Raw genomic sequence first — 161,549 nt, 5'->3', positions numbered from 1 at the left:
TCCACGTGCTGCGGGGCATCTTCGGCACCCACGTGGCCCACCTGCTGCGGCGCCTCCGCCGGCTGTGCGCCCACTACGGCTCGTCGCCCACCTTCGTCTTCTCCTCCGCGACGATCGGCCAGCCCGGCCGGCTGGCGTCGCAGCTGTGCGGGCTCGAGGTGGCCGAGGTCACCGACGACGGCTCGCCGCGGGGCGAGCGCCTGTTCGCGCTCTGGAACCCCCCGCTCGAGGACGACGTCGGCGGCGGCGACCTCTCTTCAGTCGCCCGGGCCGCCGACCATCGCCTGGCCGTGGTCGACGAGCCCGACCATCGCGACGACATCGCCGTCGACGAGCGCGACCGCGACGAACGGGCCGACGCCCGGACCGCCGACGGGCCGCGGGTGTCGTCCAACCGGGAGGTGGCGACCATCGCCGCCGAGCTCATCGTCCACGGTCGGCGCACCATCGCCTTCTGCCGCAGCCGCAAGGGCACCGAGATCGTGGCCGCCGACGTGCGCCGCCGCCTGCCCGAGGCCCTGGCCGACGCCGTGTCCGCCTACCGGGGCGGCTACCTCACGGTCGAGCGCCGGGCCATCGAGGACGAGCTCTTCTCGGGCCGCCTCCAGGGTGTGGTGGCCACCACCGCCCTCGAGCTGGGGGTGGACATCGGCGGCCTCGACGCCTGCGTGCTCAACGGGTTCCCCGGCACCATCGCCTCGCTCTGGCAGCAGGCCGGCCGGGCGGGACGCGAGGCCCAGCAGTCCTTGGCCGTGCTCGTCGCCGGGCAGGACCAGCTCGACCAGTGGCTCATGGCCCATCCCCGCGAGGTGTTCACCCGCCCGCCCGAGCCCGCGGTCATCAACCCCACCAACCCCTTCGTGCTGGGCCCCCACCTCGCCTGTGCCGCCTACGAGCTGCCCCTCAGCTGGGCCGACGAGGCGTACTGGCCCGCCGATGTCCTGGCCGAGGGGGTCCGCTCGCTGGTGGTCGACGACCGCCTCAAGATCCGCCCGCGCGGCTACGGCACCCGGGCCGAGCCGCGGGCGGTCTGGTCGGCCCGGGGCTTCCCCAGCCACGGCATCGGCCTGCGGGGCGGATCGGCCCGCGAGGTGCGCATCGCCCTCCCCAGCGGCGACCTCGTGGGCACGGTCGACGAGAGCCGCGCCCCCCGCCTCGTGCACCCGGGCGCCACCTACCTCCACCAGGGCCGATCGTTCCAGGTCGACTCCCTCGACCTCGATGACGCCGTGGCCTGGGTGTCGCCCTCCGACGGCAGCGATTACACGCTGGCCAAGTCCGAGACCGAGGTGCGCATCCTCGGCACCGACCAGCAGCGGGCCCTCGGCGGGGCCACCCTGCACCTCGGCGACATCGAGGTGCGCAGCCAGGTCACCGGCTACCAGCGCCGGGACCGCTTCACCGGCGAGGTGCTCGCCCGCGAGCAGCTCGACCTGCCGCCGTCGTTCCTCGTCACCCGGGCCTTCTGGTACACGCTCCCCTACGACCTGCTGGCCGAGGCCGAGGTGCCCCTGGCCCTGGCGCCGGGGGCGCTGCACGCCGCCGAGCACGCCGCCATCGGGATGCTGCCGCTGTTCACCATCTGCGACCGCTGGGACGTCGGCGGCGTGTCCACCCTGCTCCAGGCCGACACGGGCCTCCCCACCGTCGTCATCTACGACGGGTACGCCGGCGGGGCCGGCATCGCCGAGCTGGGCTACGAGGTGGCCGACCGCCACCTGGCCGCCACCCTCGAGGCCATCGACGCGTGCGCCTGCGACGACGGCTGCCCGTCGTGCGTGCAGTCCCCCAAGTGCGGCAACTTCAACGAGCCCCTCGACAAGGCCGGCGCCGCCCGCCTGCTCCGCGTGCTGCTCGGAGGCCCGCCGGCCTCCTGAGTCCCGCCCCGCCCCGCCCCCGCCCCGAGGAGTGGGAACCTGCCCGTGGGCGCCGGCGTTCTCCCCTGTGACCAGGGGGAAGACGATGACCGAGCCGTTCGCACCGACCGACGCCACCGAGATGCCCGTGTCTCCACCACCGGACGGGCGGCGATCCCGCCGGCGCTGGTACCTGGTGGCCGGCGGCGTGGCCGCCGCGGCCCTCGTCGCCTGGCTGGCCTTCGGCTACTTCGGGGTGCAGGCCGCCTTCCTCGACGACGAGGTCGACCAGGCCGGGCCCGTGTTCGACTCCGGCGCCGGAGCGAACCCGGTGCCGGCGGCGGCCCCCGGGGCGAGCGACCCCGAGGACGCCGCCGAGACCCCGCCCGACTCGACGCCTTCCACCACCGCCGCCGCCCCGGTGGTCGAGCGGGTGGTCGAGGGCAGCTTCGTCGACCGCAGCCACCCGACCGGCGGTCAGGCCGTCGTCCTGTCCGACGGCACCGCCCAGCGCTTCCTCCGCCTCGAGGGGTTCGCCACCGACAACGGGCCCGACCTCAACGTCTACCTGTCGGCGGCGCCGCCGGACGCCCCCGAGGACGCCTTCGACGACGACTTCGTCGACCTCGGTGACCTCCAGGGCAACGTGGGCGACCAGAACTACGAGGTGCCGGCCGACGTCGACCTCGACCGCTACCCGACCGTGGTCGTGTGGTGCGTCCGCTTCGGCGTGGCATTCGGGGCGGCGGGCCTGGCCTGACCTCGTCGCCCTGCACCTCCTAGGCTTCGTCGGCGGGCAGCCGAGCACGAGTGGGTGGAGAGCCACGATGGGCACGACCAACTGGAGGAGCCGGGCGGCACGAGCCGTCGTCGTGCTCGGCGCGCTGGCACTCGTGCTGGGGGCCGCGGCCTGCGGCGGCGACGACGGCGGCAGCGGAGGGGACGATGCCTCGGCCGACACCACGGCCCCGGCCGGAGGCGGCGACGACGACCTGTACGTGCTGATCACCAACAGCGAGGGCATCGCCGCCCAGAGCCTCGACGTCCTGGTGGAGTCCGTCTTCCGCCAGCCCGGGACGACGACCGCCGTGGTGACCCCCAACGTGGAGGCGGTCGTCCCGCCGGCCCCGTTGGCCGAGGGCCAGGTGCCCTCGGTCCTGTTCACGCCCACCGCGAGCGGGTTCCCCGGCGTCGTGGTGGCGGCCGACCCCGCCGACACGGTGCGCAGCGCCGTCGCCGGCACCATCGACGGCCTCCCCGAGGGCCAGACCACCCCCGACCTCGTGATCGCCGGCATCAACACCGGCCAGCTCATCGGGTCGCTGGCCGACTTCTCGAGCAACGTGCCGGCCGCCCAGGCCGCGGTCGAGGCCGGCATCCCCGCCCTCGTGGTGGCCCAGGGCGTCGACGAGGCCGTACCCGACTACGCCTCCGGCGCCACCCAGGCCCTCGCGTGGATCGACGAGCACCGCGACGCGCTGCTCGCCGGCGAAGAGCCCGCCCAGGTGACGCTGCTCAACGTGCCGTCGTGCGCGTCCGGCCAGGTTCGGGGTGTGGTCGAGGTGCCGGTGGCCGCCGACGACGCCGGCCGCAGCCTCGCCACCGTCGACTGCAACTCGACCGCCGAGGACCCCGTCGACGACGTCGCCGCCTTCACCACCGGCTACGCCACCGTGAGCGTCCTCCCCGCCGCCGACGCCACCACCCCCACCACCGCGGCGGCCCCACCGACCACCGGTTGATCGGCACGGCACCGCCACCCGGCGTCACTCGACGCGCATGGTGGCGCGGGCGGTGAGGGAGGCGTCGCCGATCAGGCGGCCGACGAGGGGGACCGACGTCGGGCTGCGATAGCGCACGACCACCTCGACCCGGGTGCCGGCCTCGCCCCGGCCCGACACCTCGACGCTGAGGCGGGCCGGGGAGAGGTCGGCGGCCGACGCCGCCGCGTCACGAGCGGCCGAGTCGGCGGCGTCGACCGCGGCGGCCCGCGCCGCCTCACGGGCGGCGTGGACCACCAGCACCTGGTCGCGCACCACGAGGCCGACCTGGACCACCGCCAGCAGCAACAGCGAGAGGAACGGCAAGAGCAGCGCCACCTCCACCGACGACTGCCCCCGGTCCCGGTCGGCCCGCGGCCTCACGTGACGTTCGACAGGATCGAGTCGAGCACGCTGTCGAGCAGCCGCCCGATCCGGTTCGTGTCCGCCGCCCACGCGACTTATTGAACTGGCCCAGATCGCCCAAGACAGTCGAGGAGATAGCTCCACTTGTGGGTGTCGGGGAGCAGGCGGTCGAGACCACCGAGCGAAAGTGGGATTGCCACGAGCTCGTCCAGCAGTTGCGTTGGCTGCATGGCCAAGATTCCCCAGTGGGCAAGAGCGGGTGACCGTCGAACTAGGTCGCGGACGTCATTCGTGAGGAACACGTGACAGCCGCGGTCGATCGCGTCCGCGACAAGCAAGTAGTCGGGATTCGGTCGACCGCGCTTCCGCTCTGGAACGACATCGCCTAGCGATCTCGGCTCCTGCATCCGACGCTGGTCCGACCTCGCCACGGGCGCCGGCGAGGGCGCTTGCTCAATCCAGGTCTCGATGTGCCACAGCGCTTCGGCCAGGTTGTCCACTTGCGCCTCAAGCTCCCGGTCGCGCTCCGGTTCGCCGGCTTCGACGGCGTGCGGCGAGACGTAGAGCCTGATATCGCTCATCATCCAGATGTTGAGGATCGCCCCCAGCGCGGCCAGCTGCTCCGACAGCTGGGGCTCAAGCCCTGCCGGTTCGACCCCTTCGAAGATGTCCTCGCCGTACTTGGCCAGGTAGATGAGGATGTTCGTATCGAGGGCAACCAGGAGGGGGCCGACCCCGACGCGGCCAACGAACAGGTCAGGCGCCGCCGCGTAGTCGAACTCGGCGATGCTCAGCATGGGGCGAGACTAGGGATCGTCGGCCGTCGACAGGCAGCGATTCTGGCGCCCGATCCCTGAGGATCATCACCCAAAGCGGTGGCCCTCGCGCGAGGCGCGCGAAGTCTAATCGATCCAGCCCGGTGAATCGCGGCAATCGCACCGGTGGTCCCCGAAGGTGTCAGGACCGACGAGTAACGTTTGTCTAGAAGAAACAGGGTCCCCGCGTCAGCGCCAACTGACACAGGGACCCCGGTCAGCCGGAGGCGTAGGCCCCAGCTGGCTTGCCAAGCCGGATCATAATCATTGATCCAGCGGCAGGACCCACTCCGTCGGTTGACCTCTTCGCACCAATGCAACGAGACAACCTGAAGGAGTACAGCCATGAACACGCTGCTGGTCACCTACGACCTGCACAAGCCCGGTCAGGACTACCCCGGTCTGATCGACTTCCTCAAGGGGTTCACCTGGTGGCACTGCCTCGAGTCGACATGGCTCGTCAAGACCACCCTCTCTGCCTCAGACCTGCGTGACAAGGTCGGCGGATACCTCGACAGCAACGATGAGGTGCTCGTCCTCAACGTCACTGGGCGCGGCTGGGCGTCCAAGGGCCTGAGCAAAAGCTGCAACGACTGGCTGCACAACAACGTGTAGCTACCCAGCTGACGCTCGGCGGCCACGGCCGCGTGGGACTTTTCCCACCAGGCCGTGGCCGTCGGACGCGGATAACTACAGGCGTGTAAGAATACGGGTGTGCCCAACGCGTTGACCTTCGTCGACCTGTTCTCGGGCGCCGGTGGACTGTCGCTCGGCTTGACGGACGCCGGCTGGCGATGCGAACTGGCGGCCGACCTGTGGGCCGACGCCATCGCCACTCACGCGCAGAACCTCGACCACCCTGCGGTGCTCGCGGATGTGGCCGAACTGGGTGGCGCATCGCTGCCGTCGGCGACGTGGGTTGTGGGAGGGCCGCCGTGCCAGGGGTACTCGACCGTCGGTCGACGTGATCGCAGCGATCCACGCAATCGGATGTTCTTGGAGTTTCGGCGCATCGTCGTGGAGCTGAAGCCGGAGGGCTTCGTCCTCGAGAACGTGCTTGGACTGAAGGACATGCGGTTCGTTGAGGAGGTCAAGCAGGCCTTCGCCGCCCACGGTTACTTCGTCACGTCGACGGTGCTGCGCTCAGCAGACCACGGCGTGCCCCAGCTGCGACGGCGCGTGGTGTTCGTCGGACATCGGGAGCGGGGCTTCTTCCAGGGCGTCCCGGCGACTCACGGCGCCGACCGCTACGTGACGGTCATGGATGCGATCGGAGACCTCCCGGCCGTGGGCCCCGGTGAGACAGTCGACCAGTACGACCAAGAACCGCAGAACGAGTTTCAGACCTGGCTTCGGAAGGACTCGACGCTGCTGACGGGGCACACCTGCTCCGCCCATCCGCCCCGGTTGGTAGAAGCGATCTCGCACATTCCCGATGGCGGCAACCGCACCCACATCCCGCCGCACCTCCAGCCCCGCAGCGGTTATCACAACTCCTACTCCCGGTTGTCCAGCTCTGCACCTGCAGTCGCGGTGACCTCGAACATGGGAAAGCCGTCGGCGACCCGCTGCATCCACCCGTTCCAGGACCGGGGCCTCACCGCGCGCGAGGGCGCGCGGCTGCAGACCTTCCCCGACACCTTCCACTTTGAGGGCGGCATCACCTCCCAGCGCCTACAGGTCGCCAATGCCGTGCCCCCGCTCCTTGCCCGGCGCTTGGGTGAGGCTCTTGAAGATCCTCTCCTATGGGGTGACCGCGAGCCGCTGATCGACCGGAGCGCGCAATAGGGGCCGGTCTCTATGCTTCCTCGACATGAGCGACGAGGAAGCGGAGACGGCAGTTGAGTCGCTGGCGGACTACGTCGATCGCTTAGGACTGCCTGAGACCTTCACCGACCGTGACGCGGAGGCATCCACCGCCGTCAACGAACTCGCCGAAAGGCTCCGACGCGAGGCTGGTGACGCCAAGTACGTGGTCGGTCTCGGCTTCGGTTTCGTAGCGGTTGCTGAGGAGATCCTCCGCGTCACCGAACAAGACCCTTTCCCCGACGCCTTGAAAGACCATCCTCCGCTCGAAAAGGACGGGCGCGGCCGAGACGTGAAGACCCTGACAGTCATGATTGGCGAGGACAAGGTCGGCCTTCGCAAGTTCTACAACAACGCCGAGAAGGCGATCAGACAGGACCTTCGGCGCTACGACTATCCCAACTGCGCACCGCATGCCACCGGGGAGTGGAGGACCTACCGCGAGTACCTAGACGCCCTACTCGCCATGTCCCCTGGCGAACGCCGAGCCTTCGCTGACGAGCTTTGGGAGCAGGTACTCGCTCTGCCCCGGGCAGAGCGGCGTTCGACAGCCGGCACTCGCAGACGCCCCTTCGCCACCCTTCTTCAGGAGTTCGACACCAAGGGCCACGGTGAACCCGGCGGTGCTGTGTTGCAGGGAATGGCCTTCGCCTACTTCTCTGCAGATGCGCCGAATGTCCAGCTGGAAACTCACAAGGTCGGAGCTGGCGGCTCCCGCCTCGGCGCTGTGGGAGATGTCGACGGCTGGACCGGAGGTGAGCTGGACCTCTCAGTTGAGGTGAAGGACCTGGACATCACCATGGACAACCTCGATGCGCTTACAGGGTTCCTAGTCAACCTAGCAGAGTGGCCGGATACAGCCGCCCTCGTCGTTGCCAGGTCGTTCTCGGATATGGCCAAGGAGGCCCTCGCCGAGCAAGCGATCCAGACCCTCAGCAAGGAAGATCTGATCGATCGCGTCGAGCTTTGGGACGTGAAGAAGCAGGAGGCCGCAGTAAACGGATTCGAGTACTTCGCGGTGAGGGTTCAGCAGAACACAGACTTCATCACCCGATTCGACGCCTTCGTGCAAGAGCAGGAGATCGGTGACTGATAATCGCCAGACCCAACAACACCGCACCCATCTGCCGGTTGTCGAGGACGGTCGACCTTACAGATCATGAGCGAAACAGACCTGGACCCCGAAGAGATTGCACTGATCCGCCTGCTCGTCGAGGCCTCGCGGTCCGTTGAGCGCAAATATAGAGGCGGCTTCATCGCGTTCGCCCAGCAGGATCCAGATGGTCCATGGATCGACCACCAGGGTATTCCTGAGCACCGCCAGGTCGACGGCGTGGCCTACCGCAGCCTTCGGGACACGGGTGTGCTCCGGGTTGTCAGCAGGGGCGAGATGATGGAAACCTTCGATCTCGACAAGCGAGCATTTAGGATCTATGACGCCATGTCTGGCAGTGGTGTGAACGCTGTCGAGGAGCAAACGTTGGAGCGGCTGCGTTCGGCTCGGCTCGACGACCCTCTGTTTGAGTCTGCACTCGCCAAATGGGATAAGGCCTTCGGTCTGCTCGACAGCTCAGACGGTGACGCTGATCTTACGACAATCGGTCATCACCTCCGGGAGGCGCAGCAGACGTTCGCACTCGCAGCCGTTGAATACGTTGGCGAGTCGATCCAGGACCTCAAACCAACACATGCTCGCGCCAATGTGACCACAGCACTCGGCAAATGGCCGCTGGTGAGCAGCGACGATGTCTTGGCAAGCATTGATGCCGTTTGGGTTGCTGCGGACAAGCTGGCCCAACGACTTGTGCACGGAGCATTGAAGGAACGCGAGGCGCTGACATGGGAGGACGCGCGGGGGGCTGTCTTCGTTACAGGGTTCGGAATGAGCGAGGTAGCACGCGCGCTGCGCGTTTGAAAGGGGCGCCGTCGCCCGCCGCCGCGTCACTCGACGCGCATGGTGGCGCGGGCGGTGAGGGAGGCGTCGCCGATCAGCTGGCCGACGAGCGGCACCGACGTCGGGCTGCGATAGCGGACCGCCACCTCGACCCGGGAGCCGGCCTCGCCCCGGCCCGACACCTCGACGCTGAGGCGGGCCGGGGAGAGGTCCGCAGCCGACGCCGCCGCGTCACGAGCCGCCGAGTCGGCGGCGTCGACCGCGGCGGCCCGCGCCGCCTCACGGGCGGCGTGGACCACCAGCACCTGGTCGCGCACGACGAGGCCGACCTGGACCACCGCCAGCAGCAACAGCGCGAGGAAGGGCAACAGCAACGCCACCTCCACCGACGACTGCCCGCGGTCCCGGCCGGCCCCCGCCCTCACGTGACGTTCGACAGGATCGAGTCGAGCACGCTGTCGAGCAGCCGCCCGATCCGGTTCGTGTCCGCCGCCCACGCGACGACGAGCAGCGCGATGGCGGCGACGCCGAGCAGCACGAGGGCGTACTCCGCTGTGGTCTGGCCGCGGTCGCCACCACGGGACCGGGGGACGGGCAGGGCGACGAGCAGGAGCGCGTGGGCGCGGACGAAGAGACGGGTCATTGGGACACCTCGGAGTGATTGGGCGGTTCGGCGGCGCCGTACGGCGCGAGCGGGTCCCGTTCACCGTGTCCGGAAGGACCTGGGTGCTACCCGTAGGGATCGAGGATAGTCGTCGTTTGCTGAGGTATCACCACCCGATTGCGCGACGACGCCACCCCGGCGGGTCCTACGGGCCCCCGGTCACAGGCCCAACACCGCACGGACGCCGTCGTCGACGGCATCCACGAGCGCCGGGGGTAGCTGGCCCACACGCTCCGCCAGCCAGGAGCGATCGATCAACTCCAGGCCGAGGGGCACGGCAACGCAGTCCCTTCCCAGGCCCGTCACTCCGGCGACGAGCAGAACGTTGCCGGCGAGGCCGGCTCGGTCGAGGTTCGAGGTCAGCGGCACGACATGGGTCTGCCAGACGTCGACGCCGAGAACGTGGTCGGACGAGACGACGACACATGGCCGACGCTTGTCGAGATCGGCCCAGTAGACGCCACCGCGCGCTACCACGGCGCAGACCGCTCCATCCGCTCACCGACCGCGAGCGCGTCCCGTTCCGTCAGCCGCTCGCCTGCGGCCAGTGCCGCATCGGCCAGTAGTTGGTCGGCGAACGACGTCGTCGCCTGCTCCGCCGCATGGCGACGGAGCTGATCGGTCACCCACCTCGAGAAGGGCACGTCGAGGCCTTCGATGATCGGCACCACGTCGTCGGGCACGCTGATCGTCTTGTTGGGCATGTACGTATCATACGTACGTACTCCTGTCTCGCAGCGGCCGACGACCGAACGCTGCCCGGTGGGATGCGGTTGGGTTCAGAGGCGCAGCGACCGGAGCGACCCCGCGAGCAGGGGCACGACGGTGAGCAGCGCGAAGGCAGGCAGGGTGCAGAGCACCAAGGGGAAGAGCAGCTTGACGGGGACCCGCCGGGCGGTGGCCTCCGCGGCCCGGCGCCGTTCGAGGCGGGCCTCGGCGGCGAGGCGCTCGAGCGCCGGCAGCAGCGCGACGCCGTAGCGCTCGGACGACACGAGCACGGTGGCCAGCGGCCGCACCCGCTCGCCGAGAACGTCGGGCAGGTCGGCGAGCGCGTCGCCGAGGCGGCGCCCGAGCCGGGCCTGTCGAGCCACGTCGACGAGCGCCTCACCCAGGAGCCCCCGGTGGTGGCGGGCGACGGCGGGCACCGCGAGGGCGACGGTGAGGCCCGATCCCACCGCGAGGACGAACAGGTCCACGACCTCGGGCAGTTCGGCCAACAGAGCGGCGTCGAGCCGGCGGCTGGCCCGACGCCGGGCCACCATCGGGGTGGCCCACCACCACAGGACGACGAGCGCGGCCAGAAGCGGGGAGACGAGTGCGGCGGGCACCCCGACGACGAGGGCCCGGCCGAGATGGCGGTCGGCGGCGGGGTCGGGCGGCCGACGGAGCCGGGCCCGCAGCGCCCGACCGAGGCTCTCGACGACGGCCCCGATCCTCGACGCGGTGAGCGTACGGCCGCCCGCCGGCCGTACGCTCCCAGCCACCCACGAGGCGGTCGCCACCGCACCGGCGACACCGGCGACACCGGCCGAAGCCGACGCCTGCGGGCCGAGACGACGAGCCCGCGCCGGCGCCGGCCGGTGGCGCCATGAGGCCCAGCCGACGAGTGCCGCCGCCACGAGCGCCATCACCGCCGTCATCGAGGTGCTCCGGTCGGGACTCGACCACGGGCGCTGCGCCGGCGCGACCGGCCTGAGGCCGCGCGGCGGGCGGCCGCCGAACCGTCCAGGCGGGCGTGACGGGCCGGCGTCACGCCGCGCTCCGGGCGATGCGCAACATCCAGACGCCGGCGAGGGCGTCGAGGGCCAGCCCGACGCCCAGGCAGGCGAGGCCCGCGGGCGTCCGCAGCAGGAAGGCCGACACCTCGGGGTCGCTCAAGAGCCCGAGGGCGGCGAAGGCCACGGGGGCGCCCATCATCACCACCGCCGACGCCCGCGCCTGCGACGAGAGCGCATCGACCTCGGCGGCGACGGCCCGCCGGTCCCGAAGCGTCGCCGCCACCCCGTCGAGCGCCCGCGCCCTCGCCCCGCCCGCCTCGGCCCCGAGCACGAGCGCCGCCGCGACCAGCGCCAGGCCCGGCACCGTCCGGGTGCCCGCCCACTCCTCGACCGCCGCGGCGAAGGGCTGTCCATGGTCGACACGACGGGCGAACGCGGCCAGGTCGGCGTCGAGCAGGCTGCTGCCCGTCGCGTCCCCGGACCCCGAGGTGAGCGCCTCTGTGAGGGAGGCCCCGGCCCGGAGGCGACCGGCGCAGGCCTCCAGCACCACGGGGAGCGCCGCCGCGTAGCGCTGGCCCGATCGACCGCGGCGCCAGCCGACCACCGACGCGACCCCTCCGACGGAGCCGACACCCGCCACCAAGACCCCGGCGGGCCCCCAGCGGCCCACCGCCACCAGCGTCACGACCACCGAGGCGGCCATCCACCGGACCACGAGTGCCCGCGGCTCACCCGTGATGTCCGCGGCCACCAGGGTGGCGCTCACCCGATCGGCCAGCCGCTCGACCATTCGTTGCAGGGCTGGCAGGGGCGCCCACCCACTACCCGCAGCGGCCACCGGGACCACCAGCCGGCGCCGCACCCGGCCGCCGGGCACCGCCAGCGCTGCCCGCTGTGCAGAGCGGGCCACGGCGACGACACACAACCCGGCGACGGTGGCCGCCTGTAGGACGCCGGTGCTGACTCCGGCCATCGCGACGACCGCCAAGGGTGCTCCGTTCACGCCGCCACCAACCAACGGGGATCGGCCGGTGGCGCCCCCGCCGCCCGCGCGGGACGGGCCGGAAGGGCCACGAGACCATCGACGCCGGCGAGGCGACGGGTGCCGCCCACCCGGCCCGCCGGAACCCCGCCGCCCGCCCATTCGTCCTGGTCGTCACCACCGTCGGCGACGACCTCTTCGACCCCCACCACCCGCCGACTGCCGTCGGGGCGTCGGGCCACGGCCACCACCAGGTCGACGGCCCCCGCGAGGTGCTCCCGTAGCGCCGCGAGGGGGAGGTCGACCCCGCCCAGGAGGAGCATCAGCTCGAGACGGCGCAGCGCGTCCGCGGCGCTGTTGGCGTGACACGTGGACAGCGAGCCCTCGTGTCCCGTGGTCATCGCCTGGACCATGTCCGCCACCTCGCCACCACGGACCTCGCCGACGATGATGCGGTCGGGCCGCATGCGCAGGGCGTTGCGGACGAGTTCGCGGATGGTGACGGCGCCCACGCCCTCGGCGTTGTCGGGGCGGGACTCCAGCCGTACGACGTGGTCGCCGGGCAGGCGCAGCTCGGCGGCGTCCTCGATGGTGACCACCCGCTCGCCGGCCGGGATGGCCGCCGCCAACGCGTTGAGCAGGGTGGTCTTGCCTGAGCCGGCGCCGCCGCAGATCACGATGTTGGCCCGGGCCGCCACCGCCCATCGCAGGAACGGCGCCACCCCTGGCGGGCACACTGCGTCGAGCTCGACCGGGCGGGCCGCGAAGCGCCGGATGGTGAGGCAGGGCCCGTCGATGGCCAGCGGTGGGATGACCGCGTTCACCCGTGAGCCGTCAGGAAGGCGGGCGTCGACCAGCGGCGACGATCGGTCGATGCGCAGCCCGAGCGGGGCCACCACCCGCTCGATGAGATGCCCGACGGTGGGCTCGTCGAGGACGACGTCGGTGACGGCCAGGCGCCCGTTCCTCTCGACCCACACCGGCCCGGCACCGTTGGCCATCACCTCGGAGACCGTCGGATCGGCCAGCAGGGGCTCGAGCGGGCCGAGGCCTTCGACCCGGGCCAGCACCCGGGCCACCACACCAGCCGCCTCGGCCTCACCGAGCAGCGGGCCGACGGCGCGCACCAGGCGCTCGACCGCAGCGCGTGGCTCCTCGCCGGCGCCACCCAGTGAACCTGCTTCGCGCAGCAGGCGACGGTGGACGACGTCGTCGAGGGCTTCGACCGCCCCCTCGTCGTCATCGCCGCCCCCGGGCGCCGCCGCGACGTCGGTGGTTCGCAGACGCGCCCGCGCCGGCCCGGCGCCGCCGCGGCCCCGGTCAGGCCGCACGGCGGAGTGCCCGTTCGAGGGTGCGGGGCAGGCGGGAGGCGAGCAGGCCCGAGTCGACGGCGCGGGCGATGGCGGGGTCGAGGCCCACCTCCGCCAGCACCGACACGCCGACGATCTCCTCGACGTCGCCACGGGTGAGGGCCCGGCCCGGCTCGGTGACGAGGACGATGCCCGACGGCCGCAGCGGCAGGTGCACCGCTCGGCGCAGGGCGAGATAGCAGGGGCGGGTGACGAGCAGCGAGCGGTTGGCCACCCCCGCCAGCGCCGCCGCGGTGGTCGTTCCCCGACCGAGCAGGCCGCAGTCGGCCACCACCGGGCGGGGATCGTCGACCAGGTGAGCAGCGAGCGCGTCGAGGCGTTCGGGGGCGGCCCCGAGCGATCCGGCGCCCCGGGGCAGCACCGCCAGCCCCGGGCGGGCCTCCACCTCGAGGCGTGCGAGCGCGTCGACGCCGACGTCGTCGTCGGCCGCCAGCCACGCGGCCAGACCGGGCGTGTCGGGCTCGGCCAGGCCGAGGGCGCCGGGGACGTCGCCGGCGAGGTCGGCGAGCAGCACCTCCGACGTGCGCGCCAGGACGAGGGCAAGGGCCACCGCCACGACGGTGGTGCCCGATCCGCCTTTCGCGGACCAGCAGGAAACGAGCACAGCAACCTCCCAGAGGGATCCGAACGTCGAACCTCGGGGAAGGTGGGGGTCACCGTAGAGGTGGCCGCTCACGAACGCAATGGGCGCGTTCGCGTGAGATCAGGGTGGCCCACCGCCAGGGGCGGGGGCGAAGCGAGCGGTACCTCAGCCGGTGAAAGCGGGCTCGGCCGCGACGGGCGTCGCCGGGGGGCTGGGCGGGGGCACCGGCGGGGGCACCGGTCCGCAGTCGCCACCGTCGATGTCGCTGAGGATCGTGGCGCTGCCGTCGCCGAGCACCGGGGCCACCTCGAACACGCTGCCGGTCGGACCGAAGCTGGAACCGCCACCGCCGCCGGCGCCGTCGTCCTGGCCCACGCCGCCGCCACCGCCGCCGAAGAGACCGCCGCCACCGCCGCCCGCGCCGGTGTCGGTGCCGTCGGCTCCGGCGCCGCCCTGACCGCTGCTGCCGGCGCTGCCCGCGAAGCCGTTCGCGCCGGCCACGCCCGCGGCACCGCCCGCCGAGGTGGTGGCGCCGCCGCCACCGGTGGGCACGTCGCCCGAACCCTCGCCGTCCGAGCCGTCGGGGTCACCGCCGTTGCCGCCGATGCCTCCTGACGAGTCACCGCCACCGCCACCGCCACCGGCGGCGACCATCAAGACGTCGCCCGTGGCATCGTCGGTGATCGTCGTCGCGCCGCCGCCGCCGCCGCCGTCGTCGCTGATCCCGAGGTCGCTGTCGTCGCCGCCCTCGCCGCCGCCGCCGTAGCCGCCGGCCCCGGGCACGCCGCCGATGGCGTCGCCGCCCATCCCTCCGACGTCGACGGTCAGGGTCTGGCCGGGAGTGACGTCGATCTCGACTTCCACCGAAGCAGGGAGCCCGCCGTCGACGACCGGCGTCGCTCCATCCGATCCCGAGCCGCCCGTGGCCCCGACGGCCACCACGGCGACGCGGCACGTGCCCTCGGGCACGACGTACTGCTCGGGGGCACCGGTGAAGTCGAACGACGCCACCACGGCGTCACTGCCCTCGTCCTGGGCCATCGCGGGCGACCCGACGGCCACCCCCGCGGCGACGAGGAACAGTGCGGCAACGATCGGGGTCCGCCGGGTGCGCATCCTGCGACGCTACTTCGCAGGCACCCGCGCCGCAGCACCCGTCCCGCACCGGGCCGACCAATGCGTGAGGCGGCAGGCCGCCGGCGGCCGCTCAAGGCGGTGCCTGCCGCTCAGTCGGCGATCGACGACGCCGCGCTGACCCGGTACCGGCCCGCGGGCGGTGCCCGGACGGTGAAGATCGTTGCGCCGCCCTCGAAGCGCAGTGCGCAGCTGAACGTGCCGTCGCCGTTGCCGGTGCAGCCCTCGAAGGTGCTGCCCGACCCGCCGGTGGGCTGCACGAAGAGGTCGGCGATCACGCTCTGCTCGGCGTAGAGCGAGGCGCCCTCGCTGTCGCCGACGGTCCAAGCCGCCAGGAGGCCCTCGGCCGCCTCCTCTGGCGTGGTGGCGATGAATGGGGAGGCCTCGGGCGTCGGCGCCACCGTCGTCGTCGTGGTGGTCGGCGCCGCGGTGGTCGTGGTGGTCGGCGCCGCCGTGGTCGTCGTGGGGGCCGTGGTGTCGGTGGTGGTCGTCGGGGCCTCGGTGGTGGTCGGCCCCGCGGTCTCGTCGCCGTCCGAGCGCCCGAAGGCCAGCCAGGCACCGAGGCCGGCGAGCAGCACCAGCGCCACGGCGACGCCCACGACCAGCCCGGTGCGCGAGCGACGCGGCTCGTCGTCGGGCGCTCCCCCTCCCGCCGCCACCCCCGCGGCGGCGCCGGCCGCCCCACCTGCGCCCACGAGGACCGTCGGTGCGCTGTCACCCCGGCCCGGCGGCGGCGCTGAGGCCGCGGCCCGGCGGGGGTCGAGGGGCAGGTCGGTCACGTCGACGCCGTGGGCCCGCTGGACCTCCTGGAGGGCGCGGCCGAGCGCCGCCGCGGACGGCGGTCGAGCGGCCGGGTCCTTGGCCATGGCGGTCTCGATCACGGCGGCGAGGTCGTCGGGGACGCCGAGGGCGCGCAGGTCGGGCGCGGGCTCCGACACGGCCCGCAGCACGGTGGCCGCCACCGACTCGTCGGTGGCGCGGGCGAAGGCGGCGCGTCCGGCGAGCAGCGTGTGGAGCGTCGAGGCCAGCGAGTAGACGTCCGACGCCACCGTGGCCCGGGCCCCCCGCAACACCTCGGGTGCGGCGTACAGCACGGTCAGGGCCGACTCCCCGGTGGCGGTGGCCGGGCCGCCCTCGACCGCGGCGATGCCGAAGTCACCGAGCTTGGCCTCACCGAAGACGCCGACGAGCACGTTGTCGGGCTTCAGGTCGCGGTGGAGCGTGCCGGCCTCGTGGGCGGTGTCGAGCGCCCCGCTCACCTCGATGCCCGCCCGGGCCACCTCCTCCCACGGCATCAGTCCGCTCGCCCGCACCCGGTCGGCCAGGGAGCCGGCCTCGAGGAACTCCATGGCGAGGTAGAGGCGGCCGTCGGCGGTCACCCCGGAGTCGTGCACCACGACGATGTTGGGGTGCCAGGACAGGGCGCCGATGGCCCGGCACTCCCGCTCGAAGCGCTCGCGGGCGTCGGGACCCGGGTCGGGCAGGTCCAGGACCTTCAGGGCCACCACCCGGTCGAACGCACGCTGGCGGGCCCGGTACACGGTGGCGAATCCACCCCGGCCGATCTGGCGCAGATCCTCGTAGCCCTCGACGAGCACACCGCTGCGGGGGTCGTCGCTCACCGCCCTTTGCTAGCAGTCCCGGGGCGACGCCGCGGGCGTGACGGACGCCACCCGGGCCATCGCTGGAGCGCGCCCGGTCCGCCCCTACCCTCGACGGGATGGAGGCGGCCTTCTTCGACCTCGACAAGACCGTCATCGCCAAGGCCTCGATGGTCGCCTTCGGGCGGCCCTTCCAGCGGGCCGGGCTGCTGTCGCGCTGGCTGGTGGTGCGGGCCCTCTACGGCCAGTTGGTCTACCTCTACCTCGGCGCGGACGAGGCCCGCATGGCCAAGATGCGCGAGGCCGTGCTCCGGGTCACGAAGGGCTGGGACCAGCAGGTCATCAGCGACCTCGTCCGGGAGACCCTCGCCGAGGTCATCGACCCCATCGTCTACGGCGAGGCCCTCGACCTCATCCGTGACCACCGGGCCGCGGGCCGGCGGGTCTACATCATCTCGGCCTCACCGGAGGAGATCGTCCAGCCCCTCACCGAGTACCTCGGGGCCGACCAGGCCATCGCCACGCGGGCCGCGATCGACGACGAGGGCCGCTACTCGGGCGACGTCGAGTTCTACAGCTACGGCCCCTTCAAGGCCGAGGCCATGGAGGCCGAGGCCGAGCGCCTGGGCATCGACCTCGCCGCGTCGTTCGCGTACTCCGACTCGGCCACCGACATCCCCATGCTCGAGGCCGTGGGCCACCCCGTGGCCGTCAACCCGGACCGGGCGCTGGCGCGCTATGCCGAGGAGCAGGGCTGGGAGACCGCCCACTTCGTGCGTCAGGTCGAGCTGAAGCGGCGCCGACCGGTGCCCACCACCGCGGCGGCGGTGAGCGGCGGCGTGGTGATGGCCGTGGCCGGCGGGGTCGTGTGGTGGTGGCTGCACCGCCCGACGCGAGGGGCGGGCCGCCGGCCGGCACCCACCACGGCGCAGCGCCTCGCCGCCGGCGCGGCGGGCGCCCTGGCGGCCCGGAGCACCGCCCCGAAGGGCCGGCCCCGGGCCAAGGTCGGGGCTACGCGGTCTCGCGGATCTTCTTCGCCGCGAGGGCGACGAGGGCGATGACCACGGCGAGGAGCACGATCTTCTTCATGGCCCGAGTGTAGGACCGCCGGGCGCGAGGCGCGCCCGACGGATCCGAGCCTCGAACCTCGTGGGAGCGGGTGCGCTCAGACGGCGAGCAGGTCGCGGGCGCCGGTGTCGCTGCTGGGGTGGCGCAGCTTGCTCATGGCCCGGGCCTCGATCTGGCGGATGCGCTCGCGGGTGAGGTTGAAGTGCTCACCCACCTCTTCGAGGGTGCGGGGCTCGCCACGGTCGAGGCCGAAGCGCAGCTTCAGGATCTCGCGCTCGCGCTCGTCGAGGGGCGACAGCAGGCGCTGGATCTCCTCGGGGAGCAGGGCGGTGGCGGCCACCTCGAAGGGCGACTCGGCGGAGCGGTCCTCCACCACGTCGCCGAGCTCGGCGTCGCCGTCCTCACGCAGGGGCTCGGAGAGCGAGAGGGGCTCGGCGGCGAAGCGGAGGGCCTCGGTGACCTTGTCCTCGGGCATCTCGACCTCGGCCGACAGCTCGGCGAGGGTCGCCGGGCGGCCCATCTTGAGCTCCAGGCGCGAGCGCGCCTTCTGCAGCCGGGCGAGGGTGTCGCCGGCGTGCACCGGGAGGCGGATGGTGCGACCGGTGTTGGCGATGCCGCGGGTGATGGCCTGGCGGATCCACCAGGTGGCGTACGTGGAGAACTTGAAGCCCTTGCGCCAGTCGAACTTCTCGACCGCGTGCATGAGGCCGAGGTTGCCCTCCTGGATGAGGTCGAGCAGGGGCAGGCCGGACGCCTGGTACTTCTTGGCGATCGACACCACGAGGCGCAGGTTCGACTGCACGAAGGTGCGCTCGGCCTCCTGGCCCTTGCGGTCGGCCCGCTTCAGCTCGCGCTTGCGCGCTGCGGTGAGGGTGGTGGCCGTCTCCAGCTCGGCGCGGGCCGCGGTGCCGGCCTCGATGGCCTGGGCGAGCCGCACCTCGTCGTCCTTGGTGAGGAGGGGGTACTGCCCGATGTCCGTGAGATAGAGCCGGACGAGGTCTTCCTCGTCCCGTTCTACGCGCTCCTTGGCCAACGTGATGCTCCTGGCTTGTGGTGTCTGGTGGCCGCACGCCCGACATCGGCAGGGCCGAGGAAGAACGACGGTGCTACGAACAAGAGGCGGCGGGCCCTCGCCTGCCTGGGGCTTACGATACCGAGATGGTCAAGAGGGCCAACCCCGAGCTTTTCGCGGATGTCTCGTCTTGTGGGGACAACCTCACTCTGCGTGATGTCGGCGCGTTCCGGGGTGCTCCTGAGGCAATCGCGGAGGATTGAGCCAGTGGACCCATCCCCTGCCGACCGGGCCGCCGAGGAGGTCGACCTGACCATGGTGATCATGGCCTTCGACGCCGCCGACCCCGAGGCGCTCCAGGCCATCCTGGCCAAGTACGTCGTGCTCAGCCGGGGCCACGACGGCTGTCGCAACATCGACCTGTGCCTCTCGGCCACCCATCCCACCCGCTTCGTGGTGGTCGAGAAGTGGGAGTCACCCGAGGCCCAGCGGGCGCACTTCGACTCCCCCGCCATGGTCGAGATGGCGAACGCCTGCGACGGCAAGCTCACCCGCAAGCCCTCGATCGACCTCCTCGACGCCATCAGCGCCCACGACCTCAACTGACCGGGCGCTGAACGGAGGGTCACCCGACGGTGACGCCGGGGGGCCGTTGGCCCTAGAGTCCGGGCGCACGCAGCGTCCGACCCGGCGGGACGGACCTGGCACATCCCTGGGACAGGAGACCGAGATGACCCGAACCCGAAGCTGGCGGCTGCTGGCCGCCCTGTTGGCGCTGACCCTCGTCGGCGCCGCCTGCAGCAGCGACAGCGACGACGGTGGCGACGAGAGCTCGTCGGAGACCACTGCCGCCGAGGCGTCGTGCGACACCGCCGACCTCCCCGTCAAGGAGGACGGCCAGCTGACCGTCGCCACCGGGGACCCGGTCTTCCCACCCTGGATGGAGAACGACGACCCCACCAGCAACGAGGGCTTCGAGAGCGAGCTCGTGTACCTGCTGGCCGAGCAGCTGGGCTTCGCCGAGGACGAGGTCGTGTGGACCGCCACCGGCTTCGACGAGGCCATCGCCCCCGGGTCCAAGGACTTCGACTTCAACATCCAGCAGTACGGCATCACCGCCGAGCGCGAAGAGGTCGTCGACTTCTCCGACGGCTACTACACCGTGCAGCAGGCCATCGTGGCCGCCCCCGACTCGGACATCGCGTCGGCCGAGAGCCTGGCCGACCTCGAGGATGCCAAGCTCGGCGCCGCCGTGGGCACCACCAGCCTCGACTACATCGACGAGGTCATCGCCCCCAGCGAGGAGGCAGCCGTGTTCGACGACACCGCAGCCGCCAGCTCGGCCCTCGCCGCCGGCCAGGTCGACGGCCTGGTCTACGACCTGCCCACCGCCTTCTACATCACCGCCGCGGAGATCCCCGAGGCCTCGATCGTCGGCATCCTGCCGGTCGTGGGCGAGGCCGAGGAGCTGGGCATGCTCTTCGAGGCCGACAGCCCCCTCGTGCCCTGCGTGAACGAGGCCCTGGCCGCGGTCGACGAGTCGGGCGACCTGGCCGCCCTCCAGGAGGAGTGGCTCGCCAACGGCGGCGAGACGCCCACGCTCTCCGAGTAGTCACGCCCACACGGCGCTGCACCGCACCACGGAAACACCGGACCATCGACCATGACGGCTGACATCGGCTCGGGGCCGCCACCGGCGCCCCCGAGCCGGTGGGCCTCGTGGCGCCACGAACTGGGCGAGGAGGGCGCCCGCGGCGCCCTGGTGGCGTTCGTGGCCACCCTCGCCTTCCTCGGCGTCGGCCTCTACTTCGTCCTCAACAGCTCGTCGTGGCCGAAGGTCCAACAGCAGTTCTTCAACCCCGAGGACTTCGTCGAGTCCTGGCCCGACGTGCTCGGCGGCTTCTGGCTCGACATCAAGATGTTCGTCGTCGCCGAGGTGCTCATCCTCGCCTTCGGCCTGCTCGTGGCGGTCATCCGCAGCCTGCGGGGCCCGGCGTTCTTCCCGCTCCGGGCGCTCGCGGTGATCTACATCGACCTCTTCCGCGGCATCCCGATCCTGCTCATCTTGTTCCTGCTGGGCTTCGGCGTCCCCGCCCTCCAGCTTCCGGGCGTGCCCAACGACCCGCTGTTCTGGGGTGTCACCTCGCTCGTCCTGTCCTACGCGGCCTACACCGCCGAGGTGTACCGGTCGGGCATCGACTCGGTGCACGAGAGCCAGCGGGCCGCCGCCCGCTCCCTGGGCCTCACGCAGTGGCAGACGCTGCGCTTCGCCATCGTGCCCCAGGCCATCCGCAACGTCATCCCGGCCCTCCTGAACGGTCTGGTGAGCCTCCAGAAGGACGTGGCGCTCGTCAGCGTCCTCGGCGTGCGCGAGGCCGTGCGAGAGGCCGAGATCTACAAGGCCCGCACCTTCAACTACACCTCGTTCGTGGCCGCCACCGTGCTGTTCCTGCTGGCCTCCATCCCGCTGGCCCGCCTGACCGACTGGTACACCCGCCGCGAGCGGGCCCGACGCAGCCAGTCCATGGCATGAGCACCTTCGACGACGGGCTCACCGCCGTGCCCTCCGACACCGGCGCCGCCGCTGCCGCAGAGGCCGCCGGCATCCCCCGACTGCGCCTCAGCGGGGTGAAGAAGTCCTTCGGGGACAAGGCGAAGCGCAAGGTCGTGCTCGACGGCATCGATCTGTCCGTGCCCGCCCACGGGGTGTGCTGCCTGATCGGCCCCAGCGGCTGTGGCAAGTCCACCTTGTTGCGCTGCGTCAACCTGCTCGACCCCGTGGACGAGGGCCTCGTCGAGCTCGACGGCGAGCGCATCAGCGGCACGGGCGTCAACGCGAACGCCGTGCGCCGTCGGGTCGGCATCGTCTTCCAGGCCTACAACCTGTTCCCCCACCTCACCGTGCTCGACAACGTCACCCTGGCCCCTCGTCGGGTCCGGGGCGTGGCCCGACGGGAAGCCGAGGCCCGGGCCCGCGAAGCGCTCGAGCGCTTCGGGCTGGGCGACAAGGTCGACGAGTACCCCGACCGCCTCTCTGGCGGCCAGCAACAGCGGGCCGCCATCGCCCGGGCCATCGTGGGCGACCCCGAGCTGCTGCTGCTCGACGAGGTGACCTCCGCCCTCGACCCCGAGCTCGTCGGCGAGGTGCTCACCGTGATCCGCGACCTCGCCGCCGGCGGCATGACCATGGTGCTGGCCACCCACGAGATGGGCTTCGCCCGTGACGTGGCCGACCAGGTGGCCTTCCTCCACGAGGGGCGGGTGCTCGAGTCGGGCCCGCCGGCGCAGATCCTGAGCGAGCCCACCCAGCCCCGCACCCGCCAGTTCCTGGCGCGGGTCATCGCCGCCGGCCGCCTCTGACCAGCGGGACCGTCACCCGACGTCCCACCGGCGCCGGTCAACTCGCGTCGACGCGGGTCAGTCGGGCGCCCAGCGGTCGAGAGACGGAGCAAACGTGTCCTGTTCGGGCGATGAGATGCCAGCGGCGTCGGCGGCGGAGCGCCAGCCGGCGACCACCTTGCGCACGTCCTGCCAGTGGCTCTCGGCCGCCGCCGAATCCAGGCCGAACCGTGCGGCGTTGGCCAACAGGGCGTCGACGCCGGCCTCCGACCTCGAGGTGCCGGCGATCGGCGTCGCCCGGGCCGCACCGGGGCGGGGGTCAGGGTTGACGTCGAACACGGGTGAGAGCGTCCAGCCCCCGGGGGCACGAAGCAGCCCGTGGTTGCGGAGGTGGTCGTCGACGTTGTTCACGGCCATGGAGAACGCGATGCGCTTCCAGAGGTCCGCTAGGTCGGCGGCGACGTCGCTGCCGTGTGCGGCGACTGCCTCGGCGAGCTCGAGGTAGTCGCCCACCGCCCCCGGACGGCGTCCCATCAGCGACTGGGCGCTCAGATAGGGAAGGCGAGCGTCACCGTCCCGGTCGAAGCGCTCCACGAGCAGCACCGGGACGTCGCCGACCTCGACGAGTCGGTGCACCGGCGCCGGCAGGCCACACGCAGCCGCGAGGTCGAGGGCGACGGCCTCCCACCGGATGACGTCCCAGCGGTCGCCGGCCTGGGGGAACTTCGCCAGGTGGAGGACGTCGCCGTCGGCGACGGACGCCTTCGGCCGGGCGCCGCCGAGCGAGCCCGAACCGGCGGCGAGCAGCGTGGCGACCGCCTCGTGGGCGTCAGAGGTCGCAACGGCCCGGCTGGCATCGAGCAGGCGCTCGAGCTCCATCAGCTTCGGCACCTCGGCGCTGTCGGCGAGGAACGGAGCACCGTCTTCGAGGCACAGGCGGAGCGCGCCCTGCCGGGCCTGGTCGTGCACGCCGAGGAGGAAGTCGACCTCTGATGGCGAGGCACCCGACCGCCCGGCGTCGCGTGCGAGCCCGGCCCACTGCCGGGTGATCAGGTTCCGACCCCAGGCATCGGGAGCGCAGTCGGCGAGCGCGCCCGGCAGTCCCTCCACCACCGCCCGTCCCGTCCGAACCGGGAGGTCCGGGCTGATGGCCCAGCCCGGACCGGCCAGCCAGGCGTCGTCATAGGTGAACTCGGTGGTGTCGACCCCGCGAGAGCGGACGTTCCGGGCGGTACCGACCGGGATCGTGCCACCGGGTCCGTCGAGGTGCACACGGAACGTCGTCATCGCCGCACCCGCTTCGGCAGGGCCTGGTCCGCTCTCGCCCGCCCGAACGCGGTCTCGTAGGGGTCGGTGGCCTTGGCCATCTCGTCGAGGATGCCGAGCGCGCCGCTGACGCCGAGGAGGATCTCGAGGCTCACGCCCAGATCCCCGCGCTCGAGCCGGCCGACCGTCTGGCGGGTCGTCCCGGCCCGCTCGGCCACCTGCTGTGCGGTCAGACCCAGCAGCTTGCGCCACGCCGCCAGGTTCTGGCCGATCTCCTCGGCCGCCTGCTGGGTTCGAAATGACGCCGGTCGGGCCATCGGGCACGCACCTCCTACGTGAGGTTACCTAGACCGACCACAAAGAGTATTTCTGTCATCTAGACATGACATTAGTCGACCTGCACCCGCGGACCCGCCCGGACCCACCCCTCGGGGCGAGGGGCGGGACCGGGCGGGCGGGGGTCAGCTCAGCTTCTTGGACCAGCGCCGGAGGCCGGCGCCGGTGACGATGAGGAGCCCGGCGGCGAGCACCAGACCGGCGATGTCCGAGCCGGTGCGGGGGAGGTTGCCGGGGATGACCGGCTCGAGGCCGTTCTCGTCCACCTCGACGGCCGCGTCATCGGTGTTGTTGTCGGTGTTGGTGTCCTCGATCCCGTCGACGCGGGCCACGTTGGTGACCGTGTCGCCGGGCTCGCCGACGACGTAGGTCTCGATGGTGAAGCTGGTGGCCCCACCGGGAGCGAGGTCGGTGTCGGTGACGCAGGTGACGACCGGGTCGGCGAAGTCGCAGATCCAGCCGTCACCGCTGGCGTCGCGGTACTGGAGGCCCTCGGCCAGCTCGTCGGTGACGATGATCGGCTCGGTGGCCGCCGTGTCACCCACGTTGGTCACCGTCACCTGCCAGGTCGCCACGAGATCGGTGTTGTCGATCTCGATGAGGTCCTTGGTGATGGCGAGGTCGGTGACCGGGCTGGCCACGGTGTCCACCGTGGCGGTGTCCTCGTCGGTGACGTCGACGCCGATGGGCGTGTCGGTGTCGTCCACCGGCGTGCCCGTGGCGACGGCCACGTTGACGAAGCCCTCGTCCACCCCCGACACCACGCAGGTGTAGGCGGCGAAGGAGTCACCCGGGTCGAGCGTGTCCGTGAACGTCCGCTCGCAGTCGGGGCCGAGCTCGTCGGCCACGCTGATCCCGGCCAGGGGCACCTCACCGGTGTTGGTCACCACGATCTGGTACGTGGCGTCCTCCCCGGTCTCGATGATGGCGCTGTCGACGAAGTCGCCGGTGGCGGGGTCGAGCACCAGCTTCTCTACCGTCAGGGCCGACACCTGCACCTCGGCCACCTCGTGGTCGCCCGAGCCGGCCGCAGGGCCGTCCGGGGAGCCGCCGCTGGCGGTCGCATCCAGGGTGAAGCCGCCGGTGAGGTCGCTGACGGTGCAGGACAGCACCCAGACCTCGCCGACGTCGAGGACCCCGGAGTTGATGGAGTCCCCGCTGACCACCGCGGGCGCCTCGTCGCACTGCGGGGCGTCCACGGCCAGGTCGGTCACGCCGACGTCGCCGGTGTTGGTGACGGTGAAGCGGAAGCTGGCCGTGTCGCCGGCCCGCAGGGTGGCGGGCACGCCGTCGTTCGACCCGAGGGTCGGGCCGTCGGCGTCGGCGTCGTACCAGTCACCGGTGAAGGGGTCGTTCACCTCGGTGAGCAGCGTGAAGGACGGGGCGATCTCGTCCACCGTGGCGGTGTCGTCGTCGGTCACGTCCTCGGTCCGCGGCAGCGGGGTGTCCGTCTCGTCCACCGGCGTGCCGGTGACCGTGGCGGTGTTGTCCAGGTCGTCGTCGACCGTGCCCTCGTAGTAGAGGACGGCGGTGTCGCCGGGGTCCATGGCCGACAGGTCGCCCGAGAACACCGAGAGGGTGCCCTGGTCGACGCCGAGGTCGGCGTCGTCCAGCAGGACGGGGGCCAGGCGGGTGTCACCGTCGTTGGTGACCACGAAGCACCAGGTCACGTCACGGCCGGCGATGCCGGTCACCGAGTCGCCGCCGGGGCAGCTCGCCCCGCCGTCGTGGTCCCGGTAGACCGTCTTGCTCACCGACACCGACGGCTCGATGGCGTCGACCTCGGCGGTGTCCGAGTCCGTGGGCTCACGGACGTTCAGGGGATCGCCCTGGTCGTCCACCGGGATGCCGGTGACCGTGGCCGTGTTGACCAGGTCCGCGTCGACCGTGCCCTCATAGAAGAGGACGGCGGTGTCGCCGGGCTCCATCGAGGCCAGGGCGGCGGTGTCCCCGCTCAGGTCGGCCTCGGTGATGCCGGTGGCGCCGAGGTCGGCGTCCTCGAGGGTGACGTCGGCGAGGATGGTGTCCCCGTTGTTGGTCACCACGAAGCACCAGGTGGCGTCGTCGCCCAGGAGGGCGGTGAGGAGCTCGGCGCCCTCGCAGCCGGCGCCGGCGTCGTGACCGCCGTAGACGGTCTTGGCCACGTGGATGGCCGGGCCGACGCCGTCCACCACGGCGGAGTCGTCGTCGGTCACGTCGTCCACGCCGGGCAGCGGGTCGCCGCTGTCGTCGGCGGGGCTGCCGGTCACGGTGGCGGTGTTGGTGAGGTCACCGTTGACGGTGGTCTCGTAGTACAGGGTGACGGTGTCGTCGGGGCCCATCGAGTCCAGGGCGGCGACGTCGCCGCCCAGGGTGGAGGCGTCGACGAGGCTCAGGGCCGGGTCGGCGAAGTCCACCGGGACGAGCGGGGTGTCACCGTCGTTGGTGATCACGAAGCAGTAGGTGACCGCGTCACCGTTCTCGCCGGCCACGAGGTTCGAGCCCTCGCACCCGTCGCCGTCGTTGTGGCCCTGGTAGACGGTCTTGACGATCGAGACCGACGGAGCCACCTGGACGACCTCGGCGTCGTCGCTGGCGCTGACGTCGTCGACGCCGGCCAGCGGGTCGCCCTGGTCGTCCGCCGGGGTGGCGGTGACTTCGGCCGTGTTGGGCAGGTCGCCGGCGATGACGCCGTCGAAGTACAGGGTGACCGACTCGTCCGGCTCGAGGGAGGCGAGGCTGCCGCCGCCCACGACGGTGAGGTCGGTCTCGTCGATGACCAGGTCGTCATCCACGAAGCTGGCGTCAACCAGCCTCGTGTCACCGGTGTTGGTCACCACGAAGCACCAGGTGACGTCCTCGCCGGCGAGGCCGAAGAGCTGGTCGGTGCCGGTGCAGTTGGCGCCGGAGTCATGGCCCCGGGCCACGGTCTTCTCGATGGAGATGGACGGCGCCACCTCCTCGACCGCTGCGGTGTCGGTGTCGGTCACCTCGTCGATGCCCGGCAGGGGGTCGCCCTGGCCGTCCGACGGGGTGCCGGTGGCCGTCACCGTGTTGGTGAGGTCCTCGGTCATCGTCGTCTCGTAGTACAGGACCGCGGACTGGCCGATCCCGAGCGAGTCGAGGCTGCCGGAGAGGACCTGCATGGCCCCCTGGGTGATGCCGAGGGTCTGGTCGTCGAGCGTCACCGGCGTGAGGGTGGTGTCACCCGTGTTGGTGACCTCGAAGCAGTAGGTGACGGGGTCACCGTCGAGGCCCGGCACCGACTCGCCGCCGGCGCACCCGGCGCCGCCGGTGTGGCCCTGGTACACGGTCTTGGCCACCGAGACGGCGGGCGCCACCTCGACCACCTCGGCCGTGTCCTCGTCGGTCACGTCCTCCACCTCGGGCAGCGGGTCGCCGTTGCCGTCCACGGGGGTGCCGGTGACGGAGGCGGTGTTGACGAGATCGCGGGTGACGGTGCCCTCGTAGTACAGGGTCACCGACTCCTGCGGGTCGAGCGAAGCGAGGTCGCCCGCGCCCACCACGGTGAGGTCACCCTCGTCGATGGCCAGGTCGGCGTCGGCGAAGTCCACCGGGGCGAGCGGGGTGTCGCCCTCGTTGGTCACGACGAAGCACCAGGTGACGGGATCGCCGTCCAGGCCGAAGGCCCGCTCGCCGGCGGCGTCACAGCTCGTGCCGGCGTCGTGGCCCTGGTACACGGTCTTGGCCACCGAGATGGCCGGGTCGACCTCGTCGACGGTGGCCACGTCCTCGTCGGTGACGGGGTCGGAGCCCGGCAGCGGGTCCCCGCCGTCGTCGACGGGGGTGCCCGTCACGGTGGCGACGTTGGTCAGGTCACCGTCCACGTCGTCCTCGTGGTAGGCGACGATGGAGTCGCCCGGCGCCAGCGGGTCGCCGAAGCTGCCCGAGGCCACGCTGACGTTCGCCTCGGTGAGGCCGAGGAGCGGGTCGCTGAACGTGACCGGGTCGAGGGTGGCCTCGCCGTCGTTGGTGATGACGAAGCAGTAGGTGACGGCGTCACCCTTGCGCAGGGCGATGCTGCCCGCCCCGGCGCAGCTGGCGCCGCTGTCGTGGCCGGCGTAGACGGACTTGTCGATGGCGACCGACGGCGAGACGTCGTCCACCTCGGCGGTGTCCGAGTCGGTGACGGGGTCGATCCCGCTGAAGGGGTCACCCTGGTCGTCGACCGGGGTGCCGGTCACCTCCGCGGTGTTGAGGAGGTCACCATCGATGGTGGTCTCGTAGTAGAGGACGGCGGAGTCGCCCGGGGCCATCGAGGCCAGGGCGGCGGTGTCGCCGCTCAGGTCGGCCTCGGTGAGGTTGCCCAGGGCGACGTCGGCCACGGCGACGTCGGCCAGCGTGGTGTCACCGTCGTTGGTGACCACGAAGCAGTACGTCACCTCGGCGCCGGTGGCGCCCTGGACGAGCTCGTTGCCGGGGCAGGTCGTGCCCCCGTCGTGGTCCTTGTAGACGGTCTTGGCCACCGAGATCGACGGGGCGATCTGCTCGACCTCGGCATCGTCCTGGGCGGTCACGTCCTCGAGGCCCGGGTAGGCGTCACCACCGGGGTCGGCGGGCGTGCCCGTGACCACCGCGGTGTTGGTGAGGCTGCCCGTGACGGAGCCCTCGTAGTAGAGGAGGGCGGTCTCCCCGACGGCGAGGTTCGAGAGATCGCCGGAGAGGACCGTGAGGTCCGTCTCGTCGATGCCCCCCAGGGCCGCGTCGGCGAGGGTGACGGGGGCGAGGTTGGTGTCACCGTCGTTGCTGATCGCGAAGCACCAGGTGACGTCGGCGCCGTTCGCCTCCCGGACGAGGTTCCCGCCCTGGCAGGAGGCGCCGGCGTCGTGGCCCTGGTACACGGTCTTGGCCACCGAGATGGCCGGGGTGACCTCGTCCACGGTGACCTGGTCGTCGTCGGTCACGTCACCCGAGCCCGGCAGCGGGTCGTCGCCGTCCCGCGGGGTGCCGGTGGCGGTCGCCGTGTTGACGAGGTCGTTGGCCACGTTCGTCTCGTAGTAGAGGACGGTGGTGGCGCCGGGGGCCATCGAGGCGAGGTCGCCCGACAGCACGGCCATGTCGCTCTGGTCGATGTTCAGCTGCGGGTCGACGACGGTGACCGGCGCCAGGGTGGCGCCGCCGTTGTTGACCACGGTGAAGCAGTAGGTGACGGGGTCACCGTCGACCGCGGTGAGGCCGCCGGCGCCGGGGCAGCCCGCACCGGTGTCGTGGCCGGCGTAGATGCCCTTGGTGATGTCGATGGACGGCGTCACCTCCTGCACCTCGGCGGTGTCGTCGTCGGTGACCGGGTCGATCCCGTCGAAGGGATCGCCCTGGTCGTCGACCCCGGTGGCCGTGACGGTCACGTCGTTGACGAGGTCGCCGTCGAGGGTGGTCTGGTAGGCGAGCACGACCGAGTCGCCGGGCGCCACGAGGGCGAGGTCACCGGAGATCACGTCCATGGCGGTCTCGTCGATGCCGAGGTCGGCGTCGGCCAGGGTCACCGGCGAGAGGTCGGTGTCGCCGGTGTTGGTGACCGTGAAGCAGTACGTGACGGCCGCGCCGTTCGCTCCCCGCTGCAGCTCGCTGCCGGGGCAGGAGGCACCGCCGTCGTGGCCGGCGTAGACGGTCTTGGCCACCTCGACCATCGGGCCGACCTCGTCCACCTCGGCGGTGTCGTCGTCGGTGACGGGGTCGACGCCGGGCAGCGGGGTGCCACCCGGATCGGTCGGGGTGCCGGTCACGGTGGCCGTGTTGACGACGTCGCCGGCGACGGTGCCCTCGTAGTAGGCCACGACGCTCTGGCCGGGATCGATGCCGGCGAGGTCGCCGGACACGACGGTGAGGTCGAGCTCGGCGATGCCGAGGTCGAGGTCGGTCAGCTCGACCGGGGCGAGGCGGGTGTCACCGTCGTTGGTGATGGTGAAGCACCACGTGACCGCACCGCCGTTGGCGGCGTTCACCAGCTCGCCGCCGGGGCAGCCGGCGCCCGCGGTGTGGCCGCGGTAGACGGTCTTGGCCACCGAGACGGCCGGGGCCACCTCGTCGATGGTGGCGTCGTCCTCGTCGGTCACGTCGTCGATGCCCACGAGGGGGTCGCCGTTGCCGTCGACCGGGGTGCCGGTGACGGCGGCGGTGTTGTGCAGGTCGCCGTCGACCGTGCCCTCGAGGTAGAGGACCGCGGTCTCGCCGGCGGGCAGGTTCGAGAGATCACCCGAGAGGACGGTCAGGTCGCTCTCGTCGATGCCGAGGTCGCCGTCGACGAGGGTCACCGGCGACAGGTCGGTGTCACCGCTGTTGGTCACCCGGAAGCACCAGGTGACCTCTTCGCCGTTGCGGCCCGAGAGGTTCTCGACGCCGTCGCAGCCGGCACCGGCGTCGTGGCCCCGGTAGACGGTCTTCTGGATGGTGACGGCGGGGCCGACGGTGTCGACCGCAGCGTCGTCCTCGTCGGTGACCGGGGTGAGCCCGGGCAGCGGGTCGCTCGAGCCGTCGGCGGGGACGCCGGTGGCGGTGACCGTGTTGGTGAGGTCGCCGGCGGCGGCGCCCTGGTAGTAGAGGGCGACCGAGTCGCCGGGGGCGAGCGTCGCCAGGGTGCCGGACAGGACGGTCATATCGGTCTCGTCGATGCCGAGGTCGCCGTCGTCGAGGGTGATCGGGGCGAGCTCGGTGTCACCGTCGTTGGTGACCACGAAGCACCAGGTCAGGTCCTCGCCGTTCAGGGCGTTGACCAGGTTGCTGCCCTGGCAGGAGGCCCCGGCGTCGTGGCCCTGGTACACGGTCTTCGCCACCGACAGGGCGGGGTGCACCTCGTCGGCGTCGGCGGTGTCGTCGTCGTCGACCGGGTCGACGCCGGGCAGGGGGTCGCCGTTCGGGTCGGACGGGGTGCCGGTGCCGGTGGCGGTGTTGGTGAGGTCACCGTCGAGGGTGGTCTCGTGGTAGAGGATCGCGGTGTCGCCCGGGTCGAGCTGGGCGAGGTCGCCGGAGACGACGCCCATGTCGGTCTGGTCGATGCCGAGGTCGGGGTCGCTGACGGTGACGGGGGCGAGGGTCGTGTCCCCGGTGTTGGTGACCGCGAAGCAGTAGGTCACGGGGTCACCGTTCACGCCCGTCGCGGTCTCCTGGCCCTGGCACAGTGCGCCGTCGTCGTGGCCGCGGTAGATCGTCTTGGCGATCGAGAGGGCGGGGGCCACCTCGTCCACCTGGGCCGAGTCGTCGTCGGTGATGGGCCCGGTGTCGGGCAGGGGCACGTTCTGGTCGTCCACGGGCGCCGCCGTGGCGGTCGCCGTGTTGGTGAGGTCACCGTCGATGGTGGTCTCGTAGGCCCACGTCACGGTGTCGCCGGCGGCGACCAGCGACGGGTCGCCCGAGACGAGGGTCATGTCCGTGTCGTCGATGCCGAGGTCCGGGTCGTCGAGGGTCACGGTGCCGAGGTAGGTGTCGCCGTCGTTGGTGACGGTGAAGCAGTAGGTGACGGCGTCGCCGTTGGTGCCGGCGACGAGGTCGGCGCCCTGGCAGGACGCCCCGCCGTCATGGCCGGGGTAGACGGTCTTCGCGAGCGCGATGCCGGGCTCGGGTGGCGAGACGGGCTTCACGTCGACGTCGGTGTACGTGCCGTAGCTCGTGGCGAGGGTGGCCTCGTTGACGATCTGGGTGACGGTCGGGTCGAGCGGCTTGTCCACCTTCACGTCGAAGGTCACGGTGCGGGTCTGCCCGATCGACAGTGCCGGCGGGAGCGTGACCCCGGCGCCGTCGAGGGGGAAGGGCGTGCCCGAGCCATCGTCGGGGATGGGGCTGCCGTTGTGGACGGTGGTGCCCAGCACGTAGGTGGTGTGCTCGGGCACCTCGTCGCTCAACAGCAGGTTGTCGACGGGGGTGATGCCGGCGTTGGTGGCCGAGATGGTGTAGCGGATGGTCTCGCCGGGGTCGGCGAGCCCGTCGCCGTCGTCGTCCACGATGACCGACGTCTTGTCGAGGTCGACGGTCGGGAAGGGCAGCACGGTGGTGCCCATGTCGATGGCGGGGTTCTGTGCGTTCAGCCCCGGGACCTGTCCCCAGGCCGCCGCCAGCGACGTGCCGTCGAGGGTGTAGATGCGCGCACCCGTCATGTCGGCGTCGCCACTGCCAACTGCGTTGGTGAAGGCGCTGGGGACGTGGCAGGTGGTGGTGCCGTCGTCGGCGATCAGGCGCGGCCGCAGGGCGTTCATCGCGCAGCTGAAGTCGTACTTGTTCCCGTTCGCGTCGGTGAGCGGACCGGTGGACGTGTCGCCGTCGCGGTCGACGTAGATCGTGGTTGCGGCGGCGGGAGCGACCCACACCGCGCTGTCGTTCTCCGTGAGGTTGGACGAGCCGGTGGCGTACCCGAGGACGACCATCGGCGTCAGGTAGGCCTGCGGGATGAGCGAGAAGCCCCAGTTCCACGACGAGCTGCTGTCGTTGCCGGACTCCGGCGTGGTGATCACCTGGAGGGCGTAGAAGGGGTTGCCGCTGCTCTCGAACTTCGCGCCGACGTCGGACGGGAAGAGGTAGCTGGCCTGCCCGTTGGCGGGAACCGTGACGGTGGTGCTCGTCGCGTTCGAGCGGGTCACGTTCACCGTGATGGCCGAGCTGCCGGGGTTGTAGAGGAACGCGCGGGTGACCCGGGCGCTGTTGTTGGTCGAGGTCACCGGCGAGAAGTAGGTGTCGGTCCAGCGCTCGGTCGGGGTGAGCTCGTAGAGCCGCCCCTCGAAGCCGGCGCCGACGTCGCCGGTGGCGAGGTACACGGCGATGGGCTTGTCGGCCGTGATGTCGTCGCCCACGTTAATGCCGCCGTCGACGAGGTGCAGGTCACCCTCGTCCAGGCTGACCGGTGCTTCCCCCGTGATGTTCACGGTGGTGCCGTCTTGCGCCGCAGCGACGATCAGGCCGGTGTACTCCCACGGCGAGGCCGTGGGGCTGCCCGAAGGGAACGGCGTGTTCTCGCCGACGGGGCTCTCGAAGGCGTAGCCGTAGCGGGACACCTCGGGCACCGCCGACGCGCCGGCGTGCACCGAGCCGGTCGAGTTCCCCCACCCGCCCATGGTCACGACGGTGGGCGAGGTCGAGACGATCTTGTCCCGGCCGTCGTAGTAGGGCTGACCCGACCCACCCGGGGTGATGTCACCGATGTTGGCGAGCACGATGACGTTGTCGAGGACCTGGACCTCCCCTTCACCCATGGTCGAGACCTCGGTCGTCGAGCTCGGGCTGCCGATCGGGTCGGCGTCGTAGCCGTCCTCCCAGTGGTCGATGGCCACGGTGTTGCCCGCGCGGGACGAGATGATCGAGCTGATGAGGCGCACGTCCTGTGCGGGCAGGCCCGGCTCCTCGCTGAGCAGCGTGTCGTAGAACTGCTGGGCGTCGAGAGGGAGGTAGTGCAACTGCTCCCCTGCCGCCGTCAGCTCCGGCGGCGCCGTCCAGGGCGCACGCGTCGGCGACGTGACCAGGGCCGCCCCCAGCACGGCCACCACCGCCAACGGTGCCAGCACGTGGCCCCACGAGAAGGGCCGCCGGCGGCCGCCCGCCGCCTTGCCCTTGAACTTGTCGAACTGCTCCGCCATGACGCGCATCGCCAAATGCTCCTGAGTGAGAGGTCCCGCATCTTTCGGTACGGCACCCCCCGAGATGAGGGGGACGCAGAGGAACCACTGACCGTTGGGTCAGTCGGCCTATGCGAGCGGGAACCCTCGACTCGCCTCGATCCGTGGTCGAGGGTTGGGCCGTCTCAGCGCAGGCGGCGCTGCAGGGCGAGACCGGCGGCGATGGCCAGCGCCGCGGCCCCCAGGAGCGGGGCCACGCGACCGGCACCGGTGCCCGGCAGGCGCTCGAGCAGCCCGCCGCCCGGGCCGTCTCCGGCGGCCGCGCCGTCGGCCCCCACCGCCGGCGGCGCCGGGGTCACCGACGTCGTCGGCCCCGGCGTCGTCGTCGTCGAGGTGCTGGAGGTCGTGCTGGTCGTGGTCGTGCTGGTCGTGGTCGTGCTGGTCGTCGTGCTGGTGGTGGTGGTGGAGCTGTCGACGGTGGCCGACGCCGTGGCGCTCGCTCGCACGGGCTCCGCCACCGCCTCGCCCCCGGCGCCCACCGGGGAGGCCGAGACCGCCACCTCGTTGACGATGTCGCTGTCCAGGGGCGGGCTCACGCAATCGATCGGCGGGCTGGTCGCGCCCGCTGGCAGCACGCCGGGGAGGACGCGGTCGCACGCCGGCACGGTGTCCGAGTGGACGGCGACCTGTCCGAGCGCGGCCTCGCCGGTGTTGGCGACCACGATGCGGAAGCTCGCGGTCTCCCGTGGTGGGACCACCGCCGTGTCGACGTAGTCCCCCGACCCTGGGTGGCGCACCTGCACCTGCACGCCCACGGCGGCCACCTGGAGCAGGGCGGTCTCGTGCACCTCCGAGCCCGGCACCGGCCCGAAGGCGGTGACGCCCCGGGCCACGCCGTCGATCACGAGGCCCTGGGCGCCGACGGTGACCGTGCACGTGAGCTCCCACACCTCTCCGACCTCGAGCACACCCGGCACGCCCACATCGCCCGCCACCAGTGCCGGCGGCGCATCGCACCCCGAACCCTCGACCTCTACTTCACTGATGTCCACGTCGCCCGCGTTGGCCACGGTGAAGCGGGCCGTCGTGGTCGCGCCCACCGCCAGCACCACCGGCACCCCATCGTTCGTCCCGGGGCTGCCCACCACGTCGTCGGCATCGAGATTGCTGCCGGTGAAGGGATCGAGGGCCTCGGTGAGCAGGGTGAGGGCGGGGCCCACGACGCTCACCGACGCCGATGCCTGTGCCTCCACCGGGTCGAGGCCCGGCAGGGGCTCGCCCACGGGATCGGCGGGTACGGCCCGCGCGGTGGTGCTGCTCACCACAGCACCCGTGACCCTCGACTCGAGGTAGAGGGTTGTGGTCTCCCCCGGATCCAGCCCGTCGAGGCTGCCGGAGAGGGCGACGAGGTCGGCCTCGGTGACGCCCAGTGCCGGGTCGTCCAGGGTCACGTCCGCGAGCCGGGTGTCGCCGGCATTGGTGACGTGGAAGCACCAGGTCACGGGGGCGTCGACCACGGTGGTGAGCGAGGGTCCCCCGACCCCGCAGGTCGCTCCCCCGTCGTGGCCGGCGTACACCTCGGTCGTCAGCCACAGGTCGGGTGCGACCTCGTCGACCACGGCCGAGTCGCTCGCCTCGGCCTCGGCGACGGGGAGCGGCGGTCCGGTGGGCGACAGGGCCGGCGCCGTCACGTAGACGGTGTTGACCACGTCGCCGCCGACCGTGGCCTCGTAGGAGAGGCCGACGGAGTCGCCCGGCTCGAGGCGGGCGAGGTCACCGGCCAGCGGGAGATCGAGGTCCGCCTCGTCCACCCCGAGGTCGGGATCGGCGACCGACACCGGCCCGACCGCCACCTCGCCGGTGTTGGTGACGAGGAAGCAGAAGGTGACCTGGTCCCCGCTGACGCCGACGACGACCTCGCCTCCGTCGTCGCAGCCGGCGCCGCTGTCGTGGCCGCGGTACACCGTCTTCTCCACCGACACCGTCGGGGTCGGCTCGGGCACCGGCGCCAGGGCGGCCCCGAGGTCGAGCGCCGGGTTCTGCGCGTTGAGCCCGGGCACCTGACCCCAGGCGGCGACGAGGCGGGTGCCGTCGACGGTGAACAGCTGGGCGCCGGTCATGTCGGCGTCGCCGGTGCCCTTGGTCCCCGTGGAGGCGCTCGGCGTGGAACAGACGGGCGCGCCCCCGTCCGCCACCACCCGGGGCACCAGCGCCGTCGCCGGGCAGGAGAAGTCGTAGCGGCGGCCCCCCGGCGCGACCGACCCACCGGTGCTCGGGTCCCCGTCGCGGTCCACGTAGACGGTCGTGGTCGCTGCCGCCGCGAACCACACGGGGTTGTAGTTGGCGGTGCCGTTGGCGGACCCCGGGCCGGAGGGGACGATCACGCTCGACGTGAGCTCGTCCTCGGGCACGAGGGGGACGCCCCAGTTGTAGGCGGCGCTCGAGTCGTTGGCCACCTCGGGGGTCGTGATGACGAGGAGGCCGGTGAAGGGCCGGCCAGGTGCGGAGAAGCGGGCGCCGACATCGCTGGACAGCAGGAACGAGCTCTGGCCGTGGGCCGGGATGCTCACGGTGCTGGTGGTGGCGTTCGACCGCTCGACAGTGACCGTCAGGGCGCTGCCCAACGGGTTGTAGAGGAACGCCCGCACCACCTCGTTGGAGTTGTTGGTGGACGTGACGGGGGTGACGTAGCGGTCGGACCACGAGGTGGTCGGCGCGAGGTCGAACAGCCGCCCTTCGTAGCCGGCGTCGACGTCGCCCGCCGCGAGGTACACCGCCACGGGTCGGTTGGTGATCACGGTGTCACCGAGGTGCAGGCCACCGTCGACGAGGTGGGCCTCGCCCTCGTCCAGTGTGACGGCCGGGCCACCCGCGACCGTGACCGTGGTGGCGTCCTGCGTCGCCACCACCACCAAGCCGGTGTACTCGAACGGCGACGCGGTGGGCGTGCCCGAAGGGAACGGGGCGTCCTCCCCGACCGGGAGGGTGAACGAGGTTCCCTGGTGAGCCACGTCGGGCACCGCGCTGGACCCGCCGTGCACCGCGCCGGTGGTGGCCGGCCACCCGCCGGCGGTCACCGAGACGGGCTGTGACGACACGACCTTGTCCCCGCCGTCGTGGTACGGCCGCCCGGCCCCCACCGGATCGAGCGAACCGATGAGGCCCAGGTCGACGGTGTCCGAGAGGTCGAGGACGCCGCCCGCGCCCAAGGTCGTGACCTCGGTGGTCGGACCCGGCGCCCCGAGGGGATCGACGTCGTAGCCGTCCTCCCAGTGGTCGACGGCCACGCGGGTCCCGGACCGGGGTGCGGCGGCCGCGGCGATCAGGCGGATGGGCTGCGACGGCACACCGGACTCCTCGCTCGAGAGGATCGTCCAGAGCTGGTCCGCTCGGTACGGGAGGTAGTGCACCTGGGGTTCGGGCGGGACGAGGCCCGGGGGCGCCCCGGGCGTGCGGTCGGCCTCCGAGGGCGGCAGGGTCGTCGTCGACGGGGCCGGCGCCGTCGGGGTCGGTGTCGGACCCACCGGGAGGGCACTGCCGGGGGCGGCGGCCGTCGCGAGCGCTACGCCCACCACGGCGAGGGACGCCCCGGAGGCCCACGCTCGCCCACCCCGCGTCCTGCTCCGCACGCGCGCTCCCCGGATCGCCCCGACCCCCTCGGCCGCACCCTAACCCTGGGGCCGGCGGGACGCGAGCACCCCCCGGTCGAGCGCAGCGGCCGCCGGAGCAGGACCGGTTCAGGCCCCGCTCAGGGCTGGTTGGCGGTGCCGAGGGCCTCGTCGGAGAGGGCCCGAAGGTCGGCGAAGGTGAGGCCGTCGCCGGACCAGAGACGCTCGAACACGGCGTCGGCCCGGTCGGTGAAGCCGTGGCGGTTGCGGAAGTGGTACAGGCGGCGCTGGCGCTGGTCGGCGTAGCGGTAGCCGAGCTGGTCGAGGCGGCCGGCGCTGTAGGTCTCCCAGGCGTTGGCCAATGCTGGGTCGAGGGGCTCGTCCAGCGGTGGCGCCCCGAAGGCCGGATCGAGGCGGTCCGACGCCTGGAGGAGCAGACGTCCGATCACGTTCTGGGCGCCGGCTGGCGAGAGCTGGCGGGGCCGCTTGGGATCCTCGAGGGCCCCGCTCTCGATGTTCAGGGTGACGGGGTCGAGCGAGGTGACGACGGCCCAGCCGAGGGGCGACCCCTCGTTGACGTCGAGGTGCACGTCGGCGTCGGCGTCGATGCCCACCTTGGGGAGCAGGTCCTCGGCGATGGCCGCGATCTCGTCGCGGTCGAAGCCGACCAGGGAGAAGGTGTCGGGCGTGACGATGACGGGCATGGGGGGGGGGTTCCGGTGTCGGCGGTCGGCGGTCGGCGGGGGCTCAGCCCGCGGCGACGTCGGCCGCGAGCGCCTCGGTGCGCGCCTGGGCCTCGCGCAGGGCCTCGTGGGCGTCTTCGGCGATCTCGTCGATCTCGGCGTCCTCGAAGCCGGCGAGCTCGCGGAAGCGCCGGGCCAGCTTGACCGGGCTCTCGTCGTCCTCGCCCCGGAAGCCACCGAGGGAGAACAACTTGTCCACCACACGCTGGAACTCGAGCGCGTTCTTGCGCCGCTCGGGGTCGTCGGCGGTCAGGCGGCGCAGCCAGTCGGATCCCATCTTCACGTGGGTGACCTCGTCGGCGAGCATCCAGTCCTCGCAGAACTCGAGGACGGGGTCGCCGGCGGCGTCGCCGAAGTCGCGCATGGTGTTGAACACGTCGATGGCGAGGCCCTCGAGGGCCCGGTTCACGCCGGTGAGGCGCAGGACCGGGTCGGGGTTGCAGGCCGCCTCGTAGAGGAAGGTGCCCTCCGAGAACTCGCCGATCTCGGTGCCCATCCAGTCGCTGAGCTTCACCGAGATCTCGCAGTGACGGGCCTCGTCCCAGCACTGACGAGCCATGTCCAGCTTGAGGGCGAACGGCGCCTCGTCCCGGCCGTCGCCGGTCTCGAAGTCCCAGCACGTGCGGCCGGCGCCCTCGAGGGCCTGGATCTCGCCCACGAAGATGCCGTGCATCAGCGACCGGGCCGCGTCCGACGCGTCGGGGCGCTTGGGGGTGAGCTTGGCCTGGGTGCGCATGGCCGTGTTCTTGATGGAGCGCGGGTCGTTGATGCGATCCGTGAGGGGCACGCGGACGAAGCGCTCGTCGCGGGCCAGGTCCTCGACGGGGAGTGTCTTCCTCATGAGGGCACCTGCTCGCTTTCGTTCTCGATGGGGGCCAGGACGGGGGTCCCGATGGAGCCGGGCCCGGCGATGCCGCCGGCGGCCAGCAGCAGCTTCTCGAGCTCGGCCTGGCGATCGGCCGCCCGCTGCACTTCCTCGGGGGTCTCGATGAGCGACTGGATGAGCATCTCGCCGTCACGCCAGTCCTCGAACTCGTCGGCGAGGGCGAACTTCAGCGAACGAACGGTCGGCGCGTCGGTGATCGTGCTCGTGTTGTTGAGGTGGTACGTGTAGGCCGCGATCTTGTGGGGGATGAGCACCCGGTAGACGCCCACCAGCTTCTCGATGGTCAGCTCGGGGGCCTCGGGCTCGGTCATGGCGTCCACGAAGGCCACGAGCTCGTCGTTGGGCGGCACGTTGAGGCGCTCCTGGTTCATCTCCCGCAGCTCGGGCAGACGCTTGTGCCAGAGCTCGGCGTGCCAGGCGTGGTGGTAGGTGTGGGTGCCGAGGCGGAGCTTCACGTCGAGCTCGGGCACCGTGGCGACCCAGCCGCCCAGCACCTCGAACGTGCGCATCTCGATCCACTTGTAGTGGCCGACGCGCTTGGCGCTCTCCTCGACCGTGAAGGCGCCCGGGAGCTCCCGGCGGTCCCACGGCGTGAACGCGGCCCGGGGCCGCTTCGGATCTGCCACTCGTCCCCCTGACGTGCGCGAAACGATCTCCCCGCAGCTTAGGGGGTCGGCGTCGGACCTTGTTGACCGGGCGGTCAAGTTCCGCGGGCGGGCCCTGTGTGTGGCGCTGGTGCGGATCGGTGGCCGTCGCCACGGTGTCGGCGCCGCCTCGGGTCCGGGCGGCGCGGAGGCCGGCCGTCAGGTCCCCAGCAGCGCGTCGAGGTCGGCGAGGGCCTCGTCGGGGTCGTCGACGAGGAGGGCCTGGAGGCCGGCGGCCTGCGCCCCGGCGACGTTGCCCGGGTGGTCGTCGAGGAAGACGGCGCGGGCGGGGTCGACCCCGCCGAGCTGCTCGAGGGCGAGGTGGAAGATGGCGGGGTTGGGCTTGCGCAGGCCGACCGCGGACGAGTCGATCACCACATCGAAGAGCTCGTCGAGCGGCACCTTGGCACGCCACTGCTCGCCGGCCTCACGGATGTTGTTGGTGATGAGGGCGGTTCGGTAGCCGGCCGCTCGCAAGGCCCGGATGCGGTCGACGATCTGGTCGTACACCGGCAGATCGGCCATCAGCGTGCGCAGCCGGTCGAAGTCGAGGGCGAGACCAGCGGCGTCGGCCCGGGCCTGCACGTCGGCGACGTAGGCCATCAGCTCGATCTCGCCACGCTCGAGCTGGTGCATCGGGTGGTCGGTGTCCCGGTCGTAGGGGCCGAGCATGAACTCGAGCACCTCGTCGTGACTGAGCCCGTCCTTGTCCCCGATGCCCCCGATGGCCGCCCACGGCGACCCCGTCAGCACCCCGGTGAAGTCGAACAGCACCGCCTCGACCACTCGCTCGTCGCCCACGTCGGCAGCCTCGCCCCCGCGCCCGGCCCCCGGCAACTCGGCCGTGGGCTCGGACTGCCGGTCGGGACCTCGCGGCGGGTTCGGCCGGGCGTGAGCCGCGGGCCGGTCGCCGACCTGCGACGAGCGTGCAGACGTTCACCGCAGCGTCGCCGGGCGGCCACCGCACGCAGGGTCGGCGGTCACCGGGCCTTCCTAGGTTGCGCGCATCCGACAGCCCTGAGGAGGGTCCATGCGCAGCACCGTCCGTCGATCCGCATCCATCACCGCGGTGGCCCTGGCCGCCGGGCTGGTGATCGGCGCCGCCCCGAGCCCGGCCGGGGCGGGCGCCCGGGCCCCCGTGGTCGACTTCGATCCGGTGACCCGTTACACGGTCTCGGGCGCGGTGGCCGAGATCGTCGCCGCCACCCCCGACGGCGGGACGCTCGTCTACACCGACTCCGAGACCGCCGAGATCGGCTTCGTGGACATCACGGACCCGGCGCTGCCGACCGAGCTCGGCACCCTCGCCATGGGCGGGTCCCCCACCTCGGTGGCCGTGACCCCGGACGGCGACTTCGCGCTCGTCGCCGTCTCCAACACGAACGAGCTCGTCGTGGTCGACGTGGCCACCCGCACCGCCGTGCACTCGATCGCCCTCGGCGGCCAGCCCGACGCCGTGGTCGTGAACAAGAGCGGCCGCTACGCCGCCATCGCCATCGAGAACGAGCGCAACGAGGACGTCGACGGCGGCGCCATGCCCCAGGACCCTGCGGGCCTGCTCACCATCGTCGACCTCGTCGGCGACCCGGACGAGTGGACCACCCGTGACGTCGCCCTCACCGGCATCGCCGACCGCTTCCCCACCGACCCCGAGCCGGAGTTCATCGACATCCGGGCCGGCATCGCCGCGGTGACCCTCCAGGAGAACAACCACATCGTGCTCGTGCGCCTGTCGAGCGGCGCGATCGTCGCCGACTTCTCTGCCGGTACCACCACGCACGCCGCCGACCTGACCGACAACGCCACCGTGAGCTTCACCGAGACCCTCACCGACGCCCGCCGCGAGCCGGACGGCATCGCCTGGACACCACTGGGTCGGCTGACCACGGCGAACGAGGGCGACTACGACGTCGACCTCACCCCTGGCCAATTCGTGGGCGGACGCAACTTCACGGTGTTCGGTCGTGGCGGCGGCGTCCGCTGGGAGCGCGGCGCCAACCTGGAGCGCAAGGCCAACCTGGCCGGGCTCTACCCGGACAGCCGCTCGGACGCCAAGGGCGTCGAGCCCGAGGGGGTCGAGGTGGCCCGCTTCGGCGGCCGGACCTTCGCCTTCATCGGCGCCGAGCGGGGCGACTTCGTGGCCGTCTACCGCCTGGTCGGCCCCGAGGAGGCACCCCTCTTCGTGGAGATCCTGCCGACCGGCGCCCGGCCCGAGGGCCTGCTCGCCATCCCGGCCCGTGGCCTGTTCGTCTCGGCCAACGAGGACGACGGCACCATCGACGTCTTCGCCGCCGACACCTGATCACCCCACCTCGCCCCCCGGCGCCGGGCATCCCCCCTTCTCGGCGCCGGGGCGGCGGCCCCGTGCCGACTGAGCCCCCGACGCACAGCCGCGACTCACGGCGCCACTGGGACAGTCGCCACGAACACCAGCGAGACGCCACGAGACCGCGGCCGCATGGGTGATCGCGAGGGGTGCAGACGCCTTCGATGAGCTCGGCAGTACCGACGGCCAGGCGCAGACGGCGAGAGCTCCTCGGTTCGCTCCCGACCGGGCCCGCGGGTCGATTCTGGCTCGGCTCGGGTCGCTCCCAGGCGGTAGCGGGACACCGGCCGGCTCAGGCCCGGCACGCGATCGGGACGTAGACCCCGCTTCGGTCGCGTCGCCGCCCGCGCTCAGGCGGCGTGGGATTCGGGCGGGTCACCGGGCGGTCCACTGCCCTCGGGCACACCGCCGTCGCGGTCGGGTTGCCACCACTGCTCGGCAGGCGGGAGCAGGGCGCGCTTGCCGGTCCCGGGTTCGAGCTGCCAGCCGTCGTAGGTCTTGAGGCGGTGGTCGTGCGGGCAGAGCCAGTCGAGGTTGGCGAGCTCGGTGACCTTGATCTTGGCCCAGTCGACGCGGTGGTCGACCTGGAGGTGCGCAGTGGCGTTGCACCCGCGGCGGCTGCAGCCGATGTTGAGGAGGTCGAGCACGACCTGTTGGCGGGCGGACGCTTGGCGGCCGAAATGGGTGACGTTGAAGGCGTCGACGCCGTTGGTCACGACGAGGTCGATGGCGGCTTGGGGGAGGAACTCGAGGAGGTCGGCGACGGGAATGGGGCCGAGGCCGGCGACGTCGCACAGCTCACCGGGTTGGGTGGCCCCGCGGCGCACGGCGCTGATGTCGGCCCGGAGGATGAGGCGCACCTGCGGCGGGCGGCCCGCCTTGGCCGGCTTCTGGCCTGAGGCCGCCGGCGAAGGGGCAGGGGCTGGCGTCGGCGCGGAAGGCGCGGAGGGCGCGGAGGGCGCCGCACCCCCGGTCCCGTTGGGGTTGATGGGCGGGTCGGGCTCAGGCGCAGCGGCGTCGCCGGCACCTTCGGACGCCGCGGGTGTGTCGGCGAGCCCGAGGAGCGCTGCGAGGGCGTCGTAGGCGTAGGCGTCGGCCCGTTCGCGGCGGCCTTCCGCGCGGGCCCGGGCGAACTCGGCGTCCAAGTAGGGCTTGAGGTGGGCTTGGAGGCGCACGACGAACTCGGCCGGCCCGGTGAAGCGGCCCCACCCTTCACCGGTGGCCGACGTGCCGGTGCGGAACGAACGGTTGCGATGGGCGGCCTTGCGGCGGGCCTCGTCGTCGCCGAGCGCGGCGGCCTTGCGGGACTTCGACTGGCGGGACAGCTCACCGAGCGACCCTTGACGGGCGGTGTCGAGCAGCTCTTGTTCGGCCGAGGGATCCGCGGCGGCGCCATCGGCCACGGCCTTGGCCTGATCGGACGACAGCTCGCCGTTGCGAACGGCGTCTTGTGCGTCGGGCAGCTCGCGCAACCGCTTCGAGCATGCGAGGTCGGCCTCGGCATCGCGCGTGGACTGGCCGGTCTGCTTGGCCAGCCACTCGGCGGCGGAGCGCTCACCGGACTGGCCGAACAGCGAGGCGTTGTCGACCCGCCGGGCGAGCAGGAGGCGCAGCCCGGCGGCCGCCTTCTCGATGGCCGCCAGCAGCTCGATGGCCCGAGCGGCCTGGTCGACCGTGAGGGTGTCCGGATCGAGGGTGCGGGCCACGGCGGCGAGGTGCGCCTTGATGGCTCGAAGGATCCGGAACATGTGTTCGATGATATCCGGCGACATATGATGTTTCAACTGATACCAATGGTTTTTCAGTTATTTCACACTCACTGCGCCGGTGGTGGTCACGGGATCGCCCCAGAGCCCTCCTGTACGCCCAGGTGGGCCGACGGTCGCCCCATCCGGATCCCCGACCGCACGTCTCCACCAGGTGGCACCTTGGGCGATACGCGTTGGCGCTCAATCGAGCAGCATTGGCTCATGACGTCGAATGGGGCGCTGACTCGTACGTCCATCAAGCGAGGCATCTCACTCGAACAGGCGGCCGAGGGGCTGCGCGCCGTGGTGATGGAGGGCGAAAGGGTGGCCAACGGCGCCGCCGGTCGCGGGCTCACCGAGCTCCGGAACGACTACCTGCGAGTCAAAGGACAAGAGGCCTGAGACGGTCCGACAGGACCGGGAGCCATGGCTCGGTCCCGGTCGGAGTTGAAGGAGCCGACCGACCCAGATCGGGCGAGCGCGCGGGTCCTGAGGACGGCCGCGCCACCGCCGGCGGACCGCCCGCCGCCTAGAACAGGCGGTAGGAGATGTTGCGGGCGGTCGTCGTCGGGGCGAGGCCGGCGGCGTCGAGCAGGGTGGGGGCGAGCAAGGCAGAGACGCTCGCTGCTGTCCCGTTCGTGGCGATGCCGGCGCAGCCGGTGCCCGCACACGTCGGGCCGACCGTGACGGTGAGGGTCTTGCGGTCTCCGCTGAGCGCCAGGGGCGACGCCGCGAACGACGCCGAGGAGTTGTTCGTCGAGAGGTAGTTGTTCGAGCCGGTCGAGCGGGCCCCGTTGAAGAGCCCGGCAATCGTGATCGTGTCCGAGCCGCCGCCGTTGGGGTCGGTCATCGTCACCGTGGTCGACGCCGCCGGGGTGACCGCCGCGCCGAGGGCCTCGCTCATCAGCACGGAGAGCGTGTCGCCCGGCTGGATGCGACCGACGATCGACCCACCGGTTCCGGAGAGCCCCACGGGAACCGGCCGGGCGCCGTCGGCGGGCGCCCGGGCCGCGAACGAGCTCTGGTTGCCGGCGGCGTCGCGCACACCGGTGGCCGCCGGCGCCAGTGCGACGGTGAACGCGCCGACTGCGGTGTCGGCCGGGCCGTTCGGGCTGCCGAGCGTCAGCCGCATGGTCGAGCCGCTGCGGGAGGCTCCGGTGAGCACGCTCCCGGAGGGGACGCCGACCAACGTCCACGGGGTGGTACCGGCGCTGTAGGCCGACAGGGTCTCCGAGAACACGACGTTGACGCGGTCCACGATGCCGTTGTTGCCGGCGGCGTCGAGCATCGTCATGGTCACCACCGCGGGTGCGGCGGCGTCGGTGACGGCCGTCGCCGTGTAGCTGGCCTGGTTGCCCGAGGGGTCGACGGCGCCGGCGGCATTGGCCGCGAGCGCGATGGTCCACGACCCGACCGCGGTGGTGAAGGTGGTGCCCTCGTTCAGGTTCAGCGTGGCGGTCGAGCCCCCGACCGAGACCGATCCGATGCCGGTGCCGGTCGGGGCACTCACCATGGTCCATGGCACGGTGCTCGGCGAGTAGGCGCCGAGCGGCTCGCTGAAGACCACGTCGACCCGGTCGAACTTGCCGTTGGCGTTCGCGTCGAAGCCCCGCTGCGAGACCCGCACGGGGCGGGCACCGTCGAGCGGCGTGCGAGCCGAGAACGACGTCAGGTTGCCGGCCGTGTCACGGATGCCGGTCGCCGAGGGGGCCAGGCCCAAGGTGAACGAGCCGACCGCGGTGTTGACCGCGCCGGCGCCCTCGGTGAGGTTCAGGGTGGTCGCGGTCGAGCCTGTCGTGGCCGTCACCGACGAGAGGCTGCCCGCCGACGGGATGTCGACCAGGGTCCACGGCGTGTTGCCGGCCGAGTAGGCGGCGATCGGCTCGGACCAGGTCAGCGCCACCCGGTCCACCCGGCCGTCGACGTCGGCGTCCTGCATGATCGGGCTGTTGACCGGCGCGGGCGCGGCCCGGTCGGCCGGCGCGGTGGCGCTGAAGGACGAGCGATGCCCGTTGGCGTCACGGACGCCGCCGCTCGTCGCGGCCAGCGCCACCGTGAAGGAGCCGACGGACGTGCTGGCTGCCCCTGGCCCTTCGGCCAGGGTCAGGGTGGCGGCGTTGCCCGCCACCGACACCGACGAGAGCGTGGCGCCGGACGGGGCGTTGGCGACGGTCCAGCCCGTCGTACCGGCGGTGTACGGCGTGGCCAGGGTCTCCGAGAAGGTGGCCACCACCTGGTCGACCTTGCCGTTCTTGTTCCCGTCGAACATCTGGAGCGTCGACAACGTCGGCGGATCGACGATGGTGATCGCGGCGCTTGCCACGCTGCCGCCCGAGCCGACCACGAACACGCTGTGGGGGGAGTCGTTCGTGCCCGCGGGGACGGTCACCGCGATCGAGCCGTTCCCGCCCGACCCGGCAGTGGCGGGGGCGCCCGAGAGCACGGTGCCGCTCGGGCTGTCGAGGCGGTAGGTGATCGGCTCGTTCGCGAGGAAGTTGCCGAGCGTCCCGTTCAGGACGACCGGCAGGCTCGCGATGGGGATGGTGGTCGACGAGGAGAACGTGAGCGACGGGTCGCCGACGGTCACCGGCGCGCCGAACGGGCTCTCCTCGCCGTTCCAGCCGGCCTGGAGGGGAGTGATCGTGTAGCGCCAGATCCCGGGGGGGACGCTGGTCTCGACGCAGCTGAGCGCGGTGATCATCGTCGTGCAGGTGGTGGTCATCGTGGCCGGCGTCGTGCCGGTGGAGGGGTAGCGCTGGAGCCGGTATCCCTGGACGGGGGCCCCGCTGGTCAGCGTGGCCTGGTCCCAGCTGACCGTGACATCCCGGCCCGTCGCCACTGCGAAGGGGATGTCCCCTGCGGGGAGGGTGTCGGCGTCGACGCGGCCGCTGCCGCTGGCGTCGGCCACCCACTGCGCCCAGGACTGCTGCGGGACCGTCGCCATGGCCATCAGCCACGCCAGGACGACGACGGCGACCGCCCGCCCGACTCGACGCTGGCGGCGAGTCGATCGCCTCGCCGCGCGGGCCCGCCGGTGCCGTGCCCGGGGCGGTTCCTGGTCGCCGGCGGGCGAGAGCAGCGAGACGAGCGGATCGGTGAACACGGGGTGCTCTCAGGGTCGACCGACGCCGCGGCGGGCGCCGGGAACGGCGAACGCCGCCACCGAGACCGCTCCGGAGAGCGGCGATCGGTGGCGGCGTCCGTACGTGCCCATGGAAGGCGTCAGCCGAGCGGGACCGGAGCGGGGGATGCCGCTCCGGCCGAGCTCAGATCAGTCCTGCGAGCCCGTGAGGGTCAGGGCGATGGAGAACGTCACGCCCTGGCAACCGTCGGGAGCGCCGGAGTCCATCGAGACGACGTTGGCGATGGACTGCGCACTGCTGGTGGCGTTGGCGCCGACCGAGAGCGACAGACCGGTCGCCGAGGAGGCCGTCACGTTGGTCGAGGGGCAGGCCCCAGGGTTCGACGAGGTGATGGCACCCGGCGTCATGGAGTCGAAGGTCACGTCGTAGGGGTTGGTGTTGGTGAGCGTGAAGTGGACGTCACCGTCGTTGAAGCCGGGGTACAGGTCGGCCGTCCCGGTCGTGGCGTTGACGGTGATCGTCTGGGCGGTGAGGGCGCGTGCGTTGCCGCTACCCGTGCCGTTGGCCGTCCAAAGGGCGACCGCCAGGCCCGCGGTCAACATCACCGTGAGTGCGATGACCAGGGCGGCCACCTTGTTGCGGGTGCGAACTCGCATCGTGCTGGACCTTCCTTCGAGGGAGTCAGGGGCGCCGACGGGTGCCGGCGTGTAACCAATCGGCCCGGGGACTGGTGCAAATGAGCCAATCGCTGACCAATGAGTCAGTGGACCCATTGGTTGCACTGACTTCCGGGTCAGCGAGGTGCTGCAATCGGCGCCTGGTTGGGCCTTTCGACCCAGGCCGCCCCCTGGTTTGGGGGTCAGTCGGTCCGCCGACCGGTCGATACACACCTGTCACACTGAGGCCCTGGCGGGCAGGACACCGACGAATGCAACCAGCCTGGGAGGCCGACCTTGCCCGCATCCCCTGACCGTTCCGGGGCGGAGACACGCCGCGCCATCATCGACACCGCGGCGCGGGTCTTCCGCAACAAGGGCTACGAGACCGCCACCCTCGGCGAGATCGCCGAGGAGCTCGGCATCACCCGCTCCGCGGTGCTGCACCACTTCGAGTCCAAGGAGGCCCTCCTCGCCGAGGTGCTGATCCCCCTCGTCGCGGCGATGGACGGGCTGCTCGATCGTCGGGAGGCCGCCGGACGGCTCACGCCCCGCACCCGCCGCCCCTTCCTGGTCGAGCTCGTCGACATCATCTGCGACCACCCGGACGCGGCGGCCATCGCCGCCTTCGACGCCAGCATCCGCCATCGCATGGACGCCGGGCACCAGATCGACCAGCGCGGCGCTCGCTTCGCCCGTCTCGCCACCGTGAACCAGGACGACCCGCAGGCGGCCACCCGGGCGTTCTGCGCCCTCGGGGCCATGCTGCGGCCGGTCTACACGCCGCCCGGGATCGTCGACTTCGACGATCCCGCCGTGCGCCAGACCATCGTCGACTGCGCGATGGCGGTCTACAGCACGGCGCCGAAGGCGAACCACCGCGGTGCGAAGCCGGCGCTGGTGGCGCCGGCGGCGACTTCCTAGCGGCGGTCGCGCCTCGCCGGACGGCGCCTGCCTGCGGCGCGGGTAGGTTGCCGCAATGGGCGCTCCCCCGTCACCGCGGGTCCCGGGCCTCGAGCACCGCCTCGTGCGCCACGACGACGAGACGCTCCCCTGGTTCGCCGTGCGCAGCCAACGCAACGCGGACGGCTCCGAGTCCCACGTCTGGGAGCGGTGGGTGGCCTTCTCGGTCGACCCGCTGTACCTGGCCCTGCAGGCCCGATGGGATCCCGGCATGATCGTGCGCCGCCACGGCCACCACAGCCCGCACACCCTGCAGGTGCTGGCCGGCTCGTTCAGCTGCGACGGCGTCGAGCTGGGTCCCGGCGACCACCTCGAGCTGCCCCTCGGGGCCTCCTTCGGCCCCTTCGTGGCCGGCCCCGACGGCGTCGAGCTCTACGAGGTGATGCTGGGCGACCCCCGCTCGTGGAGCGACGAGCCCGAGGCCCTCGCCGCGGTGCTCGCCGAGCACGGCGTCACCGTCCTGCCCGACCCGCCCATCGAGCTGCCCGCCGGTCTCGAGGACCTGCGTGCGGTCTTCAGCGCCAAACCTGAGCAAGGATGAACCCCATGACCGGTGACGTTCCCACCCCCGCCGAGGCCGACCTCCCGCTCATCATCTCCGTCGACGACCACGTGATGGAGCCCAAGGACCTCTGGCAGCGCGAGCTGCCCGCGTCGATGCGCGACCGGGGCCCGAAGGTGGTCACCGAGCGGGTCAAGCTCGAGTTCGTGGGTGGCCACTACGGGTTCTCCCGCGACGTCCCCGACGGCGACTGGTGCGACCTCTGGCTCTTCGACGACCTGGTGACCCCCACCGGCCTGCTCCATGCGCCCGCCGGCATGCCCCGCGACGAGCAGCGCAACGTCCCCGCCACCTACGACGACTTCCGCCCCGGCACCTACGACCAGACCGAGCGGCTGGCCGACATGGACCTCAACCACGTCGAGGCCGCCATCAACTACCCGAACATCTTCCCCCGCTTCGCCGGCCAGGGCTTCCTCGAGCGCGAGGACAAGGACCTCGCCCTCGCCTGCCTGCGCATCTACAACGACTGGATGATCGACGAGTGGTGCGGCGGTGCCGGCAAGGGTCGCCTCATCCCGCTCACCCTCGTCCCCCTGTGGGACCCGCAGCTCGCCGCGGACGAGCTCCGCCGCTGCGCCGCCAAGGGCAGCCACGCCATCGCCTTCAGCGAGAACCCGTCCAAGCTCGGGGTCCCCTCCATGTACACCGGCGAGTGGGACGTCCTGTGGGCCGCCGCCGAGGACACCGACACCACCGTGTCGATGCACATCGGCTCGTCCTCGTCGATGCCGTCCACCTCACCGGACGCCCCCCTCGCCACCTCCATGTCCCTCTACGCCCAGAACGCCCAGGGCTCGCTGGCCGACTGGGTCTTCTCCGGCACCCTCGAGCGCTTCAGCGACCTCAAGATCGCGTACGCCGAGAGCCAGGTGGGTTGGATGCCGTTCCAGCTCGAGCGCATGGACGCGGTCTGGGCCGACGGCCGCGGCGGCGTGGGCGGGCCGGTCCTGCCCAGCGAGCAGGTGAAGGGCCGGGTCTACGGCTGCGTGTTCGACGACCTGCACGGGCTCAAGTGCCGTGACGACGTCGGCGTCGACATGATCCTGTTCGAGACCGACTACCCGCACTCCGACGGCACCTTCCCGCACTCCCGCAAGGTGGCCCACGAGCTCTTCGTGGCCGCGGGCATGGACGCCGACGAGTGCCGCAAGGTGCTGCGCACCAACGCCATCGCCGCCTACGGCCTGGACCGCTTCGGCCTCACTGACTGAGCGTCGCCTACTCAGGCGACGGCGACACCCGGAGCACGAGGAGGGCGATGTCGTCCTCGCGCTGTTCCAAGGGCAGGATCCCGGCCAGGGCCAGGTGGATCTGGTCGGCGATGTCCTGGGCGCCGGCGGCGCCGCGGGCGCTCGCCGCCACGAGGTCGAGCACCTCGGACTCCGCGAGGTCGTGGGGCGGGGCCACGTCGGACACCCCGTCGGTGTAGAGCACGAGGGTGTCCCCGGGGGCCAGCTCGAGGGGGACCGGGTTGATGCGCACCTTCTCGAACACCCCGACGAGGGTGCCCGGTTCACCCACGAACGACGCCTCGCCGTCGGCTCGCACGAGGACGGGCAGCGGGTGACCGGCGGACGCCACCTCGACCGAGAAGCCCCCGTCGGTGCGGCGCACCCCCAGGTAGGCGGCGGTGAGGAACCCGTCGGTGCCCGCCTCGTGCATGGCCCGGTTGAGCCACCCGAAGATGGCGCCCGGGTCGTCGCCCCGCCACGCCGACTGCCGGATGCTGTGGCGGGCCATGCTCGTGACCGCCGCGGCGGTCGGGCCGGTGCCGCACACGTCGCCCACGACCGCCCCCCAACCCTCCTCGCTGGTGGGGAACAGGTCGTAGAAGTCGCCCCCGACCTCGGTCCCCTCACCCACCGCCCAATAGCGCACGGCCGCATCGATGCCGGGGATGTCCGGTAGACGGTCGGGCAGCAGGCTCTGCTGGAGCGTCGTCGCGATCACGTGCTGCTGCTCGGCCAGCCGGCGGTTCTCGATGGCAGAGGCCACCCGGCTGGCCAGGGCCTCGGCGAGCGCGAGATCGTCCTGCGTGTAGCGGCGCCGGGAACCCGTCATGACGAACTGCAGCGCGCCGATCACCCGGCCCCGCTTGACCAGCGGCACCCCGAGCGCGCTGCGCAGGGCGAGCTGAGCGACGAGGCGGCGTTCGTCGTCGCTCGCGTCGAACGTGTCGAGGACCTCATCGTCGATGTCGGGGAAGAACTGCGGCGCGCCGGTCCGGATGACGGCCGGCACGCCGACCTCGGCGTCCGGGTCGTACGGATAGCGGTCGGCCAGATCCTGGGCGAAGGCCACCATGTCGGGGTCCACGTGGTGGGTCGCGACCTCGGGCACCTTGGCGGTCGCGTCGGTCAGCACGTGGATCGAGCACCAGTCGGCCAGGCGCGGCACGACCGCCCGTACGACGCCCGCCATGATCTCCTGGGTCGTGGCGGCGAGGCCGATGGCCTCGTTCACGCCGGCCAGCAGCTCGAGACGCTCCCGATGGACCCGTTCCTGGGCGGCAGCCGCCTCCTGTTCGAGGCGGCGCTCGGCAACCGGCGTGTTGTCCCGACTGCAGCCGATGGCCCCGGTGACGGTCCCGTCGGGGCCGAAGGTCGGCCGACCGGCGCCGGCGATCCACCGCTCGGTGCCGTCGGCGAGCACGACGCGGTGCTCCACCCGGTAGCCCTCCCCGGTGCGCATGGCCTCGTCCACCGCCGCCAGCGTGACGGGCCGGTCGTCCGGGTGGAGGGCGCCGACGTAGGACTCGAAGGTGCCGTCGAAGGTCCCCGGCTCGAAGCCGAAAAGCTCCTCCATGCGCTCGTCCCAGACCACCGTTCCGGTGGCGCGGTCCCACCGGAACGTGCCGAGGCCGGCCGCGTCCAGGGCCAGCCGGAGATGCTCGGCGAGGTCGTGGACGTCCTGATCGGGGCGGCGGGTGCTGGGCAAACGGTTCTCAGCACTCATCGCAGCCTCGGCAGTCGGCGCCTCCCGTGTCGGCCCGGGGAGCGGAGGACCCCAAGCGTATCTCCGCTGGTTGACAACATGTCGTTGCTTGTCTGTATGTCACCAATCGGTCACAGCGCATGGGCTCCCCCTACCCCGGCAGACCCGGATCGGCCCGGACACGACGCCGTCCACCGCTTCCCCGAGCGACCGCGCAGCTCATGACGGGCACTCGACGGGCGCCTCGGGTGAGCCGGGGACCGGCCCGCCCGCCGGCGGCTCGGGGTGGGAGACGAGGTAGCACGAGACGAGCTGTGCCAAGGCCTGCTGACCGCTGCGGCTCGGATGGAAGGATCCGTCGCCCCCGATGGGCTTGACCGAGTTGGTGAACTGGCCGGCGTCGCCGCACGGCTCGTGACCGTCCCAGAGCTCGACCGGCGAGAGGAACTCGAGTCCCGCGGACACGGCCCTGCGGTGGATGAGGTCGTTGAACCGGTCCGTGTGGGCCCGCACCGCCTCGCGCTCGTCTTCGCCGACGCGGCGCAGCACGCTGACGCAGTCGTTCGGCACGGATCCCGCCGAGCCGCCCGGAAACAGGTACGGGTACCCGATGACGACGATCCGGGCTCGCGGGTACTCGGCGCGGAGACGCCGGAACAGCACTCGGTGCGCCCGCGAGACACGGTCCATCGTCTCGGTGATCCAGGAACCCAGCGGCTGCGGCTCGGGATAGCGGATGAAGCGGCCGCCGCCGGTGATGCCGTGGCCGAACGTGTCCTGCATGCAGTGCGAGTGGATGATGCAGAAGGTCACCATCTCGGCGAACTGCATGTCGTTGCCGCCGATGGTCACGGTGACGAGGCCGGCCTCCGGGTGGACCTCGCCGTCCGCCTGCGGCGCCACGAAGGTCTCGGCATCGGCCCCCGGCTGGGTGTGGCCGCGGTGGAGATCGGCGATGACCGCCCCCGAACAGGCGGTGAACACCTGCGGCGGCTGCGGCTCGGCGAAGCGCAGCAACCGGGGATAGCCCCGGGAGGAGCGGTGGCACCGGTTGGACCCGTCGGCGGCGACCTTGGCCGTCCAGCGGTCGAACGGCGGCAGGCCCTCGCCGGCCGAGTAGGAGTCCCCGAACGCGAAGTACACCCCGTCGATGCCCTCGATCACCGGGATCTCGGCCTCGAAGCGGTCGAGGCGCTCGTTGCGCCACACCGCCCCGCCGGCGAAGAACAGGGCGGCGGCGAGCACGCCGACGCCGATGCCTCCGGTCAGCGGGACGAGGGCGTCCCACCGACCGGGCGTCGCGGGACCGCCGGCGTCGACCCGCCACACCCACCGGATCAGGTAACCGGCCTCGAAGCCGGCGCCCAGCACCAGCCCGAGGGCGACCCCCCATCGGTACGCCGAGGCCTGGCCCCCGGTGAGCTCGGCGAGGATCCGACCGTCCAACTCGTGCACGCCCAACGACGCGAGGCCGGCCACGGCGACCACCGCGACGGCCACGACACGGCGCCACGGCGTCACCACCCGCCAGAGCCCGAGCTCGAACCCCCAACGGACGAGGAGCGCGGCCAGCGTGGCGTGGACCAGCGCACCGAGGGCCACCCCCGCCCACACGACCGAGGCGCTGGCTTCGAAGGGCGCCACGGCGAACGCGATGGCGAAGACCAGTGCGACACCCATCACCCAACCGGCGCCCAGCACGACGGCCGATCGGGCCTGGGGTGACAGCCGGAACCGCTGCCTGTCCATGGCGAGACCTCCCCCCGTCGGCTCGGCCCGGAGCGTACCCCGCGTCCCCGCGACGCTCCCGGGGAGCGGGACGAGCAGGACGAGCAGGACGGAGCAGGTAGACACGGGCCCGTGGAACCACCGGTCGGTCGCGACGAGGACACCACCGCCCGCAACCGGGACGTGTGGGCGGCCGTGAACGCCGACGTCACCGACCCGGGGGCGGCGGCGCTGTGGGCGCACGACTCGATCAGCTGGGGCCTGTTCCGCATCCCCGAGGCGACGCTCGGGCTCCTCGGCGACCTGGAGGGGCTCACCATCGCCGAGTTGGGCTGCGGCACCGCCTACCTCTCGGCGTGGCTGGCGCGTGCCGGAGCCCACCCCGTCGCGGTCGACCTGAGCCGCCACCAGTTGGCGACCGCCGCCCGGTGCCAGCGCGACCATCGCCTGGTCTTCCCCCTGGTCGAGGCGGACGCCGCCGTCGTGCCCCTACGCAGCGGGGCCTTCGACCTGGTCATCAGCGAGTACGGCGCCGCCCCCTGGTGTGCGCCCTCCGCCTGGGTGGGCGAAGCGGCCCGGCTGCTGCGCCCCGGTGGCCGCCTGGTCTTCCTCACCAACAGCGTGCTCGCCGCGCTCTGCGTCCCCGAGGACGAGGGCTACGCCACGGACCGGCTCCAGCGACCGCAGCGGGCGCTGTCCCCCGTCACCTGGCCCGGCGGCGGCACCGAGCACCACCCGGGCCACGGCGAGTGGATCCGCGTGCTCGTCGCCGCCGGCCTCGTGGTCGACGCCCTCCACGAGCTCCACCCACCCGCCGGCGCCGCCACCCACGCGGAGTACGAGATCGTCACCGCCGAGTGGGCCGACCAGTGGCCCGCCGAGGACCTCTGGGTTGCCCACAAGCCGGCGTGAGCCGGCGGACCGGACGAGATCTGACCGGCTCGGCGCTCAGACGTTGACCGAGATGGTCCGGAGGCTCTGTGTGCCCGTGCCCGACTCCGATCGGACGCGCGTGCTCCCCACCCAGACCTCGAGGAACCACGAGGCCGGCCCGTCGCCGCACTGCTGGAACTCGTGGACCTTGTACTGATAGGTCCCGTCGACGGGTTGGTCGCCGGACGTCCACACGATGTTCTCGAGCCCCCCGTTTCCACTGCACTGGACATCGACGTCCAGCTGGCCGCCGGTGGGTGACGACGGGTTCTGGTACCAGATGCGGTTCCCACCCGTCTCGGTCACCCAGAGGTCCATGTCGACCTGGGTCGTCCAGCGCAGCACGAACCGCAGCAACCCCTCGGCGGCGACGGCCTCGCACTCGGTCGGGGTGGGATCGGCCCCCGAACCCGGGTCGCAGACGTCCTGGGTGCCCGCCCCGCCGTGGAGCGGATCGATGCCCGTTCCACCGGTGAGGGTGTCGTCGCCCGCCTCGCCGTAGATCGTGTCGTTTCCGTTCCCGCCGTTGAGGGTGTCGGCCCCGGTACCCCCGCCGCCCCAGATGACGTCGTTGCCGCCGCTGCCCGACACGGTGTCGTTGCCCACCTCGCCGTAGAGGTTCTCGTCCCCCGAGCCACCGACGAGGACGTCGTCGTCGTCGCCGCCCCACACGTTGTTGCGCCCGCCCCCGCCGCTGACGAAGTCGTCGCCCTGGTCCCCGGCGACCTGTGAGTCGTCGCCGGCACCCCCGAGGACCGAGTCGTTGCCGGCATCGCCGTCCATGAAGTCGGCACCGCCGTTGCCGTACATCTCGTCGGCGCCGGAGCCCCCGAAGATGCGGTCTTCCACGTCCCCGCCGTGGATCTCGTCCGCGCCGGCGCCACCGTCGAACTGGTTGAAGCCGAGGTCACCGGTCAGGTCGTCGGCGCCACCCTCACCGACGATCGAGTCGTCGCCGTAGTCCCCGTCGATGGTGTCGGGACCGGCGCCGCCCAGGAGCCAGTCCGAACCGCTCCCCCCGAGGATCGCGTCGGCGCCACCCCCGCCGCACACGATGTCCCAACCGCCTCGGGCGTCGATCACGTCCGGCCCGGCGCTCCCCCAGATGACGTCCCTCCCCGACGTGCCCACGATGAAGCCCGACCCCCGGATGGTGGGAGCATCGGCGGGACACGCCGGGCTCGGCGGCGTGGCCGCCTCCGCCGGCGGGGGTGAGGCCGCGACGGCCGCCATCCCGATCGCGATCGCGGCTACGACGTTGCGGATCCTCATGATCGCCCTCCGTCCCCTGGGGTGCCTCAACGCTACGACAACGCCCGGGGCCGTGCTCGGGTGGGGCGACGACGAGCACCACCGCGGGCCGTCGCCCCGAGGACCGAGGAAGCGGGTACCGGTCCCGTCAGCAGACCGTGACGAGGTTCCAGACCCGGTCGCCAATGGTGCCCGCGAGGCTCTGGGTCTGGACGTTGATGGTCGTACCCGACGTCCGCAGGAAGTGCGCCACCGAGGCGGGGCCCGACTCCGCGGTGACCGTGACCGCGCACGAGCTCACGTCCGAGCTGAAGGTGACGTTGTAGAAACCGTCGGCCTGGCGGGTCACGGTGACGCCCTGGCCGGCCTGGATCGTCCCGTCGCCGAGCACGTAGGCGAAGATCCGGGGCGACCGACCGAGGGACCCGAAGCTGTGGTCGGTGGTCTCGATGCTCTTGTCGAAGATGTCCGCGCCGGTGACCGACTCGTCCCGGAGGTCGACGCTCCGCACGCCGCCGTCCTTGAGGTCGCTCGACTTCACCTGGCCGTCCACGATGTCGGTGCTGCGCACGCTGTTGGCGGCGTAGGCCGAGCCGCTCAGGGCAACCACCAGGGCCAGAGTGCTCGCCACGGCCGCATACCTTCCACTGCTGAACGCTCGTCTGATCATGCGACCCATGGGACCGCACCGATCCGCCGGGGTATTGAGTGCTCACCACTCAATTCACGGAGCGCCACGGCCACTCAGGTGGGTTCGGACGCCGCCCCGGGAGGGTCGAGCACGCCGGCGAGCTCGTCGCGCCCGCCGATGCCCAGCTTGGCGAAGGCCCGGTAGAGGTGGTTCTCGACCGTGCGGTACGAGAGCCCGAGCTCCTCGGCGATGCGGCGGTTGCTCCAGCCCGACCGGGCCAGGCGGGCGGCCTCGAGCTCCCGGTCGGAGAGGCCGCGGACCGCGGCGCTGTCCAGCAGCGGCGTCCGGGCCTCGGGACAGGACACGAGCAGGTCCGCCGCTCGGGTGGCGTCGCCCGCCGCGGCCCGAGCATCGCCGGCGGTCTCGGCGACCGCCGACGCACGAACGAAGCACTCCGCCGCAGCGAGCAGGGCGCCCCGTCCGGCGAGGCCCTCGCCCGCCACCCGGAGTGCCTCGTCGTCCGAGGCGGCGAGCGCCGCCACCGCGGAGAGGCGCAGCCGCGTCAGGGCGCCCTCCCCGCGAGAGGCAGCTGCAGCCCGCTGGGCGTCGTCCTGGAGCCCCAACCGGGCCAGGTCGTGCGCGACCTGACCCAGTAGGGCCCACGAGCCGTGCTCGGCGGCGCGGGTCACCGCGGCGCCGGCGGCCGCCCTCGCCCGGTCCGGCGCGCCGGATCGCACCAGGAGCCAGGCCCGGGCCACCTCGGCCAAGGGCTCGAAGAGGGCGAACCCGTCACCGGGCCACGTGTCGAGTCGCGCCAGGGCGCCGGCCGCCCCGTCGTCGTCGCCCCTTGCGAGGTTCGCCAAGGCCTGTCCGGTGACGCACCAACGGGCGAGGCCGGGGAGGCCGCAATCCCGGAACGCGACCTCGGCGGCGCCGAAGCCCTCCGTGGCGGTCGTCAGCCGACCGCGTCCGAGGTCCACGAACGCCGCGAGCATCGCCGCCCAACCCTGTCCCTCGACGTTGCCGGGGCCGGCGCCGGCGGCGACGAGCTCGGCGACGGCCGCGGCGTCGTCGAAGCGGCCGTCCAGGGTGAGGGCGACGAGGCCGGCGATGACGTGGAAGTCACCCGGCGGGCGGGGATCGTCGGTCGCGGCGACCTCGGCCCGGGCGGCCTCGGCGATCGCGAGCGCGTCGTCGCCGTGATCGGCCAGCGCCGCCCCGAGGGCTTCGACCATCGTCGCGACCGAACGCACCTCGGGGTGCTCGTGGGCCGTCAGCACCTCCGCCCGGGCCCGGGCCTCGGCCACACGACCGTCGAGCAGGTCGAACATCGCGTTCTGTGCGACGAGCAGATCGCGTCCTGCCCCCGGCGGATGCGCGCCCGGGTCGGCCAGCGCGCGGGCCGCCACCGTGTCGTTCGACCACCACCAGCGCTCCTCGGCAGCGCGCTTCGCCACCCACGCCCGGTCCCAGTCGTCGGTCACCACGCTCGCGGCGCGTTCCAGCAACGCCATGGCCTGCTCGTGCTCACCGAGGCGGTCGAGGTTCCACGACGCCACCACGGCGGTGTGCGCGTCCGGGGCCAGGGCGTACGCCGCGACCGCGAGCTCGGCCCCCCGCTCGACGCGGCCGGCGGCCACGGCCTGCTGTGCACACCGGGTCGCCTGGGCAGGGTCGACCGGTCGGCCGGCACGCACCGCCCACAGCAGCCGCAGCTCCTCGCCCGCCTCGTCGCCGGCGCCGGCCGGTGGAGGGTCGAGCTCGGCAAGCCTGGACGCGGCGGCGCGACGACCGAGCACCCCCATGCGTCCGTCGAGCCAGGCCTCCACCAGCGGCGAGGCCACCCGGACCCAGGCGCCTGCGGTGGCGCTGGCCGGCACCTCCAACAGCCCGTCGGCCTCCATCGCGGCCAAGAGCGCGATGCCTGCGAGCTGCTCTGCGACCGTCACCGGCAACTGCTCGGCGACGTGGAGCACCTCCAGCACGGACCGCCCGGCGGCCCCGTGCGGTGCCACGCGGGCGTCCACGTGCCGGGCCAGGCGGCGTCCGAGCGGCGGGAGCCCTGGGATCCGGCAGACCCCGTCCGCGTCCACCAGCGCCCCTTCGTCCGAAGCAGCCCGCACGAGGTCCGCGAGGAAGCCGGGGAGGCCCTCGCTGAGACGAGTGAGGTGGAGCGCCGACCGACGGTCCAGCGGTGGGTCGACCCACCCCGCCAGGAGATCGAGGAGCACGTCCTCCGGCAACGGCCCGAGGCGGAGCGTCTCGGCGTCGGGACCGCCGAAGTAGCCGTCGAGCACGCCGAGCGCACCGCTCGGCGACGCCGTCACCCCCACCAGCGAGGCTCGACCGGCCTCGCCGATCTGGCGCAGGATCGCGGCGCTGGAGGGGTCGAGCGCACCCGGCTCGTCGACGACCACGATGGCGTCCCCGGGCAGGGCCCGATCGACGGCCGCCCACGCCTCGTCGAGGCCCGCGGCACCGATGAGCGGTCGAAGGTCGAGCAGCGGAGCGGACCCGGAGGTGCCGCGCACCGTGCGGAGCCTCGTCGGCCCGAGGCGGCGTCCGGCCTCGACCACCAGGCGGTGGCGCCCTGTGCCCGAGTGCCCGACCACCAGCACCGGGCGTCCGGCCCGGACCGCCCGGACAAGGGCGATCAGCTCGGCGTCCCGTCCGAGGAACCGCCCAGCAGTCGTCCCCGCCACCGCCACGGTCGCCGTCACGCGTCGTGCGGGGTCTCAGCCCTGGTAGCGGTTGGTGATGGGGAGGCGCCGGTCCTTGCCGAAGGCCTTGCGGGTGACCCGTGGACCGGGGGGTGACTGGCGCCGCTTGTACTCTGCCCGGTCGACGAGGCGGGACACCTTGGCCACCAGCGCGGGGTCGAAGCCCTCGGCGATCAGTTCCGCAGCGGTGCGGTCCTGCTCGACGTAGGCCTCGAGCAAGGGCACCAGCACCTCGTAGGGCGGGAGGCTCTGGTCGTCGCGCTGGTCCGGGCGCAGCTCCGCCGACGGTGGCTTCGTCAGCACGTTCTCGGGGATCACCGCACCGGGCGAGCCGTCGAAGCGGCCCTGCTCGTTGCGCCACCGGCACAGCTCGTAGACGAGGAGCTTGGGCACGTCCTTGATGACCGAGTAGCCGCCCACGGTGTCGCCGTAGAGGGTGGCGTAGCCGACCGCCGCCTCGCTCTTGTTGCTGGTGGACAGCACCAACCACCCGAACTTGTTGGACAGGGCCATCAGCACCGTGCCCCGGATGCGGGACTGGAGGTTCTCCTCGGTGAGGTCGGGCGCGAGGCCGTCGAAGGACTCGGCCAGCATCGCCTCGAAGCCCTTGTGGGCGTCCTCGATGGGGATCGTGCGGTGCTCGATGCCCAGCGCCTCGGCGAGACCGACCGCATCGCTCACCGAGTGGTCGCTGGAGAAGCGGGACGGCATGAGCACCCCGTGCACCCGGTCGCGCCCGAGGGCGTCGGCGGCGATCGCGGCGACCAGGGAGGAGTCCACACCGCCCGAGAGGCCGATGACGACGTCGCCGAAGCCGTTCTTGGTGACGTAGTCGTGGGTGCCGAGGACGAGCGCGCGGTACACCTCCTCGACGTGGCCCGCCGGCTCGTCGGGTGCGGGCGCCCGACGGGGCGACGCGGGCGGGCCGGCCGGGGCCGGGGTGACCGGGACGACCGCCAACGGCTCCGTGCCCGTGCGGGTGGCGAGGTCGAGGTCCACGACCCGCACCTCCTCGACGAACTGCGGTGCCCTCGTGACCATCGCGCCGGCGCCGTCGAACACCAGCGATCCGCCGTCGAAGATCAGCTCGTCCTGGCCGCCCACCTGGTTCACGTAGACGATGGGGCAGTCGGCACCGGCCGAGCGCCCGGTCAGCATGGTCTCGCGCTCGGCGAGTCGGCCCCGGTAGTAGGGCGAACCGTTCAGGTTGGCGATCACCTCGGCGCCGCCGGCGGCGAGGCGTGGGATGGGGCCGGTGGCACTCCATGCGTCCTCGCACACGGTGACGCCGACCTTGGCCCCGGCGACCTCGTAGAGCACCAAGGTGTCGTCGCCCGGAGCGAAGTAGCGCTCCTCGTCGAACACCGCGTAGTTGGGCAGCAGTCGCTTGCGGTAGACGCCCCTGACCTCGCCGCCGGCGCACACCGCCACGGCGTTGTAGAGCGGCCGCTCGCCCGGCTCGTCGGGCCGATCCTGCTCGGCCACCTGGTCCACGAAGCCCACCAGCGCGACGCAGTCACCCGTCTCGGCGGCGACGCGGTCGAGGGCGGCCCGGTTGTCGGCCACGAACCCCGGCTTGAGCAGCAGGTCCTCCGGCGGGTATCCGGTGATCACCAGCTCGCCGTACACCGCGAGGTGGCAGCCTTCGGCCTCGGCCTGCGCCAAGGCGTCGAGCACCTTGGCGGCGTTGCCCTCGAGGTCGCCGACCACCGGGTTGAGCTGGCACAGCGCCACACGCAGCGTCGTCACACCCGTCAGCCTATGGGCCGACCCGCTGCCGGCTCCGAGCCCGCCGGAGCGGAAGCCGCCGCGTTCGGAATCCGGCGTCCCGTCGCGTCCACCTCCGTCGATCGCAACGGGCAGACTCGTCGGCGTGACCGGGGGCCCCGAGCGCCACTTCGAGGAGGCGGTGGAGGCGAGCCCCGTCCCCGACCTCGCCCGGGCCGGGCTCGCCCGCACCCTCGAGGCCCACCCCGAGGCGACGGACCGCCTCGCCGCCGACCCGGACCTGGTGCGAGCACTCCTGGCGGTGACGTCGGCCAGTCGGTCGCTGACCCGCCACGTCGAGACCGACGCGGCCGCCCTCGACGTGCTGGCCGCGCTCGACGAGCCCGTGCCCATCTCGGCCGAGAGCCCTGAGCGCCTCGTCGCGAGCAAGCGCCTCGAGTACCTGCGCATCGCCGCTCGCGACCTCATCAGGATCGACGCCCTCGAGGCCACGGGCGCCGCCCTCGCGGCATTGGGTCGTGACGTGCTCGCCGCGTCCTGCACCCTGGCCGAGGCCGAGCACCTCGCCGTGATCGGCATGGGCAAGCTCGGCGGCGACGAGCTGAACTACGCCAGCGACATCGACGTGATGTTCGTGGGCGAGGCCGAGCACAGCGCGATGGTCAAGGCCGCCCGCAACGTGCTCGACCACGCCCGGCGCTGCTTCCGGGTCGACGCGAACCTCCGCCCCGAGGGTCGAGACGGCCCGCTGGCCCGCACGGTGTCCTCCTACGAGGCGTACTGGGACAAGTGGGCCCAGCCGTGGGAGTTCCAGGCTCTCCTCAAGGCCCGGCCCGTGGCCGGCGACGCCGAGCTCGGCGCCGCGTACCACGCGGCCGCCACCGAACGACTGTGGTCCCGCCACTTCAGCGCCGACGATCTGCGATCGGTGCGGGCCATGAAGGAGCGGGCCGAGAGCGAGATCGCGAAGAAGGGCCTGTCCGAGCGAGAGGTGAAACGGGGCCGAGGCGGCATCCGGGACATCGAGTTCTCGGTGCAGCTGCTCCAGTTGGTGCACGGGCGCCTCGACCCGGAACTGCGGTCACCCACCACCCTCGTCGCCCTCGGGGAGATGGCGGACGCCGGCTACGTGGACCAGGGGGACGCCGACGGCTTCGCCGCCGCCTACCGCTTCCTGCGGGAGGTCGAGCACCGCCTCCAGCTCGTGGACGAGCAGCAGGTGCACGCCGTGCCCACGGGCGACGAGGAGCGCAGCCGCCTCGCCCGCAACCTCGGCTACCGCAGCACCGTCGAGGAGAGCGACCTCGCCCAGCTCGACCGCGACCTCGCCACCCATCAGGCGACCGCCCGCTCCATCCACGAGCGGGTGTACTTCCGGCCGCTGCTCGAGGCCTTCGCCGAGGCCGCCAGCGCCCTCACCGACGAGGCCATCGAGGCCCGCCTCGCCGCGTTCGGCTTCACCGACGCCGCTCGCACCCGCCAGGCCGTCAGCGAGCTGACCCGGGGACTGACCCGCTCGTCGCGCCTCATGCAACAGGTCCTGCCGCTGCTGCTCGACTGGCTCTCCGCCTCGCCCGACCCGGACGTGGGGCTCCTCGGGTTGCGCAACCTCGCCTCTGACTCCGCCCGCACGGGCCGTCTCGCCGCCACCTTCCGCGAGTCGCCCGAGGTGGCCCAGCGGCTCTGCCAGGTGCTCGGCACGAGCCGGCTGCTCGGCGAGGTCCTCGGTAGGGAGCCCGACCTGGTCTCCCGTCTCGCCGACCCGACTGCGCTCCGCACCCGACCGCGTGACGAGCTCGTGGAGAGCGCCACCAAGTCCCTGGAGTGGCGGGCGGACGCCGACGAACGCCAGCAGGCGCTGCGCCGGTGGCGGCGTCGCCACCTCCTCGGGGTCGGCGCCCGCGACGTCATGGACGTCGACGATGTACGCACCGTCGGCCGTGACCTGACCGCCATCGCCGAGGCCACGCTCGAGGCCGCGCTCCGCTCGCTGCACCCGACCGTCCCCTTCGCCGTCCTCGCCCTGGGCCGCTTCGGCGGCGGCGAGCTCTCGTACGCCAGCGACCTCGACGTGGCCTTCGTCTTCGACGGTTCCAGCAGCGCCGCCATCGAGGAGGCCGACCGACTGGCCACCCGGCTCATGAAGTTCCTCAAGGGCCACACGCCCGCGGCCCGCATCTACGACGTCGACGCCGATCTGCGCCCCGAGGGCAAGCAGGGCCCGCTCGCCCGGAGCCTCAACGGGTACACCGCCTACTTCGAGCACTGGCTCCAGACGTGGGAACGCCAGGCCTGGACGCGGGCCCGCTTCGTGGCCGGCGACGAGCACCTCGGCCGCACGCTGATCCGTCTCGTCGACCCCTACGTGTGGGACGGCGGCCTGGATGCCGAAGGGGTGCGCGCCGTCCGCCGGATGAAAGCGCGCGTGGAGCAGGAGCGCATCCCGCCGAACGAGGACCCGAAGTTCCACCTCAAGCTCGGACGCGGCTCGCTGTCCGACGTCGAGTGGACCGCGCAGCTGCTCCAGCTCCAGCACGGCCTGCACTCGCCCGGCACCATGGCGGCGCTCGACACGCTGGCGGCGAGGGACATCCTCTCCCCCGACGATGCCGACGTGCTGCGCGAGGCCTACGCCTTCTGCGAGCGCACCCGCAACCGGTGGTTCCTCGTCCACGGCCAGCCCGGCGACGCGCTCCCCCAACAGGCCGACCGCCTGGCGGTGCTCGCCCGGTCCCTCGACGCGACGGGCGCCGATCTCCGCAACGAGTACCGGCGGGTCACCCGCAAGAGCCGCGCGGTGGTCGAACGGGTCTTCTACGGCCGCGGCTGACGCCCTCGACGAGGGCCCCCGGCCGAGTCACCTGGCGACCTGAATCGTTCGGCCCATCGTCGCCCCGGGCGTTCACGGCCCTTGACCGGCGGTCGATAGTGGAGGCAATGCGCTCCGTGCCCGAGCTCCGGCAGATGCTGGACGACGCACCCGACCTGGTGACGTGCGCCCAGCAGTGCTGCGACCACCTCGTCGCTGCCGGCTACGAGCTGCCGAGCCTGTACCTCCGCCGGTCGGGCCGGCTGCGCCGCTTCGCCTCCAACGGCTACTGGCAGGTGCTCGACGGCTTTCCCGAGGCGAGCGGCGTGATCGCGGCCACCGTGCGCACCGGTCGCCCGCACCTGATCGAGGTGGCCACCAGCGCGGAGTACCTCGAGGCGGCACCCAACATCGTGGCCGAGGCCTGCGTGCCCATCCGCCTTGGTGGCGAGGTCGTCGGCGCCCTCAACGTCGAGTCCGGGACGCCCTTCACCGGCGACGTGCTCGGCGATCTCCAGACCGCGGCCGAGCACTTCGCCCGGCGGGTCGAGGAGCTCGGTGGCCTTCCCGCCGCCTCCGGCTGGGTGTTGCTCGCCGACAACGCCGCCCGCATCGCCCGCGCCGAGCACAAGGCGGAGGTGATCGAGACCGCGCTCGAGGTGGCCACCGAGCTCTCGGGCTCGCCGTCGGGGCTCGTCGCGCTGCGCAACACCGGCGAGCTGGTCGTGACCCGATCGGTGGGGCCGCTGGGCGACTCGTTGCAGTTCCTCGGCGCAGGGAGCCTCGCCGAGATCGCCGCCTGGGTCGACGGTCCCCTCTCCTGCTACACGGTCGGCGAGCCGGACGGCCGCGGCTTCACCGGCGACGACTCGCTGCGCGTGGCCGGCATCAACTCGTTGATCGTCGTCTCCCTCGCCGCGTCGGACGAGCGCCTCGGGTTCCTCCTGGTCGCCGACGAACGCGCCACCCTGCCCGAGCCCGAGCTCGTCGAGCAGCTGGAGCTGCTGGCCACCCTGGTGGCCGGCGCGCTCGTGCGGACCCGGTACATGGACGAGCTCCTCTCCCTGAGCCGCCAGGACCCGCTGACGGGGCTCGGGCACCAGCGGGCCTTCCAAGACCGGCTCGACCAGCTCGCGCACGGAGGCTTCGCGGGCAGCGCCCTGCTGTCGGTGGACGTCGACCACTTCAAGGCCGTCAACGACGCCGGTGGCCACCAAGCCGGCGACCGCGTCCTCCGCGAGCTCGCCGGTGCCATGGCGAAGGAGCTGCGCGGCCGCGACGACCTGTTCCGGGTCGGCGGGGACGAGTTCGCCGCCGTGCTCGTCGGCATCAGCGACGGCCAGCAGGCCGTCGAGGTGGCCGAGCGCATCCGCGGTGCCGCCCACCGGGCCGGGTCGTCGGTGTCGATCGGCATCGCGATCTCGCTGGGCGAGGACCTCGACTGCGACGAGCTGTTCCGGCGGGCCGACGACGCGTTGTACCGGGCCAAGCGCAGCGGTCGGGACACCTCGGTGCTGTGGGAGCCGCCCCTGCCCAGCAGCCGAGGCTCCCACCTGTCCCGCCACTGACCCTCCCGGTTCTGGCCCCCGAGACGTCGGGTAGGGCCGTGGACCATGGATGCCATCACCCTGTTGAAGGACGACCACAAGACCGTCGAGAAGCTGTTCAAGCGATTCGAGAAGGCCGGTGACGGTGCCTACAAGGAGAAGGCCAACGTCGCGGACAAGATCCGCGAGGAGCTCTCCCGGCACGCAGCCATCGAGGAGCAGCTCTTCTACCCGGTCATCCGGGCCACCGTCGACGACGTCGAGGACCTCACCCTCGAGAGCCTCGAGGAGCACCACATCGTCAAGTGGGTGCTGTCCGAGCTCGACGACATGGACCCGAAGGACGAGCGCTTCACCGCCAAGATGACGGTCCTCATCGAGAACGTCCGTCACCACGTCGAGGAGGAGGAGGACGACCTCTTCCCCAAGGTGCGCGATGCGCTCGGTCGCAAGGACCTGGGCGCGCTCGGCGACGCCATGCAGCGGGCACGCCGCATCGCCCCGACCCACCCGCACCCGCGCAGCCCGGACACCCCGCCGGGCAACATCGCCGTGGGGGCGGCGGCGGCCGTCGCCGACCGCGTCGGTGACGGGGTGAGGGACGCGGCGCAGGGCGCCGTGTCGACCGCGCAGGACGTGATCGGTCGCATCCTCGGCGGGCGCAACGGCTCGTCCCGCAACGCATCGCCGGTGAAGGCCACCAAGCGGACCGGGTCGAAGGCGGCGACGAAGAGCCGCAAGGCCACGAGCAGCGCCAAGAAGGCAGCAGGTTCGACGGCGAAGCGGGCGGGCGGAACCGCCAAGAAGGCGACGACTGCGACCAAGCGCGCCGGCGGCAGCGCCAAGAAGGCCGCCACGTCCACCTCCAAGCGGGCCGGGAGCACCGCCAAGAAGACCGCCGGGACGGCACGGACCACCGCGCGAAAGACGGCGGCCACCGCCAAGACGACCGCGAAGCGCAGCGCCGCCGCCCGCCGCTGACCGTCCGCCGAGGTCGACCGCCCCGCTCCGGCGAGGGCCGCCCAGCGCCCACCGGGATCCTCCCGGTGGGCGTTTCTCGTCCCGGTCGACCCGGTGCCCACTCCGCGCCCCGCTTGCCGATCTCCGCGCCTGTGCTAATTGTTAGGTATGCCTAATTTCAAGAGTTTGCTTCACCTTCTACCGATGGCCGTGCTGGTCTCGGTTGCGGTCACCGCCCTGGGGATCGGGCACGCAGGCGCCTCCGAGCCCTCGGCAACGGTCCGATGGTTCGGGGACACGTCGAGCGCGACGGGCGCCGCCTTGGCCCAAGGCGCGTGCGACGTCGACGCCGACGGGTACGACGACGCCGTGGTCGGCGCCTGGTTCTGGGACAAGGCGCCGAACAACAACGTGGGCGCCGCCTACGTCCTGTTCGGGGGCCCGCAGGTCGCCGGCGGCGACCTGAACGACCCGGTCGCGGCCGGTGCGGCGCGCATCGACGGTCCCAGCACCGCCAACGCCTTCGTGGGCTTCTCGGTCGCCTGCCTCGGCGACGTGAACGGCGACGACATCGACGATCTCGCCATCAGCTACTACGTGCAGGAGCGGGTGTTCGTGGTCCTCGGAGCCGAGGAGTTCGGCGACGTCGACCTCGCCAACCTCGGCGAGCGCGGCTTCCAGGTGCTCGGCGACCCCACCGACGCGCTCGACTACAACGTCGGGTTCTCGATGGCCCCGGTCGGCGACCACGACGACGACGGCCTGGCCGACTTCGCCGTCGCCGGCGTCGTGGCCGACACCCAGGGCCGCACCAACAACGGACGGGTGTGGATCGTCGCGGGCAAGGACGACGTCGCTGACGTCGACCTGATCGCTCCGGACGAAGGCGACGTGCTCTCCGTCATCGACGGGCGCGGGAACGAGGACCGCCTCGGGTCGGTCGCACCGGCGGGCGACGTGAACGGCGACGGGGTGGACGATCTCGTGGTCGGCGCCTACACGGCCACACCGTGGGGCGCGGGGGTGGCGGTCCCCGGGGCCGCGTGGGTGGTCTGGGGTGGCGGGGACGGCACGGTCGATCTGGCGAACGTCGGCGAGGAGGGCTTCGCCGTCCACGGGCCGCAACGTGGGCGCGATCGTCTCGGCATCTCCGTGGCCGGCGCGGGCGACGTCAACGGCGACGGCCTCGACGACGTGATCATCGGCGGCGACGGGGTGTACAACGCCGCGACCGGCCCGCGCACCGGCAGCGCGTGGGTGGTCTTCGGCGCCGACTCGAACGCCACCGTCTACACCGCGACCGCACCGGACGCGACCGCTGCCGTCTTCACGTGCGCGCCCGACGCAGGCGCCGGCACCTGCGCCCCGGACGAGACCGCCGCCAGGGGCTACTGGATCGTGGGGGCGGACTCGGACCCCGGCAACGGGACCGAGGGCACCGGCTACTCGCTGTCGGGGATCGGCGACGTCAATGCGGACGGCACCCCCGACTTCGCCATCGGCGCCTACGGCTACGACCCGGTCAACCCTGCCAACCCGGCGGCAACCATGAGCGGCGCCGGCGCGGTCTGGATCGTGCACGGCAAGGCCACGACCGCCACCCAGGACCTCGCCGCCCTGACCCCCGACGACGGCTACCGAATCGACGGCCTCGCCGCCGGTGACCGCTTCGGACGCCAGGTCGCGGGCCTCGGCGACCTCGACGGCAACGGCGTCGCCGACTTCGCCGGCGCCGGCGACTTCGCCCAGCGGCCCCTTCCCCCCGGCACGCCACGCAGCCAGGCCGGCGAGGTCGCCGTCGCGCTGCTCGGCCCGTTGGCCACGGACACCGCCCTCACCACCGACGCCGCCGACGACACCGTGGCGCTCGACGGCAGCGTCGTGCTGACCGCGACGGTGACCCGGGCGGCTGGCGGCGCCGGGCCCGTCGGTGTGGGCACGGTGACGTTCGCCGTCGACGGGTCCACCGTGGCCGGGTGCGTCGACGTCCCGGTCGTGACCGACGACGGCACCGCCACCTGCCCAGGAGCGACCTTCGCCGCTCGGGGCACCCACACCGTGTCCGCCGCCTACACAGGCGACGAGTCGCACGCCGACAGCGCGAGCGACCCCTTCGAGCTCCTCGTCACCGAGCCCTCCACGACGACGCTCGAGGCCTCGGCGCTGCACGTCGGCATCGGCGAGGAGATCACCGCGACCGCCACCGTCGTCGGGTCCATCTCGAACGCCCCGGCCGACGCCGGCAGCGTCTCCTTCTCGGTGGAGGGGATCGAGGTGCCGGCGTGTGCCGCCGCGGCGGTGGCAACGACGGGTGAGGCCTCGTGCACCCTGAGCGCCGACGTCGATCCCGGCACCTACACGGCCACCGCGTCGTACACCGGCACCGACGGTCTCGAGTCGTCGGACGCCGCTCCCATCGAGCTCGTCGTCAGCCGACGGTGCTCGGGCCTGCTCGCCACCGTCGACCTCGGCCAGCAGCAGTCGCCCACCACGGGTGACGACGTGGTCGTGGGCACCTCGGCTGCAGACGACCTCGACACCCTCGGCGGCGCCGACCTCGTGTGCGCGCTGGTGCTCGCGGACACCGTCAACGCCGGTGCCGGCAACGACACGGTCGTGGGCGATCGCGGCGCGGACGAGCTCTACGGCGGCCAGGGGGACGACACCCTCGGCGGCGGCCGTGGCAACGACGAGCTGTACGGAGGAGCAGGCGACGACCTGCTCCGTGGCGGTGAGCTCGGCGATCTCATCGTCGGCGGCAAGGGGGCCGACACCATCCGGTGCGGCGGCGGCTACGACGTCGTGATCGCCGACCGGTTCGACTCGGTCGCGGCCGACTGCGAGCTCGTGCGGGGTGAGCGATGAGCCGCCGCCGACCGCTCGGCGCTCTGGCCGCTCTCGCCCTCACCGCGGTCGCGCTCGCTTCGGCGAGCGGGGCCGGCGCCGGCCCGGTGGCGACCACCGGCGACGACACCGTCCGGCTCACCGCGGGGCCCGATCAGTTCCGGGCACGTGCTGGGAACGACTCGGTCTTCGGCCTCGGTGGCGGCGACCAGCTGTGGGGCGACCAGGGCGACGACCGCCTGAACGGCGGGCCCGGCGACGACGACCTGCGCGGCGGCAAGGGGGACGACGACCTCCGGGGCGGGCAGGGCACCGATCACCTGGTCGGCGGCGCCGGCGAGGATGCGCTGCGCGGCGGCGCGGGCGACGACGTCCTCGACGCCCGCGACGGCAGGGTCGACACTGCGGTGGTCGGTGGCGCCGGCCACGACACCTGCCTCGTCGACCCCGAGGAGGTCGCGGTCACCGACTGCGAGGACCTCGACGGCGCCTTCCCCGAGGCACCCGCCTCGGATGCCCTCGCCAACCGCGTGTGGCAGCCCACGCCCTACGACACGTGCCCGAGGGCCCTGCACGACAGCTTCACCGTCGTGGGTCCGGACGGCCGCCGCTACCCCACCTGGCACCCGCCCACGGCCGTGGACCCGGCCACCGGTGCCACCTGCACGTTCGGCCACGAGCACGGGGCCGACCCCCGCACCTCCGACCTGTTCGAGTGGGTGGCGGCCCACCAGGCGGCGCCGGGTTACGAAGAGGAGGCGGGGGTCGCGTTCGGGACGGCGAACGAGGCGCTCACGGAGTACGCCGCCGCCCACCCGGGGACGCTCACCCGCTATGAGGACCACGTCGGCCACAAGGTGGACGTGGCCAACGACGTGACCCTGCTCGACGACCGGGGCCGCTATGTGGAGGTGCCCGGACCCGACGGCGAGCCGGTCCGGGTGGTGTGCGACTACCTGACGAAGGTGCACCAGGGCAGCCACTCCGCGGACGCCACGGCCAACAACGTGCACGAGGTGCTGTACGCCGCCCGCTGCAACGACGGCACCGAGGTGATCTCGGTCACGATGGCCCGCTTCGGCGCCGCCAACGAGTTCAACCGCTCCTGTGCGACGGGCACCACGGTCGCCACGAGCGGCGCGGCGGCCTACCCGTCGGGCACCGGGGCGCGCCAACTCCCCGACCGCGGTTGCGTCGAGCAGTTCGTGCTCGTGCCGCCGACGGCAGGAAGCGACATCTGGGCGCTGTACGAGAACTGGCCCCTGGAGGTCACCCTCACCGCCGAGGGCGGCGCGCCACTCGCCCGGTTCGACCCGTGGTGGGCCGTGCGCAACCCGAGCCGGTACCCGTGGCCCGGCCAGGCGGTGGGCCGACCGGTGGACGCCGCCTGGGAGACCGACCCCGCGGACAGCGGCACGGCCAACCGCCAGCCGTGGACGTCGGTGACGGCCATCGGTCCCTTCGAGTACCGGGACCCCCGGTCGCCGTTCGACGGCGCGCAGCGCGACTTCTACCTCCAGGACACCGAGGTGACCAATGCCAGCGGGCCCACCCGCTGGTACACCGACCCGTACGGCGAGAACGGCCGCACCACGCCGGCGCCCGGGTACGTCTGCCAGCTCGTCAGCCCCACCGACAACTCGGCCTACCCCGAGCTCAAGCGGCGTCTGTTCGGCCGCTCGGTGGACTACGGCGCCGGCAACGGGGTCCACGCCCCGAACTGAGCACACGGGCGCGACGGCGCCTCGCACGCGAGCCGGCACCGGCCCTCTCCGCCGAGGCGGGGAGGATCCGGTGCCGGCGAGCGCAATCCGTGCGGCTGGCCCCTACAGGACGAAGAGCATCTCCTGGTAGGTGGGCAGGGGCCACAGGTCGTCGGCCACGATGTGCTCGAGGCCGTCGGCGGCGTCACGCACCGCCGCCATGGCGGGCAGCAGCGTTTCGCAGGCGTACCGCGCCTCGGCCAACGTGTCCTCGGCACCGTGGGCGCCGGCGATGCCAGACTCGAGGCCGGCGATGCCGCTCTGGAGGTCGGCCACGAGCCCTGACACCTCGTCGAGCAGGCTGGAGTCGAATTCCACGCCGACGGCCTTGAGGTTGGCGCCCTGACCGGCGAGCTCACCCTGGTACCGGAGACCGGCGGGCAGGACGAGCGTCTTGGCCATCTCGAGGGTCTGCTTGGCCTCGACGGCCAGGCTCAGCACGTACTGCTCGAGGTACACCTCGTAGCGGCTGGCCAGCTCCCGCTCGTTGAGCACGCCGTACTTGGCGAAGAGCTCCTTCACCTCGGGCGTGTCGAACTGCGGCAGCGCGTCGACCGTGGTGCGCAGGTTCAGCAGACCGCGGGCCTCGGCCTCGACCTGCCACTCCTCGCCGTAGCCGTCGCCGTTGAAGATCACGTTGCCGTGGTCGGCGATGATGCCCTGCAGCAGCGTCTGCACCGCGGCGTTGAAGTCGGTGCCCGACTCGACCGCCGACTCGAGCTCGGTGGCGATGAAGTCGAGCGACTCGGCGATGGACGTGTTGAGCGCGATGAGCGGGCCGGCGATGGACTGCGACGAGCCCGGCGCCCGGAACTCGAAGCGGTTGCCCGTGAACGCGAACGGGCTGGTCCGGTTGCGGTCGCCCGGATCGCTGGGCAGGTCCGGGATGGTGTCCACGCCGACGATGAGCGTGCCCTTCTCCTTCGACTGGGTGGCACCGCCCTTGGCGATCTGGTCGAACACGTCCATGAGCTGGTCGCCCAGGAAGATCGAGATGATGGCCGGCGGGGCCTCGTTCGCACCGAGTCGGTGGTCGTTGCGGGACGACGCCACCACGGCGCGGAGCAGGCCGCCGTAGCGGTGCACGGCCCGGATGACCGCGGCGCAGAACACCAGGAACTGGGCGTTCTCGTGGGGGGTGTGGCCCGGATCGAGCAGGTTGCCCTCGGTGGTGCTGCCGAGCGAGAAGTTGACGTGCTTGCCCGACCCGTTCACGCCGGCGAAGGGCTTCTCGTGCAGCAGGCACTCCATGCCGTACTTCTCGGCCACCCGACGCAGCGTGACCATCAGGAGCTGCTGGTGGTCGGTGGCCAGGTTGGCCTTCTCGAACACCGGGGCGATCTCGAACTGGCCGGGGGCGACCTCGTTGTGGCGGGTCTTGGCCGGGATGCCCAGCTTCCACAGCTCGGCCTCGGTCTCGAGCATGAAGCCGAGCACCCGCTCGGGGATGGCCCCGAAGTAGTGGTCGTCGAACTCCTGACCCTTCGGCGAGGGCGCCCCGAAGAGCGTCCGGCCGGCCGACACGAGGTCGGGGCGGCTGAAGTAGAAGCTACGGTCGATCAGGAAGTACTCCTGCTCGGCGCCGGCGAAGCTGGACACGGCGCCCGGCTCCTCGTGGCCGAAGAGCCGCAGCACCCGCTGGGCCTGCTTGGCGAGGGCCTGCTGCGAGCGCAGGATCGGGGTCTTCTTGTCGAGCGCCTCACCCGTCCACGAGATGAACACCGTGGGGATGCACAGCGTCGAACCGTTGGCCGTCTCCATGACGTAGGCGGGGCTGGTGACGTCCCACCCGGTGTAGCCGCGGGCCTCGAAGGTCTGACGCAGGCCGCCGTTGGGGAAGCTGGAGGCGTCCGGCTCGCCCTGCACGAGCGTCTTGCCCGCGAACTCGGCGATCGAGGCGCCCGTGCCGTCGGGCTCGAGGAAGCTGTCGTGCTTCTCGGCGGTGAGCCCCGTGAGCGGGTAGAAGACGTGGGCGTAGTGGGTGGCGCCCTTCTCGGTGGCCCAGTCCTTCATGGCGGTGGCCACGACGTCGGCGACCGCCGGGTCGAGGCGCTCGGCGTGCTCGATCGTCGCCATGACCGACTTGTAGACCGCCTTGGGAAGGCGGGCCTTCATCACCGCGGCGGAGAAGACGTTCTTGCCGAAGATCTCGCCCGGGGCACCGATGTCGAGTGCCGTCGGGGGGGCCTTGTACTGAATGACCGAATCGATCGCTCGTCGGCGGGCAGCGGCGTCGCTCATCAAGGTGCTCCTGTTCAAAAGGGGAGGTGGGTCGCGAGCAGCGACCGGCCGACCCTACGGGTGCCGTGTTTCCGGCATGTTTCCCTGGTGCCTTTTCTGGGGTTTCTGACGCGATCTTGACATCCACCCCGACGCGCCCCGCCGCCGCCGGTCGGGACGGTGTCGGCTCAGCGCCGACGGTGGGCCATCCGGCGTCCGGCGACCAGGAACGCCACCCCGATGGCCGCGTAGAGCGGTTGGAAGAACGAGAACGACTGGAGGAAGAGCAGCTGGACGACGATCCAGCCGATCAAGAGGGCGCCGAGCGCCGACGTGGCCAGTGGCGTTCGTGCATCGCCTCGCCACGCGAGCACGGCGAGCGCCGTCGAGGGGATGGCCACGATGGCCGCGAGCGCGAGGCCCGCCAGCACGAGGCTGTCGAAGGGGAGGCGCTGGTTCAGCTCGTCGCCGAAGGACAGTCCGCCGCCGACCAGCCCCACCACCCCGAACCAGGCCGACAGGGCGTTGAGGCCGGCGAAGGCGGCGAGCAGGCGGTGGCGGGCCACGACGGCGACCGGCCGGGACGCAGGGTCGAGGTGTGTGGTCACGATTCGATCATCCGAACCGGTCGACCCCGGCGCCAGGGCCGGAGGTCATCGCAGCTCGAAGACCGGGAACCCGGAGGCGATGGCGGCGAGGTCCTCGTCGGCGCTGTCCTTGTCGACACCGTCGAAGAACTGCCCGACCTCCCAGGCCCACTTGCGGAGGTAGGCCCGAAGCACGGGCAGCTTGTCGGCGTCGTCGACCTCGAGGGCGGCGAAGGCCTCGACCCGGCGACCGATGCGCAGCTCGCCCTCGCCGGCAGCCCGCAGGTTGCGCACCCACTCGGTGGTGCCGCGAGGCGCCACCAGGTAGCGGCGGCCGTCGAGCTCGAGCACGTTGACGACGTTCGTGCGCACCAGCCCGCTCCTGCGCCCGACGATGCGCAGCTCGCGAGAGCCCAGGAGGCTGATGCCGTGACGGGCGAGCCAGGCCACCGTCGGGTTCATGACCCGGAGGGTGAAACGGTCGGGGGCGAGGTAGCGGTCGGTGGCGCTGGTGGTCGTGGTGGTGGTGGTGGTCGTGGTGGTGTCCATGGGTCCTCCTCGGAATCGAGAGCACTGCTCTCTCTTTGCGGTATCGGCAGGTTCGCGTGGTCCCGCCGAAAAGTCAAGAGCACTGCTCTCGTTTTGGTACGGTGCTCTCCATGACGACGGCACGGGCCCGGGCACGGGCCGAGCTCACCCGGGAGATCAAGGAGTCGGCGCGGCGCCAGCTCGCCGAGGTCGGCGCCTCCGCGCTCTCGCTGCGGGCAGTGTCACGCGACCTCGGGATGGTGTCGTCGGCGCTCTACCGCTACTTCCCCAGCCGCGACGCCCTGCTCACGGCCCTCATCGTCGATGCCTTCGACGCCGTCGGTGTCGTGGCCGAGCAGGTCGAGGCCGACCTACCCGCCGCCGGCGGCTTCACCCGCCGCTGGGTCGCGCTCGGCACTGCGGTCCGGGGGTGGGCGGTCGATCAGCCGCACGACTACGCGCTGGTCTACGGCAGCCCCGTCCCGGGCTACGAGGCGCCCGCCGACACCGTGGACCCGGCCGCCCGGGTCAGCCTGGTGGCGCTCCGGTTGGTCGCCGACGGCGTGGCGGCCGGCGAGATCGATCCGACGCCGCCGGGCCCGATGCCGCGCTCGGTCCACGGCGAGATGGCGGCGCTGCGCGACGGCGTCGGCCTCGCCATCCCCGACGAGGTCCTCGCCCGCACGCTCCTGGCCTGGTCCGCGGTGCTCGGCGCCATCAGCTACGAGCTGTTCGGCCACCTCCACGGCATCGTGGCCGACCACCCCGCCTACTTCGACCACCAGCTCCACCGCACCGCCCGCCTCATCGCCGAACCCTGAGCCCGCCGCCACCGCCGCTCGTTCCGGGTACTCCCCCGTGTCGTGGAGAACACGGGCGAGTGCCCAAAAGCGGAGGCGTCGGGATCCTGCGCGTCGACGGCCGCCAGCTGCGAGCATCGCGCCATGCGCTTCTCGCTCTGGACGAACCTCAGCCAGCCGTGGGCCGATGCCGCGGACGTGGTGCGCCACGCCGAGGCCACGGGCTGGGACGGCGTCTACGTCGCCGACCACTTCATGGCCGACGCGGGCGGCCCCTACCCCCCGGACCTGCCCACCTTCGAGGCCACCGCCGCCCTGAGCGCGCTCGCCGCGATCACCGAGCGGGTGCGCCTGTCCGCCCTCGTGTTCGGGATCACCTACCGCCACCCGGCCGTGCTGGCGAAGTGGGCGGCCACGACCGACCACATCAGCGCCGGCCGCCTCCTGCTGGGCGTCGGCGCCGGCTGGCAGGAGAACGAGCACGAGCAGTACGGCATCCCCCTCGGTCGCCCGGGCGAGCGCATCGAGCGCTTCGAGGAGGCGTTGCGCATCCTCCGAGGCCTGCTCGACGAGGAGACCACGACCGTGGAGGGCGAGCACTACACGGTCCGCGAGGCGATCGCGTACCCCAAGCCCGTGCAACCCCGGCTGCCGATCCTCGTCGGCGGAAAGGGGCCCCGCATGCTCGGCGTGGTCGCCCGCCACGCGGACGAATGGAACATGTGGTCGCTGCCCCCGGAGCTCGCGGCCAAGCGGGCGGAGCTCGACCAGGCCTGCGAGGCCAACGGGCGCGATCCCGGCGACATCGCCACCTCCACCCAGGCCCTGTTCTTCGTCCTCGACAGCAACGACGACGCGGAGTCGTACATCCAGATGGTGTCGGGTCGGCCCTGCGTCGCCGGCACCCCCGAGCGCATCGCCGAGAGCGTGGCCGCCTGGCGCGACGCCGGCGTCGACGAGGTGATCGTCCCCGACTTCACCCTCGGCAGCGGCTCGGCACGAGCGGAGGCGCTCGATCGCGTCATCGAAGAGGTGGCGCCCGACTTCCGCTGAACGGCGCGGCGCCGCGGCCGGGACCGAAAACTCCCGGCAACGGTCGAGGACACGCGGGTAGGTTCTCCCGCCCTTTCGCCGACCGGCCGCTTCGGCGGCCAGGAGACCGCCGCATGTCGCCCGCCGGCGCGCCCGTCAGCCTGGATGTGGAGCGTGACGCGCTCCGGCGCGCCCGGCGTGCGGTGCAGGCCAAGCTCGCCACCTTCGAGGCCATCCGGGCCGAAGACAGCGGCGCCGACGCGTTGAGCGACGAGTACGTCGCCGCGGTCGTGCGCGGTGCCGTCGAGAAGCTCCAACAGGACCTCGTCGTGTTCGGGCGCATCGACGACGACCGGCCCTGGCGGGTGGGCCTCTACGGCATCGACGAGGGCGGCGACCAACTCGTCATGGACTGGCGGGCGCCCTTCGCCACCCGCTTCTACCAGGCGACCTTCGACGAGCCGCAGGGCCTCGATCGTCGCGTGAGCTACGTCGGGTGCATCGAGGACCTCTTCGTCGAGGAGTTCACCACCGGCCTCGTCGAGGGCTCGTCCCCGCTGCTGACCGAGCTCTCCCGGGAGCGGGGCACGACCATGCGCGCCGCCGTGGCCACCCTGCAGTCCGAGCAGGACGCGCTCGTGCGCCTCGACCCCCGCGAGCGGTTGGTGCTCCGGGGCGGGCCAGGCACCGGCAAGACCGTGGTGGGCCTGCACCGGGCGGCGTGGCTCGTCTACAACGACAACCGCATCGCCGCCGACCGCATCCTCGTCGTCGGCCCGAGTGACAAGTTCCTGCGCTTCGTGGCCACGGTCCTCCCCACCCTGGGCGAGGCCCGCGTCACCCAGACCACCTTCGACCGCCTGCTCGGGCCCTGCACGCCTGCGGGCAGCGACCCGAGATGGGTGGCGGTGCTCGACGAGCTCGAAGCGCACCTCCTGCTGCCACAGGAGGTGCGCGTCGGCCACCTGGGCGTGCCCGCGGCCGACGTCGAGGCGCTGGTCGCCCGCCTGCGCGACCGTCCGATCCCGTGGCGGGACAAGCGCAAGGTGTTCGTCGACAACCTCACCAACCGGCTCCAGCAGCGCCGCAAGACCGTCACACGGGCCGAGGTCAGCGCCGCCGCCGGCGAGGTGTGGCCGGCGGTGACGGCCAAGGCGGCCTGGGCCAGACTGCGCAGCCGAGCCACCCTCACCGAGCTCGGCGCGCCGGCCGACCTGGTCGACGCCTGGTTCGCCGACGGCCGGGAGGACGGGGCGCTCTACGACGAGGTGCGCGCCCGTTTCGAGGGGACCCCGCTGCGGTACGGCCACGTCATCGTCGACGAGGCGCAGGACCTCACCTTCTTCCAGTTGCGGGCGGTCCTGCGCCGCGGCGATGGCCTCACCCTCGTGGGCGACGACGCGCAACGCTCGACTCCGGCCGGGATCGGCCTGGCGGCTGCCGCGGCGGAGCTCGACACCTCGCTCGTCACCATGGACACCGCCTACCGGATGTCGGCCGAGATCGCCGACTGGCTGAACGCCCACGCCGACCGGGAGGAGATCGACGCCGTGCACCTCGTCGGCATCCGCCCCACCGACACCCCGGTCCGCGAGCTCGACCGGGCCGCCGGCGCCGACCCCGAGGCGCTCGCCGACGAGCTCGCCGGGCGCTGGCACAACGTGGCCGTGATCCGGGAACACGAGGTGTGGGAGCACAAGGGCGTGGAGTACGACGCCGTCGTGGTCGACACCGCCGGACTCTCCCCCGCCGAGGTCTACCTCGCCGCCAGCCGAGCCGCCCACGAGCTCGTCGTGATCCGCTGACCGCGCCCCCGAAGCTGCTCTCGCCCTTCCCTCCGGGCGAACCACTGCCGTAGCCTCTCCCCAGGAGGCGAGCGTGCGGGCACGGGCCGGACGAGGGGCGTGGCGGCGGGCGGCGGGCGTCGTCGCGGCCGTGCTCTCGGCCGGCTCCCTGCTGGTGCTGACACCGGCACCGGCGGCCGCCGACCAGCCGCCGCAGTTCCTGGACGAATGGGGGACGGTCGCGGCCTCGGAGGCCGACTTCCGCGACCCCGTCAGCGTCGCCATCGCCCCGACCCGGGAGCTCTTCGTCCTCGACCCGACCCGGGACCGGCTCCTCGTCTTCGGGACCGACGGGACCCTGCTGCGGAGCTGGGCCGACACGTCGTCCACCCGGATCACCGTCTCCCCCACCACCGGGAACGTGTGGTCGATCGCGCAGTGCGAGGTGAGGGAGCAGACCGCGGACGGCACCCTGGTCCGTTCGCTCAACGCCATCGCCGGCGGCTGCCTGTTCCAGTACGGGCTCGACCTCGCCGTTGCCCCGACCGGGGACATCTACGTGCTCGAGAACCTGCTCACCTGGCAGACCGAGACCCCGAGGGTCCGGGTGTACTCCGGCGCCACCGGCCGCCAGGTCCGGTCGTGGACCGGAGCGAGCTCGGGCGCCGGCGCGCTGACCGACCCGTCGGCGATCGCGGTCGCGGCCAACGGGAACGTGTACCTGGCCGACCCGATCCGTGACGACGTGCAGGAGTTCACCCCCACCGGCACGTTCGTCCGGGGGTGGGGGTCCTCGGGGAGCGGCGCCGGCCAGTTCCAGTACGCCCGCGACCTCGCCGTCGCCGGTGACGGCAGCGTGCGCGTCGCCGACGCCAGCCTCGGCCGCGTCCAGCGCTTCGACACCGCCGGCAACCTCCTCGACACGTTCGGCCAGGCGGGATCCGAGCCGGGCGCCCTCACCGACCCCGACAACCTCAGCATCGAGAACCTCGACCTCGCGCTCGACCCCGTGAGCGGGGATGTCGTGGTCGCCGACACGAGCAACCGCCGCATCCAACGGTTCTCGTCGTCGGGCACCTTCCTCGGCCTCCGCGGGTACTTCGAGGCGGAGGGTCGTGTCGTGCAGCCCTTCGACGTGGCGACCGACGCGGCGGGCAACGCCTACGTCACCGAGACCGGGGCGAACCGGGTCGAGGTCTTCGATCCGAACGGGCAGTTCCTCCGCACCTGGCGACGGGCCGACAACCCCGGCGGCGTCCTCGGCGATCCCCGGGGCATCGCGGTGAGCGCATCGGGGGACGTCTTCGTGGCCGACGCCGCCCACGGGCGCATCCAGCGGTACGACGACGACGGCACGCAGATCTCGGCGTTCGGCGCCCAGGGCACCGGAGCCGGCCAACTCGACGAGCCGACCTACCTCGCGCTCGACGGGTCCGGGCTGCTGTACGTCGGCGACGCCGGCAACGACCGGGTCTCGGTGTTCACCACCGACGGGGCCTTCGTGCGGTCCTTCGGCACGCGGGGAACCGCCGACGGCCAGTTCAAGGGCGTGGCCGGGATCGCCGTCGGCCCCGATGGCAACGTGTACGTCGGCGACAACAACTCGACGAGCGGCGGCGCCGCGGCACCACGGATCCAGCGCTTCTCCCCGACGGGGGCCTTCCTCGGCAAGTGGGGTGCCGCCGGCACGGGCGACGGCCAGTTCGGGACCATCAGGGACCTGGTCGCCAACGCCGCGGGCCGCATCTACGCCTCGGACTGCGGCGCGGCCGACCGCGTGCAGGTGTTCGACCTCGCCGGCACCGCCCTCGCCTCCTGGGGGGCCGACGACGGGGGCTTCGCCGGCTGCGACTCCGGCATCGCCCTGAGCGACCGCTGGGTGTACCACGCCACCGACCGGAACAACGGGTCGGAGGACGACCGGATCGTCCGGTACGAGTACCCGACCGGCGGCCTGATGAGCGCCACCATCACCGTCGACGAGACCGACGTGATGGCCGGCGCCACCGTCCACTACCACGTCACCATCGACAACCTGGGCGGCGTCCCCCTCACGGGCGTGGCCACCGAGGACACGGCCGGCTCGTCGTGCTCACGGTCCGTCCCCGACATCCCCGTCGGGGACCGGTACCGGTTCGACTGCACCTACGAGGTCACCGCGGCGGACTCCGGCTGGTTCCCCAACGCCGTCACCGTCACCTCCGTCGAGGCGGCTCCGGCGACGAGTGACCCCGCCCGCGTGGACGTCAGCGCGTTCGGCGCGCCGGTCACCGCCCGGACGTGGTGGCCGAGCGCGACCGGCGCCGACGATGCGCCGCTGACCGGCCCCACGGGTCTGACCGCGGACGGCGACGGCCACCTGTACGTCACCGGCAGTCGACCCGCGCCGGCGACCAGCCTGGTCCAGCGCTTCGACAGCGATGGGGACCTGGCGGACGCGTGGGACGCCACCGGTTCGGCCCCCGGTCAGCTCGACCGCCCCGAGAGCGTCGCTCCCGCTCCCGACGGCAGCGTGTACACCACCGAGTGCGGCATCAACCGCCTGAGCCACTTCACCGCCGATGGGCAGCTCATCAGCTACTGGCTCGAGCAGCGCTTTCTCGGCAGCCGGCAGGTGTGCTCGCCCTCGGACGTCGCGGTCGGCCCCGACGGGCACGTCTACACGGCCGACGCGGCGAACGACCGGGTGGCGCACCTCGTCGGCGACGACCTCGTCACGCTCGTGGGCTCCCCCGGCACCGGCGACGGCCAGTTCGAGCACCCGACCAAGCTGGCGGTCGGACCCGACGGCACGCTCTACGTGCTCGACCTCGGCAACGACCGGGTCCAACGCTTCGCCGCCGACGGCACGTTCCTGTCGAGCTTCGGCGGCCAGGGTGACCACAACGGCCAGCTCCGACTTCCGACCGACCTGGCCATCGACGGCGCCGGCCGGGTCTACGTGTCCGACACCACCCGCGACCTGGTGCAGGTGTACACCGCCGACGGCCGCTACCTGGCCCGGTGGAGCGTCGAGACCCCGAACCTGGCGGCCCAGACGGCGCCGGACGGCACCGTGCTCGTCCACACCACGCCGACCATCAGCAACGGAGGGGCCCTGACGGGAGCGATCCGGACCTACGCGTTCGCTCCCGGCGCGCTGGTGGGCGCCCAGCTCACGCCGGCGACGACGCAGGTCGATCCCGGGCGCACCGCGTCGTTCACGCTGCGCATCGACAACCTCGGCGCGGTCGCCCTCACGGGGTTGACGGTCGACGCGGGGATCCTGTCGGGCTGCGGCGGGGCGACTGCGGACCTGGCGCCTGGCGCATCCCGCAGCCTCACCTGCACCTACGTGCCTGAGGAAGCCGACGCCGGCGAATTCCACGCCCGCGTCACGGTCGACGCCGACCAGATCGCCCCGGAGCCCTCGAACACGGCCTGGGTGGAGGTGCGGCTGCGCAAGGTGCAGCGGTGGGGCTCGGCCGGCGCGGGCCCGGGTCGCTTCGCCGACCCGGACGGGATCGCAGCGCGCGCCGGGCGCGTCTACGTGGCCGACTGCGGCAACGACCGCGTCCAGCAGTTCGACGGGAGCACGGCCTTCGTCCGGGCGTGGGGCACGCCGGGGACGGGTGACGGGCAGTTCGACTGCCCCACCGACGTCACCATCGCGAGCACCGGGAACGTGCTGGTGGTGGACAGCGGCAACGGCCGGGTCCAGGAGTTCACCGCGCACGGGGCGTTCGTCCGGGCCTGGAGCTCGCAGACCCCGAGCGGCGGCACCCCCCACGCCATCGACGTCGACGACGACGACAACGTCTACGTCGTCGACTCGAACAACTCCTCGAACACGGGTGGCCGCAACACCGTCCGGCGCTTCACGCCCACCGGCACGCTGGTGACGACCTTCCCGAACGCCGGCAACCGCTACCGACCGTCGGGGATCTGGATCACCTCGGCGGGCGTGTTGCACCTCGTGGGCGCCGGCCAGACGATGGACACGTACGACCTCAGTGGCACGTTCCTCGGGTCGCTGACCCTCGGCCCGACCTCGGCCTACAGCGCCCACGAGGTCGCGTTGGACCTCCAGGGCAACCTGTGGATGACGGTCCCCAGCCTGAACGAGGTGCGCAAGCTCACCGCCACCGGCACCGTGCTCGGCCGCTGGACCATTCCCGGCCCCACCGGCATCACCATCGCCGCAGGTGAGGTGTACGTCACGACCACCACGGACCGCGTGGTGAAGCTGGGGGTCCGCGACCCCGGAACCGGGATCACCGGTCGCGTCACCGAGGACGGCTCGGGCGACCCGATCCCCGGCGCCGCCGTGCTCGCCCTGCGCCGCGACGACTACACGCTGCTGGCCGCCGCGAACGCCGACGCCAACGGCGACTACCGACTCGAGCTCGCACCCGGCGACTACGCCATCGAGTTCGCCGACCCGACCGGGGCCCACGGCTACGAGTGGTACGAGGACCGCCCGACCCCCGAGGGCATCACCACGGTCACGGTCACATCGGGCTCGCTCACGACGGTGTCCGGCGCGCTCGCCCCTGCCCGAGGCTCGGTGGCCGGCACGGTGACCGAGCTCGCCGGCGGCGCTCCCGTCGACGGGATCACCGTGCTCGCGGTTCGCACGGGTGCGGCGGCCGCGTCGAGCGGTGCCGTCGGTGGTCGGGCCGTGACCGACCCCGCCGGCCGCTACCGCCTGACCGGCCTCGACCCCGGCGACTACTTCGTCGCGATGGTGGACCTCGAGAACCGGTTCGCCACTCCCGCGGTGGTCCCCGTGACCGTCACCGATGGCGGGACGGCCACCGCCGACGCCGCGCTCGACCCCCGACCGTCCCCCGCAGGCGCAGTGACCGGCACGGTCCTGGCCACGACGACGAGCTCGGGCAACGCCACCTCGGCCCCTTTGCCGGGAGCCCTGGTCGTCGGCCTCGACCCCGCCGACCTGCACCTGGTCGCCGCCGCCGCCACCTCCAACACCGGCGCCTACGAGCTCCAGGTGCCCTCCGGCGACGTCCTGGTCGCGTTCGTCGATCCCCTCGGCCGCCACGCCTTCGAGTGGTACGACGACCAGACCGAGCCCGCGAGCTTCGACGACGTCGCCCGCGTGCGTGCCGGCGACACGGCGAACGCCACGCTGGCCCGCACCACCGGTGACCTCACCGGGACCGTGAGCGGCACCGACACCAACGGCGTCGCGGTCCTGGCGGTGCGCCCGACGGGCATCGCCGGCGCCACCCTCACCAACAGCTCCGGCGTGTACACCATCAGCCACCTCCCGCCCACGACCTACCTGCTCGTGTACATCGACCCCACCGGCAACTACCGGGCGAACTTCTACCGGAACCAGTCGCTCACGACCCTGGCCAGCCGGGTCACGGTCAGCGCCGGCGTGCGCACCAACCTCTCGAGCCAGAGCATGGAAGCATGGTGAGCGACGCTCGGCGCGGCGAGCGCCTCCCGAACGGGGAACCGCAGGTGCACTCGGACGATCGTCGGATCGGAGGGGTTGGTCGACGATGACCACGCCACGCCACCGCCGTCCGAACCAGGCCCTGGCCACCCTGCTGGCCGGCGCGCTCGTCGCGACGACCCTGATCGTCACGGTCACCGGCGCCCCGCCGGCCTCGGCCGCCCCGCCGCCGCTCACGCAGACCCTCGGCCTCGTGCCGCTCCAGGACACGGACCTCTCGAACCCGTCCGACGTGGCGGTGGGCCCCGACGGGCTGATCTACGTCGCCGACTTCAACCGCGACGACGTCGCCGTCTTCGACTCCGACGGCACGTTCCAGCGCCGCTGGACGGTCACCGACCCGGGCGCGCTCGCGGTCTCCCCGGCCACGGGACACGTGTACACCTTGAGGTCGTCCACCTGCCTGCTCTCGGAGTTCGACGCGACGGGCACCCCGGTGCGCACCTTCGGGAGCTGCGGCTCCGCCGACGGGTCCCTCAGCGCTCCTGAGGACCTCGCCGTCGCGCCGGGGGGCGACCTCTACGTGGCGGACACGGGCAACGACCGCGTGCAGCAGTTCACCGCCACCGGCTCGTTCGTGCGCCGCTTCGGGACCCAGGGCACGGCGGACGGCCAGTTCAACAACCCGGTGGCGCTCGCCGTGGGGTCGGACGGCACCGTGTTCGTGGCCGACAGCTCCAGGGACGACGTCCAGGCCTTCGACCCCTCCGGCACCTTCCTGCGCAAGTGGGGCAGCCGGGGCGACGGGGCCGGCCAGTTCCAGCGCGTCACGGGGGTGGCCGTCGCGCCGGACGGCTCGGTCCTCATCGTGGACACGAACCGATCGGACGTCCAGCGCTACACCACCGGCGGGGTCCTGACGGACGACTGGGACACACCCCGGACCTGGTCGAACGCCGCCGCCGACCTGACCGGCATCGCGGTGCGCCCGGACGGGTCCGTGTTCGTGTCGGACGCGAACGGGTACCGCATCCAACGCTTCGACGCCTCCGGCGCGTTGACGACGATGTGGGGGATGACCACCGTGCCCGAGCGCGTCCACACCCCCACGAGCGTCGCCCTCGCCCCGGATGGACGCATCGTGGTGAGCGACGCGCGAAGCGACGAGATCAAGGTCTTCGCCCCGGACGGCACCGTCGTGGTGACCATCCCCAACGACGACCCCGGCGCGCGCCGTCACATCGAGGGCGTCGCCGTCGACGCCGACGGCGACATCCTGGCCGTCGACACCGGATACAACCTCGTCCGGCGCTACGACGCCGACGGCACGCCCGCTGGCAGCTGGCCTTCGTCAGGTGTCCAGGTCGACAGCCGCCTGACCCCCGTCGGGGTCGCCGTCGGACCCGATGGCGACGTGTTCGTCTCCGACAGCTGGGCCAAGCGGGTGGAGCAGTTCGACCCCGACGGGGCGTTCGTGCGGAGTTGGCGCACCAACCTGGGGGACACCCAGGACTGCTGCTGGACCCCCGGGGGCCTCGACCTCGACGCCGACGGCAACGTCTACGTGGCCGACCGCACCAACGACCACGTGCGGGTCTTCTCGCCCACCGGCGCGCTGCTTCGGAGCTGGCCGTCCGCCGACGTGGAGTCGGTCGCCGTCGACCGCACCCACGGTCTCGTCTACGCCGCCGGCAACCCCGGCTCCGACTGCACCGACGGAAGGGTCACGCGGACGAGCCTCACCGGCGACGCCACCTTCGTGATCCCCACGACCAGCTGCGCCTTCGACGTCGCGACCCGTGGCGACGACGTCTACGTCGCCGAGGCGCACCCGCTCGAGGGCTTCGTCCCCGTCTCGCGCATCGACCGCTTCACCTATCCGGCGGGCCCGGTCGTCGACCTGACGCTGACGGTCGACGAGACCGTCGGCCACGCCGGCACCCCGGTGCACTTCCACGTCACGGTGTCGAACAACGGGGGCGTCCCGCTCACCGGGGTGACCACCTCCTCGACGAAGCTGGCCGACTGTGCGCGGTCGCTGGACGACGTGGCCGTGCGGGCGACGGTGCGCTTCGACTGCATCTACACCCCCGTGGTGGCCGACGCCGGCACCTTCACAGCCTCGCTCACCGTCGACACCGCCGAGACGGACCCGGTGACCTCAACGGCGGTGTCGCTGCCGGTGAACGGCGTGCCCCTCCCGTTCCCCGGCCGGCAGTGGCGACCGTCGCCCACCGGCCTGTCCGACGGCGACCCCATCGGCGGCACCACGGAGGCCACCGCGCCGGGGCTCGCGGTCGGGCCCGACGGCGACGTCCACGTCGTGGGCAGCCGGACGTACCCCGCCGCGACCCAGGTGCAGCGCTTCAGCGCCGACGGCCGCTACGAGCAGGCCTGGGGCACACCCGGGACGTCGGTCGGCCAACTCCACTCCCCCGAGCAGATCGCGGTCGGGCCCTCGGGCGAGGTCTACGTGACCGAGTGCGAGTCGGATCGCATCCAGCGCTTCACCGCCGACGGCACGCCGGACGGCGCCTGGACCGAGGAGCGCAGCTGGTTCAGCCGCGATGTCTGCTCGCCCGCCGACGTGACGGTCGCGCCCGACGGCACCGCCTACGTCGCCGACGCCGCCAACGACCGGATCGACGTCATCAGCGGAGGCAGCCTGACGCCCGGATGGGGCACGGGCGGCAACGGCGACGGACAGTTCAACAACCCGATCGGGGTGGCGGCCGCGCCGGACGGCACCGTGTACGTCCTCGACGCCGGCAACCGCCGGGTCCAGCGCTTCACGGCGGCCGGCGGGTTCCTCGGCAAGTTCGCGAGCGCCGGGACCGGTCTCGGCCAGCTGTCGGCGCCCGTGGCCATCGACGTCGACGGCGAGGGGCGGGTGTACGTGACGGAGTGGGTCGGCGGCTACCTCACACCCAGGCGGGTCCAGGTCTTCACCCCGACGGGTCAGGTCCTCGCCAACCTGCCGATCGGATCTCCCCGGCTCGCGGTCCACACCGACGCGGGCGGTTCGACCCACGTCTACAGCTATCCGAGTGTGCCGACGGCCTACGGGACCCTGACCGGCTCGATCCGCGAGTACGTGCTCGCCGAGGGTCCCGTCGTCGTGCCGACCCTCAGCTCCGACGTCGCCCAGCTCGACGTCGGCGACACCGTGACCTACACGCTGCGCCTCGACAACCCCGGGCCCGTCGCGCTCACCGGGGTGGTGGTCGACGCCGGCGGGCTCACCGGCTGCAGCGGCCCGGTCGAGGAGCTCGCCGCGTTCGGGAGCCGCACCGTCACGTGCTCGTCGACCGCGACCACCGCCCACGTCGGTCGCCTGCACCTGCTCGCCACGGTGGAGACGAACGAGACGCCGCCCACCGCCTCGAACCCCCTGGCCGTCCAGGTCCTGCGCCCCACCATCGCGCAGTTCACCGGGGGACCCGAGGCCTTCGACGACCCTGTCGGGCTCACCGCCAACTGGCAGGGCGATCTGTGGGTGGCGGACTGCGGTAACGACCGGGTGGTCCACCTGTCGACGGCCGACGGCTCCGTGCTCGGCTCGGTCGGCCAGCCCAGGACCCCCACCCACGTCCCGGGCCACCTCAACTGCCCCGCCGACGTCGTGCTCGACGACGGCGGCAACGTGCTGGTGCTCGACCGGGGCAACCAGCTCGTCCAGGAGTTCGAGCCGACCGGCGCGTTCCAGCGGTGGTGGCTGACCCGCACGAGCAGCGCGGGGACGCCCAACGCCATCGACGTCGACGGTGCCGGCAACGTGTACGTCACCGACAGCGAGTCCACCCACTCCTACACCACCCAGGAGTCCTACTTCGACGGCTGGGGCTGGACGTGCTGCAGGGACGTGTTCCACTTCGTGCCCCCGGGAGGGAACAACCTCGTCCGCCGCTTCGGGCCGGACGGGACGTTCCTCTCCGAATGGGGTGGGTACGACTCCGGCCGCTTCCTGCTGAACGGCCTGTGGATCACCGGCGGCGGCGCGCTCCATCTCGTGAACGACGGCGGCGTCCAGGTCAACACCCTCGACGGGGTCGCACAGGGCACCCTCCCCGGCCTCGCCGGGGTGAAGGACGTGGCCGTCGACCGCTTCGGGCACATCTGGGCGGTCGGCGACAACCGACTCCGCGAGCTCACGCCCGCCGGCAACGTCTTGTCCGACTACCCGATCCCAGGTGCCACCAACGTCGCCGTCGACCGGGACAACGTGTACGTGACCGCCGGCGACCGGGTGCTGAAGCTCGGGGTCGGGACGCCGGTCACCGCGATCACCGGGCGGGTGGCCGAGGACAACACCGACGAGCCGGTGCCGGGTGCGTACGTGGTCGCGCTCCGCGAGAGCGACCTGAGCCTCGTGCGGGGAGCGCGCGCCGACGAGGACGGCTACTACCGCATGGACGTGCCCGCGGGCCGCTACCTCCTGGAGTTCTACGACCCCTCGGGCGCCCACCGCTTCGAGTGGTACGACAACAACCCGGCGCCGGCCTCGCTCGACGAGGTGCCCCGGGTGACCGTCACCGAGGGGGCAGAGTCACGGGTCGACACCCGCCTGGCGCGAGACACCGGCTTCCTCAGCGGCCCCCTGTTCAGTGGGGGCAGCCCGGCCGGCCCCGGCATCGAGGTGATCGCCTTGCGCCGCGGCACTCCGGCAGGCAGCACGACCACCGCCGGCAGCGAGTACCTGATCGAGGGCCTACGCCCAGGCACCTACACCGCGGTGTTCGTCGACCCGACGGGTGCCCACACACCGATCTTCTACAGCGGGTCCCCCACCCCGACCGGGGCGACGACCTTCACCATCGCGGCCAACGACGGGTTCAACGCCGGCGCCGACCTGCCCGCGGCCACCCCGGCCCCGCACGTCGGCCCTGTCTCCGGGACGGTCACCGAGGAGGGCACCGGTCGACCCGTCGAGGGGGTCATGGTCGTCGCGCTGCGGGCGAGCGACCTCGGCTTCGTGCGCTCCACCCGCACGGCCGCCGACGGCAGCTACACGCTGTCCCTGCCGTCGGGCGAGCACCTCCTCGAGATCGCCGACCCCTCGGGGGCCCACCGGTTCGAGTGGTACGACGACGAGGCCGAGCCCGCCTCGTTCGCCGAGCTGACGACGGTCACGGCGGGCACGACCAGCGCGGACGCGGCGTTGCGGCGCACGACCGGCGCGATCGGCGGGACCGTCACCACCGGCGGCGGGAGCCCGGTCGAGGGCGCCTGGGTGATCGTCTACAGCGACGCCGCCACCCGTTCGGTCGCCACCGGGAGCGACGGGAGCTACACGATCGAGGGACTCCCACCAGGCTCGTACACGGTCGCCTTCGTCGACCCGACCGCCACCCTTCGCTTCGAGTACCACGAGGACCGCCCTGGCCCCGTCGGCACCACCCCGGTGACGGTCACCGCCGACGGCGAGACCACGGTGGACGCCGCCCTCGATCCGGTGGCCTGATCCGCCACGCGGCGGGCCGCCGGCGTCAGCGGGTGATGTCGGTCGCGAAGGGGCCGGTGATGGCGAAGACGAAGCCCTCGTCCTGGATGCCGGCGAACAGGGTCCGACCGTCGGGCGAGAAGCACACCCCGGTGAACTCGCTGCGGCTGAGGGCGTTGCGGGCGAAGACGGCCTTGCGGCCGGTGGCCGACACCGTGACGAGGTGCTGGGTGCCGGCACCGTCCTCCGCGACCATCAGGCTGCCCGCCGGCCCGGCGGTGATGTTGTCCGGACCGTCGGGGACATCGGCGCCGGCGCCGCTCGGCGCGACGTTCCGGGGGAAGAAGGCCCGCAGGCGCAGCGTCGAGGTCGCTGGGTCGTAGGACCAGATCTGACCGTCGTGCGCGGCGACGCTCCAGTCCTGCGGGCTGCCGGTGCGGGCGAACGAGCTGACGACGTGGCACTTGCCACCGCTCCACCAGAGCCCCTCCAGCTTGCGGGCCCGCGTGATGCCACCCCCCGGGCCTCGGCGGGTGACGGGGGCGTTGCGGTTGGTGCGGTCGACGTACGTGAACTGCTCACGGGTCGATCCCTGCACGAGCGCGGACGGGTCGGGCACGGCCTTCCACTTCGCGGCCAGCGTCGTGCCCACGGTGCGGTACACCGACAGGTCCTCGACACCGGGCACGCGCAGCGCCTCCAGAAGGCCGCCGTTGCGCAAGGTGTGCAGGCCATTGGGCAGCTGCGCGGGGGTGAAGCGGTAGAGCAGGCCGGCCGGGGCGACGGCGTCCTCGGTGAGGTAGACGTGACCGCGGTGGGGGTCGACGGCCACCGCCTCGTGGGCGAACCGGCCGAGGGCGGTCAGCGGCTGCGGGTCCACGTTGGAGGCCGCGTTCAGGGGATCGACCTCGAACACGTAGCCGTGGTCCCGGGTGATGGCGCCGCCGGCGGTCTGCTCGCTCTCCTCGCCGCTCAGCCACGTGCCCCAGGGCGTCGGCCCGCCCGAGCAGTTGAGCAGCGTGCCGGCGAGGCTGACGGTCTGGTCGACGAGTCGGTTGTCGCCGTCCACGACGAGGGTGGTGGTCCCCCCGGTGGCGCCCGGGTCGTAGGTGAGGTTCGGTGGGCCGACGACCGGGAACGCCGCCGTCGCCCCCTGCTCGTGGTTGTTGACGAGGTGGACGTTGCCGCCCGGGCCGGCGAAAGCGGCGGTGCCATCGGGGCGTCCGGGCACGAGCCCGACCTGCGGCGCCGGCATCGCCCGGCCCGCCTTGGTCACGACCCGGTACGAGTAGCCGGGGGGCAGGTCGAGGCGCCCGGCGGGATCGCGCCGCAGCGGCCCGAACCCCGCGGCCATCGCCGGCGCCGCGCCGGCGGGGAGCACCAGGCGCAGTCCCTCGGTCCCGCCGGCGACGAGGCCGAGCCCGACTCCCGCCGCCCCCCGCAGGAACCCCCGTCGACTCAGCACCACCTGCCCATCATCGCGTCCCGTCAGCGCACGACACCCACCTGAACCGACGATGCCTCGCCCGAGCGCGCCCTCAGGCGGCGCGGAAGTGCACGGCGCCGACGCCGACGCAATCAGTCGAGAACCGCAGGTCCAGCTCCGCCACCGTGCCGGACGGCGTGAGCACCAGGTGGTCGATCGCGAACCAGCCGCCCATCTGGGTGCTGCACCTCGGCGTGTGCACGTAGATGCCCCCGCGCACCGGGTCATGGCCAGGGTGAGGCCGCAGCTGGTCGTAGTAGCCGACGGCCGGGGTGGCGCCCCCCGAGACGGCGAAGCGGCCGAGGATCGGCGTGGTACCGGTGACCTGTACCTCGATGACGTCGTTGGTGCGGCCGACCGCCAGTTGGCTGCTCGGCGACGTGTGGTTCGTGCCTTGCAGCTGCACCCAATTGCCCTCCGTCGGCGTCGAGCCCGGTGCCGGGCCCCACAGGTCGGGCGGGATGGGGCGTGGCGTCGCAGGGACGAACACGGGATCGTCGACGTCGTAGTGGATCGCGCCGTTCACGACGTCGCCCGGAGTCGACTGGCATCGCAGCTCGAAGCGCAGGTCGAGCTCGGCAAGGGTCCCGTCGGCGGCGTAGGCGATGTGGTCGATGGCCAACCAGCCGCCGTCCCAGCAGGTGCGGTAGTCGTAACTCAACTGCAGTCCGGCTCGAGCTGGGTTGCCCAGCGTCGGGCGCACGGTGTCGGTGTAGTAGCCGGTGGGGATCGGTGCGCCGTCGCGGATCGGGGCCGATGCGTCGATGGTCCAGTTTCCGGCCCCGGCGACGGCGGCCCTGATGCGTGGCCCGCTCACCCCCACCGAGAGCCTGCTGGCCGCCGTGTACGTCGCCGAGCTCCCGTTCCCGAGCGCCCGCCCGTGAGACTCCATGCGGATCCAGTTGCCGGTGGCCGGCGTGGTTCCCGGCGCCGGCGACCACAGGTCGCCCGGGACGGCCGCCGGTGGCGGTGGGTCGAACAGTGGGTCGTCCGAGTCGTAGCGGACCGCGGCGTGGATCTGGATGCCGCCGCACCGGTACTCGAGGCGGTAGTCGAGCTCGTCGAGGGTGCCGTCCGGCTTCCAGCGGACGTGGTCGACCGCCAGCCAGCCGAGCGCGGGCATCCCGCACTCGTTGCCCAGGTGGGAGACCCCGGTGTGGTAGCCGAGGTCGTCGATGAGCCCGACGTGGTCGAGGTCCGCCCCATCCGCCAAGGCGAGCCAGAGAGACCAGCGATCGTCACCGTTGGCGACAAGGGTGATGCGCCCGCTCGTGCGTGCACTCTCGATCGTGAGCCGTGCGTCCCGGGGGGTGCGCAGGCCGTCGGGCGTGCTGGCCCAGCCGTCGATGGCCTGGACGTAGAGGTAGTTCCCCGAGGCCGGGAGCGCGTCCGCCGGTGGTTGCCAGAGATCGTCGGGCAGGCGGGTCGTGGCCTGCTCGGCCCTCCAGGTGTCGGTCCGGTAGAGCCCGCGGGCCAGCCCCCGCCGCGTGACGGGGAGCTGAGGCACGAACCGACGGACGGTCACGGGAGCGAGCGCCCCGATGGCCACCGCCCAGCCGACGGCAGTCGACGACGAGTCGCGGACATCGACGTACTCCGGGTCGCCGCCGGAGGACTCGGGACTGCCGGCCAGCCCGTGGAGGATCATCGCCCACTGGCCACGGGTGAGCAGCCGGTTGGGTCGGAAGCGGCGGTCGCCCAGGCCCGAGAGCATCGGCCGGCGGGGGCCGTCGCCATCGGGGTCCTGAACCAGGTGGCGGACCGCGCCCTCGAGCGCGGCGGGCACGTCGACCAACCCGTGCGGGGGCAGCGAGTCCACGGCCGGTTCCTGGGCGTAGCGATAGACCGTGCGCGCCGCCTGTCCGCGGGTCACCGGTAGCAGCGGGCGGAAGCGGCGGTCGGCGAGGTGCCCGCCGATGGGACGGCCCGGGTCGGACCCCGGGGCCATGAGCCAGGCCACGGCTTCGTCGGCGGGGAGGTCCAAGAGGCCGTGTGGTGGTGACGGCGTCGCCGCCGCCGGGGTGCTGAGTGCCGACCACCGACCGTCCCTGCGGGCGCTGACCTGGAAGGCGTGGGTGATCCCGTTCGCCAACTGCGGCACCGTTAGGCGAGTGGTCGCGGCCTCGTCATCGCCGACGGTCGCGACCCACGCTCGGTCCTGGTACACCCGGTACTGGTCGGGGCGCGGCCCGTCCGCAGCGTCGGTCCAGGTGAGGGTGACCGACCCGTCACCGGCGACCGCTCGAACCGTCGGCGACGGCTCCATCGGCGAAGACGTCTCGACCCCTCGAGCGACCGCCGGCTCCGGGGCCTCCGGGCCCGTGATCGTCGAGGCGGAGGAGGGGACCGCTGCCGCGAGGACCCCGACCACGATCGCTGCCACGGCGGCGCCCGGCAGTCGACGATCCATGGGTACACCCGTCGGCCGCGGCCTGGCCCAGTGAAGGGTGGTCCAGATCGTCGACACGGCCCGCGCGCCATGCGCGACCATCCAACGGTGGACGAGACCCGGGTCGACCGCTGGCTGTGGGCCGTCCGCGTGCACAAGACCCGGTCCGCCGCCACCGACGCCTGCCGTGGCGGGCACGTACGGGTCAACGGCCGAGCGGCCAAGCCCGCCACCCCGGTGCGAGTCGGCGACCGGGTGGAGGCGACCGTCGGCCCCCGCCGACGGCTGCTCGAGGTGGCCCGGGTGATCGACAAGCGGGTCGGGGCGCCGATCGCCGCCGAGTGCGTGGTCGACCACACACCACCCGACGAGCGCCCGACCGGGCACGCAATCGGCGTCCCGGTGCGCGACCGCGGCGCCGGCCGCCCCACCAAGCGGGACCGCCGCCAGATGGAGCGCCACCGCGGCCGGTGACCCCGCCCGTCCTGACGACGGCGGCCGCTGGGAACCCACTCCTCCATGGCCAGCGACACGATCGCCGGTCGGCCCTACTGCGCCCGCCGGCCCTCCTCGGCCTCGGCCACGATCTTCCTGATGCGGGTGGCACGGGTCTCGGGCTTACCGGCGCTGAGCACCCACCACAGCATCTGCTTGCGGGACGACGGCGGGAAGCTGTCCCACGCCGTGCGGGCCATCGGCGCCGCGTCGAGCGCAGCGGCGAGATCGTCGGGCTCGATGAGGTCTTCGACCGGGTCGTAGATGGTCCACCACCCGTTGGCCTGCGCGACCTCGACCACCCGACGGCCGGCGTCGGTGAGCAGACCCTGCGCCTCGAGGTCGGCGACGCGCTGGCGGTTCAGGCGCGTCCACGTGCTCTTCGCCTTGCGCGGGGTCATCAGTTGCAGGCCCCGGTCGTCGTCGAGGATGTTGACCGTCGAGTCGATCCACCCGAAGCAGAGCGCCTCCAGGACGAGCTCCTCGTACGGGACCGCCTCACGGCCGCTCGCCTTGCGCCACGACACGACCCAGACACCGCGGGCGCTGCCGTTGTGCTCGGCCAGCCACGCCCGCCAGGCCGCCCGATCGGGCGGGTGGTAGATCGGGAAGTCGAACTTCCACGCCTCCGGGTGCGCTGACGCCGACGGCGGCACGCTGTCGGCGGCGACCTCGTCCCCCACGTTGCGACTCTAGGAGGACGGCGTCTCGGACACCCATGCCCGCCCATTCGGCATCGGCTGACGACCGCCCGCCGCTGCGCTGAGCCCAACCCAGCGCAGCCAGCCGCATCAGCGGCGGCTCGTTGCGCTCGATCCAACCGAGCGCAGGGCGCCACCCTCCCGACGCCGGAGAGGACGCCGGCCAAACCGCGCTCAGCCCACGCTGCGCAGTCGGGGGCGGAGCGCCGCCTCGGTCGCCTCGTCGGCGGGCAACCAGGTGACGAGCAGGCGGTCGATGCAGTCGTCGAAGCGGAGGACCTCGAGGTCGAAGCGGAGCGGCCCGAGCGTGGGGTGGCGCAGCTCCTTCGCGCCCCGGGCCTTCGGCTCGACCTCGTAGGCCGCCCAGCGGCGGGCGAACTCGTCGACGTCCCGGAGGTCGTCGAGCAGCGCGGCGTAGTCGGCGTCCTGCGCCCAACGGGGCTCGGCCGCCCGGAGCTGGGCGACGAGCTGGTCGGCCACCTCGTCCCAGTGGTGGTAGGCGTCCCTCGCCGCCGGGGAGAGGAACGTCCAGCGGGCCAGGTTCGGCGGGTCGAGCAGGCCGAGCGGACCGGCGACGCGCTCGAAGGCCGGGTTCCAGGCCAGCACGTCCTTGCTCGGCGAGAGCACGAAGGCCGGGTTGGGGTCGAGCCCGGCGAGCAGGGTCCGCACGGTGGCGGGCACCTCGTAGCCCGACGGCGTCGACGGGCACAGCTCGCCGTGGGCGGAGATCATGGCCAGCTGGCCGAGGTGGAAGCGCTCGGCCTCGTCGAGCCGCAACGCATCGGCGAGGGCGGAGACCACCGATGCCGACGGGTGGGTGTCGCGTCCCTGTTCCAGGCGGATGAGGTAGTCGACACTGACCCCGGCGAGGGTGGCGACCTCCTCCCGGCGCAGGCCGGGCGTGCGCCGCCGGCCCCGGTCGGGCAGGCCGACGTCGGCGGGGCGGACCTGCTCCCGGCGGGACCGGAGGAACGTGGCCAGGTCGCTCACGGTCCCAGTGTGCCGCCGTTCGCGCCGACCCAGCCTGGCCCCCGCACTACCAGGATCGACCCGGCCTTCCTATGGCGCCGCGGCGGGCGCAGGGTGGCCGCCATGACCACCACCAACACCACCACCGCCCTCCCCCTCGCCCCCGGCCGCTGGGCCCTCGACGCCAACCACTCGTCGGTGGGCTTCACCATCCGTCACCTCGGCGTCTCCAAGGTGCGGGGCCGGTTCCGCTCGTTCACCATCGACGCCGCCGTCGGGCCCACCGTCGAGGAGACCTCGGTGCGCGCCGAGATCGACGTCGCCTCCCTCGACACCGGCATCGCCGACCGAGACGCCCACGTCCTGTCGGCCGACATCGTCGACGTGGCGCAGCGGCCGACGCTGTCGTTCCGGTCGACGTCGGTGTCGCTCGACGCCATCGAGGGCGAGCTGACGCTCGGTGACGTGACGCAGCCGATCACCCTGGACGTCGACTTCGGCGGCACCGCCGAGTTCCCCGCCGACGGCTCGATCCACGCCGGCTTCGAGGCCCGCGGCGAGCTCCGCCTCCGTGACTACGGCATCGGCACCTTCGGCATGGGCGACCTGGTGAAGCTCGAGCTCGACGTCCAGCTCGTGGCCCCGCCGACCTGATCTCGATGCAGACGCGGACGAGCCGCTCCCGCCGCCGCCGGAGCGGGGCGAGCGCGGCTCGTCGCGTACGACCGGGAGCCGGAGCGGCTCAGATGTCGTAGATGTGGTGCAGGACCCGCCTGACCTGCGGTCTCACTGACCGAATCGGGACCGAGTCCGCCAGGAGTCCGTGAGATTCTCCGTGGCCGGGCCGATCCATCGTTTCGCCGAACCCGTCACCCGCACCCTCGAGCACGACCTCGGCCTTGACTTGTTTGGTTGAGCCCATCAAGGAGCGCAGGGCAGGTGCCCGGCCAGGAGGGAGTCGATCTGGTGCCACTCGAAAGATCACTCCAGGGACGCTCGGGATAGATCGGACTCGCGAACCCACAATCCGAACACCCGCTCGTGGTGAGGCGAGTACCTTCGGCACGAAGAGTGTGCCTCGGGAGGAGCTGATGGATGTCGATCCGGACGCTTGGCGGCCGCTGACGGAGAACGAGGTCGCTCTCTTGGAGATTCTCACGTCGCTTGACTATCTGGGGGCAGCGCAGTTGCGTGATCAGGTTCCACACGCCGAGGCGCGACGAGGCTGCAAGTGCGGGTGCGGGACAATCGGATCTACGAGTTCGGACTGACTCGGCTCTGCCAGCACAGGTCAGTCGCAGTCGGCCGGTTCCTGGCGAAGCGGAAATCCTCGCCACCAGTCCTCCTGGTGGACTGATCCTGTTCCTCGCCGACGGCTACCTCAGCTCGTTGGAGGTGTACGGCTTCGGCGACTCTCCACTTCCACTGCCAACACCGGACGAAATCCGGCCATATGTAAGGGACGAATGACCATCCTTGCCGATTCAGGACCGAACGGCGCTAGAAGAGGCGCTGGTCCTCGGGGCCGTCGGACTGCGAGGTGTCATCTCTCGACTTGCGTCGGCGGGGACGTGGAAGCTTCGGTCCAGGCCCGTACTCGACGCCTGGCCCGCGCTTGGCTTCCGACACTCGGACAATCATCTCGCGCTGTTGGAGGTCGGCCAGGATGTCTCGGGCCCGATACACGTCGATGTCGAACAGGTTCTGAAGGGTCCGGTTCGTGACCTTGCCGTACTCATGCAAGTGGGCGATCACCTTGCGGTCGATCTCGTCGACAGTTCGGCGGTGATAGCGGACGGCGGCACCAAGGGCCTTCAACGCATCGGCACGAAGGCGGTACTGGCCCTTCCGACGCGAGCCTGTCTCGCGGGTTGCTTCGACCATCGCGGAGCGTTCCTCGGAGAGGCGCCGGAGGATGTTCTCGGCCTCGGACTCTCTCTTCTGCAGCGCTGGGGCGATCTGTTCTGCAGTGACCGTTCGCTGTTGGCAAAGCGTGAAGAGGATCAGCATCGCATCGGTGTCGTCTCGCTCTTCAGGCGCCAACTCGGCCACGTACCTCACGATCGAGTTTCGGGGTGCACCGCCGGAGAGAGCCACACGAACGAAGTCGATGCCCTCCTCGATCACCGGTGGGTCGTGTCCGATCCGGATCATCTCGCGAACCATCCGGTCGACGCCCCGCCCTGTCTCCTCCGCAAGCCGTAGCAGGCGGGAAGCCTTCGCCAGCGCCGGGTTCCGGGGCGTCGAGGCGTGGGTGAGGATGTTCGCCGGGGTCACGCTCCCGACCAGCGGACCGGGCGAGATCACCACGAACGAGGTCGGCGAGTGCTCGATGTTGACCGGGCCCGGCAGCCGGTAGTCGCGGTGGAGAAGAGCGTTCGAGAGCGCCTCCCTGATCGCGGCCTCGGGAAAGTCGCTGATCTCGAGCTGCTGCCCGCTCGGCAAGGTGAGCGGCGTGACGTTGCGCCTCGCCCACACCAGCTCCATCGTGCGTTCGAAAGCGAGCACCATGGGGAGGCTGATCCGCTCGACCAAGGCCGCCTCACCACCTGGCGTCGGGCGGTGCTGGTAAACGACGACTGCATCATCGGCCGGCGGCTCGCAGAACAAGACCTCACCCGCTCGCAGGAGCCGACCGTCGGAGTCGACGACGCCGAGCGCGCTCAGGAGGTCGCCATCGGAGAGCGACGCAAGTGGCCGCCGGTCGTCCGGGAAGCGCTGGAGCGCCTCGCGGGCCGACTCGAGCGCACGAGCGGCGATGTCGGCCACTCCGAGTGCGGACGGCTGCGCGGACCAGTCGACTCCGAGGCGTTCCTCTCGAAGCCGACGATGCTCCGTTGGCGAGAGCGGGAGGCAGTCCGTACCGACCCGATGGCTGGACCGGCCTTGCTTGTCAGCGTGGATCTCGAAGCTGCGCAGAACATCGACGGCCAGCATCGTCACATCGCCTCGCTGGAGCCTTCTGGCGCCGACCATCAGGGGCGGGTCCGTCAGCTCGTAGATCCTGCGTTGGCAAACCGTCGGATCCAGGTCGCAGCCCTGGAACGCTTCGACGCCGGCGGTGGCGTTGGCGACCCCCATGACGACGGTCCCACCGTCTGCGTTCGCGAAGCACACCACCGCGTCCACCAAGGTCTTGATGGCATCGTTTCGACTATCGGGCTGACGCTTGAAGTCGAGCTCACTCGATTCGAGGCTGGAGGGAACGGCGCCTTCGGCGATGCGTTCCAGGACCTGGTCGAGCTCCGTGGCAGAGAGGGGCACTGCGACAGTTTGGCGGAGTTTGGCGGATCCCGCCAGTGCGCAGATCCGCCAAACTCCCTCAAACGGTCCGGCCGCGGCCGACATCCCGAGTCCGCGAGGAGTCCGCTAAATCCTGAGAACAGGGGCGGAATCGCCGGTACGGGCTAGTACGCCCTGGACAAGTGTCTCCGCAGGTCAAAGGCCATAACCGACCCCTGACCTGCGGAGCGACCAGACCTCGGGTCTAGATGTCGTAGTAGAGGTGGAACTCCCACGGGTGCGGGCGGAGGCGGAGGGGGTCCACCTCGTGCTCGCGCTTGTAGGCGATGTGGGTCTCGATGAGGTCGTCGGTGAACACGCCGCCGGCCTTCAGGAAGTCCTGGTCGGCCTCCAGCGCCTCGAGGGCCTCGGGCAGCGAGCCGGGCACCTGCGGCACCTTGGCCAGCTCCTCGGGCGGGAGGTCGTAGAGGTCGCGGTCGACCGGGTCGGGCGGCTCGATCTTGTTCTGGATGCCGTCGAGGCCCGCCATCAACATGGCCGAGAAGGCCAGGTACGGGTTCGAGGACGGGTCGGGGCACCGGAACTCGAGGCGCTTGGCCTTCGGGCTCTTCGAGTACAGCGGGATGCGCACCGACGCCGAGCGGTTGCGCTGGCTGTAGACCAGGTTCACCGGCGCCTCGTAGCCCGGCACCAGGCGCTTGTAGGAGTTGGTGGTCGGGTTGGTGAAGGCGATCACCGAGCGGGCGTGCTTGAGCAGGCCGCCGATGTACCACCGGCCCATGTCCGACAGCCCGGCGTAGCCGGCCTCGTCGTAGAACAAGGGCTCACCGTTCTTCCACAGCGACTGGTGGACGTGCATGCCCGAGCCGTTGTCCTCGAACACCGGCTTCGGCATGAAGGTCGCGGTCTTGCCGTTGCGCCAGGCGACGTTCTTGATGACGTACTTGAACAGCATCAGCTGGTCGGCCATGTCGGCGAGGGGCGAGAAGCGGATGTCGATCTCGGCCTGGCCGGCGGTGCCGACCTCGTGGTGCTGCACCTCGACGTCGATGCCCACCGCCTGCAGGGCCAGGGTCATCTCCGACCGCAGGTCCTGGTAGTGGTCCATCGGCGGGACCGGGAAGTAGCCCTCCTTGTAGCGGGGCTTGTAGCCGAGGTTCGGGCCCTCGTCCTTGCCGGTGTTCCAAGAGGCCTCGATCGAGTCCACCGAGTAGCTCGCCGAGTGGGAGTCCTGGTGGTAGCGGACGTCGTCGAAGATGAAGAACTCGGCCTCGGGCCCGACGTAGCAGGTGTCGGCGATGCCGGTGCTCTGGAGGTACTCCTCGGCCTTCTTGGCCACGTACCGCGGGTCACGGCTGTAGTGCTCGAGGGTGATCGGGTCGTGCACGAAGCAGTTGATGTTCATCGTCTTGTGCTGCGTGAACGGGTCGATCACCGCGGTGTTCGGGTCCGGGATCAGGATCATGTCCGACTCCTGGATCTCCTGGAAACCTCGGATCGACGAACCGTCGAAGCCGAGGCCCTCCTCGAAGGTGTCCTCCTCGAGCTGGGAGACCGGGATGGAGAAGTGCTGCATGAGGCCGGGGAGGTCGCAGAACCGGATGTCGACGATCTCGACGCCCTCGTCCTTGGCCAGTGCCAGCACTTCGGATGGTGTGCGCTCCTGCACGGTTCCTCCTGCGGGTTTTCGGGGGTCGGGGCACGCGGGTGTGCCCCCCAGATGGGGAATCCGTCCAACCGGACGACGACGAGCCTCGCGGTGCGCCGTTTCCCACCCGTTGCCCGATTGTGAACGCTATGTGAAGTGGCGAGCCGTCTGCCAGGCCCCTGGTCCGGCCGTGGTTCACTGGCGGGATGGAGCGCCAACAGGACTACGTGCTGCGAACCGTCGAGGAGCGGGGCGTCCGTCTCATCCGCCTCTGGTTCACCGACGTCCTGGGCCAGCTGAAGTCCGTGGCCATCACCCCGGCCGAGCTCGAGAACGCCTTCGAGGAGGGCATGTGGTTCGACGGCTCCGCCATCGACGGCTTCAGTCGGGTGCAGGAGAGCGACGTCCTCGCCCGTCCCGACCCGAACACCTTCGAACTGCTCCCCTGGGCCGAGGCCGACGAGAACTCCGCCCGCATGTTCTGCGACATCGAGAACCTCGACGGCACGCCCTTCGAGGGTGATCCCCGCCAGGTGCTGAAGCGCAACCTCGACCGGGCCCACGAGCGAGGCTTCACCTTCTTCTGCGCCCCCGAGATGGAGTTCTTCTACTTCGGCCACGGCGACCCCGCCCAGGAGCTCGTCCCCCTCGACAGCGGGTCGTACTTCGACCTCACCACCGCCGATGTCGCCAGCGACCTGCGCAAGCGCACCATCCACATGCTCGAGGCGATGGGCATCCCCATCGAGTACTCGTTCCACGAGGACAGCCCCAGCCAGCACGAGATCGACCTGCGCTACACCGACGCGCTGTCGATGGCCGACAACGTCATGACGTTCCGCCTCGTCGTGCGAGAGATCGCGGTCGAGCGTGGCGCCTACGCCACGTTCATGCCCAAGCCCCTCCAGGGCGTGCAGGGCTCGGGGATGCACACCCACCTCTCCCTGTTCGAAGGCGACACCAACGCCTTCCACGACCCCGACGACGAGTACAAGCTGTCCAAGGTGGGCCGCAGCTTCATCGCCGGCCTGCTGGTGCACGCCCGGGAGATCACCGCCGTCACCAACCAGCTGGTCAACTCCTACAAGCGCCTCATCCCCGGGTCCGAGGCCCCGGTCCACGTGTCGTGGGCGCGCAACAACCGCTCTGCCCTCGTCCGGGTGCCACTCGCCAAGGCGGGCAAGGAGTCGTCCACGCGCATCGAGTACCGCTCACCCGATCCCGCCTGCAACCCCTACCTCGCCTACTCGGTGATGCTGGCCGCCGGCCTGAAGGGGCTCGAGGAGGGCTACGAGCTCGGCCCCGAAGCGGCCGCCAACGTGTTCGAGCTCACCGACGAGGAGCGCGCCGCCGAGGGCATGACCGCCCTGCCCCAGTCGCTGGCCGAGGCCCTCGACGAGATGGAGAAGTCCGAGCTGGTGGCCGAGGCACTGGGCGAGCACATCTTCGAGTGGTTCCTGCGCAACAAGCGGTCCGAGTGGACCGACTACAAGGCGCAGGTGACACCGTTCGAGCTGGCCCGGTACCTTCCGAGCTGGTAGCCACGGGCCACCACGAGTATCCACCGAGAGACCGAAGCGTGTTCGAGGGCGTCCACATGGAACCGTTGCTGCTGTTCCCCGACCCGGCCCCGCCGGAGCTGGCCCAGGCCCTCGATCTCGCGGGCTATCCCTGGAAGGCCGTGGGCGACGAGCTCGCCGCCGAGCGCAACGAGCCCGACGGCGGCTGGGACGGCGCCATCATCTGCGCCTACGACGACCCCGAGCGGGCCTTCGCGGTCGCCCGCACCCTGCGCAAGCGCGACCAGCCCCTCGAGCCGCTGCTGCTGCTGATCAGTGGCACCCAGCTCGGCGACCTCGAGCTGCGGGACGACCTCTTCGACGACTTCTGCCTCAACCCGTTCCACCCGCGCGAGCTCGAGGCCCGCCTGAAGCACCTCTTCTTCGCCAGTGGCCGTGGCACCCGCCCCGAGCTCGTCGAGTACGGCGACCTCGTCCTCAACCTCGAGACCTACCAGGCCGCCATCAACGGCGTGCCCCTCGACCTCACCTACATGGAGTACGAGCTGCTCACCTTCCTGGCGTCGCACCCCGGCAAGGTCTTCACCCGCGAGACCCTCCTCAGCCGGGTCTGGGGCTACGAGTACTACGGCGGCGCCCGCACGGTGGACGTCCACGTCCGGCGCCTCAGGGCCAAGCTCGGCGAGGAGCACGCCGGTCTGATCTCCACGGTGCGCTCGGTCGGCTACCGCTTCGGCCAGTCCCGGTGGAGCGCGTGAGGCGCTCACTCGTCGGCGCCCTGGCCGTCGCCGCCGCGGTGCTGCTGGCCGTCGCCACGGCTGCCCCGGCCGGCGCCCACACCGACACCGGCACCTTCAGCGCCACCCGGGCCGAGCCGGCGGCCGACGGCACCTACACCATCGATCTGCTGCTCACCTACGACAACGACGGCCACGGCGCCGAGGACGCAGCCCTCACGGTCACCGTCCAGGGCCCGACCGGCGGCCCCGTGCCCGTCACCATGGCGCCCGGCGATCGGGCCGGCGCCTACACCGGCGAGGTGGCGGTCGAGACGACCGGCGAGTACACGGTCACGGCCTCCTCGACCGAGCCCGAGGCGTCGACCACCTTCACGTTCGCCGTCGCCGAGGTGGCAACCACGACCACGACCGCCGCCGAGGCCCCCGCGACGACGGCCGCCGACCCGGAGGCCACCACGACCACCGCCGCCGACCGCGACGGCACCGACGACGAGGGTGACGAGGACGGGAACCTGGCCAGCATCGTGGTCAACGGGTTGCTGCTCATCGCTGGCGCGGCTGGCGCCTTCTTCGCCATCCGGTGGTGGCGCAACCGGCGCGGCGACGCCTCCGCCTCCTGACCCACCTCCCCTGACCTACCCCTCTGGACCAGCAGCGGGGACCCGGCCAGGACCCGCCCGGGCCACGTCGGCCCGCCGGGCCTGAGGCAAAGGGCCCACGCCGAGAAGGGACCAAGGTCCCGAATGCGTGGGTCGCCCTCAACCTGCGGGGCGCGTGCGACCGATGGGTTGCACATGACGAACGGGGCGCTGGTCATCGACCGCGACGAGCGACGCTCGGGTGCGGACCATCGTTGGGAGCGCGCCGCCGGCAGCACTCAGGGCATCCCCGGCCTGCGGGCCATCGACGTCGGCGCCGACCTCGCCGGTGGCGACACCGTCGAGCAGCTCGCCCGACGCGTGCTGCGCACACCCGACGACGCCCGCCTCCACCTCGCTCGGGTCCAGGGCCTGGTCGACGCGGGCCAGCCCGACGAGCTCTACGGCGCGGTCGTCGACTTCCTCATCGCCACCGGGACGACCGCGGAGCGCCTCCGCACCACCGTGCTCACGGGCGCCGCTCCCGCACTCGGGCCGGAGCGGACGGTGGCGTTGCGCCAGCACCTCGCCGCCGGACTGACCGCGACGGACCCCATCCCCCCGGCCCCCTGCTCGGTCTTGCACCTCGGGGTGACCGGGCGACCCCTGGTCGAGGTCGTCGACCTGCACCCGACCGTGACGGTGTGGAGCTGACATGAGCCAGCACCTGCAGCTCGCCGCCGGCCTCTACGCCCAGCCGACCCCCGTCGGCGCCTTCCACGCCGCCGAGGCCCCCGAGGCCGACGTCGTCACCCACCTCCTGCGCATCCTCCTCCTGCACCCGACCACCCCCGCCCTCGACGCGGACACCCTCGCGGGCTGGTTCCGGTGCACCCCCGACGACGCGCTGCGCATCGTCCAACACGCCCAGGAGGAGGGCCTGGTCGAGGGCCACCCCGAGCCCCGCACGATCTCGGGCGGGTCGCTCGAGCAGGTGCTCCCGCACCTCCTGCCCGCGCTCTCGTCGGACGGTCGGGCGCTCCTCGTGGACGCCCAGGGGTTCGTGGCCGGGTCGGCCGGGTTCGGCGCCGAGTCGGCGGAGGCCCTCGCCGCTCTCAGCGCCGATCTCGGCATCCTCCACGAGCGCCACCGGCGTCACTTCGACACCTCGGTCGGCCTGCCCACGAGCGCCTGGGCCCTCGTCGACGGCGCCGGCAACAGCCAGGTGGGCTTCTGGCCCCTCCACATCGGCGACGAGCGCTTCGTGCTCACCATCGTGGGCATCCCCCGCCTGCACCAGCAGGCCTTCACCGACCTGATCTGGGTGCTGATGCTGCGCTACGGCGCCGCCCCCACCCTGCCCTCCGCGACGTCCACCCCGACCCCCCTGCAAGGAGCCCACCAATGAGAGAGGACCTCCTCACCTCGATCCTCGCCGAGCTGAACGCCACCTCGGCCGACATCGAGGCCTGTGCGGTGCTGTCGACCGACGGCCTCATGATCGCTTCCCTCCTGCCCCAGGGACTCGACCCCGACCGGGTGGGCGCGATGGGAGCGGCCATGCTCTCCCTCGGCGACCGGACCGCCGCCGAGCTGTCCCGGGGCGACCTCGAGCAGGTGATGATCAAGGGCGGCCACGGCTACGTGCTGATGACCCATGCGGGTGCGGACGCCGTGCTCACCGTGCTGGCAAACCCGCAGGCCAAGCTGGGCCTGATCTTCCTCGACGCCAAGCGGGCCGCCGAGCAGATCTCCTCGCTCCTGTCGCCGGTGCCCAGCACCGTCCCGGCCTTCCCGGGGTGACCGTGCTGGCCGACATGGTGCCCGAGCAGGTCAACGGGACGGGCACGGAGCACCACCTGACCTTCCACGACGGCACCACCCGCCGGGTGTTCGTCACCGACATCGAGACGCCCTTTCCCGAGGGCAAGCTCATCGTCAGCCGGACCGACCTCGCCGGCGTCATCACCGAGATGAACCAGGCCTTCGTCGACATGTCGGGCTACTCCGCCGAAGAGCTGCTGGGTGCCCCCCACCACATCCTGCGCCACCCCGACATGCCCGCCCCCGCGTTCGCCGGCCTCTGGGACACCGTCCTCGCCGGCGAGAAGTGGCACGGCTACGTGAAGAACCTGCGCCGGGACGGCGGCTTCTACTGGGTGTACGCCACCGTCATCCCCAACGTCCGCAACGGCGAGATCGTCAGCCTCACCTCGGTCCGACGCAAGCCGTCGCGCACCAAGGTCGAGGCGTCCCAGGCCCTCTACCTGACGATGGTGTGACCATGTCCCCCGACCTGTCCGTCGCCCAGTTCACCGTGAGCCCCGACTTCGGGCCCGATCTCATCGCCTCGTGGTTCGTGTTCAACACCTGGATGCAGCGCCGCCTCGGCCGGCCCATCCACCTCGAGCTCCACGACAGCTTCGCCGCCCAACGCGCCGCGCTCGCCGCCGGCGAGGTCGACATGATCTACGCCAACCCGTCGGACGCCGCCGTGCTCGTCCGCTCGTACGGGTTCACCCCCGTGGTGCGGCCGGCGCAGCACCCCGACGAGGTCGTGCTGGCGGCCGCGGCGTCCTCGGGCATCCATCACGTCGAGGACCTGGCCCCGGGCACGCGCCTCGCCCAGACCGACGACCCGGACGTCTCGATGATCGCCCGCATCATGCTCGAGCCCGCCGACCTCGACGCCGACAACACCACGGTCGTCGAGTTGGACACCTACGTGCTCGTGGCCAAGGCGCTGCTCGACGGCCGGGCGGAGGTCGGAGCATTCCTCGACGAGGCCTTCGACGGGCTCTCCACGCTCGTGCGCGAGCAGCTGCGTCCGCTCGTCACCAGCCAGATCAGCGTCATCCACCACGCCCTCATGGTGGGGCCGCGCCTCGCGCCCCACCGAGACACCCTCCTGAGCGTCCTGGTGCCCATGGCCGACGACCCGGCCGGCGCCCGGGTGCTGGCCGAGCTGGGCATCGCCGGATGGCAGCCCATGGAGCACGAAGAGGCCGAGTTCCTCATCGACCTCATGGACACCCTCGCCGCCTGAGCCACCCCGGCCGTCGACGCCGATCCCGAAAACGACGAAGGCCCCCCGGCGGACCGGAGGGCCTTCGTACGACAGCGGGAACTGCTAGATCGCGCGGACGTCCTGCGCCTGCTCACCCTTCGGACCAGCCGTCACCTCGAACTCGACCGCTTGGCCTTCGTCGAGGGAGCGGTAGCCCGACCCCTGGATGGCCGAGAAGTGCACGAAGACATCCGGGCCGCTCTCGCGGGAGATGAAGCCGTAGCCCTTTTCAGCGTTGAACCATTTCACGGTACCGGTTGGCAAACCGATCCCCTTTCAGTGTTGCGGGGTCGGCCTACTGCGTGGGACGTCCCTGCTGGATTGGTATAGCGCGAACCACCGTAGCCGCCCCGAGCACCATGTGCTCTGAAAGTCCGCGAAACGCCGACTCGGGCGACGCCGCGGCGACGGCCGGTCGTTCAGACGTTCAGCTCGAGGAGCTCGCTGCCCTCGTGCTCGGCGTCGACCTCGCTCTTGAGCGCCCACCCGAGCAGACCCGCCAGCACCGCCCCGCTCAGCAACACGGAGACGGGCAGCACGAGCACGAGCGCGATCACGATGAGCACGGGTCCGGCCATGGCGAGATCCTAGCGAGCGGGCCGCGCCGGTCCCGAGCCGAGGAGCATCCCCGGCCCGGGCGGCGCCTTCCGGCTCAGACGGGCGACAGGACCCGGACCGGCGCCGGGTAGTCGACATCGACGGTGTCGTTGCCGATGCGGCCGTTGCCACCGTCCCCCCAGCACAGGAGCCGGCCGGTCACCTTGATCCCGCAGGTGTGGACGGGGCCGGCGTCGACCTGACGCCACCGTCCCGCCGCGAGCGCTACCGGTGCGGGCTGGTTGGTGAACGGCTCGCCGTCACCGAGCTCGCCGTTGCTGTCGAGGCCCCAGCAGGACAGGGTCCCGCCGGGTGTGCCGTTGGTCCGGGCACAGGTGTGCCAACCCGCCACGGTCACGCCGGCCCAGCGCGTCGATCCCTCTGCCACCCGCACCGGCGCCGCCGCGATGTCGTCGGTGGCGGGGGCGCCGTCACCGCGTTGGCCGTCCCGGTCCCAGCCCCAGCAGTACAGCCGCCCGAGGGCCTTGAGGGCGCAGGTGTGCGAGGCGCCCGTGGCGACCTGGACCCAGTTGGAGGTGCTGCTGGCCACCTCGACCGGCGTGGCCTGGTCGGCGAGGGGCGCGCCGTTGCCGAGCTGGCCGCCGCTGTCGATGCCGAAGCAGAAGAGCCGGTTCGTGGTGGTCACGGCGCACGTGTGGAACATGCCCGCCGACACCGTCCGCCAGGACGTCGAGCCGCCCGCCACCTCGGTCGGACGGTCCTTGTCGGCGATGACCGGGTCGTCGCCGAGGCGGCCACTGCCGTCACGGCCCCAGCAGAACAGCCGACCGGCCCGCGACCGGGCGCACACGTGCTCGTTGCCGGCGCTCACCTGCGCCCAGAAGCGATCGCCACCGGCGACCTCCACGGGCTCGCCGACATCGGTGTTGTCGCCGTCGTTGCCGAGCTGTCCGAAGAAGTCCGAGCCCCAGCAGAACAGATCGCCGCCGGTCGTGCGCGCACAGGTGAAGAAATCGCCGGTGGTCACCGACGCCCAATCCGTCCGACCGCCCGCCACCTCGGTCGGCACGGACTGATCCACGTTGTCACCGCCGTCCCCCAGCTGACCGGCCACGTCCGAGCCGAAGCAGTAGAGACGCCGCTCCGAGCTCACCGCACAGGTGTGGGTGCCGCCGGCGCTCACCTGGCGCCACGTCGTGGGCGCCGCAGGGAGCCCCTCCTGTGCGCCGGCGCCGAGCGCCGGCTGGACGGCGAGGCCTCCCAACAGCGCCACCGCCGCGAGCATGGTCACCAACATCCGGGTGAGTCGCATCACGCCCTCCGTGTCGTCCGCCCCGCCGATCCACTCGGCACCCGCAGGTTACGACAGTGCTGACGCCACTGCTAGGCCGTGGCGCTCTGGCCCCTGGGCACGAACGCCCACGCCTCGACCTCGACCAGCGCGCCGAGCGGTAGCTCGGCCACGCCCACCGCCGAACGGGCCGGCCGATGGTCGCCGAAGCACTCGACGTAGGCGTCGTTCATCGGCAGGTAGTCGGACATGTGGCGTAGGAACACCGTGGTCTTCACGACATCGGACAGGGTGGCGCCCTCGGCCACCAGGAGGCCTTCGAGGTTGGCGATGGCCTGGCGCAGCTCGCCGTCGACGCCACCCGTGACGATGGCGCCGTCCTTCAGGCCGATCTGACCGGAGCTGATGAGCCAGTCCCCCGCCCGGACGATGGGGGTGTACGGGCCGACGGGGGTACTCATGGACGCAAGGCTACGTGTCACGCCGGCCTCTCCTTCGTCTGAGCGCCTTCGCCATCCGGTTCCCCTTCGCCGCGACGCCGCTGCGCGCCGTCACCTCACGACGCAGAGAGCGCCACGCCCGTCGGCCAAGCGGGCGGCAGGCCCTGGTGGCGCCAGACGGCGAGTGCGACGGCGGCGAAGACGGCGTCGGAGCCGTTGACCGGTGCGCCGGTGCCGCCGTCGAGCTCCACCTCGACGTGCGGCGTGTCCGCGGCGCGGAGGACGCCGAACGAGCGGATGGTGAGGTCGTGCACCTCGCCGTCGTCGTCCACGACGAGCCCCTCGGACGTGACCCACCCGAGCGCCATGTGCGCGGCACCGATGCAGTACGAGCGCAGGACGACCTCGTCGAGGGGGTCGCCGCAGGCCACCCGCACCCGGAGCCCGTCGGGGTTGATCTCTGCTTCTGCGGTGGCCCCGCCGGGACTGCGCACCTCGGCGACCCCCGTCGCCGCACCGACGAGCACGGCGGCCTCGGCCCAGCCGGCGGCGCGCAACGCGGCCGATGTGTGCGGCCCGACGATGGCGACCTGCTCGACGGTGAGGCCAGGGGCCACGGCAGCGACCGCGTCGGCGATGCCTGGGGTGCGGGCCACCCGCAACACGCCATGGCCCGAGGCGTCGGCGCCGCCGGCGACCGGCGGGCGCTTCGGCCCGAGCCGGACCGTGTCCTCACGGGAGAGCAGCACCCGGACAGGGCGGCCGTGCTCGTCGGCGAGGCGACGCGCCACGGCCCCCACCTCCGACGCCGACTTGCCCCCGAACGCGCCCCCGTTGGCGAGCGGGGACGTGGGCGCACCGCCCGGCGCGCACCAGGAGGCGTCGGGCTCGAGATAGGCGGGCTCGACCCAGGTGGTGCGCAGGGTCGCCGCCCACTCCCCCTCCGGGACGTCGACGGGGTGGCCCAGCGCCGCGGTCGTGCGCCGGCCCTGGCGCTTGCCCGAGCGCTCCCGGGCCTCGCTCAGGGTCTCCCCGACGACCCACTCCCCGTCCGCGGCCCGCACCGCCACGAGGGCGTCCGCCGGCGCGGTGTCGTCGGCGAAGCCGGCCCGACCGAGCGCAACCGCAGGGGCGACCTGCTGCGGCACCCCGCCTTCGAGCGCCGCACGGCGCGAGGCGGCGTCGAGGTCACGGCCCGCGCCCGCCGCGCTCACCTCATCTGCGGTGGCGCCGTAGGCCTCGACGATGGTGCGCCACCCGGTGCACCGGCAGAGGTGGGCGGCGAGCGCCCGCTCCACCGCCGCCTCGTCGTCGGGGGCGACGCCCTTGGCCCGCAGGCCGGACAAGCGCACGATGATCCCCGGCGTGCAGAACCCGCATTGGCTGGCTCCCGTGGCGCAGAAGCGCTCGGCCCAGTCGTCGCGCTCGGCGGCACCGAGGCCCTCGAGGGTGGTGACCGAGCGGCCGGCCACCCGTCGCGCCGGGGTCACGCAGGACACCCGGGGCGCTCCGTCCACCAGGACGGTGCAGCACCCGCACTGGCCCTGGGGGCTGCAGCCGTCCTTCGCCGACCGCAGGCCGAGGCGGTCGCGCAGGACCTCGAGGAGGGAGGCGCCGTCGTCCGCGACGGACACCTCGCGGCCGTCGACGCTGAAGGAGAGGGTCACCGACCCCACGTTAGATTCGGGGGATGGTCGACCCCTCCCCCACGATCACCCGCCGCACCCTGCTCGCCGGGGCAGCCGGCGCCGCCGGCCTCGTGGTGCTCGCCGCCTGCGGGGGCGGGAGCGGCAACGACGGTGACGAGACCTCCGACGCCGACGGTGCCGACGCCACGACGCCCGGCTTCTTCCTGTCGGCCGTCTTCCCGCCGGAGGGCCTCCTGGTCACGGGCAGCGAGCAGCGCCTCCCCTTCACCCTCGCCGACTCGACCGGCGCACCCGTCGACGACCCACCGGCTTCGCTCGAGTTCGTGGTGCAGACCGCGGACGGCACCGCGGTGGGCGCGCCGGTCACCGTCGAGCGCCACGATCAGGGCATCCCCACCGCCTACTTCCCGCTGCTCTTCGAGTTCCCCACCGCCGGTGACTTCCAGGTCACCACCACGGTGGACGGGTCCGAGCTCGACCCGCGGGTCTTCCGGGTGTCCGAGCCGGACGCCGTGCCGGTCCCGCAGCCGGGCCAGCCGCTGATCGCGGTGGAGACCCCGACCACGGCCGACGCCCGTGGCGTGGACCCGATCTGCACCCGCGACCCCGACTGCGACCTGCACGGCGCCACCCTCACCGAGGTGCTCGCCGAGGGGGTTCCCGTGGCGCTGATGATCGCCACGCCCGCGTACTGCCAGACCGCGATCTGCGGGCCCGTGCTCGATGTCCTGCTCAGCCAGGAGGGCGCCTTCCCCGACGTCCGCATGGTGCACGCCGAGGTGTACAAGAACCCCGAGGCCGTGGAGAACATCGCCGAGGCCGAGCTGGCGCCCATCATCGACGCCTACCGTCTCAGCTACGAGCCGGTGCTCTTCCTCGCCAACTCCGACGGCACCATCGCCAAGCGTCTCGACACCATCTTCGACGAGACCGAGGTGGCCGAGGGGCTCGCCGCCCTCACCTGAGCCCAAACGCGACGATCCCGCCGGCGGTGCCGGCGGGATCGACCGATCGGTGGCGCGCCGGCGGCGCGGCGTCAGCGGTGCGTCAGCTGAACGACTGCCCGCAACCGCAGCTGCGCTGCGCGTTGGGGTTGTCGATCGAGAAGCCTGCGTCCTGCAGGCCGTCCTTGTAGTCGAGCTTGGCGCCGCGGAGCAGCTGGGCGCTCGACGGGTCGACGATGACCTTGACGCCGCTGCCCTCGTCGACGATGTCGTCGCCGGCGATGTCGGAGTCGAAGAACATCTCGTAGCTGAAGCCCGAGCACCCGCCCGGGCGGACCGCGACCCGCAGGGCGAGGGACTCGTCGCCTTCGGCGGCGATGAGCTCCTTCACCTTGGAGGCGGCGGTGTCGGTCACGACCATCACGCTGGTGTCGAGGACCGGGGAATCGCCCTTGGTGACGTCTTCGGTGAGGCTCATGGATCCATCCTATCGGTGAGGGGTTCGTTGGCTACGGGGCTGCGGGGTGACACGCCCACCAGCTCGACCTGGCAGGGCGAACGGTGGACCAGGCTGTGGAATTCGGCAACCTCGTCGTCGCCGAGGGTGTCGACGAGTCCCTCGACCATGCCGCGGTGCAGGCCGCAGACGAGATCGGGGTTGGCCTCGGCGAGGTCGCGGAACGGGCAGTGGGTGAACCCGACGGTGACGCCGGCGGCGTCGCCCTCGACCTCGGGGTCGAAGCCCATCTCGGCGAGCTGGCCCATCAGGGCCTCGAGGCACGGGGTGCCGTCGGGGAAGGACTCGGCGTCGAGGCGGCCCTGCTCGCGCCCGGCCTCGGCGGCATCGGCGCCCTCGAGGCCGGCGGCGTCGGCCATCTTCAGGAGCATGGCTGCGAGGCGCGGGAACGCCGGCGGTTCGAGGCCCAGCGACGGGGCGTCGACGGCGAGGGAGTAGAGGTGCTGGGGACGCCCGACGCCACCGGTGTTGCCGATGCGCAGGTCGAGCAGGCCGACGTCGCGCATGCGGTCGAGGTGCGGGCGCACGGTGTTGACGTGCAGGCCCAGCGTCTCGGCGATCTCGGCGGTGGACCGGGGCGCCGGCGAGCGCGCGAGCTCGAGGTAGATGGCGTACCGGGTGTTGTCCCCCAGCGCCTTCAACACGTCGAGCCGAGCGTCGTTGGCCACGAGCAGAGATTACACGGACAATCCCGGTAAAATCACCGGCGTCATGGCGAATCCTGCGACGACGGCGCCCGAGCGGCCCTCCACCGAGGAGGTGATGGCGTTGCTGCGCGGGGTCATCGATCCCGAGCTCGGCAGCGACATCGTCGACCTGGGGATGGCCAAGGGGGCCGTCGTGGCCGACGACGGCACCGTCACCCTCACCATCGCGCTGACCACGGCGGGCTGCCCGCTGCGGGCGCAGATCCAGAAGGACGCCAAGTCCCGGGTGGCGTCGCTGCCGGGCGTGACCTCGGTGAAGATCGACTGGACCGAGCTCTCCGCGGAGGAGAAGGCGGCCACGATGGGCAAGGCCCGCCTCAACGCCGCCGAGCGGGCCCCCGAGACCGAGATCCCCGCCACGGCCAAGGTCATCACCATCGCCTCCGGCAAGGGTGGCGTGGGCAAGTCGTCGGTCACGGTGAACCTGGCCGCCGCGCTCGCCCACCGAGGCTTCACCGTCGGCGTCCTCGACGCCGACATCTGGGGCTTCTCGGTGCCGCGCATGCTGGGCATCGAAGGCCGCCTCATGGGCGAGGCCGGGCCGGCGGTCGGAGAGGGGTCGGCCGACGGCACCGGCGACGAGCCGGCCGCCAAGAAGATCGTCCCCCACACCCTGCCCATGGGCGACGGGGTGCTCAAGGTCGTGTCCATGGGCTTCCTCGTCGACGACGAGGAGTCCGCCCTCATGTGGCGGGGCCTGATGCTCAACCGGGCGGTCCAGCACTTCCTCGAGGACGTCCGCTGGGGGGAGCTCGACTACCTGCTGATCGACATGCCGCCGGGCACCGGTGACGTGGCCATGGGCCTCGCCCGCATGCTGCCCCGGGCCGAGATGGTCATCGTCACCACCCCGGCGGTCGGCGCCCAGAAGGTGGCCATCCGCGCCGCCAACATGGCCCGCAAGAGCCACGTGCGGGTGGTCGGCGTCATCGAGAACATGAGCGCGTTCGTCTGCGACCACGGCGAGTCGTACCCGCTCTTCGGGGCCGGTGGCGGTGCCACCCTGGCCGCCGATGCCGGTGTCCCCCTGCTCGGCCAGGTGCCCCTCGAGCCGTCGGTCTCGCTCGGCGGCGACACCGGCGCCCCCATCGCCCTCGGCGACGGCCCCGCCGCCGACGCCTTCCGCGCCATCGCCGAGGTGATCGTCAACGAGGCCGTCCCCCCGGTCGAGATGGCGGGCTGCTCCGCCCGGATGCTCGACGCCGCCGTGGCGGCGCTCGACGCCCTCGATGGGGCCACCCCCGCGACCTGACGGGTCCGGTCCCCGATCCGGTATCCGAGAATCGGCCCGACCCCTGCTTGCGGGGGGAACTCGCGACGCAGGCCAGGCATCACTTCGGCCGCCGCGGCCGAATGCTGCAAAAGGCGCGAACAACGGGGCAAGGGGACGCGGGGTCACGTCCTGTGGCGCCGTTCGAGCCGGCGCTCCGACGTCCCGGAGTTCTCGGAAGCGATCGGCCGCCTCAGGCGGCTTGAGGCTTCCGAGAAGCAGGGACCGGGCGCCGGTTCCGGGTTCTGGGAAGGCTGAGACCGTGTGCAGCGGCCTGACGCTTCCGAGAAAGGGAGGTCGGCCGCCAAGGAGCGCCGCCTCCAGGGTCAGCGGATGCGGAGCTTGGCGAGGCCGGGAGGGAGGGAGCCGACGACCTTGCGAGGTTGCGCGGGAGGGTCGGGGAAGGGGACGGCGCACGCGTCGTCGTCGGTCTGGCCGGCGTCGACACCCATCCCGCGCAGGATGAGGCGGCAGTCCCACTCGGTCTCGATGGACATGGACTCGGCCGGCCCCTCGTAGACGTCCACCACCACGGCGTCGTCACCCGGGTAGAGCCGGCGCAGGTACTCGGGGGCGTAGACCGACACCCCGGCCACCTCGCCGACGACCTCCTGATCCGGTCCCGGCCAGAAGTCCTCGTACAGGAACGGCGCCGTCGACTCGCAACACCCCGTTCCGATGGTGATCGTCAACGCCCCGTCCCGCGCCTCGATCGCGCGGCGCACCACCGCCTCCGCAGCAGCAGTTGCCTTCACGCGCACACCGAGAGCGTAGGCACCGACGCAACCAACCACCGACCCCCTGCAAAACGGGGTGGCGAGCCGTGGTGCTGCACATGACCAGATCGGCGGGTGGCGCCGGAACGGCTTCGGGCCACGCTGCGGGCGCAGCCCGCCGCCCGCAAAACGGGGTGGTGAGACACGGAGCCAGCCGGCCGGGTGGCGGCGGAACGGCTTCGGGCCACGCGCAGCAAGCGACGAGCGCAGCGAGGAGCGGCGAGCATGGCCCGAAACGGACTCCGCCGACAGGACCCGGCCGGCGGGAAACCGGATCTCGCGGGGGCAGCCCCCTCAGCCGTGTTGCCAGACCCGGGACTGGAGGGTGCGGACGCCGTCGAGGGAGACGGCGTCGATGCGGGCCATCTCGTCGGGGGTGAGGGCCCAGCCGAGGCCGCCGGCGTTCTCGCGAGCCTGCTTGGCGTTCTTGGCCCCGGGGATCGGCACGGCACCCTTCTGCACGAGCCAGCGCAGCGCCACCTGGCTGGGGGTGCGGCCGTCGTGGCGCTCTCCGATGGCGCGCAGGTGCTCGACGACCGGGTCGATCTTCTCCATCGGGTGCGAGGAGAAATTGCGCCGGCCGGGGGGCGGGTTGGCCGCGCTGTACTTGCCGGTCAGGCGGCCCTGGGCGATGGGTGAGTACGCCAGAGGTACCACGCCGAGTCGCTGGCAGGCGGCGATGAGGCCCACGTTCTCGGGGCGCCGGCGCAGGATCGAGTACTCGATCTGGTTCGAGGCGAGGGCCACGCCCCGCTGGGCGAGCTCGCCGTGGATGGCCGTCATCTCGCGCTCGGAGTAGTTCGACACCCCGACTGCGGACGCCAGGCCGTCGTGGACGACGGCGGCGAGGGCGTCGGCCAGCGCCCGGTGCGAGCGGAGGCTGACAGGACCGTGGATCTGGTACAGGTCGACGCGGTCGACGCCGAGGCGGTCGAGCGAGGCTTCGAGCGCCGAGCGCAGCGCACCCTTGACGCCGAGCTTCCAGGGTGACGGCATGAACTTGGTGGCGATGACGAGGCGGTCGCGCTCCACGCCGCTCGAGGCCAGTAGGCGCCCGATGATGCGCTCGCTCTCGCCACCGCCGTAGACCTCGGCGGTGTCCAAGAGCGTGACGCCGGCCTCGACCGACGCCTCGAAGGCCTCGGCGATGGTGGCCTCGGTGAGGGTCGAGTCGTAGCCGCCCATCCCCCACGTCGACTTGTCCCCCCAGGCCCAGCACCCCACCCCGATGGGGGCGAAGGCCTTGTCCAGCCCGGCGAAGCGGACCCGGTCACCGTCGGCGCTCATCCGCGGCACGCTACCGCCGCGGCAGGCGCAGCCCGCCGCCCGAACGACGGGGTTGGTGCGTCGGCGAGCCGGCACGAAAGCAAGGCGGGTGGCGGCGGAACGGCTTCGGGCCACGCGCAGCGAGCGACGAGCGCAGCGAGGACCGAGCGAGCATGGCCCGAAACGGAATCCGCCGACAGGACCCGCCGAGCGGGACCCACGGGAGACCCGACGCGCGGGGGCAGCCCCCTCAGATTTGAGGGCTCAACAGCGGGTAGTGGAAGTGGTTGTCGCGGCCGGCGGTCTCGGGGTTCACGTGGACGTGCTTGACCTGGCGGTAGGCCTCGAAGCCGAAGGTGCCGAGCTCACGGCCGATGCCCGACTGCTTGTAGCCGCCGAAGGGCCGCTGCGGGTCGATCAGGTGGTAGTCGTTGATCCACACCGTGCCGGTGCGCATCTGCGCCGCCACGCCCTTGGCCCGGTCGAGGTTGCCGCTCTGCACGCCGCCGGCGAGGCCGTAGATCGAGTCGTTGGCGATGGCGACGGCTTCCTCGTCGGTGTCGAAGGGGATCACGCAGAGGACGGGGCCGAAGATCTCTTCCTGGGCGATCTTGGCGCCGTTGTCGACGTCGGCGAAGATCGTCGGCTGGAAGTAGGCCTCGCGGTCGAGGCCCTCGGGCAGGGCCTCGGGCTTGGCGCCGCCGGTGATGGGCTCGCCCACCTCGTCGCGGCCGAGGGCCACGTAGCGCTCGACGGTCTCGACCTGGCTGCGGTGCACGAGGGGGCCGAGGTCGGTCTCGAAGTCGAGGGGGTTGCCGAGGGCGATCTTGCCGGCGCGGTCGGCGAGCAGGCTCACGAACTCGTCGTAGATGCTGCGCTGCACGAGGGCCCGGGTGCCGGACTCGCAGACCTGGCCGCCGTGCATGAAGGTGCCCCAGAGCACGCCGGCGGCGGCGAGGTCGAGGTCGGCGTCGTCGAGGACGATGTTGGCGGACTTGCCGCCCAGCTCGAGGGTGACGGGCTTCACGGTGGCCGAGGCCAGCTGCATGATGCGCCGGCCCACTTCGGTGGAGCCGGTGAAGGCGGTCTTGTCGACGAGCGGGCTGCCCGCCAGCTCCTCACCGACGGTGCCACCGGGCCCGGCGATGATGTTGACCACGCCAGGCGGCAGGTCGGCTTCCTGGATCAGCTCGGCGAGCTTGAGGGCGGTGAGCGAGGTGAAGGTCGCCGGCTTGATCACCGTGCAGTTGCCCGCGGCGATGGCCGGGGCGATCTTCCACGACGCCATGATGAACGGGAAGTTCCACGGGATGATGCCCGTGCACACGCCCATGGGCTCGTAGCGGACGTAGTTCTCCGAGGCCGGGAAGGGGCTGCCCTCGAGGTCGACCTGGTCGGGCTGGGTGTCGGCCATCTTGGCGAACCACTCGAAGGCGCCCTTGCCACCCGGGATGTCGGCCAGGCTGGCCTTGCGGATGGTGCCGCCGCTGTCGCGCACCTCGAGCTCGGCCAGCTCCTCGGCGTGCTCGCCGATCAGCTCGGCGATGCGGTTGACCTTCGCCGCGCGCTCCTTGCCGCTCATCTTCGGCCACGGGCCCTCGTCGAAGGCCTTGCGGGCGGCCTCGATGGCCCGGACCGCATCCTCGCGGCCCGCCTTGGCCACGTCGGCGATCTTCTCGCCCGTCGCCGGGTCGTGGGTGGCGAAGGTCTCGCCGGAGGCGGCGTCGCAGAGCTCGCCGTCGATGAAGAGCTGGTAGTCGGCCATGTGTCAGTCCCCCTGGACTTGGCGTGTGTGACGCGAACGTATCCCGACGAAACCCCGTCCGGCCAAGTGCGACGTGTGGGATCGGGCGAGTCGAGACGATCGCGTCGAGACGTCGGCCGAAGCACCGCTGGACAGGTGCGACACTGACGCCGTGGCGGACGTGGACCCGGAGGAGCTCGTGCGGCGCGGCATCGTCGATCCCGACGCGCCCGACGCCGACGAGATCCTCTCCTTCGCCCGGCATCTGCTCGATCGAGGCGCGACCCTCGATCAGCTCGAACGCGTGAGCGCCACCCTGCCCGAGGTGCCGGGCGCTCGGCTCCGAGTCCTCGGTGCGGTCAGCGCCGACCTCAACCTCCGGGGCGGATCGCCGCGCCTCACCCTCGCCGAGGCCGCCGAACGCCACGGGGTGGACCTCGCCACCGCCCGACGGGCGTGGCGTGCCCTCGGCTTCGCCGAGCCTCCAGCCGACGATCGCGCGGTGACCGAGGAGGAGGCCGAGCTCTTCGGCCTCCTCTCCTCCCTGTCGGTCCTCGAGCCGGAGACCGCCCTCCAGCTCCTGCGGGTGGTGGGGGCCTCGGTGGCCCGCATCGGCGATGCTGCGGTCGCGGCGCTGCGGCTCTCGTTCGAGGTGCCGCTGCTGAGCTCGGGGGTGCGCTACGTCGAGGTCGCCGACGCCTACACCGACCTGACCGAGGTGCTCATGCCGCAGACGGTTCGAGCGGTGGACATCATCCTGCGACGCACCATCGCCCTCGCCGCCGAGCAACAGTGGGCCACCGATGCCGAGGGCTCGTCGACCACCGCCCGCTTGGTGGTCGGCTTCGCCGACATGGTCGGTTACACGGCGATGGCCCGGTCCCTCCCGACCGGCGATCTGGTCGCCACCATCGGCACCTTCGAGCGGGAGGTGGTCGACCTCGTCACCGACCACGGCGGCCGGGTGGTGAAGCTCATCGGCGACGAGGTGATGTTCGTGCTGACCGAGCCCGCGGACGCCTGTGATCTCGCCATCGCCCTCGCCTCGGAGTTCGCCGACCACCCCTCGGTGCCGCCGCTGCGGGTGGGCCTGGCCGCCGGTGAGGTGCTCACCCGCGATGGCGACTACTACGGCCGGGTGGTGAACGCCGCCTCCCGCCTGGTCGAGCTGGCCGACCCGGGCGGCGTCGTGGTGTCCGACGGCGTGCGCGACCTGCTCGGCGATAGGTCCGGTTTGGAGGCACTGCCGCCGACCCGGGTCAAGGGCTACGACGAGCCGGTGCAGGCCTTCCGGCTGCGCTGACGGGCCCCGCGCCGTCAGCCGGCGTGCCAGGCGGCGTCGAGGTCGTCGCGGTCGTCGCCGGTGACGTGGCCCTCGTCGGCCAGCTTGCGCAGGTGGGCGTGCACCGTGTGGCGGGCGATGGGGTGGCGCTCCTCGTCGACGTCCACGTAGACCACCTCGACCAGGCGGTCGATGGTGGCGGTGCCCTCCCCCTGGAGGGCGGCGAGGATCGACGCCTCGCGCTCGGCCCGGTGGCTGACGTAGTGCTCGAGGACGGCCTTGGGGTCCTCGATGACGTGGCCGTGGCCCGGTGCGATCTTGCGCAGGCGCATGCCCCGCACCCGCTCGAGCGACTCGAGATACGTGGCCATGTCGCCGTCGGGCGGGCGGATCACGACCGTCGACCCCTCCATGATGTGGTCGCCGGAGAAGAGGGTGTGCTCCTCCTCGAGCTTGTAGCAGAGGTGGTTCGAGGCGTGGCCGGGGGTGTGGACCGCGGTGAGGCGGAACTCGGTGGCCTCGATCTGGAAGCCGTCCTCGATGACGGTGTCCACCACCGCGGCATCGACCCCCTCCGGGGCACTGAAGGCGAGCACCTCGGCGCCGGTGCGCTCCTTCAGGCCGGCGGCGCCGGGCCAGTGGTCCTCGTGGGTGTGGGTGAGCACGATCCAGCGGATGCGGTCACCACCGCAACCGGCGATGGCATCGAGGTGCTCGTCGTCGGCGGGCCCCGGGTCGATCACCGCGATCTCGTCGATGCCCACCAGGTACGTGTTGGTGCCGGGCCCCGTCATGATCCCCGGGTTGGGGGCGAGGATGCGCCGCACCAGCGGGCTGAGCGCACGCGCCACGCCCACGATCATCTCGGGCGGCGGCGGGGCTTCGGTGGTGTCGGTGATGCTCATGATGGGGTCTCCATTCCGACGGGGCCGGCGGCGGCGGCCGCCAGCACGGCGTCGGCATCGGGATAGGCGCTGAGGATCTCGAGGCTGTGCTCGGTGGGCCGGATCAGCTCGAAGCCACCGGCCGAGAACCGGTCGAGGGCGTCGGCCGGGCGCGCCCACAGGGCGGCGATGGTCTCGTCGCCGTCGTGGCGGAGCAGGTGGTCGTCGGGCGCACGCCCCACGAAGAAGCGCGTGTCGTAGCGACGCGGCGCCCGCTCGGGCGTGATCCAGTGGGCGAAGTAGTGGAGCTCGCCGAGTGGGAGGAGCAGGCCCTCCTCGGCGACGACGTCGAGGAGGTCGACGTCGCCGTGGTCGACTGCGGCACGGTGGCGGTCGAAGCGGGCGGCCAGGTCAGGATCGGCCAGCCGCAGGGGCCGGCCGTCCTCGTGGCGGGCGACGAGCAGGCCCGCCTCCTCGAAGCACTCGCGCACGGCCGCCACCCAGAAGGCGAGCCCGCCGGCGGGGAGGCCGAGCACCGCCGAGGCGGAGGCGTCGTCGTGGCCCGTCGAGCGCGACGCCCAGAGCGGGGAGCGGTCACCCGGGTCCACGGCGCCGCCGGGGAAGACGTAGGCGCCGGGGACGAAGCCCGAGTCGAGGCGGCGCCGAAGCATGGCGACTTCGAGACCGCGCTCGCCGTCTCGGACCAACAAGACGGTGGCGGCATCGCGCACCGCCACGGCGTCACCGGCGCCCACGGGGAGCGTGGCCGTCACGGGCCGAGCTCGATCAGCGGCCCGCCCGACGGGGGACGGGACGCCGGCGGCCCGAAGTCATCGACCTCGTCGACCTCGTCGACATCGACCACGTCGCCGCGACGGTCGCGGTAGGCGAAGACGGTGTCGTACACCTTGGCGCCGTCGTGCACGCCGAAGGCCACGAGCTTGTGCTGGTAGCGGCGCAGGATGGCGGCTCGGACCACGGCACGCGTGGGTGGGAACAGCAGCGAGAGCGCCAGAAGGTCGGTGAAGAAGCCCGGCGTCAGCAGCAAGGCGCCGGCCAGCAGCACCAGGAACCCGTCGACGACCTCACGGGTGGGGACCGACCCCGAGCGCACCGTCTTCTGCATGCGCATCAGGACGCCGAGGCCCGCCCACTTGCAGAGGTAGGCGCCGGCGAAGCTGATGAGCACCAGGACGACGAGGGTCTGGGGTACGCCGAAGGTCTGCGCGGCGGCCACGATCACCCAGAGCTCCACGATGGGAACCACCAGGAAGAGGAGCGTCAGGAGCAGCAACATCGCCCTTCAAGGCTACCGGCGGCGCCCGGGATCGGGGCCGGGCGGACCGGGTCGATCCGACCTCGTCAGACGCCGGTGGCGACGAGCATGATGACGATCGACAGGCTCACCAGCAGCCCTGCGATCAGCCACATCCAGCGCTGGCCCTCCGGTGTCTCGGCGGGGTTCACGGTCTCGAGCGCGGTGCGGGCATCGGCCAGCTTGCGGCGCAGCTCGGCCGACTCGTCGGTGAGCCCGGCCAGCGCGGCGTCGGTGTCCTCGTCAGCATGGGCCCGGGCGTGCCCGGCCAGGGTGAGGGTGTCGTGGCCGTCCGAAGACGACGCCTCGAGCTCGTGCAGCTGGCGCTGGAGGTTGACGTAGCGGCTGCGCAGGTCGGCCACCGCGGCGTACTGGGTCTGCAGCTCGGCGAGCTGGCGGGCCACGGCGCGCTGGCGACCGGTCGCCGACGCCGCCTCCTGCTTGGCCTCGTCGAGCCGCTCCTGCAGCTCCGCCCGCTCGGCCTGGAGCTCGGCCAGCTGGGTGATGAGCGCATCGGCCTCGCTGACGCCGCGGGCGGCCGAGTCCTGACGCACCGAGGCCCACCGCAGCTCGTCCGACAAAGCCGACACCTGGTCGATGCCGGCGGCGCCGACGCCGGCCAGCAGCTCCTCGACGAGTTGGCACACGCGAAGGGCGTCGTCGAGCTCGATGGGGTTGTCGTCGTCGATGTGGGCCCACTGGTTGCGGGCCTCGCGCAGCTCGCCGATCACGTTGCGCAGCCCGGGATCGAGGTCGCGGGCGAACACCGGGCCCCAGAAGCGGTTGAGCACGTCGAGCTGGAACTGCGGATCCGACACGGAGACGAGGAAGTCGGCCCGCTTGCCGAGCTTGGCCGCGGCGACGAGGATCCACTCGTCGTCGGGGATGTGGGCGGCCATGTGAAGGTCCACGTACGGCGCCAGCCCCTCGGCCAGCACCTCGAACGCCACCCCGACCTGGGCGCGGTAGCTCTGCAGCGCACTCACGGGCTTCACATCGGCACCCAGCGCCAGATGTGGAGGACCCCCTTTTGGTGAAATTCGGGGATCCTTCCTCGATGGGACACCCGGCCCCGAGGAGATCCGCCGTGACTCAGTAGGAGCGAGCGCCCGCCGCCGCCGTCAGCTCACGCGGACCAGGATGGCCTTGCGCTCGCTCTCGTTGAGACCACCCCAGATGCCGTGCGGCTCGCGGATCGACACCGCGTAGTCGAGGCAGGGCTCCTTCACCGAGCAGGTGGCGCAGATCTCCTTGGCCCGCGCCTCACGGTCGAGCTTCTCGTCCTTGCGCTCGAACTGCGGTGGCGGGAAGAAGACGGCGGCCTGTGGCCCCCGGCACGCTGCCTTCATCTGCCACGAGTTGTCAGCTGTCTGTGCACTCACGAATTCGCCCCCCTTCAGGCGGAAGGCGAACGTAGACGCGCCGAAAGTTGTCCACAAGGGGCAACTTTTTCACGCACTATGGGAGCTATCGCGAGCGCTCAGCGCCGTTCGCGGTAGTCCCGGGCGGCGCCCTCCTCGGGCTCGACCTCGAGGATCATCCCCGAGATGCCCACCACGCGCACCGGGTCGCCGGCATCGATGGGGGTGGCCCGGTTGACCCGTGCCCGCCACAGGGCGTCGCGGATCTTGACCGTGCCCTCCGGATCGACGTCGACCATCGCCTCGCCCATCTCCCCGATCATCCACTCGCGGCCGATCGTCGGCGTGGCGAAACGCGTGCGGACCATGGCCGGCATGCCGGCGATCATCGCCACCGCCATCCCGATGAACGAGACACCGAGGGTGATCCAGGAGAGCGAGATGCCGTCGTACAGACCGAGCGTGCCGACCACGTAGGCCACCATGGCGAAGCCGGTCCAGAACCGTGGCACCCCGGTCTGTATGTCGATGCCGAAGGCGAACATCGACAGGACCAGCAGGGCGGCCGCCCAGGTGTTGGTGGGCAGCACGTCGAGGCCGTAGCACCCGCCGATGAAGAAGCCGGCGCCGACCACACCGGCCACCCCGACGCCGGCGGTGAAGAACTCGAAGAGGATGAGGGCCATCCCGATCACGAAGAGCAGATAGGCCACGGCGGGACTGGCCACGGTGTGGGCGAGCTGGGACCACAGCGGCGGCTGGGAGAAGACCGTCGGGGTGACGGGCTCGCGGGTGGGCCGGCCGTCCTCGCCCTCGACGACGCGCGACTCGAAGCCGTCGAGCTCGACGTTGAACAGGCCGATGGTGGGGGCGGCCCGGTCGACCACCCCGGCCTCGACCGCTTCCTCGTCGTTCAGGGTCTCGCCGCCGGGGCCGGTGATGCGCGTGCCGGGGGCCATGCCCGAATCGGCCGCGGCTGCGACCAGCAGCGCGGCCTCGTCGAGGGCCTTGGACCCCGAGGGGCCCACCCAGACCGCCACGGGGACGTCCGACTCGCGCATCTGCTCGGTGAGGGCCTCGATGTCGGCGTCCGACACCACCGCGCCAGCGCTGTTGAGCTGGAGGGTGACCGACAGCGCGTCCTGCGCCTCGGCGTCCTCGATCGCCCCCGAAACGAAGTCGACGAGGACCGGGTCGAGCAGGCCGCTCACCTTCACGACGTTGGCCCGGCCGGCGGGAACGTCGTCTTCGGCCCGCGTCGTGCCGCGCGCCGAGGCCGCCGGGGCGGCGACGAGCAGCAGGGCGAGGCCGAGAAGGACGGCGCCGACGGCACCGGTGGGTAGTCTGCGCACGAAGCGCCTCCGACGAGAGATTGTCCGTGGATCCAGCGCAGTTCCTCACTGAATCACGTGTGGTCATCGTGGCCGGGAAGGGCGGTGTCGGCAAAACGACCGTGACCGCCGCGCTCGCGCGCACGGCAGCGCTCGCCGGCCTCACCACCCTCGTCGTCGAGGTCGAGGGCAAGAGCGGCCTGGCCACGCTGTACGGCCAGCCGCCCTTCGCCTACGACGAGGTCGTGCTCTCCCCCGGCGGCCCTGGGGGCGCCGCCGACGTCATCGCCCGCACCCTCACCCCCGACGAGGCCCTGCTCGAGTACCTCGGCGACCACGGCCTCAACCGCATCTCGCGCCGCCTGGTCAGCTCGGGCGCCCTCGACGTCGTGGCCACCGCCGTGCCGGGCATCCGCGACATCCTCGTACTGGGAAAGGTCAAGAGCTTGAGCCGCGAGCCCCGCCTCGACCTCGTCCTGCTCGACGCCCCGGCGGCGGGCCACGCCATCACGTTCCTGGGATCGGCCCGGGGCCTCGTCGACGCGGTGAAGGTCGGGCCCATCAACACCCAGGCCCAGGACGTCATGGACCTGCTCCGCGACCCCGAGCTGTGCCGGGTGCTGCTCGTCACCCTGCCCGAGGAGACGCCGGTGAACGAGCTGGTCGAGACGGCGTTCAACCTCGAGGACCAGGTCGGGGTCAGCCTGGGCCCGGTGATCGTCAACGGCGTCTACCCCGAGCTGGCGGGCATGGAGGCCGACCCCGAAGCAGCGGCCCGTGCCGCAGGCGCCTCCCTGCGCCCCGGTGAGGCGCAGCACCTGGCCGACGCCGCCGCCTTCCGCCGCGAGCGCACCGCGCTCCAGACCGAGCAGGTCCGCCGCCTCGCCGAGGACCTCCCGCTCCCCCAGATCGCCCTCCCCTTCCTGTTCAGCGCCGACCTCGGCCCGGCGGACCTGGCCGTCCTCTCCGACGCGATGCGCGCCGGGATCGAGGCGCTGCCCGAGCCCGCGTCCCCCGCCGGCGCGCCCGCCGCCGCTGCGCCAGAGGAGGCCGCCCGATGAGCACCCCGCCGGGGCTGACCGAGCTGATCGCCCGTTCGAGCATCGTGGTGTGCACGGGGTCGGGCGGCGTCGGCAAGACCACCACCGCCGCCGTGCTGGCCCTCGAAGGGGCCCGACAGGGTCGCCGCACCGTCGTGGTGACCATCGACCCGGCCAAGCGCCTGGCCGACGCCCTGGGGCTCGAGGGCCTGTCCGACACGCCGAGCGAGATCACGGGCGACTGGCCGGGCCACCTGTCGGCCCTGATGCTCGACACCAAGAGCACCTTCGACGGCCTCATCGCCAAGTACGCCGGCAGCCCCGAGCAGACCGAGGCCATCCTCGCCAACCGCTTCTACCGCAACATCTCCTCGGCGCTGTCGGGCACGCAGGAGTACATGGCCATGGAGAAGCTCTACGAGCTGCACGAGGAGTCCGACTTCGACCTCGTGGTCGTGGACACGCCGCCCACCCGCAACGCGCTCGACTTCCTCGACGCCCCCCGCAACATCACCCGCCTGCTCGACCACCGCCTCTTCCGGCTCCTGATGGCCCCCACCCGGGGGATCGTCAAGGCCCTCAACGTCGCCGCGCAGGCCTTCCTCCACACGGTCTCGAAGGTGGTCGGGGGCGAGGCCATCGACGACGCCATGACGTTCTTCCACGCCTTCGAGGGCATGGAGCAGGGCTTCCGCGACCGGGCCGCCCGGGTGCTCGAGCTGCTCTCACATGACGACACCGCCTTCGTGCTCGTCGCCTCCCCCCGCCGCGACACCGTCGAGGAGGCCGGCTTCTTCGCCGAGCGCCTCGGCGAGGCCGACATCGCCGTGCGGGCCCTCATCGTCAACCGCATGCACCCGCGCTTCGGGACCGAGACGGCTGTGGCCGCCCGGGAGCGGGCCGAGACCTTCGCCGGCACGGACCTCGGCGGCCTCTACACCAACCTCGCCGACTTCGCCCTGGTCGCCTCCCGCGAGGAGGAGCACCTCCGCGGCCTCGCCGCCAAGGTGGCGCCGGCGCCGGTGGTCCGGGTGCCGTTCCTGGCCACCGACGTGCACGACCTCGACGGACTGGCCACCGTCGGCACCCACCTGTTCGCCGCCGCCGACCGCTGATCGACCGGCTCCGGTCTCCGGCCTCCGGTCTCCGGCCTCCGGTCTCCGGCCTCCGGTCTCCGGCCTCCGGCCTCCGGCCTCCGGTCTCGGAGTCCCGTCGCGGCCCGATGTCCGACGGCCGGACCGGCGCTCGAAGGCCGGCGGGCCCGGTCCTTGAAGGCGACCCGCGCGGTGCCGATGGCAACAGGTGGCGAGGAAGGGACACGGCGGGCGGGTCGTCGCCGCGCTGATCGTGCTGGTGGCGGTGAGCGCTGCAATCGCGTCGGTCACCCGCATGGACGGCCCCCGCCCCGGCTGCGCGCCCGGCCAGGTACCCGTCGCCACGGTGGGCGGTGTCGCCCTGTGCACCCACGGGCCCGACACCAGCGGGTCGCTCGGCGCGGCGGGCGAGCCCGCCGAAGCCGGCACGCCCCGTGCGGTCGCCTGCATCGGCAACGGCACCAGCGGCGCCCGCGTCCAGGCGGTCTACGCCCGGGCCTCGGGCCGCGCCGACCGCTACGCCGTCCTCCTCCCCGAGCTGCGCGCGGCCGCCGCCGACGTGGCCCACCTCGTGAACCGCAGCGCGGCGCAGACCGGCGGCGAGCGCCACGTCCGCTGGCAGACCACCAAGCGGGCCGTCGACCCCACCTGCCAGGTCGACGTGGCCCGGGCCACCGTGCCCGCCGACGCCGCCACCGACTTCGGCGGACTCGTCGACAGCCTCGCCGCCCAGGGATTCGATCGCCACGACCGCAAGTACGTGGTGTGGCTGGACACCGCCACCACCACGTGCAGCGGCATCGCCACCCACCTCGACGACGACCGGCGCGGCCAGGACAACTTCAACAACACGTCGGTCGGCTACGCCCGCGTCGACGACTCGTGCCTGGACCACGGCGGCGTGGCGGAGACCCACGAGCTGCTCCACCTGCTCGGGGCCGTCCAGGGCTCGGCGCCCCATGCCAGCCCCGAGGGCCACTGCACCGACGAGCACGACCTGCTCTGCTACGACGAGGACGGCTCGGGCCCCTTCCGCACCGCGGTGCGCTGCCCGTCCAGCTCGCTCGAGCGGCGCCTCGACTGCCACGACGACGACTACTTCTCGACCGACCCGGCACCCGGCAGCTACCTCGCCACCCACTGGAACGCCGCCGACAGCCGCTTCCTCGACGACGAGGCGCCGGTCGTCGTGCCGAGCCCGACCGACGACCCGCCCGCCAACGACGCCTTCGCCGGCGCGCCCGTCCTCTCGGGGTACGCAGGGGCCACGCCGGGGACCGTGGCGGGCGCGACGTTCGAGGAGGGGGAGGCGCCGGCGGCCTCTGGCATCGCCGGATCGGTCTGGTACAAGTGGCGGCCCCGGGTCGACGCACAGGTGTCGGTCGACACGCGCGGCACCGCCGGCGACACGGTGCTCGCCGTGTTCACCGGCGCCTCGGTGGACGCGCTCACCCCGGTCGGGGCCAACGACGACGCGCTCGACCTCGCCCCCCAGAGCCGGGTGACGTTCACCGCCGTGGCGGGCACCACCTACCGGATCGCCGTTGCGGGGCGCGGCGCCACCACCTCGGTCAACCTGCGCTGGGGCCCGCCGCCCCACGGCTTCACCGACGCGCTCCCGGGCGCCCGGGTCGAGACCGCGGTCGGCTGGTCGGCGGCGTTCGGCGTGATGCCGGGCTGGCCCGACCGCACCTGGCGACCGCGCCTGACGATGACCCGCAGCAAGGCGGTGGCGACGTTGTGGCGCCTGATGGGCGCGCCGCCAGCCGCCGACCCCGAGCCCCCACCGCCGACCACGACGACCACCGCGCCCGCCCCCACCACGACGACGGCGGCGCCCGCCACGACCACGACGGTCGGACCGACCACGAGCACGAGCACGACCGTGGTCACCACCACGACGAGCACCACGGCTCCGGCCAACCCCAGTCTGGGCGAGGCCGGGACGCCGCTCCCGTTCACCGATGTCGGGCCCGCCGCCCCCTACCGGGCCGCGCTCGAGTGGGCGGTGGCCGAAGGGGTCGTCCCCGCGGCGAGGACCTTCCGTCCGACCGACCCGCTGACCCGGGGCGACCTCGCGGCGTGGACGTGGGCGGCAGCGGGTCGCCCCGGCGCCACCGAGGTGGCCGCGTTCACCGACCTCGCCGGCAGCTCGCCCTACCGACCCGCGGCCGCATGGGCCACCGAGCACGACCTGCTCGCAGGGTACGGCGACGGGACGTTCCGGCCGACGGCGACCATCACCCGGTCGAAGCTGGCCCTCGGCCTGTTCGCCCTCGCCCAGGACCCGGCGGCGTGGCCGACGGGCGAGGCCCCGCCGACCGTCGTCTTCTAGTCGCGCTCAGTCGTCCTCGACAGGAGCGGCCAGCGCCTCGGCGGCGCTCTCGACGGTCTCGGTCACCGAGACGATGCGGTCGAAGCCGGTGGTGTGGAGCAGGCGCGTCAGTGTGGGACGGCTGCACGCCACCGCGACGTCGCCGCCCGCCTCGCGGGCGCGGCGGATGCCGCCGATGAGCGCCCCGAGGCCGGCCGAGTCCATGAACGGCACGTCCGAGAGATCGATGAGGAGGCGGTTGCTGGAGGTGAGGCCACTGAGGGCCTCACGGAACTCGCCGACGGTGTAGGCGTCGAGCTCACCGACCGGCCGGCACAGCGAGTACGGCCCCGGGTGTTCCACGTGGATCTCGAGCACGCCCGCGACGGTAGCCAAGGAACGGCGCCGTCCGGGCCGAGATCTTTTCCGGACCCCTCCCCGGTCAATAGGGTGGCGACCGTGCCCAACGTGTTGCTCGCCACGGATGCCGACTGGATCTTCGACGAGGTCGACGCCGCCCTGAGCGACGACGACACCACCGTCGTGCGCGTCCGCTCGGGCCGCGAGGTGATCGACGCCGTGGCCCGCCACGAGCCCGTCCTCGTCCTGCTCGACCTCCAGATCGGCAACATGGGCGGCTTCGCCACCTGCCTCAACCTCCGCCAGGAGGAGGGCTCGGGCCGCCTCAAGCCCCGCCCCATCCTGATGCTGCTCGACCGCCACGACGACCAGTTCATGGCCGGGCGCATGGACGCCGACGGCTGGCTCATCAAGCCCCTCGACGCCTTCCGCCTCCGCAAGGCCGCCCAGGCCCTGCGCACCGGCTACACGTGGTTCGAAGGCGCCGACACCCCCGCCCCCGCCTGACCGTCTCCCGCCGACGGTCGCCGGAACGCGCTTGGGGCGCGGCCGGTCCGTTCCGGTAGCATCGGTGACCCACCGGGAAGTGGCGCAGTTTGGCAGCGCGCAGCGTTCGGGACGCTGAGGCCGCGGGTTCAAATCCCGCCTTCCCGACCAATGCCTCTCCCGCTCAGGCGGGATCAGGCGGCTCGTCGCTGGGCGATGCGCCAGAACACGCGGGAGAGCCAGAGGCCGAACGCCACCTGGAAGACCAGGGAGAGCAGGCCGACGGCAAGGCTCTCGTCGCCGGTCGCCATCTCGATGATCCTCAGCAGGACGCCGACCGCGGTGATCACCAGCGCGCCGAAGGCGAGCCACACGAACAGGCCGCTCGGCTCGGCGGTGAGCTCGCCCTCCACCGCGGGATCGACCATCGCCGAACACTAGAGCCGTCCCGGCCGCCGGGGCGGCCTGCGCAGCGCGTTTGACGAACGGGACGACGCTTGACCGTGGGGAGGTGAACGGGGTTAATTGCCGGGTCGTCACCGACTGGTGACACACGTCGACGGTCCGTGGGCGAGAGCGGGGTCCACGGGCTGTCGACCACGACCGCCGGTCGAGCAGCTCGGCGCAGGGTCACCCATCGCCTAGGTTGACGCCGTGGCTGACTCGGCGGAATTGACCGTCCCGGCGCGCCGCTACAGCGAGCGCCAGTACGTCTTCGAGGAGAACGAGCACGTCTGGCGCAAGGCCTGGCTGCTCGTCGGGAGCACCGATCACGTCGCCGAGCCGGGGGACTACGTCGAAGCCCGCTTCGGGCTCGCCCCGACGATGGTCGTGCGGGGCGACGACGGCCGCCTGCGGGGCTTCGAGAACGTGTGCCAGCACCAAGGTGCGCCGCTGTGCCTCGGCGCCGGCGGTGGCCTCACCCAGATCGAGTGCCAGAACCACCGGTGGGCATGGGACCTCGCCGGCCGCCTCCAGGCCGTCGACTTCGGCGCCGCCCCCAGTGCCGGCCAGGAGATCCCCCTGACCCCGCTGGTGGTCGAGACCTGGGGCCCGTTCGTGTTCGCCAGCTTCGATCCCGGCATCGGGCCCCTCGCCGACGACATCGCCACGCTGGCTACCACCCTCGACGACGCCGGCATCGACCCCGACGGGCTGCGCTGTCGCTCTGTCGTGTCGACGCTCACCGGAGGCAACTGGAAGTCCCTGCTCGACGGGGTCTCCGCCGTGGGCGACGTGCCCGACCTCGGGGCCCGCCAACTGCCCGACCTCGCCGTCCGTGCCGATGCGTCCACGGGCACGGTCACCATCGTGCGGGTTCGCCCCTACGTGTCCATCGACCGCGCGGTGTTCGACGTCCTGGTGTTCGAGCCCCGCCCCGAGGGTGCGGCGGCGGCCGGGCCCCGACCGCTCGACGTCACCCTCAAGAAGGACGACGAGGTGCCCGCGGACAGCGGCGTCGACCCTGCGCTGATCGCCTACGCCCGCAACCAGCTCGGCGCCGTGCCGCCCACCGAAGACCTCGTGGTCGACCCTTCAGCGGCCCCCGACCTCGCCGCGCTGCACGCCTGGCTCGACGAGCGCCTGCCGTCGGCCCCCGCCGGCTGAGAGGACGCCCGTGCTGTTCGAGAAGCGCCTGAAGAAGAACGGCGTGCGCTGCGACGCCGTCGTGGTGACGAGCACCAGGACGGCGAGCTCGGTGGGGAGCACCCCCGCCGACACCCGGGTGATCTGGAAGGTGGAGGTCGAGGTCCGCCCACCGGGGCGCGCCCCCTTCCCCGACGAGGTGAAGGTGAAGGTGCCGACCGGCCAGAGCGGGCCCATCGCCGGCACGACGTTCCCCGCCTGGGCGCACGCCGAGAAGGACGAGGCCTACGTCGAGACCGACGGCGCCGAGGCCCTCGAGACCACGATGAACGCCCGCCTCGCCGCCGCCGGCCTGCACGTCGACGTGCCCGAGGGCGTGACGGACCCCGCCGAGATGACCCGCATCCTCTCCGCGCAGATCGAGGCCCAGCAGGCGGCGCAAGCCGCAGACGCCGGCACCGACGACACGACGCGAACTGGCGCCTGATCTACTGGCCAGCGCCCGCACATCGGGCGCCAGAACGAGGGGCCGTCAGCTGACCAGGGCGAGGACGTCGGCGGCGGCCGCGTCCCCGTCGAAGATCACCTCGCCCTGGCGCAGGGCGATGCAGCGCTCGGCCTTGTCGACGTAGTTCGGGTCGTGGGTGGCCACGACCAAGGTGGCGCCAGCGGCGTGGCGCTCGTCGAGCAGCTCGACGAGGGCGGAGCGGCCGCTCAGGTCGAGGCCCACGAAGGGCTCGTCGATGAGCAGCAGCTCGAACGGACGCGTGAGCCCGATTGCGAGGGCCGTCTTCTGGCGCAGGCCGCGGCTGAAGCGGGCGGGGAGGTCGTCCACGCGGTCGGCCAGGCCGAGACGCTCGACCACGTCGGCCTCGGCGTCGCCGTACCCCTCCGTGCCGTGCAGGCGACCCAGGTAGTCGATGTGCTCGCGCACGCTGAGGTCGTCGTAGAGCACCGGCTCGTCGGGCAGGAAGGACGTGAGGGCCCGGGCCTCGAGCGTCCCCGAGAAGTTGCCGTCGATCTCCGCGTCGCCCTCGGTCGGGTCGAGCAGGCCGGCAACGAGACGCAGGAAGGTGGTCTTGCCCGAGCCGTTGTGGCCCACGAGCACGACGCTCTCGCCACGGGCCACCTCGAGGTCGAGCGGGGCGAGTGCCTGAGCCTCGCCGTAGGACTTCGACAGCCCGTCGGACACCAGCATGGGCAGGGGCCCCTGCGGCTTCTTCTTGCGCTTGCTCACGATCGCTCCAGTCGGGTGGTCACCTTGCGGGCGGACGGCTTGGCGCCGGGCCGGGCGGTGGACCGCGGGGCCGCACCACCCGTCGACGAGGGACCGGCGCGGCCCGAGTCGCCGTCGTCGTCACCGCCACCGCCCCCGGCCGTGGCCGTCGCCGGGGTGACGCCCATCCCCTGCATCTCCTGCATGTTGCGCCACCAGGCCTTGATGGCCGCCTGCTGCTGCACCCAACCGCCGACGAGGCCGGCCAGGATCACGACGAAGAACCCGGAGGTGACGGCGGCCTCGTAGGGGTTGCTGCCGTTCTCGGACGCGATGCGGGCGAACACCACGGGCAGCGTGCCGAGCGTGGCCACCAGCGGCGGCCACACCGTGCGGAAGGCGGTGCGGGCCCCCTGCACCTCGGGGGGCACGAGCTGCCAGTTGTCCGAGGGCTCGGGGGCACCCATGAGCACGCTGATCACGGCGCCCGCACCCCCGGCCAGTGCGGCAGGGAGGAGGCAGATGGCCGCCAGCTTCACGGCGTCGACCGACGGGTCGACGACCACCGCGGTGATGGCCGCGACGATCGCGATCTTCACCATCACCAGCGCCGCGATCGGAAGGTGGCGCACCATGATGTAGCCGTCGGGAAGCGGCAGCGCCTCGCGCCGCCCCGGGTGGTCGGTCTCCTGCGCGAGCGGCTCGATGGCGTCGAGCCCGCCCACGAAGAGGGCCAGACCCGCCACGACGGCGAGGGGGATGGTGCCCTCCCACACCCCCCGCAAGGCCAGGCCGGCGGCCACGCCCACCACGACGACGCGGCCGATGCGCGCCGCGGGCCAGCGCAGGACGCCGCGCATCCCGCGGTGCCAGATCGGGAACCGTCCGTGGTGGCGCTCGCGGATCCACGGGGTGGCGCGAGGGAGCTCCATCGCGAGCTGGCGGCGCAGGACGATGACCGTGCGGAGGTCCTGGAGCGTGGCCGCGAACTTGAGCTGGCCCACGAGGCGCGTCCGGCGCTCGGCCGACTCGAGGGACACGCCACCGATCCCGGCGATCCCCGCCACCACGAGCAGAACGGCCACGACCACGGGGATGGCGCCGACGGCCTGGAAGTCGATGGGCCAGAGGGCGACCTCACCGAGGAACGCGGTCGGCGAGCTGGGCAGGGCGTCCAGGGCGTCGCCGATGGCCCAGATCAGGAGGACCCCGCCCAGCACCGACGCCTGCCAGTGCCGGAGCCGGTGGCCCGAGGCGAGGAACGCGCAACCCATCGTGAGGGCCACGGTGGCCGCGGCGAAGAGCGCGTCACACGCGATCCATGCGAGGGGGGCGCCCCCGAGGCGACGCACCGCGAGCTGACCGGCGATGGCGCCCACCACCACCGCGATGAACATCGAGAAGCGCAGCTGGCGCAGCGCGGGGCTCTTGAGGGCGGCCCGGCGCGGCACCGGGGACAGCAGCACGTGACGCACGTCGGGTGCCTCGAGGGCGATCGGTCCACCCCTGGCCCCGGACCGCAGGCCCATGGCGACCCCGAGGGCGACCAGCACCCCCAGCCACGCTGGCCCCTCGTGCAGGACCTGGTCGATGCCGCTCTGCGAGAGCTCGTCGCCGCTGACCAGGCCGGAGACCACCAGCACGGCGCCGCCCCCGAAGATGGCCGTGAGGTACACCTGGTACAGGGCGTCGACCCAGTGGATCTTGGCGACCCGGTTCCGCCGCCGGGCCGTACGCAGGGCGGCCAGCGCGGCGATGCTGTCGGCCGGCGCCACCGTCGTCATCACGCCGGGCATCGTACGCTCGCGGCGTGCCGGGACCGCCATCGCCCCAGGCCGCGCTGCTCCTCGGCGCCGAGCTGGCCGAAGAGGCCTCGCTGCGCCACGACGCGCTCTTCCTCGCCGTCGGGATCCTGGGTGCGGCGCTGCTGCTGATGGCGCTCGTGGCCGTGGCCACCCGCCCCGCCCGCCCGACTCCGGGAGAGGCCACCATGGAGCTCGGCGACGAGCCGCCCGCCCTGGTCGACCTGCTCACCGACGACTTCGAGGTGACCTCCGAGGCGGTCCCCGCCACCCTCCTCGACCTGGCCGCCCGAGGATGGCTCGAGCTCGAGTCCTACGGGCCGGAGCAGACCATCTGCCGGCTCGACCGTGGCGACCACGGCCCCCTGCTGCCCTACGAGCGGCGGGTGCTGGACCACCTGCACGGCATCGCCGTCGGCGGCGTCGTGCCGGCCGAGGCGCTGACCACCGGGCCGGCGGACGTCTCGGCCTCGTGGTGGCGGGGGTTTCGTCGCGAGGTCGTCGCCGACGCCCAGGCCCGCGGGCTGTGCCGCCGCCGCTGGCCGCGCTGGGTCGGTGGCGTCGCGTGGGTCGCCACACTGGCGGCGGGCGGCCTCCTCTGGTTCGGCGGCTCGGACACGACCGAGTCGACCGCCGCGCCGCTCCTCATCGCCGTGATCGCCGGCGTCCTGCTCACGGGCGCCGTCGCCGGGCGCATCAGCACCTCCGACCGCCAGCGCGACACCCCGGCCGGCCTCGAGGCCGGGAGCCGGTGGCTGGGCGTCCGCCGCTACCTGGTCGAGCACGGCCAGTTCGACGATCAACCGGCCGCCGCCGTCGCCGTCTGGGACCGCTACCTCGCCCACGCCGCGGCCATGGACCTCGCCGGCCTCGCGGTGCAGCAGCTCCCGCTGGGCGCCGAGGACGACCGCCACGCCTGGAGCGCGGTCACCAGCGAGTGGCGGCCCGTCCTCGTCGACTACCCACGGTTCGAGCCCGGCTGGGGCCGGCACCCCGCCGCCGCGATCACCCTCGGCCTGCTCGGAGGCGGCCTCACCCTGGCGTTGATGTGGGGCGCGTGGCGCTTCGCCGACGACACCACCGTCGGGGGGCTGCTCGACGGGACCGACCCCGACCTGCGGCGCCGGGCCGGCTGGGCGGCGCTGGTGGTGTGCGCTCTGTGTCTGCTCCCGCTGGGCTACGCCGCCACCGCGCTGTGGCGCGGCGTGCTCGACTGCTTCGCCACCTCGACGGTGGAGGGCCTCGTCCTGCGCACGCGCCGCCGCGAGGGCGCCTTCCAGGTGCCGAAGTGGATCCGGTACTTCACCGAGCCCGAGCGGCGGGGTCAGAAGGAGGCCGAGCCCCGCTGGTACGTGGCCGTCGACGACGGGGAGGCCCCCCGGGTCGACGCCTGGCGCGTGCGCCGGCGCATCTACCAACAGGTCCACCAGCACCAGCTGGTGCGGGTGGAGGTCCGGCCCCGACTCGGCCACGTCCGCTCGGTCACGGCGCTGACCCCGGTCGCCCCGGAGGTCACCACCCCCCGGGCCGCAGCGGTCGTCGACGTGACCGAGGCGTCGGCCGCACTCCTCGCGGCCGCACGCGCCCTCGCCGAGCAACGCTGAGGCGCCGCCGAAAAACCGATCAGGGGGCCCGTTGACACAGGGAGGTGTGGACCGGAGGACCGACGTCGACCCCTCGTCGCCCTCCGACGCGTCGCTGCTGGCGGCCGTCGGCGACGGCGACCGGAGCGCCCTCGAGGTCCTGTACCGGCGCCACGCCCCTTGGCTCACCCTCCGCCTCGCCCACCGGTGCCACGACGAGGACCTCGTGGACCAGGCCCTGCAGGACACGTTCGTCACCGTCTGGCGCAAGGCCGGGACCTGGACCGGGGCGGGCGACGTCGGCGCCTGGATCTGGGGCGTGGCCATCCGGACCCTCATGGCCCGCATGCGTCCACGCTCCCCGCTTGCGGCTCGACTGGCCGGCCGGCGCAGCGAGCCGCTCGCATCGGCGGAGGACCTCGTGCTCACGGGCCTCCAGCACGGCGACCTCGGCCCGGCCATCGACCAGCTCTCACCCGAGCTGCGCTCGGTCCTCCAGGCCACCGTGCTCGACGGCCTCTCGACCAGCGAGGCCGCCCGGCTGCTCGGCATCCCGGTCGGCACCGTGAAGACCCGCGCGCGGAAGGCCCGCGAAGAGCTCCGGTCCGCTCTCGCCGCCTCGGCGCCGACCACCCTCCCCGCCCCCCGAAAGGCACTGCCGTGACGACCGCTCCGTGGCACCTCGACGCCGTCCAGATCGACGGTTACCGCACGGCCACGCTGGCCCCCTCGGCGCAGTCGTCGGCCGAGGCGCACCTCGAGACGTGCCCGGTGTGCCGGGCCGCCGTCGCCGGCGCCACCGACGGGTGCCTCGCCGGTCGCATCGAACGGACCTGGGCCGAGACCGCCGCCCGCATCGACGCACCCCGGCCGCGCTGGCTCGAACGCATCGCCACGACCCTCGGTGTCCCCGACCACCTCGCCCGCCTGATCGGCGCGAGCGCCGGCTTCCGGACGGCGTGGTTCGCCTCCCTGGCCGTGGCCGTCGTCGCGGGCCTCGCCGTGGCCGGCGGCGGGATGGGGCCCGTCCCGTTCCTCCTCCTGTCCCCGCTGGTGCCCGTCGCCGGAGTGGCGGCCGCCTTCGGCGGGCTCGGCCACGCCGCCGACACCCGCTCGCTCGAGGTCGCGACCCCCTACGGCGAGGTCCGCCTGGTCCTGGTGCGGACTGCCGCCGTGACCGCGACCTCGATCGTGGTGCTCGGCCTGACCACGCTCGCCCTGCCGTCGACCGGTCCCGACGCAGCGGCGTGGCTCCTCCCGGCCCTCGCCCTCACCGCCACGACCCTGGCGCTCGCGACCCGACTCGCACCCGAACGCGCCGCGGCGACGGTGGCCGTCGGCTGGCTGGCGCTCATCGCCGTGCTCGCCGCCGAGCTCCCCCGCTCCCGCCGTCCCACGGCGGCCGAGCTCGGCGCGCTCACCGTGCCGATCCAACTCGGCGCCGCCGCCCTCCTCCTCGCGTCGACCGTCGTGTTCCTCCGCCGCCGCGACCGCCTCGACCTGCCGCTCCGATGACCCGCACGCGCCGCTGCCCGCACGTCCGCCCCGCACCGCCCCGCCGGGCGGACGGCCCACTCCCTCGTCCCCGGAGGATCCCGTGACCACCACCGTCCGCATCGACGCCCTCGAGAGGCGCTTCGGCTCGCTCCGTGCGGTCGACGGGGTGTCCCTCGACCTCGGGCCCGGCATCACGGGCTTCCTCGGGCCCAACGGGGCCGGCAAGACCACGCTGCTGCGGATGATGGCGACGGTGCTCGCCCCCGACGGTGGCTCGATCGAGATCCTCGGCCATCCGACGTCGACCTCACGCGACCGGGAGGAGATCCGTCGCCGGCTCGGCTACCTGCCGCAGGAGCCGGGCTTCCACCGGAGCTTCACCGCCTTCGAGTTCGTGGACTACGTCGCCATCCTGAAAGGGCTCACCGACCGCCGGCGACGCCACGACGAGGTGCGCCGCGTGCTTGCGCTCGTCGGGCTCGAGTCCGTGATGCACAAGCGCATCCGGAAGCTGTCCGGCGGCATGCGGCGCCGCGTGGGCATCGCGCAGAGCTTGCTGGGTGACCCCGACCTGCTGGTGCTCGACGAGCCCACCGCCGGCCTCGACCCCGAGCAGCGGCTCCGCTTCCGGGAGGTGTTGACCGAGCGGGATGCGGCCCGCACGGTCGTGCTGTCGACCCACCAGACCGACGACGTCGCCGCGCTCTGCCAGCGCGTCGTCGTGGTCCTCGGCGGCGGTGTCCGCTTCGACGGCCGGCCCACCGACCTCACTGCAACGGCGGCCGGCCACGTCTGGGTCGCCGACCAGCGTGACCCGTCCGCCCAGCTCGCCTGGGCCGGGCCCGACGGTCGGGTCCGCCACATCGGGACGCCGCCAGCCACCGCCGAGCTGGTCGAGCCGACCCTCGAGGACGGCTACCTGCTGCTCGTCGGCGCCGAGGCGCTGCGCACCGACGGCTCGGCTCGCCCCACGAGGGCCGCGTGATGGAACTGCTCGTGCTGCTGGCCCTGCTCGGCGGCGGGGTCCTCGTCTACCGCCACGTGTCGGCGGATGCCCGCGGTCGCGACCTGGCATGGACAGGCCGGTCGGCCGACGGCACTCCGACCACGAACGCCGGCGCTCCCTACCGGAGCAACGACACGGCCCCGACCCTCGGGGTCGCCGCCGGGCTCTCGCGCATCGAAGCCCGCCGTCTGCTGGCCAGCCCACTGGTGTGGGTCGGGCTCGCGCTGGTCGGGCTGGCGTGCGTCACGGTCCTGGACAGCGGCATCCCCGACCAGAGCGAGTGGCTCAGCCTCTCGGGTCGCTTCATCCCGTTGCTGATCTACCCGTTGTGCGGGCTCGTGCTCGTCGCCGCCAACCGTGCCGCGTTGCGCCCGCGGCGGGACGGGACCATCGAGCTGCTGGACAGCCTCCCGACCCGACCGGGCGTGCGCAGCCTGGGCCTGATGGCCGCGCTGTGGGCGCCGGTCCTGGTGGGGGTCGGCGCCACCGCCGCGCAGACCGTCAGCGTCTGGTTCGGGTCCGGCAAGGACTCGGGCGCGGGCCTGTGGTCGCGCTCCGAGCTCGACCTCCCGTTCGCCGACATCGGCATCGCGAACCTCTTCGGCGCCGTCGTGCTGGTTGCCTGCGGCGGCGTGCTGGGCATCGCTCTGGCCCGGCTGCTGCCGTGGGGGCTCGTCCCCATCGTCGCCGTGGTCGTCATCGGCGTCGCCACCGGCGTCCTCGGCGGCGACGACCTCCCCGGCATCGTCGGGTCCCTGGGTCCGGTCGCCAACGGCGGCGACCTGCCCTCGTTCCTGTCGCCGGTGGCCCAGGGGTGGCACGTCGTCTACCTGCTGGGGCTCGGGACGATCGCCGTCGGCGCGGCGTTCCTGCTGGACGGCGAGCGCCGGTGGGGCGCCTGCGGCCTCGCCGCCGCCGCGGTGCTCGTCGCGGCTTCGCTCGTCGGCCTGAGCCGCACCTACGCCGGCGACACCGCCCAGGGCCTCGCCGCCCTGATCACCGATCCGGCCCCCCACCAGCGGTGCCTCGAAGGGGACGGGGTCACGGTCTGCCACTTCCCCGAGCTGGACGAGATCGCCGCTCGATGGGTGTCGCTCGCCGAGCCGGTGCGCGCCGCCGCCCCCGCCGGCGTCATCGACGGCCCGCTCGAGATCCAGACCCGCGTGTCGGACGAGGAGATCGGCCAGCTGGCGGCACCGGTGCGCGACGAGCTGGACCGTCGTGGCGACTCGTTCCCCTGGACCGACGAGCCCGGGATCCATCCGGACCTGCGCTGGGACGGCGGCGACGCGCTGCGGGCCATGCTCGTGGCCCACGGGCTCGTCGGCCTGCCAGAGGCCGGCGCCCCTCCCGTCGAGCCCTGCTTCGCCGGCGGCCAGGCGCGGTCGGCCGTGGCGGTCGCACTGGCCGGCCGCGGCCTGCGCCTCGACGAGCGCGACACGCTCCGGGCGCCCCCGCAGGGGCCCTACGGCCTCTCGAGCGTCACGAACTTCGTGGAGGCGGACTGGGAGGTCGACAGCGAGCCCGCGGTGGTGCACGCCGAGAGCGACCTGGCGCTGGGGCGGGCCTTGCTGGAACGACCGGTCGACGAGGTGCGTGAGGTGCTGGCCGCCGACTGGTCGACCTGGGTCGACCCCCGGACCCCGACGGAGGAACTGGCCGCCGCCTTCGGCCTGACCGCGCGTCCGCCGACCCGTGGGCCCGGCGAGCTGCGACCGTGTCGCTGAGGCGCAGCGACGGTCGACGCCGTCCTGCCACCACCCGGCGTGGGTCTCCCAGAGGTCGTCCGGGTCGAGTGGTCGACCTGGTCGTCCCGACCGCCCGCGCGTCGCGTCTGCCCGTCGTGGCCGGCGGGCCCGCGCTCGGCCTGGCCCTGCTCGCCGCCCTCTCGCTCGTGCAGGACGCCGGGGCGTTGCTCCTGGTGCTGGTGGGCCTGGTCATCGTCGCCCCCGTCGGCTACCTCTTCGACGATGCCGCAGCGGACCTGTTGGCCGCTTCGCCCACGACGCTCGCCCGACGCCGGGTGGCGAGCGTGGCGCTCGGGGCGCCGGTGCTCCTCCTCGGCTGGTTGGTCGCACTCGACCGGGCCGCCTTCCTCGACGGGTACGCGTCCCTGCCACTGGCGGCCCTCTCGGCCGAGATCCTCGCCCTCGGGTGCGCCACGCTGGCCATGGCCGCCGTCGCCGCCGGTCGCGGCGACCGGTCCCCCGGGCTCTCGGCCGCCATCGGTCTGCTGGTGCTGGTGGCCGCCCTCTTCGTCCTTCGCCAGGCGGTCCCGCCGCAGTGGCCGCTCCCGGAGCTGCAGCCCGACAGGCACCATCGCCGCTGGTGGTGGGTGACGGCGGCGGCGCTCGCCGCCATCGCCTGGACCAGCCGCGACCCCGCGGCGCGGCGGCGTCCGCGTCCCCGCCGCTCCTGATCGAGGGCGCCGGCAACGGACCGCCCCGGACGACCCCGGACGGCCCCGGCGGTCAGAGGACCAGCAGGGTCTCCGCGATCTGGATGGCGTTGAGGGCGGCGCCCTTGCGGAGGTTGTCGCCGCTGAGGAACAGCGCGAGGCCGTGCTCGACGGTGTCGTCGCGGCGGATGCGACCCACGTAGGTGGGGTCCTGGCCGGCGGCCATCAGGGGCGTGGGCACGTCGGCGAGGACGACGCCGGGGGCCTCGGCCAGCAGCTCGCGGGCCCGGTCCGGCGTGATGGGGCGCTCGAACGACGCGTTGATGGCGAGGGAGTGCCCGGTGAACACCGGCACCCGCACGCACAGCCCGGACACCGGGAGGTCGGGCAGCTCGAGGATCTTGCGGCTCTCGTGGCGCAGCTTCTGCTCCTCACCCGTCTCGCCGAGGCCGTCGTCGATGAAGTCGCCGGCGTGAGGCAGGACGTTGAAGGCGATGGGGCCAGGGAAGACCTGCGGCTCGGGGTAGTCGACCGCGGCGCCGTCGAGCGCGAGGGCGATGGCGCGGTCGGCCACCTTGCGGGTCTGCTCATCGAGCTCGCTCGTCCCGGCGAGCCCGCCGCCGGACACCGCCTGGTAGGTGCTGATGGTGAGGGTGCGCAGACCGGCCTCGTCGTGCAGCGCCTTGAGGGGCGCCATTGCCACCATGGTCGTGCAGTTGGGGTTGGCCACGATGCCCTTGGGGATCGAGCGCAGTGCGTGGGCGTTGACCTCGGGCACCACGAGGGGCACGTCGGGGTCCATGCGCCACGCCGACGAGTTGTCGATCACGATGGCGCCGGCCGCCGCCACCTTGGGGGCGAGCTCCTTGGAGGTGGTCCCGCCGGCGGAGAACAGAGCGACGTCGACGCCGCTGAAGTCGGCGGTGGCGGCGTCCTCGACCACGACCTCCTTGTCGCCCCAGGCGAAGGTGCGGCCCGCCGAACGGCTGGAGGCGAAGGCCCGCAGCGAGGCGACGGGGTAGCCCCGCTCGGCGAGGATGTCGAGCATCACGCCGCCGACCTGGCCGGTGGCCCCGACCACGCCGACGTTGACACCGGATTGCGCGTCGAACATGCCCCTCAGGCTACGGCCTGCCCCCGCCTCCGCCCCAGCGCATTACCCACCGCTCCACTTCTGGTAGCTGCCTGGCTACACCAGCGTCGCCAACTCGTGACCAGAACGACCGTGGTCTGCTTCTGGTAGCTGCCTGGCTACACCAGCGTTGCCAACTCGTGACCAGAACGAGCGAAGCGCGAGCCGGCGTCGTCGGTTGACCGCCGGAGGCGGGCAGCGCCTACGACGAACCGGATGGCGAAGCCGCTCCGACGGAGGAGGAGCCAAGCCCATACGCGTCGTGGAGGACCACGACGGCCTGCTCGAGCTGCTCGGCGGCGATGACGCACGAGATGCGGATGGCCGAGGTCGAGATCATCTCGATGTTGATGCCGTTGCCGGCGAGGGTCTCGAACATCGTGGCCGCCACCCCGGGGTTCGACTTCATGCCGGCGCCGACGACGCTCACCCGGGCGATGCCGGAGTCGGCGGTCACCCCGGTGGCGCCGATCTCCTCGGCGAGGCCCTCGGTGATGGCGAGGCTGGTGCCGAGGTCCTCCTTGGGCGCCGTGTAGGAGATGTCGGTCACGCCGTCCTCGGACACGTTCTGGACGATCATGTCGACGTTGACGTTGCTGTCGGCCAGCCGCCGGAACAGCGAAGCGGCGATGCCGGGCCGGTCGGGGACACCGGTGATGGTGACCTTGGCCTCCGAGTCGTCGTCGACGACGGCCGAGATGATGGCGTGCTCCATGGACTCCTCCTCCGTCACCCAGGTGCCGACCTCCCAGGTGAAGCTGGAACGCACGTGCAGGCGCACGTGGTGGTTGCGGGCGAACTCGACCGAGCGCATGGCGGGCTTCGGGCACCCCGCCGCGGTCATCTCCAACAGCTCGTCGAACGAGATGTGGTGCATCTTGCGGGCGTCAGGAACGAGCCTCGGGTCGGCGGTGAACACGCCGGACACGTCGGTGTAGAGCTCGCAGACGTCGGCCTCGAGGGCCTCGGCGAGCGCCACCGCGGTGGTGTCCGAGCCGCCCCTGCCGAGGAAGGTGACGTCGCGCTCGGTGGACACGCCCTGCGAGCCGCCGACCACCGGCACACGGCCGGCGGCGAGGGCGTCGGCCACCCGGTCGGGCTTCACCTCGAGGATCTTGGCGTTGGTGTGGTTGGTGTCGGTCAGGAAGCCGGCCTGACTGCCCGTGAACGAGTCGGCCGGGACCCCCATGGCGTGGAGGGCCATGCACAGCAGGGCGGTGGCCTTGCGTTCGCCGGCGGTGATGAGCATGTCCATCTCGCGCCCGGGGCGGTTCTCTCCCGAGACCTCCTCGGCCAGGCGCAGCAGGTCGTCGGTCTCCTTGCCCATCGCGCTGACCACGACGATGACCTCGTCGCCGCGGCGGTGGCTGCGGGCGATCTGCTCGGCCACGGAGCGCATGCGCTCGGGATCGGCGACGGACGTCCCGCCGTACTTCTGGACCACTCTCATGGGTGCCTTACCCTCGGCTCTTCGGCGGACGCCTCGTCGCGATCGTCAAGGCTCGCTCGTCCCTCGCTCACCGCACATGGCGACCCATCATGGTCGTTCGAGGGCGCTCCCCACACCTCGAATCCAGCGGGAGCGGCAGACTGAGGCCATGACCACCGTCACCTCGTACAACCCCGCGCGGCCCGCCGAGGTCCTCGGCGAGTTCCCCAGCGCCGACGCCGCCGCCGTCGACCGGGCGGTGACCGCCGCCGCCGAGGCCCAGCGCTCGTGGGCGAAGGTGCCCGTCCCCCTGCGGGCCGACATCATCGCCGAGGCCGGGCGCCTGCTCGCGGGCCGCAAGGACGAGCTCGCCGCGCTCGTCAGTCAAGAAGCGGGCAAGGTCCTCATCGAAGGCGGCGGCGAGGTGCAGGAGGCCATCGACATGGCCGCCTACGTCGCCGGCCAGGGCCGGTCGGCCTTCGGCGACGTGGTGCCGTCCGAGCTCCGCAACAAGATGGCGTGGACCACGCGCATCCCCGTCGGCGTGGTCGGGATGATCACGCCCTGGAACTTCCCCATCGCCATCCCGTCGTGGAAGTGCTTCCCCGCCCTGCTCGCCGGCAACGGCATCGTCATCAAGCCGTCCGAGCTGGCCCCCGTGTGCGGCGAGGCCTTCATCGAGGTGCTGGCCGAGTCGGGCGTGCCCGAGGGCCTCATCCAGGTCGTCCACGGCACCGGCGAGACCGGCGCCGCCCTCACCACCCACCCCGGCGTGGGCGCGGTCAGCTTCACCGGCTCGGTGCCCACCGGCCGGAAGGTGGCCGCCGCGGCCATGGAGACCGGCCCCCGCCTCGTCTCCCTCGAGCTCGGCGGCAAGAACGCCATGATCGTGCTCGACGACGCCGACCTCGACCTCGCCACCGACGGCGCCCTCTTCGGCGCGTTCGGCAGCTCGGGCCAGCGCTGCACGTCCACCTCCCGCCTCGTGGTGCAGCGGGGCATGGCCGCCGAGCTGATCGATCGGGTGGTGGCACGCGCCGCCGAGCTCAAACTGGGCGACCCCGTCGATCCGACCACCGACGTCGGCCCCGTGATCACCCGCCAGAGCGCCGAGCGCATCGCCGGGATGCTCGACGCCGCCGTGGCCGAGGGCGCCACGATCGCCGGCGCCAGCGGCATCACCGAGGTGGACGGCTGCGACGGCGGCGCCTTCTTCCGTCCCACGGTCCTCGCCGGCGTCGCCCCCGAGCACCGCATCGCCCGGGAGGAGGCCTTCGGGCCGCTGCTCTCGGTCATCGAGGTCGACTCGCTCGACGCCGCCGTCGACATCGTGAACCAGGTGGAGTACGGCCTGTCCGCCGCGGTCTACACCCGGGACATCAACCGCGCCCTGCAGGCCGTCGACGGCATCGACACGGGCATCTGCTACGTGAACGCCCCGACCATCGGCGCCGAGATCCCGCTGCCGTTCGGCGGCACCAAGCACACCGGCAACGGCTTCCGCGAGGCCGGCGCCCGCGGCATCGAGCAGTTCAGCCAGGTCAAGACCGTCTACGTCGACTACTCCGGCCGCCTCCAGCGCGCCCAGATCGACACCTGACACCGGGTCCTCCTCCGTCGGAGCGGCTTGGCCACCCGGTCTCCATCCGAACGCCTCGCGGAGCGTCGGTGGGCGGCTCGGTCGCCGATCTGACATCGTGTCGACACCGAGGGACGGGGAGGATCATGATCAGACGTCGTTCGACGGGCCGGATCCGGCACGCACTCCTCGTGGCGACGGCGCTCGTGGCGGTCCTCGTCGTCCCGGGGCCGGCGTCGCCGGCGGTCGCCGACGGGAACGAAACCCCGGATGCTGCGCCGGCGAGCCGATCCATCAGCACCGGCTACGGGCACTCCTGTGCGATCTTCAGCACGGGAGTCGTGCGCTGCTGGGGTGCGAACGGCGTCGGTCAGCTCGGCAACGGCGCCACCGGGAGTCAGGGCACGGTCCCCGAGCAGATGCACCTGGGCCTCCCCGACACCGCGCTCGGCACCGGACGCACCGCCACCGCCATCACCGCCGGCGGCAACCACACCTGCGCCCTCCTCGACGACGGCACCGTCAAGTGCTGGGGCCTCAACGACAAGGGCCAACTCGGCCTCGGCGACACCGCCAACCGCGGTGACGGCCCCGGCGAGATGGGCGACACCCTCCCCACCATCGCCCTCGGCACCGGACGCACCGCCACCGCCATCACCGCCGGAGCGCTCCACACCTGCGCCATCCTCGACACCCAGGCGGTCAGGTGCTGGGGCGAGTCGCTCCACGGCCGCCTCGGCCTGGGCGACACGGAGGACCGCGGCGACGAACCCGGCGAGATGGGCGACCTCCTCCCCAGCGTCGCCCTCGGCGCCGGACGCACCGCCACCGCCATCACCGCCGGCGGCAACCACACGTGTGCCCTCCTCGACGACGACCACGTCAAGTGCTGGGGCCTGAACAACGTCAGCCAGCTCGGCATCCCGGGCGTCTACCGCGGTGACCAGCCCGGCGAGATGGGCGACGCCCTTCCCCCCTTGAACCTCGGCTCGGCCCACACCGTCGATGCGGTCACCGCCGGCGAGTTCCACTCCTGCGCGCTCCTCGACGACGGCGCGGTGAAGTGCTGGGGCGACAACAACTCGGGCGAGCTCGGCGTCGGCGACGCCGCGGACCACCTGGCCGAAGGCGACGCCCACCGCGCCGCCGCCTTCCTCGGCCCGGCGATCCTGGGCAACATCCGCGGCTCGGGCGGCGAGGGCCTGGACGGCGGCCTGGTCGCGGCGCTGCGGCCCGACGAGTTCTCCGTGGCGGGTGGAGCGGGCGCCGACTCCAACGGCATGTTCGCCTTCGCCGTCCCGCCCGGGACCTACTACCTCTACGGCATCGAGCCCACGGGCGCGTACAAGCCGGGGTTCCACGGTGACCCGTACGAGATCGTCGTCGGGACCGGAACGACCGTCGCCGGGCCGACCCTGGCCCCGAGCGGGGGCACCGTCGCCGGCCGCGTCACCGAGCTCGGGTCGGGCCAGCCCTTGGCGGGCGCCCTGACCATGTCGCTCAACGCCCTCGGTGGACCCGAGGCCGCCGCCACCACGAACTCGAACGGCGAGTACGCCATCGGCGCTCTGCGCAACGGGACCCACTACCTGGTCACCGTCGATCTCAGCGGTGCCCACGCGCCGCGGTTCCATCCGAGCGCCGGCGACGTCCCGAGCTCCACGCCGGCGGTGACCACCGCTGGGGCGACCACGACGTCCGACGCCGTCCTTCCGGCCCAGGCGCCGCCGGGCAGCGCCGCCGCCATCGTCGGGAACGTGACGGACACCGCGGGCCAGCCGCTCTCGTCCGTCCTCGTCGCCGCCCTGCGGGCCGACACGTACTCGCTGGCGCGCGCCACGCGCACCAACGCCAACGGCGGCTATTCGCTGCCGCTCAGTCCCGGGACCTACCGCATCGGCTTCATCGACCCGACGGGCCTGCACGAGCGGGAGTGGTTCGACGACCAGCCGGTCGATCGCCTCGACAACTCGGCCGTGGTCGCCGCCCCGGGGACCGCGAGCGCCGCCCTGCGGCCGACCACCGGCTCCCTGCGCGGCACCGTGAGCGACGACGTCGCGGCCGTGGGTGGCGCATGGGTCGTCGCCATCGGCCCGTCGGGCATCGCCGGAGCAGATACGACCGACGTCGACGGCGACTACCGGATCGACGGCCTGGCCCCGGGGAACTACCGCGCCGCCATCGTGGACCCTGCCGCCGGTCGGGCCCTCTACTGGGACGGCGCGTCCGTGTACGACGAGGGCACCGTCTTCCCGGTCACCGCCGGTCAGGTCGCCCCCGTCGATCCGACCCTCTGACCGAGGCCGTCCGCACCCGCGATCTGGGCCGACGACGGCGAGGCGATAGCTTTCCCCGCCGTGGGTACTGAGAAGCGGGAACGCCAGAAGCAGGCACGACAGGCACGGATCGAGGCTGCCCAGGCCGAGCAGCGCAAGCGGGCGCAGCGCCGGCGCTACCTCACCTTCGGCATCCTCGGTGTGGTGGTGCTCGGCGCCATGTTCGCCTACTCGACCTTCGCCGGAGACGACAGCGAGGACTCGGCCTCCGATTCCACCACGACCACCACGGCGGCGGACCAGCCCGCCGACGCGCCCTTCGTCTACGGCGACGGCGAGTGCGCCCCCGACACCCCGCCGGCCGAGCCCGTGCTCGACTACGCCGGCGCCTTCCAGGACTGCCTCGACCCGGACGCCACCTACACCGCGGTGTTCGACACCAACCAAGGCGAGATCCGGGTCGACCTGAACACCACCGACACCCCCGGCACCGTCAACAACTTCGTGAACCTGGCCCGCAACGGGTACTACGACGGCACCGAGATCTTCCGGACCGACACCTCGATCGGCATCATCCAGGGCGGCTCGCCCCACACGAACGACGCCAGCGACCCGGGCCCCGGCTACACGATCCCCGACGAGGGCGACGGCTACACCTACGCCCCCGGCCAGCTGGTCATGGCCCGGTCGGCCGGCCCCGACAGCGGCTCGGCGCAGTTCTTCTTCGTCGGTACCGACGCGGCGTCGGCCCTCGACGGGCAGGGCACCTACGTCGTGTTCGGCACCACGGACGAGGCCGGCATCGAGGTCATCAACTCGGTGCTCGCCCTCAACGAGGACGACCCCGAGAGCGGCCTCGGCGGCGCCCCCAGCGAGACCGTCACCATCAACTCGGTGACCATCGAGGAGTCCGGGGCCTCAGGCGACGGCGACTCCACCACGACCACCGCCGGCTGAACAACGAGCGGCCACCGGCCGCCGCGGTCAGGGCAGGACGGAGAGGACCTGGGGCTGGCCGTCGACGAAGACGGCCACCTCGCCGGCGCCGGCGATGCGCCACGTGCCGTCGGGGTCTCGGATGAGCGCGGTGCGGTCGTCGATGCCGGCGATGGGCAGGCCCCGCGGCGCGAGCTGGATGGTGCGGTGGGCCTTCTCCCGTGACCAGTGATCGTGGTGCGGGATGATCGCGAGGCCCGGGAGCAGGCCGAGGCCCACGGCGAAGGCGCCTCCGCGCGGATCGACCATCGGGTCGCAGAGCACGCGGGCCGCGCCACTCGAGGCGGCGAGCACCGCCCCGCCCTCCCAGGCGGCCACGAGCGCGTCCCACACCGGGGAGTCCTTGAACACCGAGCGCAGGTGCATCGACGAGCCGCCGGTGACGTAGACGAAGCGGGCCGCGGCCACCGCGTCGACGTGCTCCTGCAGCAAGGCGTCGGGCCGGCGAAGCACGTCGAGGCCGCGGACCGAGGCACCGAGCCCTTCGAACCACGTCGTGGCCGCGGCGACCTCCCGATCGGGGTGCTCGTACGCCGCGGCGGTGGGAAGCACCACCACCTCGGTGCCGCCGCTGGCGGCGAGCAGCTCGGCGTCGAAGGTGCAGCCCTCGGTGAAGGCTTCGCCGCCCACGAGGGCGAGGGGTCCGGTCACGGGTGCTCCTCGGAGGGATCGTCGGTGGCGCCGGGATCGTCGGCAGCGGGTTCGGCGAAGTCGGCGGGTCGGCGGGTGGCGGCACCCAGGACGAAGGTGCGGATGGGCCAGACGACCGGCGGCATGTTGATCCTCTCGATGTCGACGATGGTCAGGTGGTTGGCGCGGATGGCCAGTGGGAGGTCTCGGTCGATCTCCCAGCCGGACACGAGCCGCACCATCGGGCTGGCAGCCGAGCGCAGCCGGTGGCCGAAGCCGGGCTGACGGACGGGCTCGAGGAACAGTAGACGGCCTTCCGGGGCCAGCAGTCGACGCACCGCAGCGAGCTCGGTGGGCAGATCGGGCGCCGCGGCGAGGTGCAGGACCGAGACGACCGTGTCGTACGAGCCCTCGGCCTCGTGCTCGGCACCCGGTTCGTCACCGAGGGCCACCGAGGCCGCCGACCGGGCCCGGACCACCTCGTCGGCGTTCTTCAACAGGTCGGCGTCGGTGCCGTCGCCGAGGTCGAGCACCCGTCCCGTGGCCCGCACGAGCAGGCGCCGACGCTGCTCACGGAGCACGGCCCGGGCCACGGGCGGCAGGGCCCGCAGGACGCCCGAGGGGAACGTCGGCAGGGGATCCACGGCCGCGACACTACCGGTGGGCTTTGGAGTCGGCGGGGGGGCGATCGGTAACGTGCCGCCATGACGATCAAGAAGGTTGGGATCCTCGGCTCGGGCATCATGGGTGCCGGCATCGCCGAGGTGGCGGCGAAGGCGGGCCACGAGGTGGTGCTGCGGTCGCGCAAGCAGGAGACCGCCGACGACATGTTGGCGACGCTCGAGAAGTCGTTGGCCCGGCAGGTGGACAAGGGTCGCCTCGAGGCCGCCGACAAGGACGCCACGCTCGCTCTGGTCACCGCCACCTCGCAGATGCACGCGCTGGCCCACTGCGACCTCGTCATCGAGTCCGTGGTCGAGGACCTCCAAGTGAAGCAGCACCTCTTCGCCGAGCTCCACGACGTGTGCAGCGACTACACCATCCTCGCCACCAACACCTCGACCCTCCCGGTGATCGAGATGGCCATGGTCACCGACCGCCCCGAGAAGGTCTGCGGCGTCCACTTCTTCAACCCGGCGCCGGCCATGAGCCTCGTCGAGATCGTCCGCCCCCTCACCGCCTCCGACGAGACCATCGAGTCGGTCAAGGCCTTCGCCGCCGCCTGCGGCAAGGACCCCGTCGAGGTGAAGGACCGGGCCGGCTTCATCGTGAACGCCCTCCTCTTCCCGTACCTCAACAACGCGGTGCGGATGATGGAGAACGGGACCGCCAGCCGCGACGACATCGACACCGCCATGAAGGGCGGCTGCAACTTCCCCATGGGTCCGCTCGCCCTGCTCGACCTCGTCGGCCTGGACACCTCGCTGTCCATCCTCGACGCCCTCTACGACGAGTTCCGCGACCCGAACTACTCGGCCATGCCGCTGCTGCGACGCATGGTCGCCGCCGGCCAGCTGGGCCGGAAGTCGGGCGTCGGCTTCTACGACTACCGCAAGTAGCCGCTCACCCCTGGAGGGCACCGGATCCCGGTGCCGGTTCGCCTGCGGTTCCCGCGCGGTTCGGTGACCGCGGTCCGAAGCGGCACGGCACTGGGTAGACAATTCGGCGTGGGGATGCGACGCCAACGCACCGAGGAGACCCGGTCGGCGAGCGAGCTCGTCGCCGGGGCGCTCGCCGAGGACGACCTGGGCGGCAGCCGTCGGGCGCGCACGAGCGCGGCGCTGCGGGCGCTCGCCCGTGACGCCCGCCAGGCCGGGAAGAAGGCCGTGTCGAACGGGCAGTGGCTCACCGAGACCACTGCCGGGCTGGCCCAGCACCTGCCCGTCCGAGACCAGGCCACCCTCATCGCCCACCACCAAGGCAAGACGGGGCCCGAGCTGGCGGACGCCCTGATCCGCAACGCCGGCATCGCCAGCGGTGCGGTGGGCGGCATCGCCGGCGCCCTCATCGGCGCCGAGGAGCTGATCCCCCACACGTGGGCGACGGTCCCGTTCGAGCTGGCCGCGGAGACGGCCCTCGTGGTGGCCATCGAGATGAAGCTCGTGGCCGAGCTCCACGAGGCCCTCGACCGGCCCATCCCCGCCACGGGCGCGCAGCGAGGCCTGCTCGTGGCCCAGAGCTGGGCCGAGAAGCGCGGCGTCAACCCGCAGGACCTCGTCCTCGGCGTGGGCGCCGCCGACATCTTCGGGCGCCAGGCGCGGGTGACCTTGACGGTCGCCATCCGCCGGCGCCTCACCCACCGCCTGGGTCGCAGCCTGGCGACGCTCATCCCTCTGATGGCCGGGGCGGTCGCCGGCGCCGTGCTCAACCGGCGCGCCACGGTCGCCATCGGCCAGACCGTCGCCGCCGACCTCGACCCCCGGTTCGTGGTCGCCGGCGAGGTCATCCCTCTCACGGCGTAGCCGCTCGTCGATCCCGGTCAGGGCGGCGCTCCACGCCCGGCGCCCGACCAGGCCGGTGGGCACCGGTAGCGTGACCGGCGGTGTCACCGCTGGAGCCCGACCCCACGCCCTGGGACCTGCCCGACCCGCGCTGGGCGCCCGAGGGCGACGATCTCATCGGCCTCGGTGCCGACCTCGAGCCCGGCACGCTGCTGGCGGCCTACCGCACGGGCTTGTTCCCCATGCCGACCCGGCGCATGCCGCTGCCCCGATCGGGTCGGTCCGGTCGCGCTGTCGGCTGGTGGTCCCCCGACCCGCGCGGCGTCCTCCCCCTCGACGGCCTGCGCCTGACCAAGTCGCTGCGCCGCTCCGTGCGCCGCTACGAGGTCCGCTACGACACCGTGTTCGAAGATGTCGTGGTGGCGTGCGCCGACCCGACCCGTCCGCACGGCTGGATCTCGGCCGACATCGTTGCGGCCTACCGCCGCCTCTTCGAGCTGGGCTGGGCCCACAGCGTCGAGACCTGGTGCGATGACGAGCTCGTCGGCGGCCTCTACGGCGTGTCCATCGGCGGGCTCTTCGCCGGCGAGTCGATGTTCCACCGGGCTCCGGACGCGTCGAAGGTTGCGTTGGTGGGTCTCGCCGAGCTGCTCACCGCGGCGCCCGGAGCCGGCACCCGCCTCCTCGACGTCCAGTGGCTCACCCCCCACCTGGCCTCGCTCGGCGCCGTCGAGCTCTCCCGCCCGGACTACCTCGACCGCCTGGCCGCCGCCCTCCCCCTCCCCGACGCCTTCACCCCCTGACGGGTCCGTCGACGATCGGATGTCGCGACGACTCACGCTCGGCGCACCTCACGAGAAGGGCCGCGACGAAGGCCGCGAGGGCCACGTCGGCGGCCACATCGAGCCGCTCGCCACGGAATGTGGTCTTCCGGCGCTCGCACGCGCTGAGAACGGCGGCTCTGGAGCAAATGGCAGTCACCGGTGACTGCCATTTCCTCCACCTCGCCCTCATCCGGGCCCGACCACCACGGTCAGTGGCGACGACCCGTCGTCAGCGATCGCGGGGGCCGAGGCGCCGGCCGGCGAGGCCGATGGCGGTGCCGATGGCGAGCCCGCCGACGACGTCGGAGGCGTGGTGGTCCCGGACGTGGACCCGGCTGGCGCCGATGACCAGGGCGATGGCCCACCAAAGCGGCCAGAGTCGGGAGCGCTCGGAGAGGATGGTGGCCATGCACGCCGAGGAGGCCGAGTGGCCACTCGGGAAGCTGGCCGAGGTCTGGACCCGGATCTTGTGGACGTGCTCGCCCTCGAACTCGGGGCGTGCCCGCTTCACCGAGGGCTTGACCAGACCGTGCACCACGGCGGTCTCGACGCCCAACCAGATGAGCACCCGAAGCGCCTTGCGTCGACTCGCCGGCCGCAGCGCCAGAAGCGCGGCGACGGCCAGCCAGATGCGCCCGTCCTCGCCGACGATGGTGGCGCCGTACATCACCCGGTCGACGAGCGGCCGTCCCCGCAGCGGGGCGAAGGTCTCGTCCACCCGGTCGTCGAACGCGGCGACCGCCCGCAGCGCACCACCGGGCGAACCCTCGAACTCCAGCGCTCCCGTCACTCCTGCATCCTGCACCGCCCAGGTGGCATGCGGGCGAACGCCCGATGACACGCGCTCCGATCCGGGGCGACATGTCACGACGAACGGCCCGCTCCCCAGCGCTCGACGGATGAGCGGGGACAGGACCCCGGAGCCGGGCCCTTGTCGCTCCCATCGAGAGCGCGGCGACGACCGCCTTCAGATCTGGGCGACGACGTACGGTTCGACGGCCGCCGGGACGGCGGGGTCCGCCGGCGGGACCGACGCACCATCGGCGCCGAAGGCCTCCGCTCCGCTCGGGACGGCAGGCGCGCCGACGGCAGCCGATTCGGCGCCGGCGAAGACGCCGAGGTCGGCGAAGGGCTGGCCGCTCTCGTCGCGTCCCTGGGCCTCGTCGGTGAGGTTGGGGTCGCCGCCGAGGCGGTTCAGCACGGTGGCGTACACCGAGCGGAAGTCGACGGTGGCCACCATCGAGTCGGCGTCGCGCGCTGCCGGGGCGAGGCTCGGGGCCTGGCCGTAGAACCCACCCTGCACGCCGCCGCCCACGATGATCGTGTCGGTCGCCTGGCCGTGGTCGGTGCCCTGGCCGGCGTTCTGGATCACCTGGCGACCGAACTCGCTCTGGATCACCACGAACACGTCGCCAGCCCGGGGGCTGCCGTCGATGAGCGAGAAGAAGTGGGCCAACCCGGCGTTCAGCAGGGTGAGCCGGTCCCAGTGGTTGTACGGCTGGCTGCCGTGGGTGTCGAAGGCGCCGAGGGTGGCCACGTAGGTCTGGCAGGGCACGTTGCCCAGGATGAGCGACGCCGCTGTGGCCAGCTGGCCGGCGAGCGACGCCGAGCCGCCGCTCTGGCCCAGCTTCGGGACCGCTCGCGCCGTCGTCGACGCCTGGCGGGCGAGCTCGAGCGCCTCCGAGGCGGTGCCGACCTTGTTGAGCGCCGACGAGTCGGCCTCGCCGAAGGCGCTCACCTCGGAGAAGAAGCGGTCACGGTCGGGGACGTTCGAGGCGATGAAGTTGAAGGTGTCGAGATCGTCGATGGCCACCGAGGGGCTGTTCACCGAGGCCAGGGACTGGTGGGTGCCGGCCAGCGACACCGCGCCGAGAGGCTGGTGTGGGTTGACGAGGTCGTTGTAGCGACCCAGCCAGCCCGTGTTCATCAGCGAGCCGCCGAAGGCGCCGGCCCACCGGAATGCCATGGCCGCGAAGTGGCTCATGTCCCGGACCACGTTCTCGCCGGTGCCCTTGACGATGGCGACGTCGCCGTTGGTGTGCCAGCGGTTGGCCAGGAAGGGCAGCGCCCCGTGCAGGGCCCACTGTCCGTCGAGGTCGAGGGCAGGGGGCAGGTAGTCGCCGGCCGGGGGCGGGCCGTACGGGCGGGCGGTGACCAGGCGGGTGATGCCGATGCCCGGCCGGGCCGTGCGGTAGTGCCCGGTGGTGGTCGGGACCGCGAAGGGCACGACCGTGTTGAGGATGTCGTTGGCGCCGGCGAGCTCGACCACGACCACGATGGGCGTGCCGGGAGGCAGGGTGGTGCCGAACGCCGCGGCGGCACCGGCGAGACCCGACGCGCCGGTCAGGCCAGACAGGCCGGCGGCGCCGGCCGCCTCCGGGCCGAGCAGGCGCACGGCGGATCCGGCCGCGAGCACGCCGGCAACCCCCTGGAGGAACGAGCGCCGGGTGAGGCCGGACCGGGAGGGTCGGGACGGGGTGTCAGGAGGTGCCATCGGATCTCTCAGTTGGCCAGGAACTCGGGGGTGAGCAGGACGAGGTTCAGCAGCGCCGCCGCCCGGGCCGGCGTCCACGATCCGGCGGTGGCGTAGTCGTTCAGCGCGGCATGGGTGCGGGGCGACACCGGGGTCAGCCCGGCCTGCTTCATCACGAAGGTCGCGGCCGTTGCGGCCGTCGCCCGGGTGTGGACCTTCGTGACCATCGGGTTGATCGTCCCCACGATCGACCCGTCCCAGGTGAAGCCGCGCATCGCCATGTGGTTGGCCACGTCCGACCACGAGTGCAGGTTCGTGGCGTTCAACCACTGGTCGCCCTTCGGCCAGCCCGACACGTTCGGCGGGGACCAGGGTGTCTGCGCCATGCGGGCGAGGAACCACGGCAGGTTGATGTCGGACCCGAGCCCCGGCCAACCGAGCAGACGGGCCGCGGCCACGAGGCGCTCGACCGGCGTCTTGGTGCGGTTGAAGATGGCCTGGTCGGACAGGAACTCGGGCCGCTTCGCGATGGCCTTCACCACCCGCTTGATGTTGCCGTCCGTGCCCCACGACGCCGACAGGGCCGTGACGACGGACGGTGTCGCGCTGAGGCCGGTGAAGTCGCGGTAGAGGCGGGCGACGGCGTACCGCTTCCACGACGGGTGGGCCACGATGGCGGCGAGCACGTCGTCGAGGTCGGCGGCGCCCCGGGCCGCACCGAGGAAGGTCTTCGGCCCGTTGTCCCACTCGCCGGCATCGAAGTAGCTGGTGCCGTCCCCCCAGTCGTAGCGCCATCCCGAGAGCGCCCGGGACACCTCGATGACGTCGGTCTGGGTGTAGTTCTGCGCGCCGGTCACCGGGTCGACCCGACCGAGGCAGAACAGCTCGAGCAGCTCCCGCCCCAGGTTCTGGTTCGGGTGCGCCTTCGTGTTGCGGTCGGCGGTGAGGTACTTGATCATCCCGGGGCCGGTGATGACGTCCCGGACCAGCTGGCGGTAGGTGGCGGTGCCCTTCAACGCGCCACGCAGGCTGGCCACGTACTTCCGCATGTCCTCGACGTAGACGCTGTCGGCGATGCCCACGACCAGCAGGCCCTGCAGCGTCCAGGTCAGGCGCTCCTGGAGCGGGTTGTAGTTCGGCGAGGTGGTGGCGCTGCCCGTCGACGACGGGCCGAAGGCCATCAGTTCGAGTTGGCGCTGGGCGTGGCGGTTCTGATCGGCCGACGCCACCGGAAAGCCGGCGGCGTCGAACGGCGTCAGCGGCTTGCGGAACAGCGCCTTGACGAGCTCGCCCGTGCCCATGGCGATGCCGGCGTTGATCTCCTTGCGCACCGCCCCGAAGCCCAGGCGGCGCCAGATGTGCGCCACCTGCTCCTCGACCGTTGCCATGGAAGCAAGCATCGACCCCCGCGGCGCCCGGGTGAAGAGTGGCGCCTACTCAACTTCGCCCGCGTGACTACTCAACTTCCGCCGGCCGGAGGCCCGACCTCATGCAGTCTCGGCCTTGGCCCGTTGTCGACCGCCTGTGGAGCTCCTTGTAAATCCAAGGGTAGATGTTAGGATTTCACGATGGTCGAGCGCCGGTCCGCCGCCTCCCGGGTGCGAGCCGCGCTCGACCGGGCGCCGGTGGTCGTCCTGACCGGGCCACGCCAAGCGGGCAAGACCACACTGGCGCGAGCCGTCGTCGACGCTCCCGAGGTCAACTTCTTCGATCTGGAGGACCCGCGGGACGATGCTCGGCTCGGTGCGCCGACGCTCACCCTGCCCGGCCTCGACGGCACGATCGTCATCGACGAGGCCCAACGCCGCGACGACCTCTTCCCGATCCTGCGGGTGCTGGTCGACGAGGACCGACGCAACGGGCGGTTCCTCGTGCTCGGCTCGGCCTCCCCCGACCTCGTCGGCCTGGCCGCCGACAGCCTCGCCGGCCGCGTGGCCCTCGTCGAGCTGACCGGCCTGGAGCTCGTCGATGTCGGGGCCGGTGCGCTCGACCGGCTCTGGGGCCGAGGAGGCCTCCCGCTCTCCTACCTCGCCGAGACCGAGGAGCGCTCCGTCGACTGGCGTGAGGACTACGTCAGGTCGTTCCTGGAGCGCGACCTCGCCAACCTCGGGGTCCGCATCCCCGCCACGACGATGCGGCGCTTCTGGACCATGGTCGGCCACTTCCACGGCCAGACCTGGAACGGCGCCGAGATCGCCCGGAGCCTCGCCGTGTCACAGCCGACCGTCCGCCGCTACCTCGACGCCCTCACGGACGCACTCGTCATCCGGCAGCTCCAGCCATGGCACGCGAACATCGCGAAACGTCAGATCCGGTCTCCCAAGGTCTACGTCCGCGACACCGGCCTCCTGCACCGGCTGCTCGGGATCGACGACCACCAGGATCTGCTCGCCCACCCCAAGCTCGGCGCGAGCTGGGAGGGCTTCGTCATCGAGCAGCTGCTCGTGCGCGCCGACGTCCGCGACGCGTGGTTCTGGGGCACACACGGTGGCGGCGAGATCGACCTGCTGGTCGACCACAGCGGCGAGCGCATCGGCGTCGAGGTCAAGCGCACCGACGCCCCGCGCCTGACACCGTCGATCCGCAACGCCATCGATGACCTCGCGCTGGACCGAGTCCTCGTCGCTCACGCCGGCCGCGACCGCTTCGCTCTCGCGCCTCAGGTCGAGGCGGTCGGCGCCGCCGAGCTCCTCACGAAGGGCCTCTCCTGAACGGCGCGAGCGCCGACCCGAAGCGGGGTGCGGTCAGGTGGTCTTGGCGATGAGCACCGCGCAGGGGGCGGTGTGGGCCACGTCGTTGGGGACGCTGCCGAGGACCCGGCCGGCGCCCTGCATGCGCTTGTTGCCGACGACGATCAGGTCGGCGCCGACGTCCTCGGCCACCGACACGATCCCCTTGGCCACGTCGCCGGGGATCACGTGAGTGGAGCACGGGACGGTCCCGACGCCGACGAGCATGGCCTCGAGCGAGCGCTCGGCGTCCTTGCGCTCGGCCGATTCGGGGCCGGCGTCCTTCGCAACCGAGGTCACCAGATGCAGGTGGGCGCCGGTGGTCCGGGCCAGCTGCGTGGCCTGCTCGACCGCCGCTCGCGCGCTGTCGGACTTGTGGGCCCCCACGACGACGTTGCTGTACACGTCCACCCCCATGCTCTGGGCGGCCGCTGTTGTCCGCCCCTCGGGTGCGACCCTACGACGACCGTCCGCCCGCTGCCTCATGACATCGGGCACACCGCCGGCCGCTCAGAACGCCTTCTTCTTCGCCTTCCAGGTCTTCGGGTCGTACTCCATGGGCGGCACGAAGAAGCCGTAGCGCCGGCGGCGGACGTGGCGCTGCCAGAAGCGGTCGGCCCGCAGCATGCGGTTCATCAGCGACCAGGTCTTGACCTCGCCGTCGTAGTGCTTGCGGGCTTCATCGATGGTGATGGGACGGTCGACGACCCGGTTGCACTCCTCGATGACCTGGGGCACCCAGGCGTCGAGGTCGTTCTTGTAGAGCAGGCCGCAGAGGTCGACGAGGGCGAAGCGGGTGTCGCAGTAGCGGGAGATGGCGCCGGGCAGCTCCTTGCGGTACGTGCCCTTGGCCAGCGCCGGCGCCGCCTTCAGGAAGATCTCGAGGTCGACCTCGACGTCACCCTTCTCGTCGACCATGAAGGGCGTGGTGACGTCGATGTAGCGGTGGCTGCCGTCGACCCACGCCCAGTTGGTGATCTGGGCGTCGATGCCCCGTCGGTCGGTGGTGAAGCCGGCGACGAGGTCGACCACCGTCTTGATGAGCGGGTGGCCGTCGGCGGGATCGGCGGCGGCCAGGACCTGGTCACCGAGGCAGGCCTTCTCCACGACGGGCTGGATGACGAAGCCGGTGACGCCGCCACCCGGCCCCTCGGAGGGGACCGACCGCACCTCGGTGTCGACCACGGCCACGCCGGCGTGGCGCATCTGATCGACGTAGTCCACGACCAGCGCCTTGTGGCGCTCGAAGTCCGCCTCCGACGCGTTGGGGGGCAGCCGCTTGCACACCACCCGGGGCGCGTCGGCGGGCACGCCGAACACCACGGCGGTGACGCCGTAGCCCATGATCTTCAGCCGGTCCTCGCCCTTGCCGTCGAGGGCCCGGCCGACATCGGCCTCGAGCTGGACCAGCTCGTCGTCGGTGATCATCCCGCCGTCATCGCTCGCCATGACCGGAGATCATCCCACTCTCTCTGGCCCCACGGTGCCGACGAGGGGGAGAATGGCCGACATGGCTGACACCGAACCGGCACGCCACGAGCGGGACCGCCCCTGGATGATGCGCACCTACTCGGGGCACTCCACGGCGAAGGCGTCGAACGAGCTCTACCGGACGAACCTGGCCAAGGGGCAGACCGGCCTCTCCATCGCCTTCGACCTGCCCACCCAGACGGGCTACGACCCCGACGCTCCCGACGCCCGCGGCGAGGTCGGAAAGGTGGGCGTCCCTGTGGCCCACCTCGGCCACATGCGCCAGCTGCTCGACGGCATCCCGCCCGGCGAGATGAACACGTCGATGACCATCAACGCCACCGCGGCCTGGCTGCTCGGCCTCTACGTGGCCAACGCCGCCGACCAGGGCGTGCCCAGCGAGGCGCTGCGGGGCACCACCCAGAACGACATCGTCAAGGAGTACCTGAGCCGCGGCACCTACATCTACCCGCCGCTGCCCAGCCGTCGCCTCATCGTCGACATGGTGGCGTTCTGCTCCCAGCACATCCCCAAGTGGAACCCCATGAACGTCTGCAGCTACCACCTGCAGGAGGCCGGGGCCACGCCCGTGCAGGAGGTCGCCTACTCGCTGGCGACGGCCATCGACGTGCTCGACGCCGTGCGCGACTCCGGCCAGGTGGCCGAGGACCGCTTCCCCGCCGTGGTCGCCTCCATCTCGTTCTTCGTGAACGCCGGCATCCGCTTCGTGGAGGAGAACGCCAAGATGCGGGCCTTCACGCAGTTGTGGGACCGGCTCTGCCTCGAGCGTTACGGCGTCACCGACCCGAAGGCCCGCCGCTTCCGCTACGGCGTGCAGGTCAACTCGCTCGGGCTCACCGAGGCCCAGCCCGAGAACAACGTGCAGCGCATCGTCCTCGAGGCCCTCGGCGTCACCTTGTCGAAGGACGCCCGGGCCCGGTCCATCCAGCTGCCGGCGTGGAACGAGGCGTTGGGCCTGCCCCGCCCGTGGGACCAGCAGTGGTCGCTGCGCATCCAGCAGGTGCTGGCCTTCGAGACGGACCTGCTCGAGTACGACGACATCTTCGCGGGCTCGCACGTGATGGAGCGCCTCACCAGCGACCTCGTCGAGGGCGCCCAGGCCGAGCTCGACGAGGTGCTCGCCCTGGGTGGTGCCTTCGAGGCCATCGACGAGCTGAAGGGGCGCCTCGTCACCTCCCACACCGAGCGCATGCGCCGCCTCGAGTCGGGCGACCTCCAAGTGGTGGGCGTCAACTGCTTCACCGAGACGGCCGACTCGCCGCTCAACTCGGCCGACAACATCCTCCAGGTCGACCCCGCGGTGCAGATCGAGATGATCGAGGACGTGCAGGCGTGGCGGGCGGGGCGCGACGCCGGCAAGGTCGAGCGGGCGCTCGACGAGCTGCGGCGCGTGGCCGAGGGCACCGACAACGTCATGCCCGCCACCATCGCGCTGGCCGAGGCCGGTGGCACCACCGGCGAATGGGCCGGTGCCCTCCGGGAGGTGTTCGGTGAGTACCGGGCGCCCACCGGCGTGGCCGCCGCGGCCGGCAAGGGCGGGAGCAACGACGAGCTGCGCGCCGTCGCCGCTCGCGTCAAGGAGATGGCCGGCGGCCCGCCGCGCTTCCTCGTGGCCAAGCCCGGACTCGACGGACACTCCAACGGCGCCGAGCAGATCGCCGTGGCCGGTCGTGATGCCGGCATGGAGGTCATCTACCAGGGCATCCGCCTGTCCCCGCAGCAGATCGCCGCGGTGGCCCGGGACGAGGACGTCGACGTCATCGGCCTGTCCATCCTCTCGGGCAGCCACCTCGAGCTCGTGCCCGCCGTGCTCGACGAGCTGAAGGCGGCCGAGGTCGACGCCCCCCTCACCGTCGGCGGCATCATCCCCGAAGGGGACCGGGCCAAGCTCCTCGAGCTGGGCGTGTCGGCGGTCTTCACGCCGAAGGACTTCGAGCTGGGGCACCTGATGGGCGAGATCGCCGACCTCGCGGAGGCCCATCGGGGCGGCTGAGGGCCCGCCCTGCTCCTGGCCCGCTCCCGGGCGCGGGCAGGCGCCCGCTGGGCAAGAATGGGGCCGGACGACCCAGCCGAAGGGCCTTGATTCGCAGGCTGGGCGCGCCGATGGGACTTTCAGCGAGCGGCTGGACCCTGTCCGGTCGCTGATGGGCGGCACGCTCGGTGCCGCGCTCGGAGCAGCAGGAGTGGGTGTGGACTCGACGATCCTCGGGGTGGTGGCCGGACTCGCGATGCTGGGCGTCGCGCTCCTGGCGTGGGCGCTGCACCGCAGCCGCAGCGACCAGCGCGCCCAGATCCTCGCCCTCGACGCCCGCGTGCGAGAGCTCGAGGACCGGCAGGATCAGGTGCCCGCCTCCCCGCCGATGGGCGCCGCCGACCTCACTCCCCCGCCCCTCGGGGCGCCCGGCATCCCCCTGCCCCCCGAGGTCACCGGCGCCGCCGGGGCCGACCGGGCCACCCGCGAGGCCGACCTGCTCGCCGACCCCCAGACCGGGCTGTTCAGCGAGGGGTACTTCCGGGTCGCCCTCGACGCCCGCATCTCCGCCGCCCGCCGCCACCTCCGCCCCGTGGCCGTCGTGATCCTCGACGTCGTGCAGGACCTCGAGTCCGGTCACCCGGTGCCGTCGGACCCGAAGCTCGTGGCCGAGAGCATCGCCGCCACGGTGCGCGATGCCGACACCGCCTGTCGCATGGACGACGGCCGCTTCGCCCTCGTGCTGGAGGACACCCCCGAGAACGGCGCCATCTGGACCGTCGAGCGGATCCGCCGGCGTCTGGCCGAGGCCGCTCCCGGCCAGACCCTCTGGGCCGGCGTGGCCTGCTACCCGGCGCACGCCTTCGACAGCGACGAGATCCTGGCGCAGACCGAGCAGGCCCTGAAGGCCGCCCGCGAGTGGCGCCAGGACCGCATCGAGGTCGCCGTCGCGCCGTAGCCGGTCTGTCCGGTCCCCGACAGCGCCACCTACCCTCGTCCCGTGCTGATGCGCGTGGCCTTCACCCTGCTCGTCGCCGTGGCCACGACCTTGCTGGTGGGCGCGTACACCCGGATCGGGGCGGTGGTCTGGACGGTCCGCCCCGGCAACGGCCTGCACGACGCCGACATCGCCGCCGGGCTCCTCGCCGGCGCCCTCACCTGGCTGCTCGTCCGGCCGCGCTGAGCCGCGTCCGCGCCCGAACGGGCGTGGGTCAGGCGCCCCGAGCGAACGCCCGGCGCAGCGCGGCGATGGCGTCACGCTCGTAGGCCCGAGCCGTGGGCAGCAGCCGGGTGAAGGCGAACGAGGCATGGACGTGGCCGGTCAGGCGCACGTGGGTGGCGCCGACGCCGTCGCGCCGGAGCACGTTCGCGTAGGCCTCGCCGTCGCCGCGCAGCTTGTCGAACTCGGCCGTCATGATCCACGCCGGCGGCAGGTCGGCGTGGCTGCTCGCCAGCAGCGGCGAGCAGTAGGGATCGGCGCGCGACGCGGGGTCGGGCAGGTAGGCGTCCAGGAACTCGTCGATGGCGGCGCCGTCGAGGAGGTACCCGTCAGGGACCTCACGGTGTCCGGGCTGGGACAGCGTGCAGTCGGTGGCCGGGACGTCGAGCCACTGGTGGCAGAGCGTGGGGCCGCTGCGGTCCCGCGCCATCAGGCAGACGGCGGCGGCCAGGTTGGCGCCGGCCGACTCGCCGCCGATGGCGACCAGCGAGGGATCGATGCCGAGCTCGTCGGCGTGGTCGATCAGGTCACCGAGGGCGGCGTAGCAGTCCTCGACTGCGGTCGGGTATTGGCACTCGGGGGCCAGGCGGTAGTCCACCGAGGCGACCACGCAGCCGGCGCCGGCGCTGATGGCCCGACAGCGAGGATCTCGCTCGTCGAGGGTCCCGAGGCACCATCCCCCGCCATGGAGGAAGACGTAGAGGGGGTGCGGTCCTGGGCCGGCGGGCCGGTAGAGCCGGACCCGGATCTGCCCGCCCTCGACGGGAACCTGGCGGTGCTCGACGGCGGCGGGCTCGGGGCCCGGGCGCATGACCAACCACCCTCCGGCGCGAGCCTGGCGGGCGGACCGGGCCCGACGCTCGACGAGGGTGCCCCGGTCGCCGCCCTCGACCCGTCGTGCCACCTGCACGAATGGCCACAGCCGCGACTCGAGAGGCATCCCACCACGGTAGCCAAGCGTCGTCCCGCGGGAGGTTGGTACCCCAGGGGGTATCGATACACTGGATCGGACACCGCCCAGAACCCTGAGGTACCCCATGGCCACCATCGAGCTCACCGACGCCACCTTCGAGTCCACCGTCTCGTCCGAGGGCACCGTCCTCATCGACTGGTGGGCCTCGTGGTGCGGTCCCTGCCGGATGTTCGCGCCCGTGTTCGAGGCGGCGTCCGAGCAGCACCCCGACGTCACCTTCGCCAAGGTGGACACCGAGGCCCAGCAGGGCCTCGCCCAGGCCGCCGGCATCATGTCCATCCCGACGCTCATGATCTTCCGCGACGGCGTGCCCCTCTTCTCCCAGCCGGGCGCGCTTCCCGCCGCCGCCCTGGAGGACCTCATCGCCCAGGCCGAGGCCCTCGACATGGACGAGGTGCGGGCCCAGCTCGCGCAGGAGGCGGCGGCCGGCTGATGTGCTCGCTGTCGAAGTACGTCGTCATCGGCGGGTTCACCGCCATGGCCGCGGCGACGGTCGCGGGCAGCGACCTCGTCGGTCTGCTGGCGGGCGCCGTGGCGATCGCCCTCACCGCCGCCGCCAGCCGGCGCTGGCCCGCCACCTTCGGCGGGTCGTGCGCCCTCCCCGACGCCGCCGACGCCCCGGAGGCGTCCACGCACGTCCGCTCGGACGAGGCCGTCCCGCAGCACCAGCCGTAACCGTCACACCCCTGGCGTAGGTTGCGGACGTGCCCTCGTCCGCCGCCCACCGCCCCGTCGTGCGCACCGTCGCGTACGGCCGGCCGGCCACCGAGGCGCTTGCGGAGGCCATCGCCGCCGCCAAGCAGGGCCACCCGCTCGACCCCGTCACCGTCGTGGTGTCGTCGAACCTGGCGGGTCTCTCG

The 161,549-nt window shown here is 72.4% G+C and carries 135 protein-coding genes and 1 tRNA gene (1 of these 136 running past the window's edge); 67 read left to right on the top strand and 69 right to left on the bottom strand.

Annotated elements, in window-relative coordinates; genetic code table 11:
- The 3 genes from JNK12_08780 to JNK12_08770 form a co-directional block, all read left to right on the top strand.
- Nucleotides 1-1,877 (top strand): DUF1998 domain-containing protein (locus JNK12_08780; protein ID MBL8776012.1); only part of this gene is annotated, 1,877 nt, incomplete at its 5' end.
- Between the two features lie 85 nt (nucleotides 1,878-1,962).
- Entirely contained in the window at nucleotides 1,963-2,616 is a 654-nt protein-coding gene (locus JNK12_08775; GenBank protein ID MBL8776011.1) for a DM13 domain-containing protein, read from the top strand.
- Nucleotides 2,617-2,683: 67 nt separating this feature from the next.
- On the top strand, nucleotides 2,684-3,598 hold the full coding sequence (locus JNK12_08770) for a hypothetical protein (GenBank protein ID MBL8776010.1): 915 nt from the start codon (nucleotides 2,684-2,686) through the stop codon (nucleotides 3,596-3,598).
- A 24-nt stretch (nucleotides 3,599-3,622) separates the two neighbouring features.
- On the opposite strand, the gene JNK12_08765 is transcribed toward JNK12_08770, so the two are convergent.
- Together JNK12_08765 and JNK12_08760 are read right to left on the bottom strand one after the other, a co-directional pair.
- A complete protein-coding gene (locus JNK12_08765) occupies nucleotides 3,623-4,000 on the bottom strand; it encodes a pilus assembly protein (GenBank protein MBL8776009.1) in 378 nt (125 codons plus the stop codon).
- A 77-nt stretch (nucleotides 4,001-4,077) separates the two neighbouring features.
- A complete protein-coding gene (locus JNK12_08760) occupies nucleotides 4,078-4,779 on the bottom strand; it encodes a hypothetical protein (protein ID MBL8776008.1) in 702 nt (233 codons plus the stop codon).
- 363 nt (nucleotides 4,780-5,142) lie between these two features.
- Between JNK12_08760 and JNK12_08755 the strand changes: the two genes are divergently transcribed.
- The 4 genes from JNK12_08755 (at nucleotide 5,143) to JNK12_08740 (ending at nucleotide 8,518) form a co-directional block, all read left to right on the top strand.
- Entirely contained in the window at nucleotides 5,143-5,412 is a 270-nt protein-coding gene (locus JNK12_08755; GenBank protein MBL8776007.1) for a hypothetical protein, read from the top strand.
- A gap of 99 nt (nucleotides 5,413-5,511) precedes the next feature.
- Nucleotides 5,512-6,585 carry a DNA cytosine methyltransferase gene (locus JNK12_08750; protein MBL8776006.1) on the top strand — a complete coding sequence of 358 codons (1,074 nt, stop codon included), beginning with the start codon at nucleotides 5,512-5,514 and terminating at the stop codon, nucleotides 6,583-6,585.
- Nucleotides 6,586-6,610: 25 nt separating this feature from the next.
- Entirely contained in the window at nucleotides 6,611-7,696 is a 1,086-nt protein-coding gene (locus JNK12_08745) for a hypothetical protein (protein ID MBL8776005.1), read from the top strand.
- 66 nt (nucleotides 7,697-7,762) lie between these two features.
- Nucleotides 7,763-8,518: a hypothetical protein gene (locus JNK12_08740; protein ID MBL8776004.1), complete on the top strand. Its 756-nt coding sequence runs from the start codon at nucleotides 7,763-7,765 to the stop codon at nucleotides 8,516-8,518.
- A 26-nt stretch (nucleotides 8,519-8,544) separates the two neighbouring features.
- On the opposite strand, the gene JNK12_08735 is transcribed toward JNK12_08740, so the two are convergent.
- The 10 genes from JNK12_08735 to JNK12_08690 form a co-directional block, all read right to left on the bottom strand.
- Nucleotides 8,545-8,922, bottom strand: a complete 378-nt coding sequence (locus tag JNK12_08735) for a pilus assembly protein (GenBank protein MBL8776003.1) — start codon at nucleotides 8,920-8,922, stop codon at nucleotides 8,545-8,547.
- Nucleotides 8,919-9,140: a DUF4244 domain-containing protein gene (locus JNK12_08730; GenBank protein MBL8776002.1), complete on the bottom strand. Its 222-nt coding sequence runs from the start codon at nucleotides 9,138-9,140 to the stop codon at nucleotides 8,919-8,921. The genes JNK12_08735 and JNK12_08730 overlap by 4 nt, the downstream gene beginning before the upstream one ends.
- A 180-nt stretch (nucleotides 9,141-9,320) precedes the next feature.
- Entirely contained in the window at nucleotides 9,321-9,638 is a 318-nt protein-coding gene (locus JNK12_08725; GenBank protein ID MBL8776001.1) for a type II toxin-antitoxin system PemK/MazF family toxin, read from the bottom strand.
- Complete coding sequence (locus tag JNK12_08720; GenBank protein ID MBL8776000.1) at nucleotides 9,632-9,865, bottom strand: hypothetical protein; 234 nt, start codon at nucleotides 9,863-9,865, stop codon at nucleotides 9,632-9,634. The genes JNK12_08725 and JNK12_08720 overlap by 7 nt, the downstream gene beginning before the upstream one ends.
- Nucleotides 9,866-9,940: 75 nt before the next feature.
- Entirely contained in the window at nucleotides 9,941-10,801 is an 861-nt protein-coding gene (locus tag JNK12_08715; GenBank protein MBL8775999.1) for a type II secretion system F family protein, read from the bottom strand.
- 109 nt (nucleotides 10,802-10,910) lie between these two features.
- Nucleotides 10,911-11,882 (bottom strand): type II secretion system F family protein, encoded by a 972-nt coding sequence (locus JNK12_08710; protein MBL8775998.1) that lies wholly within the window; start codon nucleotides 11,880-11,882, stop codon nucleotides 10,911-10,913.
- Nucleotides 11,879-13,192, bottom strand: a complete 1,314-nt coding sequence (locus JNK12_08705) for a CpaF family protein (GenBank protein ID MBL8775997.1) — start codon at nucleotides 13,190-13,192, stop codon at nucleotides 11,879-11,881. The genes JNK12_08710 and JNK12_08705 overlap by 4 nt, the downstream gene beginning before the upstream one ends.
- Nucleotides 13,182-13,781: a hypothetical protein gene (locus JNK12_08700; GenBank protein MBL8775996.1), complete on the bottom strand. Its 600-nt coding sequence runs from the start codon at nucleotides 13,779-13,781 to the stop codon at nucleotides 13,182-13,184. Before JNK12_08700 ends, JNK12_08705 begins: the two co-directional genes overlap by 11 nt.
- A gap of 198 nt (nucleotides 13,782-13,979) precedes the next feature.
- Nucleotides 13,980-14,930: a hypothetical protein gene (locus JNK12_08695; GenBank protein MBL8775995.1), complete on the bottom strand. Its 951-nt coding sequence runs from the start codon at nucleotides 14,928-14,930 to the stop codon at nucleotides 13,980-13,982.
- Between the two features lie 110 nt (nucleotides 14,931-15,040).
- Nucleotides 15,041-16,570: a protein kinase gene (locus JNK12_08690; protein MBL8775994.1), complete on the bottom strand. Its 1,530-nt coding sequence runs from the start codon at nucleotides 16,568-16,570 to the stop codon at nucleotides 15,041-15,043.
- A 98-nt stretch (nucleotides 16,571-16,668) separates the two neighbouring features.
- Between JNK12_08690 and JNK12_08685 the strand changes: the two genes are divergently transcribed.
- Nucleotides 16,669-17,610 (top strand): HAD-IB family hydrolase, encoded by a 942-nt coding sequence (locus JNK12_08685; GenBank protein ID MBL8775993.1) that lies wholly within the window; start codon nucleotides 16,669-16,671, stop codon nucleotides 17,608-17,610.
- A 104-nt stretch (nucleotides 17,611-17,714) separates the two neighbouring features.
- Here JNK12_08685 and JNK12_08680 read toward each other — a convergent pair whose 3' ends face one another.
- Nucleotides 17,715-18,650, bottom strand: a complete 936-nt coding sequence (locus JNK12_08680) for a sigma-70 family RNA polymerase sigma factor (GenBank protein ID MBL8775992.1) — start codon at nucleotides 18,648-18,650, stop codon at nucleotides 17,715-17,717.
- A gap of 246 nt (nucleotides 18,651-18,896) precedes the next feature.
- On the opposite strand from JNK12_08680, the gene JNK12_08675 reads away from it, so the two are divergent.
- The 4 genes from JNK12_08675 (at nucleotide 18,897) to JNK12_08660 (ending at nucleotide 21,989) form a co-directional block, all read left to right on the top strand.
- Complete coding sequence (locus JNK12_08675) at nucleotides 18,897-19,235, top strand: antibiotic biosynthesis monooxygenase (protein MBL8775991.1); 339 nt, start codon at nucleotides 18,897-18,899, stop codon at nucleotides 19,233-19,235.
- A gap of 124 nt (nucleotides 19,236-19,359) precedes the next feature.
- Nucleotides 19,360-20,241 carry an amino acid ABC transporter substrate-binding protein gene (locus JNK12_08670; GenBank protein MBL8775990.1) on the top strand — a complete coding sequence of 294 codons (882 nt, stop codon included), beginning with the start codon at nucleotides 19,360-19,362 and terminating at the stop codon, nucleotides 20,239-20,241.
- A gap of 51 nt (nucleotides 20,242-20,292) precedes the next feature.
- Nucleotides 20,293-21,162 carry an amino acid ABC transporter permease gene (locus JNK12_08665; GenBank protein MBL8775989.1) on the top strand — a complete coding sequence of 290 codons (870 nt, stop codon included), beginning with the start codon at nucleotides 20,293-20,295 and terminating at the stop codon, nucleotides 21,160-21,162.
- Nucleotides 21,163-21,233: 71 nt separating this feature from the next.
- Nucleotides 21,234-21,989, top strand: a complete 756-nt coding sequence (locus JNK12_08660) for an amino acid ABC transporter ATP-binding protein (GenBank protein MBL8775988.1) — start codon at nucleotides 21,234-21,236, stop codon at nucleotides 21,987-21,989.
- A 57-nt stretch (nucleotides 21,990-22,046) separates the two neighbouring features.
- Here JNK12_08660 and JNK12_08655 read toward each other — a convergent pair whose 3' ends face one another.
- The 8 genes from JNK12_08655 to JNK12_08620 form a co-directional block, all read right to left on the bottom strand.
- Nucleotides 22,047-23,255 carry a type II toxin-antitoxin system HipA family toxin gene (locus tag JNK12_08655; GenBank protein ID MBL8775987.1) on the bottom strand — a complete coding sequence of 403 codons (1,209 nt, stop codon included), beginning with the start codon at nucleotides 23,253-23,255 and terminating at the stop codon, nucleotides 22,047-22,049.
- A complete protein-coding gene (locus tag JNK12_08650) occupies nucleotides 23,252-23,551 on the bottom strand; it encodes a helix-turn-helix transcriptional regulator (GenBank protein MBL8775986.1) in 300 nt (99 codons plus the stop codon). Before JNK12_08650 ends, JNK12_08655 begins: the two co-directional genes overlap by 4 nt.
- Nucleotides 23,552-23,695: 144 nt before the next feature.
- Nucleotides 23,696-33,136, bottom strand: coding sequence for a DUF11 domain-containing protein (locus JNK12_08645; protein MBL8775985.1), 9,441 nt, complete (start codon nucleotides 33,134-33,136; stop codon nucleotides 23,696-23,698).
- Nucleotides 33,137-33,291: 155 nt separating this feature from the next.
- Nucleotides 33,292-36,678 carry an IgGFc-binding protein gene (locus tag JNK12_08640; protein ID MBL8775984.1) on the bottom strand — a complete coding sequence of 1,129 codons (3,387 nt, stop codon included), beginning with the start codon at nucleotides 36,676-36,678 and terminating at the stop codon, nucleotides 33,292-33,294.
- A 176-nt stretch (nucleotides 36,679-36,854) separates the two neighbouring features.
- Complete coding sequence (locus JNK12_08635; GenBank protein MBL8775983.1) at nucleotides 36,855-37,418, bottom strand: hypothetical protein; 564 nt, start codon at nucleotides 37,416-37,418, stop codon at nucleotides 36,855-36,857.
- Nucleotides 37,419-37,461: 43 nt separating this feature from the next.
- Nucleotides 37,462-38,298 carry a DUF455 family protein gene (locus JNK12_08630; protein ID MBL8775982.1) on the bottom strand — a complete coding sequence of 279 codons (837 nt, stop codon included), beginning with the start codon at nucleotides 38,296-38,298 and terminating at the stop codon, nucleotides 37,462-37,464.
- Nucleotides 38,295-38,969 (bottom strand): hypothetical protein, encoded by a 675-nt coding sequence (locus JNK12_08625; GenBank protein ID MBL8775981.1) that lies wholly within the window; start codon nucleotides 38,967-38,969, stop codon nucleotides 38,295-38,297. The genes JNK12_08630 and JNK12_08625 overlap by 4 nt, the downstream gene beginning before the upstream one ends.
- 177 nt (nucleotides 38,970-39,146) lie before the next feature.
- Nucleotides 39,147-39,788: an HAD-IA family hydrolase gene (locus tag JNK12_08620; protein MBL8775980.1), complete on the bottom strand. Its 642-nt coding sequence runs from the start codon at nucleotides 39,786-39,788 to the stop codon at nucleotides 39,147-39,149.
- Between the two features lie 229 nt (nucleotides 39,789-40,017).
- On the opposite strand from JNK12_08620, the gene JNK12_08615 reads away from it, so the two are divergent.
- Nucleotides 40,018-41,289, top strand: coding sequence for a hypothetical protein (locus JNK12_08615; GenBank protein ID MBL8775979.1), 1,272 nt, complete (start codon nucleotides 40,018-40,020; stop codon nucleotides 41,287-41,289).
- 374 nt (nucleotides 41,290-41,663) lie between these two features.
- Here JNK12_08615 and JNK12_08610 read toward each other — a convergent pair whose 3' ends face one another.
- Nucleotides 41,664-43,061, bottom strand: coding sequence for an HNH endonuclease (locus JNK12_08610; GenBank protein ID MBL8775978.1), 1,398 nt, complete (start codon nucleotides 43,059-43,061; stop codon nucleotides 41,664-41,666).
- A gap of 222 nt (nucleotides 43,062-43,283) precedes the next feature.
- Between JNK12_08610 and JNK12_08605 the strand changes: the two genes are divergently transcribed.
- Nucleotides 43,284-43,463, top strand: coding sequence for a hypothetical protein (locus JNK12_08605; GenBank protein MBL8775977.1), 180 nt, complete (start codon nucleotides 43,284-43,286; stop codon nucleotides 43,461-43,463).
- Nucleotides 43,464-43,590: 127 nt separating this feature from the next.
- On the opposite strand, the gene JNK12_08600 is transcribed toward JNK12_08605, so the two are convergent.
- Together JNK12_08600 and JNK12_08595 are read right to left on the bottom strand one after the other, a co-directional pair.
- Nucleotides 43,591-46,164, bottom strand: coding sequence for a hypothetical protein (locus JNK12_08600; GenBank protein ID MBL8775976.1), 2,574 nt, complete (start codon nucleotides 46,162-46,164; stop codon nucleotides 43,591-43,593).
- Nucleotides 46,165-46,332: 168 nt separating this feature from the next.
- Nucleotides 46,333-46,800: a hypothetical protein gene (locus JNK12_08595; protein MBL8775975.1), complete on the bottom strand. Its 468-nt coding sequence runs from the start codon at nucleotides 46,798-46,800 to the stop codon at nucleotides 46,333-46,335.
- Between the two features lie 297 nt (nucleotides 46,801-47,097).
- Between JNK12_08595 and JNK12_08590 the strand changes: the two genes are divergently transcribed.
- The 3 genes from JNK12_08590 to JNK12_08580 are packed head-to-tail and all read left to right on the top strand — an operon-like array spanning nucleotide 47,098 to nucleotide 49,539.
- Nucleotides 47,098-47,724 (top strand): TetR/AcrR family transcriptional regulator, encoded by a 627-nt coding sequence (locus JNK12_08590; GenBank protein MBL8775974.1) that lies wholly within the window; start codon nucleotides 47,098-47,100, stop codon nucleotides 47,722-47,724.
- A 55-nt stretch (nucleotides 47,725-47,779) separates the two neighbouring features.
- Nucleotides 47,780-48,304 (top strand): hypothetical protein, encoded by a 525-nt coding sequence (locus JNK12_08585; GenBank protein ID MBL8775973.1) that lies wholly within the window; start codon nucleotides 47,780-47,782, stop codon nucleotides 48,302-48,304.
- A 5-nt stretch (nucleotides 48,305-48,309) separates the two neighbouring features.
- Complete coding sequence (locus JNK12_08580) at nucleotides 48,310-49,539, top strand: amidohydrolase (GenBank protein MBL8775972.1); 1,230 nt, start codon at nucleotides 48,310-48,312, stop codon at nucleotides 49,537-49,539.
- Between the two features lie 7 nt (nucleotides 49,540-49,546).
- Here JNK12_08580 and JNK12_08575 read toward each other — a convergent pair whose 3' ends face one another.
- Together JNK12_08575 and JNK12_08570 are read right to left on the bottom strand one after the other, a co-directional pair.
- Nucleotides 49,547-51,283, bottom strand: coding sequence for a SpoIIE family protein phosphatase (locus JNK12_08575; protein MBL8775971.1), 1,737 nt, complete (start codon nucleotides 51,281-51,283; stop codon nucleotides 49,547-49,549).
- Between the two features lie 198 nt (nucleotides 51,284-51,481).
- A complete protein-coding gene (locus JNK12_08570) occupies nucleotides 51,482-53,011 on the bottom strand; it encodes an SGNH/GDSL hydrolase family protein (GenBank protein MBL8775970.1) in 1,530 nt (509 codons plus the stop codon).
- Between the two features lie 111 nt (nucleotides 53,012-53,122).
- On the opposite strand from JNK12_08570, the gene JNK12_08565 reads away from it, so the two are divergent.
- Nucleotides 53,123-53,902: a class I SAM-dependent methyltransferase gene (locus JNK12_08565; protein MBL8775969.1), complete on the top strand. Its 780-nt coding sequence runs from the start codon at nucleotides 53,123-53,125 to the stop codon at nucleotides 53,900-53,902.
- A 36-nt stretch (nucleotides 53,903-53,938) separates the two neighbouring features.
- Here the strand turns inward: JNK12_08565 and JNK12_08560 are convergent, their stop codons facing one another.
- The 4 genes from JNK12_08560 to JNK12_08545 all read right to left on the bottom strand — a co-directional run bounded on the left by JNK12_08560 (nucleotide 53,939) and on the right by JNK12_08545 (nucleotide 60,274).
- Nucleotides 53,939-55,195 carry a hypothetical protein gene (locus JNK12_08560; GenBank protein ID MBL8775968.1) on the bottom strand — a complete coding sequence of 419 codons (1,257 nt, stop codon included), beginning with the start codon at nucleotides 55,193-55,195 and terminating at the stop codon, nucleotides 53,939-53,941.
- Nucleotides 55,196-55,322: 127 nt separating this feature from the next.
- Complete coding sequence (locus JNK12_08555) at nucleotides 55,323-55,805, bottom strand: hypothetical protein (protein MBL8775967.1); 483 nt, start codon at nucleotides 55,803-55,805, stop codon at nucleotides 55,323-55,325.
- Between the two features lie 113 nt (nucleotides 55,806-55,918).
- On the bottom strand, nucleotides 55,919-58,525 hold the full coding sequence (locus JNK12_08550) for a helix-turn-helix domain-containing protein (GenBank protein ID MBL8775966.1): 2,607 nt from the start codon (nucleotides 58,523-58,525) through the stop codon (nucleotides 55,919-55,921).
- Nucleotides 58,526-58,540: 15 nt separating this feature from the next.
- Entirely contained in the window at nucleotides 58,541-60,274 is a 1,734-nt protein-coding gene (locus JNK12_08545) for an NAD+ synthase (GenBank protein MBL8775965.1), read from the bottom strand.
- Between the two features lie 124 nt (nucleotides 60,275-60,398).
- Between JNK12_08545 and JNK12_08540 the strand changes: the two genes are divergently transcribed.
- The 5 genes from JNK12_08540 to JNK12_08520 all read left to right on the top strand — a co-directional run bounded on the left by JNK12_08540 (nucleotide 60,399) and on the right by JNK12_08520 (nucleotide 70,137).
- Entirely contained in the window at nucleotides 60,399-63,083 is a 2,685-nt protein-coding gene (locus JNK12_08540) for a bifunctional [glutamine synthetase] adenylyltransferase/[glutamine synthetase]-adenylyl-L-tyrosine phosphorylase (GenBank protein MBL8775964.1), read from the top strand.
- Between the two features lie 107 nt (nucleotides 63,084-63,190).
- On the top strand, nucleotides 63,191-64,630 hold the full coding sequence (locus JNK12_08535; protein MBL8775963.1) for a diguanylate cyclase: 1,440 nt from the start codon (nucleotides 63,191-63,193) through the stop codon (nucleotides 64,628-64,630).
- Between the two features lie 45 nt (nucleotides 64,631-64,675).
- Nucleotides 64,676-65,590: a hemerythrin domain-containing protein gene (locus tag JNK12_08530; GenBank protein MBL8775962.1), complete on the top strand. Its 915-nt coding sequence runs from the start codon at nucleotides 64,676-64,678 to the stop codon at nucleotides 65,588-65,590.
- A 183-nt stretch (nucleotides 65,591-65,773) separates the two neighbouring features.
- On the top strand, nucleotides 65,774-68,434 hold the full coding sequence (locus tag JNK12_08525; GenBank protein ID MBL8775961.1) for an FG-GAP repeat protein: 2,661 nt from the start codon (nucleotides 65,774-65,776) through the stop codon (nucleotides 68,432-68,434).
- Nucleotides 68,431-70,137, top strand: a complete 1,707-nt coding sequence (locus JNK12_08520) for a hypothetical protein (protein MBL8775960.1) — start codon at nucleotides 68,431-68,433, stop codon at nucleotides 70,135-70,137. The genes JNK12_08525 and JNK12_08520 overlap by 4 nt, the downstream gene beginning before the upstream one ends.
- A 102-nt stretch (nucleotides 70,138-70,239) precedes the next feature.
- On the opposite strand, the gene JNK12_08515 is transcribed toward JNK12_08520, so the two are convergent.
- The 3 genes from JNK12_08515 to JNK12_08505 all read right to left on the bottom strand — a co-directional run bounded on the left by JNK12_08515 (nucleotide 70,240) and on the right by JNK12_08505 (nucleotide 73,532).
- A complete protein-coding gene (locus tag JNK12_08515) occupies nucleotides 70,240-72,417 on the bottom strand; it encodes a glutamine synthetase III (protein MBL8775959.1) in 2,178 nt (725 codons plus the stop codon).
- A gap of 167 nt (nucleotides 72,418-72,584) precedes the next feature.
- Entirely contained in the window at nucleotides 72,585-73,004 is a 420-nt protein-coding gene (locus JNK12_08510) for a hypothetical protein (GenBank protein MBL8775958.1), read from the bottom strand.
- A 45-nt stretch (nucleotides 73,005-73,049) separates the two neighbouring features.
- A complete protein-coding gene (locus tag JNK12_08505; protein MBL8775957.1) occupies nucleotides 73,050-73,532 on the bottom strand; it encodes a nitroreductase family deazaflavin-dependent oxidoreductase in 483 nt (160 codons plus the stop codon).
- Nucleotides 73,533-73,642: 110 nt separating this feature from the next.
- Here JNK12_08505 and JNK12_08500 point away from each other — a divergent pair, with 110 nt between their 5' ends.
- The 5 genes from JNK12_08500 (at nucleotide 73,643) to JNK12_08480 (ending at nucleotide 87,992) form a co-directional block, all read left to right on the top strand.
- Nucleotides 73,643-74,332 carry a TetR/AcrR family transcriptional regulator gene (locus JNK12_08500; protein ID MBL8775956.1) on the top strand — a complete coding sequence of 230 codons (690 nt, stop codon included), beginning with the start codon at nucleotides 73,643-73,645 and terminating at the stop codon, nucleotides 74,330-74,332.
- 123 nt (nucleotides 74,333-74,455) lie between these two features.
- On the top strand, nucleotides 74,456-75,364 hold the full coding sequence (locus tag JNK12_08495) for an LLM class flavin-dependent oxidoreductase (protein MBL8775955.1): 909 nt from the start codon (nucleotides 74,456-74,458) through the stop codon (nucleotides 75,362-75,364).
- A gap of 113 nt (nucleotides 75,365-75,477) precedes the next feature.
- Entirely contained in the window at nucleotides 75,478-77,148 is a 1,671-nt protein-coding gene (locus JNK12_08490; GenBank protein ID MBL8775954.1) for an AAA family ATPase, read from the top strand.
- Between the two features lie 73 nt (nucleotides 77,149-77,221).
- Entirely contained in the window at nucleotides 77,222-82,552 is a 5,331-nt protein-coding gene (locus JNK12_08485) for a carboxypeptidase regulatory-like domain-containing protein (protein ID MBL8775953.1), read from the top strand.
- Between the two features lie 85 nt (nucleotides 82,553-82,637).
- Nucleotides 82,638-87,992: a carboxypeptidase regulatory-like domain-containing protein gene (locus JNK12_08480; GenBank protein ID MBL8775952.1), complete on the top strand. Its 5,355-nt coding sequence runs from the start codon at nucleotides 82,638-82,640 to the stop codon at nucleotides 87,990-87,992.
- Between the two features lie 25 nt (nucleotides 87,993-88,017).
- On the opposite strand, the gene JNK12_08475 is transcribed toward JNK12_08480, so the two are convergent.
- Together JNK12_08475 and JNK12_08470 are read right to left on the bottom strand one after the other, a co-directional pair.
- On the bottom strand, nucleotides 88,018-89,439 hold the full coding sequence (locus tag JNK12_08475; GenBank protein MBL8775951.1) for a DUF839 domain-containing protein: 1,422 nt from the start codon (nucleotides 89,437-89,439) through the stop codon (nucleotides 88,018-88,020).
- Nucleotides 89,440-89,509: 70 nt separating this feature from the next.
- Nucleotides 89,510-91,723 (bottom strand): fibronectin type III domain-containing protein, encoded by a 2,214-nt coding sequence (locus JNK12_08470; protein ID MBL8775950.1) that lies wholly within the window; start codon nucleotides 91,721-91,723, stop codon nucleotides 89,510-89,512.
- A gap of 213 nt (nucleotides 91,724-91,936) precedes the next feature.
- Here JNK12_08470 and JNK12_08465 point away from each other — a divergent pair, with 213 nt between their 5' ends.
- Nucleotides 91,937-92,320 (top strand): RNA-binding S4 domain-containing protein, encoded by a 384-nt coding sequence (locus JNK12_08465; GenBank protein ID MBL8775949.1) that lies wholly within the window; start codon nucleotides 91,937-91,939, stop codon nucleotides 92,318-92,320.
- 74 nt (nucleotides 92,321-92,394) lie between these two features.
- On the opposite strand, the gene JNK12_08460 is transcribed toward JNK12_08465, so the two are convergent.
- Both JNK12_08460 and JNK12_08455 read right to left on the bottom strand, forming a co-directional pair.
- Nucleotides 92,395-93,024, bottom strand: a complete 630-nt coding sequence (locus JNK12_08460) for a YdeI/OmpD-associated family protein (GenBank protein MBL8775948.1) — start codon at nucleotides 93,022-93,024, stop codon at nucleotides 92,395-92,397.
- A gap of 192 nt (nucleotides 93,025-93,216) precedes the next feature.
- Nucleotides 93,217-94,032 (bottom strand): helix-turn-helix domain-containing protein, encoded by an 816-nt coding sequence (locus JNK12_08455; protein ID MBL8775947.1) that lies wholly within the window; start codon nucleotides 94,030-94,032, stop codon nucleotides 93,217-93,219.
- A 102-nt stretch (nucleotides 94,033-94,134) separates the two neighbouring features.
- Here JNK12_08455 and JNK12_08450 point away from each other — a divergent pair, with 102 nt between their 5' ends.
- A complete protein-coding gene (locus JNK12_08450; GenBank protein ID MBL8775946.1) occupies nucleotides 94,135-94,665 on the top strand; it encodes a YceI family protein in 531 nt (176 codons plus the stop codon).
- An 846-nt stretch (nucleotides 94,666-95,511) separates the two neighbouring features.
- Here JNK12_08450 and JNK12_08445 read toward each other — a convergent pair.
- Together JNK12_08445 and glnA are read right to left on the bottom strand one after the other, a co-directional pair.
- The gene (locus JNK12_08445) at nucleotides 95,512-97,275 is read right to left on the bottom strand and encodes a putative DNA binding domain-containing protein (GenBank protein MBL8775945.1); all 1,764 of its coding nucleotides are present in this window, start codon (nucleotides 97,273-97,275) and stop codon (nucleotides 95,512-95,514) included.
- A gap of 223 nt (nucleotides 97,276-97,498) precedes the next feature.
- Nucleotides 97,499-98,923: a type I glutamate--ammonia ligase gene (glnA, locus tag JNK12_08440; protein ID MBL8775944.1), complete on the bottom strand. Its 1,425-nt coding sequence runs from the start codon at nucleotides 98,921-98,923 to the stop codon at nucleotides 97,499-97,501.
- Nucleotides 98,924-99,108: 185 nt separating this feature from the next.
- Here glnA and JNK12_08435 point away from each other — a divergent pair, with 185 nt between their 5' ends.
- The 8 genes from JNK12_08435 to JNK12_08400 all read left to right on the top strand — a co-directional run bounded on the left by JNK12_08435 (nucleotide 99,109) and on the right by JNK12_08400 (nucleotide 104,786).
- The gene (locus JNK12_08435; GenBank protein ID MBL8775943.1) at nucleotides 99,109-100,443 is read left to right on the top strand and encodes a glutamine synthetase; all 1,335 of its coding nucleotides are present in this window, start codon (nucleotides 99,109-99,111) and stop codon (nucleotides 100,441-100,443) included.
- A 56-nt stretch (nucleotides 100,444-100,499) separates the two neighbouring features.
- The gene (locus JNK12_08430) at nucleotides 100,500-101,180 is read left to right on the top strand and encodes a response regulator transcription factor (GenBank protein MBL8775942.1); all 681 of its coding nucleotides are present in this window, start codon (nucleotides 100,500-100,502) and stop codon (nucleotides 101,178-101,180) included.
- Entirely contained in the window at nucleotides 101,177-101,782 is a 606-nt protein-coding gene (locus JNK12_08425; GenBank protein ID MBL8775941.1) for a hypothetical protein, read from the top strand. The genes JNK12_08430 and JNK12_08425 overlap by 4 nt, the downstream gene beginning before the upstream one ends.
- Nucleotides 101,783-101,956: 174 nt before the next feature.
- Nucleotides 101,957-102,454, top strand: coding sequence for a hypothetical protein (locus JNK12_08420; GenBank protein MBL8775940.1), 498 nt, complete (start codon nucleotides 101,957-101,959; stop codon nucleotides 102,452-102,454).
- A 1-nt stretch (nucleotide 102,455) separates the two neighbouring features.
- A complete protein-coding gene (locus tag JNK12_08415; GenBank protein ID MBL8775939.1) occupies nucleotides 102,456-103,148 on the top strand; it encodes a hypothetical protein in 693 nt (230 codons plus the stop codon).
- Nucleotides 103,145-103,543: a roadblock/LC7 domain-containing protein gene (locus JNK12_08410; protein ID MBL8775938.1), complete on the top strand. Its 399-nt coding sequence runs from the start codon at nucleotides 103,145-103,147 to the stop codon at nucleotides 103,541-103,543. Before JNK12_08415 ends, JNK12_08410 begins: the two co-directional genes overlap by 4 nt.
- Nucleotides 103,540-104,022 (top strand): PAS domain-containing protein, encoded by a 483-nt coding sequence (locus tag JNK12_08405; GenBank protein MBL8775937.1) that lies wholly within the window; start codon nucleotides 103,540-103,542, stop codon nucleotides 104,020-104,022. The genes JNK12_08410 and JNK12_08405 overlap by 4 nt, the downstream gene beginning before the upstream one ends.
- 2 nt (nucleotides 104,023-104,024) lie before the next feature.
- Entirely contained in the window at nucleotides 104,025-104,786 is a 762-nt protein-coding gene (locus tag JNK12_08400) for a phosphate/phosphite/phosphonate ABC transporter substrate-binding protein (GenBank protein MBL8775936.1), read from the top strand.
- 84 nt (nucleotides 104,787-104,870) lie between these two features.
- Here the strand turns inward: JNK12_08400 and JNK12_08395 are convergent, their stop codons facing one another.
- The 5 genes from JNK12_08395 to JNK12_08375 all read right to left on the bottom strand — a co-directional run bounded on the left by JNK12_08395 (nucleotide 104,871) and on the right by JNK12_08375 (nucleotide 108,763).
- Complete coding sequence (locus JNK12_08395; protein ID MBL8775935.1) at nucleotides 104,871-105,071, bottom strand: cold-shock protein; 201 nt, start codon at nucleotides 105,069-105,071, stop codon at nucleotides 104,871-104,873.
- Nucleotides 105,072-105,226: 155 nt separating this feature from the next.
- Nucleotides 105,227-105,385 (bottom strand): hypothetical protein, encoded by a 159-nt coding sequence (locus tag JNK12_08390; GenBank protein MBL8775934.1) that lies wholly within the window; start codon nucleotides 105,383-105,385, stop codon nucleotides 105,227-105,229.
- A gap of 74 nt (nucleotides 105,386-105,459) precedes the next feature.
- Nucleotides 105,460-106,677 carry a hypothetical protein gene (locus tag JNK12_08385; GenBank protein ID MBL8775933.1) on the bottom strand — a complete coding sequence of 406 codons (1,218 nt, stop codon included), beginning with the start codon at nucleotides 106,675-106,677 and terminating at the stop codon, nucleotides 105,460-105,462.
- A 71-nt stretch (nucleotides 106,678-106,748) separates the two neighbouring features.
- Nucleotides 106,749-107,117, bottom strand: coding sequence for a RidA family protein (locus JNK12_08380; protein ID MBL8775932.1), 369 nt, complete (start codon nucleotides 107,115-107,117; stop codon nucleotides 106,749-106,751).
- A 95-nt stretch (nucleotides 107,118-107,212) separates the two neighbouring features.
- Entirely contained in the window at nucleotides 107,213-108,763 is a 1,551-nt protein-coding gene (locus JNK12_08375; GenBank protein ID MBL8775931.1) for a 2Fe-2S iron-sulfur cluster binding domain-containing protein, read from the bottom strand.
- Nucleotides 108,764-108,786: 23 nt separating this feature from the next.
- Between JNK12_08375 and JNK12_08370 the strand changes: the two genes are divergently transcribed.
- Nucleotides 108,787-109,710 carry a hypothetical protein gene (locus JNK12_08370; GenBank protein MBL8775930.1) on the top strand — a complete coding sequence of 308 codons (924 nt, stop codon included), beginning with the start codon at nucleotides 108,787-108,789 and terminating at the stop codon, nucleotides 109,708-109,710.
- 82 nt (nucleotides 109,711-109,792) lie between these two features.
- Here the strand turns inward: JNK12_08370 and erpA are convergent, their stop codons facing one another.
- Nucleotides 109,793-110,167: an iron-sulfur cluster insertion protein ErpA gene (erpA, locus tag JNK12_08365; GenBank protein ID MBL8775929.1), complete on the bottom strand. Its 375-nt coding sequence runs from the start codon at nucleotides 110,165-110,167 to the stop codon at nucleotides 109,793-109,795.
- Nucleotides 110,164-110,874: a helix-turn-helix domain-containing protein gene (locus JNK12_08360; protein MBL8775928.1), complete on the bottom strand. Its 711-nt coding sequence runs from the start codon at nucleotides 110,872-110,874 to the stop codon at nucleotides 110,164-110,166. The genes erpA and JNK12_08360 overlap by 4 nt, the downstream gene beginning before the upstream one ends.
- 43 nt (nucleotides 110,875-110,917) lie before the next feature.
- Here JNK12_08360 and JNK12_08355 point away from each other — a divergent pair, with 43 nt between their 5' ends.
- Nucleotides 110,918-112,165: an Mrp/NBP35 family ATP-binding protein gene (locus tag JNK12_08355; GenBank protein MBL8775927.1), complete on the top strand. Its 1,248-nt coding sequence runs from the start codon at nucleotides 110,918-110,920 to the stop codon at nucleotides 112,163-112,165.
- Nucleotides 112,166-112,509: 344 nt separating this feature from the next.
- On the opposite strand, the gene JNK12_08350 is transcribed toward JNK12_08355, so the two are convergent.
- The 3 genes from JNK12_08350 to JNK12_08340 form a co-directional block, all read right to left on the bottom strand.
- On the bottom strand, nucleotides 112,510-112,944 hold the full coding sequence (locus tag JNK12_08350; GenBank protein MBL8775926.1) for a DUF779 domain-containing protein: 435 nt from the start codon (nucleotides 112,942-112,944) through the stop codon (nucleotides 112,510-112,512).
- A 309-nt stretch (nucleotides 112,945-113,253) separates the two neighbouring features.
- Nucleotides 113,254-114,246 carry an aldo/keto reductase gene (locus JNK12_08345; protein ID MBL8775925.1) on the bottom strand — a complete coding sequence of 331 codons (993 nt, stop codon included), beginning with the start codon at nucleotides 114,244-114,246 and terminating at the stop codon, nucleotides 113,254-113,256.
- A 229-nt stretch (nucleotides 114,247-114,475) separates the two neighbouring features.
- The gene (locus JNK12_08340) at nucleotides 114,476-115,990 is read right to left on the bottom strand and encodes an aldehyde dehydrogenase family protein (GenBank protein ID MBL8775924.1); all 1,515 of its coding nucleotides are present in this window, start codon (nucleotides 115,988-115,990) and stop codon (nucleotides 114,476-114,478) included.
- Between the two features lie 151 nt (nucleotides 115,991-116,141).
- Between JNK12_08340 and JNK12_08335 the strand changes: the two genes are divergently transcribed.
- The gene (locus tag JNK12_08335) at nucleotides 116,142-117,272 is read left to right on the top strand and encodes a hypothetical protein (GenBank protein MBL8775923.1); all 1,131 of its coding nucleotides are present in this window, start codon (nucleotides 116,142-116,144) and stop codon (nucleotides 117,270-117,272) included.
- A 14-nt stretch (nucleotides 117,273-117,286) separates the two neighbouring features.
- Here JNK12_08335 and JNK12_08330 read toward each other — a convergent pair whose 3' ends face one another.
- From JNK12_08330 to JNK12_08305, 6 genes are all read right to left on the bottom strand, one after another.
- Nucleotides 117,287-118,156, bottom strand: coding sequence for an MBL fold metallo-hydrolase (locus JNK12_08330; GenBank protein MBL8775922.1), 870 nt, complete (start codon nucleotides 118,154-118,156; stop codon nucleotides 117,287-117,289).
- Nucleotides 118,153-118,908, bottom strand: a complete 756-nt coding sequence (locus tag JNK12_08325) for an NUDIX domain-containing protein (GenBank protein MBL8775921.1) — start codon at nucleotides 118,906-118,908, stop codon at nucleotides 118,153-118,155. The genes JNK12_08330 and JNK12_08325 overlap by 4 nt, the downstream gene beginning before the upstream one ends.
- Nucleotides 118,905-119,432 carry an FxsA family protein gene (locus JNK12_08320; GenBank protein ID MBL8775920.1) on the bottom strand — a complete coding sequence of 176 codons (528 nt, stop codon included), beginning with the start codon at nucleotides 119,430-119,432 and terminating at the stop codon, nucleotides 118,905-118,907. The genes JNK12_08325 and JNK12_08320 overlap by 4 nt, the downstream gene beginning before the upstream one ends.
- Before the next feature lie 65 nt (nucleotides 119,433-119,497).
- Nucleotides 119,498-120,436 (bottom strand): hypothetical protein, encoded by a 939-nt coding sequence (locus tag JNK12_08315; protein MBL8775919.1) that lies wholly within the window; start codon nucleotides 120,434-120,436, stop codon nucleotides 119,498-119,500.
- Between the two features lie 135 nt (nucleotides 120,437-120,571).
- The gene (locus JNK12_08310) at nucleotides 120,572-120,832 is read right to left on the bottom strand and encodes a WhiB family transcriptional regulator (GenBank protein MBL8775918.1); all 261 of its coding nucleotides are present in this window, start codon (nucleotides 120,830-120,832) and stop codon (nucleotides 120,572-120,574) included.
- Between the two features lie 98 nt (nucleotides 120,833-120,930).
- Nucleotides 120,931-122,163 (bottom strand): hypothetical protein, encoded by a 1,233-nt coding sequence (locus tag JNK12_08305; GenBank protein MBL8775917.1) that lies wholly within the window; start codon nucleotides 122,161-122,163, stop codon nucleotides 120,931-120,933.
- A gap of 68 nt (nucleotides 122,164-122,231) precedes the next feature.
- Between JNK12_08305 and JNK12_08300 the strand changes: the two genes are divergently transcribed.
- The 3 genes from JNK12_08300 to JNK12_08290 all read left to right on the top strand — a co-directional run bounded on the left by JNK12_08300 (nucleotide 122,232) and on the right by JNK12_08290 (nucleotide 126,611).
- Complete coding sequence (locus tag JNK12_08300) at nucleotides 122,232-123,203, top strand: hypothetical protein (protein ID MBL8775916.1); 972 nt, start codon at nucleotides 122,232-122,234, stop codon at nucleotides 123,201-123,203.
- Nucleotides 123,200-124,297 carry an ArsA family ATPase gene (locus tag JNK12_08295; GenBank protein ID MBL8775915.1) on the top strand — a complete coding sequence of 366 codons (1,098 nt, stop codon included), beginning with the start codon at nucleotides 123,200-123,202 and terminating at the stop codon, nucleotides 124,295-124,297. Before JNK12_08300 ends, JNK12_08295 begins: the two co-directional genes overlap by 4 nt.
- A gap of 187 nt (nucleotides 124,298-124,484) precedes the next feature.
- A complete protein-coding gene (locus JNK12_08290; GenBank protein MBL8775914.1) occupies nucleotides 124,485-126,611 on the top strand; it encodes an S-layer homology domain-containing protein in 2,127 nt (708 codons plus the stop codon).
- A 6-nt stretch (nucleotides 126,612-126,617) separates the two neighbouring features.
- On the opposite strand, the gene JNK12_08285 is transcribed toward JNK12_08290, so the two are convergent.
- A complete protein-coding gene (locus tag JNK12_08285; protein MBL8775913.1) occupies nucleotides 126,618-126,968 on the bottom strand; it encodes an STAS domain-containing protein in 351 nt (116 codons plus the stop codon).
- An 81-nt stretch (nucleotides 126,969-127,049) separates the two neighbouring features.
- On the opposite strand from JNK12_08285, the gene JNK12_08280 reads away from it, so the two are divergent.
- Both JNK12_08280 and JNK12_08275 read left to right on the top strand, forming a co-directional pair.
- Nucleotides 127,050-127,457 (top strand): response regulator transcription factor, encoded by a 408-nt coding sequence (locus JNK12_08280; GenBank protein ID MBL8775912.1) that lies wholly within the window; start codon nucleotides 127,050-127,052, stop codon nucleotides 127,455-127,457.
- Between the two features lie 73 nt (nucleotides 127,458-127,530).
- Nucleotides 127,531-127,607 (top strand) — tRNA-Pro (locus JNK12_08275).
- Nucleotides 127,608-127,630: 23 nt separating this feature from the next.
- Here the strand turns inward: JNK12_08275 and JNK12_08270 are convergent.
- On the bottom strand, nucleotides 127,631-127,864 hold the full coding sequence (locus JNK12_08270) for a hypothetical protein (GenBank protein MBL8775911.1): 234 nt from the start codon (nucleotides 127,862-127,864) through the stop codon (nucleotides 127,631-127,633).
- A gap of 226 nt (nucleotides 127,865-128,090) precedes the next feature.
- Between JNK12_08270 and JNK12_08265 the strand changes: the two genes are divergently transcribed.
- The gene (locus JNK12_08265) at nucleotides 128,091-129,044 is read left to right on the top strand and encodes a Rieske (2Fe-2S) protein (GenBank protein ID MBL8775910.1); all 954 of its coding nucleotides are present in this window, start codon (nucleotides 128,091-128,093) and stop codon (nucleotides 129,042-129,044) included.
- A gap of 10 nt (nucleotides 129,045-129,054) precedes the next feature.
- Nucleotides 129,055-129,510: a hypothetical protein gene (locus tag JNK12_08260; GenBank protein ID MBL8775909.1), complete on the top strand. Its 456-nt coding sequence runs from the start codon at nucleotides 129,055-129,057 to the stop codon at nucleotides 129,508-129,510.
- 45 nt (nucleotides 129,511-129,555) lie between these two features.
- On the opposite strand, the gene JNK12_08255 is transcribed toward JNK12_08260, so the two are convergent.
- Together JNK12_08255 and JNK12_08250 are read right to left on the bottom strand one after the other, a co-directional pair.
- Nucleotides 129,556-130,260, bottom strand: a complete 705-nt coding sequence (locus JNK12_08255; GenBank protein ID MBL8775908.1) for an ABC transporter ATP-binding protein — start codon at nucleotides 130,258-130,260, stop codon at nucleotides 129,556-129,558.
- Complete coding sequence (locus JNK12_08250; GenBank protein MBL8775907.1) at nucleotides 130,257-132,026, bottom strand: hypothetical protein; 1,770 nt, start codon at nucleotides 132,024-132,026, stop codon at nucleotides 130,257-130,259. The genes JNK12_08255 and JNK12_08250 overlap by 4 nt, the downstream gene beginning before the upstream one ends.
- Before the next feature lie 23 nt (nucleotides 132,027-132,049).
- Here JNK12_08250 and JNK12_08245 point away from each other — a divergent pair, with 23 nt between their 5' ends.
- The 6 genes from JNK12_08245 (at nucleotide 132,050) to JNK12_08220 (ending at nucleotide 138,546) form a co-directional block, all read left to right on the top strand.
- Nucleotides 132,050-133,645, top strand: a complete 1,596-nt coding sequence (locus tag JNK12_08245) for a DUF2207 domain-containing protein (GenBank protein ID MBL8775906.1) — start codon at nucleotides 132,050-132,052, stop codon at nucleotides 133,643-133,645.
- A gap of 46 nt (nucleotides 133,646-133,691) precedes the next feature.
- Complete coding sequence (locus tag JNK12_08240) at nucleotides 133,692-134,288, top strand: RNA polymerase sigma factor (protein ID MBL8775905.1); 597 nt, start codon at nucleotides 133,692-133,694, stop codon at nucleotides 134,286-134,288.
- Nucleotides 134,285-135,139, top strand: a complete 855-nt coding sequence (locus JNK12_08235) for a hypothetical protein (GenBank protein MBL8775904.1) — start codon at nucleotides 134,285-134,287, stop codon at nucleotides 135,137-135,139. Before JNK12_08240 ends, JNK12_08235 begins: the two co-directional genes overlap by 4 nt.
- 82 nt (nucleotides 135,140-135,221) lie before the next feature.
- Nucleotides 135,222-136,106, top strand: coding sequence for an ATP-binding cassette domain-containing protein (locus JNK12_08230; protein ID MBL8775903.1), 885 nt, complete (start codon nucleotides 135,222-135,224; stop codon nucleotides 136,104-136,106).
- Nucleotides 136,106-137,854 carry a hypothetical protein gene (locus JNK12_08225; protein MBL8775902.1) on the top strand — a complete coding sequence of 583 codons (1,749 nt, stop codon included), beginning with the start codon at nucleotides 136,106-136,108 and terminating at the stop codon, nucleotides 137,852-137,854. Before JNK12_08230 ends, JNK12_08225 begins: the two co-directional genes overlap by 1 nt.
- A gap of 68 nt (nucleotides 137,855-137,922) precedes the next feature.
- Nucleotides 137,923-138,546 (top strand): hypothetical protein, encoded by a 624-nt coding sequence (locus tag JNK12_08220; GenBank protein MBL8775901.1) that lies wholly within the window; start codon nucleotides 137,923-137,925, stop codon nucleotides 138,544-138,546.
- A gap of 52 nt (nucleotides 138,547-138,598) precedes the next feature.
- Here JNK12_08220 and JNK12_08215 read toward each other — a convergent pair whose 3' ends face one another.
- Both JNK12_08215 and JNK12_08210 read right to left on the bottom strand, forming a co-directional pair.
- Nucleotides 138,599-139,639 (bottom strand): aspartate-semialdehyde dehydrogenase, encoded by a 1,041-nt coding sequence (locus JNK12_08215; protein MBL8775900.1) that lies wholly within the window; start codon nucleotides 139,637-139,639, stop codon nucleotides 138,599-138,601.
- A 220-nt stretch (nucleotides 139,640-139,859) separates the two neighbouring features.
- Nucleotides 139,860-141,107: an aspartate kinase gene (locus tag JNK12_08210; GenBank protein ID MBL8775899.1), complete on the bottom strand. Its 1,248-nt coding sequence runs from the start codon at nucleotides 141,105-141,107 to the stop codon at nucleotides 139,860-139,862.
- Between the two features lie 148 nt (nucleotides 141,108-141,255).
- Between JNK12_08210 and JNK12_08205 the strand changes: the two genes are divergently transcribed.
- The 3 genes from JNK12_08205 to JNK12_08195 all read left to right on the top strand — a co-directional run bounded on the left by JNK12_08205 (nucleotide 141,256) and on the right by JNK12_08195 (nucleotide 145,898).
- A complete protein-coding gene (locus JNK12_08205) occupies nucleotides 141,256-142,686 on the top strand; it encodes an aldehyde dehydrogenase family protein (GenBank protein ID MBL8775898.1) in 1,431 nt (476 codons plus the stop codon).
- Between the two features lie 125 nt (nucleotides 142,687-142,811).
- The gene (locus JNK12_08200) at nucleotides 142,812-144,962 is read left to right on the top strand and encodes a carboxypeptidase regulatory-like domain-containing protein (GenBank protein MBL8775897.1); all 2,151 of its coding nucleotides are present in this window, start codon (nucleotides 142,812-142,814) and stop codon (nucleotides 144,960-144,962) included.
- A 60-nt stretch (nucleotides 144,963-145,022) separates the two neighbouring features.
- On the top strand, nucleotides 145,023-145,898 hold the full coding sequence (locus JNK12_08195; GenBank protein MBL8775896.1) for a peptidylprolyl isomerase: 876 nt from the start codon (nucleotides 145,023-145,025) through the stop codon (nucleotides 145,896-145,898).
- Nucleotides 145,899-145,925: 27 nt separating this feature from the next.
- Here the strand turns inward: JNK12_08195 and JNK12_08190 are convergent, their stop codons facing one another.
- Together JNK12_08190 and JNK12_08185 are read right to left on the bottom strand one after the other, a co-directional pair.
- Nucleotides 145,926-146,588, bottom strand: a complete 663-nt coding sequence (locus JNK12_08190; GenBank protein ID MBL8775895.1) for a Type 1 glutamine amidotransferase-like domain-containing protein — start codon at nucleotides 146,586-146,588, stop codon at nucleotides 145,926-145,928.
- The gene (locus tag JNK12_08185) at nucleotides 146,585-147,211 is read right to left on the bottom strand and encodes a methyltransferase domain-containing protein (GenBank protein MBL8775894.1); all 627 of its coding nucleotides are present in this window, start codon (nucleotides 147,209-147,211) and stop codon (nucleotides 146,585-146,587) included. Before JNK12_08185 ends, JNK12_08190 begins: the two co-directional genes overlap by 4 nt.
- A gap of 60 nt (nucleotides 147,212-147,271) precedes the next feature.
- Between JNK12_08185 and JNK12_08180 the strand changes: the two genes are divergently transcribed.
- The 3 genes from JNK12_08180 (at nucleotide 147,272) to JNK12_08170 (ending at nucleotide 149,811) form a co-directional block, all read left to right on the top strand.
- Nucleotides 147,272-148,126: an NAD(P)-binding domain-containing protein gene (locus JNK12_08180; protein MBL8775893.1), complete on the top strand. Its 855-nt coding sequence runs from the start codon at nucleotides 147,272-147,274 to the stop codon at nucleotides 148,124-148,126.
- Nucleotides 148,127-148,240: 114 nt separating this feature from the next.
- On the top strand, nucleotides 148,241-149,029 hold the full coding sequence (locus tag JNK12_08175; protein ID MBL8775892.1) for a hypothetical protein: 789 nt from the start codon (nucleotides 148,241-148,243) through the stop codon (nucleotides 149,027-149,029).
- A gap of 116 nt (nucleotides 149,030-149,145) precedes the next feature.
- Nucleotides 149,146-149,811: a leucyl/phenylalanyl-tRNA--protein transferase gene (locus tag JNK12_08170; protein MBL8775891.1), complete on the top strand. Its 666-nt coding sequence runs from the start codon at nucleotides 149,146-149,148 to the stop codon at nucleotides 149,809-149,811.
- Between the two features lie 250 nt (nucleotides 149,812-150,061).
- On the opposite strand, the gene JNK12_08165 is transcribed toward JNK12_08170, so the two are convergent.
- The 3 genes from JNK12_08165 to JNK12_08155 all read right to left on the bottom strand — a co-directional run bounded on the left by JNK12_08165 (nucleotide 150,062) and on the right by JNK12_08155 (nucleotide 153,693).
- Nucleotides 150,062-150,622: a phosphatase PAP2 family protein gene (locus JNK12_08165; protein MBL8775890.1), complete on the bottom strand. Its 561-nt coding sequence runs from the start codon at nucleotides 150,620-150,622 to the stop codon at nucleotides 150,062-150,064.
- 177 nt (nucleotides 150,623-150,799) lie between these two features.
- Nucleotides 150,800-152,326, bottom strand: a complete 1,527-nt coding sequence (locus JNK12_08160) for a DUF1501 domain-containing protein (protein MBL8775889.1) — start codon at nucleotides 152,324-152,326, stop codon at nucleotides 150,800-150,802.
- Nucleotides 152,327-152,334: 8 nt separating this feature from the next.
- Nucleotides 152,335-153,693: a DUF1800 family protein gene (locus JNK12_08155; protein MBL8775888.1), complete on the bottom strand. Its 1,359-nt coding sequence runs from the start codon at nucleotides 153,691-153,693 to the stop codon at nucleotides 152,335-152,337.
- A gap of 180 nt (nucleotides 153,694-153,873) precedes the next feature.
- Between JNK12_08155 and JNK12_08150 the strand changes: the two genes are divergently transcribed.
- On the top strand, nucleotides 153,874-155,016 hold the full coding sequence (locus tag JNK12_08150; protein MBL8775887.1) for an ATP-binding protein: 1,143 nt from the start codon (nucleotides 153,874-153,876) through the stop codon (nucleotides 155,014-155,016).
- Nucleotides 155,017-155,049: 33 nt separating this feature from the next.
- Here the strand turns inward: JNK12_08150 and JNK12_08145 are convergent, their stop codons facing one another.
- Both JNK12_08145 and JNK12_08140 read right to left on the bottom strand, forming a co-directional pair.
- The gene (locus JNK12_08145) at nucleotides 155,050-155,451 is read right to left on the bottom strand and encodes a universal stress protein (GenBank protein MBL8775886.1); all 402 of its coding nucleotides are present in this window, start codon (nucleotides 155,449-155,451) and stop codon (nucleotides 155,050-155,052) included.
- A 93-nt stretch (nucleotides 155,452-155,544) separates the two neighbouring features.
- On the bottom strand, nucleotides 155,545-156,483 hold the full coding sequence (locus JNK12_08140) for a hypothetical protein (GenBank protein MBL8775885.1): 939 nt from the start codon (nucleotides 156,481-156,483) through the stop codon (nucleotides 155,545-155,547).
- Between the two features lie 61 nt (nucleotides 156,484-156,544).
- On the opposite strand from JNK12_08140, the gene JNK12_08135 reads away from it, so the two are divergent.
- The 3 genes from JNK12_08135 to JNK12_08125 all read left to right on the top strand — a co-directional run bounded on the left by JNK12_08135 (nucleotide 156,545) and on the right by JNK12_08125 (nucleotide 159,680).
- Nucleotides 156,545-158,518, top strand: coding sequence for a protein meaA (locus JNK12_08135; protein MBL8775884.1), 1,974 nt, complete (start codon nucleotides 156,545-156,547; stop codon nucleotides 158,516-158,518).
- Between the two features lie 196 nt (nucleotides 158,519-158,714).
- Nucleotides 158,715-159,455 (top strand): diguanylate cyclase, encoded by a 741-nt coding sequence (locus JNK12_08130; protein MBL8775883.1) that lies wholly within the window; start codon nucleotides 158,715-158,717, stop codon nucleotides 159,453-159,455.
- Between the two features lie 42 nt (nucleotides 159,456-159,497).
- Nucleotides 159,498-159,680, top strand: a complete 183-nt coding sequence (locus JNK12_08125) for a hypothetical protein (protein MBL8775882.1) — start codon at nucleotides 159,498-159,500, stop codon at nucleotides 159,678-159,680.
- Between the two features lie 28 nt (nucleotides 159,681-159,708).
- On the opposite strand, the gene JNK12_08120 is transcribed toward JNK12_08125, so the two are convergent.
- Nucleotides 159,709-160,656, bottom strand: a complete 948-nt coding sequence (locus tag JNK12_08120; protein ID MBL8775881.1) for an alpha/beta hydrolase — start codon at nucleotides 160,654-160,656, stop codon at nucleotides 159,709-159,711.
- 97 nt (nucleotides 160,657-160,753) lie between these two features.
- Here JNK12_08120 and trxA point away from each other — a divergent pair, with 97 nt between their 5' ends.
- The 3 genes in view from trxA to JNK12_08105 are tightly spaced (at most 29 nt apart) and all read left to right on the top strand, a layout consistent with a single transcriptional unit that may run on beyond the window.
- Entirely contained in the window at nucleotides 160,754-161,122 is a 369-nt protein-coding gene (gene trxA, locus JNK12_08115; protein ID MBL8775880.1) for a thioredoxin, read from the top strand.
- Nucleotides 161,122-161,364, top strand: a complete 243-nt coding sequence (locus JNK12_08110; GenBank protein ID MBL8775879.1) for a hypothetical protein — start codon at nucleotides 161,122-161,124, stop codon at nucleotides 161,362-161,364. Before trxA ends, JNK12_08110 begins: the two co-directional genes overlap by 1 nt.
- A gap of 29 nt (nucleotides 161,365-161,393) precedes the next feature.
- On the top strand, nucleotides 161,394-161,549 hold the beginning of the coding sequence (locus JNK12_08105; protein MBL8775878.1) for a PD-(D/E)XK nuclease family protein. 3,018 nt of this gene lie beyond the right edge of the window; only the first 156 of its 3,174 coding nucleotides appear in the window; the start codon lies at nucleotides 161,394-161,396; its stop codon lies beyond the right edge, outside the window.

It is taken from the genome of Acidimicrobiales bacterium, from assembly GCA_016794585.1.
Classification (GTDB): Bacteria; Actinomycetota; Acidimicrobiia; order Acidimicrobiales; family DATDAH01; genus JAEUJM01.
Note: the sequence above shows the minus strand (reverse complement) of the source record. Positions and strands in the feature narration are given on the sequence as shown.

Excerpts from the sequence above, each read along its gene's own strand:
- JNK12_08150 (MBL8775887.1), top strand. The coding sequence starts at position 153,874 with ATGGTCGAGCGCCGGTCCGCCGCCTCCCGGGTGCGAGCCGCGCTCGAC.
- JNK12_08580 (MBL8775972.1), top strand. The coding sequence starts at position 48,310 with ATGACCGGTGACGTTCCCACCCCCGCCGAGGCCGACCTCCCGCTCATC.
- JNK12_08140 (MBL8775885.1), bottom strand. The coding sequence starts at position 156,483 with ATGGCGAGCGATGACGGCGGGATGATCACCGACGACGAGCTGGTCCAG.
- JNK12_08535 (MBL8775963.1), top strand. The coding sequence starts at position 63,191 with ATGCGCTCCGTGCCCGAGCTCCGGCAGATGCTGGACGACGCACCCGAC.
- JNK12_08650 (MBL8775986.1), bottom strand. The coding sequence starts at position 23,551 with ATGGCCCGACCGGCGTCATTTCGAACCCAGCAGGCGGCCGAGGAGATC.
- JNK12_08380 (MBL8775932.1), bottom strand. The coding sequence starts at position 107,117 with ATGAGTACCCCCGTCGGCCCGTACACCCCCATCGTCCGGGCGGGGGAC.
- JNK12_08450 (MBL8775946.1), top strand. The coding sequence starts at position 94,135 with ATGACCACCACCAACACCACCACCGCCCTCCCCCTCGCCCCCGGCCGC.
- JNK12_08715 (MBL8775999.1), bottom strand. The coding sequence starts at position 10,801 with ATGACGGCGGTGATGGCGCTCGTGGCGGCGGCACTCGTCGGCTGGGCC.
- JNK12_08340 (MBL8775924.1), bottom strand. The coding sequence starts at position 115,990 with ATGGCCGACTACCAGCTCTTCATCGACGGCGAGCTCTGCGACGCCGCC.
- JNK12_08770 (MBL8776010.1), top strand. The coding sequence starts at position 2,684 with ATGGGCACGACCAACTGGAGGAGCCGGGCGGCACGAGCCGTCGTCGTG.
- JNK12_08135 (MBL8775884.1), top strand. The coding sequence starts at position 156,545 with ATGGCTGACACCGAACCGGCACGCCACGAGCGGGACCGCCCCTGGATG.
- JNK12_08595 (MBL8775975.1), bottom strand. The coding sequence starts at position 46,800 with ATGCGAGTTCGCACCCGCAACAAGGTGGCCGCCCTGGTCATCGCACTC.
- JNK12_08490 (MBL8775954.1), top strand. The coding sequence starts at position 75,478 with ATGTCGCCCGCCGGCGCGCCCGTCAGCCTGGATGTGGAGCGTGACGCG.
- JNK12_08210 (MBL8775899.1), bottom strand. The coding sequence starts at position 141,107 with ATGAGAGTGGTCCAGAAGTACGGCGGGACGTCCGTCGCCGATCCCGAG.
- JNK12_08515 (MBL8775959.1), bottom strand. The coding sequence starts at position 72,417 with ATGAGCGACGCCGCTGCCCGCCGACGAGCGATCGATTCGGTCATTCAG.
- JNK12_08205 (MBL8775898.1), top strand. The coding sequence starts at position 141,256 with ATGACCACCGTCACCTCGTACAACCCCGCGCGGCCCGCCGAGGTCCTC.
- JNK12_08635 (MBL8775983.1), bottom strand. The coding sequence starts at position 37,418 with ATGCCCGTCATCGTCACGCCCGACACCTTCTCCCTGGTCGGCTTCGAC.
- JNK12_08720 (MBL8776000.1), bottom strand. The coding sequence starts at position 9,865 with ATGCCCAACAAGACGATCAGCGTGCCCGACGACGTGGTGCCGATCATC.
- JNK12_08180 (MBL8775893.1), top strand. The coding sequence starts at position 147,272 with ATGACGATCAAGAAGGTTGGGATCCTCGGCTCGGGCATCATGGGTGCC.
- JNK12_08740 (MBL8776004.1), top strand. The coding sequence starts at position 7,763 with ATGAGCGAAACAGACCTGGACCCCGAAGAGATTGCACTGATCCGCCTG.
- JNK12_08755 (MBL8776007.1), top strand. The coding sequence starts at position 5,143 with ATGAACACGCTGCTGGTCACCTACGACCTGCACAAGCCCGGTCAGGAC.
- JNK12_08495 (MBL8775955.1), top strand. The coding sequence starts at position 74,456 with ATGCGCTTCTCGCTCTGGACGAACCTCAGCCAGCCGTGGGCCGATGCC.
- JNK12_08175 (MBL8775892.1), top strand. The coding sequence starts at position 148,241 with ATGCGACGCCAACGCACCGAGGAGACCCGGTCGGCGAGCGAGCTCGTC.
- JNK12_08420 (MBL8775940.1), top strand. The coding sequence starts at position 101,957 with ATGACGAACGGGGCGCTGGTCATCGACCGCGACGAGCGACGCTCGGGT.
- JNK12_08410 (MBL8775938.1), top strand. The coding sequence starts at position 103,145 with ATGAGAGAGGACCTCCTCACCTCGATCCTCGCCGAGCTGAACGCCACC.
- JNK12_08155 (MBL8775888.1), bottom strand. The coding sequence starts at position 153,693 with ATGGCAACGGTCGAGGAGCAGGTGGCGCACATCTGGCGCCGCCTGGGC.
- JNK12_08500 (MBL8775956.1), top strand. The coding sequence starts at position 73,643 with ATGACGACGGCACGGGCCCGGGCACGGGCCGAGCTCACCCGGGAGATC.
- JNK12_08610 (MBL8775978.1), bottom strand. The coding sequence starts at position 43,061 with ATGTTCCGGATCCTTCGAGCCATCAAGGCGCACCTCGCCGCCGTGGCC.
- JNK12_08355 (MBL8775927.1), top strand. The coding sequence starts at position 110,918 with ATGGCGAATCCTGCGACGACGGCGCCCGAGCGGCCCTCCACCGAGGAG.
- JNK12_08520 (MBL8775960.1), top strand. The coding sequence starts at position 68,431 with ATGAGCCGCCGCCGACCGCTCGGCGCTCTGGCCGCTCTCGCCCTCACC.
- JNK12_08470 (MBL8775950.1), bottom strand. The coding sequence starts at position 91,723 with ATGGAGCCGTCGCCGACGGTTCGAGCGGTCGCCGGTGACGGGTCGGTC.
- JNK12_08730 (MBL8776002.1), bottom strand. The coding sequence starts at position 9,140 with ATGACCCGTCTCTTCGTCCGCGCCCACGCGCTCCTGCTCGTCGCCCTG.
- JNK12_08435 (MBL8775943.1), top strand. The coding sequence starts at position 99,109 with ATGGAGCGCCAACAGGACTACGTGCTGCGAACCGTCGAGGAGCGGGGC.
- JNK12_08615 (MBL8775979.1), top strand. The coding sequence starts at position 40,018 with ATGCGCAGCACCGTCCGTCGATCCGCATCCATCACCGCGGTGGCCCTG.
- JNK12_08575 (MBL8775971.1), bottom strand. The coding sequence starts at position 51,283 with ATGAGTGCTGAGAACCGTTTGCCCAGCACCCGCCGCCCCGATCAGGAC.
- JNK12_08760 (MBL8776008.1), bottom strand. The coding sequence starts at position 4,779 with ATGCTGAGCATCGCCGAGTTCGACTACGCGGCGGCGCCTGACCTGTTC.
- JNK12_08320 (MBL8775920.1), bottom strand. The coding sequence starts at position 119,432 with ATGTTGCTGCTCCTGACGCTCCTCTTCCTGGTGGTTCCCATCGTGGAG.
- JNK12_08695 (MBL8775995.1), bottom strand. The coding sequence starts at position 14,930 with ATGCGCACCCGGCGGACCCCGATCGTTGCCGCACTGTTCCTCGTCGCC.
- JNK12_08670 (MBL8775990.1), top strand. The coding sequence starts at position 19,360 with ATGACCCGAACCCGAAGCTGGCGGCTGCTGGCCGCCCTGTTGGCGCTG.
- JNK12_08120 (MBL8775881.1), bottom strand. The coding sequence starts at position 160,656 with ATGCCTCTCGAGTCGCGGCTGTGGCCATTCGTGCAGGTGGCACGACGG.
- JNK12_08530 (MBL8775962.1), top strand. The coding sequence starts at position 64,676 with ATGGATGCCATCACCCTGTTGAAGGACGACCACAAGACCGTCGAGAAG.
- JNK12_08415 (MBL8775939.1), top strand. The coding sequence starts at position 102,456 with ATGAGCCAGCACCTGCAGCTCGCCGCCGGCCTCTACGCCCAGCCGACC.
- JNK12_08480 (MBL8775952.1), top strand. The coding sequence starts at position 82,638 with ATGACCACGCCACGCCACCGCCGTCCGAACCAGGCCCTGGCCACCCTG.
- JNK12_08570 (MBL8775970.1), bottom strand. The coding sequence starts at position 53,011 with ATGGACAGGCAGCGGTTCCGGCTGTCACCCCAGGCCCGATCGGCCGTC.
- JNK12_08390 (MBL8775934.1), bottom strand. The coding sequence starts at position 105,385 with ATGGCCGGACCCGTGCTCATCGTGATCGCGCTCGTGCTCGTGCTGCCC.
- JNK12_08160 (MBL8775889.1), bottom strand. The coding sequence starts at position 152,326 with ATGGCACCTCCTGACACCCCGTCCCGACCCTCCCGGTCCGGCCTCACC.
- JNK12_08525 (MBL8775961.1), top strand. The coding sequence starts at position 65,774 with ATGGCCGTGCTGGTCTCGGTTGCGGTCACCGCCCTGGGGATCGGGCAC.
- JNK12_08685 (MBL8775993.1), top strand. The coding sequence starts at position 16,669 with ATGGAGGCGGCCTTCTTCGACCTCGACAAGACCGTCATCGCCAAGGCC.
- JNK12_08330 (MBL8775922.1), bottom strand. The coding sequence starts at position 118,156 with ATGAGCATCACCGACACCACCGAAGCCCCGCCGCCGCCCGAGATGATC.
- JNK12_08270 (MBL8775911.1), bottom strand. The coding sequence starts at position 127,864 with ATGGTCGATCCCGCGGTGGAGGGCGAGCTCACCGCCGAGCCGAGCGGC.
- JNK12_08370 (MBL8775930.1), top strand. The coding sequence starts at position 108,787 with ATGGTCGACCCCTCCCCCACGATCACCCGCCGCACCCTGCTCGCCGGG.
- JNK12_08655 (MBL8775987.1), bottom strand. The coding sequence starts at position 23,255 with ATGACGACGTTCCGTGTGCACCTCGACGGACCCGGTGGCACGATCCCG.
- JNK12_08465 (MBL8775949.1), top strand. The coding sequence starts at position 91,937 with ATGCGCGACCATCCAACGGTGGACGAGACCCGGGTCGACCGCTGGCTG.
- JNK12_08585 (MBL8775973.1), top strand. The coding sequence starts at position 47,780 with ATGGGCGCTCCCCCGTCACCGCGGGTCCCGGGCCTCGAGCACCGCCTC.
- JNK12_08345 (MBL8775925.1), bottom strand. The coding sequence starts at position 114,246 with ATGAGCGCCGACGGTGACCGGGTCCGCTTCGCCGGGCTGGACAAGGCC.
- JNK12_08630 (MBL8775982.1), bottom strand. The coding sequence starts at position 38,298 with ATGAGGAAGACACTCCCCGTCGAGGACCTGGCCCGCGACGAGCGCTTC.
- JNK12_08605 (MBL8775977.1), top strand. The coding sequence starts at position 43,284 with ATGACGTCGAATGGGGCGCTGACTCGTACGTCCATCAAGCGAGGCATC.
- JNK12_08215 (MBL8775900.1), bottom strand. The coding sequence starts at position 139,639 with ATGTTCGACGCGCAATCCGGTGTCAACGTCGGCGTGGTCGGGGCCACC.
- JNK12_08560 (MBL8775968.1), bottom strand. The coding sequence starts at position 55,195 with ATGAGGATCCGCAACGTCGTAGCCGCGATCGCGATCGGGATGGCGGCC.
- JNK12_08505 (MBL8775957.1), bottom strand. The coding sequence starts at position 73,532 with ATGGACACCACCACGACCACCACCACCACCACGACCACCAGCGCCACC.
- JNK12_08110 (MBL8775879.1), top strand. The coding sequence starts at position 161,122 with ATGTGCTCGCTGTCGAAGTACGTCGTCATCGGCGGGTTCACCGCCATG.
- JNK12_08385 (MBL8775933.1), bottom strand. The coding sequence starts at position 106,677 with ATGCGACTCACCCGGATGTTGGTGACCATGCTCGCGGCGGTGGCGCTG.
- JNK12_08295 (MBL8775915.1), top strand. The coding sequence starts at position 123,200 with ATGAGCACCCCGCCGGGGCTGACCGAGCTGATCGCCCGTTCGAGCATC.
- JNK12_08225 (MBL8775902.1), top strand. The coding sequence starts at position 136,106 with ATGGAACTGCTCGTGCTGCTGGCCCTGCTCGGCGGCGGGGTCCTCGTC.
- JNK12_08200 (MBL8775897.1), top strand. The coding sequence starts at position 142,812 with ATGATCAGACGTCGTTCGACGGGCCGGATCCGGCACGCACTCCTCGTG.
- JNK12_08400 (MBL8775936.1), top strand. The coding sequence starts at position 104,025 with ATGTCCCCCGACCTGTCCGTCGCCCAGTTCACCGTGAGCCCCGACTTC.
- JNK12_08645 (MBL8775985.1), bottom strand. The coding sequence starts at position 33,136 with ATGCGCGTCATGGCGGAGCAGTTCGACAAGTTCAAGGGCAAGGCGGCG.
- JNK12_08145 (MBL8775886.1), bottom strand. The coding sequence starts at position 155,451 with ATGGGGGTGGACGTGTACAGCAACGTCGTCGTGGGGGCCCACAAGTCC.
- trxA (MBL8775880.1), top strand. The coding sequence starts at position 160,754 with ATGGCCACCATCGAGCTCACCGACGCCACCTTCGAGTCCACCGTCTCG.
- JNK12_08775 (MBL8776011.1), top strand. The coding sequence starts at position 1,963 with ATGACCGAGCCGTTCGCACCGACCGACGCCACCGAGATGCCCGTGTCT.
- erpA (MBL8775929.1), bottom strand. The coding sequence starts at position 110,167 with ATGAGCCTCACCGAAGACGTCACCAAGGGCGATTCCCCGGTCCTCGAC.
- JNK12_08430 (MBL8775942.1), top strand. The coding sequence starts at position 100,500 with ATGGAACCGTTGCTGCTGTTCCCCGACCCGGCCCCGCCGGAGCTGGCC.
- JNK12_08665 (MBL8775989.1), top strand. The coding sequence starts at position 20,293 with ATGACGGCTGACATCGGCTCGGGGCCGCCACCGGCGCCCCCGAGCCGG.
- JNK12_08745 (MBL8776005.1), top strand. The coding sequence starts at position 6,611 with ATGAGCGACGAGGAAGCGGAGACGGCAGTTGAGTCGCTGGCGGACTAC.